The 192,500-nt window shown below is 35.5% G+C and carries 131 protein-coding genes, 1 tRNA gene and 2 rRNA genes (1 of these 134 cut by a window edge); 57 read left to right on the forward strand and 77 right to left on the reverse strand.

Going from position 1 to position 192,500, the window contains the following annotated elements:
- Positions 1 to 210 precede the first annotated feature (210 nt).
- Entirely contained in the window at positions 211 to 1,191 is a 981-nt protein-coding gene (locus KMW28_RS18965; RefSeq protein WP_066211901.1) for a M23 family metallopeptidase, read from the forward strand.
- Between the two features lie 231 nt (positions 1,192 to 1,422).
- Positions 1,423 to 2,547, forward strand: coding sequence for an alanine dehydrogenase (gene ald, locus KMW28_RS18970; protein ID WP_169666061.1), 1,125 nt, complete (start codon positions 1,423 to 1,425; stop codon positions 2,545 to 2,547).
- Between the two features lie 56 nt (positions 2,548 to 2,603).
- Here ald and KMW28_RS18975 read toward each other — a convergent pair whose 3' ends face one another.
- From KMW28_RS18975 to KMW28_RS19005, 7 genes are all read right to left on the reverse strand, one after another.
- Entirely contained in the window at positions 2,604 to 3,734 is a 1,131-nt protein-coding gene (locus tag KMW28_RS18975) for a hypothetical protein (RefSeq protein ID WP_169666058.1), read from the reverse strand.
- 203 nt (positions 3,735 to 3,937) lie between these two features.
- A complete protein-coding gene (dnaK, locus tag KMW28_RS18980; protein ID WP_169666056.1) occupies positions 3,938 to 5,863 on the reverse strand; it encodes a molecular chaperone DnaK in 1,926 nt (641 codons plus the stop codon).
- 275 nt (positions 5,864 to 6,138) lie between these two features.
- Entirely contained in the window at positions 6,139 to 6,576 is a 438-nt protein-coding gene (locus KMW28_RS18985) for a hypothetical protein (protein WP_169666054.1), read from the reverse strand.
- A gap of 52 nt (positions 6,577 to 6,628) precedes the next feature.
- Entirely contained in the window at positions 6,629 to 7,093 is a 465-nt protein-coding gene (locus KMW28_RS18990) for a DUF4920 domain-containing protein (protein WP_169666053.1), read from the reverse strand.
- A gap of 101 nt (positions 7,094 to 7,194) precedes the next feature.
- On the reverse strand, positions 7,195 to 7,698 hold the full coding sequence (gene purE / locus KMW28_RS18995) for a 5-(carboxyamino)imidazole ribonucleotide mutase (protein ID WP_066211890.1): 504 nt from the start codon (positions 7,696 to 7,698) through the stop codon (positions 7,195 to 7,197).
- Between the two features lie 631 nt (positions 7,699 to 8,329).
- Positions 8,330 to 10,591 (reverse strand): tetratricopeptide repeat protein, encoded by a 2,262-nt coding sequence (locus KMW28_RS19000; RefSeq protein ID WP_169666051.1) that lies wholly within the window; start codon positions 10,589 to 10,591, stop codon positions 8,330 to 8,332.
- Positions 10,592 to 10,678: 87 nt separating this feature from the next.
- Positions 10,679 to 11,056: a hypothetical protein gene (locus tag KMW28_RS19005; protein ID WP_215585764.1), complete on the reverse strand. Its 378-nt coding sequence runs from the start codon at positions 11,054 to 11,056 to the stop codon at positions 10,679 to 10,681.
- A gap of 91 nt (positions 11,057 to 11,147) precedes the next feature.
- Here KMW28_RS19005 and KMW28_RS19010 point away from each other — a divergent pair.
- A tRNA-Met gene (locus KMW28_RS19010) sits at positions 11,148 to 11,223 on the forward strand.
- Between the two features lie 195 nt (positions 11,224 to 11,418).
- Complete coding sequence (locus tag KMW28_RS19015) at positions 11,419 to 13,152, forward strand: DUF4153 domain-containing protein (protein WP_169666047.1); 1,734 nt, start codon at positions 11,419 to 11,421, stop codon at positions 13,150 to 13,152.
- 57 nt (positions 13,153 to 13,209) lie between these two features.
- Here the strand turns inward: KMW28_RS19015 and KMW28_RS19020 are convergent, their stop codons facing one another.
- The 5 genes from KMW28_RS19020 to xylA form a co-directional block, all read right to left on the reverse strand.
- Positions 13,210 to 15,264 carry a transketolase family protein gene (locus KMW28_RS19020; RefSeq protein WP_169666046.1) on the reverse strand — a complete coding sequence of 685 codons (2,055 nt, stop codon included), beginning with the start codon at positions 15,262 to 15,264 and terminating at the stop codon, positions 13,210 to 13,212.
- Positions 15,265 to 15,344: 80 nt separating this feature from the next.
- Complete coding sequence (gene fsa, locus KMW28_RS19025; RefSeq protein WP_066211883.1) at positions 15,345 to 16,019, reverse strand: fructose-6-phosphate aldolase; 675 nt, start codon at positions 16,017 to 16,019, stop codon at positions 15,345 to 15,347.
- A gap of 32 nt (positions 16,020 to 16,051) precedes the next feature.
- Positions 16,052 to 17,560, reverse strand: a complete 1,509-nt coding sequence (locus KMW28_RS19030; protein WP_066211881.1) for a xylulokinase — start codon at positions 17,558 to 17,560, stop codon at positions 16,052 to 16,054.
- Positions 17,561 to 17,585: 25 nt separating this feature from the next.
- Positions 17,586 to 18,995: a D-xylose transporter XylE gene (gene xylE, locus KMW28_RS19035; protein ID WP_169666044.1), complete on the reverse strand. Its 1,410-nt coding sequence runs from the start codon at positions 18,993 to 18,995 to the stop codon at positions 17,586 to 17,588.
- A 197-nt stretch (positions 18,996 to 19,192) separates the two neighbouring features.
- Complete coding sequence (xylA, locus tag KMW28_RS19040) at positions 19,193 to 20,542, reverse strand: xylose isomerase (protein ID WP_169666042.1); 1,350 nt, start codon at positions 20,540 to 20,542, stop codon at positions 19,193 to 19,195.
- Positions 20,543 to 20,872: 330 nt separating this feature from the next.
- Between xylA and KMW28_RS19045 the strand changes: the two genes are divergently transcribed.
- A complete protein-coding gene (locus KMW28_RS19045) occupies positions 20,873 to 21,019 on the forward strand; it encodes a hypothetical protein (RefSeq protein ID WP_169666040.1) in 147 nt (48 codons plus the stop codon).
- 77 nt (positions 21,020 to 21,096) lie between these two features.
- Here the strand turns inward: KMW28_RS19045 and KMW28_RS19050 are convergent, their stop codons facing one another.
- Complete coding sequence (locus KMW28_RS19050; RefSeq protein WP_205958223.1) at positions 21,097 to 22,248, reverse strand: glycoside hydrolase family 26 protein; 1,152 nt, start codon at positions 22,246 to 22,248, stop codon at positions 21,097 to 21,099.
- Between the two features lie 314 nt (positions 22,249 to 22,562).
- Between KMW28_RS19050 and KMW28_RS19055 the strand changes: the two genes are divergently transcribed.
- Both KMW28_RS19055 and KMW28_RS19060 read left to right on the forward strand, forming a co-directional pair.
- Complete coding sequence (locus KMW28_RS19055) at positions 22,563 to 23,267, forward strand: phytanoyl-CoA dioxygenase family protein (RefSeq protein WP_169666038.1); 705 nt, start codon at positions 22,563 to 22,565, stop codon at positions 23,265 to 23,267.
- Between the two features lie 214 nt (positions 23,268 to 23,481).
- The gene (locus KMW28_RS19060) at positions 23,482 to 24,774 is read left to right on the forward strand and encodes a glycoside hydrolase 5 family protein (RefSeq protein WP_169666036.1); all 1,293 of its coding nucleotides are present in this window, start codon (positions 23,482 to 23,484) and stop codon (positions 24,772 to 24,774) included.
- A 121-nt stretch (positions 24,775 to 24,895) separates the two neighbouring features.
- Here KMW28_RS19060 and KMW28_RS19065 read toward each other — a convergent pair whose 3' ends face one another.
- The 7 genes from KMW28_RS19065 to KMW28_RS19095 form a co-directional block, all read right to left on the reverse strand.
- The gene (locus tag KMW28_RS19065) at positions 24,896 to 25,795 is read right to left on the reverse strand and encodes an SDR family oxidoreductase (RefSeq protein ID WP_169666034.1); all 900 of its coding nucleotides are present in this window, start codon (positions 25,793 to 25,795) and stop codon (positions 24,896 to 24,898) included.
- Positions 25,796 to 25,906: 111 nt separating this feature from the next.
- A complete protein-coding gene (locus KMW28_RS19070) occupies positions 25,907 to 27,184 on the reverse strand; it encodes a glycosyl hydrolase (RefSeq protein ID WP_169666032.1) in 1,278 nt (425 codons plus the stop codon).
- Positions 27,185 to 27,286: 102 nt separating this feature from the next.
- A complete protein-coding gene (locus KMW28_RS19075; protein WP_169666030.1) occupies positions 27,287 to 28,837 on the reverse strand; it encodes a PKD domain-containing protein in 1,551 nt (516 codons plus the stop codon).
- A gap of 169 nt (positions 28,838 to 29,006) precedes the next feature.
- Positions 29,007 to 30,548: a RagB/SusD family nutrient uptake outer membrane protein gene (locus tag KMW28_RS19080; RefSeq protein WP_169666027.1), complete on the reverse strand. Its 1,542-nt coding sequence runs from the start codon at positions 30,546 to 30,548 to the stop codon at positions 29,007 to 29,009.
- A gap of 12 nt (positions 30,549 to 30,560) precedes the next feature.
- Positions 30,561 to 33,656, reverse strand: coding sequence for a SusC/RagA family TonB-linked outer membrane protein (locus KMW28_RS19085; protein ID WP_169666025.1), 3,096 nt, complete (start codon positions 33,654 to 33,656; stop codon positions 30,561 to 30,563).
- Positions 33,657 to 34,089: 433 nt separating this feature from the next.
- Positions 34,090 to 35,718 (reverse strand): glycoside hydrolase family 43 protein, encoded by a 1,629-nt coding sequence (locus tag KMW28_RS19090; RefSeq protein WP_169666023.1) that lies wholly within the window; start codon positions 35,716 to 35,718, stop codon positions 34,090 to 34,092.
- Positions 35,719 to 35,728: 10 nt separating this feature from the next.
- A complete protein-coding gene (locus tag KMW28_RS19095; protein WP_169666021.1) occupies positions 35,729 to 37,624 on the reverse strand; it encodes a sugar porter family MFS transporter in 1,896 nt (631 codons plus the stop codon).
- A 294-nt stretch (positions 37,625 to 37,918) separates the two neighbouring features.
- Between KMW28_RS19095 and KMW28_RS19100 the strand changes: the two genes are divergently transcribed.
- Positions 37,919 to 40,780, forward strand: a complete 2,862-nt coding sequence (locus tag KMW28_RS19100) for a triple tyrosine motif-containing protein (protein WP_169666019.1) — start codon at positions 37,919 to 37,921, stop codon at positions 40,778 to 40,780.
- A 124-nt stretch (positions 40,781 to 40,904) separates the two neighbouring features.
- Here the strand turns inward: KMW28_RS19100 and KMW28_RS19105 are convergent, their stop codons facing one another.
- The 5 genes from KMW28_RS19105 to rpoC all read right to left on the reverse strand — a co-directional run bounded on the left by KMW28_RS19105 (position 40,905) and on the right by rpoC (position 52,575).
- Positions 40,905 to 42,296: an NAD(P)(+) transhydrogenase (Re/Si-specific) subunit beta gene (locus tag KMW28_RS19105; RefSeq protein WP_169666017.1), complete on the reverse strand. Its 1,392-nt coding sequence runs from the start codon at positions 42,294 to 42,296 to the stop codon at positions 40,905 to 40,907.
- Between the two features lie 32 nt (positions 42,297 to 42,328).
- A complete protein-coding gene (locus KMW28_RS19110; protein ID WP_066211852.1) occupies positions 42,329 to 42,649 on the reverse strand; it encodes an NAD(P) transhydrogenase subunit alpha in 321 nt (106 codons plus the stop codon).
- 32 nt (positions 42,650 to 42,681) lie between these two features.
- Complete coding sequence (locus KMW28_RS19115; RefSeq protein WP_066211850.1) at positions 42,682 to 43,845, reverse strand: NAD(P) transhydrogenase subunit alpha; 1,164 nt, start codon at positions 43,843 to 43,845, stop codon at positions 42,682 to 42,684.
- Between the two features lie 652 nt (positions 43,846 to 44,497).
- Complete coding sequence (locus KMW28_RS19120; RefSeq protein WP_169666015.1) at positions 44,498 to 47,926, reverse strand: fibronectin type III domain-containing protein; 3,429 nt, start codon at positions 47,924 to 47,926, stop codon at positions 44,498 to 44,500.
- Positions 47,927 to 48,267: 341 nt separating this feature from the next.
- A complete protein-coding gene (gene rpoC / locus KMW28_RS19125; RefSeq protein ID WP_169666013.1) occupies positions 48,268 to 52,575 on the reverse strand; it encodes a DNA-directed RNA polymerase subunit beta' in 4,308 nt (1,435 codons plus the stop codon).
- 526 nt (positions 52,576 to 53,101) lie between these two features.
- Here rpoC and KMW28_RS19130 point away from each other — a divergent pair.
- From KMW28_RS19130 to KMW28_RS19140, 3 genes are all read left to right on the forward strand, one after another.
- Positions 53,102 to 53,791, forward strand: coding sequence for an outer membrane beta-barrel protein (locus tag KMW28_RS19130; RefSeq protein ID WP_169666011.1), 690 nt, complete (start codon positions 53,102 to 53,104; stop codon positions 53,789 to 53,791).
- A 306-nt stretch (positions 53,792 to 54,097) separates the two neighbouring features.
- A complete protein-coding gene (tsaE, locus tag KMW28_RS19135) occupies positions 54,098 to 54,535 on the forward strand; it encodes a tRNA (adenosine(37)-N6)-threonylcarbamoyltransferase complex ATPase subunit type 1 TsaE (RefSeq protein ID WP_169666009.1) in 438 nt (145 codons plus the stop codon).
- A 19-nt stretch (positions 54,536 to 54,554) separates the two neighbouring features.
- A complete protein-coding gene (locus KMW28_RS19140) occupies positions 54,555 to 55,787 on the forward strand; it encodes an alanine dehydrogenase (protein WP_066211840.1) in 1,233 nt (410 codons plus the stop codon).
- A gap of 121 nt (positions 55,788 to 55,908) precedes the next feature.
- Here the strand turns inward: KMW28_RS19140 and KMW28_RS19145 are convergent, their stop codons facing one another.
- The 7 genes from KMW28_RS19145 to KMW28_RS19175 form a co-directional block, all read right to left on the reverse strand.
- A complete protein-coding gene (locus tag KMW28_RS19145; protein WP_169666007.1) occupies positions 55,909 to 58,302 on the reverse strand; it encodes a glycoside hydrolase family 2 protein in 2,394 nt (797 codons plus the stop codon).
- A gap of 63 nt (positions 58,303 to 58,365) precedes the next feature.
- Positions 58,366 to 59,565, reverse strand: a complete 1,200-nt coding sequence (locus tag KMW28_RS19150; RefSeq protein WP_169666006.1) for a glycoside hydrolase family 88 protein — start codon at positions 59,563 to 59,565, stop codon at positions 58,366 to 58,368.
- Positions 59,566 to 59,571: 6 nt separating this feature from the next.
- Positions 59,572 to 61,143: a RagB/SusD family nutrient uptake outer membrane protein gene (locus KMW28_RS19155; RefSeq protein ID WP_169666004.1), complete on the reverse strand. Its 1,572-nt coding sequence runs from the start codon at positions 61,141 to 61,143 to the stop codon at positions 59,572 to 59,574.
- Between the two features lie 23 nt (positions 61,144 to 61,166).
- Complete coding sequence (locus tag KMW28_RS19160) at positions 61,167 to 64,169, reverse strand: SusC/RagA family TonB-linked outer membrane protein (RefSeq protein ID WP_169666002.1); 3,003 nt, start codon at positions 64,167 to 64,169, stop codon at positions 61,167 to 61,169.
- 199 nt (positions 64,170 to 64,368) lie between these two features.
- Positions 64,369 to 68,463: a hybrid sensor histidine kinase/response regulator transcription factor gene (locus tag KMW28_RS19165; RefSeq protein WP_169666000.1), complete on the reverse strand. Its 4,095-nt coding sequence runs from the start codon at positions 68,461 to 68,463 to the stop codon at positions 64,369 to 64,371.
- A gap of 419 nt (positions 68,464 to 68,882) precedes the next feature.
- Positions 68,883 to 71,543: a CBM96 family carbohydrate-binding protein gene (locus tag KMW28_RS28745; protein ID WP_169665998.1), complete on the reverse strand. Its 2,661-nt coding sequence runs from the start codon at positions 71,541 to 71,543 to the stop codon at positions 68,883 to 68,885.
- Positions 71,544 to 71,780: 237 nt separating this feature from the next.
- Positions 71,781 to 72,815 (reverse strand): LacI family DNA-binding transcriptional regulator, encoded by a 1,035-nt coding sequence (locus tag KMW28_RS19175; protein ID WP_169665996.1) that lies wholly within the window; start codon positions 72,813 to 72,815, stop codon positions 71,781 to 71,783.
- Between the two features lie 434 nt (positions 72,816 to 73,249).
- Here KMW28_RS19175 and kduI point away from each other — a divergent pair, with 434 nt between their 5' ends.
- From kduI to KMW28_RS19195, 4 genes are all read left to right on the forward strand, one after another.
- Positions 73,250 to 74,086 carry a 5-dehydro-4-deoxy-D-glucuronate isomerase gene (gene kduI, locus KMW28_RS19180; RefSeq protein ID WP_169665995.1) on the forward strand — a complete coding sequence of 279 codons (837 nt, stop codon included), beginning with the start codon at positions 73,250 to 73,252 and terminating at the stop codon, positions 74,084 to 74,086.
- 171 nt (positions 74,087 to 74,257) lie between these two features.
- The gene (locus tag KMW28_RS19185) at positions 74,258 to 75,046 is read left to right on the forward strand and encodes a gluconate 5-dehydrogenase (protein ID WP_169665994.1); all 789 of its coding nucleotides are present in this window, start codon (positions 74,258 to 74,260) and stop codon (positions 75,044 to 75,046) included.
- A gap of 139 nt (positions 75,047 to 75,185) precedes the next feature.
- Positions 75,186 to 76,523 carry an MFS transporter gene (locus tag KMW28_RS19190; RefSeq protein WP_169665993.1) on the forward strand — a complete coding sequence of 446 codons (1,338 nt, stop codon included), beginning with the start codon at positions 75,186 to 75,188 and terminating at the stop codon, positions 76,521 to 76,523.
- 35 nt (positions 76,524 to 76,558) lie between these two features.
- On the forward strand, positions 76,559 to 77,761 hold the full coding sequence (locus KMW28_RS19195) for a DUF4861 domain-containing protein (protein WP_205958222.1): 1,203 nt from the start codon (positions 76,559 to 76,561) through the stop codon (positions 77,759 to 77,761).
- A gap of 180 nt (positions 77,762 to 77,941) precedes the next feature.
- Here the strand turns inward: KMW28_RS19195 and KMW28_RS19200 are convergent, their stop codons facing one another.
- The 3 genes from KMW28_RS19200 to KMW28_RS19210 all read right to left on the reverse strand — a co-directional run bounded on the left by KMW28_RS19200 (position 77,942) and on the right by KMW28_RS19210 (position 79,646).
- Positions 77,942 to 78,277: a hypothetical protein gene (locus KMW28_RS19200; protein ID WP_169665992.1), complete on the reverse strand. Its 336-nt coding sequence runs from the start codon at positions 78,275 to 78,277 to the stop codon at positions 77,942 to 77,944.
- A gap of 214 nt (positions 78,278 to 78,491) precedes the next feature.
- Complete coding sequence (locus tag KMW28_RS19205; protein WP_169665991.1) at positions 78,492 to 78,908, reverse strand: GNAT family N-acetyltransferase; 417 nt, start codon at positions 78,906 to 78,908, stop codon at positions 78,492 to 78,494.
- Positions 78,909 to 78,974: 66 nt separating this feature from the next.
- On the reverse strand, positions 78,975 to 79,646 hold the full coding sequence (locus KMW28_RS19210; protein WP_066211825.1) for a large conductance mechanosensitive channel protein MscL: 672 nt from the start codon (positions 79,644 to 79,646) through the stop codon (positions 78,975 to 78,977).
- A gap of 101 nt (positions 79,647 to 79,747) precedes the next feature.
- Here KMW28_RS19210 and KMW28_RS19215 point away from each other — a divergent pair, with 101 nt between their 5' ends.
- Positions 79,748 to 80,248 carry a DUF4112 domain-containing protein gene (locus KMW28_RS19215; protein ID WP_066211824.1) on the forward strand — a complete coding sequence of 167 codons (501 nt, stop codon included), beginning with the start codon at positions 79,748 to 79,750 and terminating at the stop codon, positions 80,246 to 80,248.
- Here KMW28_RS19215 and KMW28_RS19220 read toward each other — a convergent pair.
- From KMW28_RS19220 to miaB, 3 genes are all read right to left on the reverse strand, one after another.
- Positions 80,245 to 80,868, reverse strand: coding sequence for an RloB family protein (locus KMW28_RS19220; protein WP_066211822.1), 624 nt, complete (start codon positions 80,866 to 80,868; stop codon positions 80,245 to 80,247). The two genes, KMW28_RS19215 and KMW28_RS19220, sit on opposite strands and share 4 nt — an antisense overlap.
- A complete protein-coding gene (locus KMW28_RS19225; protein ID WP_084005946.1) occupies positions 80,858 to 82,144 on the reverse strand; it encodes an AAA family ATPase in 1,287 nt (428 codons plus the stop codon). The genes KMW28_RS19220 and KMW28_RS19225 overlap by 11 nt, the downstream gene beginning before the upstream one ends.
- A 119-nt stretch (positions 82,145 to 82,263) precedes the next feature.
- On the reverse strand, positions 82,264 to 83,736 hold the full coding sequence (gene miaB / locus KMW28_RS19230) for a tRNA (N6-isopentenyl adenosine(37)-C2)-methylthiotransferase MiaB (RefSeq protein ID WP_066211818.1): 1,473 nt from the start codon (positions 83,734 to 83,736) through the stop codon (positions 82,264 to 82,266).
- Positions 83,737 to 84,297: 561 nt separating this feature from the next.
- Here miaB and KMW28_RS19235 point away from each other — a divergent pair.
- Positions 84,298 to 86,784 carry a DUF5916 domain-containing protein gene (locus KMW28_RS19235; RefSeq protein WP_215585766.1) on the forward strand — a complete coding sequence of 829 codons (2,487 nt, stop codon included), beginning with the start codon at positions 84,298 to 84,300 and terminating at the stop codon, positions 86,782 to 86,784.
- A 57-nt stretch (positions 86,785 to 86,841) separates the two neighbouring features.
- Here the strand turns inward: KMW28_RS19235 and KMW28_RS19240 are convergent, their stop codons facing one another.
- From KMW28_RS19240 to KMW28_RS19285, 10 genes are all read right to left on the reverse strand, one after another.
- Positions 86,842 to 88,215 carry a sulfatase family protein gene (locus tag KMW28_RS19240; protein WP_169665988.1) on the reverse strand — a complete coding sequence of 458 codons (1,374 nt, stop codon included), beginning with the start codon at positions 88,213 to 88,215 and terminating at the stop codon, positions 86,842 to 86,844.
- A gap of 12 nt (positions 88,216 to 88,227) precedes the next feature.
- Complete coding sequence (locus KMW28_RS19245; RefSeq protein WP_169665985.1) at positions 88,228 to 89,658, reverse strand: agarase; 1,431 nt, start codon at positions 89,656 to 89,658, stop codon at positions 88,228 to 88,230.
- A gap of 10 nt (positions 89,659 to 89,668) precedes the next feature.
- On the reverse strand, positions 89,669 to 92,257 hold the full coding sequence (locus tag KMW28_RS19250) for a glycoside hydrolase family 2 TIM barrel-domain containing protein (RefSeq protein WP_169665983.1): 2,589 nt from the start codon (positions 92,255 to 92,257) through the stop codon (positions 89,669 to 89,671).
- A gap of 194 nt (positions 92,258 to 92,451) precedes the next feature.
- Positions 92,452 to 93,882 (reverse strand): alkaline phosphatase D family protein, encoded by a 1,431-nt coding sequence (locus KMW28_RS19255; RefSeq protein WP_169665981.1) that lies wholly within the window; start codon positions 93,880 to 93,882, stop codon positions 92,452 to 92,454.
- A gap of 78 nt (positions 93,883 to 93,960) precedes the next feature.
- Positions 93,961 to 95,382, reverse strand: a complete 1,422-nt coding sequence (locus KMW28_RS19260) for a sulfatase family protein (protein ID WP_205958221.1) — start codon at positions 95,380 to 95,382, stop codon at positions 93,961 to 93,963.
- Between the two features lie 144 nt (positions 95,383 to 95,526).
- On the reverse strand, positions 95,527 to 101,409 hold the full coding sequence (locus KMW28_RS19265; RefSeq protein ID WP_169665979.1) for a sialate O-acetylesterase: 5,883 nt from the start codon (positions 101,407 to 101,409) through the stop codon (positions 95,527 to 95,529).
- A 47-nt stretch (positions 101,410 to 101,456) separates the two neighbouring features.
- Positions 101,457 to 102,794: a hypothetical protein gene (locus KMW28_RS19270; RefSeq protein WP_169665977.1), complete on the reverse strand. Its 1,338-nt coding sequence runs from the start codon at positions 102,792 to 102,794 to the stop codon at positions 101,457 to 101,459.
- Positions 102,795 to 102,860: 66 nt separating this feature from the next.
- A complete protein-coding gene (locus KMW28_RS19275; RefSeq protein ID WP_169665975.1) occupies positions 102,861 to 104,246 on the reverse strand; it encodes a PKD domain-containing protein in 1,386 nt (461 codons plus the stop codon).
- A 72-nt stretch (positions 104,247 to 104,318) separates the two neighbouring features.
- Positions 104,319 to 105,866 (reverse strand): RagB/SusD family nutrient uptake outer membrane protein, encoded by a 1,548-nt coding sequence (locus KMW28_RS19280; RefSeq protein ID WP_169665974.1) that lies wholly within the window; start codon positions 105,864 to 105,866, stop codon positions 104,319 to 104,321.
- A 20-nt stretch (positions 105,867 to 105,886) separates the two neighbouring features.
- Complete coding sequence (locus KMW28_RS19285; RefSeq protein WP_169665972.1) at positions 105,887 to 108,883, reverse strand: SusC/RagA family TonB-linked outer membrane protein; 2,997 nt, start codon at positions 108,881 to 108,883, stop codon at positions 105,887 to 105,889.
- A 748-nt stretch (positions 108,884 to 109,631) separates the two neighbouring features.
- On the opposite strand from KMW28_RS19285, the gene KMW28_RS19290 reads away from it, so the two are divergent.
- The 9 genes from KMW28_RS19290 (at position 109,632) to KMW28_RS19330 (ending at position 120,975) form a co-directional block, all read left to right on the forward strand.
- Positions 109,632 to 110,474 carry an SDR family oxidoreductase gene (locus KMW28_RS19290; protein ID WP_240972992.1) on the forward strand — a complete coding sequence of 281 codons (843 nt, stop codon included), beginning with the start codon at positions 109,632 to 109,634 and terminating at the stop codon, positions 110,472 to 110,474.
- 11 nt (positions 110,475 to 110,485) lie between these two features.
- Positions 110,486 to 111,676 carry a mannonate dehydratase gene (gene uxuA, locus KMW28_RS19295; protein ID WP_169665969.1) on the forward strand — a complete coding sequence of 397 codons (1,191 nt, stop codon included), beginning with the start codon at positions 110,486 to 110,488 and terminating at the stop codon, positions 111,674 to 111,676.
- Positions 111,677 to 111,683: 7 nt separating this feature from the next.
- The gene (locus KMW28_RS19300; RefSeq protein WP_169665967.1) at positions 111,684 to 112,733 is read left to right on the forward strand and encodes a LacI family DNA-binding transcriptional regulator; all 1,050 of its coding nucleotides are present in this window, start codon (positions 111,684 to 111,686) and stop codon (positions 112,731 to 112,733) included.
- Positions 112,734 to 113,052: 319 nt separating this feature from the next.
- On the forward strand, positions 113,053 to 113,724 hold the full coding sequence (locus tag KMW28_RS19305; protein ID WP_169665965.1) for a bifunctional 4-hydroxy-2-oxoglutarate aldolase/2-dehydro-3-deoxy-phosphogluconate aldolase: 672 nt from the start codon (positions 113,053 to 113,055) through the stop codon (positions 113,722 to 113,724).
- 20 nt (positions 113,725 to 113,744) lie between these two features.
- A complete protein-coding gene (locus KMW28_RS19310; RefSeq protein WP_169665963.1) occupies positions 113,745 to 115,079 on the forward strand; it encodes an MFS transporter in 1,335 nt (444 codons plus the stop codon).
- Positions 115,080 to 115,091: 12 nt separating this feature from the next.
- The gene (uxaC, locus tag KMW28_RS19315; RefSeq protein WP_169665961.1) at positions 115,092 to 116,522 is read left to right on the forward strand and encodes a glucuronate isomerase; all 1,431 of its coding nucleotides are present in this window, start codon (positions 115,092 to 115,094) and stop codon (positions 116,520 to 116,522) included.
- A gap of 63 nt (positions 116,523 to 116,585) precedes the next feature.
- The gene (locus KMW28_RS19320; protein ID WP_169665959.1) at positions 116,586 to 117,581 is read left to right on the forward strand and encodes a sugar kinase; all 996 of its coding nucleotides are present in this window, start codon (positions 116,586 to 116,588) and stop codon (positions 117,579 to 117,581) included.
- 336 nt (positions 117,582 to 117,917) lie between these two features.
- Positions 117,918 to 119,486, forward strand: a complete 1,569-nt coding sequence (locus tag KMW28_RS19325; protein WP_169665957.1) for an AAA family ATPase — start codon at positions 117,918 to 117,920, stop codon at positions 119,484 to 119,486.
- Positions 119,476 to 120,975 (forward strand): VWA domain-containing protein, encoded by a 1,500-nt coding sequence (locus KMW28_RS19330; protein ID WP_169665955.1) that lies wholly within the window; start codon positions 119,476 to 119,478, stop codon positions 120,973 to 120,975. The genes KMW28_RS19325 and KMW28_RS19330 overlap by 11 nt, the downstream gene beginning before the upstream one ends.
- Before the next feature lie 66 nt (positions 120,976 to 121,041).
- Here the strand turns inward: KMW28_RS19330 and KMW28_RS19335 are convergent, their stop codons facing one another.
- The 8 genes from KMW28_RS19335 to KMW28_RS19365 form a co-directional block, all read right to left on the reverse strand.
- Positions 121,042 to 122,961 (reverse strand): hypothetical protein, encoded by a 1,920-nt coding sequence (locus KMW28_RS19335; RefSeq protein ID WP_169665953.1) that lies wholly within the window; start codon positions 122,959 to 122,961, stop codon positions 121,042 to 121,044.
- A 185-nt stretch (positions 122,962 to 123,146) separates the two neighbouring features.
- Positions 123,147 to 123,584: a ribonuclease P protein component gene (rnpA, locus tag KMW28_RS19340; protein WP_169665951.1), complete on the reverse strand. Its 438-nt coding sequence runs from the start codon at positions 123,582 to 123,584 to the stop codon at positions 123,147 to 123,149.
- A 155-nt stretch (positions 123,585 to 123,739) separates the two neighbouring features.
- Positions 123,740 to 123,862 (reverse strand): hypothetical protein, encoded by a 123-nt coding sequence (locus KMW28_RS28595; protein ID WP_257794019.1) that lies wholly within the window; start codon positions 123,860 to 123,862, stop codon positions 123,740 to 123,742.
- 49 nt (positions 123,863 to 123,911) lie between these two features.
- Positions 123,912 to 124,070, reverse strand: coding sequence for a 50S ribosomal protein L34 (gene rpmH / locus KMW28_RS19345; RefSeq protein WP_084005944.1), 159 nt, complete (start codon positions 124,068 to 124,070; stop codon positions 123,912 to 123,914).
- A gap of 494 nt (positions 124,071 to 124,564) precedes the next feature.
- Complete coding sequence (locus KMW28_RS19350; protein ID WP_066211805.1) at positions 124,565 to 125,179, reverse strand: deoxynucleoside kinase; 615 nt, start codon at positions 125,177 to 125,179, stop codon at positions 124,565 to 124,567.
- A 134-nt stretch (positions 125,180 to 125,313) separates the two neighbouring features.
- Positions 125,314 to 125,937: a deoxynucleoside kinase gene (locus KMW28_RS19355; protein ID WP_169665949.1), complete on the reverse strand. Its 624-nt coding sequence runs from the start codon at positions 125,935 to 125,937 to the stop codon at positions 125,314 to 125,316.
- A 26-nt stretch (positions 125,938 to 125,963) separates the two neighbouring features.
- A complete protein-coding gene (locus tag KMW28_RS19360) occupies positions 125,964 to 126,596 on the reverse strand; it encodes a deoxynucleoside kinase (protein ID WP_066211801.1) in 633 nt (210 codons plus the stop codon).
- Positions 126,597 to 126,749: 153 nt separating this feature from the next.
- A complete protein-coding gene (locus KMW28_RS19365; RefSeq protein ID WP_183363996.1) occupies positions 126,750 to 127,007 on the reverse strand; it encodes a hypothetical protein in 258 nt (85 codons plus the stop codon).
- A 505-nt stretch (positions 127,008 to 127,512) separates the two neighbouring features.
- Here KMW28_RS19365 and lpdA point away from each other — a divergent pair.
- The 3 genes from lpdA (at position 127,513) to KMW28_RS19380 (ending at position 131,024) form a co-directional block, all read left to right on the forward strand.
- On the forward strand, positions 127,513 to 128,916 hold the full coding sequence (lpdA, locus tag KMW28_RS19370) for a dihydrolipoyl dehydrogenase (RefSeq protein WP_066211797.1): 1,404 nt from the start codon (positions 127,513 to 127,515) through the stop codon (positions 128,914 to 128,916).
- Positions 128,917 to 129,041: 125 nt separating this feature from the next.
- A complete protein-coding gene (locus KMW28_RS19375) occupies positions 129,042 to 129,470 on the forward strand; it encodes a hypothetical protein (protein ID WP_169665946.1) in 429 nt (142 codons plus the stop codon).
- Positions 129,471 to 129,566: 96 nt separating this feature from the next.
- Entirely contained in the window at positions 129,567 to 131,024 is a 1,458-nt protein-coding gene (locus tag KMW28_RS19380; protein WP_066211793.1) for a hypothetical protein, read from the forward strand.
- A 110-nt stretch (positions 131,025 to 131,134) separates the two neighbouring features.
- Here KMW28_RS19380 and KMW28_RS19385 read toward each other — a convergent pair whose 3' ends face one another.
- Together KMW28_RS19385 and KMW28_RS19390 are read right to left on the reverse strand one after the other, a co-directional pair.
- Positions 131,135 to 131,647, reverse strand: a complete 513-nt coding sequence (locus tag KMW28_RS19385) for a DUF2480 family protein (RefSeq protein ID WP_169665944.1) — start codon at positions 131,645 to 131,647, stop codon at positions 131,135 to 131,137.
- Between the two features lie 59 nt (positions 131,648 to 131,706).
- Entirely contained in the window at positions 131,707 to 132,648 is a 942-nt protein-coding gene (locus KMW28_RS19390; protein WP_169665943.1) for a hypothetical protein, read from the reverse strand.
- Between the two features lie 295 nt (positions 132,649 to 132,943).
- Between KMW28_RS19390 and KMW28_RS19395 the strand changes: the two genes are divergently transcribed.
- Positions 132,944 to 134,095 carry a murein hydrolase activator EnvC family protein gene (locus KMW28_RS19395; RefSeq protein WP_169665942.1) on the forward strand — a complete coding sequence of 384 codons (1,152 nt, stop codon included), beginning with the start codon at positions 132,944 to 132,946 and terminating at the stop codon, positions 134,093 to 134,095.
- A 183-nt stretch (positions 134,096 to 134,278) separates the two neighbouring features.
- Positions 134,279 to 134,770, forward strand: a complete 492-nt coding sequence (locus KMW28_RS19400; protein WP_169665941.1) for a hypothetical protein — start codon at positions 134,279 to 134,281, stop codon at positions 134,768 to 134,770.
- Between the two features lie 88 nt (positions 134,771 to 134,858).
- Here KMW28_RS19400 and gatC read toward each other — a convergent pair whose 3' ends face one another.
- Together gatC and KMW28_RS19410 are read right to left on the reverse strand one after the other, a co-directional pair.
- Positions 134,859 to 135,146 (reverse strand): Asp-tRNA(Asn)/Glu-tRNA(Gln) amidotransferase subunit GatC, encoded by a 288-nt coding sequence (gatC, locus tag KMW28_RS19405; RefSeq protein ID WP_169665940.1) that lies wholly within the window; start codon positions 135,144 to 135,146, stop codon positions 134,859 to 134,861.
- A gap of 119 nt (positions 135,147 to 135,265) precedes the next feature.
- Complete coding sequence (locus KMW28_RS19410) at positions 135,266 to 135,853, reverse strand: lysophospholipid acyltransferase family protein (RefSeq protein ID WP_215585768.1); 588 nt, start codon at positions 135,851 to 135,853, stop codon at positions 135,266 to 135,268.
- Between the two features lie 473 nt (positions 135,854 to 136,326).
- Here KMW28_RS19410 and uvrA point away from each other — a divergent pair, with 473 nt between their 5' ends.
- Genes uvrA through KMW28_RS19430 form a run of 4 tightly spaced genes read left to right on the forward strand, consistent with a single transcriptional unit; the run spans position 136,327 to position 141,578 of the window.
- The gene (gene uvrA, locus KMW28_RS19415) at positions 136,327 to 139,152 is read left to right on the forward strand and encodes an excinuclease ABC subunit UvrA (RefSeq protein WP_169665938.1); all 2,826 of its coding nucleotides are present in this window, start codon (positions 136,327 to 136,329) and stop codon (positions 139,150 to 139,152) included.
- An 8-nt stretch (positions 139,153 to 139,160) separates the two neighbouring features.
- Positions 139,161 to 139,727: an alpha-ribazole phosphatase family protein gene (cobC, locus tag KMW28_RS19420; RefSeq protein ID WP_169665937.1), complete on the forward strand. Its 567-nt coding sequence runs from the start codon at positions 139,161 to 139,163 to the stop codon at positions 139,725 to 139,727.
- A gap of 2 nt (positions 139,728 to 139,729) precedes the next feature.
- Entirely contained in the window at positions 139,730 to 140,473 is a 744-nt protein-coding gene (locus KMW28_RS19425) for a segregation and condensation protein A (protein ID WP_169665935.1), read from the forward strand.
- Entirely contained in the window at positions 140,460 to 141,578 is a 1,119-nt protein-coding gene (locus tag KMW28_RS19430; RefSeq protein ID WP_183363998.1) for a glycosyltransferase family 39 protein, read from the forward strand. Before KMW28_RS19425 ends, KMW28_RS19430 begins: the two co-directional genes overlap by 14 nt.
- 32 nt (positions 141,579 to 141,610) lie before the next feature.
- Here KMW28_RS19430 and KMW28_RS19435 read toward each other — a convergent pair whose 3' ends face one another.
- Together KMW28_RS19435 and KMW28_RS19440 are read right to left on the reverse strand one after the other, a co-directional pair.
- On the reverse strand, positions 141,611 to 142,402 hold the full coding sequence (locus KMW28_RS19435; RefSeq protein WP_169665931.1) for a hypothetical protein: 792 nt from the start codon (positions 142,400 to 142,402) through the stop codon (positions 141,611 to 141,613).
- 124 nt (positions 142,403 to 142,526) lie between these two features.
- Positions 142,527 to 143,156 (reverse strand): hypothetical protein, encoded by a 630-nt coding sequence (locus KMW28_RS19440; RefSeq protein ID WP_169665929.1) that lies wholly within the window; start codon positions 143,154 to 143,156, stop codon positions 142,527 to 142,529.
- A gap of 361 nt (positions 143,157 to 143,517) precedes the next feature.
- Here KMW28_RS19440 and KMW28_RS19445 point away from each other — a divergent pair, with 361 nt between their 5' ends.
- A complete protein-coding gene (locus tag KMW28_RS19445; RefSeq protein WP_169665927.1) occupies positions 143,518 to 144,204 on the forward strand; it encodes a spondin domain-containing protein in 687 nt (228 codons plus the stop codon).
- Between the two features lie 64 nt (positions 144,205 to 144,268).
- On the opposite strand, the gene KMW28_RS19450 is transcribed toward KMW28_RS19445, so the two are convergent.
- The gene (locus tag KMW28_RS19450) at positions 144,269 to 145,174 is read right to left on the reverse strand and encodes a mechanosensitive ion channel family protein (RefSeq protein WP_169665925.1); all 906 of its coding nucleotides are present in this window, start codon (positions 145,172 to 145,174) and stop codon (positions 144,269 to 144,271) included.
- Positions 145,175 to 145,304: 130 nt separating this feature from the next.
- Positions 145,305 to 146,966, reverse strand: a complete 1,662-nt coding sequence (locus tag KMW28_RS19455) for a S41 family peptidase (RefSeq protein ID WP_066211762.1) — start codon at positions 146,964 to 146,966, stop codon at positions 145,305 to 145,307.
- A gap of 269 nt (positions 146,967 to 147,235) precedes the next feature.
- On the opposite strand from KMW28_RS19455, the gene KMW28_RS19460 reads away from it, so the two are divergent.
- From KMW28_RS19460 to KMW28_RS19475, 4 genes are all read left to right on the forward strand, one after another.
- Positions 147,236 to 148,792 (forward strand): DUF5723 family protein, encoded by a 1,557-nt coding sequence (locus KMW28_RS19460; protein WP_215585769.1) that lies wholly within the window; start codon positions 147,236 to 147,238, stop codon positions 148,790 to 148,792.
- Positions 148,793 to 148,898: 106 nt separating this feature from the next.
- A complete protein-coding gene (locus KMW28_RS19465; protein WP_169665924.1) occupies positions 148,899 to 152,048 on the forward strand; it encodes a hypothetical protein in 3,150 nt (1,049 codons plus the stop codon).
- A gap of 278 nt (positions 152,049 to 152,326) precedes the next feature.
- Positions 152,327 to 155,095, forward strand: a complete 2,769-nt coding sequence (locus KMW28_RS19470; protein ID WP_169665923.1) for a TonB-dependent receptor — start codon at positions 152,327 to 152,329, stop codon at positions 155,093 to 155,095.
- 48 nt (positions 155,096 to 155,143) lie between these two features.
- Complete coding sequence (locus tag KMW28_RS19475) at positions 155,144 to 156,355, forward strand: hypothetical protein (RefSeq protein ID WP_169665922.1); 1,212 nt, start codon at positions 155,144 to 155,146, stop codon at positions 156,353 to 156,355.
- A 309-nt stretch (positions 156,356 to 156,664) separates the two neighbouring features.
- On the opposite strand, the gene KMW28_RS19480 is transcribed toward KMW28_RS19475, so the two are convergent.
- Positions 156,665 to 157,636 (reverse strand): ROK family protein, encoded by a 972-nt coding sequence (locus KMW28_RS19480; protein ID WP_066211753.1) that lies wholly within the window; start codon positions 157,634 to 157,636, stop codon positions 156,665 to 156,667.
- 245 nt (positions 157,637 to 157,881) lie between these two features.
- On the opposite strand from KMW28_RS19480, the gene KMW28_RS19485 reads away from it, so the two are divergent.
- The 5 genes from KMW28_RS19485 (at position 157,882) to aspS (ending at position 164,748) form a co-directional block, all read left to right on the forward strand.
- Positions 157,882 to 159,435, forward strand: coding sequence for a hypothetical protein (locus KMW28_RS19485; RefSeq protein ID WP_169665921.1), 1,554 nt, complete (start codon positions 157,882 to 157,884; stop codon positions 159,433 to 159,435).
- 5 nt (positions 159,436 to 159,440) lie between these two features.
- Positions 159,441 to 160,532 (forward strand): ROK family protein, encoded by a 1,092-nt coding sequence (locus KMW28_RS19490; RefSeq protein WP_169665920.1) that lies wholly within the window; start codon positions 159,441 to 159,443, stop codon positions 160,530 to 160,532.
- 506 nt (positions 160,533 to 161,038) lie between these two features.
- Positions 161,039 to 161,944, forward strand: a complete 906-nt coding sequence (locus KMW28_RS19495) for a glutamate--tRNA ligase family protein (protein ID WP_169665919.1) — start codon at positions 161,039 to 161,041, stop codon at positions 161,942 to 161,944.
- Positions 161,945 to 162,184: 240 nt separating this feature from the next.
- Positions 162,185 to 162,712 carry a Clp protease/crotonase-like domain-containing protein gene (locus KMW28_RS19500; RefSeq protein WP_158297748.1) on the forward strand — a complete coding sequence of 176 codons (528 nt, stop codon included), beginning with the start codon at positions 162,185 to 162,187 and terminating at the stop codon, positions 162,710 to 162,712.
- Positions 162,713 to 162,990: 278 nt separating this feature from the next.
- Positions 162,991 to 164,748: an aspartate--tRNA ligase gene (aspS, locus tag KMW28_RS19505; protein ID WP_169665917.1), complete on the forward strand. Its 1,758-nt coding sequence runs from the start codon at positions 162,991 to 162,993 to the stop codon at positions 164,746 to 164,748.
- Positions 164,749 to 165,306: 558 nt separating this feature from the next.
- On the opposite strand, the gene KMW28_RS19510 is transcribed toward aspS, so the two are convergent.
- From KMW28_RS19510 to KMW28_RS19540, 7 genes are all read right to left on the reverse strand, one after another.
- Positions 165,307 to 166,299, reverse strand: a complete 993-nt coding sequence (locus tag KMW28_RS19510; protein ID WP_169665915.1) for a M28 family peptidase — start codon at positions 166,297 to 166,299, stop codon at positions 165,307 to 165,309.
- Positions 166,300 to 166,443: 144 nt separating this feature from the next.
- Complete coding sequence (locus KMW28_RS19515) at positions 166,444 to 166,881, reverse strand: hypothetical protein (RefSeq protein ID WP_169665913.1); 438 nt, start codon at positions 166,879 to 166,881, stop codon at positions 166,444 to 166,446.
- Between the two features lie 125 nt (positions 166,882 to 167,006).
- Positions 167,007 to 168,320 carry a ribosome biogenesis GTPase Der gene (gene der / locus KMW28_RS19520; protein WP_066211734.1) on the reverse strand — a complete coding sequence of 438 codons (1,314 nt, stop codon included), beginning with the start codon at positions 168,318 to 168,320 and terminating at the stop codon, positions 167,007 to 167,009.
- A 20-nt stretch (positions 168,321 to 168,340) separates the two neighbouring features.
- Positions 168,341 to 169,255 carry a lytic transglycosylase domain-containing protein gene (locus KMW28_RS19525; protein ID WP_169665911.1) on the reverse strand — a complete coding sequence of 305 codons (915 nt, stop codon included), beginning with the start codon at positions 169,253 to 169,255 and terminating at the stop codon, positions 168,341 to 168,343.
- 186 nt (positions 169,256 to 169,441) lie between these two features.
- Complete coding sequence (locus KMW28_RS19530; RefSeq protein WP_169665909.1) at positions 169,442 to 170,176, reverse strand: LOG family protein; 735 nt, start codon at positions 170,174 to 170,176, stop codon at positions 169,442 to 169,444.
- A gap of 8 nt (positions 170,177 to 170,184) precedes the next feature.
- Positions 170,185 to 171,981 carry a hypothetical protein gene (locus KMW28_RS19535; RefSeq protein WP_169665907.1) on the reverse strand — a complete coding sequence of 599 codons (1,797 nt, stop codon included), beginning with the start codon at positions 171,979 to 171,981 and terminating at the stop codon, positions 170,185 to 170,187.
- Positions 171,982 to 172,052: 71 nt separating this feature from the next.
- Positions 172,053 to 172,856, reverse strand: a complete 804-nt coding sequence (locus KMW28_RS19540; protein WP_215585771.1) for an alpha/beta fold hydrolase — start codon at positions 172,854 to 172,856, stop codon at positions 172,053 to 172,055.
- Positions 172,857 to 173,028: 172 nt separating this feature from the next.
- Here KMW28_RS19540 and KMW28_RS19545 point away from each other — a divergent pair, with 172 nt between their 5' ends.
- Positions 173,029 to 174,204: a trans-sulfuration enzyme family protein gene (locus KMW28_RS19545; RefSeq protein ID WP_169665903.1), complete on the forward strand. Its 1,176-nt coding sequence runs from the start codon at positions 173,029 to 173,031 to the stop codon at positions 174,202 to 174,204.
- Positions 174,205 to 174,206: 2 nt separating this feature from the next.
- The gene (locus KMW28_RS19550; protein WP_169665901.1) at positions 174,207 to 174,677 is read left to right on the forward strand and encodes a CYTH domain-containing protein; all 471 of its coding nucleotides are present in this window, start codon (positions 174,207 to 174,209) and stop codon (positions 174,675 to 174,677) included.
- Between the two features lie 59 nt (positions 174,678 to 174,736).
- Here KMW28_RS19550 and KMW28_RS19555 read toward each other — a convergent pair whose 3' ends face one another.
- Together KMW28_RS19555 and KMW28_RS19560 are read right to left on the reverse strand one after the other, a co-directional pair.
- Positions 174,737 to 175,096: a hypothetical protein gene (locus KMW28_RS19555; RefSeq protein ID WP_169665899.1), complete on the reverse strand. Its 360-nt coding sequence runs from the start codon at positions 175,094 to 175,096 to the stop codon at positions 174,737 to 174,739.
- Positions 175,097 to 175,959: 863 nt separating this feature from the next.
- The gene (locus KMW28_RS19560; protein ID WP_066211717.1) at positions 175,960 to 176,628 is read right to left on the reverse strand and encodes a ParA family protein; all 669 of its coding nucleotides are present in this window, start codon (positions 176,626 to 176,628) and stop codon (positions 175,960 to 175,962) included.
- 277 nt (positions 176,629 to 176,905) lie between these two features.
- Between KMW28_RS19560 and trmB the strand changes: the two genes are divergently transcribed.
- The 10 genes from trmB (at position 176,906) to KMW28_RS19610 (ending at position 189,962) form a co-directional block, all read left to right on the forward strand.
- Positions 176,906 to 177,559 (forward strand): tRNA (guanosine(46)-N7)-methyltransferase TrmB, encoded by a 654-nt coding sequence (gene trmB, locus KMW28_RS19565; protein WP_169665897.1) that lies wholly within the window; start codon positions 176,906 to 176,908, stop codon positions 177,557 to 177,559.
- Positions 177,560 to 177,585: 26 nt separating this feature from the next.
- Positions 177,586 to 178,212 (forward strand): WbqC family protein, encoded by a 627-nt coding sequence (locus KMW28_RS19570; RefSeq protein ID WP_169665895.1) that lies wholly within the window; start codon positions 177,586 to 177,588, stop codon positions 178,210 to 178,212.
- A 169-nt stretch (positions 178,213 to 178,381) separates the two neighbouring features.
- Entirely contained in the window at positions 178,382 to 180,919 is a 2,538-nt protein-coding gene (locus KMW28_RS19575) for an ATP-dependent Clp protease ATP-binding subunit (RefSeq protein WP_066211709.1), read from the forward strand.
- A gap of 291 nt (positions 180,920 to 181,210) precedes the next feature.
- Positions 181,211 to 181,555 carry a T9SS type A sorting domain-containing protein gene (locus KMW28_RS19580; RefSeq protein WP_169665893.1) on the forward strand — a complete coding sequence of 115 codons (345 nt, stop codon included), beginning with the start codon at positions 181,211 to 181,213 and terminating at the stop codon, positions 181,553 to 181,555.
- A 43-nt stretch (positions 181,556 to 181,598) separates the two neighbouring features.
- Positions 181,599 to 182,765, forward strand: coding sequence for a hypothetical protein (locus tag KMW28_RS19585; protein ID WP_169665891.1), 1,167 nt, complete (start codon positions 181,599 to 181,601; stop codon positions 182,763 to 182,765).
- A 115-nt stretch (positions 182,766 to 182,880) separates the two neighbouring features.
- Positions 182,881 to 185,451 (forward strand): DNA gyrase subunit A, encoded by a 2,571-nt coding sequence (gene gyrA, locus KMW28_RS19590; RefSeq protein WP_169665889.1) that lies wholly within the window; start codon positions 182,881 to 182,883, stop codon positions 185,449 to 185,451.
- 127 nt (positions 185,452 to 185,578) lie between these two features.
- Entirely contained in the window at positions 185,579 to 186,772 is a 1,194-nt protein-coding gene (locus KMW28_RS19595; RefSeq protein ID WP_169665887.1) for a tetratricopeptide repeat protein, read from the forward strand.
- Positions 186,773 to 186,882: 110 nt separating this feature from the next.
- Positions 186,883 to 188,466 carry a tetratricopeptide repeat protein gene (locus KMW28_RS19600; protein ID WP_169665885.1) on the forward strand — a complete coding sequence of 528 codons (1,584 nt, stop codon included), beginning with the start codon at positions 186,883 to 186,885 and terminating at the stop codon, positions 188,464 to 188,466.
- Positions 188,467 to 188,583: 117 nt separating this feature from the next.
- On the forward strand, positions 188,584 to 189,639 hold the full coding sequence (rlmN, locus tag KMW28_RS19605) for a 23S rRNA (adenine(2503)-C(2))-methyltransferase RlmN (RefSeq protein WP_169665882.1): 1,056 nt from the start codon (positions 188,584 to 188,586) through the stop codon (positions 189,637 to 189,639).
- Positions 189,639 to 189,962, forward strand: coding sequence for a DMT family transporter (locus KMW28_RS19610; protein ID WP_169665880.1), 324 nt, complete (start codon positions 189,639 to 189,641; stop codon positions 189,960 to 189,962). Before rlmN ends, KMW28_RS19610 begins: the two co-directional genes overlap by 1 nt.
- Here the strand turns inward: KMW28_RS19610 and KMW28_RS19615 are convergent.
- From KMW28_RS19615 to KMW28_RS19625, 3 genes are all read right to left on the reverse strand, one after another.
- Positions 189,959 to 190,801 (reverse strand): DUF4476 domain-containing protein, encoded by an 843-nt coding sequence (locus KMW28_RS19615; RefSeq protein ID WP_169665878.1) that lies wholly within the window; start codon positions 190,799 to 190,801, stop codon positions 189,959 to 189,961. The two genes, KMW28_RS19610 and KMW28_RS19615, sit on opposite strands and share 4 nt — an antisense overlap.
- 165 nt (positions 190,802 to 190,966) lie before the next feature.
- Positions 190,967 to 191,078 (reverse strand): 5S ribosomal RNA (gene rrf / locus KMW28_RS19620).
- A gap of 68 nt (positions 191,079 to 191,146) precedes the next feature.
- Positions 191,147 to 192,500 (reverse strand): 23S ribosomal RNA (locus KMW28_RS19625) (it continues 1,525 nt past the right edge of the window).

Genomic DNA, 192,500 nt, shown 5'->3' on the forward strand with positions numbered 1-192,500 from the left:
GCGCAGTTTTTTAGAATGCAAGACTAATTGATCCTTATTAGGAATGGGTAATTTTACGCTTAAGTATAACTATATTATATTTAGTACGTTATAGTAATAAAGGTATAAACACGTTTATCCTTTACTTAAAGCATCAATTGAATAAGTGCTGTTTTTTTGTATATTTGCTAGTTCAACTTTATAGAATCATAGAGATTCTGATTTTTATTTATGGCAAAAATAAAATATTACTACGATACGGAGACCTGTCGTTACGAAAGAGTAAAGACCTCACCACTTGATATGTTTGTGAATATCACGGGGTTACTATTTGCTTGTTCTCTGTTCGGATTTTTCTTTTCCGCAATTTATATCAAATATTTCCCATCTGCTGAAGAAGCACGATTAAGAAAGGAAAATGCTGATTTATTATATGCTCATAAACTTCTTCAAAAAGAAGTAAAGGAGACAAAAGATGTATTATATGCTTTACAAGACCGCGATGATAAAATTTATCGTGTGATTTTTGAAGCAGAACCTATTCCAAAAGAAATTAGACAAGCTGGTACTGGTGGATCTCAAAAGTATCAAGATCTATTGGATAAAAAGCTAGCTAGACAAGATATGATCTTGGGAACGCTATCTCAAATCGACAATTTAAAACGTCAAATGTATGTACAAACCAAATCATACGACGAAATTGTTGACTTGGCTTTAAACAAATCAAAAATGTTAGCGGCTATTCCTGCCATCCAGCCAGTCGATAACAAAGACTTGAAAAGATTGGCTTCTGGTTTTGGTATGCGTATTCACCCTATCCTTAAAGTAAAGAAGATGCATGCTGGTATCGACTTCTCTGCTCCTAAAGGAACTGCAATTTATTCCACTGGTGATGGCAAAGTAATCAAAGCCAGAAAATCCAATAGAGGATATGGTTGGGAAATTGAAGTGGATCACGGATTTGGTTATGTCACTAAATACGCTCATATGTCTAAGTTCTATGTGAAGCGAGGACAGAAAGTCTCTAGAGGTCAAAAAATTGGTGAAGTAGGTAGTACAGGTTCATCGACAGCACCTCACCTTCACTATGAAGTGATACATAAAGGAAGAAAAGTAAATCCTATTCGCTACTTCTCGAAAGACGTTACAGCAGATCAATATGCTACTCTATTAGAGAAAGCTTCGGTAGAAAACCAATCACTAGGTTACTAGTATTAAGATATTTATAAAAAAGCCTCATATACTTTTTATTCTGTATATGAGGCTTTTTCATGCCCAATTCAAAATATATCATCAAAAATATTACATCTTGCCAAAAATTATTTTAAAAATATTATCTAACTATTTGCTGAATTATTACATTTGCTTTTAGATTACATACGACGTAATACCCAATTCATCGAATTTTTTTATTACACATATACATATAAATAGCATATAACCATGATTATTGGCGTTCCAAAGGAAATCAAAAACAACGAAAACCGCGTTGCTCTAACTCCAGGCGGTACAAAAGAATTAGTAAAAAGAGGACATGAAGTATATGTTCAAGCAACTGCCGGTATTGGTAGTGGTTTTGCTGATGAAGAATACATAGCAGCAGGTGCTAAGATCCTACCTACAATTGAGGATACTTATGCAATCGCAGAAATGATTATGAAGGTAAAAGAGCCTATTGAAGCTGAATACCCTCTAATCAAAGAGAATCAATTATTATTTACTTACTTCCACTTTGCTTCTTACGAGCCACTAACTAAGGCTATGATTGAGCAAAAACCTGTTTGTTTAGCATATGAAACAGTAGAAAGAGCAGATAGAAGTCTTCCTCTATTGATTCCTATGTCTGAAGTAGCTGGTAGAATGGCTACTCAAGAAGGTGCGAAGTATTTAGAAAAGCCAGTAGGTGGTCGTGGTATCCTTTTAGGAGGCGTACCAGGTGTGAAACCAGCAAAAGTAATCGTAATTGGTGGTGGTATCGTAGGTACTCAAGCCACTAAGATCGCTGCAGGTATGGGTGCTGATGTTACTATTATGGACATCGACTTGTATCGTTTACGTCAGTTAGACGATATCATGCCAGCTAACGTAAAGACAATGGTTTCTTCAGAGCACAATATCAGAGAGGAAATCAAAGATGCTGACTTGGTGGTTGGTGCTGTACTTATTCCAGGTGCTAAGGCTCCTCACTTAATTACTAGAGATATGTTGAAAACTATGAAGCCAGGTGCTGTATTAGTTGACGTAGCTGTAGACCAAGGTGGATGTTTCGAAACAACTAAGCCAACAACTCACGCTGAGCCAGTATTTGATGTAGACGGTGTAATGCACTACTGTGTGGCTAACATGCCAGGTGCTGTACCTTACACATCTACTCTTGCACTTACAAACGCAACTCTTCCTTATGCTGTTCAATTGGCAGACAAAGGATGGGAAAAGGCTTGTGCTGAAAATGTAGAATTGAAAAAAGGTCTAAACATCATTAACGGTACTGTAGTTTACAAAGCTGTTGCTGATGCTTTCGGTCTAGAATATAAAGATGTTGAAGAAATGTTGATGGCAAACGCTTAATCTGATTCAATATCAAATAAAAAAGTCTGAGATGATCTATTCAACTCAGACTTTTTTTATTGTTGTTTTTTTCTGTTCTGCCAACTACTTGATGCATAAAAGTTAGGGTAGTGTTCTTTTGGAAGTATCTCTTCCGGCGACACCCCAACCATATCAGACACGGTCATCAACTCTGTGTATAAACCTTTATAGTTTTCCTCAACATAATAAACATCCATCAGTAATAGACGAGCATCTGTAGGAAAACTTTCTGCTTTTATCATCTTCTTCAAAAGCTTTTTGGCTTTGGAAGATTTATCCCATGAAAGATAGATTTCTGCAGTTCTTAGTTTTAGATAATCATCCCCTCCAATCAACTCTGATAACTCATCATTCATCACTTTAGACTGTTCGTAATTATCTAAACTGCCGTAAACCTCCATCATCATCAGTCGAATACTCTTATCATATGGGAAATCGGATAGGTATTTCGCCTTCAAATTTTCTAACTGAGTCATATCACCTTGTCCAGCCAACGCCATCAATAAGGCTAACCTTGTATTTTTTTGCTTTTTGAAGTAATTGGATAGAGAATCGTATGCAGTAATTGTATTCCCATACATTCCTTCTTGATTGTACCCAAATAACTCCCTTGTAAGCAATAATGATTTCCTTAACGATTGATTCGCTACCAATTCCTGATCTTCTTGTGCTAATAAAGTAGCGATAATATCAGAGAAATAGGTACCACTAAAATAAAAATAAACATCTGCCACATTCCATTCACCACTATGGTTCTTCACTAAAAGTACTTCATGATAATCCAACCAACCATCGCCTTTTAGCATACGGTACAATAAATTCGTTTGCCCATCAGGATTTTCAATCACTTTTACAAAGCTATACTCCCCTTCGGAGCCAATTTGTTCGATCAACAAATCGCCTAAACGAATATTTTGCTTAAAGGCTGAAGCATATTCCTTCCATTCTGAAGGTTGTTTATGAAGCTTCTGAAAAACACGTTGAGTGAAGGTATCGTAATCGATATATTTATCCACAATATCTCCATTGCCATGATAAATAGCACTATCTATTGTAATGGCTAATTTGATATCGTCATCCTTTTCTGATGTGGCCATCACATTAACCGAAAAGAATAATAATAGAAGTATGGTCTCTAGCTTATATATATTATTTAAATATGTCATTTAAGTTGTTTAGCAGTAATCTCATATAAAAGTAATGACTTCTTCTTAATATAGAAATAATACCCCTAAATCTTTAAAAAATAGTATTATCGATCTGCTAATAAAGTATCTGTTGCTATTGATTTTACAAAAAAAAGAGGTTTCACTTAAATGAATAAGCAAAACCTCTTCCAACTCTTTTAATTTAAATATCTCTATCCAAATTATTTTACTTCTTCGAAGTCAACATCAGTCACATCGTCATCTGCGTTGCCACCTTGTTGAGCTCCACCTTGAGCAGCACCTTCTGCACCTGCAGCTCCAGCAGCACCTGCTGCGTCACCACCTGTTGCTTGGTACATCTCTTGAGAAGCTGCCTGCCATGCTGCGTTCAACGCCTCTAAAGCAGGAGTGATTTTATCTAAATCTTGAGCAGCGTGTGCTTCTTTCAAGTCTTTCAATGCAGCTTCGATAGCTGTTTTGTTACCTTCAGAAAGCTTGTCGCCAAACTCTTTCAATTGTTTCTCTGATTGGAATACCATTGAGTCAGCCTCGTTTAATTTCTCAGCACGCTCTTTAGTTTCCTTATCAGCATCAGCGTTAGCTGCTGCTTCGTCTTTCATTCTTTGGATTTCCTCCTCAGTTAAACCAGAAGAAGCTTCGATTTTGATTGATTGCTCTTTACCAGTCGCTTTATCTTTAGCAGATACATTCACGATACCGTTGGCATCAATATCAAAAGTTACTTCGATTTGAGGTACACCTCTTGGTGCTGGAGGAATATCAGTTAAGCTGAAACGACCTAATGTTTTGTTACCTGAAGCAACTGGACGCTCACCTTGAAGTACGTGAATCTCTACAGCTGGCTGGTTATCAGCAGCAGTTGAGAATACTTGTGACTTCTTCGTAGGGATAGTTGTGTTAGACTCGATCAATTTAGTCATTACACCACCCATAGTTTCGATACCCAATGAAAGTGGAGTAACGTCTAATAGAAGAACGTCTTTCACTTCACCAGTTAATACACCACCTTGGATCGCTGCACCGATAGCAACAACTTCGTCAGGGTTAACACCTTTAGAAGGTTTCTTACCGAAGAACTTCTCAACTTCCTCTTGTACTTTAGGGATACGAGTAGAACCACCTACTAGAATTACTTCGTCGATATCAGAAGTAGACAAGTCAGCATCTTGTAATGCTTTACGACATGGCTCTAATGATCTTTGAACTAAAGTATCTGCTAAACGTTCGAAGTCAGCTCTTGATAATTCTTTCATCAAGTGTTGAGGTACACCGTCTACTGGAGTGATGTATGGCAAGTTGATGTCTGTTTTAGCACCTGCAGAAAGCTCGATTTTTGCTTTTTCAGCTGCTTCTTTCAAACGTTGTAATGCCATTGGGTCTTTACGAAGATCGATTGTTGGGTGATCTTTCATAAATTCCTCAGCTAACCAGTCGATAATTACTTTATCGAAGTCATCACCACCTAAGTGAGTATCACCGTTAGTTGACAATACTTCGAATACGCCGTCACCTAATTCAAGGATTGAGATATCGAAAGTACCACCACCAAGGTCGAATACTGCGATTTTCTTATCTGCGTTAGCTTTATCTAATCCGTAAGCTAGTGCTGCTGCTGTTGGCTCGTTCACGATACGTGAAACTTTCAAACCTGCAATCTCACCTGCTTCTTTTGTTGCTTGACGCTCTGCGTCGTTGAAGTATGCTGGTACAGTAATTACTGCTTCAGAAACTTCAGATCCTAAGTAATCCTCAGCAGTTTTCTTCATTTTTTGAAGAGTAATTGCTGAAATTTCTTGTGGAGTATATAATTTGTCACCAATCTTAACTCTTGGTGTATTGTTTGGTCCTTCTACAACTTCATATGCCATTTGAGAGATCTCGTTACCAGCATCTGAATATTGTTTACCCATAAAACGCTTCACTGAAGCAACTGTATTTTGTGGGTTAGTAATCGCTTGACGTTTCGCAGGGTCACCTACTTTACGCTCTCCGTCTTGTAAAAATGCTACGATAGAAGGTGTTGTTCTTTTACCTTCTGCGTTTTCAATAACAACTGGCTCGTTACCTTCCATTACAGATACACAAGAGTTCGTTGTTCCTAAATCAATACCAATGATTTTTCCCATAACTTGTTTTAATTTATTTCTTTAATTTTTTGAATCTTTTTTGGTTGCCCTTGTTGCCAAAGACATCATCTCTTAGACAACAGATGTGCCAAGTGGATTTTTATGACATTTTGACGGAAAAGCGATTTTTGATCTGTCATATTGTTTTTTGATGTGACAGAAATTTCCCAGAAGTCTGACAAAATGAGAAAGGGGAAACACTTTTTGATGCTTCCCCTTACATTAAGATTCAGAAATAATTCTCCTCGTCTCTAATTATTTGATGTTTATATCAATTACTCTGTGATATAAAGCTTCTTGATTCTCACATTCGGACCAGGACATTGTGTTTCATGACAATTCACACACAAAGACACAGTTCCATTATAAAATTCAACCTGACCGTCTAATTGTATATCCTTCGACTGATTCACATGTTTCAGGAAATTATCAGCCAATGTCTTATACTGTGGAGAAGAAGTTTTCCCTTCCTCCGTAGGTATTGCAGTTAATATATGTGCTACATCCAAAGGAAATTTCTGTAAAGAATCACCTTCAATAATGGCTTTTCTTTGTGCTTCCATCTGATCGGTAACGTCTCTCATTAACCAAGCTAATTCAGATCCTCCATTAGGATAGTTGGTTGATGTTCTTTCTTTTGTGGAAGTTTGACAACTCAGCATCACTACCGACATAAAAAATATCGAAGTGATTAAAGTAAGTATTTTGTTCATGTTAGTTGTGGCTATTTGATGTTTAATCGATAGAAATGAGTTAAACTATAGTTTAGTCCTCAATGGCCACACCCGCTGCCATAAATGTATACTTTGTTTCTGGAGCCGTGATTGCCGCAATTTCTTCATCAGATTTACCCGCATCTTCTGCGTAATGTTTCAACGTGGCAACATCAATTACTTCTTTAGTGGCTACACCATTAATTACCGCCTTTTTACCAGAAGCATCCATAGGAACGAAGAACTTGTAATCTTTGAACTTCACAAAAACTTCATTTCCATTATCATCCAAAGGCATTTTTAACCAACATCCCTTCTTCTGACAAACACCTGTAATCTCACCTTCTAATTTGATGTTTACAGTTTCCGATTGATCCAATTTGTCTTTTAATTCAGTAGAAGCCACTGCTTGATCAGTTTCGAATGTCTCTCCATAGAAAGCAACGTCGTTTTTTTGTTCAGTAGAGCAGCTGATAAATAAAATGATTGAGAGGAAGAATAAATAGATAGATTTCATTTTCATATGATTTAGTAATGGTTAGGAATTAGAAGTTAGGAGTTAGGAGTTTTTGATTTAGTATCAACTCCTATTTCCTCGCTTCTAATTCCTAGATAAAATTATATTTTCGACTTCCAGCCTTCAGTTTCTACTGATTCTGCTGAAGTCAAGACCTTATCTTTCATTTCTTTCATAAAGTCTTCGATATTCTTTGATACTTTTTCGTCTGTAGCACCAACAATTTTTGCGGCTAAGATACCTGCGTTTTTCGCACCATCTAAAGCTACAGTTGCTACAGGAACACCTGCAGGCATTTGAAGGATCGATAAAATTGAATCCCAACCGTCGATGGAATTTCTTGATTTTACTGGAACACCAATTACAGGAAGTGAAGTCATAGATGCCACCATACCCGGAAGGTGTGCTGCTCCGCCTGCTCCTGCAACGATAGCTGCTAAACCTCTTTCTTTAGCTGTTGTTGCATATTCGAACATACGCTCTGGCGTTCTATGTGCAGAAACAATTGTCAATTCGTAGTCAACACCTAAATCTTCTAATACTTGAGCCGCCTCTGACATTACTTTTAAGTCAGACTGACTTCCCATAATAATACCTACTTTCATGGTAAAAAAAGGAAATTTGTTTTGTGGATTTAAACTTTTCTCAAAGATAGAAACTATTGGGGGAAAATTTAATTGTTTGTTGGAGCTTTTAAATAAGAGAGGGAATTAAGGTCTGATTGGATTTTGAAGAGGTAGCAGGTAGCAAATTTAACGCTCGTTTTTAGTTAGGAGGTAGGAATTAGGAGTTGCTAAAACTGCCGCAAATGTTAAGCGATAGCGACATTTGTGCCTAAAAAACGTTAGAGGTCTCCCGACCTCGTTTTTAACTAAGGAACTAAGGAACTAAGGAACTAAGGAAAGTTAGTTGAGTTAGATATTTACATCAAAAGCCCAAGAATTTATTCTTTGGGATATTTTTTAGGTAAGAGGTAAAATTTCATTTTTTGATAGATCATCCAAAAGTTCGAGCTCTGAGTTTTAAGAATATTATTTATATCTCCGTCTTCACCGAGGTAGCCTTGGCCCTTCGGTACACAGACCATCGGATAGGGATAGATAGGATGATGTTGGATAAGTGATATTAGATATTGAAAGAGATATATCCAACGCAGGACCGCTCTTCACTCTTCCCTATTCACTCTTCACTTAACACCAAAAGGGCTTCTTTTAAAAAAAAGAAGCCCTTTTGGTGTTACTGAAATCTTGGATCGTTAGGGAAGCGGGCTCTCAGCCATTGCCAGTACAATTGTGCTTTTTGTTTCTGACCTGTCTGTTCGTAAAGTGCCGCTAGTGCATATCTTAATGAAGGATCTTCCTTCGTATATTTCAATCCTAATAGGTAGGTCTTTTCTGCCTCAAGTAGTTTACCTTGTTGCTGAAGTACCAAACCTAAGTTATAGAAGGCTCTTGAGTTTTGTGGGTTAATTTCTGATGCCTTTCTTAATGAAATTGCTGATTTCTCCCACTCTTTTGTTTCTGCGTATAAAAGGCCTTTAGAATAGTAAGCATCGGCAGAGTTTGGATCTGACTTGATGGCGTTATTTAATTCTAACTCGGCATTCTTAGTATCTCCTTTGATAGAATAGATACGTGCTAAGCTTAATCTTGCTTCGTTCATTAAAGTATCGAACTTCAATGATGAACGGTAGCATTCGATGGCTTTATTGTATTCTTTTCTTCTTTCCCAATATTGACCTTCGCCGAATGGGCCTTCACGGAAATCTTTTGCCTGACGGAAGTAGTGGAACATTTCCTCAGTGGCTTTATCAAATGCTACTTTCCATTTACCTTTGAAACGATTCTCATCTGCATCTCCTAAAGCAATCGCTGCTGCTACTCTTACACCTCTTACGTCATCATTTAAATAAGGACTTAAGATAGATACTCTTTCGTCTAATGATAATTGCGATAAGTTTTGGATAGCAGTTGTTCTTACCATTGGTTCTGGATCTTTCAACCCTGCCATAACTGCATCAATTGCTCCTTCACCTGGAGTTCTTGCTAAGTAATACAATGCTGTTGATCTTGCAATAAATGGTGCTTTTTGTTCAGTCACCATTTCTTTTAGATCAGAAATATATTGAGGATCGTAGTTACGACCTAAAGCCAATGTATCTCTCCAATCGTGCTTATATTCTCCGTACATTTTCTTGTATTCCGCATCTGCCCATTTTACCGATTTGTCAGTGTGGCATTGGTTACAAGCATTTGGTGTTTCTGCATATTTTAAACTAAGATCAGGTCTTGGTGTTCTGAAACTATGGTCACGACGGTAGTCATTCCCCATATATACTTCACCAACCATATGACAATCTACACATCTTACATTATCAGTTAGTGAGTGTTTCGTATGTGCTTTCACTTCATATTCTGATGTTTCGTGACATTGTGCACAAACCTGATTTAGGTCTTTGAATTTCAACTCTGCTTTATGTGGATCATGACAATCGGTACATTTCACTCCTTCATGATACATTTTAGACTGAATGAAAGAACCGTAAACGTATACCTCATTCAAGATTTGTCCATCATGATAATACATTCCTTCTCTTAGCATTTCTGGGGCAAACTGATCGTAGAAGCTTTCTTCAAATTTGAAGTTTTGTACTAATTGAGATCTTCTTGAGTGACAAGGTGCACAGTTTTCGATAAGCGTTCTAGCATCCTCATCCTTTTTAAATTGCTTGATAAATAATCCTTCAACAAAATCTTTCTTTTCCTCAAATTCTTCTGAATTAGCAAAGTCAACGTGTTCCTTACCAGGACCGTGACAAGCCTCACAACTTACGTTGATGATAGCATATTTTGTATCGAAAGAATCTTTTAGGTAATCGTAGTTTTTCCTCACGTTTGTAGAGTGACAATCGGCACACATCGTATTCCAGTTACCTCCACCATTGGCCCAATGTAGCCATTCATAGTGTTGTATATCGTCTAGGTCGTCGTGCTGATTGAACCATCTTTTCTTCTCTGTATCCCATGTTTCACGAATCACTTGAATTTTTCCTCTCTCCATTTCTACCATGTAGTTCTGAAGCGGTCTCAATCCAAAAGTATATTTGATTTCGTAATCATGATTTTTTCCGTCAGGTCCTTGAGTGTTGACATAATATTTATCTCCTTTCATAAAGAAACGAGACTTCACATTATTGCCTACGAAAGTCACATTATTAAAATCGCCCAATACAAATTCTTTTGTAGCAGGTTTCATCGACTCGTCGTGGTCACTTCCTTTCCATAAGTGATACTCTTCTTCATGACAAGATTTACACGTTTCTGTTCCTACAAAAATAGAATCCGGATACGGTAAATCGAAAGAATGATGGTAATCTAATTCTGTTTTATTTTCAGCGACATCTTTCTGTTCCTCTTCAGTTGATTTACAACTCTGGTATATGGCAACTGAAAATAACAGCGTAGAAAAAAGTAATAATAATTTGTGTTGAAGTTTCATCCAATCTATTGTATAAAATAATTCTTGTACAAAGCTAATCCCAATGAACAAATAATAAGTAAATGGTATTACGTTAATACGCTGTTACTATTTGACTAGTTTTAAATCTAACTTATCATTTGTTAATGACTGAACTTTATAGGTAGTCTCTACATCTTTGATTACAAAGGTCAGCAATTGTTCTTTAGAATTAAATGACCAAACTCCTTTTTCTTTAATTGGCATATCATTACTTCCGGTAATAATTTCAAATACATCCCCATTTTCTTTGATATCGTAGTGCGTTCGACCACCTCTTTTAGGAGTGAGTTTCTCCGTGTTGTTTGTAAATGTGCAAACGGAATCTGCCTTTTCCATACAGATCCATTCAGTAATTAACTCTTTAGGATAAGAAGTTTTATTTACCTTTTGGCACGAACACAACATTAAAAAACTGACAATCAATACACAAAAAATCCTACTCATAATCATTTTAATTTGTTTGAAATAAAAATGGTGAAATATTTTTTTTATAAAAAACTTTCCTCTACTTTTGCACAGCAATTCAGAAAAATAGTGCGGGGTGGAGCAGTTGGTAGCTCGTCGGGCTCATAACCCGAAGGTCATCAGTTCGAGTCTGGTCCCCGCTACCAAGAGAGGTTACTTCTTTTTAGAAGTGACCTTTTTTTTATGCCTAAACTTTCTTCTTTTATCACTTTACTCTTTAAATTTATAGTTATTGATCGAATATTATTTACTTTCTATCAATAAACCTGTATCAATAGGAAGAAATGACCAAATAATTTAATCCTATATCGAATTCATCATAAACTAACCTATACCAACGTATGAAATCTCTTTCCATTCAACAACTAAGTGACGGCTTATATAAAGGTATCACAAGATTTCCTTTAGCTATACTGTCCGCCATACAATTTACGTTTTTGGTGATTTATGGAATAGAGGCTGACATCGATCCCGGTATTTGGTATTTACGTGGTGTACATGGAGCACAGTTAGGTATTCCTTTATTTATTGCACTCACCTTCTTTGCAGAATCAAAGAATTACAACCCGATTAAAAAGATTGGGGTAAAGTTTGGAGGAGTAGCACTCTTGTTATTGTATCTGCTTACCCTGCCCGAAACACTCACTTTTATCAATTTCTCCAGATTTGTACTCCTTACCCTCTTTGCTCATTTATTGGTATTTATCGCTCCTTCCTTGCACAAAGGTTACGAGCTTCATTTTTGGGTATTGGCCAAGGAAATCATCCTTACATTTATCGAGTGTGTATTTTATGCCTTCGTGATAGGTTTTGGTATTTTTGTCGCCATATCTGCAGTACATTTTCTCTTTGATATTAATATAAACAATAAGCGATATCCAGAAGTGATGTCGTTTTGCCTCATCTTCCTAACCACTATCTTTTTTGCAGGAAGAATGCAAGGGGTCAATTCCAAACAAAACATGGTATTTGATTACCCTGAAATATTAAAGAATTTCACTCAGTTTATTCTGATTCCTTTGGTGCTGCTCTACCTTATTATTCTTTATATCTATGGTGGGCAGATTCTGATGAATCAAGATTGGCCAAAAGGATGGGTATCGTATCTATCTATTGGATTTTCTGTATTGGGTATTGTTTCTATCATTTTGATTTATCCCGTTAGAAACGACGAAAACAATAAATGGATTCCTCTATTCAATAAAGGCTTTTTATATACACTATTTCCTATCATCTTTTTATTCTGTGCTGCTATTTGGAGAAGAATTTCAGAATACGGTATCACAGAGAATCGGTATTACTTGATTGCTTTAGGTGTTTGGTTGTTCTTTATTTCGGTGTATACTTTAATTAAAAGAGATCATTTCATTAAAATGATTCCAATGTCACTTTCCGTTGTTTGTATTCTATCGGCTTTTGGACCTTTAAGTGCCTTTAATGTAAGTAAGAATAGTCAGTTGGAAAGGTTAAACGACTATGCAACATCAAATAATTGGTTGGATGAGGATGGCTATTGGGATACTTCTAATGAAAAGAAAACACCCAAGGAAGATGTAGATCAAAGCCGTTCTATCATCAAGTATTTGATAAAAAACCATGGTTATGCCTCTATACAGCCTTATTTGAAAGATTCTATTCCTGATACCCTTCAAGGAGTAGATAATAAGTATGCACAAAGTAGAACGATACTACAGGAAATGAAGTTGATTCAAACCAGTGATTATGTAAAAGAAAATCGTTTAAACTTTTATACGACCCACCAAGGCGTTGATATCAAAGGGTATTCAAAATATTTCACAAAAGAGGCACAATACTTAAAAAGAAATGGTGATAAAGCCATTAGTATTTCTAAGGCTGATCCTGTGATCAATTTATTTATTGAAAATGGAGCAACTAAATTGGGTACTCTTATAATTGGCGATCAAACTTACAATATTCCTTTTCCTGATGAAAACGAAATGCTCTATAAAAAGAAGGACTTTATGATGGTCTATAAAAGTGTGAATGGGATAAAAAATGAAGAGCAAAATACAACTACATTAACGGCAGTGACATTCACCTTATTTATAAAATAAATGCCATTCTAAATACATAGAATGGCACTTGATCTATTTGTCTGTTCAGTTCAAAACCTATACTGTTGTTGTTTCTAGAAGTCCTTCAGCAGCTAACTTTGGTTTTAACCATTCGATCACTGTTTCTGGAGTGAAACCAAACTCATGATCCAAGGCCGAAGCCGGTGCTGAATATCCAAAGTGATCTAAACCATGCACATTGTTGATGTTCACCAAGCCTGCCAATGTTACTGGAAGACCTGCCGTTAGACCAAATGTTGGTAAAGTAGGATCAATTACTTTTTCTTGATAAGAAACCTCTTGATCTCTGAATAATCCTTCAGATGGTACAGAAACTACTTTAACATTCAAGCCAAAGTCCTTATTTAATAAAATAGCTACCGAAGATAAAGTAGATACCTCCGAGCCATTGGCTACCAATTGAAGATCTACCTTTGTTCCTATTGACAATGCAACATAACCACCTTTTCTTGTCTCAGCAGCATCTTGCTGACGAACATCGGCTGTCGTAATGGCTGGAATATTTTGTCTAGAGAAGATCAAACCTACAGGACGATCGAAACTCTCTACCGCCATTTTCCAAGATTCAGTCACCTCAAAAGCATCTGCAGGGCGTAAAGCCAAGAAGCTCTTCTTCCCATGGTGATTATTTAACTGCTCCAATAATCTTAATTGTGCTTCTTGCTCAATAGGTTGATGCGTTGGTCCATCTTCTCCTACTCTGAACGAGTCGTGGGTCCACATAAAGATGACAGGTGTTTGCATTAATGCTGCCACTCTCATCACTGGCTTCATGTAATCTGAGAATACAAAGAACGTTGCACATACTGGAATTACACCACCGTGTAAACCCATACCTACTGATATCGCCGCCATGGTTAACTCAGACACACCTGCCTGTAAAAATGCTCCAGAAAAATCGTTCTTTTTAAATGCGGTAGTCTTTTTAAGGAAAGCTTCTGTTTTGTCAGAATCTGCAAGATCGGCTGATGCCACAATCATGTTCTCACAGTTTTCTGCTAGATAGCCCAATACTTTTCCAGATGCAGCTCTTGTTGCCACACCGTCAGCTTGAGCAATACCTTCCCAATCGACTGTATTTTTCTTTCTATCAAAGAATGATTGAAGTGATGAAGCTAACTCAGGATGTTCAGCCGCCCACTCATTTTCTAATGCTTTATATTGATTTGCTGCTTCAGATTTCTTCTCAGCAACTTCTTGATAATACTTTTGTACTTCATCAAATACCTTAAATGGCTCATCAGGATTTCCACCTAACTTTTTGATGGTATCCGCGAAGCTTGCTCCAGAGTTAGAAAGTGGCTGACCGTGAGTAGAACATTTTCCTTCGAAACTGTTACCCTCACTATCAATTGCTCCTTTACCCATTACTGTTTTACCAATAATTAGTGTTGGACGCTCTTTTTCCTCATTGGCTTGCTGTAAAGCTTCACGAATAGCCGCTGGATCGTTACCATTAATTGTCACCACATTCCAGTGCCAAGCCTCGTATTTTTTAGCTGTATCTTCTGTAGTTACTTCTTCTACAGTGGTTGATAACTGAATATCGTTGGCATCATAGAACATAATTAAGTTATTCAGTCCTAAGTGACCAGCAATACGACCCGCACCCTGAGAAATTTCTTCTTGGATGCCTCCATCAGAAATGTATGCATACGTTTTGTGTTCTACGACTTTACCAAAGCGCTCTGCCAAAAATCTTTCTGCAATGGCTGACCCTACTGCATAAACATGACCTTGTCCTAGTGGACCAGAAGTATTTTCGATCATGCGTTGTACATCTACCTCTGGGTGACCTGATGTAGGACTTCCCCATTGTCTAAATGCTTTTAATTCATCCATTGAGAACACCTCCAACAACGAAAGTTGTCCATAAAGCATGGCCGACATATGACCTGGATCCAAGAAGAATCGGTCTCTTGCATGCCATGATGGATCTTTAGGATCGAACTTTAAAAATTCGCTGTAAAGGATTTGGATAAAATCGGCTCCACCCATGGCTCCACCTGGGTGACCTGATTTTGCTTTTTCTACCATTGCTGCTGCTAATATTCTAATATTATCAGCAGAGAGAGTTTGTATATCTTTCATCTTATAGAGTAATAGTTATTACACACACTTAAAAAAATAGAGACGAACACCAAATGCGTCCGCCTCTCTAAAATTATGGTTTATGCTAATTCAGTTTCTTCTTGCATCGTCTTCGCTGCTTCGATGAACGCGGCCAAACCTTTGTCCGTTAATGGGTGGTTCAATAAAGCTTCGAACACTCCTAAAGGACAAGTAGCTACATCTGCACCTACTCTAGCACATTTTAATAAGTGCATCGAATGACGAACTGAAGCGGCTAAAATTTCAGTATTCAATTCAGGATATTGATCGAAGATGTCTTTGATTTCCTCAATTAATAACATACCGTCTTGAGAAATATCGTCTAAACGACCAATAAATGGAGATACATAAGTGGCTCCTGCTTTTGCTGCCAATAATGCTTGACCTGCTGAGAAGATCAAAGTACAGTTGGTACGAATACCCTTTGAAGCAAAATGTTTGATTGCTTTCAATCCATCCTTAATCATAGGAATTTTCACTACAATTTTTGGAGAAATAGCAGCTAATTCCTCACCTTCCTTAATCATGCCTTCAAGGTCAGTAGATAATACCTCAGCACTTACTTTATCATCAACAATCTCACAGATTTTAGCATAGTGATTTTTGATGTTCTGATCTCCCACGATATTTTCTTTTGCCATTAATGAAGGGTTAGTGGTAACACCATCTAAGATTCCCATATCATAGGCTTGAGCAATATCTTCTAGGTTGGCTGTATCAATAAAGAATTTCATTTTTATCTATTTAGAGTTATGAATTATGATTGTTAGCTAGATTGAACAGTTGAATGTTCTTTGTCTAATACTTTTAAAAGAGTTTCTTTCCAAAGAGCATATGCTGCTTGTGTTTCCTTTAACTTATCCGTTTCAGGCATAATCGTTTTGATTACATTCAATGATTGGAAAGCTTCTTCAAAAGTGTTGAAATGTTTAACACCTACGGCTGCACCAGTCGCTGCCCCTCTTGCTCCATCTGTATCCAATAATTCAATTGGAGCTCCACAAACATTGGCTAGTGTTTGACGGAACAACGGACTTAAAAACATGTTGGCGTGCCCTGCTCTAATTACTTCAGGCTTTAATCCCATGTCTTGCATTACCTCAATACCGTATTGGAAAGAGAAAACAATACCTTCTTGAGTCGCACGAATCATGTCGTTTTGATTGTGTCTGTTGAAATCAATATTAGAATAATGTGCTCCAACATTAGAATTTTCTAAAACACGTTCTGCTCCATTACCAAAAGGAAGGTAAGACAAGCCGTTTGCTCCAATTGGCGATTGTTCTGCGGCATCATTCATGCTCACATAGTCCATATTGGAAGTGATATTTTTTTGTAACCAAGAGTTGGCAATACCTGTCCCGTTAATACATAGAAGTACTCCTAAACGTTGTGTATCTTCTGTATGATTCACATGAGCAAAAGGATTTACTCTCGATTTCGGATCACATTTCGCTTCATCAGTCACTCCATATACAACTCCAGATGTACCACCTGTAGCTGCAATTTCACCTGGGTTGACCACATTTAGAGAGAAGGCATTATTGGGTTGATCACCTGCTTTGTAGGTAATCGGAATCCCTGCCTTTATTCCTAACTGCTCAGCAATCTCCTTTGTCACTACACCATGGTCGGTAAATGTTTCTTTCACATCAGCTACCATAGTAAAAGGAATACCATAATGCTCCAACAACTCTGTATTCAAACGATTGTGTTTGAAGTTCCAAAGAATCCCCTCTGAAAGACCAGAAATTGTTGTACTGATTTCTCCTGTAAGTTTCATCCCAACGTAATCGCCAGGTAACATGAACTTATGGATTTTAGCAAAGTTTTCAGGCTCATTTTCTTTCACCCACTTCAATTTTGAAGCAGTGAAATTACCAGGAGAGTTCATAAACTCATTCAAACACTGTGATTCTCCAATCGCTTTGAAAGCTGCATCTCCAATTTCTACCGCACGGCTATCGCACCATATAATCGAAGGTCTGATCACATTCTTATCTTCATCTACAGTAACTAAACCGTGCATTTGATAAGTAATACCAATCGCTCCCAATTCTTGACCATTAAAAGCAGGGTTTTCATGAAGTCTAGCTATACCTTTTTGAATTGCTTCCCACCACATTGCTGGATCTTGCTCTGCAAAACCTGCCTGAGGGGCATCAATTGGCATTTCCTGATCCGGATATTGAGCTGAAGCAACTACTTTTCCTTCTTCATCAATAGCTGATACTTTAACCGATGAACTTCCTATATCTAATCCTAAAAACTGCATACTTTATATATTTTGATATTATCACCTACTTTTTGTCGATGAATAACGTTTCCATTTCTTCTAATGTTTTTCCTTTCGTTTCAGGCACATATTTCCAAACAAATAGGATGGTTACCAAACACATCGAACCGTACACCCAGAAAGGTACTCCCCCATGGAAATTGTCGAACAAGTATTGGTTGTCCATCATCATTGGGAAAGTTTGAGAGACGATGAAGTTAAAAATCCATTGTGCTGCTACAGCAATCGATAGACCCACGCCTCTAATTTGATTTGGCATAATCTCGGATAATAATACCCATACAATTGGTCCTAAAGACAAAGCAAAACAAGCGATGTAACCTAGAACAAATACCAACAACCAAACATCTGTATTTTGGAAATAAGCCGCTGTACCAATGGCTGTGATACAAATACCCATTCCGGCAGAACCAATAATCATTAGTGGTTTTCTACCAAATCTATCTACTGAGAAGATGGCTACTACTGTGAATAATAAATTGACAGCCCCTACTACAATAGTTTGTAATAATGCAGTGTCTGTATTCCCGCCTCCAATTTTCTTGAAGATCTCTGGTGCGTAATACAAGAAAACATTGATACCTGTTACTTGTTGGAATACCGATAAGGCTACTCCAACAAATACAATAAACAGGTAAGGTTGTTTGAAAACACTCGCTTTTTCTTGATTGTTATCCGATGCAATCGATAACTTAATATCGTTTAATGATGTAGTTGGCGTTTCTGAAATATGATTTAAAATGCCTGCGGCTTCTTCGTCTCTTCCTTTCATTGCCAACCATCTTGGACTTTCTGGTACTAAGAATAATAGGAAAGTAAATGATAATGCTGGAATACATTCCGATGCAAACATCCATCTCCAACCTGTTGAATCGTTCCATGAAGTATCCCCTTGACCTGCAATGAAATAGTTCACAAAATAAACCACCAACATACCAAAAATGATGGCGAATTGATTACAAGACACCAATCGTCCTCTATATTCTGAAGGGGCAATTTCGGCGATATACATCGGCGACAACATCGATGCGATACCTACTCCAATGCCTCCAATAATTCTATAAATAATAAAAGTGGTAAAAGCGTCTGGTATTGCTGACCCAAATGCAGATATGGTGAACAAAACACCTGCAATAATCAACGACTTTTTACGACCTAAACTTGTAGCCATTTTACCAGCTACTGCGGCACCAATAATACAACCAATTAAGGCAGATGATGCTGCAAAACCTTTTTCTGCTGCAGTCAGAGAAAAGAATGTTTGTAAGGATCCAATTGCTCCCGAAATCACGGCAGTATCGTATCCAAAAAGTAACCCTCCTAAAGCTGCAACAAGCGTTACTTTAATGACGAAAGCAAAATCAACTTTTCCCTCAGCGGAAGCTACTTTGTTTTCTTCTATAATGTTTTCCATATTATAATTCTGTAATAATCAGTTAATCATTTCATTGTAAGTGATTGAAAGGTTCACTCCCACCTTATAGTAATGTATAGTTCTTCAATGCCCAGATCAGGAGGCATTTGTAAATTAAAAAGAGAGTTGTAATAAGCTAACACAAGGAGAAACTCCATGCGTTAGCTGTCCACTGTATATACTTAACTTTGAAATGCTTAGATATACATATTGATCAAGTTTTCTAGGTATTCCTGTCTACCACTTGTAGGTACAGGCTCACCAGTTTTGATCGCAATGTTACGCAAGTCTTCTAAAGACAATTTACCGTCTTCGAACAACTTACCTTCTCCACTATCAAACGATGAATAACGATCTGCTCTTACTTTATTGTATTCAGAGTTTTCTAAGATATCGTTTGCAATTAATAGTGCTCTAGCGAATACATCCATACCACCAATGTGAGCATAGAACATATCTACTAAATCAGTTGAATTTCTTCTTACTTTCGCATCGAAGTTTACTCCACCACCTTGGAAACCGCCAGCAGGAAGAATAATTAGCATTGCTTCGATTACTTCATATAAGTTGTTAGGGAATTGATCTGTATCCCATCCGTTTTGGTAATCACCACGGTTGGCATCAATCGATCCTAATTTTCCAGCATCTACTGCCACTTGTAATTCGTGTGTAAATGTATGGTTGGCTAAAGTAGCGTGGTTTACTTCTAGGTTTAAATAGAAGTCATCTGCTAAACCGTACTTTTCTAAGAAACCTAATACAGTAGCTGAATCGAAATCGTATTGATGTTTCGATGGCTCAGCTGGCTTAGGCTCAATAAAGAAGTTACCTTTAAATCCTTGCTTACGCGCATAGTCTCTCGCCATAGTAAGGAATTGTGCCATGTGCTCTTGCTCACGTTTCATGTCCGTGTTCAATAAACTCATGTAACCTTCTCTACCTCCCCAGAATACGTAGTTTTCACCACCTAATTCGATGGTTGCGTCTAAAGCGTTTTTCACTTGAGTACCCGCTTGTGCTACTACCGAGAAATCTGGGTTAGTAGACGCACCGTTCATATATCTTGGATTAGAAAATGCATTGGCAGTACCCCAAAGTAGTTTTACTCCAGAAGCTGCTTGCTTCTCTTTTGCATAATCTACAATTGCTTGTAATCTTTTTTCAGATTCCAATACTGATGATCCTTCGTCCACTAAATCGAAATCGTGGAAACAGTAATAAGGAAGACCTAGTTTAGTGAAGAATTCAAAAGCGAAATCCATTTTCATTTTTGCTTTCTCGATAGGATCCGCTACGTTACGGTAAGGGAATAATCTTGTACCAGGACCAAATGGATCGCTACCTTCGCCACACATGTTGTGCCAGTAAGCACCCGCAAACTTGAAGTGCTCCTTCATTGTTTTACCTGCTACAACTCTGTTTTCATCATAAAAACGAAATGCAAGTGGATTCTTAGATTCTGGTCCTTCGTATTTGATTTTATCGATCCCTTTAAAAAATTCCTGATCGCCAAATACTACTTTTGATTCTACTGTTGATTCTAACATATCTGTATTAGTTTTTTCTTTGTTGTCTAAAAAATGTCTGCTGCTAACGAAATAATAGTTGTATGTAACTCTTGTCTTTCATCTCATACAATTGTCTCTAGGACACTTGCTAGTTAGCTAGTAATGTGTGTTTTGGTCAAATTTTGACATAAAAATCTCGATTGAAACCGTGTTCGCAACCGCTCCCGGAAAAGTTGTGACACCTATTTTTATGAATAATTCGGTTTTTTTTTAAATGAAAATGCTAAAGGATTTCAAAAGAAAAACCTTCTATTTTTTAATTCGTATGTGCTATTATATCTCTATCAAAAAATGAATTACTCTTAATCTATGATCGAAAAAATTAAAACCTTCTTTTCTTATGTAATTGGTGGATTAGAATTTCTGGAACCTATTTACTATTTGATACAAATTGTGAGTACAGCAGTCATGTGGATTGTTCAAGGTATTCTTTTTCTTGCTAGTTTGTTTTCTTAATCAGGTTATGGATATGAATCAGCAAAAAAAAATGCCACCCAAAATGGATGGCATTTATCTATAGCTATTATCAACCTTTATAAACTTTTTTGTAAGTCCGAATATAAAGTAGGTGATGACATCACATAATTACTTTTTGATATCTCCTTTTCCCACTTCTCTTTTAATTCTTTGTTTTCTTGTAATCGAGCATCGATACCCTTAAAGGTCGGGTTATCCTTCCACATAGGGTGTGCCTTCCAATTGCAATTAATATATGATATCGCTTTTACCGTTTTAGGATGATCATGAATGGTCTTGAAAAACGGAGTAAACCATTTGTTCCATGCCAATTGAGCATCTTCAGGATTATTGAAATCCATAGGTAATGTAAGATTATCAAACTTCATGTTTGGACCAGATACTGAGGCAGAAGCTTCTGCAATAAATACAGGTTTCCCTTTTTTCTTCGCAAATTCAATCATTTCTTGTTCTCTCCAACGCGCAAAGAAAGAGAACGAACACCAGTCTACATAATCGTCACCAGGGTACCATTCTTCTAGTTGATCCGGTGTAGAAACAAATCCAGTAGATTGCCACACAAAGGCAACATTCTCCACACCCATATCATCCATAATGTCCTTCACCCTACGGTAAGCTTTCAGATAGTTTTCTTTTTCGTAATGGTTCCAAGGGTGTCCATCAAACTCATATCCTATTCTCAGGAAAACAGGTCTTGGAGCTAAGGATTGTAAAAAAGAACCCAATTCTTTTATCATTTCATCATGTACTCCATTGGCTACTTTATCTTCATGTCCTACCATACCGAGGCCAATAGCCAAGCACATGTTTGCATAATCAGGATCGTTAAGTTGTAACGACATATTACTATCATTATCACCCCAATTATCTGTTGATGTTATTCCATCTAATCCTTTATGTACAAATCCAAAAGTGGTATCACCGGGAGTTAAAAATGAGTAAGCTGTAAACCCTGCCGGTCTTCTATCAAAATGATCCAAGTACCCATCATTGTATTTTTCTAGACCTCCTATGGCAGAAAGTTCTTGTCCAATAAAAACCAAAACCTTTCCATCTTCAGGTTCAAACTTGGCTCTTATTTTTTTAGAGGAGTTGATATTAGGTGGGCTCAATGAGGCCTCCTGTATATTATTTGATTTTTCTGATTGATCACATCCCATAATACCAATTAAGGAACAGACCAACCATCCTAAAACGATTCTATACATCTGTTTTCTTGTTTAGATTTTGGGTGACTAACCCATTCGTATTTCTATTTTTCATCATAGAAATTAGTCGATTCACTTCTTTCTCTTCGTTCATTCAAATTTGATGAATTTTTAATGTTTTATCGTTACTACAAATACTCTGATAGGTACTTCACCACTACGTCAAAACCCCTGTAGGACTCATAAAAAGAGAGTTTTATCAAACAATCCTACTACTTTGTGATGTGTTTTTTCATTTCGTTACTTCTTATTAATCATCAGCTCTTTTTCGATTCAATCAATTGATAAAGACAAAAAACATTAGAATTATTACTATGGAAATTAAACAACTTGCAGAGCAATTCTGGGCAAATGGATACGTGGTTATCGAAGATTATTTTTCTGAAGAAATGATGGATAGTCTGAACGATAAAATTATCCGTCATTTTGGTATGAATCCAGATTTTGAGCACAACGATGAGTTCTTAGATAAATCGGCAACAGAAGTGGTGCCTTGGTTCCCTGAAAGAGAAAATGAATTTGCTTTCCGCCCAATCAACGATGATCCTTTGATGCAAAACCTAACTAAAGAAATTCTTGGAGAGGAATGGAACGAATTGTATTGTATGATTATGTTTTCTAAAAAAGGAACCAAAGGACAAGCATGGCATCAAGACTGCCCACCAGAAAACAAATCACAATTTAATCTGAACCGCTTAGTGTATACTCATGATATTACTGATGAGATTGGGGGACAAACACTAGTGGTACCGGGAACACATAAACATGGTGAAATATCAGCCGGTATTCCTGATGAAGCGTTGGAGAATCAAATTGTCTTGACTCCTAAAAAAGGAACTGTTGTATTATTACACGGGCATTGCTGGCACAGAGTATTACCTATCAAAGGAACTTACAGGGTTTCTACCAATTTTAGAGCAATGCCAAAAGACACGCCGGAAGATATTACAGACATTGCAGTATATAGAAACATGAGATATAAATTCTCTACTTCTGAAGTAGTAGAAGAAAGAGTATAATTCTATTTCTTAATCTCTTTTCTTTCTTACTTCAAGGCTACTTCAACTACATGTAGTCCAATCAATAAGTGAGATTTTACAATTAATGTGAGTTATATTATATGATGTCTTGATACAAGCATCTCATTAATGTATCAACACAAACTTATGTTTCACTATTTTCTCTCTCCCACATCTAAGGCATTAGGTGTGGGATTATTAATTTAAAATAAATATGAAAAAAATATTCTTCTTTTTATGGATGATTTTATCGATAAAAGGATTCTCTCAACAGCAGAATAAAAGACTTGACATATTCTATAACGACGGTTTCTTTATCAAAGGAGCTGGAATTGATAACAATGGTCCTCAGTACTTTAAGGCGTTTGCTGATGCCGGTGGTAATGCCTTTAGAACTTGGAGAAGCAGTAATGCCAACTCAGAATTTGATTCAGCAAGAAAATATCAATTAAAAGTCGCTTTAGGTATAGAAGTAGGTCAAGAATTACATGGTTTTGACTACAATGATACAAAGGCAGTTAAACAACAGTTTAATTTAATCAAAGCTAAGATTGATAAATATAAAGATGAACCCCAATTATTATGCTGGGTAGTGGGGAACGAATTGAACTTATTATTTGATGAAAATGGTGGGCTAGGTAATGTAAACCCCAAAGTATATGATGCTTTAGAAGAAATTGTTCGATATATACATCAAGTAGATTCTATACACCCTGTTACTACTACCTTTGCAGGAATTATTCCTACTCACGTTAAAGTGGTATCAGAAAGGTGTCCTTCCTTAGATTTCTATTCTTTTCAAATTTATGGTGGGCTACAAACTCTTCCTCAAGACATAGAAAAATTATCATTAAATAAACCGTATATCATTTCTGAATATGGACCACTAGGACACTGGGAAAGGCCAAGTACCTCATGGAATAGAGAAATTGAGGAAACTAGTAAAGAAAAATCTGAAGGGCTGACACAACGTATTCAATCAGGGTTTATTGAGAACACTAATCCTTTGTTCCTTGGTGGTTTTGCCTTTCTATGGGGTCAAAAACAGGAAAGAACACCTACTTGGTATGGTATGTTTCTCCCCACCGGAGAATGTGATGCAAGAGTAGATGTGCTCACTGAGTATTGGTCGGGTAAAGTCCCTAATAACTATGCTCCTTTGGTGAGCACTATTACGCTAAATGACAAATCTGCTACAGATAACATTATCATAAAGGAGGCTGAAACATGTACCGCCAATATTGATGTTACCGATCCTGATAATGATCCTTTACTCTACAAATGGGAGTTATTAGGGGAGGTAAAAGAGAAAAGTGAAGGAGGAGCTTATGAAGCAAAGCCTAAAGTTTATCCTTTAGAAATACTTGCAGACAATGGGTCATCTATTACGTTTAAACTCCCTGATAATAACGGCGAATATAGACTCTTTGCCTACGTATTTGATGGTAATGGGAAAGTCGGAACGGCTAATATCCCTTTTATGGTTGATTTATCTAAAATAAAATAGAGGTTGAATCAAAATGACTCAACCTCTTGGATTTACAATAATGATAAATAAGTAAAATATGAGTTCGATAAAAATATTTTCAGCAAACTCATTTTTTCTATTGGTGGTTTATACTAATAATTTACTGTCCACTGATCATTTGATCTTTAATTTCTTCCGGTAATTGATCTATTTTCCAATCAAGTTTTTTTGATAATTTGAGTTGGGATTTTTCTGCTGTCGAATTTATTTCCAAAGTACCCAACCCTTCTAAAAGAGGATCGATAACGGTACGTAATTTTCTTTTTTCTTTTGGTGTTTCTATCAGTTGAACCAATGCATTTGCTAGAATTTGAGGTGAGGGCAAGAAGTCTTTATCTTCTCCTTTTTTCCCCCACACCTTTTCGGGAAGATCTTTTAAGTCTCCGTAAGTTGCTATTCTATCGGTATCATTCGGTCCAGTTTGTGTTTTTTCAAAACTGGTACTAAACCCTCCTGCCTCGACTAGTAATACATCAATTCCTAAAGGTTTAAGTTCATAATGATAACTTTCTGTCAGTCCTTCCAAGGCAAATTTTGTTGCTGTATAAATTCCTGAATATGGGAATACCACTCTGCCTTGAATACTAGAAATATTGATGATTGTTCCTTGATTTTTCTGTCGCATATGAGGTAGAATAGCTTTCATCATTCGTTGTATACCAAAGACATTTACATCAAACATTCTTTCTGTTTGAGACATGGTAAATGTTTCTGTCCAGCCTGTTCCTCCTACACCTGCATTATTGATGACCACATCAATATTGCCTACCAATTGCAAAGCATTTTTTACTGCCTCATCAATTGATAATTGATTGGTGACATCAAGAGGTAGAATAATTAGTTTACCTTTTGTTTGAGTAGCGAAAACGTTCAGTTCCTCCACTGCTTTTATCCCTTTCACTGCTCTCATTGTTGCAATTACTGTATCACCTTTTTTTAATAAAGCTTCTGCAGTAAATCGACCAATACCTTTGCTACAACCTGTTACTAGTACATTCATAAATTCTTGTAAATTTTAAAATCAAAAAAATAGCTTTGTCTTCAATTGTTGTCATTTCTAAAAGCCTATGATAGTTTTATTTATCATGTACCGTAACAGGTTGGCAAGGATTTAATTGCACACCATCACCTTCACACGACTCAAGTTTCCCTCGAAGTCTTCAACACTAAGTATATACAGTCCATTTGACGTTTGAATGTTGTTTATGTTTTGCAGAGGTGCTACAATTTCATTGATAATTCTACCAGATGTAGCCTCTAGCAGAGATATAGATTTAATTTCTTTGCAGTTATCTAAATACAGTTTTAAACCTCCAATTTCAGTATTGCAAACGTATCCCCATCTAAAATCTTCATCATTTACACTGGTAACCTGACCATCTTCTGAGGGAAAACAATTGTCTGTGATTTGGTCATAAGGATAGCCTACATTTTCAAAAAATTCATTTCCTCCGAAAATCCATTCCTCACCTTGTAACTCTGTGTCCCAATTCGTTTTTATGATATCATTTACTTGCAAGCGGGTATCGCCCCAACCTTCTCCTCTCCACATTGGTTGGCTGTCCCAATCTGTATTGATATAAGCCAATCCCTTAATAATTGAGTGGTTATCCATCAACTCAAATAATGGTTTAAACCAACTATTCCATGCTGTCGTTCCATTATCATTTTGTAAATCGTATCCTCTAGGAGTAGCTTCAGCAATCATTACAGGTTTATTCTTGATCACTGCATATCGAATTAGATCGTCTCCAGCATTTTTCTGAAAATAAGAAAAGCCCATCCAATCTACATACTCGTCTCCAGGGTAATAATTTTGCATAAATGCCACTGAATGTACCCCATCCGATTGCCAAACAAAATCACAGTTGGCTACTGCCTCTTCGTCAAAAATATCTACAATTTTTCTCCACATTGATTTAAAATATGTGGAGTTATAATGATTGTGATCTCCATCAAATTCATATCCTATTCTTAAATAAACAGGACGGTTTGTTTCTTTAATCCAATTGGCTAATTTCCTTATTTGTTCATCATGGTCTCCATCGCTGATTCTCTTTTCTTGATCGACTAAGTACAAACCAATCACTAAAGCTGTTTGATTAAAATCTGAAGATTCAATATATACCTTTGCAGATACATCACCAGCTCCATAATTTACAGTACTATATAATCCTCCTAAAGTTGGTAGAGAAGTATAAGTTGTTATTCCTGCTGGTAAATCAGCAAATGAATCGACATAACCCGAAGAATATCTATCCAATCCACCTACAGCCCCTAAATCCTGACCTAAAATTAAAAGTCTTTTTCCATCTATTGGAGCAAATTTCGCTTGCCCCGATAAGCAGGAATTTCTTGTTTGTCCGTTAGAAAACGAAGCGATTAACAAGAGTGAAAAAAATATTTTTATGCATCTCATATTTCACTATTTGTAAAAATATCCCCCTTTAAAATAAAGGGGGATAACTTATCTGATCTGATAATTAACTGATTAGTTTACTGTTTCAACTAATTCAAAGTCTTTGATATAGAAAGTACCTGATTGTTTATGACCTTCTCCACCAATTTGGATAATAATCTTATCATATGTATCTGAAGTAGCAGCATCATCCCATACTACTTCACCACTATCTCTATTTAAGACTTCATGCCCTGAGTAGTTAAATTCTACTTCAACCCATTGATCACGAAGATCTGAAGATACACGAATAGCTGCTTCAGTCTGCCAAGCATTTCCGCCCATTTTTGTATCATACAATTTCAAGTTTACCATAGCATTTAAACTTCCGTCGGTATCTTTCCAAGTTTCAGCAGTTTCATCTATTGTATCATAATCGTTTGTAGATGGGAAGTACACTTTTAATTTGAATGTATTATTTGTTGATAAATCCATTCTATGATTCAATGTCACTTGAACATCATCTACAGTTCCGTTTTTAGTATATGATAATACTTGTGTTGATGCATCAGTTGGATCTTCTACGAAAGAAGTTACGATATCAGCTTCATTGATAAATTCTAATGTTTCATCACCTACTGCTGCATCCATAGTTCCATTGAAAGAAGCTGAAATTGATCTATATTCTAAATCTTTAATTATTTCTTCTGGTGCTTCCTCTACAACATCCTCTTGTACAAATCTTAAGTATCTATAGTTTTTACCATCTCCATCATTAAAGTTAAGTACATTAAGGTATCTAACATATAATTCTGTTTCTGTTAACGCTACAATCTCATACTTTGAAGCAGGTGCACCATCTACTAATTGGTAGTATGACATATAACCACCACCATTTAATGATAAGTACATTTTACCTTCTTCCTCAGTTACAGAGAAACCATATTCGCTTTCACCAGAATAAGTTGTTTGGAAATCTACAAATGGATCAGCTTCAGTATCAACTTGCCAGTTATTAATTTGGTGAGTTGCTGAAACACCCATTACGTTTGGAATTAAAGAGAAAGTAAAACGAGAAGCCATTGATTCTGTCATTGTAAAACCTTCACCATTATTACCATTCCAGTGATCATACTCTGATTGCCACCAAATTGCTTCCTCTCCATCTGCAGGACCTACACCATGCGAACCATAAGCATTAGATAACCTCCATACTTTACCTTCACTATCACAACCACCTGTTAGCAATTGGTAGTATTCGTCATTACAAATAGCAGAAACATCAATAGTGGTGACAGTTACATTAGTTTTGATTTGGACTGCATCATTATCACCTGTTAATGTTACCTTTACTTCAAAGTCTCCTGTTTCTAGGTAATTATGAGTAATAGATGACTCAGTTGTAGTTTCAGATGTATTATCACCAAATTCAAACTTGAATGAGTTCACATTTTGAGCATCTTCAACTGTAAAAGTTACTTCATAATCAGATCCCTCTGTTTGCGTAAATGTTAATGTTCCAGAAGGAGTTGTCGGACCACCTCCTGAAGAAGGATCATCAATTTTATCTTCCTCAGAACATGCACCAATAAACATTGCAGTCAAGCCTATCAAAAGCCATTTGATAAAGTTTAAATTTTTCATTTCAATTCAAATTTTTAAATGAATATTGTGAGCAAAATTGCTCTTTTTAAAAAGTTTGGGCAGTACGATGCCAGCATGGTAAAAAATTACCAAACGAACGAAAGAAGTATTTTATAGTAATCCCGTCAGCTCAAGATATTTTTACTTATGAGCTAACGGATATAATATACTAGTTACTTGGATTGCCTGTGATCAATCCGTCAGTTAGATCAATTTCAGATTGTGGAATAGGGAATTTTTCGTGTACCCCTTGAACAAAACCTTCACTGACTAATTCAGCTGTAATTTGTCCTGTTCTTACTTGATCGAAGAAGCGGTGTCCTTCCATTGCCAACTCTAATCGACGTTCTTTGAAAACATCATCTAAAGTAGGCGATGCAATTGGTGCAAGATTCACTCTTGCTCTCACCTGATTTAAATAATCTGCAGCTCCTCCTTTACCAGTACGTATGGCTAATTCAGAAGCAAACAATAATAAATCAGCGTATCTAAACATTCTATAGTTAGAATGACCATTGTAACGGTTATCACCAAAGTCTGTTGTTAACTCTCTTTGAGGAAGGAAATACTTTTGAGGAGCAAACCCTGTGGTATTGTACCAATCACTATTTGTGTCTCCAGGTTGAGCTACACGAATTGTACCTTCACCAGGATACACTTCTTCACCATCATAGATGATTGTCTGCTCTCTTCGGATATCATCACCAGCATCTCTAAATGCTTTTTCTAAAGCAACGGTTGGTAAGTTAAAGCCCCAACCTTCTCCAATTGATGCAGGGTTGCCTGAGTTACCACCTGCTCTTGGAGATTGCATCATATTCTCTCCAGCACCTTCTCCTTGAGTAGACCAGTTATTGAAATTAGATGGTTCGAATTGCACTTCGAAAATAGATTCTTTTCCATTTTCTTCCTCTAAACGCCAAATATTAGCGTAATCATCTAGTAAAGCATACTGTCCACTTTCTATTACATTCTTGGCATAAGTATATGCTTCTTCATAAGTGGACTCATCGTTTGAGTATAAAGCTGCTTTTGCAAAATAAGAATACGCCATTCCCGAAGTTGCTCTCCCTAAGTACTCCGCATCGTATTGATCTTTTGTCTTTAATAAAGCTCCTGCTGCTTTAAAATCATTCAAAATCAGCTCATACAATTCTGCTTCTGATGATCTAGGTGTCGAATTAAGGTTCTCATAATCTTCTAAAGATGTGAACATTGGAACACCTCCATACATTTTTACTAACTGAAAATAATGCCATCCTCTTAAGAATAAACCCTCACCTTTTACTTGATTATAGGTATTCTCATCTACAGAAGCCTTGGCTACTTCTACGTTAGATAAAACTGTATTTGCTCTAAATACTCCTGCAAAATGTCTTTTCCATACAGACTCAAACAAAGGTTCTGATGCATTCCATTGAAATTTCTGCACCATAGTCATATAATCTAAATCTGTTTCTGATAAGCCACCTTTATCAGCATCATCCGAAGCAATATCTCCAAAAATGAAATAGTTGTAGAATTGTGTTCCTTCAAACCTCCATTGCATTGGGTCGTACCCTGCAATTACCATTAATTCTAGATTCTCCGGGTCAGAAACAAATGTTTCTGTAGTTTCTCTTGCCAAAGGCTCACGGTCTAAGAAGTTAGAACAAGCTGAACCTGCCAACAACAGTGATGAAGAGATGACTATTTTATATATATTTTTCATATCAAATTCTTATTAGAAGCTAATGTTTACACCTGCAGTATATACTCTTGGTACCGGATAATTTCCTCTATCAATACTGAAATCAATGGCACTTTGTGCAGTAGATAAGTTCTGTCCAATTTCTGGATCAAATCCTGTGTACTTAGTAAGTGTCACTAAGTTTTGTCCTGCTACATAAACTCTAAACCTCTTCACTCCTATTTTATTCGTGATAGTACTAGGTATAGTATAACCTAACTGTAGGTTTCTTAATCTTAAGAAGTCTCCATCTTCTACATAATAATCAGAGTATAATTTATTATTTGCTGTACCTGTTACTCTTGGATGCTCATTAGTAGAACCTGGCTTTGTCCATCTGTTCTCCATAGTCAAAGACATATAGTTGGTATTTGGAGCATTTAAGTTGTACTTGATACCGTTGAAGATTTTATGACCTCCCATTCCTTGAAGGAAGATAATTAAATCAAATCCTTTGTAGCTAAGGTTAGTTGTTAAACCAAAAGTGTATACTGGGATAGTATTTCCTAAAACTTTTCTATCGTTTGGAGTGATCTTACCGTCTCCATCCAAATCTTTATATCTCAGGTCACCAGCAGATACAGAGCTGTTTAATACAGCATCATCAGCTGTTGGGTCCGATTGATAAACACCGTCAGTTTCATATCCGTAGATAGATCCAATTGATTCTCCTTCTTGAGTAATCAAGACGTCTTTACCGAAAAATGGAGCTGTATAGAATGGTGTTTTAGCACCTGTACTTAATACTTCATTTTTATTATATGAGAAGTTACCTGTGATACTGTAACCAAATCCACTTTTAGTTTCATCAGCCCATCCTAACACCAACTCAATACCTGAATTTTGAACTGAAGCACCATTTGACCAAGGGTTTTGAGTAAATCCAGAAGACCCTAAAATATCTGCTTGGAAAAGCATATCCAATGTCTTTTTCTGGTATAAATCAACTGAAGTAGATAATCTATTTCTTAGGAATGCAGCATCTAAACCTATATTTAGCTGTTCAGAAGTTTCCCAAACCAAATTTGTTGTAGGACCTGTTGTTAAAGACGCACCGTCCATAATTGCTCCTGTTCCTGAAGGGTATCTTAGTCCGTTGGTTACTGTAGAGATTGTAGGATAAAAACCAAGGTTGTTTGGCATTTTATCGTTAGCTACTTGTCCCCAACCACCTCTTAATTTTAGGTCCTTCACAAAATCAACTCCACTCATAAAACCTTCGTTTGAAATCTTCCAAGCCAGGGCAAATGAAGGGAATGTTCCCCAACGGTTTTTCTCTGCCAATCTTGATGTACCATCTCTACGGAAAGTGGCCGTAACCAAGTAACGGTCATCATAACTGTACATTGCTCTACCTAAGAACGACATAATTCCTGCGTCTTGAGCAAAGTTTCTTGGTGCTGTATCCGTTTCTTGATCGACACCAGCATCAAGGAATCTTAAGTACTCTTGATTAGACAAACCACCTTTACCACCATTGAAGAACTCATGATACTCGTTGTAAAGAGAGAAACCTCCTAGTACAGTCAAGTCATGTTTATTGTTCCAATTTCTTTTGAAAGTCACTGTATTGTCCCAAGTGTATGTAAAGTGTTTTTCTTGGCTAATAAATAAGTTACCCGAAGTTCTTGATAATTTTAAGTTGTTAGCATCATCGAACTTAGGATTGAAAACTTTTCTCTCTAAGTACACTCTATCAAAACCAAACATCGACTTAAATGTCAAACCTTTAATTGGCTCCAACTCTGCAAATACATTCGCCATGTATCTATCCACTCCAATATTATCGTTGTTCAGATCTAAACGTCCAACAGGGTTGGTAAATTGATCTGAAATCTGTGAAGCACCGTATACTTTTCCTTCGTCATTTTCTTGAGCATAAACGGGCGCCATAGGATCCATTGCCAACATGTGCATAATTGGATCTTCGTACTCATTATTTTGAGGGATAACTTCTTGGCTTGAATTCGTAATCACAATGTTTGATCCTAAAGCTAGGAAATCAGTTACTTGAGATTTTACATTTAATCTTCCAGAGATACGCTTATAACCTGATGGAGCAATAATACCTTTCTGATCGAAGTAGTTCAAACTCATTAGGTATTGAGATTTTGCATTACCACCGCTTGCAGTAAATTGATAATTCTGTACTGAAGCTTCAGATGGCTTACTAAATACCTCATCTTGCCAATTTGTTCCTGGAGATTTCTTTAACTCTTGTAATTCATCGAAAGAAAACTTTTCTGGAAGACCATCATTAATTCTAGCTTCATTAATTAAGAATGCCAGCTCATATTGATTTGTCAAAGGAATTTTATTCGCTACTTGCTGAACACCAGCATAAGCATCAAAAGAAACATTCATATGTCCTTCCTTACCTTTTTTGGTAGTAATAATAATTACCCCGTTGGCACCTCTAGAACCATAAATCGCTGTTGCAGATGCATCTTTTAATACATCCATTTTTTCAATATCATTCGGGTTCAGGAAAGAAATATTAGTCGTAAGAATTCCATCGACTACATACAAAGGAGACGCATCTCCAATAGTACCTTGACCACGAATAGTAATTGTTGAAGCAGAACCCGGAGAACCTGAACTTTGAGAAACAGTTACACCGGCAACTTTACCTTGCATAGCCATTTCCGCACTTGGTTCAACAGCAATAGCCAATGCCTCACTGTCAACTGATGCTACAGCACCTGTAACATCTTTTTTGTTTTGTGTACCGTAACCAATAACGACTACTTCTTCCATTTGTCTTACATCCTCTTGTAAAACAATATCTAAGCTAGTCTGATTAGTTACTTCAATAATTTGGTCTTTATAACCAACAAAAGAGAATACAAGTACATCTCCACTTTTGGCTGAGATTTTAAATTTTCCATCAAAATCTGTGACTGTACCAATTGTCGTACCTTGTATTTTAATGTTTGCACCTGGGATAGGATTAACATCATCACTGACTGATCCCTTAATTATTTGATCTTGACCAAAAGATTGAAGAGAAAATAAGCTAAAAAATATTCCTAGAAGGAATGACTTTGTTAGTAGCCTGAATGACGTACCTAGTTGGTATTTGTAATTCATAGTATCATCCATTTTTTTAAAATTAAATCTTATAATAGTTGAATAAGATTGAACGACCGATTCGAAAAGCCGCTAGACATTTTAGACAAGTTTATTTCATTTCGTTGTTACAATGTTGCTGTTTTTAGGGTGAAAACTCAAAAAAACCACTACTTCACAGCTACGTCATACACCACTCAACACTACATCAGGTGTATTTAAGACACTTTTTTAGTTGATTTCTATCAAATACGCTATTTCTAAGATGTTTTTTTGATTTTACAAGATTAGCTAAGTCACAATAGAAAAATTATAGCAATTATATAGCGTTCATAATCATTGACGTAACTGTTTCAAACTCTTGAGATAATAAAAAAGTGAAGAGCAAAATTTAATAATTCTACTCTTCACTGTTCATCATTACTTCTTTTTTTACAATTATGGCAACTGTGATTTAAGCATCAGCTCCTTCTACCTTTTCCAACATATCGACTATCTCTTTATAATCAAAAAAATCAAAGTAAGCAGGGTGTTTTCCTCCCGATAAATCTTGACAAGTCATTCCAATAAATGCTCCAGTAAATGCAGGTCGATATCTACCTGTACCATCATCTTGAATATAATCATCGGATAATATTGATCCATCTAAACTTGGACCTATATCTACAAACTCCTCGCCATCCAAAGAAAAGCTATATTGAATAGCTGCACGATCAAAAATGACTTTTAAATAGAGTTCTTGATCTTTATTAAACACAAATTCCTCTACTTTCACTTCTTCCACTTTAAATGTATCCGCAGAGATTAATTTCAAAGTTTTGGTCTTTCCTCCATCATCTGTCGTGAGATACAGGTAATGAAAGTGGGTAGTATTGTAATAACATACCAAACCCGACATTTGCTGAAAGTTTTCTGGTGAAAATAATACTTTAGTAACTACTTCAACATAGTGAGATTGTACCCTATGAGCCAACATACTTTGTTCATGGAATGATGACAGTGATGCTCTACCCAATAATTGAAGTTGTCCATTTTCAATATTCATCCATTGATCGCTAAATGGCTCTCTTAAGGAAGCAAAATGCGGAGAAAGAGCATTTGATGAAAAATCGAAATGAGAAGACACTTCTTCAAAAGGACAATGTAAACCAATTCCTTCTACTTCAGTTCTTGGAGCTTTATCCCCCGAATACGACCTCGGCCACTCTCCTTTTTTCCAAACTATTTTTTCTATTGATGTTTCTCTACCTAAAGTACATCTCCCTCTTTCGGTTAAAGGTCTGCCCGTTAAGAAAACAGCATACCAATCCCCTTCTTTTGTTTGTACAAAATCTCCATGCCCTGCCTTTTGTAAAGTATTTTTTCGAGAATCTTTACTTGTAAACACAGGATTATTTGGAGCGGTCTCATAAGGACCCAAAATATTTTTTGATCTTGCAATACTTACTGCGTGATTGTATTCAGTACCTCCTTCTGCCGTTATCAAATAGTAAAAGTCGTCTTTTTTAATAATATGAGGACCTTCGGTTAAACCAATATCAGATCCTGCATATATATCATACATTTCACCAATCAAACATTTTTTCTGATGATCGTATTCTTGCAAAACAATCCCACCAAATAGTTTTCCTCCTCTGTGATCAACACGTAAACTGACAAAATATTTTTTACCATCATCATCGTGATACAATGAACCATCAAAACCACAAGAAGATAAATAAGTAGGTTCAGACCATTCTCCAAAAATATCTTCAGTCGTGACTAAATAGTTGGGAGTATCTTTCCAAGGTCCATCAAAGTTTTTCACATTGGAATACACCAAATAAAATGTACCCTCATGGAAGGAAAGACAAGGAGCCCAAACTCCACAAGAATCGGGCACCCCTCTTAAATCTAATTGGGACAACCTTTTTAAAGGATGCCCAATTAATTTCCAATGTTTTAAATCTTTGGAGTGATGGATTTGCACTCCAGGATACCACTCAAAAGTAGAGGTGGCAATAAAATAATCATCACCCACCCTAACAATGGATGGGTCAGGATTAAACCCTTTTAAAATTGGGTTTTGAATTTTGTTTGTCATTGTAGTAGTACTAATGTGCCAATGGCGTTATTTCATCCGAAACATCTCTTGGGTCACTAATGGTCTGACCGATCAATTCCGTTTCAATTTCTTCTAAAGATTTCCCTTTTGTTTCTCTCACGATAAAAATGGAGAACAATAAACAAGCTAACATGCCAATACCGAAAATCATAAATGTATTGGCTGCACCTAGGTATTCTAATTCCATAGGAAATAAGGTTGCTACCGTAAAACTTGTCGCAGAGTTTACTCCACCAATTACAGAAATACCCAAGCCTCTCAAATGATTGGGTAGAATTTCGGGGAGCATTGCCCACATAACTGGGCCTAATGAAATTGAGAAACCAGCGATAAACCCTAGAATTCCCACCAACACCATCAAGGCATTAATATGAATACTTGTATTTAAAATTCTTGATTGATATTCTGATACGAATACTTTATTAATTGCTTTTTCAAAGGCTAATCGATAATCCACACCTTTTAAAAGATCATTTTTAGCTTCTAAAAAGAAAGGTGCTTTTGGTGAATTTGGAACCACCTCTGTAGAATTTGCTAAAAACTCTGTAAGCATTTTCTCTTTGATAGCATCAAAGAAATAGACCTCTGAGTTAAATTCTGTACTCTTTAATGAGAACAAGGCATAATCTAAAGTTTTGATTTGACTAAGTTTTCCTACCAATGCATCCACCCCTTCAGATAACCTCAAAACCTCAGATTCATTTTTATTCAATACTAAATCCCCATCTATAAATTGATAATGATCGAAATCTACTTTTGCTAGACCTTTCGTCTTTATAGTTTCAGAAATAATTTGATGTGCCATTCCTTCTGTGAGGGCTTTACTTTCACTTTGGCTGATACTAAAAGTAGCATCAGAGAAAAAGTAACAAGTGATAAATAAAGACATACTCATAATGGCTGATCCTGCAATAAGTAATGGTTTACGTCCCACTCTGTCAATCATGAACATAGAGATGACCGTCATAACTACAAATACCAACCCTATGATAATGGATTGCATAAATGCAGCATCTTGTCCTTCTCCAGTCATTTCAAAAATCATTGGAGCGTAATACAGAATCGCATTAATACCTGATACTTGTTGAAATACTGCTAAACCTAAACCAATAAATAAGACCAACTTCATCTTAGAAGAGAAGAGTTCTTTGCGTAAATTCTTTCCACTTTTATTGGGTGATTTTGTATTGATCGCTTTTGATATTTGAGCAAGTTCTTGTTGAGCATACTCATTACCTCCCACTTTTACTAGTACTTTTTCAGCTTCTTCCTTTTTGTCGTTTTGAATCAGCCATCTTGGGCTTTCTGGAATAATAATTAAAAGGAAGAGATATACTATTGCTGGAATTACTCCAACACCAAGCATCCATCGCCAATTAAGATTTGGATCTTCTACCATCTGAAGGATGTAGTAGTTAGAAAAATAAGCAATTGATAACCCTAGTACGATATTTAATTGATTAAAAGTGACCAACCACCCTCTGTGTTTTGGAGGTGCTATCTCTGATATATACATAGGAGCTACTAGAATTGCTATACCTACTCCTAGTCCTGCAATGAACTTACAGAAAATGAAGAAATAGATACTTGTAGCCAAAGCAGTACCTAAGGCTCCAACACAAAATAATAGAGACGTCAACAACAAGCTTTTCTTACGACCGTATTTATCGCTAATAAATCCCGCCATAAGGTTTCCTAAGAATCCTCCTAGAATAATCATACTTGTAGAAATACCGATAAGCAATGGCTGTTCTACAATATCAAATGTGTGCTTGTAAAAAGGTATGGCACCTGAATTTACTACTCCATCAAAACCAAGTAGAAAACCTCCGATCGCCACAATGGACGATACCATTATAGGATAGAGAATATTTTTATTTTTCATATCATTTATACTTTAATAACTGTAGTCTTCGCTCACCGAAGTGAGTAACAGAACTAAAAAAATACTATTACCAATAGTTCATATTCGATAATACATCATTCTATCCTACGAATGTGTTATAAATGATAGAGAAGTATAGCAATTTTGAAGCTGACGTAGTTTTGAAGTACCGTTTTAAAGCTCTGACGTAAACAATTTTCAATATTTTTAATGATATTGTAGAACTACTTTTTTTCTTAATTCAACACTAACTCTTGTATTGTTCACAGCTAGAACAAATAAAAAATCGCGTTTATGAAATGGAATTTATTACTACTCTTAATCATCACGACACTTACAAGTCAACTTTCATTTTCAACCAGCAAACAGTTAGGTATTCCTATCGTTAATCAGTTTTCTGCAACTGTTTATGGGGCTGGTTCGCAAAATTGGAGTATTACTCAGAATGAAGATGGGTTTATTTATATAGCCAACAACTTTGGGTTATTGGAATTTAATGGAGTGGATTGGAAGGTTCACACCATGAACAAAGGCAACAATAATTTACTTTCTGTTTTGGCTATAGGTGAAAAAATATTTGTAGGTGGGCAGCATGAGTTTGGATACTTTCAGCGTAATGAAAAGCATGAATTGAAGTACCACTCTTTACTACAATTTATTGATCAAGGAGATACTTTTGATGAAATATGGGACCTTTACAAAGGTAAAAACGACAAAGAAATTGTCTTCTGCTCCCATCGAAAGATATATAAATATGATGGTCAGAAAGTACAAAGCATTACTCCTCCAGAGAACATACATTATAGTTTTTATATCAATGACGACTTCCTATCAAGTAGTCCTTCTTTAGGTCTTTTAAGTTGGAACAACAAGAGAATTCTTCCACAGTATAAAGGAATCGACCTTCTCAAAGGGCACATGGTCAGATCGATCGTTAACTTCCCTAATGGACAACTAATAGCATTCAGTCATGATGGTGTTTTGCTCATCAATAAAGGAAAAGGTTTTGAGCCTTGGGCCACTTCCACTTGGAAAACTTTTGAAAGAGATAAGATCAACGATGCCGTGCTATTAAAAGACAATACGATTGCTGTAGGCACGCAAAACAATGGGGTATATATATTAGATGAAAACGGAGAGGTGAAGCTTCATATCAACAAAAAAAGCGGCTTATCTGATATGACGATCTATAATATCTTCCAAGATCATTCGGAAAACTTATGGATTGCTCATAGAAATGGCCTGTCCTATATCGAATTACATTCTCCATTCTCTCTGATCAATGAAAAGGTGGGCATCGAAGGAGGAGGCTATTCAGCTACCTATTTTAATAATTTACTTTATTTAGGGACATCAAATGGTGTATTCCAATACGATCCAAAAGGAAAGTTTAAAGAGCCTTTTTATCAACAGATAAATATAGGACACACCTATAATCTTACGGTATTAAATAATCAGCTTTTTCAAGGACAGCATGAAGGGTTTTATGCATTAAAAGGAAATCATAATCAACTGATTTCTTCTCATAAAGGAGCTTGGAATGTGGTTTATATCCCTACTGAGGATGCTTATATTCAAGGGTCTTATGATGGCGTTTATATTCATCGATTACACAATAATCAATGGGCTTCTCAAAAGCTAGAAGGATTTGATGAATCATCACGATTGATTCAATTGGATGATGAAAATAACATTTGGATGAGTCATGGCTTTAAAGGGGTCTATAAATTAAAAGTGGATTTTGACCGTAATGAAATATCTAAGGTTGATTTCTATGGAAAGGAAAAAGGCTTTTACACCAATGTGTTGATCAATTTATTTAAAGTAAACGATGAGTTGGTTTTCTGTGGAGAGAACGGGGTATTTATATACAATGCAGAGAAAGATGTATTTGAACCTCATTCGCTGTACAATAAACTTTTAGGGAAAGAAAGGATCTCAAGTTTAGTAAACGATCAAGAAGGAAATGTTTATTTTATACAAAAGAACAAGGTAGGATTATTACATGATCCTAAATCGAAGAATCCTTATGTTGAAAGGCAGCTTTTTGAACGAATCAACAAGTATATATCAGATGATTTGGAAAGTATAATCGTTATTGATCATTCGAATGTATTAATTACTGCCAAGGAAGGATTTATACGATTTAACCCGCGTTTCAAGCAAGTGGTACATAATCAAATACCGTTAAGTGTGACTAGTTTCTCTAGTAGTAATGGTATAGATTTAATCAATGAGTCTTCTCTTTCTGATATGAAACATCAGATTGCTTACAACTTTAATGATGTCAGCTTCTCCTATGCTTGTCCGTTCTTTGATGGTCTTGAATACAATACTTATCAGACATTTTTAGATGGTTTCGATAAACTACCAAAGGATTGGTCTACTACTTCTACTATCACTTATACCAACTTAAAAGAAGGTGATTATACCTTTAAGGTGATGGCCAAAAATATCTATGGAGAAATAAGTACTGTTCAGGAAGTTCATTTTAGTATTCTGCCTCCATGGTATCGATCTACTCTCGCTTATTTTATTTATCTGCTATCGTCTTGTTTAATTATTTATTTGGTGACAAGAATTTCGAAAATTAGATATAGTAAAAAATGGTTAAGTATCGTTGGTCAAAAAGAACAGCAAATTGTAGATCAGGACGGCACAATTAAGCAATTGATACACGAGAAACATCATCAAGAGATTGATTTTAAGAATAAGGAATTGGCCTTGTCTGCTTTTCACTTATCACAAAGAAATGCTTTACTGACGTCTATCAAAGCGGATCTTATCAAGGTATCTACTGCGACTAATGATGTAAAAACCTCTAAAGAAATTCATCAATTAGCTACAAGAATCAACAAAGAAATTGATGATGAAAAAGATTGGGCTAGATTTAAAGATCACTTCAACTTAATTCATTCTGACTTCTTCGAATATTTTAAAGAGCATTATCCGGAGTTAACGACTCAGGAATTAAAGATCTGTGCTTATATCAAGATGAATATGTCGACAAAAGATATTGCCAATGCTTTAAACTTGTCAGTTAGAGGAATTGAGACTTCTAGATATCGATTAAGAAAGAAGTTGAATCTGGAAAAGGGAGAAAACTTACTGGATTTTATTGCTCAAGTAGAGACTAGTTTAGAAAGCACTAATTAGAAAATAATTTAGTGATAAAGAAAAAGGTCACTTTCCTTGCGGAGAGTGACCTTTCTGTTAGTTCCGAGACTCTTATTAAAATAGGTGAAAATGAGTCTACTCTTTTATTATTACGCTTATGCAATTAAGCATTAGCGATTTCTTCTTTCAATTTACCCAATGAAGCTTTCGCATCACCGAATAACATTTTTGTTCTATCGCCGAAGAACAATGGGTTTTGAACACCCGCATAACCTGTACTCATACCACGTTTGAATACTACTACGTTTTTAGCAGTTTCAACGTCTAAGATAGGCATACCGTAGATTGGCGATGAGCTATCATCTTTAGCAGATGGGTTCACTACGTCGTTTGCACCAATTACAAGTACAACGTCTGTAGAAGGGAAGCTATCGTTTGCTGGCTCAAGTTCTAACAATTTCTCGTAAGATACATCTGATTCAGCCAATAGTACGTTCATGTGACCTGGCATACGACCCGCTACTGGGTGGATAGCATATTTCACTTCAACGCCCTCTGCTTCTAAAACAGTTTCGATTTCGTGGCAAATATGTTGTGCTTGAGCTACTGCAAGACCATAACCTGGTACGATACAAACTCTGTCAGCATACTTTAATTGGATAGCCAAATCAGAAACGTTTACTTCTTTCACGATTTCTTCACGACCAGATCCAGATCCTCCACCTGAAGCACCTAAGTTACCTACTAGTACATTTACTAGAGAACGGTTCATTGCTTCACACATCATTACTGTTAAGATAATACCAGAAGCACCTACAAGGATACCACCGATAATCATAATGTTGTTAGAGTAGATAAGACCAGCACCTGTTGCACCGATACCTGTTACTGAGTTTAGTAATGAAATTACTACTGGCATATCACCACCACCGATAGGTGTTACGAAAGCGATACCGTAGAATAACGAAAGACCCAATAAAGCATATACTAAAGGCATGTTTAATTCAGGTTGAGTCATGATCAATCCTGAAAGAACGATAATACCTAATAATGAAGCAAGGTTGATAATTTGTGGAGCTGGTAAAGAGAAGTTGTCTCTTAATGAACCATTCAATTTACCGTAAGCTACTAAAGAACCTGTTAATGAAACAGCTCCAACGAACATCGCGAAGATGTTTGTGAATACTGCACCGCTCATCATTTCCGTTCCTGCAGGAAGGTTATTGAATTCTGCGATACCAATTAACATGGCACAAGCACCACCTAAACCGTTGAATAAAGATACCATCTCTGGCATTTTAGTCATCGCTACTTTCTTTGCAGATACTAAACCAATAGAACCACCTACTAGCATACCACCAAGAATCCAGATGTAGTTATTATCACCTGCTTTTTGTGGTGCTACCAAAGAAATTACGATAGCCATACCCATACCTAAAGCCGCTACTAAGTTACCTCTACGTGCTGACTCAGGATGAGATAGTCCTTTAAGACCTATAATAAATACGACAATACTTACTAAGTAGAAAAAGTCGACAATATTTGTATAATCCATTGTTGTAAAATTTCAGATTTATAGAGTTTAACTTAAGCTTTACGTTCTTTCTTTTTGAACATATCCAACATTCTGTTGGTTACCGCAAAACCACCTACTACGTTGATCATTGCAAGTGCGATACCGATAAAACCTAACGATAATGTTAAGTAGTCATCTGCATTAGCCTTACGAATAAGGATAATTGCACCAATTACAACGACACCTGAAATTGCGTTTGCACCAGACATTAAAGGCGTGTGCAAAACTGTTGGTACTTTACCAATAATCTCCATTCCTAAGAACGAAGCCAATACTAACAACGATAGCATAGCTAACGTGTTATCATCAAGAAATTGTATGATTTGTTCCATTGTTGTCTTCTAATTTGTTTGTTCAGTAGAAATTAAGCTTCTGCTTGTTCAGCAGCTTCTTCAACTTGTGGAGCTGGTACTAAAGCTTTTTGCTTTTCTTCGTTACCATAAACCACTTCGCCATTGTAAACGATACAGCTTTGAAGGATAATTTCATCAGAGAAATCAAAGTTTAATCCTTCAGCAGTCAACATCAACTTCAAGTAGTTTTGGATGTTTTTGCTGTAAAGTACTGAAGCTTGTTCGCTAATATCAGCAGCTAAGTTAGAGTTACCAATAATAGTTACTCCATGCTTTTTCACTACTTTCTCATCTTCTGTCAATGCACAGTTACCACCAGTTGATGATGCCAAATCGACAATAACAGAACCCGGCTTCATTGTTTTCACTGCTTCCTCAGTTACTAGTGTAGGAGCAGGACGACCTCTTAATTGTGCAGTTGTAATTACAACATCTGCTTTCTCAATTTTTTGAGCGATCAATTCAGCCTGACGTTTTTTGTATTCTTCTGTTTGCTCTACTGCGTAACCACCAGCGTTAGTATCGTCAGTAGCACCTTCAACTTCTACGAATTTAGCACCTAATGATTGTACCTCCTCTTTAGCAGCTGCTCTTGTATCGAATGCTTCTACTTGAGCACCCAATCTTTTTGCAGTTGCAATTGCTTGAAGACCTGCTACACCAGCACCCATGATCAATACTTTTGATGGAGGTACAGTACCTGCAGCTGTAGAAAGCATAGGCATGTAACGTGGAAGGTAATCCGTTGCTTTTAATACCGCTTTATAACCAGAAATTGAAGCCATCGATGACAAGATATCCATCGACTGAGCAATAGTTGTTCTAGGAATCATATCAAAACTAAATGCTGAGATACCTTTTTTGGCATATCTCTCACAAATAGAAGCATCCTGGAATGGTTGGTAAGAAGAGAACAAGAATGTTCCTTCTTGAAGAAGATCTACATCTCCTTCTTCTAGAGGTGAAATTGTAATCAAAACATTAGCTGATTTCAAAATCTCTTCTCTAGATTTTTCTTCAGCACCGATAGAAGTATATACACTATCATCAAAGTAGGCACTTTCTCCGGCACCCTTTTCAAAACACACTTTATGACCTTCAGATATGAACTTATTCGCTAAATCTGGCGTAATCGCAACACGAAGATCATTTTCTCTTAAAATTCCAAATAGCATACCAATGCGATTTTAAATAGTATTATTCTAATAGAGCAGGGCACCCTACCCTACTAATAAATTGTTAGTTTGTCTGAGTGTGAATTCAAATAACGGTTGTTGTAGAATTCATTAGTTTAGCAAATATACAATAAAATAATGTGTTTTTTAAAACTATTTAAATTTAATAGCATGATTATTATAAAAGTTTCAAAATTACACTTATTCTTGATACAATTTTCCAACCTTTGAAAATACAACTTTAACACATATAACAATTCGTTATAAATAACACAAGTGGTGTTTATGTAGTTTGATATTTCACTCAATAAAAGTTAAGTGATTGATAAAAAAGGGAATGTAGTTTATTATTGTAATTCATTAACAAAATATCAACTATCAATGATTTACCAATAAAATCTTAGAATAATACAATTTAATTGATATTAACTAGTATATTCATAAGAAAAATTAGTTGAAAAATATTTTTTAGATTTTGATTTAAATAATTGATTCTCTTGTATTCAGCACCAATTTATTACTTGTTCTTTGCGGTTTTGAATGAATATGTGACATCATCAAATATTAGCATAAAAAAAGAGTGATGTTTATATTTTACAAATTTCTATAAACACCACCCTATTTGTACTTTTTAGGCTTAATTCACTGATGATCAATCAATCATCAATTTCAATTTTTCATTTCCTGTAGCATCTATAATAAAATAGATACCTTCTTTTAGGGAAATATCAAATGAATTTTCTCCTTCTTCCCATTGCAAAGTCCCTACAATTTGTCCGTTGATATTCACAATTTGTCCACTCCCCGAGTAAGGTGATACCAAAACAAACGATCCTTGATTGGGATTAGGATAAATTTTTAACACTTTCATCTCAGAAAAACTTAAATTTGCTCTATTCGAACTAGATCCCAAATCTATAGACACGGTTTCTACCCAAACAGATCCTCCTGTAGCATTCAGTGCTTTTATTCTAAATGTATATTGTTTTCCTGCTTCAAGATTAGATAACACAAAGCTCGTTTGATTGGCAGGAACATCTGGAATCCCTCCACCGCGGTAACTGTCGCCTGATAATTGTGATTGGATATCAAAACGGTCTTCGTTATCTGAATTATCGCTCCAATGAATTTGAACAGAAGTAGACGATAATTTCTCGACCCAAACTTCACAAGGAGGGTGAGGTTTACCTCCAGAACTTTGAAGACTACAATCTCCTGTTTTTACCACTTCTTGATTATCTGTATTGTTATCATTACCGCCATTATTAGAATTATTACCATTTAAATCAAAAGGATTAGTCGTCACCCACACTGATCCTCCATTTCCATTGACTGCTTTTATTCTAAAACTATATGTGGCTCCATCTTCTAATCCATCAATAATTACTTCTGTCGCATTTCGATCACCATCCGGCATTCCTGAAGCTCTAAAGCTATCTCCCTCTAATTGTTTTTGGATATCAAAATAATCTTCATTACTAGAATTATCATTCCACAAAAGTTTAACGCTACTAGAAGATAATTTTTCAATACGAACATTACATGGAGGATTAGGTTTTCCTGCTGGGCTGACCGCATCGCAACTTCCTACTCCATCGTTATCTGTTGGAGGTGGATTACTTGGCGGTTGTTGTCCATTAATCACTTTAGCGGTTAAACCACCACCAGAAGTTGCCATATAAAATCGAGTAACTCCCTGATCGTCTGTAAAAACTCTTGTTCGTTGAGCTACTGTGTATTCTACTTCATGAGAAGAATTATCAGCACCAAAATTTACTAGGTTAGTAATAGAACCATCGGCATTAATTGTTCCTTGGATCACTCCAAAACCTTTTCTGGTCAACTGCCAAACGTGGTAAGGAATATATATTTTATTGCCATGTACAGAGAAATCGCCGATCATAAAATCATGTTGCTCAGGAATAAACCAATCGGGTTCTCCTAAAACTGCAAAAGCATCTCTCCAGTACAACGCTTGTCGGTAAGTTTTGTCTCCATTGAGAGCAAAATAAATATCATGACGTCTTAGGTTATTACCCAATTCCGGATTATTTCTAGTCGTTAATGTAATCACATTACCACCAACCACTGTAACCTCTACTCCTCCTTCGGTATTCCCTTGAGCATTGAAATAGTTTGATTTTCCATTGACATCTACACCCAACTCATTACTAAAACTACCATCTGCATTTCTTGTCAGTTTTAGATTTCCTAACTGACATTTTACATAAAGCACATTTGAATTATTCGGATCAAAACTGATATCATTTACTGGCAAACTTTGATTCGGTATCCCACTCAGACTTCCCCAAGCTTCATAAAACAATTTATCGTTACTATTGTCTTCATCGATTAACGTTCTGATATCATCTGTTACAAAAACTCCCTTTTGAGTACCACAATAGACTCTATACGGTTGATTTGGATCTGATTTAATGATCCATGATCTCACTGCAGGCAAACCTTTTCTTGGCACTTCATCCTGTTTACCAGAGATAAACACTTTCCAATCATCTGCTTGATTTTGAGTTGTAGTTAATTGCTTGAATGCCATTTCTGCATTACCACCTGGATTACCTCCACCCCAACCATAAGCAATCGAAGCCAATATTAAAGGGTTTTGACCTTCATCGATCACTAAAAAACTATGTGCATCTTGTTGAGAAGGTGTATTTAATTGTGTCCAAGAATAACCATAATCGTAACTCTCTAACATTCCATTATCAGCTTGTCCCATCACTGCATAATTGTCATGAATTGCTACATCATAAGTAAATGTAGATTGAGTGCCATTGGTATGATAAGTGGTCGCTCCATTACCCAAAGTAGAAATCGCTGAACAGCTTTGAATATCCCAAGAATCTTGATTGGCTGCATCTCCAACAAAAAAACTTTGTTGCGACATGGTCAATACCCCACGTTGATACGTTACATTTCCAAAATCTCTAGAATTCCATGTACCCGACCATTTTGCAGGCCAATAGTTTTTATTTCTTGATTGATTTACCACGTACTGATTCCATCCTGCATCTGTGGTAATCCCTCTCCCGAACTTATTAAAATTAAAGATGGATTTAATTTCTCCTGAAACAGTTGAGCCGTTCACGGTAAATTCCCCTTCATACAATCCGTCATTTCGTCCTTGCGTAAACTGACTCACCAAAACATGATGCTTTCCATTCGGTTCATTTCTCTGCCAAACTTTTGGCTGCCAATAAATAATCTTATCGTCAACACCTGCCAAGCCTAAATCTTGCCAAGCACCGTTTGGATAAGACTTTACAAACAGATGGCTCGCTCTTAATTGTTGATTAGAACCTCTAGAACTTCCTCTTTTATTATAAATAGCATATAACCATTTTCCGTCTTTGGTAAGATCTGCCCCCATACATTCGCCTATGGTTTCATTTACTCCATCAGTTCCTGTCGGACCTTGTATTTTTGTCCAGTTTCCTCCCTTATTAATTGATGAATACAGTCCTGTTCCCGCAGCCACTAAAATATGACTGTTATTTGTTGGATTGATGGTAATACTATTGACTCTTCTGTAGCCTGTCCCTTGTGCATAGGCTACTTGATTCCAGGTCGTACCTCTATCATCTGTCACATAGATCACCTGACTACCGTCTTCTATTACTTCTAGTTTTCTAGTAAACTGAATCAACCACTGATTACCCGCATAGATTCTTTTTTCATCTTTACTATCGACTGTAATCACCCCAATAGGTTCATCATCAATTACTCCCTTGTTTTCGGTCCAAGTAACTCCATCATCATCAGAGTAGGCTATTCCTTCAAAAGAGCCATAAAAAATACGGTTTCCAGATTGTTGTGCTAAAATAGCTAAGCTTGTAGGTACATTTTGGCCCCTGTAGATCCAGTTTTCACCGTAATCGTTCGTTAAATAGAAGCCTTCCATATCACTACAAACAAACATCCTTCCCGGCTGGTTTTCATAACAAGAAAGACCTTGAACCCTTCCGCCGTGTCCGGGGTTCATATTTATCCATTGCGCATAAAGTGTCGTAGCAGACGTCCAAATAAACATTTGGGTCAGCAAAAGTGTAAGTGAAAATTTCATAATCATTCATTTTATGAGTCATTCATTCTTAAAATGAATCACTCCATTTCTACTTTCATACTGACTTAAGCTATTATACAATCAAAATTGGACGTTTTTAAATTATAATTTTCCCCAATTTCAAATGTATAACAGCTTATCAATATCATTCTTTTGATGATTGATAAAAGTGTAGCGCTACGAGTCAGTTCGATTAATGCAGGCAAATTCGCATAACTTAACTCATCTATTTGTTTGAATTAAAAAAACGAAAGAAAATTAATTGATGTGGTCAGAGAATTTTGAGCATGAAAAAAGCCCCTCACCTTTCGATGAGGGGCTTTTAAAACCGCTTGCAAATATTATAAACCAGAGTGGCTTATAGTGTGTCTTTCTCTAGAGTCGATCAATGCTTCGTACTCTTCTTTAGAGCCTACACGGATCGCATCATAGTCGCGAAGACCTGTACCTGCAGGAATCAAGTGACCTACAATTACGTTTTCTTTCAAACCAACTAGTTCGTCACGCTTACCTCTAATAGAAGCTTCACTTAACACTTTAGTTGTCTCTTGGAAAGAGGCTGCTGAAATAAACGACTTCGTATCCAATGATGCCTGAGTAATACCTTGAAGAGTAGGTCTTGAAATAGCTGGCTGTGCGTCACGCACTTTCATCTCTTTCATGTCTCTACGTTTCAAGCTAGAGTTTTCGTCTCTCATTTCACGGAATGAGATTAGAGCACCCGCTTTGTAATTTGCTGAGTCACCCGCATCAGTAACGATCTTCATGGCTAACACCTTATCGTTTTCTTCACGGAAAGTAAATTTCTCTACTACTTGACCTGGCAAGAATGTAGTATCACCGTTATCTTCGATTACTACTTTTTGCATCATTTGGCGTACGATCACCTCGATATGCTTATCGTTGATCTTCACACCTTGTAAACGGTATACATCTTGAATTTCGTTCACTAGGTACTCCTGAACTGCAGTAGGACCTGAGATTTTCAAGATGTCTGCAGGAGTAATTGCACCGTCTGAAAGTGGCATACCCGCTCTCACATAGTCATTTTCCTGCACCAAAATGTGTTTCGACAAGTTCACCATGTAACGACGTTTCACACCGTCACGTGATTCTACGAATAACTCACGGTTTGCACGTTTTACCGCACCATAAGTTACAATACCGTCAATTTCAGAAACTACAGCTGGCGACGATGGGTTACGTGCTTCGAATAATTCGGTTACACGTGGAAGACCACCGGTAATGTCTCGTGATTTACCTGCAGAACGAGGAATCTTCACAAGGATATCACCTGCTTTTACTTTCTGACCATCCTCAACGATCAAACGAGCGTCTGTTGGAAGGTTGGACGCTACTGTTTCCCCTTTGTCACCAGCGATGTGGATAATTGGGTTTTTCGTCTTGTCCTTAGTATCAATAATTACTTTCTCCTCATAGCCAGTCATTTCGTCTGTTTCTACTCGGTAAGTAATATCTTTTTCAATTGATTCGAATTCAGTAACACCATTGTACTGTGCTAAGATTACGGCGTTAAATGGATCCCAGTTACAGATCACATCTCCTTCCTCAATCATATCACCTTCCTTCACGTGAAGGTAAGAACCGTATTGAACGTGAGCGTTGAAAGCAACTTTTCCTTCTTCGTCAAGAACGTTCAATTCAGCAGTACGTGCCATTACTACATCCTTCTCATCTCCATTTGCATCTTTCGACTTCACTGAACGCATTTCTTCGAAAGTAACTTTACCGCCTTTCTTTGCTTTCAATGACGCGTCAATCGCAATGTTGGATGCTACACCACCGACGTGGAATGTACGTAGTGTCAGCTGAGTACCTGGCTCACCAATTGATTGTGCTGCGATTACACCTACAGATTCACCTTTACCAGCTACACCGCCAGTTGCAAGGTTTTTACCGTAACATTTCTCACAAACACCTTTACGAGTCTCACAAGTAAGTACTGAACGTACTTCTACTTCTTCGATACCCACTTCTTCAATTTCTTGAGCTACTTCTGGAGTAATTAGACCAGTTGCACCAACAATGATCTCTCCAGTTTCAGGATGCTCAACATCATTAAGAGAAGTACGACCTTCGATTCTGTCGCTCAATGGCTCCTTAATCTCATCGTTTTCTTTTAATGCAGTTACCGTTAAACCTCTTAAAGTACCACAATCAACTTCTGTTACAACTACATCTTGAGCAACGTCTACCAAACGACGAGTTAGGTAACCCGCATCGGCTGTTTTCAAGGCTGTATCTGCAAGACCTTTACGCGCACCGTGAGTTGAAATAAAGTACTCCAATACGTCTAGACCTTCTTTAAAGTTCGAAAGGATAGGGTTTTCGATAATGTTTGCTCCAGAAGCACCACCTAAGTTTTTCTGAGGTTTCGCCATTAGACCCCTCATACCACCTAACTGACGAATTTGCTCTCTTGAACCACGGGCTCCTGAGTGCATCATCATATAGATTGAGTTGAATCCTTGGTTATCCTCTTCCATTTGAGTCATTACTGTAGACGTTAACGTGTTGTTTGTTTTCGTCCAAACGTCAATTACTTGGTTGTAACGTTCGTTATCAGTGATAAGACCCATCATGAAGTTGTTACGAATAACGTCTACTTCACCTTTCGCTGATTCAATTAAATCAACTTTTTCCTTAGGGATAATGATTTCATCAAGACCGAATGACAAACCACCTTTGTAGGCCATTTGGAAACCTTCGTGCTTGATATCATCAAGGAACTGAGCAGCACGTGCCATACCTACGATATCTACCACTTTCGCGATAATTACCTGTAGAGCTTTCTTAGAAAGTAGTTCGTTTACGAAACCTACTTCTTCAGGTACGTGTTGATTGAATAATACTCGACCAGCAACAGTTTCGATGAATTTCTCCTCTAACTCGCCAGTTTCCTCATTCAATACTTTTGTTTTAACAAAGATCCAAGAGTGACGTGAGATAGCCCCTTCGTTCAAGGCGATGATCACTTCCTCTGAGTTGTAGAACCTCTTACCTTCACCTTTTACGATTTCAGTATCAGTTGTACGACGACCTTTTGTCATATAATAAAGACCTAATACCATATCCTGAGAAGGTACGGCGATAGGTTTACCATTTGCAGGGTTAAGGATGTTATGCGATGCTAACATCAATAGAGATGCCTCTAATACAGCTTCGTGTCCTAGTGGTACGTGAACGGCCATCTGGTCACCATCGAAATCGGCGTTGAAGGCTGTTGTTACCAATGGGTGTAATTGGATTGCTTTACCCTCGATTAATTTCGGTTGGAAAGCTTGGATACCCAATCTGTGAAGAGTAGGGGCACGGTTTAGTAGTACTGGATGACCTTTCAATACGTTTTCAAGGATATCCCAAACTACTGGATCTTTACGGTCAACGATTTTCTTCGCTGATTTTACCGTTTTTACGATACCACGCTCGATCAACTTACGAATAATGAACGGCTTGAATAATTCAGCTGCCATATTCTTAGGAAGACCACACTCGTGTAATTTAAGCTCTGGACCTACTACAATTACAGAACGACCTGAGTAGTCCACACGCTTACCTAATAGGTTTTGACGGAAACGACCTTGCTTACCTTTCAACATATCTGAAAGTGATTTCAATGGACGGTTACCATCAGAACGTACCGCGTTCACTTTACGAGAGTTGTCGAATAATGAGTCAACAGCCTCTTGAAGCATACGCTTCTCGTTACGTAAAATTACTTCTGGTGCTTTGATATCGATCAGACGCTTCAGACGGTTGTTACGGATGATTACTCTTCTGTACAAGTCGTTCAAGTCTGATGTTGCGAAACGACCACCATCTAGTGGAACTAATGGACGTAATTCTGGTGGAATTACAGGAACCATACGGATCACCATCCACTCAGGACGGTTCTCAATTCTCGTTCTCGCATCTCTGAATGCCTCAACAACACGAAGACGCTTCAATGCTTCTGCCTTACGTTGTTGTGAAGTATCGTTATTTGCCTGGTCACGCAATGCAGCGGCCATGTCATCCAAATTAGTACGAGACAATAACATTTCTAATGCCTCAGCACCCATCTTAGCGATGAATTTGTCTGGATGATCGTCTTCTAATTGTCTGTTTTCGCTAGGAAGTTTATCCATGATATCTAGGTACTCATCCTCAGTAAGGAAGTCCATTTTAGCGATACCATCTGCAGCTTTTACACCTTCTTGGATAACTACATAGCGCTCGTAGTAAATGATTTGATCAAGTTTCTTCGTTGGTAAACCTAATAGGTAACCAATTTTGTTCGGTAAAGAACGGAAGTACCAAATGTGTGCTACTGGCACAACTAGTTGGATGTGACCCATTCTTTCACGACGAACCTTTTTCTCTGTTACTTCTACACCACAGCGGTCACAAATAATACCCTTATAACGGATACGCTTGTATTTACCACAGTGACATTCCCAGTCTTTTACAGGACCGAAAATTCTTTCACAGAATAAACCACCCATCTCCGGCTTGTACGTACGGTAGTTGATGGTTTCTGGTTGAGTTACTTCGCCATGTGAGCTCTCCAAGATTGATTCTGGAGAAGCCAAACTCACGGTTACCGAAGTAAAATCGTTGTTGATCTTTTTGTTTTTTCTGAACGCCATTTGCAATTTGCGGTTTTCTTGAATCTGCAAATATAGGAAGTATTAATCAAATTTTCTATTCAACGCAATGAAAAATCACTTATATTTTTACTTTTCGGAACTTTTATCTGTAAGTGATTGATTTACAGTAAATTTTAATCATGCCAATTTTTCTAAAAGTTACTTAACAGCATGAAATAGTACTATTTTTTTTAATCAAGTGAGGATTATCATCAAATAATTTGTCGAAGTCTACATCTCAATTTTCTATAAGTTGAAAGTGATACTTACCTCATCTGCACTATATTATTGTAAAGATTAGATCAATATCACATCAGGTGTCAAATCAACTAACGCTATTCAATAGAATACAAACCGAGTATTTGATGTTTATCCGAGATTATTTTTTTAAAACTCAATCTTCATCAAAAACAGTTCATTAAGAAAGTAGTACAAAAAACATCTCTCATAAATTCATTTTTCTCTTATATTTGAATAGCATTTGGTACCATATCAATTAATTTGGGTACATAAACAGAATCACAACATGAAAAAGCTTAGTCTAGCCATCCTTTTATCCTTCATATCCATTTCACTTTTTGCTCAGAATCCATTAAAGAAAATTCCTGGTAACTTTTACCTTGATTTAGGATTGACCAATTGGGCAGACGATAGTGGATTACCGTTAGAAACACAATCTAGATCTGTATCTATCTCTTATATGTATGAATTTACTTTATCGAGTAGTGGTAAATTCACTTTTAACCCAGGTATTGGTTATTCTGCAGATAACTTCTTCTTTAAAAATGGTCAGACTTTAGGAAAAAATGGAGATCAAACACAAATTGTAGATACCAACCTTTTGTTCGATAACACGAAGAAATCGAAAATGGTAGCTAACTATGTAGAGATTCCATTGGAGTTCAGATTTAGAACTCACCCAGGAAAGGATGCTTTCCGTCTAGCTGTTGGTGCTAAGTTTGGTTACATGTTCGCAAGTCATACTAAAGTAAAACACGAAACAAATGGCGATACCAGAATCGCAAAAGATAAAGGAAACTTAAATTTAAATGATTTCAGAGGTCAGTTTATCGGAAGAATTGGTTACAAATGGATCAACTTCTTCTGTGCTTACGGATTTACCGAAACGTTTAAAGACAATGCCGTTGCTATTCCAAATGGAACAACTTTAGACAGTACTCCTTATACTATAGGTATTACTTTCTCAAGTTTCTAATCCATCAAAAAATTAAATCAAAAGCCTTCATTTCTTTAAGAATTGAAGGCTTTTTTGATAGATGAAGGTCGTAAAACTCAATATTTTATCTAAGGATGATCTATCAAACAAAATTTTTAAGTAAATTCATCACCCGAATAAAGCAATTAATGAAAGTAATCGATTTAATATTTTAAGTATCCCCACTTCACAAAGTGATACATCACTATTACAACTAGATATTTGATATCCCCAAAAGTGAAAATGAATATTAAATAAGCCGTAATCATTACTCTTGATCAATGGAATAATTTATCTTTGACGCTTATGGAAACGAAAGAGTTAAAAATTACCACAAACTCCATCGATGATTTGAATAATGCTGCAAAACAAATTCTTGAGTTTGCACAGGATTCATCGAAGGTTTGGTTATTTCATGGAGAGATGGGAGCGGGAAAAACCACTTTCATAAAAGCAATTTGCGAAGTGTTGGGAGTGATGGATCACGTCAATAGTCCAACATTTGCTTTGGTAAACGAGTACATGACCGATCAGGCAGATACCGTTTATCATTTTGACATGTACAGAATTAAAGATCCTTCAGAAGCATTTGATATCGGATTTGAGGAGTACATCTACAGCGACAATCTTTGTCTGATAGAGTGGCCTTCAAAAGTTGAAAGATTATTACCTGAAGACTGTACAGAAGTAACTATCGTTCCCATTGATGAAACAACAAGGGAAATAAGTATTCGTATCGTTTAATTTTTTAAGACGGAGAAACATGGGCAAGCAACGTGAAGGTTTTGATAAAGCCACAGAAAGTTATTTTCAGTATCATCCACAAGAGGTGATGGAAGGGCCACTTCATAAAAAAGGAAATCCTTTAAAGATAGGCGTTCCAAAGGAGTTAAATCCCGATGAAAAACGTTGTGCATTACGCCCCGGTGCTGTTTCCCTTTTAGTCAACAATGGATGCGAAGTGTATGTGGAGTCCAAAGCCGGACAACACATCAATCATGAAGATCAAGAATATTCTGAGGTAGGTGCAACTATCGTCTACTCTCATAAAGAGGTGATGGAATGTGACTTGGTGATCAAGATTTCTTCTCCAACGGTAGAGGAAGTCAATCACATGAAACAGGGCAGAACTATTATTTCTGCTATTCACCTCCGTGATATCAAAAAAGAGGTACTCGAAGCCCTCAATAATAAAAAAATTACTGCTTTAGGTTTTGAGTTGATCGAGGACAAAGTAGGTGGACTTCCTTTGGTTAGAGCAATGAGTGAAATTGCAGGTAGTACTGTAATGCTGATTGCCGCTGAATATTTAAGCAGCTACAATGGAGGAAAAGGAATTATCCTTGGAGGGATTACAGGTGTACCTCCTTCTAAAGTAGTGATTCTTGGTGCCGGAACGGTGGCTGAATTTGCCGCTAGAACTGCTATTGGTATGGGTGCCGAGGTCAAAGTATTTGATAATGCCATCTACAAACTGCGTCGACTCAAAAAAGAACTCAACAACCCTCACCTATTCACTTCTGCTTTCGATAGTACATCAATTGATGAGGCTTTGAGAAGAGCTGATATTGTGATTGGAGCGATTCATACCCACGGCAAGAGAACTCCATCGATCGTTACCGAAGAAATGGTAATGGGCATGAGAGAAAATTCCATCATTATTGATGTGTGTATTGATCAAGGAGGATGTTTCGAAACCTCAGAACCTACCAATCACCGTCATCCTGTATATAAAAAGCATGGAGTGATTCACTATTGTGTTCCTAATATTGCTTCTCGTGTTTCAAGAACAGCTACAGCAGCTATCAGTAATATCTTTACGCCTATATTATTAAAGGTAAGCGACGAATGCAAAGTCGATACGATGATGCGTCGCCACCCTTGGTTTGCGAAAGGGGTGTACACATACAGAGGAAGTGTAACCAACCAAGCCATCGCCGAGAAATTTGATATGCCTTTGAAGAATCTGGATTTAATTTTAGCTGCGGGGTTTTAAAAAAAGACCCCGAAAAAGCATTCCTGCCTTTCGAGGTTTTTAATAAATAGGGTGTAATTATACTATAAAAAAACTAATGGGCTTATCGTTCAACTTTAAAAATGAAATGATCTGTCCTTCTTTAAATATCTTTTTTCACATTTATATTTAGGTATGAACCTTTAAAATATTGGTTCAATACACTCATTGTAATCTTTTCTGATGCCGGATAAGCTTTTACTTCTATTGCCGCTTTTCCATTGGCCATTTTGATGGATTCACTTCCTGTTGGCGTTCCTAAGTTTCTGATTAACTCACCTCCATATAAACATTGGAAGTACACTCTTTCTTCATAATCCAAACACCTTCTTCCTTCTTTATCTTTCGCAGTGACGGTCACTAAGTAATTTCCATTATCAAGTAGTTGACTTATTAACTGAAGTTCAACCGGTGTTCCTGCCTTTTCAAAACTATAATTCACTACCATAGAATCTCTCGATACTTCTTTCCCATCGGTATAACCTATAGATAGTAACTGATTTTCTCCCTCGTTAAACTGAATGTCCCAATTCAGTCCACAAGCAGGAAACTTCTTTAGATCTCTTTTCTTTTTCCCTTGGCTTTCTCCATTAATAAAAAACTCCACTTCTTGGTTGTTACTATACACACAAACATTTCTAGGCTTCCCTTTCATCCCACTTCTTTCGGTCCAAGTATGAGATTCTATATAAGAGAATGGTTCATCTGACCAGTAACTTTTGAATACATAAAAAGCATCTTTTGGATTTCCAGCTCGATCCAACAAGCCTTTTTGGTTGATATAAGGAATGTCGTTTTCAGGTCGAAGCGGTGTTCCAAAATCTTTAAAAGCCCATTGAGCACTTCCAGCAAACTGATCATGTTTTTCGCTCACACTTAAATACCAATCGAAAAGATCTACAATGTAATTCTCACTCCAATCGCCAATTTTAGAAATACTGGTTACTTCCAATTGATTCACCTCTTCTTCCCAATGATCAGCTTGAATTTTTCCTTCGCCAGTAATTGGCGTCTCTGTGTGTCTGCCTAAATGACTTGATCCGCCATATTCCATATGCAGAAAATGATTATAATCTTGAATAGATTTGTCTACTACATTCTTATAATTGGTATATGATCCACTGTACCAACCCGACCAAATGGAAGGGCTAAATACATCTACAATAGATGCACCCGCATAGTACTTTCTAATAGCCGTCTTTCTTGTTGGATCTAACTGATGTGATAAATCATTGAGCTCTGTTAAAAACGCATTCATTTCTTTTTCATCATCTCCTCCCTCGAAATCAGGAAGCCAATAGATCTCATTTCCTAAGGACCAAATGATAATACTAGGGTGATTATAATTCTGATCAATAATCTCTTTCAACATCTGTTTGGTATTCTTTTTCCAAACATCATCACCCACACCCCCTCTACACCAGGGCAATTCGTCCCAAACTAATATTCCCAACTCATCGCATGCTTTGTAAATTTCTGGATCTTGAGGATAATGGGCCAATCGTACAAAATTGGCTCCCATGCTTTTTATGATCTCCATGTCCTCGCGATGCATTTCATTAGTCATCGCCGGACCAACCCCTGCATGTTCTTCATGCCTGTGCGTTCCTCTTAACAGTAATCGCTCACCATTAAGGTAGAAAGGTCCATTTTTCGTAAACTCAAACCATCGTATACCAAAAGTATCTGAAGTGGTATCAACGACTTTTTTCTGATGTAAAAGTTCTACTGATACAGTATATAAGTTAGGGGAAGTGGTACTCCACAATTCAGGATGATTAATCTTTACTTTTTCACACACAACTTGATTTACCTTACTTTTGATGGTCTTTACCACATTCCCCTGTGGATTTATCACTTTAATAATTAAACTATTGTTTAGTTGCTCTTGCTCGTTTAACTGTATATCGAATTGAATATTGGCTTGCTTATGGTTTACATCTCCCAATGTGACTTTCACATCTTCAATAAAATTGGGAGATACTGTCTCCAACCAAACATCTCTAGTGATTCCTCCATATATAAAAAAATCTGATTTTTGAGAAGGGATAACCTGTCTATTGTAACTGTTGTCTACCTTCACAATTACCTCGTTTTCTCCCTCTTTTAGCAGTTTTGTCAGTTCAATTTTAAACCCTAAATAACCTCCCACATGTCGTCCTGCAAATGTCCCATTTACATATACTTTTGTGGTAATGTTCACCCCCTCGAAGTATAAAAATCTTCTTTTATCTGATAACCCTTCGAACTTTAATACCTTTTTATACCAGCTTACAGATCTTCTGTAGCCAGGAATTAAGTCTACGGCATCTTCCGAATTCCAAGAATGAGGTAAGTTGATTTCTTTCCACTCATCATCATTCATCAATTGCTCGATAGTTTGATAAGGCTTTTCTAAATACTGCCATTCATTATTTATGTTCTCTATCGTTCTAGCATCAATTGATTGGGTTGAAATTAGAAAGAAGAAACACACCAGATAAAATAGATTTTTCATCAAGAGGTAAGGTGAATAGTGGAGACCGATGGAACTATATACGTCCCATCGATACCCCGTTTGTTATATATTTAATTTTAAAGATTCTCTTCGCTTTACAGCTTCTAAGAAATAATAATCTGCATAAGAAATAGGTACATCTATCTCATCATTTTTAGGCCAATCGCCAGTGCTATGATCTAGAAGGAAAGGTGCTTTAACGTTGTTTGGTAGCACATAGTTTTTACTACCCAGTGCAGCCAAAATATCATCCGCATATTCTACATATCTCTCGTCTTGAGTATAAGTGTATAACTCATACAAAGCTGAGGCGTAAATTGCTCCCGACGATGCGTCTCTGTAAGTCTCCGGAATCTTAGGATCGTGCATATCCCAATAAGGAATTTTATCCTTCGGCATATTGGGCTGATTCATGATGAATTCTGCAATATTCTTTGCTTGATCTAAGAACCTTTCGTCAGTCGTATATCGGTAACACATGGTAAACCCATACAATCCCCAACCTTGTCCTCTCGACCAAACCGAATTTACATTAATACCTTGATGCGTTAATTCATTTTGTACTTTCCCATTTTCAGGGTCGTAATCAATTACATGATAACAACTATAATCTTCACGATAATGGTTTTGCATGGTTTTCTCCGCATGAGAAACAGCCATTTTATGATATGTTGAATCCCCTGATAATATAGAAGCCTCAAACAATAACTCCAAGTTCATCATATTATCAATAATCACTGGGAAAGTCCAACGGTCTTGTCCGAAATCCCATGATTTTATACACCCCACTTCTGGGTTAAAACGAGTACTCAACGTTTTAGCACTCTGCAATAATACCTTCTTTAAATGTGGATCTTTAGACACTTTGTAGGCTTCTCCAACGCTACAATAGACCTTAAATCCCATATCGTGTGTACCATCATTCCATTGCTCTCTTTCCATATAAGGAAGCCATTGATCGGCGTGCAATAGAAAAGTAGAATCATCGGTAATATGATACAATTGAATCAAAGAGCCAGGATAAAAACCACTGGTCCAATCTCTTGATGGTCTACCTCTGGTAACCCCATCTTTTTCTAGGCTTCGTGGAAAGCCCAAAGAATCAGCTTTGAAGTTTAGAAAAGTAGGAATTCGAGCGTTAACGCTCGGACTCCATACTTTATAATGCTCTTGTCTTTCTGCTGAATCACCTCTTTCCACAATACTGTTCCGTGCCGTACATCCGAACAGCAAAACGCCAATAAAGCATTTTAAATAATTCATAGATTTCTAGTATCCAGGATTCTGTGTTAGGTTTGGCATTCTATCAACATCTTGTTGATATTTAGGCATTAGGTAATCTTTTGATGGATCAAATGCTTGTTGTTCCAATCCATTTGGTCCAAAAGCTTCTTCACCCAACTGTCTCCTTTTGATGTCAAACCATCTACCAAACTCAAAAGCCAATTCCAATCGTCTTTCTTCCAAAACAACTGTTCTAAAATCCTCTTTTGAAAGGCCTCCTGATACATTCATTGGATACATACTATCGTTTGTAGCATCTTCATCCAACTCTCTTCTTGCACGCTCACGCACGCTATTAATATAACCTTGTGCCTCTGCTGTCGGTCCACTGATTTCGTTTAACGCCTCAGCGGCAGTTAAAAGTACTTCAGCATAACGCATCACAGAATAATCGATTTCAGAATCTCTACCGTTTCTTCCTACAGGTGTACCTGCCTGACCATTAGCTCTAAAATATTTTGCTATGTATGGACGATTACGGTTTCTATCATCCAATGATACAAAGTTGGTATATGGAACTTCTGCTCCATCTGCTCCTACAATTACAGTATCAAAACTTACTGTACGACGGTAGTCTCTCGTATCCCAAGTCTCAAATACTTTTAATGTAGGTGATGTTACACTCCATCCATCATATCCAAAACGAGTATCTTTTCTTGGCCCAGTTACAGGAGCCATAAAATCTGTTGCGGCATTAGATCCTCCTAATTCAGAAGGTACACCTGCACCATCACCACCTTTGAAATCAATTTCGAAAACTACCTCATTAGAAGCTTCGGCAATTGATGGATCAAATAAGTCGGCAAATTCACCTTCTAAGTTGTAACCAAATGTACCACTGTTATCGATCACATATTTTGCTTCGTCGTATGATTTTTGATAGTCACCTAACGTTAAATATACTGACGCTAAGAAACTAGCTGCAGTTCCTTTACTTGGACGTGATCTTTGTCTTGCTTGATCAGGTAGCCATTGTTTTGCAAATTCTAAATCTTCGATGATTTCAGCATATATTTCTGCTTCCGGTTGCTCTGACATATTGTATGCATGATCTGCACTTTCAATACTTTGACCTACATGTGGAATATTGCCAAATAATCGAACAAACTGATAATACACAAAGGCTCTCAAGAAATAAGCTTCTGCTACAATCTCGTTGATTTCCGCTTCATCTCCATTCAATTCTTTCGCCCCTTCAATAGCAACATTTACAGCTCCAATAATCTCAAAACCTTTTGGCCAAAAAGCACTTACCATACCGTTATTGGCACTCATTGTCATTTTATCAACTTCTTGTCTTCTTGCTGAAGTACCTTCATCTGCAATAGTGGCCATATCACCTCTCAACAACAATGTAAGAGAAAGCTTTCTACCCCAAAATGCTTCGTGACCCAATAAAGAATATCCGCCGTTTACACTTAACATCAAATCTGCAGGTGTACTAAATACTTCTGATGGCGATAACACCCCTACTGGCTTTTCTTCCAAACTGTCGCATGAATTACTCATCAACATTCCGATGGACAGTAAGATGGTATATATAAATTTGTTTTTCATTTTAACTTGATTTTAAGTAAAGATTAAAGTCCAACGTTTATTCCGAAAGTATATCCTTTTACATTAGGATAACTCGCATAGTCTGCTCCTAAGTTTCTATTTGTATTGCTTCCACTACCGTAACCTACTTCCGGATCTAAACCAGGATAATCAGTAAATGTTAGTAAGTTCTGAGCACTTGCATACACCCTTAATGATCTGACTTTCATCTTACTTGTTAGCGTCTTAGGGAAATTATAACCTAAAGCAATGTTTTTTAAACGGATGAAGCTAGCATCATAAATGAAACGATCTGACATTCTGTATGGACGGCTACCGTTTGCTTTAGGAACATCTGTGTTGGTGTTATTTGGAGTCCAACGGTTTAAAGCATTTGTTGTTGAATTACCTTTTCCTGAAAGTGTTTCCAATTCCATGTGTGTATAACTGATCATATCCTGACCGTGCACCCCTTGGATGAAAATATTCAAATCAAAATTCTTGTATCTAAAGCTGTTGTTTAATGACCATGTGAAATCTGGGTTTGGATCGCCTATGATTTCTCTATCCTCTGCTGTCAATTCACCATCCCCATTTAAGTCGGCAAAACGCTCGCCACCTGCCTCTGTTTCAAAACCTGAACCAGGAACAAAATCGTCACCTTCTTGGTACACCCCTAAGTATCTGTAACCATAGAATACTCCTACCGGCTGACCTTCTACTAATAACTGTGTGTCATCACCCAACAACATATGTTCTGGTGAGTTACCATAGAATTCTGTGGAATCTGGCAATGAAAGAACTTCATTACGGTTACGAGAGAAGACAAACTCAGTATCCCATTCAAAATCGCCTACAAAGTTATTTGTACGTAACATGATTTCGAATCCAGAGTTATTTACCTCACCTACGTTTTGTAACTGACCTTTTAAACCTGCTACTGTAGGAAGTTGTCTGAAGAATAATAAGTCGCTTGTGTTTTTATCATAGTAATCTGCAGAAAGCGTTAATCTACCATTGAAAATTCCTACGTCTAAACCAACGTCTACTTGAGAAGTCGTTTCCCATGTAAGATCAGGAGAAGCGAAGTTACCGATCTTCAATGCATTCTGTCCTGGATCAATGGAGTAAGTCGCATCCAAACGAGCTAATGATTGATACGGATCGATGGCTTGATTACCAGAAATACCATAACTAGCTCTTAATTTGAACTCAGAGAATTTATCTAAATCTTGCATGAACGACTCATTGTTGATATCCCAAGCTACTGCTGCTGATGGGAAAAATGCCCATTTATGATTTTCTGCAAAGTTCGAAGCACCATCATATCTTGCTGTTACCGTAAATACATATCTATTTTTTAATGTATAGTTGGCTCTAGAGTAGAACGACATTAGGCTTGCTTCTGTTAAAGCTGATGATGATGGGTTTGTGATACCCCCCTGTTGTAATGCCCACCAGCTACTTGAATTAGAGATCATATTTTGAGCGGAAGCAGTCATTGTTTCTCTAGAATCTTTTTGATAGGAATAACCATTTACCCAGTTCAATCGATGATTATCAGTTTCTTTTTTGATAGTAAAATAGTTCTCTGTTAAGAAGGTAGATGCTTTGCTATTGTCAATACCTGCTAAACCTTTGGCATTATCACCTTTCAATAAAGTAGTTGGCCAATATTCGCCTTCTCTACTGTTAGTTACACCTAGTCCTAAAGTTGTTTTAAAGCTTAACCAATTTGTGAAAGCAAAATCAAAATACGAGTTCGATTGTAAACGGTCTACCACTCTTTCCCTTTGATATTCATTCATCATAGCAACAGGATTGTCAATATCATCTCCTACTGTTGAAATAGTATACACACCGTTCTCATCATAAATACCTAAATCGGGGTTAAATCTTACCATCGATCCAATAACACCTGCACTACCCGATCCACCTGTATTTTCTTGTGTTCTTACACCGTTAGTTGTACCTCTTCTTGTGTAAACACTAACACCAGCCTTTATCCAGTTGTTCAGCTTTGCATTAACATTACTGTTGACAGAGTATCTTTTAAAACCAGAATTATTGATAATACCTTTTTGATCAAAGTAAGTTCCTGAGACATAGTATTTCACGTTTTCTGAACCACCACTGATAGAAACTTGTGTGTTGGAAATACCTCCGTTTTGATACACCTCGTCTTGCCAATTCGTATTTGCTCCACCGTATTCGTAAGCTTGAATATCGTTGATATAGCTAGCAAATTGTTGACCATCCAATAAGTCCAATCTATTTGATGCTTGTTGAGTTGTATAAGAAGTATTGATATCTACTTTTACTTTACCTGACTCACCTGTTTTTGTCGAAATCAAGATCACACCATTTGCACCTCTCGATCCATAAATAGCTGTAGAAGATGCGTCTTTTAAGATCTCCATAGAAGCAATGTCCTCTGCAGGTGGCATTTCAGCACCCACAAAACCATCAACTACAATTAGAGGATTACTACTTGCGTTGATCGAAGTTCCCCCTCTTACTTTAATGTTAAAACCAGATCCTGGCTGACCACCATTGGCAGATTGAATCTGAACACCTGGCGCTCTACCTTGAAGTCCTTCTACTGCAGATGATACCGGGAACGCTGCAAGGTCTTCTGATTTTACAGAAGCAACTGAGCCGGATACATCACTTTTACGTACAGCACCGTAACCCACAACCACCACTTCTTCTAAAGATTCCACTTCGATAGGTAGTGCGATGTCGATAACAGAACGGGTTCCAACAGGTATTTTCTGTGTTTGAAATCCTATAAATGAAACCACCAATACATCGTTACTTGTTGCTTCAATTGTGTAACCTCCATCCATTCTGGAAACCACACCATTACTTGTTCCTTCAATAACAATAGATGCCCCTGGGAAACCCATTCCATCTTCCTCCGATGTAATTGTTCCTGTAATTACTTTTTTCTCTCCTGTTTGTGCAAATGCTGTATTCATGTACATCAATAAGCAGAAAGAGAAAGAGAAGTAGCGAATTCTTAAAAATAGATTTTTCAATCTCATAATACTTAGTTTAGGTTCTAAAAAATGTATAGAACTATCAAGTCAGATGTTGTGTAAAATTTGTAATAGTTTCATTTCATTGATCATACCGTTTTTTAGTAAAAACGTCATAACAACACTTGATAATTTTGAGGCAAGTAAGGGGTCTCTACACTCAAAATCGTCCCAAAAAGGGGGTAAAATCATACAAAATGTCCTCTTATGGCTCTATCTCGACATTTTCTTGAAATTTTTTACCATATGCTGTTGGTGTACAACCATGATATTTCTTAAATGATTTTGAAAAATACTTCGGATCCTTAAATCCAACTTTATAACAGATTTGTGATATGTTGATTTTATTCTGTTCTATCAATTGTGCAGCCCTTTTCATGCGCATAGAAAGAATAAATTCGTTGGGAGTTAGTCCGGTCCACATCTTTATTTTCGTAAACAACATCGTTCTACTCAATCCAAGATCTTCGCCGAACTGTTCTACATTAAAAAATTGATTTTCTATGTTTTCGTCAATAATCGAAATGGCTTTATCAAGAAGTTCCTCGTCTACAGAAGATAATGTAATCTCACTGGGACGAATTACATTTTCTTCTTTGAATTTGATTTTCAATTGATCTACAAAACGCAATAAGTTTCTCACTTTTAGCTTGAGTTCTTGTACATTGAATGGTTTATTGAGATATTCATCTGCCCCAATTTCTAATCCTTCATGTTTGTATTGTTCTGCAGTTCTTGCTGTGAGTAGAATAATTGGAATATGACTCGTTTTTACATTGGTTTTTAAATGCTTACACATAGTAATGCCATCCATTTCCGGCATCATTACATCACTAATAATTAAATCAATTGCGTTTTCTTTTACAGCCTCAATGCCTTTCTCTCCATTTTCTGCTTCTATGATGTTGTATTCTGATAGTAAAAGTTCGACAATAAAATTTCTTACCTCAATGTTATCCTCTACCACTAATAAAGTTTGCTTTTCCTTCACTTTAACTATCTGATCTACATTAATACCGTGTTTCTTTTCTTCTGTATAATCTGCGACCATCGGATAAAGCTGAGTTGGTGTTTCTCTATCCAAATCCTCCATCTCAAAATGATCATTTCCTTTTTGAAGGAGAATAGTAAAACAACTTCCTTTCCCTTCTTCGCTTTCTACTTGTAATTCACCTTGATGCAATTCAATAATGTTCTTCGAGATCGCTAGTCCCAAACCTGTTCCATAGTTTTTCTGATTTTTTCTCAGTTCTTTTGAAATCTGATAAAAGCGATCGAATATTTTCTCTTTAAACTCTGATGGAAAACCTTCTCCAGTATCCGATATCGAAATTTTTATTTGATGTTCTTCCTCAGAGATCTTCACTTCGATTTTTTCATTATGAGGAGTGTATTTAAAAGCATTAGACAGTAAATTATACATTACCCTTTCTAACTTATGAGGATCATAAAACACCGAAATACTTTCTTTACTACTCTCAAAAATATATTGATAATTTCCCTTGGTAGCCATCGATTGGAAAGACTGAAAAATAGACTTTGTAAATACAACAATATTCCCTTCAACAACCTCTAACTTCAACTTATCATTTTCCAGTTTTCTGAAGTCCATTAACTGATTAATCAGCTTCATTAATTGTTGGGTATTTCTCTGCATAATTGTCAGCTTTTTATACACCTGACTGCTTCCCTGATAATCTGAAATAATCTGCTCTAACGTACCTAAAATTAAAGTAAGTGGTGTTCTAAATTCATGAGAAATATTGGTAAAAAACTGTAGCTTACTCTTATTGACCTCTTGTTCCTGTTGATTGATTTTACGATTTAACTCTAGCTTATATTGTAAACTAGTTTGTCTTTTCATTACCAAAAAGACAATAATAGCCACAAGAATTATCAAACAGCCATAAAGAATTAAAGCCCAAGGTGAAAGCCAAGGCGCAGGTCGAACTTGTATCTTCAGTACTTTTAAATGTTCACTTTCAAATCCATCGTTATTCACTCCTTTAATCTGAAACTCATAATTCCCTGCCTGTTGGATTGTAAAATTCGCCTTATAATCATTCGTAAATTTCCACTGATCGTCTAGCCCTTTTATGCGGTAGACAAACTGATTTTTATCGGAGTTGACATAACTACCAAAAGCAAAGTCGATCGTAAAGTTGGATTGATCATAATTCAAAATCACTTTTTGAGTCTGATCTAATGTTTGAGATAAAATATGCGTAGAATCGTTCGGAAGTACCAACTGATTATTGACCCATAGATCGTTCAGTTGTACAGATGGTGCATATTTATTTTCCAGAAATGCTTCTGGATCAAATTGAATAATTCCGGTTGGCCCCGCAAAGTACATCAAACCGTCTGTACTTTTAAGAGATGCCTTATTATTGAACCCTTTGGAGATCAGTCCATCGGCTTCCTGATAGATTTTCTTAGTTCCAGTTTGAGGTGCATAACTCATAATTCCATTATTGGAACTGATCCATAATGTACCATTATTATCTTCTTCAATAGCATGTATATATTGACTTGATGCTGAAAGGTTAGCAAACAAATCGATAAATTCGAAATGATCATCAATGAGTTGGTGCATGCCCAATTCTCTTGTACCAACGTAAATTGTGCCTTTTTTACTTTGAAATATTTCGATAACGTCAGCACTCATCCCTTTCTTATCATCCACAAAATACTGTGCTGAAGAAGTCACTTCAAAGGTCTTCGAATTAATCTCTAAATACGTCAATCCTGTTTGTGTTCCCAACCATAAATTCTTGTCTGCATCGACCAACATTGTACGAATCATATCATCGGAAAGCTGACTATTTTTAGTTTGAATATTGAATTCTACTTTTCTCGTTTTACGGTTGTATAAATTCAGACCACCTCCAAAAGTTGCGATCCACCAATGGTCCTTATCGTATTGTGCAACATCATAAACCGCATTATGACTTAATCCAGATTTTTGATTTAATATCAGCTTTTTCTTGTTGTTTTGAGCATCTAAAATGACAATCCCACTATCCAAAGTACACACCCATAACTCATTTCTGTACGGATCTACCTTCAGACATTTGATGTAATTACTCTTTAAAGAAGAGTTTTTTACATTCAGGTTTTTAAACTGATCTTTTGTTTTATCCCACGATATATATCCAAGCCCTTCCGTTCCAAAATAAAAAACGCCATTATGTTCTTCTATTGAACTGATAACATTATGAACCAATCGATTATTTGTGGTTGTCTGATTGATGAAGTTGAAATTAAAATTTCTCGCATTCCAAGTGTTCACTCCACTGTAATAGGTACCAATCCAAACCGTTCCGTCTTTGGAGCAATGCAAACTTTTTATCTTGTTTCCAGACAAATCATTTGATATATAATAAGAGGCATAAGCCGTTATGAGCTGTTGGTTAGGAGTGATAATATTTAAACCATTATACGTTCCAACCCAAAGTCTACCTTCCTGATCGAAGGTCATTGCTCTTACATTATTATTTGAGAAATCGCTGTTTTCTTCTTTAAACTGCTTGACGAATCGACGATTTTCGTCCAATTGTATTAAACCATTTTCTTTCGTTCCTATCCAAGTAGCATTCGATGAACTTGAAATGATCTCTTGCACAAATAGCTGCTTCCCTTTAAGTGGTTTTATTTGCTCAAAATAATAATCTTCTCCTTTTTGATGTAAAATACACAACCCTTTGGCTGTACCTATCCATACTGTTTCGTCTTTACCAACATATATTTTGAATACGTGATTATCAGGCAGACTGCTTTCGTCATTGTCTTTATGAAAAAACTTAGTGAATCTCCCAGTTTTAGGATCTAAAATATTCAATCCATCTCGTGTGCCCACTAATACTTTTCCATTCTTTAATGTCGCTACCGACCTAACTGTATTATTCGATAATTGGTCAGAATCTGATGGGCCAGATAAATATCTAGTCACCTTTCTTGTCTGATAATCAAAATGATTTAAGCCGTGATAAGTTCCTACCCAAATCCCTACATGATTATCCAATGCTAAATCTAAAATATCGCTATTGCTTAGGGTATTTGGATTTTGAGGATCATTTCTAAAAATATCGATCTTTTTACCATCATAACGATTCAATCCATCTCTAGTCCCCACCCATATCTGACCTTGATGATCTTCTAGTAAAGTGATTGCATTGCTTTGAGACAATCCGTCTTTAGTGTTTAAATAGTCGAATTGTAGTCTTTTTGGTAAAGCTTGCGAAAAAACATACGGTAAGACAGAAAGCCATATAAAAAATGTAATAGTCCAATTCTTCATCGTGTTGTTCTTATAATTCCAATCAAAGAGTAAGCGTAAAACGCAGTAAATGTTAGTAGTAAATTTGTTGTTTTAAATAAGATAAGAAGAGAAAAAATTGTAGCAATTCGAGTATATATTTTCCTCTATTCAAAAAATTGATGTTGATAACAAACATAAGTTGAGTAGTTTAAGTCCTGTCATTTACTGACAAAAAAATTACATCTCATTTTTTAATTCGTTGTATTTTATAGTGTTAGTAGTCGTTCAATACTTTGTTAAATTAATAAAAATAAGAACGAATTAAAAGTCAAATAATCCAACGAATAAATAACATAGTACATTTTATTATTCCTTTTACAAACAAATAGAAGATGAGGAATAACTAACAGCAGTTACTCCATCACCTTCTTAAAAAGTAATTTTGATTTTAGCTTCTTTTATTTCTTTATTAATTTTTTCACTTGATTACCAGATCTTACAATATAAAATCCAGGAGACAATTCAGATACGTCAATACTTTTTGATGTCGTTTCTATCAATTTCTCTCCTTGGATATTAAAAATAAGAATTGGCTCTACTGTACCCACTATTTTCAAGATCGACGAAGAAATAGGGTTAGGATAGATATTCATCAACTCCTCTTCCAAATCTCCATTTAAAGAAATCGAAGAATTTAGCTGACGTGTATTGCTTGCGTCATCATTAATTAAGATAACGGCTGCATTATTACCCGATTCTTTACTTCTGTATCTAATATCATCTTGAGATGCTCCGGTAATGACCAGCGTTAAATTTCCACCTGCATTCGATTTTACCTGACTAGTAATATCAATATAGAAATACTGATCATCGTCGTTAATGTACCAAGTAGCAATCGTAGAACCATAAGAAGGTTTATTCGACCAAGTGATATTAGATTCTGACCAAGAGTTAGAATTACCAACATGCAAACTGTTGTTCACTCCTCTACCTGAATAAGGATATACTCTCAATTTTGCCACATTAATTGAAGAGGAAGAAAGACCCGATAGATTAAATTTCAAGTATCCTTCCTGATCTTCGCTAGAGATTTTTTCTGTACGCACCGATGTTGCCGACCCGTAATTATTATTTGGTTTGTCCTCTCTAACATAAGCATCATCAGTAACAGTGATTGTGCTTCCTCCTCCAGAAGATGATCCCGCAGATTGAGCTACTGAAATTGTTTTCGACTGACAGCCATTCACTACTACAGATCCATTTCTAGCAGAGGAAGAAGAATTTGCACTCACACTTACCGTAATTACATTTCCACTAATTGATGTTGATATCCAGCTTTGAGATGAACTTGCTGTAAAGCTTTCTGTTGATGTCACGTTGACCGTATTATTTCCGGCTGCATCAGAAAAACTCAAACTACTTGATGATACACTCAGAGAACAAGTTGTAGCAGTACCTGATTGAGTTACCGAAATAGTTTTTGTTTCACAACCACTTACTGTTACTGTACCCGATCTTTCTGTTGAACCTGTGTTTTCAGTTACATTAATTACTACGTTATCCCCACTTTTTGATGCCGTAATCCAAGATTGATTATCACTTACTGAGAACGTCTCAGAAGTAGTCACTGCAATATTAACAGATCCCGCACTTTCGGTAAAAGACACTGTACTCGAATTCAATTCCAATGTACAAACAGGTCCGCTTCCCGTTGTTTGATCAATAGTTACATAAGTATCTAAACAGCCATTGATATTTACACGACCAGATCGGGTATTACCACTTGAGTTTGCATTATAAGTCACTGTTATCGTATTTCCACTTCTTGAAGCAGTCATCCAACTTTGATCAGTACTTACCGTAAAACCTTCTTCTGTAATGATCTCGAAAGTAAAACTTCCACTTTCCCCAGCTACTTCATATCCTCTTTCTGGAGTAGCGATATGACAAGAGGATCCCTTTGCTCCTGTTCCATTTTTAATCACCGAAGGTTCAAAATCATTTACTCTGCTATTATAATAATTACCACTCGATGGAATACGCGTGTTGTTCCAAGCATAAATATCTTCCGATCCATTGTTGGCCACCGCCACTTCGACACCACTAGAACTTAGTTCAAAAGTATTTCCATAAATGTAGTTATCGTGTGCTGTATATTGTTGAGCAACACCGGCACTTTGTCTTGGTACAATCATAATCGACTGATCAATGGTACCGTTACCATCTTGATAAAAAGTATTATTTCGAATTTTGGTGTACGTACCTTTAATATCTAAATGACTATCGGCAAAGTTGGAACCTGAAATACCAGTACCTCTAATAATACAATTTTCGACAATCGTGTTCTCAGAGCCCTCTTTAATCTCAACAGGTTCAGCCGTTATATTTGGTCCAAAAGTACTGTTTTTTACCAATGTGTTGTGGCAAGCTCTTCTGTAACGTTTTCCTTTTTCACCTGTATCCGAGCCATTACCTTCCCACCATACAGAATTGTCAGATCCAATGTAGATGCCTTCGCCAAACCCATCGTTTTTCTTTCCAACATCATGAATAAAAATGTTATCCACAACGCAGTCGTGAGAATGGTCTCGGATATGCAAACCTTCTTGCCCGATATCATAAATTTCCACATTTTGAATCAGTGAATTGCTAGAGTTATCCAAGATTAAACCTTTGGCTCCCGTACGAATTTTTAAATCTTTAATCGTCCAGTTACTTCCGGTAACATGTAAAACATAGCCATCAGCATTCCAATCGGCTCCGGCTAAAACGGCTGGATTAGAAGGATTACTACTTCTTAGCGTAATGTTATTCTGTGTCCCTCTAAAATAGGCGGTTCGGGAAGCGATATCGCTATCAATTCCAGAGTAATAACTAGCCAAAGGATAGTAATAAGTGGAGGCGGTGGTGGTATAGGTGCCACTAGCCAAAACGATTTCATCTCCCGGAGATGCATTTTTTAAAGCATCAATGAGTTGTTGAGAGTTACTCACGTTGATAGTTGCTGCTTGTACATTCATACTGATGCTACATAGGAATGTAATTAGTAGATAAGGTAGTTGTCGTGTAGCAAATGATAAGAACGAATCGAATTGACGTTCTAAGTTAGTTTTAAACATTGTGTTGTAACGTTTAGGTGTAATAATTCATTTAATACATTGCTGATTGTTCCAAGACTTACTGGAGGTTTAAATACTTGATTATTAAACCAACAATGGCCTTACTTATTTCATTTCATTAAGTGTAAAAATGACAAATAAGTGTTTAAATGTAGAAGCAACTAAAAAAATGAGTGTCCCAAAAAGGGGGTAAAATCGTACAAACAGCCTAAACGTATGCAATAACACGGTTTTTTATCACTTATTTCTTTGTGATGAAGTGCGAATAATTAAATGACTTTCTAAAACTGCAGTTTCAGAAGCTAACAAACTTTTGTCTTTTTCTTCAATATGATTGATCATTTTCTTCGCCGCCAACTTACCTATTTCCATGGCAGGTTGATGAACTGTTGTTATAGGAGGGCTCACTAGTTTCGAAATGGGTTCGTTACTAAAACCAGCAACAATAACATCTTCTGGAATTCTAAAACCTCTTTCTTGTAAGGCTTTTTGAGAACCGATAGCAGCCATATCATTCATACCGAACACGGCATCAAATTCTACATTTTCATCCAACCATTTATTGATGGCTGTATATGCGTCATCCACATCTAATTTTATTTGCTGCAGAATTAATCGACTCTCGGTATTCCATCCCGATTGTTGGAACGCATCGTAAATTCCTTTTACCCTATTTTCATAAATACTTACAGAAGTATCTCCTGTTAGTACTGCTAGCTTATTTATATTTTGAGAAAGGAGATGAAGGGTCAACTCCTTAGAAGTTGCTCTATCGTTGGTAATGACTCTTGTTGTATTGATCTCATCAATATATCTATCGAAGAAAAAGATGGGCACATTTCTATCCATTGCCTTTTGAATATGTTGCACCGTAGTGGTCTTTATTGCAGGCGAGATTAAAATACCATCCACTCTACTGGATAATAATGTATTGATGTTTTTAGCTTCTAACTGTTCTGAATCTTTCGATTGACAAATAATGACATTGTATCCTGCTTTATGTGCCTCTTCTTCTATACCACTAATGGCAGTAGAGAAAAAATGTTTTGTGATATGAGGAACAATAATACCAATGGTATTCGATTTTTGTGTTCTAAGATTAGAAGCCAAAGAGTTGTACTGATAATGCATTTCTTTGGCCTTATCGTGTACTAACTTTTTAGTCTTAGCGGATACTCTAGGGTTGTCGTTCAATGCTCTAGAAACAGTAGAACTATTGATATTCAACGCCTTTGCAATATCATGTATGGTCACCGATTTTTTTAACTCCATGAATACAGGTAGTCTATTTTAAAGTCTAATTGCTTTACAAACTTAATCATAAGATGATAATGAAAAATAACTTTCAGTAAAATCTAATGAAGAATATAGGATATCATTAAAAGCCTAATCCTCTATTTGATATCAAATTATTTGTATGAATACTGAATACGAATATGGTAGTTTATATCAAAAAATACAATCGATTGCATTTTTTATTGCATAAATTTGGAATTGTAAATCAATTATTTGTAATATTACAACATCAAAACAGCCATATCGATGGCTTTTAATTAAAAATTAAGTGCAATCGATTGTATTTATATGAAATCAAATTCATTATTTATACATCGACACTTTGTATTTTGCCCTCATTCAAACCATAAACTATGGTTTTTTTAAATACAAATTGTGCAATCGATTGTATTTTATCAAAAGTATGTAAGATGAAACACGAAAGCAGATATTCAGTTCATCCAGCGGATGCAAAAAAGTATGACACTCAACAATTAAGAGAGCAATTTTTAATCGAGAAGATATTTGAGGACGAAGAAATTTGTCTGACGTATTCTCATGAGGATAGATACATTACAGGGGGTGCTAAACCCGTTTACAATACATTAGAACTTCAGCCTATTGATCCGTTAAAAGCAGATTATTTCTTAGAAAGAAGAGAATTAGGTATTGTCAATGTAGGTGGAAAAGGTATCGTAATGGCCGATGGAGATACATATACTTTAGACTTTAAAGAAGCTTTATACTTAGGTCGAGGTGTTAAGAATGTCACTTTTAAAAGTATCGATTCATCTGCTCCTGCTGCTTTCTATTTAAACTCTACTCCTGCTCACAAAACGTTCCCTACAAAGAAAGTAACAAGCGAAGAAGCAGAAAGAGTAGAATTAGGTTCTCCAGAAACTTCCAACCATAGAATTATCAACAAGCTGTTAGTTAACTCAGTGGTGGACACTTGTCAGTTACAAATGGGTATGACGGAGTTAAAATCGGGTAGTGTTTGGAACACTATGCCTGGTCATGTTCACGACAGAAGAATGGAAGTGTATTTCTATTTTGAGTTGCCAGAAGATCAAGCGATTTGTCACTTTATGGGACAGAAAGAGGAATCTAGACACATTTGGATGCACAACCATCAAGCAGTGATTTCTCCGGTATGGTCAATGCACTCTGGAGCAGGTACAAGTAGCTATACTTTCATTTGGGGTATGGCAGGTGAGAACTTGGATTATGATGACATGGACAAGATTGCCATCACAGATTTAAGATAACCAACTAAAAATTATATATCGAATATTATCAAGTATTCTATTAACTGAAGTGAAGAAGGCCACAACAACTTTTCTAAACTAACTAACAAACAAAACTTTGAACAATGGACAGGATATAAGGTTCGTTGTGGCTTCTTTCAATTTATTTCAAACCAATAATTATAACATAGTATGATACAATCATTTAATCTTGAAGGAAAAGTAGCTCTAGTTACGGGAGGAACACACGGGTTAGGAATGGCGATAGCAACAGGTTTAGCAAAGGCCGGTGCACAAATCGTGATTAACGATGTATTTGAAGATAAATTAGCAAATGCTGTAGAAGAATATAAAAGCAACGGCATCGAAGTAAAACCTTACACTTTTGATGTTACCAAAGAAGAACAAGTAAAAGCAGCTATTGCTTCCATAGAACTTGAAGTTGGAGGCATTGATATTTTAGTGAATAACGCTGGTATTATTAAAAGAACTCCGGCACTAGAAATGAATGTTGCAGACTTCAGACAAGTAATTAATATTGACCTGATAGGTCCATTCATTATGTCAAAATATGTGGCTCAAGGCATGGTTAAAAGAGGAAGTGGAAAGATCATCAACATGTGTTCGATGATGAGTGAGTTGGGCAGAAATAGTGTGAGTGCCTATGCTTCTGCAAAAGGTGGGTTAAAAATGCTTACGAGAAACTTGGCGACAGAATGGGCGAAATACAATATTCAGGTGAATGGAATTGGACCAGGTTATTTTGCAACTTCACAAACAGAACCTATCCGTGTTGACGGACATCCTTTTAACGAATTTATTATTAACCGTACTCCTGCAGGAAAATGGGGAGATCCATCTGATTTAGCAGGAGCAGCAGTATTCCTTTCCTCACAAGCATCCGATTTTGTTAACGGACAAGTGATTTATGTGGATGGTGGCATATTAGCGACTATCGGCAAACCTCACGGGGAAGAATAATTTTTTTGAAGTAAAACAAAAGAATTTCTACCCCATCTCAACTATTGAGAAAGCAACTCAATTATGATAGCCACAGAGGGAGTATGTCTTTAAATAAGATAACTCTCTCTGCTATAACAACACAACACTTACTATTACAATGAATACTGAACAAGAACTAATTGTTGATAGCGAACATAAAGAAGGTTCTGCCAAAACAACAGGAAAATATAGATACCGAATTCTTGCACTACTTTTTATGGCCACAACCATAAACTATATGGACAGGAGTATTATTGGTGTACTAGCTCCAACTTTGGAAAAACTATTCCTTTGGTCTAAATCAGATTATGCTACCATTAATATTGCATTTAAGATTGCCTATGCAGTCGGTATGATTTCAATGGGAGGTATTATCGATAAATTTGGCACTAGAATCGGTTATACACTTTCTATTGCTATTTGGAGTACGTTCGGGATGCTTCATGCTGCATTAAGACCCGCTTTTGGTATTGTAGGATTTATCGCTGCTCGATTTGGTTTGGGTATTGGTGAATCGGGTAACTTCCCTGCCGCCGTAAAAACTGTTGCCGAATGGTTTCCTAAAAAAGACAGAGCGTTCGCTACAGGTATTTTTAACGCAGGTTCGAATGTAGGAGCAATTCTAGCCCCTCTTGTAGTAACAGCTATTGTATTAGATGATGGTACAAATTGGCAATATGCCTTTTTAGTAACAGGTGCACTAAGTGCTATTTGGGTTTTCTTATGGCTAAATACTTATAAAAAACCAGAAAAGCACCCTAAAGTAAGTTCAGAAGAATTGGAGTACATTCAACAGGATGATGCAACAATGAATGAAGCGGAAAAAGCGGTGAAGAAATTACCATGGAAAAAATTAATTGGTCTTAAACAAACATGGGCCTTCTCTATTGGTAAAATGACGGACGGAGTATGGTATTTCTTCATGTTCTGGTCAGGAATGTTCTTTTCTGATAAGTTCGGGGTTTCTATTAAAGAATTAGGGGCTGCATTAGTGATTGTCTATGTAGTGGCCGACCTTGGAAGTATTGGAGGCGGTTATCTATCACGCTATTTTATTGATAAAGGATGGACACTTAACAAGGCTAGAAAGATATCATTATTAATATGTGCATTGTGTATTTTACCTGTGGTTTTTGCAACAACTACAGAAAATCAATGGTTGGCAGCCTGCCTGATAGCATTAGCTTCTGGAGGACATCAAGCATGGTCTGCTAACCTCTTCTCGGTGGTTTCCGACACTATGCCTAAAGAAGCCACTGCCTCTGTAGTAGGTTTTGGCGGCATGATTGGAGCCATTACAGGTATGACCATCGATTTTATTCTCGGACTTACATTAGACGGTTCCGGATCGGGAGCCTACTTCTGGATGTTCTTAATCGCCGGTTGTTCTTACCTTATAATTTTAGGTATCATTCATTTGATTTTACCTAAATTGGAAATGGCTAAAATCAAATAATTTTTTAATACTATATACCAATTGATTATCTGAAAATGGAAAATAAAAACATCAACTTCTTACTCATCGGAATGCTCTTCTTATTTCAACTTACAGGATGTGATAAGAAGGAAGATATCAGTATAACTATCAAAAACTCTTTAAATATTGATCGGTTAGAAACCATTGAATTAGAAGCCTCTGATTTTAAAGAATTAATTGATGTTTATGGTGATGATCAGTTGGTAATCGTCAATAAAAAAACACAGGAATTACTCCTTAATCAGTGGATAGATCTTGATGGTGATGGAAAGAATGATCAATGGATTTTCCAAACGAAAATAGCAGCCAATGCTTCTTTAGAATTTGTGGTTCGCCCTCTTAAAGATGAAGAAAATCAACCAACGTCTTCCATCACCACTTACTCTAGATTCGTACCAGAAAGAACCGACGATTATACTTGGGAAAACGACCGTGTAGCTTTCAGAACTTTTGGGCCTGATGCACAACAAAGAACAGAGAATAATCTTAAAGGAGGTACACTTACAAGCGGAATTGATGCATGGTTGAAAAGAGTGGAATATCCTATCATCAATAAATGGTATAAAAACAATTTAGAGAAGCCTGGCGCTTATCATAAAGATTCGGGAGAAGGTTACGATCCCTATCATGTTGGACCAAGTAGAGGTGTAGGAGGAATTGGTTTTTGGGTAAATGATTCTCTGTATACATCAAAGAATTTTTCAGCATATAAAACCATTGCAGAAGGGCCAATTCGTACTGTATTTCAATTGGATTATCAACCTTGGGATGTTGATGGAAAGAGTATTTCAGAAACCAAAATTATCAGTTTGGATTTGGGGAGTAATCTAACCCATTTCAATTCTTCTTTTAAAGTAGATGACAACGATATCCCAGCAGCAGGCATTGGTTTAACTTTACACAATAAGAAAGGAAAATCATTTATCAATACTCAAAAAGGCGTATTTAGTTACATAGAAGACATTGATGATGAAATGTTAGGAGTAGGTATAGTCATCTCTCCTCAATCCATCGAAAAAGCTTTTGATAATAAAAAAGAGTACAAAGATGGCAGTCACCTTCTTGTGGTTACAAAGGCTGAGAAAACAGTAGATTATTATGCAGGTTTTGGTTGGGGTAGAAGTAAACAATTCAACTCAGCAGAAGAGTGGAACTCCTACCTAGAGACTTTTGCTAAAAGAATTCAAAATCCCTTAGAAATTGAAATTTATAAATAGTAGACTAATGTGAAAGTCAACGAACACTAACAAACACTTCAATTACATGTGATTCATCAATTATTTAATTGGCGATACTATTAATTTTTTTGATGGATAATTGTAAATCATTTTCAAAATTAAAAGCTCAGCAGATTAATTTCTACTGAGCTTTTTTTAAAGTTTTTGATATTCACATCATTATTGGAAAATCAAATGCAATTTTCCGTTGATAATCGAACTATTAAATAACACATTTTGCAATTTTGCTTTCCCTCCTATCAGTTTTGCTTTGAGGTTGATATTGGTTTTCGTTGCAAACAATTGATGATAAACTTCTGTCATATCAATTAAAGGGAATAAATCGTGAAGTGTAAATTTTCTTCTGAAATGATAATCGTATGTTATAACAAAATTCGAATTCATTTCAATCACTTCTAGTGTTTCCACATCAAAGGAGATGTGCGGTAACGTTTGGTAATAGTTCTTGTAAATCTTTGTTGCTTTTGGGTAGTCAATAGAATTCGTAAGGCTCATAGTTAATGGTAACTTTTTGTTAAAGTAGATAAGTAATAATGTTAAACGAAAATAGTCAATTGGTTCATTCAAATACATATTTTGTTGAAGATTGCTAAAAAAGTAATATAAACTTCTTTGTATTTTCTAATTTATTGAATGGCTTAAGGTCATAATAAAAAACGGCTTCATAGATTTATACATCTACAAAGCCGTCATTTTTTAAAGTAATTACTTAGTATAACTTCTTTTCCATTCTCACAAACAAGATCCCTTTACGAATAAACGAAGTGTCTGTTTGTTTTAATCCTTCTCTTTCATACAATATTGTGGCCGAAGCTCGAGCATTACACCAAAGTAGTTTTGCTCCTCTACCTTTTGCGATATCAATTACTTTTTCTAAAAGCATTGCTCCGTATCCCTTTCCTTGTTCTTCTATTAATGTGGCGAATTTTCTGAACTGTACATTCTTGTCTTCGTCCATGAATAAAGAAATCACTGAAGTTAATTGATCACCGACAAATAAACCTAAGTGTTGTCCTTTGTCATCATCAGGGATTTTCACATACGACAAAGGTTCATTAGGCCACATTACTTTATGTCGAATGGCCCAAGTTTGAGCCGCATTTATTTCTTTTATTTCAACATTCATACTTCAAAAAAAGCGACTAAAAAGCCGCTTTACAAATTCTTTAATATTTTTCACAAAATAGTGAATTTAGAAAGCAAATTCTATTCTAAGTACCCAAGGTGAATTGTAATAAGAGGTATCACTGTCCCAAGATAAATCATACAACGCAATAATGTTCGCAGCTCCTCTTTCTCCTAGTCTTTGAGAAACACCACCACCAATTAAGAATTGATCTTGCCATTGTCTTTCAGTATATAAAGTATTGCTTCGTGCATCGTAACTTTCTATTCTTTCATAACTAAAGCCATAATATTCTACCTGAGGAAAAATAGTTAATCCATTACTAACATCAATTAAATATCTTGCAAATGGACGAATACCATAATTATGAGTCTCATAGTTAGTACCATAAACAGGGAAGTCTTTTTGTCTGTAATATTCATATACTAATCCCATACCTACATGAAAATTTTCTGTAGCTTTAAAACCAACCATTGGTGATACCAAGATTCTTGTGTAGCGGTTAGAAAATCCTAATCCAAGGCCACCACCAAAAAACATACGATCTCTTAGAGATCCTCCATTATTATTTTGTTGTTTTAAAGCATCTACTTCTTGTTGAGTGGGTTCTTTCAATTGCTTTTGATCTTCCTCTTTCTTTTCTCCAGAGTCGTCTACATAGTTATAGGTCTGAGCAGAAACAGCAATAGAACAAAATAATGCAAAAAATAAAGCAATTGCTTTCATTAAATTTTTCATCTTAGGCGTATATGTTAATTTTATAAGATTCTTGGCTAAGCTTGAACTATAACCATGAACTATTATACAAATTAAGAAAAAAATAACAGTATATAAATATAATGATCGATCAATCTAAGGATTATTCTAATGATCCCTCTTACAAGACACTAAAAAGAATTAGCGGTATTATGGATGAGGCTATCAAAATACCTGGAACACGGTTTACTGTGGGTGCAGATGCACTTATTGGATTTGTTCCTGTTGTAGGTGATACGGTCTCTGTAGCCATCTCAGGAATTGCCTTATTTACCGTTGCTAGGAACGGTTTACCCTACCGTTTAATTATGGCAATGGCATTTAATTTATTGATTGATTATTTGATTGGATTAGTACCTGCATTAGGGGATGTTTTGGATATTTTTTATAGAGCAAACCGAAACAATTTGAAACTTATTGAGGGATACTATGAGAAAAATCCTCAGGCGATAAATCAAGTCAATAAAAGTTCAACAGGTTTGATCGTTTTTACCGCTTTCATCTTTTTGATATTGACGGCAATAATTGTAACGATTGGCTACTTTGTGAAAAGCATTATTTGGCAAACGTTTGGTTGGAGCTAAAGATCCAACAAATATTCCACAAGAACATAAACGTTCGTATAAGGTTCTCTTTCATGAAATTTTAGATGAGAGAGAACTCCTCTTTCAAATACTTCTTCCATTTTTCTCGCTCTATTTATAGCCAAAGGTGTGGTCTCTTTTAACTGTTGATAGTTCTTCCCGTTCTTATGATACCTCGGCACATAATTCTGTTGAATATGTTTGATGACATTCCCACATTTTAAAAAGTGTTTGTTGACATCAAGGTCTTCGTAATGAAGCAAGAACCATATTTCAAAACATATATTTGATATGATCACTCGGATATCATTTTCCCCTGCCATCAATATCACTTCTTCGATATGTTTGTGGTAATCTCGATCAAAAACCAGCCATATGGTTTCATAAGGATTTCCTTTGGTAAGTGCTCTTTTCTTTTTGATAATGGCTTCTCTCACCAATCCTAATGGAGAATGACTTTTTGGTTGATATACTTCTACATCAACAGCCGTTAAATACCGTTTTTTTGAGGCATCCTGCTTTAAACTATTAAAATAGTTTGGCTCTGTTTTCGCTCCCTCGCAGAGGATCAAAACTCTTTGCCTTAATGCTCTGGTTTTATCTCTTCTCCTATTCCTCATTATCACCTCCTACATTAAAATCGAAATCCAAACCAAACGGATTAATTGCTGGCGTACCTCCAAATTTTCCGGTTAAATACCATTCCTCCAAAGGCAATTCTTTCTTTAAATTGGGTACATCAGAAACAGATGATATTTCAGTAATCCCTTCCTCTGATCTCTCTGAAATGAAAACCTGATCAAAACGAAATAAGTCGTTATTTAATAAAGAAGCATCATGGGTAGAAAAAATCAACTGAGCCCTTTTTGGATTCGTTCTTGGATTATGAAACAGCTTGATCAATGCTCTTGTTAAGTGAGGATGCATACTCTGATCCAACTCGTCTATAGCCAATGTGTCCCCAGCTTCTAATACTCTTAAAATTAATCCTCCTAAAGCCACTAGTTTTCTTGTGCCTATGGATTCCTCTTTTAAATCAAATAATATGGGTTGATCGTCTTCTGAATCTTCTGAATGATGTATTGTTTTAATCTGAAACCTTCTCCTACCTTCAAATAGTCCCATCATTTCCGAATCTTCCTGAACAACATCAATTCCTTTAATACCGGTATCAGCATTATTGACCAATTGGGTTAAATTATTGAGGAATCTTCCTGTTTCGTCGTTATTAATATGCTTGGCAATACCTTGCAAGAGGGCATCATCGTACACTGATTTATATAAAATATAAGCTCTTAAATGACTTTTAAAAAAGCCCCAAGGTGCTTCTAATTGCTGTAAACCTAATTGGGCACCTTTAGCCAATAGTAACTGATAGGGCATCACATGACGGGCAATCGACTGCTTATCGCCCTTCATTTTTTTACCAAAAACAACAGGCATATTTTCAGTTCTCTCAAACAATTTGACCCTTCTTTGTTTTGGATAGGAATACAATGCTTCTCTTGTGATACTTTCGGCATCCCTAGATAGTTCATATTCGTATTGAACGCCGTCTAAGGCGATAAATCGGATATAAAATTCTGTGGGCAGTTCTCTTGATAATCGATCTAATCTGAAAGGAACATAGGCTTTTGCTCCTTCTCCAATGGCACTATCATGACCTTCCTGAACCATCACAGATAGTGCTTCTAACGCTCTTAATAAATTACTTTTTCCTGATGCATTTGCCCCAAAAACAACTGCTGAAGCTAATGTTTCTGTCTGTGGGTAATTTTTATGCATCAGCAACCTGTTCTCACATGTGTGTTTTCTTACTCTTGAGGAAGGTAATAGCGATAGTACTTGTTCGTTTTTGATTGACCTAAAGTTGGTCACAGAAAATTCGATTAACATATGTCTCTAGGGTTGTTGATATGCTTCATCGAATATACAAAAAATAAAGGGGATTGTTATTGAGTTCACGATATCAACCATGCCCCCAACAACAATCCCCAATAACTCGAGAGTGCTCTTTAGACTAATTCACCTAATAAAGTACCACCCGTACAATCGTGAACTTTCACCATTGCATAAGTGCCAATTTGAGCATCTCCTTTAGGGAAAACGATCACCTTATTGGCTGAGTTTCTACCTTGGAAATGTTCGTTCGAACGTTTAGAATAACCTTCGATCAATACTTTTTGCGTCTGACCAACATTCAGTGCATTACGCTCAGCAGCGTGCTGACGTTGTAATGTTACGACTTCTTGAAGACGACGTTTTTTCACTTCCAATGGAATATCGTCTTCTAGTTTTTTCTCTGCTAAAGTACCCGGACGTTCCGAATAGAAGAACATGTAACTGAAATCGAATTTTACATATTCCATTAACGATAAAGTATCTTGGTGTTCTTCTTCTGTTTCAGAACAGAAACCTGTAATCATATCAGAAGAGACACCACATTCGTCGCCGAATATTTCTCTAATTTTATCGATTCTATTGATGTACCATTCTCTTGTATAGGTACGGTTCATCAAATCCAATACTCTTGTGTTACCCGACTGTACCGGAAGGTGAATAAACTTACAGATGTTTTCATACTTCTTCATTGTATAAAGTACCTCATCTGTAATATCCTTAGGGTGAGATGTCGAGAAACGAACACGTAGATCTGGAGAAACTTGTGCAACCATTTCTAATAGGTTGGCAAAGTTCACTACCTCTTCTATTTCGTCGGTTTTCTCTTTCTTCTCTAATCGAGCTTTATTATTTTCTTCGTCCGACCATTTGTAAGAATCAACATTCTGACCTAACAGTGTTACTTCTTTATATCCTTGATCGAACAATTCTTGTGCTTCTTTTACAATAGAATGCGGATCTCTAGAACGTTCTCTACCTCTAGTAAATGGCACCACGCAGAAAGTACACATGTTGTCGCAACCTCTCATAATAGAGATCATTGCAGTAATACCATTCGAGTTTAGACGTACTGGAGCAATATCAGCGTATGTTTCGTCTCTCGACAAGAATACGTTGACACCTTTATCGCCTTCATCTACATCGCCCACTAACTTTGGAAGGTCACGGTAAGAATCGGGTCCAGCCACGATATCTACCATTTTCTCTTCTTCTAAAAGCTGTGTTTTCAAACGTTCGGCCATACAACCAAGAACACCGATAATCATACCCGGCTTTCTTTTCTTGATTTTATTAAAAACCGTCAGTCTTTTTCTTACCGTTTGTTCTGCTTTTTCACGAATAGAACACGTATTTAAGAAAACAAGATCTGCTTCCTCTACATCCTTTGTGGTACCAAAGTTATTCTCTTGCATTACTGAAGCCACAATCTCCGAATCAGAGAAGTTCATTTGACAACCGTAACTCTCGATGTAAAGTTTTCGCTGACCTTCTTTGGCCGTATCTTCTGTGACTTTTACCTCACAAGAGACCGCTTTTTGATCAATATCATCTCCTACAAGATTGATATCCTTAATTAAATCGCTCATTACTTTAGGAATTTAAGACAGAAGGTTGAGGATTTTCAGTCCTCCTATTTCTGAGCTTAATGATTCATTATTTGTTAAACGAGGACAATTCTTTTGATGCGTTCCGAATCGACATCAAATACTCGCCCTGCCAATAAGTGTTTGACTTGCAAAAGTAATACATCAAATAATAATCGGCAATAATGTTTAGAATTGATTGGTTTTCAAGCGTCTATCAAATAACTACTTCAGCAAGTTTGGCTCATTTATTATAGGTCTAAAATTCACCTAATTAAGGGGTATATTTGTCAATAAATGCGAATTGATGTAACCTTTTGATATGTACATACAATAAATTAGTTAACATTGATTAACGAGGTTGATAATATAGTGTAAATTGAACAATTTGTGTATGCTTAACTATGATCTAAATAAATCGATCAAAGTCAATTATTATGAACCTCGAATTGACTTAAACTACTGAATTTAAACTTTACTAATCACTTGACTTCTATAAATAGAAACATATTATTATTGTGTGCGGTTATACTTCCAAATTTACTTCACGCACAATTACATAGGATGAACCTTCATGCATGGCCTACACATCATGCCCCAAAAGTGGATGGTGTTTTGGATGATGAGGTGTGGAAGGATCCTTTAAATATGACGAATCTGACCGCTAGTTTAAATGGGCATTACTTAAACGATGACGAGTCTAAAAAATATTACTATGAAGGTCATTTTACTCAAAACTGGCCAAATAACAACGAAAAATCGTCTCAAAAAACTAGGGTGCAAGTAGCTTATGATGATTACGCTATTTACATCATGGCACAAATGTATGATACAGCCCCAGATTCTATTCGTACCAATTTAGGTGGACGTGATTCAGGATCGGGTGCTGCAGATTCTTTTATTGTTTCTTTTGATACTTATAACAAACAACAAGACTGTTTTGAGTTTGAAGTGACTGCCTCAGGAGTACAATCTGATAGAATTCGAGGTACCTCTGGTTGGGACGGCAACTGGAATGAAGTATGGTCTTCTGCTGTTCAAAAAAATGAAGAAGGATGGGCATGTGAAATTGCTATTCCTTATAGAGCTTTGAGAATGCCTAATGCTAAAGAACAAGTTTGGGGTATCAACTTTGGACGTGTCATTCGCAGATATAACGAAACTTCTTTTTGGAATAATGTTGATGCTGAAAAACAAGGTTACGTAAATCAGTTTGGCTCTTTAAGAGGATTATATGATATCAAACCTCCATTACGTTTAACGTTATCTCCTTATGTAAGTAATGTTGTAGTGGGTAAGCAAGGTTCTTCTAAAGTAGCCAATACATTTTCTGGTGGAGCCGATCTAAAATTGGGCTTGGGACAAAGCTTTACATTAGATGTTAGTTTAGTTCCTGATTTTTCTCAAGTACAAGCAGATAACGAGGTACTCAACCTTTCTGCTTTTGAAGTTCGATTCGGTGAATTCCGAAACTTCTTCACTCAAGGCACTACGATATTCAACCGTTGGAATCAATTTTACTCAAGAAGGATTGGACAAAACCATAATGCTCCTTCTGATGACCTCCTGAGAGAAAACGAAGAGTACAGATATAAACCTACAGATGCACCTTTGATCAATTCTATCAAATTAACTGGTAGAACTGAAAAAGGCCTTGGGGTTGGTATTCTTAATTCAGTTACCAATTCTACTTTTGGTATTATAGAAGATACATTATCAGGTACAACAAGAACTGTTGATGCCGATCCTGTCACCAACTTTAATATTCTGGCTATCGATCAGAACCTTCCTAATAACTCAACTATTGGTGTTATCAATACAAACGTTTATAGAGGTGAAGGATACAAAAATTCCAATGTCACAACGGCACATACGAATTTATACGATAGAAATAATCGTTTTCAATTTAGAGCTATGGGTGCTTTAAGTCAGGAATTCTTTGCTGATGAAGTGAATGAACAAGGTGTTACTACAGAAAATGCACATACAGTGTTAGGACATCGATTTGATATCGCACATGCTAAAGTTTCTGGTAATTGGAGATATTGGCTATCTACAAATGTGGAGTCAGATACATACAATCCGAATGACTTAGGCTTTAATGGATCGAACAACGCCATTAACTTCCGTGCAAATACCCAATGGAATCAGTTTAAAGCCAGAGGCATTTATCAAAGATTTTGGGGTAGAATAGGTTACGACGAAGATTATTTATACAACCCTCAAGTTTTTACAAAAAGACGTGTTTGGGTAGATGGTGATATGCTTTTCAAGAACTTTTGGAGTGTTTATGCCAACGCCTCAATTACTCCAGGTATGAGTTACGATTACTTTGATCCTAGAGAAGAAGGGTACCGTTTTAAACGTTATCAATCTCATGATGCCGGCGTGACAGTAAGTTCAAACGGTAGTAAAAAATATTCTATCAGTATTAGAGCCTCTGTATGGCAAAGACCAGAGTTTAATCAGCTTGATGATTATTACAGATATGGACAAACATATAGAGTAAATGATAAACTCGATCTGAATCATCAAATTTCTTGGAATAAGCAGAGAAATGAAAAAGGGTATGCCACTACATTAAAAGATGAAAACGATGATGTAGAATCTGTTATTTATGGCGACCGTGAAGTAAAGACTTTAGAAAATAATTTCTGGACTTCTTACATCTTCAACCCTAAAATGTTCTTGACTTTTAGATTGAGACATTACTGGAGAAGAGTAAATTATAACCACTTCTACGACTTATCGAAAGAAGGAGATTTATTCCCTACCGAATACGATGACATCAATGAAGATGGAGAAAAAGAACACGATGCCAACTACAACAACTTTAATGTTGAACTTACTTATAGCTGGGAGTTCTTGCCAGGTAGTTTCGTTACTGCGATGTGGAGAAATCAGTTAGGTCATAATACACACAACTCTCATTATAATTTCAGAGAGAACATCGACGAACTTTGGAAAGAACCTCAAGTAAATACTTTGTCAGTAAGATTAATGTATTTCTTGGATTACCAACAGGTGAAGAAAGGATTAAAGAGAATGTAATTTTATCGCGTAAAATTATATACACAACAGCCTCAGATTTCTCTGAGGCTGTTTTTTTTACTCTACTGGTAACTTTAGATAAAAATTATCATCAGATGATTCAATCCATTCTCTCAAGTATGCCCTATGTCTATTTAATTGTTTAGTATAATTGGCATCTTTTGATAGGTTTTTCAATTCTCCAGGGTCATTTTTGATATCAAATAATTGCTCTCTATTTTCCCCTTTATCAAATATGAAATACTTATAATCTTCTGAAACAACCATTCTACCTATATAAGGAGTTTTATCTTCATTAGTAAAACCTGGCTGAATCATTTCTGAAATAACATAATCTCTATTGATCATTTCATTAGTATCGATCACTTTTGATAAGTCTTTTCCCAATCGATCTTCAGCATCAATTTCTGCTAATGAACAAATAGTAGTATATAGATCTAAACCACTATTTACCAATGTCTTTTTATCTATTATTCCTTTTTTAATTTTCCCTTTCCATGAAATTATAAAAGGGACATTAATAGATTCTTCATAAAATGTCATTTTTTGATTCCACTGATGTGCGGCATGACCGTCTCCATGATCTGCTGTATAGAAGATAATAGTATTATCTAACTTGCCCTCCTTTTCTAGTGTATTCACTAAATTATAAACATGACGATCTACCATTTCTACTAATCGATCATAACCATACATATACTGTCTCCATTCTTTTTCTTTCCAATAGGCAACAGGATGTTTTCTGTACATTTTCATGTCGGTGGAATCTGGACTTCGTCGAACGTAAAAACCTTCAGCTTCATCCTTAGGGATTTCAAAATTATCAGGTAATGGAGGACATTGATCTAAAGGAACATTATGATTCACAGGTTCATCGTGATATTTATCTTTTAGATTTGATATTTTCCTAGCTAACCCACAACAATCGTGAGGATTAAGGTAAGAAGTCACCATAAAAAATGGCTTATTGTGTTTCTTTTTCACAAAGTTCACCGATAAATTTTGAGTTTCTTTATCTCTTCTAGAATCTTTATAAGTATCGAAACCATGCCACTCTTCTGTTGATTTCATTTTAGTAGATGCTACATGCCATTTCCCAAAAAAGGCTGTCTCATACCCATTGTTTTTCATTTTATGACCTATCGATTCATAAGATGTGGTCATTTCAGAACTTTTACTTGGCATTACACCAGTGATCATTGCTGCTCTTGATGCCATACAAACTGGGTAAGCACAGTATCCTCTTGTAAATGTTACTCCATGATCTGCCAATTTATCAATTCCAGGAGTATTTAAATATGGATACCCTGTTTGTGTCATAAATTTCCCAGAATGCTGATCTGTGATAATCACCAAAATATTAGGTTTATCCTGAGCAACTGAAAAAAATGGCAACAGTAATACTATAAATTGAATTATTAATTTCTTCATTTCTTATCAGATTCAAATGTTCGACTCTTGATCAAAAGATTGAATTAAGGCATATACTCTTTCATTCAAATCTTTCATTTTTATCATTAGATCCTGATAAGGTTCATATTTATAATCAATAATTCCTTTATTAGAATCTGTATTTGATAATTCTGCATTTTTCATTGTTGGATCATTATCAATGTATTTAAACCAATGCCAACCCACACAATTCTTGTTTTTCATTAGACCCAAAGTATAATTTTGGTAGAATAGACCTCTATCGTTTTGTGTCTTCACCACCCATCCTGCTCCGGCATTATTAGGCAAACCAGTATCATCTGATTTAGTGTACCACTCTGTAATCATAAAAGGCTTTTGTGTCCACTTTTCCCAATCATTCATTTCCTCTTGTTTTGGTGTCCATCTGTGATAATAATTTACAGAAACGACATCAACATATTTTCCATAAGCTGTCATGAACGACTCGTTATTCTTTTCTGAGGTATATAATCTTATTCCCAAGATCAAATGGTTTGGGTCTACGGCTTTAATTGCATTTGTCACTACTTCCATGTAGGTAGAAATCGTATAGGCTAAGAATTGATCTCTAATTGCATCATCAATTTCTCCTTTTGATATACTATTCTCTTCCAGCCAATTTTTTGCAGCAATATATCCTTCATCACTTGGATCATTTTTAAGATATCCATCTAAAATATTTCGTTTAAATGGCATTTCATTATCAGTAAAATAACCTAAAAGATTATCGTCATTTTTGTATTTTGGTAATTCGTTTTTTACAAACTCAAAACAAAATTCTTCGAACCCTTTGTCAAAAATAAATGGGGCATTGTTCGGGTACCCTAAATGACCAGGAACAGCATAAGTACCTCCTCTTTTTTTGCCATACTTCCCCATTAAACTAAGGTTTACAGTATAGGAAATATGTGTTCCTTTTTCTGAATTGTTCGTTTGGATCGCTTTATAATTAGACCAAGAACCCATTCCATTAAAGCCATTTTGCCATAACAAATCTGCTGTTGCTTCCATCCAATTAGATGTGGTAGCATATAATGTTCTAAATGCTTCCTTATTTCTATCAGATTTTCCTTTATTTATAGAATTAACAGCTTTATGAATATACTTATGGCCTAGCGGATCAATAATCCACCATCTTCCATCAATTTTTTGAGTTCTAAAATAACCTGTAGATTCGAACTTTTGTTCTATTTCTCCTCCGTATTTATCTAACTTTGTTGTCTTTAGTTTATTTAAATCTAAATGATCCAAAGTTTGGGTATCCATTAATTCCCAATCACCTAAATAAGAAGGCTGACCATTTCCAGGATAGATCTTTTTCCTTACTTCTACTTTAAAGGGTTCATCATGTACTTTTTTTTCACAGCTAAAAAGTACATTGATAATTAGCAACCCAATACCCACTTTTAGTAATTGATTCATTTTTTTAGCATTAATAATTTTTATATAATCGAATTGCACTAATCAGTGATTTGTCTTTAATAGACTTACAGTTAATTATTATTCCTTGGCCATCTACCGCCTTTACTTGGAATTTCTTGATTACAGCTCTCGCCCCGCCAAATTCTTTCGCTAAATTCAGTTCTTCTTCAACTAACTCATCATTAATTAAAATTGAAAATACGCGCTCATTTATATTTTCTTCGACTTTATCATTACCTAAGTTGTAAGCCAATGCTTCTTTATCTGATTTAGCTAAAAGTTCAGCAAAATGTAATTCTACTGTATAAAACCCATCTTTAACATCAAACTTAAATGCCTCTAAATCCATTCTATTTGTTTGATAGATAGGATCATTCTTAGTTCCATAAATTTCCAAATCAGAAGCTGGCATACTTCCATATTTAGTTTTCACTTTAAATGCCTCTCCACCGATATACCCCCAACTACCTGATGTATATTCTTTTTCTGGAATCCATATTTGATTTAATGTTTTATCATGATAATACCTTGTTGATCCTAGATCTACGTTTATTTCATATAATGGTACATCAGATGATGTAAAGCTCTCGGGAATCATTCTGAACTCTATATCCAACATATCGATTAATAATTCTCCTGACTTTGCAACAATCTGATTATTACCATCTTGGAATGGCACATTAAATGTTGCTTTTCCTAGAGTGACTTTTTGTTCTCCCAACTCTTTCCCATTTACACTTAAAGTCACCTTCTCCTGATTTGAATAAACCACTACAGGTTGCTTGCAGATACCATTTGATTCTTGACCAGAACGAAGAGTCCAAGTTCTGTCCCCAATTTTTAAAAATGGTTCTTTTAAGAAATTCGCTTGATATAAGTAATAAGTATCTTTTGGTGTTCTATCAGTTGTAGTTATCCCTTTGCTATTAATATGAGGTGTTGCATAACCTCTTAGCTCTGAATGGAAATCATTAATATTCCAGATCGCGGCTCCTGCTATAAAATTACGTTCCAATATCGCTGGTAAATAATGTTCATGATACAGGTTTCCATATTCAACAGTGTAATCAAATCGTATCGGATTAAAGCTATGTAAATCAGCATGTACATCAGCACCATACTCTGTTACCATCATCACTTTATCTGGGTAGAGCGCTTGATATTTATCTAAGAATTTTTCAAAACCACTGAATTTACCACCATACCAGCCAGAGTAAAGGTTCCAACCCATAATATCAGGAATAGCACAAATTTCCGCTTCATGATATGCTCCTGAGCCATGATGAGCATTCATTGTATAACGCTCTTCATCCAATTCCTTAACGGTGTTTTCTAATAATTGTGTTAGCTCTTTAACCTTAACTAAGTACTTTTTATGACGCTCTTTGTCTTTTTTGAAAGGTGGTCTTAACAGAATTTCATTCATATATGCCCACATAATCACTGAAGGATGATTTCTATTTTGATGAATCATTTCCTTCACCATATGCACTGAATTATTTGTAAACTCTTCGGTTTCTGTAATAGCATTTACTAGAGGTATTTCTACTGAAGTTAAAATCCCTAATTTATCACACATTTCCATCACCACAGGATCTTGTGGATAATGTGATACTCTTAGGAAGTTTCCTCCCATTTCTTTTAATAACTTGATATCTCTCACATGTAACTCATCTGGAAGCGCATTCCCTAATCCCTCAAAACATTGATGACGATTAGTACCTATCAATTTCAAAGGTTCCCCATTTAATACAAACCCATTCTTTACATCAAAAGAATACCACCTAAAACCAACAGAACTAATAAAAGAGTCTAATTCTTTACCTGACTTTTCATCAATAATAGATAAATGAAGTTGATATAAATTTGGAGTTTCAGTATTCCACAGTAATGGGTTATTAATCTCAAAAGTCTCATCTATTTCTTTATCAGCAGATTTCACCAACTTTTGTTTTTTGGCACTTTGATATACTACTGATTGATTCGGGGCTATTAATTTACACTTTAAAGTTACTGTTTGATTTGTAGTTAAAGTGTTATTAATATGGCCTCTAAACCTTACTGAGGCTTTATCTTTTGTCACATTTGGTGTGTTAATATGAACAGTAGCACCTGCATATTCATCCTTTTTCCAATGAATCTTATTTTTGACTTCTAGAAAAACATCTCTATAAATACCTCCGAAAAATGTAAAGTCAGCTGATAGTGGAGCAATATTTTCATCATAACTATTGTCTACTTTAATGATCATTTTATTCTGCTCACCAAATTTTAAATATTGATGTACATCAAAAATAAATCGAGTATATCCACCTTTGTGTATTCCAACTTCAACATCATTTATAAAAACCGTAGCTACTTGATTCACCCCTTCAAATAACAACGATAAATCCTTGTCCTTATAGTTTAAAGGAATAAAAATTTCTTTTTTGTAGTAACCAATTCCTCTAAAATATCCACTTTCTTCATCCACTGCATCGATGTTATTCCAAGTATGTGGAATATTTACTTTTGTACCATTTACAGAGTGATCATACAAATGGGCAATCCATTCTTTTTCTGTGAAGAATTCCCAGTTCGAATTTATTGATTTCTTCACTGCCCAGCTCGGCTGGATTCCAATAAAAAAAGTACAAATTAATATTATTAGGTTTAATCTCATTTTGATCATACTATTATAAATAAATGATTAAAAGGCTAGTTCTTGAAAGAACAGGGAAGAGAATACCCTCCCCTGTTTCTATTCATTTTCGATAATAATTGTCGTTTTCAGTTAATTGATGAAATAGTTTGCTAAAGCGATTTATATTTTATTACCTCCTTATTGACTTCATTCCCTTTACAGTCAAAGTGAACAAACTCAATAGTAGGAATATTATTTTCTCTGAATACATTTACTGCTACAAAGCCACCTTTTACTCTTAGAAATTTATGTTCTGGGCGTACATCTTCTTGTTTCCAACCTTGAGCATGATTATCTGATGTGGCTCCTTGGCTAAATTCGAGCAGACCTGTTTCTTGATCTTCTGATACATATTGCCAATGTCTATCACCGTTTACAACATAGATTGTATTTTCTCCCAAAAACTTTCTTAACCATTCACCTTCTGTTTTAAACGAAGCATTCGCATGGTTATCCGTTTTACCCTTCACTCTATCTGGGCCTACAATTGGAGTAGGAGAAAGCAATACCTTAAAAGTAGCATCAGAATTTTTAACTGTTTCTTTTAACCAAGCGATCTGTTCTTTTCCTAGAATTGTTTTTTCTGGCGAATCAGGTGACTTATTTTCACTTCTAAACTCTCGGCCTTCAATAAGCCAAATTTGAAGGTCTTGCCCCCACCTAAATGTTCTATACGGTGTACCATAAAGTGGTGCATTTTCTCTCCAAACTTTTAGACCGTCATAGAATGTGAATTCTCCAAGAGGTTTAATTTTAGGTGTAGCATCGTCTTTTAGCATGTCGTGATCATCTTTTTCAAGATACAATGGAACATTTGCATAAAAGTCTCTAATTGATGGCCAACCATTGATTGCTCCCCATTTATGTCTTGCTAGTTCAATGTTATATGACATTGGACCAGGTTTATCGTAATACACAAAATCTCCTGTTTGACAATGAAATTGAGGATTTAGCTTGGCCATCGCATCATATGTATTAAATCCTCTTTCAGGATGATCATAATCCCAAAAATATTGACAAGATGTGGAAGTAAAAGTTACAGGAACTATTTGATGATCCATTGGACTAGTTGTAAAACTTCCTTTAATTGAAGTTTTAGGACTTTTAAAGTTCTTTCTTCCTTCGATAAGAACATCATACTTCGTATTTGGTAACAAACCGCCAATTTGCTGTTTGAAAGTATAATCTTCATAAGAGGAGACATGAGTCCAATCGCCTTTTAATGTATCTTTTTCTGATATTAATGTTATTCTAACTCGACCAAAAGTCCCTGCCACATGACCGTCCATTTTTGAAACTTCCATATCATTATCAAAATCTATTGGGCTGCAAAAAGGTGCTTCTTTTTGTTTATGCTGAATAGGTACTGGAAATTCAGCCTTACAAAGTCTTGTTAGAATTACTACAGAGTTTTGTGTTACTTCACCAATTTTAAATCCATTTGTAAAGTAAACTTTATCCTTGTCTCCTGCAGAAACCGAATATTGCAGGAGAATAAGAATTGTGGTTATAATTAGTTTAAAGCTTAATTTAATTTTCATTTTATTTAAAGTTTAGACAGATTTAGTTGAATTAGTAAATACCAAAACTCCACAAAATGGAGCTTTGATATTATCTATTTAGTAGGTATAGTCAGCTCCGTCTCTACTCATAAGCCAAGAATTTTTCACTTTTTCCAACTCTTCTTTCATCTCTTCAAATTCTTTTGGAAATTTTTCTGAAACATCTGTAGTTTCATATGGATCATTCTTTAAGTCATACATCACCATAGTTTGTTCTTTCTTATCTGGGATACAGATTTTAAATCTTTCTCCAATAAGAGCATAAAGGTCAATTCCTTTATATAATCTTCTAAAACCTGAAGCAATATATTTGTCTCGAGGCATATCTTCTCCTTCAAATACTGGTACCAAACTAACGCCATCGACCTGAGGTTTTTTTGGCATTTTAGTTCCTGTTAACGCTAAAATTGTTGGTAACAAATCATTGGTAGAACCTCTAAATTCATTTACCACTGTACCTTTTGCAAAATGTGAAGGCCATTCAGCAATAAATGGAACTCTTAGCCCACCTTCCCACATTTGATGTTTATGACCTCTATAAGGTCCAGCAGATGCTGCTCCTTTTTTCATCTGACTACCACATGCACCATTATCACTAGTGAAAAGGATGATTGTATTTTCATCTAAACCTTTTTTCTTAAGGAACTTTTTTAAACGGCCAATTTGCTCATCCATTGCAGTAATACATCCGTACAAATGTCTTTTATCAATATTGTCAACATTCTTGTACATTTTCAAGTATTCAGGTCCAGCAACAACTGGCTCATGAGGTGCATGGAACCAAATTGTAGCTAAGAAAGGTTCGTCATTTTTAGCTGCTTCTTCAATAAATGGAATCGCTCTATCCATAATAATTCTGCTATCATCACCGTCAAGGTTTTCAGTAACCATTTCTCCATTTTCAAAATATCTTGATCCTCCCCAAGATCCATCTTTTTTAGCACCAAATCCTTTCCATCTTTCAGGAGTTTTAGTTGGATCCCATGTTGGAACTGCACTTTTTGTAGCAAAATAGTGTTCGAAGCCATGGAATGAAGGTGGTGAATAATATCCTCTTGATTCTACCTTATCGGGTTCAATCCAACCTAAATGCCATTTTCCAAAGAAACCAGTCTTATAGCCATCTCCTTTTAAAATCTCTGCAACCGTTTTTTCTGCGGGACGTAACGCAGCGGTATGTGCTGCTAAAATACCTGTTCTAAATGGATCTCTTCCTGTTAAACAACTTGCTCTTGAAGGTGAACATAAAGGTGATGCTGCATAAAATTTAGGCATAGTAACACCATTTGAAGCCATTTTATCCAAATGTGGTGTTTTGATAACATCATTACCATTGAAACCAACATCTCCCCATCCTAAATCATCCGCCATTATCATAATAACATTTGGCTTCTTCTTAGTCGATTTTGCATCCTTTTGAGCGTATAATTGATAATTTAAACCAACTACAGCGATAATTAGTATCCAGAATTTATTCATTGCTCTTAGTTTTAGTTCTATACAGTTGATATGATCTCTATTTAAAAAATATGTAAAAGTCACACCATATAATCTACTTTAAAGTGATAATTAGTAACAGAATGCACTCTTAAATAAATAAGAGTACATTCTGTTATGATATTATTAGTCTATCATGATTCTTTTTACAATTAAGCCATTTTCTGTCTTAATTTTCATGATATAAATTCCTGTTTTTAAGGTACCTCCGATATAAAAATGTGTTTGATTTTTAATAGTAAATACCTTTCGTCCATTCACAGTATAAATATCCGCCTCAAAAGGTTCTTCTAAACCATTAATTTTCAGCATATTTTTCACTGGGTTAGGATAAATAGTCACTTGATTATTATCCCCAATGATACCCGTCGGTCCTTCTTCATTAGAAATTAATGTTGCTTCGATTTCTATAGATTTTGCAGTTACAGCATTAAAAGAATAATTATATTTCTCTGTTGCTACTGCTTCAATCATTTCAACTCCATTAATCAATAACTCTTCAAAAAATTGGTTATCATTAGTCAAAATCTCAAGTTCAACCATACCATCAGTTCCCATTTCTGGCTGTATAAGATCTCCGCTTGACAATTCTTTACCTTTATAAAGAACTCTTACATTATCAGTGAAAGTGATAGGTACTTCAATCACATCCACTTTTATTCCAATATCATCTATACCCAGACGTGGGTTATTTAGTGTTGGATGAGTATCGTTACCATATTGGAACTTGATCATGACATTACTTTCATAAACATCAATCTCATCCATGGTTAAAGGATCTGATTTATCTTCATCCTCATATGCAGGGAATATTCCATCATTAGGAGTATAAGTTTTTAACTCTTCCCATGTTTCCCCTCCATTTGTACTCTTACTTACCACTAATTTCTCGGTCATATCAGTTTTACCAAATCGCCCAGCAAAAGATAATTTACCAATACGTTCTATTGTTGGAGTGATTAGATATCCAAACTCATCTTTACTTTCAGAATAGTACATTCTAAAAATATTATCACCAGGATAAAGTCCATGATTTCCTTTATCTCCTACATAATTAGCTCCACCTGAAGTCCAACCTGTTGGAATCTTATCTGATCCTCCTCCTTTTAAGAAGCCAATTTTATATTGATGATATTTTGAACGATAAACGGTTACTGTATAATCTTGAGTCGTATACCCATTAGCTGCAGTTACTGTAAAGTTCATTTCCCCTGCTTCTCCAGGAAGAGGAGATGGTTGATTATGAATTGTTACAGTTGCTCCCATAGCTCTTGGAGTTATGTTCACAAAGATATCTTCAAAAACCCCAATTGAATCGTTTGCTATATATGAGAATAAATCATCTGATGATAAAGTAAACTTTAACTCTTCATCAGATACAGTTCTTGTATCCGTTGATATCGATGAAATTCGAACATCTGATAAATCAGAATTTTCTTTTATCAACATTACATCATCCAAAATAAATACTCCTTCTGTGGTTGTCCCTTCAGGTATATTACTTTCGAATTTCATGTAATACTCTTTATCACCACCATTAATTGTGATATTTTCTTCAAGAACCTTGTTTGCGTTAATCAACTCTTCATGAGATATTTCCCAATATTTTTCCCATGTCATTTGATCCTCACTAATCGATACGCTAAACATAGCACCTTCGATAGCATCTTCTTCATCCATTGGTTTTAACTTGAAAGATAACTCTCCCATTTTTTTAAATGATACAGGAGATTCTATAGAGGATATATCTCTACCGAATAAAGCACTATATCCATCAATACTTCCTTCAAAAATACCTAGAACACCATATCCTTTTTGAATCCACCATTGGAAATCGTTACCTGCTCCGTCTTCGAAGTTATCTTCGAATAAAACTTCGATTGGAGTATGATATTCAAACTCAGAATAGATGGTTAAATCATCAATCCATAAGCGACAGTCATCATGAATATCAGGCTGACGATCTATTGTTGGAGTAAATACGATTTGAACTGATTTATCGGTATCTATTTTATATTGGAAATATCTCCATTCATCATCAGCAAGTAACGATCTATCTATTACGTCTAATTTAATGCGGTCACCATTAGAAGATACGGCTTCCACTAATAATTCAGTCGCACCAAAAGGCGCTTCAATAAATGCCCAGAATGATAAACCTTTAACATCTTCATATTCAGGGCTTGTTAAATGACCTTGATTACCTTCCTCACCTCTTGTAAACTTTAAAGCACCATTTCCCAAGAAATCACCATGACTTGACATTGGATCAGGTATATTGCTTGAAATCATTGTGGACTTAGAACTCCAACCAATAGGTGCAGTTTGTCCATCTTGTACAGGAAAACCTGTTTGGAAGATCACATTAGATTCAAATTTATAAAGAGTGAAATGATAAATACTTGTAATCGTCTCATCTATAGACGTTACTTCTATAACCACATCTTTATATGCATTATCACCTTCTCCTTTATTCTCTTGAGTGACTTTTACATTACAATCCGGATGATTTGCTACTCCTTTAATGTCTAATTCAGCTGTTATATCATCCGTATTGATAAAGAAAGTAAAATCTCTTTCTTCGATATTAAACCCAGGAATTCTTTGTCCATCCAAAGTCACCATACCTAAAGTGGCATCTGTTTGATAACCTTGTAAGATGCCATCGACATCGAAATCATCGTTTATTTCTTCTACCCATTCTTTAAGATATCCACGCATCATAGCCAATTTTTCAGCATAAGCAGGATCTCTATCGAATGACTCCATTTCTCCTGGATCTTTTTCTAAATCATGAAGAATTTCTCTATGGAAACCACCATCAAATAATACGTACTTTAATTCTTTTGTAACCACCATACGGCCAGTAATCGTACGAGCTGGAAGAGGATTGTAAACGTGCTGATAAAGTTCACTAACTAAATAATCTCTTTTAACTGCTTCTTTACCTCCATTATTTCTAAGAATATTTCCAGAAAGATCCTGACCAGCTAAATGACTTGGTAATTCACCACCAGCAATAGATACTAAAGTTGGATAAATATCTACCAACGATACTATACTTTCATCATCAATAACATTTGGAGTAGTTTGGCCTTTCCATGACATAATGTATGGAATATTCATCACCTCCTCATAAAAACATTTTTTTGATGACCAACGGTGTGCTGCCACTCCGTCACCATGATCTGTGGTATATACTATCAACGTATTTTCTAATAGACCTTCTGCTTCAAGAGTTTCATAAATGTGTCCAACGTGATTATCAATTTTTTCAACCAATAATTCATAACCATATAAATATTGCCTCCATTGATCTATTGTCCACCACGATGTGTGGTTAGAATCCCAATGCTCTGAACCCGGTACTGGATAACGTCTAGCATAATATCCTTCAGGTTCGATAAATGGAATCTCAAAGTTATCGGGAAGTGGAGGACATAATGCCGGATCATGATCATGTGGCACTTCACCATCAGTGAAATCAATTTTATAATCAAAATTGGAAATGATACGTGCTAATTCACAACAGTTATGAGGATTTAATAAAGATGTTACCAAGAAAAATGGTTTATCTTCATCCTTATGATCTTGGATATACTGAATACTTCTATTAGTAACATCTGTATCGTTGTGTTTCAATTTTTCATATTCGTCAAATCCATTCCATTCTAAGCTTGTCTCATATTTTGTATTACCAATATGCCACTTACCAAAATAACCAGTATTGTACCCGAGATCCTTCACTGCTTTACCTAACGATAAATAATCTGTCTCAGGGCTTCCTTGGCTTGGCATACGACCTGTAAAAATTGATCGTCTAGATGAAATACAAACAGGGAAACTACAGTAACCTCTATTAAATACTACACCATTATCAGCCAATTTATCAAACCCAGGTGTTTGTATACTATGACCTTTATAAGGCATAAAATTACCAGCATGTTGATCTGAAATAATAAAAATGATGTTTGGAGGAGGAACATCTCCTACTTCTTCATAATTAAAAGTTGCTTCTATTTTAAGGTTTTCATAATCAACATCAAATTGATGAGAAAGGGTATATTCACTTTCTCCTTCTGCCTCATTAACCTCGCTTCCATTTACAAGTAATTGAGTAATTACTTTCCCTTCTGGAGCCTGAATTAAAAGTTCTTTTTCTTCACCTTTTAAAGACGTGATTGAATTTGCTACAGAGGAATTTAATTCAAATTCATCAATGACAATTTTTCCTTCACCGTTATAATCAATATTCAGGATACCAATTTCTATATTGTATATTTTTGATAATACCTTTTGTGCATATTTCTGTCCCAACAGCAATTGTGATTTTGTATCAAAATGTGCGTCATCTCCATCAATATGTTCCAAATTCGTATTTTCAACATAGTCAGAGTTTTCAATTTGATCACTAATTCCTGTAAGCATCTCATTAAAATCTCCATATTTTGGAGTTTCTTCACCAATTCTATTCCAACCACCTAACTGTCCTGCAATAAAATAAGCATCCTGATTTTCCAAAATCGATCTGAGTTGATCAACAAATGTATTTAAACTGGACAGATAAGTATCTGGTTTAGAACTATCCGCTTCTCCTTGATGCCATAGTATAGATTTTACTTCTCCAAACTTAGCTACTTCTGCAATTCTAGATTTCAAAGGAGCAGAATACTCTCCTGTTGAAAACTGAGCAAGTGATGTACCCCCTCTAGCATTTACAATCAAGCCTATTTTTTTATCTGTATAAGCCGATACTGTTTTAGCAAATGCATAAGACGGGCTTACTCCTTGATATTGTGCTTCTTTTAGAATATTAGAAAATTGGTTCATTGGATTAGAAGCAGCTGTCCAATTATTGATCTTATTTAGTAAGAAAACGTTATCTATTTCGCCACTTACTTCTTCAGTAATTTCTGCACGACCTGCCATATTAGACTGACCTAATGCCACATAAATATCCATTTCTGGAGCTTTATTAAAAACTAAAGTAACTTTTCTTGAAGATTGATCTGGAGCCGTAATTGTAATTGTTGCTGTTCTTTCTTCTAATGAACCTTGAATATTTTCAGATTGATCGATTGTAATTTGAGCTAATTCATTTTTTAATTCAACTTCAACAAATGCTTCCGTTTGATTATAAGGAACATCAACTTCTAATGTTTCCATTGTATTCTCATAAGCAGAAATAAGGTGCCCATTCACTTTTACAGCAGTGATGGTTAGGTCATTCTCCTCACTCGGTAAATTAGCAATATCTTCCCACGAAGTACCAAAACGTAATTCATCTAAAATCAACGATTCTACACCGTCTCTTCTTTGTCTTAAAATGATAGAAGACAATGCTCTATCATCTCCATTTGAAGTCATCACATCCGCTCCTTGAGGTTCTTCTAAAGTCGGATCCGGATTAATAAATAGTTCTACTTCATCATTATCATCTCCTTCAATAAATGAATATTTCATTACTAGAAGATGTGCTACATTTTTTTCACATTCTACAGATGCCCATACTGATTCTTGTCCCTTATCTAAACCAAAGATTACTTTTCCATCCTGAACTTTGGCTAAAACTCGACCTCTTAATACTCTGGCTTTATCGCTTGGATTATTTTCTCTTGGGCTGAAAAACATATCACCATCAACATCATCTCCGGAAACGGATACTAACATCGAAAAATATAATTCCCCTTCTGAATAGGTACCCTCCAAACTTCTATATGCATTTTGAGCATTATTTGCGCCATTGACTAATTCAATAGCATTTCCTGATGATGGATAACCATTATAAGACAACCCTACTTCTGTGATTTTTATTGGAGAAACTTCTATGCCCTCCTGAGTAATTGCCCACCCTGTCACAGGATCAATTACCTCTTCATCTTCACTTGGATTTTCTACTAGTAACCTATTACTGGGATAGTCAAAGCTTTCTTCCAGTATTCGTTGACTAAATACATTTATACTGCTACTTATATAAAGTAGCAGTATAAAGAATAAACTTTTATTCATATTCAAAAAATTATAGTGTGTTTATAAGTGATTATGATTCACTTATTTTATTGGTTTTCATTGATGAGGAACTCTCTTAGAGCATAAATATCTTTTGTTACATCCTCAAATTTTTCTTTTAAAGGCATGTACCATTCAAATTCTTTAGAAACAATACCTTGATTAGTTCTTAAGCCATTCGATTCGTTATCGATGTATCTAAACCAGTGGAAACCTACACATCCTGGATGTTCAAGTAATTTCATTGTGAAGTTTTGGAAGAATTTACCTCTATCTTCTTGAGTAGGTACGGTCCATCCCTCACCCTGTACATTATTTAGACCTGTATCATCTCCTTTAACATAATATTCAGTGATAAAAAATGGAGCTCCTCCAGCTGCCCAATCATACATATCTTGTGATTCTGGCTCCCATCTATTGTAGAAATTGATACTAATCATATCTACATATTTTCCGGCTGCTTGATAGATTGAAGGAACAAACTTGGCATTACCATGGAGTCTACTTCCTAAATAAAGATGGTTAGGGTCATATCTCTTAATGGCTTCGCTTGTCACTTTATAGTATCTATCAGCTAAAAAACCATGAAAATCATATTCATCTTGTTCATCGGTTGTATAACCCGGTCCTTTTCTTTCTATCATCCATTGATTTACAGCCACAAAATTAGGATCTGTCTTATCACTAATATTTAAGTAACGTGGCAATAAAGCACCGTAGCTATTATTAGCAAATAAGGCAATTTCGTTATCTGAGAAATGCCCAAGTAAGAAAGGATCATTTTTTCTTGCAGCTAACTGTTTAGCATGTTGATCACAAAAAATTTCATATTCAGGATCAAAAATTGGTAAGACACCAACGTTCCATAAGGCTCCTCTATCGTACTCATTTTTATACGTTTGTGCAAAGTTCCATCGTGGAGTATATGCAATATTAGGAATGGTTTCATCAGACCAACATCCGATAGTATTTACACCCATATCATATAAATCACCAGGAAGATCTATATCTCCTCCTTTTTCAACTGAATTTAATCCAGCTGTAATAAATTCATATCCATCAGGGTCAACTAAATACCAATATCCATTGATCTGTTTTGTATAAAAGAACCCAGTTTTATCATATTGTTTTTTAAGGTTTCCTCCATATTGGCTATGAGACATCTCTACTATCTCTCCTTCTAATAACCTTACTGGATATACTTCTTTTCCAAGTACAGAAACTTCATCATAATGAAAATTAAAAATACTTACTCCAGAAGTATCTACTTCTGTTTCGTTATCTCCATCCCCTTCACCAGGAAAAATTACATCGTTTTCTGTTTTCTCACATGATGCAAAACCAATACATCCTAAGAGAAGTAATTTAAGTGTTTTTTTCAGCATAGCATTAGTTGTAAAAGCTACATTGAAAAAATTCAATGTAGCTATAATTAGTTTTAGTTTATTTAGTTAAGGTCTTGACCCAAAATTACTTGATCCATCTGATTTCAATAACTCAAATCTATCAAAGAATAAACGGTGATTTACATCTCCCGTCGCATTTCCCGGACGATTGAAACGGATAATAACTGTATCTAAATCCTTTCTTTCACTAGGTTTAGTTGAACTACCATCAGCATTTACCCATTCATCGCTATCATCAGAAAAGTCGAAAGATAAATCCTCCCATGAATCATTTGAGTTAATGTATTTTGTAATAACAATTTCATTATCTCTCACTCCTTCAATATCTCTTTCACGGGCGAAATTGTTACCTCTACTTTGTAATACACAATGTACTTCATGTGGACCTAGTTCTGTAGTTTGTTCATTTGCCACATCCGCATAGGCTAGGATTCTAAACTCTGATTGGTTAGTTAAATCAAGATATCCACCAGATGCTTCTAATACTTTGTTTCCATATAGTCTAAATGCCATATAGTATTCAGTTGCGTCTTTTCCACAAGTCATACGGGAAGTTCCATCATCTCCAGGTGTATGAGTTGGAATACCATAGCTACTTATCTGTCTACTTTGATAGTTACTATATCCACTAGTTGTACCATTTCCATCTGCTGTTTCAAATACTTTGTCCCAAGTACCTGGATAATTTCCTTCTTGGTCCTTGATGACTTGTTTATCTATTGTAAAAGGAGAATTGAAATCATTTCCTGTTTTATCATCACCCCAATCTGCATAAAATTCTATTTGATGTACAAAACCTGTTACAACTACAGTTCCTGTTACTTCCACAGATTCAACAGCTGCATGAGCGACAACTTTCACATCAAAAGTACCTTCTGATGAATACCCATATCTATGAGTTAATTGTTCTGCTAGGTTGGTATTAATCAACTCATCCGTATTTCCATCACCAAAGTCAAAAGTATATTTCCATACATTTCTTCCTTTCAAATCAAACTCTACAATACCTGCAGCAGTTGGTTCTCCTATTGTAATGTCAACTCCTTCTGGAGTAGGTTCACCAATAATAAAATTTAAATCTACTGATGTTGTATCGGCTCTACGTGGACCATATGCCACTAAACGAGGTTCTATATCATGATTACCCCAACCTAGATTACCATACGTATATGTACGCTCATTGTCCATGCTTTCAAAGGCAATCTCATCACCTGCAGCATTAAAATCGCCTGTTAATACTTTGAATAAGTGGATATTTTCACCTTCAAACTTAAAATTGACTGATGTTCCACCGGTTTTTTCTGCTTCAAATAATGTAACTAGCGGCTCTCCAGGACTCTCCGGATTTGTAAAATCTGTATTGTCTCTACACCCATAAAAGACCATCATTCCTAATACAAGTGTGAATCGAATTAGTAATTTCAGTTTCATTTCTTTAGTTTTTTCTAAGTTTATATGAAGCAATGTGTAAGTTATCTTTTACACATTGCTTTTTTATTATGATTAGTATCCAGGATTCTGTGGGAAATTATTCATCAACTGAATCTGGTTTTGAGGAATAGGCCAAGCACTATGATAATCTTTAAAGTTTGTTCTTCCTTCAAAGTGTGCATCATCATTACCTGCAAACTGTCTAATTTGAGAACCTAGCTTACCTATTCTTTTTAGATAAAACCATCTTTGACCTTCAAGAGCTAATTCCATTGCTCTTTCATCCATAATAGCTTGTTCATCCAAAGAAGTAAGAGGAGTTGCATTTGCTCTTGTTCTCACTGCATTTAAAAATTCTAATCCTTTAGAAGCACTACCGCCTTTAAGATGAGCCTCTGCTGCCATTAAATAAGTTTCAGCTAAACGATACTTTACGATATCCATGTACCCTTCACGAACATCATCTGGCATTTCTGGATCATAATTTTTCCATAGTGAGATACGTTTATTATTATAATCTGTTTCTTCAATTTTTAATTTTAATGTGTCTCCTACCTGAACCCCACTTGGTAATGAGTTTTCATCATTATAAATAAGGTAATCTCTATAATAATCTTTATATCTAGTATCACCTGCTTCATACATATTCAAAAGATAATTATTTGGAGCAGACCAACTTAAAGATCTACCACCTTGAGTTGCATCTAATGCAAAACCATCCAAATTATAATACCTTGGAACAAACATGTAAAAAACATTGTGCTTACTACCTCCACCATAATTACCTTGAAGGTTAAAGTCGAATGGCATTACATATAAAGCCTCATTTACATCTTTTACTCCTGTATTCTTACCAAATACCGTTTCTGTATTAGCAGATAAAGCTTTGCCACTGTTATAGATGATATTTTCAGTCAACTCAATAGCTTCATCATATTTATTTTGCCATAAAGCTGATTTTGCTCTAATATGTGCTGCAGAAGATTTACTATGACGACCTACTGCTGCTTCCCAAGATAAGTGTTCAATTGCAAAATCAAGATCACTATCAATTAATTCAAAAACTTCTTCCTGACTAGCTGGGCTATAATCGATATCTGGATCTAAAGCTGTTTCTGGAGTAGTAGAAGTGGTTGTTAGATAGACATTATCAAATAATCTTAACAAAGTAAAGTATGCATGAGCTCTGTGTACTTTTGCTTCAGATAAAATTTGATTTCTAGCTAAATCATCCATTTCTACATTTGGAGCAGATTCAATAGCTCCATTTGCTCTTTCTATGATACGATATTGATCTTTCCAAAAAGTTTCAGCCTGTTCAAAAGTGATAGGGTTGTACATATCAGGATTGTAATATTGTAATCCATTAAATGCACCTCTTGTCACTGCTAAATCACTTAATACTTGAAGAACACAATAATCTTTAGATTCTGAACTATGAATAATTGATCTTTCTCTATTGTAAAGTGAAACAATTAGAGTATTCAAACCTGCTTCAGTATTGTAAACAAAACCGTTGTCCACTTGTGTAGGATTTTTTTCTGTTAACCAATCAGAACAACCTGTTGATAATAAACCTACTGCAACGATTAATGCTTTATATATTGTTTTTTTATTCATTAATTTCATAACACATTTTATTAGAAGGTAACATTCACACCAAAATTGTATATAAATGCTTCTGGGTAGCTACCAGGTTCTTTTTCTGGGCTATAAGAAGGGTAGTTCATCCAAGTGAATGGATTTGTAACAGAAGTATATAATCTTAGTCTTTGCAATTGAAGTTTATTCAATGCTTTCTCTCCTAAAGAATAACCAAGTACCATCGATCTTAATCTTACGAAAGATGTTTTTTGATATCCAAGAACATCCATATATAATGGTGATTGAGCATTCGAAGGAGCTGGAGCTGTGTTCGATGGATTTTCAGGTGTCCAATAATCCACTTTAATTCCGTTTCTATTACCTCTTAAGTCACCACCATTTGCATTAGATGTAAGGTATGAATTATGTCGAACCTGCCCTTGAACAGTATAAAAATCAGCTGAAAAATCGAAATTTTTATAATTAACATTCAAAGCTAATGATCCCATCCAGTTAGGTGTTCTGTCATAAATAATTCTATCATCATCATCTAAGACACCATCACCATTTTGATCCTTCAATCGAATATCTCCAGGTTTTGCACCTGTCATATGAGATTCATTTATTGGATCGCCTGTTTGCCATATACCATCAAATTCATAATCATAATATACACTTATTGGCTGCCCAACAAATAACCATCCTGTAGTACTACCTACATTAGGGATAACATCTAACCCTCCATACAATTCAGTAATTTTATTTCTATTCATGGAGAAGACTGGAGTCAATGAAATGGATAGATCTTTCTTACGAATAATTTCCGCTGTTAAAGTAAGTTCGAAACCTGTGTTTTCTACTGATCCTACATTATCTATCATCTTAGTATAACCCGTTGTACTGTTAATATCTCTTGTAATTAAGAGATCTTTTGTTGTTGCATGGTAGTATTCAAATGCACCTTGAATTCTCCCATCAAAGAAACCAAAATCAATACCTGTGTTTAATGTAGTTGTTGTTTCCCATCTTAAGTTCGGGTTAGGCAACATAAAATCCGGAGCAAAACCTGCTGTTGTATTACCATTAAAGATATAATAGTATTCTGTTGCTGTACCTAAACTACTATAAGGGCTAATTGCTTCGTTACCAACAGAACCATAACTTGCTCTAAACTTTAATACATCTAAGAAATCAGTACCATTAAAAATATTTTCTCTGTGAATATTCCAAGCAACAGCTAACGACGGGAAATACCCCCATTTATTATTATCTCCAAATACAGATGACGCATCTGCACGTGCCGTAGCAGTGAAAATATATTTTCCATCATAACTATATCGAGCACGTCCCATAAAAGAAAGTAAATTTCTTTCTGTTTCACTTCTTTCTACTTGTTGGGTCTCTGCTCCGGCAATACCTTTCCAACCTAATAAATCATTTGAAAATCCGAATGCATCATTTTTAGTTCTACCCCATCTTCTTTCAATAGTAGATTGAACTCCTGTGAAATCAATTTTATGCTTATTGAATTTTTTCTCCCAAGTAACAATGTTCTCTAACATCAATTCTGTTGTATTATCATTATAATGGGATGCAATACCTGATTTACCAATGCCTTGTTGTTCTAATGATGATTGGTAATTACCATCAACTACATTATTATGTCTATAACTTGCATTTGCTCTGTATTTAATATCAAATGGCAACTTAAAATCGAGGAATACATTGTATAAACCTTTATTTGTTGTGCTTTGTCTATCAGTTTCATCAATATTAATAAAAGGATTGAATTGTTGACCTTTATCAGCTACCCAACGACGGTAAGTTCCGTCTTCATTATATATACTTGATAATGGAGAGTTTGTAAGATAGTTTAGATTGTTAGCTTCTCTATTTCTTAGACCATTCATAAATGAGATATTCGAACCAATTGTTAACCAATCATTTACTTTCTGATCTACATTTAATCGAAGGTTTACTCTTTGATAATCAGAGCCTGGTAATAAACCATCATTTTTATAATAACCTGCTGAAAAAGCTGCTTTTGTTTTGTCGTTACCTCCTCTAACTGAAACGTTGTGTTGTGTAACTACAGTATTTTGTCTTAAAACCTCTTGTTCCCAATCTACAAATTGACCAGATGCCAAAACTTCTCTTTGAAGTTGTGAAAAGACAATATCATCTGGCTGGTAAATACCATAATTATCGTTTCTATGGGCTTCTCTTGCTAATTGAGCAAATTCGTCACCATTATATAAATCAAAATTTCTTTGAACTGCATTTTGGAAACCTACAAAGCCATCATAGCTCACCTTTACTTTTCCTTCTTCTCCTCTATGAGTTGTTATTAATATAACACCATTAGAAGCTCTTGCTCCATAAATAGCTTGAGAAGAAGCATCTTTTAATACTTCTAATGAGGCTATATCATTAGGGTTTACATCATTAATTGAACCAACCGCTACACCATCTACGATAATTAAAGGATCATTACCACCAGAAATTGAATTTGATCCACGAATTAAAATAGAAGATGAACCGCCTGGAGATGCATTATCCAAACTAATTTGAACACCTGCTGCTTTACCTCTTAACATTTCTCCAACATCTGCTGTTGGAATTTTATTCATTTCCTCTGCTTCGACTGAAGAAATTGCACTTGCTACTTGACTTTTAGTTTGAGAACCATAACCAACTACAATAATTTCTTCTAGTTGAGCTACATCTTCTTCTAAAATAACTTTCATTTTTGATTGAGTTCCTACTCTTAATTGCTTCGTTACGAAACCAACAAAGCTAAATTCAAGAACAGGATCCTCTGTTGTTAGCACAAGTGAGAAGTGTCCATTAAAATCTGTAACAGATCCATAGGAAGTTCCAAATTCTTTAACGTTCACACCAATTAGAGCTTCACCGGATTCATCATAAACAGTTCCGGAAACTCTTGTTTCTTTTTGAGCATATACATTTAATGATAAGCAACATAAAAATGTAAATAGAAATACTGATTGCTTAAGTTTAGTAAATGCTTGTTTGCTGTAAAATTTTGACATTACAATAAACAGTCTAGTTGATAAATAATTTTAGTTTTTAATCGAGTTGAAGTAAGCTTCAACCTTCAGCCTTCTGATTCGAGAAATTTTACGAATTAATAGTTATAATTTGATATTAGGTTTAATAGCCGTAATGATTAGATCTTTTTCAACAGAAGGAAATCATTGTGTTAATGATTTAAGCGAGTTTAAATGGTTTTAGTAATTCATTTTCATTCATTTCAATTAACGCTTTAACGCATTTGTTTTACTTGACACACGCAATTAACATAAATAATTATTTATTTCAAAATGATAATTATCATTATTTGTATTTTATGCACTTATTAAATAATCGCATTTACAACACCTGTACTCTATGTTACAAGGTATTTACAGAAGTATTATTTAAATATATGAGCTTTCATTATTCATTTATTAAATTAAATACTATTTACTTATTTGATCTTACTTATTTAAAAACACGCAAACACACTCACCAAAAAAGCAATATAAATAGCGTTTTCTTGTTTATTTATCCTGAAAAATATAAGAATTAAAGTATCATATATATATTAAAAACAACAAAACACACAAAACACACACTTTTAAATATTACATTAAATTTAAATATACACCAACAAAACACTAACAATCAATTAATTAATAATAATAACACACAAACAAAGCACACATATTATAAAATAAATTTGCGTGTGTTTAAAACATTTCTATATATTTGCATTATAATATTAAACAAAAAGTAGAAATGATGAACAATACTTTTGCAGACTTAAAGAACAAAGTAACTGTGATTACAGGCGGTGCTGGCGTTTTAGGAAATAGCATCTGTAACGCTTTCGCTTCATGTGGTTCTAAACTAGCTATTGTAGATCTAAATTTAGAAAATGCAGAAAAACTAGCAAATCAACTAGTCAGCGACTATAACATCGAGGCGATTGGTGTTTCAGCAAATGTTTTAAATAAAGAAAGTTTGAAAGAAGCTAAAACTAAGATAAACAATCAACTTGGTGCAATTGAAATCTTAGTTAATGGTGCTGGTGGAAACCATCCAAAAGCAACAACAAGCGTAGAACAAATGGTATCTGATGAAATTGAAGGGTCATTTTTTGATTTAGATATTGAAGGGTTCGATTTTGTTTTTGATTTAAACTTTAAGGGCACTTTGTTACCATCAATGATATTTGGAAAAGATATGATTGGTAAAGAAAACAAAGGAGTAATTTTAAATATTTCTTCAATGAATGCCTTTAAACCTCTGACAAAGATACCTGCTTATTCTGCAGCAAAATCTTCAATTAATAATTTCACTGAATGGCTAGCTACTCATTTAGCCCCACAAAACATCAGAGTGAATAGTTTAGCCCCAGGCTTCTTTATAACTGATCAAAATCGATTTTTGGTTACCAATCAAGACGGATCATTCACTGAAAGAGGACAAAAAATTGTTAATGGTACGCCAATGAATAAATTTGGGAAACCGGATGACATTCAAGGTACAAGTCTTTATTTATGTTCAGACATTTCCTCTTTTGTAACAGGTATTTGCATACCGGTAGATGGTGGTTACAATTGTTTTAGCGGTGTTTAATAACTATTAAAATGAAAGGATTAGAAGAAACTTGGAGATGGTACGGTCCAAACGACCCTGTCAGCTTATCAGATATATGTCAAGCCGGTGCAACAGGAGTTGTCACTGCTTTACATCACATTCCTAACGGTGATGTTTGGACAGTTGAAGAAATACAGAAAAGAAAAGACGAAATCGAAAATTCAGGTCTTACTTGGTCGGTAGTCGAAAGTATTCCCGTTCATGAAGACATAAAAAAGGCAACCGGAAACTTCGAAAAGTATATCAACAATTATAAATTGAGTATAGAAAATTTAGCAAAATGTGGTATCGACACTGTTTGTTATAATTTTATGCCTGTACTTGATTGGACGAGAACTAATCTCAGCTATAAAGTTAAAGATGGCTCTGAGGCATTACGTTTTGATGTGGCTGAATTTGCTGCATTCGAAATACATATTTTAAAAAGACCTGACGCTGATAAGTCTTATTCCAATGATATAATATCAAAAGCTAAGAATGTTTTTGATACTATGACTGAAGAAAAAAAACAAGAATTAGTAAGCAACATTATTGCCGGTCTCCCTGGTGCTGAAGAAGGATATACCTTAGAACAATTTCAAGCTGTTCTAGATGAATATAAAAACATTGATTCTGAGACATTACGAAAGAATTTATTACACTTTCTTTCAGAAATTGTCCCTATTGCAGAAAAATCAAATGTGGTTTTAGCTATCCACCCTGATGATCCTCCATTTCCAATATTAGGTCTTCCAAGAATTATTAGTACAGAAAATGATATTGAGTGGTTATTAAAGTCAATCCCATCTAAAAACAATGGTATTACTTTCTGTTCTGGAAGTTACGGAGTAAGAGCAGACAACAACTTGGAAAGTATAGCAAGTCGTTTCGCAGATCGAATTCATTTCGTACATTTGAGAGCGACTAAGCGAGACATCGAAGGGAACTTCTACGAAGCTAATCACTTAGAAGGCGATGTGGATATGTATACTCTCTTAACAATCTTAATGAAAGAAAAACAAAGGAGAGTATTAGAGAACGATCTTGCTAGTAGAATGCCGGTTCGTCCTGACCATGGACATAAAATGTTGGATGATTTACATAAAAAAACAAATCCTGGCTATTCGGGTATTGGTAGACTTAGAGGTTTGGCTGAACTAAGAGGTGTCATGTACGCCATTTCGTCAGCCGCAAAAAAATAAATTAAAAATGGGAGTAAGTAAGTCCGTAGGTATAAAAGAAATTGCATTAATGGCCAATGTTTCGGTTGGTACAGTAGATAGAGTAATTCATAATAGAGGAAGAGTATCTGAAGCTACCAAAGAAAAAATCGAAAGATTAATGGTAGAACATGGATATAAACACAAAAAATCAACGTTTAAACTTTTTAATATTGGTATATTACTTCCATCTCCTAAAACTAATCCATATTGGGCGTTACCTCTGCAAGGCTTAAAAGATAGAGCTAAAGTACTTACAGATAGCAGTATTAAGATAACTGAAAACCTTTTTAATTATAATAGTGCGGACGATTATTTAAAAAAAGGAGAAGAACTATTATCTGAACATGTTGATGGACTTATTATTCACCCACTTTTTAGACAAGAAACTTATCAAATAATAAGAAAGGTTAGAGATTTAGAAATCCCTTTTGTTTTTCTTGATGCAAACTTACCAGAACTTGAACCCACCTATTTTGTTGGTCAGGATGCAAAAAGTTGTGGAGGTTTAGCAGGAAGACTATTAAGCCTTGGATTAAGAAAAGATGAAGACATTTGGATCATCAATCTATCTTCGAACTCAGGAAATTCGACTACTTTTTTAAGAGAAATTGGAGCGGTTGATACTTTAAAATCATTTACTGATAATCTTAATCAAGTAAAAGTTTTAGATATTAATCCCTCGTCTAATGATGATGAAATACTATCTATTTTCAAACAAAAAATTGATAGTAATAAAAGTCCCTCAAGAGTATATGTTACTAATTCTAAGATTGGTAGAGTATACAAAATCATTCAAAAATTAGACATTTCAGACAGAATTGTCATGATTGGTCATGACCCTTTAGAAGAAAATATAAAACTTTTAAACAGTAATAAAATCGATTTTCTAATCGCTCAAGATAGTAAAAAACAAGGTGCATTAGTATTAGATGGAATTCATGATTTCCTATTATTCAATAAATTAGATGAAAAGGAAAAACATATCTGTTCTAATGTTTATTCTAAAGAAAATATTAATTCGATAAGCAGTCTTTAAACTTTTGATTGGTTCTATGTATTTCAATTAATAATAGAACCAATCAAAACACCTAGTTCTTACCAGTATTTTACAGTTAAACTAAACTGACAAAATAGGTTAATTCCTAAAAAACTAAAACCAACTGATAAATTTTGAAAGGTCTATCAGTAATGAAATGAAATTTGTTCTTTTTCAATGACAAGGAAAAGTCTATTGTGTGCATCAATTGATTATGTTTTACTCATTTTCAATTATACAATAGTATAATTTTTACAAGAATAATTATTACCCACTGTGTTTGAATCAAGAACAATAAATAACTAAAAACAAATCAAAGATGGCTAAATTTTCAAGAATTGACGTTACTCTAAAAATGAAGGATACAGGTATGGTACCAGTATTTTATCATCAGAATTTAGAATTAAATAAAGCAATCTTAAAAGCGTGTTATGATGGCGGAGCCAGAGTATTTGAATTCACAAATAGAGGAGATTTTGCTCATGAAATATTTGGCGAACTGATTAAATGGTCTGAAATAAATTGCCCTGAAATGATCTTGGGTGTTGGATCTATTGTTGATGCTCCTACCACCTCTTTATACATTCAATTAGGAGCAAACTTTATTGTTTCGCCAATCTTATCGGAAGAAATGGCAAAAGTGTGTAATAGAAGAAAAGTTTCATGGTCACCCGGCTGTGGCACACTAACAGAGATTTCAAAAGCAGAAGAACTAGGAGCTGAGGTCGTAAAAATATTTCCAGGTCAACAAGTTGGAGGACCTGAATTTGTAAAAGCCGTAAAAGGACCCTGCCCTTGGAGTAGCATTATGCCAACAGGTGGTGTTGAACCCACAAAAGAAAACCTTTCAAAATGGATACATTCTGGTGTACACTGTGTTGGAATGGGGTCTAAACTAATGATAAAAAACACTAATGGTGAATATGATATAGAGGCCATTAAACAAAAAACCAAGGAGGCATTAATGATTATCTCAGAGCTCAGAAGTTAATTGAAAAAATGAAATGAAATATGGATACAATAACTAAAAATCCACCTGTAGAATCTGTTAAACAAAAAGATAGTAAGTACAGGTATAGAATTTTGGCCTTATTATTTATGGCCACTACTATCAACTACATGGACCGTAGTATAATGGGGGTACTAGCTCCTACTTTGGAAGGTATTTTCGATTGGTCCAAGTCTGATTATGCCTCAATTAATATTGCATTCAAAGCCGCTTATGCCATTGGATTAATATCAATGGGTACTTTAATTGACAAAATGGGTACTCGTATCGGATATACTGTTTCTATTGCAATTTGGTCAGTTTTCGGGATGGCTCATTCATTATTAAGACCTGCTTTCGGCCTTATTGGCTTTATGATGGCTCGTTTTGGTTTAGGTTTTGGAGAAGCTGGTAATTTCCCTGCTGCAGTAAAAACTGTGGCTGAGTGGTTTCCCAAAAAAGATCGTGCTTTTGCTACAGGTATATTCAATGCAGGATCTAACGTTGGAGCATTTTTAGCTCCAATTGTAGTTACAGGTATATTAACTTATGGAGGCACAGAAGCTTGGCCTTTTACATTTCTAGTAACAGGTTTTTTTAGTGCCTTATGGGTTTTCTTATGGCTTAAATTTTATAAAAAACCACAAGACCATCCCTCTGTAAATGAAACAGAGTTAAATTATATTCAACAAGATGAAGATTCAGAAGAGGTAAAAGAAGAAAATTTACCACCTACTCCTCTTTCAAAAATTGCTACTAAAAAACAAACTTGGGCATTTACCATTGGTAAATTAACTGATGGTGTATGGTACTTCTTTATGTTCTGGAGTGGTATGTTTTTCCATGATAAATTCGGAATGAGTATCAAAGAACTAGGTGCCGCTTATGCTGTTATGTATCTTATTGCAGACCTTGGATCTATTGGTGGTGGTTACCTATCAAAATTCTTTATTGAAAGAGGATGGTCTCTTAATTCTGCAAGAAAAATATCATTATTAATATGTGCTTTATGTATTGCTCCAGTTTCTATTGCTACTATAACAGAAAGTGCAATTATCGCAGCTTGTCTAATTGCATTAGCATCCGGAGGACACCAAGCGTGGTCTTGTAATTTATTTACTGTCGCTTCTGATTTATTACCCAAACCAGCTGTAGCAAGAACAGTGGGATTCGGAAGTATGTTTGGTGCATTATCTGGGATGTTAATTGATTTTCTTCTTGGTAGATATTTAGACCATTTAGGTAATGATGCTTATTTCTGGATGTTCCTCGTAGCAGGTCTATCTTACCTTGTTGTATTGTTTATACTTCATATGATAGTACCTGACTATAAACCACTTAAACAAGAAGAACTTTAAAATTAAATCAGCATGTTTATTCACGAAGACTTTTTATTAGAAAACGAAAACGCCTCAAGATTATATCACGAGTTCGCTTCTAACCAACCAATCATCGATTTCCATTGCCATCTCTCTCCAAAAGATATAGCAGACAACCGTAAGTTCAATAACCTTACAGAAGCTTGGTTGGAAGGTGACCATTATAAATGGAGAGCAATGCGTACCGCAGGTATAGAGGAAAAATATATCACAGGAAACGAGTCTGCTAATGATAAATTCATTAAATGGGCAGAAACAGTTCCTCAAACTCTTAGAAACCCTTTATTTCATTGGACTCATCTTGAGTTAAAAAGATATTTTGATATTGATACTTTTTTAGATCAAAATTCTGCTCAAGATATATATCAATCAACATCAGAAACTCTCTCAAATAATCCTGAGTTTTCAACCAGAAATTTAATGAAAAAGATGGGTGTAAAAATTGTTTGTACAACAGACGACCCAATCGATTCATTGACTTATCATAGAATTAACAACCTTAGTAATTCAGATACTAAAATCTTCCCAACATGGAGGCCAGATAGAGCTATTTACATTGAAAAAGGGAAGGATTTTGTGGACTATATATATAGATTAGGAAAATCAGCTGAAATCAATATCAATAGTTTTGACGCACTTAAAGAAGCTTTAAGTAAACGAATGGATCACTTCGAGCTTCATGGATGTGTGATTTCTGATCATGGCTTTAAGTCACTTCCATTAGGTAAAGTTAATGACATATTAGCTGATAAAGTTCTTAAGAGAGCTTTAAATGGTAATACTATTTCTGATACTGACCTTGCCAATTACCAATCGACATTAATAGATTTCCTTGGGAAAGAATATTCTAAAAGGGATTGGGTAATGCAATTACACTTGGGAGTTATAAGAAATAATTCTAAAAGACAATTCAATATTTTAGGTGCAGATACAGGCTTCGACTCAATGAGTGATGCTCCACAGGCTGATGCCATTGTTCAATTTTTTAGTCACTTAGATGAAAATGACGAACTCCCTAAAACCATCGTCTACAACTTAAATCCTGCTGATAACTATATGGTAGGTACCATGATTGGAAACTTCCAAGATGGAAGCATAGCTGGTAAAATTCAAATGGGCTCAGGTTGGTGGTTCTTGGATCAAAAAGAAGGGATGGAAATGCAGCTAAATGCACTTTCAAATCTTGGTTTGTTATCAAAATTTGTAGGAATGTTAACAGACTCTAGAAGTTTCTTATCATTTCCACGACACGAATATTTTAGAAGGACATTATGCAATCTTTTAGGTAAGGAAATGGATTTAGGTATTTTACCCAACGATATCAATTGGATTGGGAAAATGGTACAAGACATTTGCTATAACAATATTAAAAGTTATGCATTCAAAAACGAGAAAGCAACGATCATCTCGCAGTTAGTATAATTATAGAGTAATATGTTCAAGAAAATGGAGGGTTTTTAACCCTCCCATTTTAAATATTATCTTATGAAAAAAATTATAACATTTGGCGAATTATTAGCTCGTTTTTCCACTATCGATAGCGACAGAATTAAACAGTCAAATCATTTAAAAGTTGATTTTGGAGGAGCTGAAGCAAATGTGGCTTCTTCATTAGCTCAGTTTGGAGAAAAAGTTGATTTCATTTCTAGAGTACCTAAAAATGATCTAACAGAAAAAGCATTAATGTCGTTAAAACAATTTGGTGTTAATACAGAAAATATACTTTTCGGAGGAGACAGATTGGGATTATATTTTTATGAAAAAGGTGAAGTATACCGTTCATCAAAAGTGATTTATGATCGTTCTCACTCTTCAATGGCAACCATAAAAAAAGATGCTATTAATTGGGATGTCATTTTTAAAGATGCTGATTGGTTCCATTGGACTGGTATTACACCAGCACTATCTAAAGCATGTGCTGATACCACATTTATCGCATTACAAAAAGCAAAAGAAAGAGGAATAAAAATATCAGGCGATTATAACTTGAGAAAAAACCTATGGAATTGGGGGAAATCTCATACTGAAATTATGCCAGAGTTACTTCAATTTTGTGACATTATGAGTGGTATTCACCCCAATATTGATATCACTAAACAGGATGCTACAAAGCATGATTTTAAAAAAGCAGGTGATGAAATGCTTGAAAAATATCCTAATTGTAAATTAATAGTTTTTACGTCTAGAGGAAGCTATTCTGCTAGTCACAATACTTGGAGTGGGACAATATATGATGGTAAAAATGTATATACTAGCTTCAAATACGACATTACACATATGATAGACAGGGTCGGTGGAGGAGATTCCTTTATGGCTGCATTAATTTATGCCTTAAGAAATTATGAAGATTTACAATATGTGGTTGAATTTGCAGCTGCTGCATCCACATTAAAACATCTTACAAAAGGGGATACAAATATTTGTACAGTCCAAGAAGTTGAAGAATTAATTCAAAATAAATCTGGACTAATACAGAGGTAAACAAATAGCTAAAAACAGTTAATTATGTAGAACAATTGTGACTATTTTTTCGCAAAAAGCTACTTTAATTAAGGGGAATAAGGTTTCTTATTTCCCCTTTTTTTGGGTAAAAATTAAAGGGAAAATAACTTTTCTCATAGTTATTTAAGTTTAATCGGAAATTTTAACTTGCCTTATTCGTCAATTTGATGTCTAAATAAAAATTATTCAATATTTTAGGGCATTAATTTACACTTAATGATGAGTGGTCTAATTAATTACTACACTATAGAGCAGTTTTTGAAACAACTTAAGATGCTCTGATCAGCATTATCTGTCTCTAATTAACGAACGAAAATGAATATAAGCGGAACGATGAACGAGTCTTCTACCATATCACTTAGCGTGTGCAAGAGATCCAAGAAATTACTTTCCCTTTTGGGTGAGGATCTCCACGAAAAAGAAGATGTATTGTCATTAGCATTATTGAGTGCTATTGCCGGGGAAAGTATTTTCATGCTAGGCCCTCCAGGTGTTGGAAAAAGTATGATCGCCCGCCGTCTAAAATATGCATTTAAAGGCGGAGATTCGTTTGAGTATTTGATGAACCGTTTCAGTACTCCTGATGAAATCTTCGGTCCTATATCAATATCAAAATTAAGTAAGGAGGATAAATACGAACGTCTAACAGACAACTATCTTCCTGGTTCTTCGGTGGTTTTCCTTGATGAGATTTGGAAAGCGGGTCCATCCATTCAAAATGCACTTCTTACCGTTCTTAATGAGAAAGTATTTAGAAATGGTGAACAAGAAATCGAAGTAAAAGTTCATGCTCTTTTATCGGCATCCAATGAACTTCCTGCTAAAGGAGAAGGTTTAGAGGCTATATGGGACCGTTTCTTAGTACGTGTTTATGTGGATAGAATTATTGATGAACAAAAATTCTTCGACATGATCACTTCTTCGAAATTGAAGAACCCTGTAGTAAGAGAAGAATTAAAATTCGATGAAAAAGAAGTCGATTCTTGGAGTCCAATTATTGATTCTCTTAAAGTACCTAATGAGGTATTGAGTGTCATTTCTATCATCAGAAAGTACATAGAAAGATACAACCAATCTACAGGACCTGAACCGGAAAATAACATCTATGTTTCCGACCGTCGTTGGCATAAGATTGTCCGTTTGCTTCGTACATCAGCATTTATGAATGGCCGTCAGAGAGTCGATTTATCCGATTGTTTCTTAATTGCCAATTGTATCTGGCACACACCAAATCAAATCGATATGGTGAGACAATGGGTAACTCGTGCCGTTCAAAAATACGGTTGGAGTGCGAAATACAGCATGGAGACAGTAAAATCTCAATTAGAGACTTTCGAAAGAGATGTGGAAAGCAAAACAAAGGAGGAAAAAGAACTTTATGTTGAGGCTCCTACCATTGTGGATGGTGAATACTACCTTATCGAAGGATTCAGTAGCATGAACAATCGTATTCTTGCCGATGATTTTGAAATGATGGGTAGAGGTACCAACGAGTTGATGCTTTACACTTCAACAGGACGTAACGAAGCCTTTACTGTTGGTCGAATTTCTGATACTGAAATTGAGGTCCGTATTGGCCACGATTATCATAAATATAAATTGAAGTCTGCAAAAGAACATAAGATCGGTCGAGTGGCCATGAATGTATCTGATGATGTAAAAAATCAATTAAATAAAGAAGCAGACCTTCTATTAAATTATCTCGATAAGATCTCACACGAAATCGAAGATGTGAGAGTAAGTAGAGAAGAAGGGGTTGGTAAAAATATCTTCCTTTCTGAAAACTGGCGTTCACTTATCGACGAATCATTAAATGACCTTTGGAAGCAAGTTTTGAACTACAAGCTGACAACGGAAAAACTAAAACGTAGCTATGGAGGTTAAATCTTCCTTTGATCGTATTGAAAAATTCAAAATGTTCTCTGCCTTGGGTGAAACCGAGGACAGAGAAGTTTTGGCTAAATACTTAACAGAAATTGCTAGAGGACATGAACCTGAAATGCTCAACTCTACTTTTTCTGATATGGCTTTGGGGTACAAACACATTATTGATGATGTTCTTGAAACTCCTGGCCTGAACGAGTCTTTGCAAAGACACGCTTCTTTGAGAGAATATGTAGTGAAGGAACTGGTCAATCATATCGAGGCCATTGCCGAAACAACCAACGAACCTCCTCAGATAGATAAGCAACGAAAGAAGTTAAGCCTTCCTTTTGGTATGCGTTCTGGTAAAGCCAATGGCGATAAAGGACGTAAAGGACAAAGCATGGTTTCTAAAATGGTGGAAACGATGCGTAAAATCTTGGGTGGTAAAACACAAAAGAAACAAGACGACCTTATCAAAAAACTATCTGATAACGCCGCTAAATTCGATAAATCCCAAAATATGATTAGTCAGTTGATGGATCATCTTGGATTGGGTTTCGAAAAAGCAAAAGGACGTTGGCAGTCTACTGGATTCGAGGTTTTAACACAGTACGAACGTCTTTTAGAAGACGAAGAAATGCTGAAAGAATTGGTCGATCTTTTAGGTCGCTATGCTAGTGCAGAACTGGAAGAAGAAAGAGAGCAACTGGAAGAAATTGCTATTCGACCTTACAGAAAAACAGTAACGCATGGTAAAGAATCGCTTACAGGTATTCATGAAAGCAACGATTTATCTCAAATTCTTCCATCAGAAGCCGCTTTTCTAGGGAAGGAAGAAACGGAAATCATTTTCTATAAAAAATTCATCGAACGTAAACTTCAGACTTTCGAACTGAAAGCTGAAGAACAACAAAAAAAGAACGATGATGAGGGAAAAGAGACCGTAAAATCTACGACAAAAGAAGATGTTGCTGGCCCTGTGGTTCTTTGTATTGATACGAGTGCATCGATGTTAGGAAAGCCGGAACAGATTGCCAAAACGCTTTGTTTTGCTATTATGAAAATGGCTTTAGAAAGTAAACGTAAGTGTATCTTGTTTTCATTTGGTGCTACTGAAGAGGAAATAGAAAAAATTGATCTAAGTAATCTTCATGAAGGATTAGAACCATTAATTAAATTCTTATCAATGTCGTTTAGAGCCGGAACAAATGCAGGACCTGCCCTATCAGCAGCCATAGAAGCTATGCAATCCGACGACTACAGTAATGCTGATTTGGTACTCATTACGGATGGTAAGATTCCACCTTTTGAAACCTCTTTACTCCATAAACAACGTAAAGCACAATCGAAAGGATCTCGATTTTTCAGCGTGACATTTGGACCAGAAAATCCTCCAGAATTAAAATCGTTTGATTTAGTCTGGAAGTACCGAGCAAGTAATAAAAACAGCTTGGCAGAGTTTGCTAAAAAGTTGAAGGAACTCAAAAGAGTAAAAAAGGATATATAAAAAGAAAGGACGCTGTATGACAACGTCCTTTTTTATATATGGATGAAAATTACGATGTAATTCTAATTATTCTACTATCACTTTTTTGATCACTTTATTGCTACCATTAGCGATCTCAACAAAGATCATATGTTCTTGTGTATTCACTCTATAACTCATTTGATGATCCAAATCGAAGTGATCCATCTCTTTACCATCAATTGATAATATTCTTACTGGAAGTGCTTCATCAGAAGCAGTAGAGATAGTGATATCACCTCCTCTATGCACTGGATCTGGGAAAACGCTGACCATATTATCTAACGATTCATTTTGCCCTACAGTAACCATATCAAAAGTTTCTGACTGACCATCAAAATCAAATTGAGTCAATCTATAATACACTTTCTCATTTGTGTTGTTGATATGATCTTCTACTTCATAATCAACTCGAACATCACTGTTACCTGCACCTTGAACTTCTTTAACTACTTCCCAATGTCTTGCATCGTAGCTTCTCTCTACAATAAATTTCTCTGAATTGATTTCTGTTGCAGTAGCCCAAGTTAAATCAACTTCTTTGTTGTTTTGTGTGGCTTTAAAGGAGATTAGTTCGACGGGGAGGTTTGTACCTATTAATTCATTATGAAGGGTGAATTCACCAAATTCAGTAATTTCTCTTTCTGTATCTACAAATGCATTAACACCACCTCTTGATGTAGCAGGTCTATGTGCATCTGATTGCCATTGATTAGCTTGTCTATCATATTCAATAACATCTAGCTTAGATTGATCTGTAGTTTCAAATTCTGTATTTAATTTATATAGTGAAACTACAACTGATTCAGGGTTTTGGGTAGTTGGGTTTAAGACCCAATACTCATTAGCTGCGATATCTTGACCACTACCTGTTAAACTATTATCTCTTAGTTTATTATTTTTGAATTGTGCTTCATAAGTTGTTGATACATCACCTGATTTACTTATTTTAATTGGGTGATATTTGGTTCCATCACCGAGTGGGAAAGTGAATGTATCGGTGAAGCCTTCTTTTATTACTTTTACTGTCGCGTGTGAATTATCAGATGGTATTGTTGTGGTATTTATTGTTGCATGATTTGTTAGAGTCAATGTTTCAGAACCTGTTTTACCAATGATAATACCTTTTTCAAACAAGATCGAATTTCCTATTACCAGATTATCCTCTAACGTAATTTGTGGAATGTCTCCATTTTTAGAGTTCTTTAATGTGATTATTGGAAAATGAACTCCATTTGATTTAATACTATGTTTTGAATTTTCAAATGTGATTTGTGCAGCATTTGAGATAGTTGTGTTAGAGTTATTATTCAATAATATATCTCCTCCAGTCACTATCCTTGTTTTTTCACTAATACTTAATGTTCCTGAATTTGATAAATGTAATGCATCTGCCCATGGAGGTCTTCTAACTATCATGGTTAAAGCACAGTTATCTATATTTAATGTTCCGCCTTGGTTAATTTCTATATCACCAGGACTCCAAATTGAAGATATATTTGGTAAATCAACTATTCCGTTAACATGCAAATATTGATTAAACGTGAAATCAGATTTTTTCACAGTATTTTGAGTTGCTATTAATTTTCCATTAACTGTACATTGTGTAGTTCTTAGAGTACCACCACCTTGGACTTCCAATGTTTTTCCAGAAGCAATAGTCAATTGATTTATAAAAATTTCTTCATGGTCTTTAAGTACTAAATTATGTACAGCATTACTTGGAATTGTAAGTATGCTAGGGTAAAATTCATTTGCATGATTTTTTGCGATATAAGTCCCCATAGATATATCAGGTATCGTATCACCACTCCAATTCATTGGATTATTAAAGTTACTATCTTGAGATCCGTTCCAGATAATTTCTACAACTTGTCCTTCCGTATTGGTTTTTTGTGCAAAAACCCTAACCTGCACCAATACAAATAATAGTAAAAACGCAATCGAATATTTTGGTGTAATTTTCATCGTAGTAGTTAAAAATAATTTTGAGAAATTTTATTTTCACTTTATTTAACTACTCATGACATAATTTGTTGTTTGAAAAGTAGGTATAGAAACACTTGATTAAACTTATTAAAAGTTGTTATCTAAAATCGGTTAAAATTAGCGGTGACATTTTAAATTGGGCATAAAAAAAGCGTTTAAAAACGCTATTTATTATCTTCTGAAGTAGAATGCTGTTGTCGTACCTCATTGACTTTGTACAAACTAGCTTTCATTTTTCTTTCTAAGAAAGCATGAGGTTCTTTTTTTCTTGACACATACACAAAAGCAAGATTTTCTACCTTGTCTAATGGCATATCAATATTAAGGATTCCTTTATTTAGGCGGTATACCTCTCTTAACTGCCTTTTGATTCTATTTCTATCAACGGCATGTTTAAAACCTCTCTTAGAGACTGAGAACAATACTTGAGGGGGGATAGATGTGTTTTCTACATCTGAGGAGAGAGAATAGTAGATTTTGAATGGAAAACAAAAAACAGACTGCCCATCCTTGAACATCTGCTCTATCTGACTTCTACTTTTAAGGTGTTCACTCTTTGGGAAGGTGGCACGATCGTATGTAGGTAAGTTTTTCTTTTCCATAATCTCATTTAAAAAAGGGCAAAAAAAAAGTGAAGGTCCGTCGCATTTGCTGCCGCCAGACCTCCAGCTCTTAACCTTTTTTGCGGGCTTCCGCGAAGTACCCTGAGGTACTTCGCAGAGACGCTAGATAAAAGCTGCTAGACACAGAGTGTCAATTATGCGTTAGCGGCAGCTTTTTGTTTTTTAGCAACTAGGCGCTCAGCTTTTTGCACTTGGCCTTTGTTGTAATTCAATTTCTCTTGATTTTTCAAGATTTTTTTTGCGATACGAGTTTTCATCACAATAATGTTTTAGTGTTCTGAAACACATCCTACTTTAGGATGCTAACTACGCCTTGTGTTTTCTAGAGTCAGAAACTGTAAGGCTCTTTCTTCCTTTTTTTCTTCTACTTGCAAGAACGTTACGTCCGTTTGCTGTAAGCATTCTTTGACGGAAACCGTGTTTGTTTTTTCTCTTGCGGTTCGAAGGTTGAAATGTTCTTTTCATCGTACTATGTAAGATTAGAATTTTTCGGCTTGCAAAAGTAAAAATACTTCTGCAAAATGACAAGCTATTTCACTGTTAATACTGAATAAACAGAAAAACAACCATTGAATTTCAATCACATTAACACAATTGAGTATCAAAAGGTGTTTTTTTACTAACAATAAAACAACATCTAACCGTAATATTTCAATTAGAATATGGTGATTATCAACCGTTAAGATCACAATAACCTACTGCACATCAAATCACCGGCTGACAAAGGTAAGAATTAAGTTTTTAAATACTACATTTTGAGTTAATTATTTATGGCAAATGTAGTTTTGATTAAGTTCATTAACAGCTTTAACTCAATGAATTAAGAAACTCACTTCGATGTTTAAGCTAAAAAACATTTCACGTTTTTCATTTTTAACTTTTCATTTTTCATTCTTCATCTTTGATGAAGCAAAAAGGCCACAATCTCTTGCAGCCTTTTCATTAAACTCATAACCTAGTTATTTAGAAACTGATAATTGCTCATCGATCTGATTAACGATTCTATAGAAATCTTCTGTGTTTTCTACGAAGTCGTAATCATCCATCTTAATTCTTAGTAGTGGACCTGTGTATTGGTCGATCCATTGATTATAAAGTACGTTTAGTCCTTTTAAATAATCTTCTGGGATAGTTTGTTCGTAAGACCTACCTCTTTTTTGAATTTGAGAGATCAGACGATCATAATCTGTATCTAGATAAATCAAAAGGTCTGGCTTTGGAAGTTGAGACGACATACTTTTAAAAAGTTTCCAATACGATTCAAAATCACGGTCATCCATAATGCCTGATGTGTGCAGGTTCTTGGCAAAGATATGAGCGTTTTCATCAAACGAACGGTCTTGGACAATTGACTTAGATGCATTTCTAAGATCAAGCATCTGTTGGAAGCTATTGTCTAAGAAACGCACCTGAGCATGAAAAGCCCAACGTTTCATATCATTGTAAAAATCTTCTAAATACGGATTATCGGCAGTACTTTCAAACTCTGGTATCCAGTTGAAATGTTCTGACAACATTTTTGTTAGTGTGGTCTTACCCGACCCAATATTCCCAGCAATGGCAATGTATTGCATTTTCTCAGTGAAGTCTTTTTTTGAAATGGTATTAATTAGGTGTATCCTATTTTTAGAAATAGGTTACTAAAAAGCAGCAAAAAACGTGTGCTATATTCGATGGTACAACACACGTTTTCTTGATATAATTATGGTTATACTCTTGCTTTTTGAGCGTGTAATTCAGCATCAATACTACCGATAATTTGCTGAAGATGTTTTTCATTCTCCACAAAATCGATATCCTCCATATCAATCACTAACAATTTACCTTGATCATAATTCGAGATCCACTCTTCGTAATACTCATTCAAACCTGTAAGGTAAGCTCTAGAGATGCTTTGTTCGTATTCACGACCACGCTTACGAATATGATCTAATAATTGAGGAACAGAAGTTCTTAAGTAAATTAAAAGATCTGGAGCAGGTGCATGTTCCGTTACTGAACCGAATACTGCTTGGAAAGTCTCCGCATCACGATCGGATAAATGACCATCAGCGTTCAACTGTCTAGCAAAAATCTTAGCATCCTCATATAAAGAACGATCTTGGATAATAGGTTGTTCTGTTCTAGACACCTCCATCACCTGACGGAAACGACTATTCAAGAAATATACTTGAAGAGGGAATGCCCAACGAGACATATCTCCGTAAAAATCTTCTAAATATGGGTTATCGTCTGCACTTTCGTAACGAGGTTCCCATCCGAAATGTGCTGCTAATTTTCCTGTAAGGGTAGTTTTACCACTACCGATATTTCCCGCTATTGCGATATACATTTTCTTTCAGATTAGTTGTTAGTGAATTATACTAGTGATCCTGTTGGTGTCTTACGGATACGCATTGCAGATTCTATGGCAGAAGCAATACGTTCAAAATCTTTATCGTTAGCAACGAAATCGACATCATTTACATCTACGACAACCAATCCGCCTTTATCATAACTATCGATCCACTCTTCGTAAAGATCATTTAAGTTTTGAAGATATTCAGTAGGGATAGTTTTTTCGTAATCACGTCCTCTTTTCTCTATGTTTTGCTGAAGTTTTTCAACATCAGCTCTTAAATAGATTAATAGATGAGGAGCATTTGCTTTTGCTTCATACAACTTAGCCAATGCAGTGTAGTTTTCGAAGTCTCTTTGATTAAGTACTCCAGATCTTCTTAAGTTCTCTGTGAATACGTAAGTACCTTCGTACAATGACCTGTCCTGAATTACAGGGTTATCGACTGTAGCATCTTTTACTTGCTCAAATCGGTGATTTAAAAAGTAGGTTTGTAAATGGAAAGACCATGTTTCCATATCTTGATAAAAGTCCTCTAAATATGGGTTATTGACAGTGCTTTCGTACAATGCTCTCCATCCAAATCGTTCGGAAAGTAGCCTAGTCAATGTTGTTTTTCCACAACCAATGTTTCCTGCTATAGCGATATACATGTAATTCTATTATAAAGACGTATGACGTGATTATTTTTAAAATTTGTTTGAGTGAAGTACTCAAATTTTGTGAGGTGCAAATATAGAATATTTGCTCCCATCAAAAAGATGATTTTGAAGAAAGTATGTTAATTTTACCAAGTATCTTTCTGTCTATTTCAAGACAAAATACAATAAGGCAAACATTCCTGCAATTAATAATGCACGAATAATTACCGGTTTTCTTTCTGTTCTTCTATTACGAACCGCAGAAAAATCAATACTATCTTGAATACTTTTTACTGTTTTTTCTTTTTCCTCTTTCTCGTACTTATCGTACAGAGCTTTATGCCTAGCCTCTCTCTCTTCTCTTTCAGCATCATAGTATCGGGTCGTAAAATCAAACTGTCTATGGGTTAACAGTTTAAACATCGTTGGCCTCTTCATATCTCTCTTTTTTATTTCTTGCAATCAAGCATATAAAATGCTGAATTTCAACATTTGGCCGTTAAAGAAAATCAATTAACGGCTATTACAAAAATACTGAAAATATGGTTTGGGAAAAAGAAAGAATCTATTATTTAGCAATTAAATATTGAAGTAATGAATAGGATAAAACGCATAGTTCTGCTGTTTTTATCAAAAAGTGACATTGAACACTGTTTTTTTCAAAGAGAAGAAACTAACAACATATTGATATAAAAGCCATACATTTTTTTTCAAATTGTCACTTCACAGATACAAAATCACGCAATATTGGACTTTTTTATAATCCTTTATCTTAACGTATTTCCCTCAACGTTTTTATTTTATGTACGAACGTGTATTTTTGCAAGGGATTTTATAATATTTCCTTATTTACGCATCAATCGCACACCCAAAATGTGGTCGATGCTCTAAGACGAAAAACGAAAAATTATATATTAACAACAAAGTTATGTCAGCAACAAAATTTGATTTAATCGTAATAGGATCAGGTCCTGGTGGATACGTTGCCGCTATCCGTGCTTCTCAATTAGGTTTAAAAGTAGCCGTAGTAGAGAAAGCTGAAGTAGGTGGTATCTGCTTAAACTGGGGTTGTATCCCAACGAAAGCTTTACTAAAAAGTGGTCAGGTGTTCCAATACATCAACCATGCAAAAGACTTTGGTATTAATGTAGGTGAGGCAGCTGCCGATTTCCCTGCAATGGTACAAAGATCTCGTGGTGTGGCTGCTGGCATGAGTAAAGGTGTTGAGTTCTTGATCAAAAAGAATAAAATCGAGAAACTTCTTGGATTTGGTAAATTAGTTGGTCCTAAACAAGTAGAAGTTACAGACGCAGAAGGTAAAGCTACTGTTTACGACGCAGAACATATTGTTTTAGCTACTGGTGGTAGAGCAAAAGAACTTCCTCATATCAAAATTGATGGCGAGAAAGTAATTGGTTACCGTCAAGCAATGACTCTTCCTGAGCAACCTAAGAAAATGGTTGTAATGGGATCTGGTGCAATCGGTGTTGAGTTTGCTTACTTCTATAACTCTATCGGTACAGAAGTAACTGTAGTAGAATACTTACCACGCATCGTACCTAACGAAGACGCTGATGTTTCTAAAGAATTAGAGCGTAACTTCAAAAAACAAGGAATTAAAGTGATGACTAATGCTGCTGTTCAAACAGTAGATACTTCTGGAGACGGTTGTAAAGTAGTGATCAAAGACAACAAGAAAGATAAAGAAACAACTATCGAGTGTGATGTTGTTCTTTCTGCAGTTGGTGTTGAAACTAACTTGGAAGGTATCGGTCTTGAAGAAGTAGGTGTTGCTCACGACAGAGGTAAGGTATTGATCAACGATTACTACCAAACTAACATTCCTTCAGTGTATGCAATCGGTGATATCGTTAAAGGTCCTGCTTTAGCACACGTTGCTTCTCACGAAGGTATTATCTGTGTTGAGAAAATCGCTGGTTTAACTCCTGAACCTATGAACTACGGTAACATCCCAGGCTGTACTTACACAGTTCCTGAAGTTGCTTCAGTAGGTATGACAGAAGAAATGGCGAAAGAAGCTGGTTATGAAGTGAAAGTGGGTAAATTCCCATTCTCTGCATCAGGAAAAGCTTCAGCTGCTGGTCATAAAGAAGGTTTTGTTAAAGTAATCTTTGATGCTAAATATGGTGAGTGGTTAGGATGTCACATGATTGGTTCTAACGTTACAGAAATGATTGCTGAGGCAGTTGTTGGACGTAAATTAGAAGTAACTGGACACGAAATCATCACTGCAGTTCACCCTCACCCAACATTATCCGAAGCGGTAATGGAGGCAGCTGCTCAAGCTTATGACGAGTGTATCCACTTGTAAGATTCGAAGAAGATATATTAATCTATATAAAAGTCACTGTTCCTTTTTTGGGACAGTGACTTTTTTTTATAATTTGAGATGCTTACTAAACCTTTCTTACCCTACACAATTACTCATTCACTCGTATGAAACTTATTATCGTCTCTACCCTTACCCTTTTTACATTTGCTCTTTATGGACAAAGTACTTCTTCTCATGCTTCAGAACAACAATGGAACGCGCTTAAATTGTATGCGACTGATGCCGATCAAAAAGAAGTGATCAATAATAAAATCAATGAATTGAATTTGCTCAAAGAACAACTTCATCATAGCGTTATTAGAGAACTTGAAGAGATCGAAACCCTAAGTATAAATTTACTACAAAACTTTGTGATCATAGAAGAGCATCTAAGAGAACATTTTTTCGAGATGGATCTTCATTATTTAGAGTACGAGCTCCAACATCCCGATCATATAATGACAAAAGAAGAATGGGTCGAATTTCATACAGAGAAGATCAAAAAGTATAAAATATCACAGATTAACGACGAATTACCTCTGTATTATGATTGAAATCATATAATTAATACGTTTCAATGTGATGGATATTCTATTTTATAAAAAATCTTAAATTAACTTTGCATTCGTCACAAGAACTCATTTCATAGAATGCGATTTATATTATCAGTATCCTTTATTACATTATTTAGCATTAGCCTGCTTGGGCAAAATGTTGATTCTACTAAGGTAGAAAAGACCACTTCTACAGCTATTGAAAAAACAGATTACCAAAAAACTGTAGATGTATTTAAGAGAGGTATCCGATTGGATCTAAACAAAGACAAAACTTCTTATTTCAAATTCATACTTGGTTTACAATCGTGGTGGAGATATGGGGAAACCAACCCTGGAACAATCAATAATGTTTCAAAAGAACCTATCGACCATTATTCGGATTTTGCCATGAGACGTATTCGTACGATGTTCTATTTAAATGTAGAAAACAAGTACTTATTATTTGCTCAAATTGGAGCAACATCAGACGGTACCTATTCTAACATTTTTCAAAACGTATACTTCCACGATTTCCAAGGTCAAATACGAATTGCTCCAAAAAATTACTTCGGTTCAGGTCTTCACTTTTGGCAAGGCCTTTCAAGACTTTCTAGAGTAGGTTCCAACAATTACCTTATTCTAGACAACCCAGGATTTAACTTCCCAGAAGTAAATAGAACAGATGCAATTGTTAGACAAATGGGATTTTTCTTTAGAGGGGTTACCCTTGGGAAATTAGGATATCAAGTTTCCTTAAACCAACCTTTAATTACGCCAGATGCAGGTGCACCAACAGTTGGAGGAAGACCAATGTCTAAAGAAGAAATGTTGGATTATGCCAACAGTAACACACCTCCTGCTGGAGTTCAAGAAGGAAACACTTATTTATTAAGACAAACCAACTATAACGTCAATGGTTATTTCTATTGGCAGTTTTGGGATATAGAATCACAATCTGTTTCTGGTGCTTCACAGATGAATTACTTTGGACAGAAACGTGTTTTCAACATTGGTGCTGGTTTCCAATACCAACCGGGTGGAACAGCTACTTATATTAAAGACGCTAACGGCGACTGGGGTTTACAAGAAAATGACATCACTAAAATTGCTGTAGATGCGTTTTTAAGTATGCCACTAGGACATAATGGTGGTGGAATTACTGCTTATGGTGTGTTCTATAACTACCAATACGGTTCTAATTACTTAAGAACAGCCAATGTTTTAGGTGGTTTTGCAACTGGAGGAGATTCACCTCAAGGTGCTGGCTTTGCATCTTATTCTCATGGTACCGGTAATATTTTCCACACAGAAATTGGATACACATTACCTAAATCGATCTATAATTCTGAGAAAAAAATTCAACCATTCATAGGTTTCTCGTGGAAGGATCTAGAAGGATTGGATGAAGCTTCTTGGCATGGCGATTTTGGTGCAAACTGGGCAATTATTGGTCAGAATGTAAAAGTTTCTGCCGCTTATTCACTTCGCCCTGTATATATGATAAAAGACAGCAAGAATGTTGTTGACCATCATGCTGGGTTATTTGTAGCCCAACTTCAATTAAGAATCTGATATTCAATTGAGATATATCTAATTACCTCCGGGTATAAATTTTCGTTTTCCAAAAAAAAACACCAACTGTTCTGTTGGTGTTTTTTTATATATAATTGATGAAACCAAAATTATTTTTTCCTAGGTTTCTTATAAATTGGCACTGTACTACAAGGCTCCCCAAACATAATTGTCTTTGCAACAGGTCTCAATTTCTCTGTAATTTTTACATAAGCTGATGTTGGAACAGCTTCCTTGCTACATCCTTTGATCACTATCGGTTTATCCTCAAATTCATTGATATCCAAAGCGTCAATAGCCTTCTCGAAAATACTTTCCTCCAAACGTTCTAAATCTCCAAAGACAATCGTCTTGGCATATTTTTCAAAACGTGTGGTCAGCAACATATAAGCCCAAGTAGGAATAATGGCATCTACAGAACAGGTAATTGCGACATGCTTTCCTTCGTATGTAGACCAATCGTGTTCTTTTAAGAATAGTCTAAAATCCTTTTCACGTAACACAATTCCCTGAAAAAGCTGATCTTTTATATCAAATAACACTCTTTCTCCCTGTGGTTTAATTTCTTCAAGATCTAAAGAAACAAGGGCACTCTGAGCGACTCTATTTACAATTTCATCCATGTTTAAAAAGTTTTCTTATTAAACTGATTTACGAAGACAAAGTTACAAGTTTATATCTACTATTTTAATTCTTTCTGATAGAAATCGTTCACTAACGATTCCCCACTAAACTGATATTTAAACCTCGCCAAGCCTTCGTTTAAGTATTTCCCATCCTCTTCACATGAGTGACCAAAATCGATATATTCTTTCTCACAATCTCCGATCATCTGCATAAAAACAGCATCAAGTACTTTGTATTTTCTACCTTCTATAGAGTTGACTGAATACTGTACTTTGCAAACATTCGGAGTAAGAAACAATAAAGCGCCACTCAGCATTTCCCCTCCTTTAAACCCTCCTATCAATTTTATTTGATCAGGAAATAATGATTTTAGATAAATCAATTCCTCCAAAGAATGCGTAGGTGTCACATTATGTCTGCTCGTTAAATTATCATTCAACATTGTCCAAAATGCTTCAAAGTCATCACAAACTTTAATTTCAATATCATTCGATAAGGCTATTCTTTCATTCTTTCTCCTGCTTCTATCAGCCGCAATCTGACGATCAATTTTTATTACCCCACTCAAATCCCTTCTTATCAATTGCCATGAATTTTTAAATAGAGCATAGACGTCTTCTTCCCCTTGTTCGGTTTTGTAGATATATGGAGTTACCTTATAAATGATTTTTTGAACATCATGCACTAGACAATAACGTTCTATTTCAGAAAGTATATCAATGATTTTTTGAACAAAGGTTCTTGGTTTGTACAAAAGTCCACCAAAAGTAAGCCCTGCATGAGAACTCACCACTCCATCATTTAAAGTAGCAGGAAATAAGGCTACAATTTGATTCGTTTGATTTCTGATGATGAGAGAATAATCAATAAATCTGTCTTTATGATATTCAATAAAATCACGAGTAAAAAAAAAGTGTTGTTGCATACATTTCATCACAAAAGTATTCCACTCCGCCCTATTCTCTTGATGATACCTTTCTACTTTATATGTTTCCACTTTTATATGATCGAAAAAATGATGCTTTTACCCAATTTCAAACATGGGGATTAACTACTTTTTAAAATGAGATTCTTCTCAGAAATAAATATAAACAGCGTTTTAAAAATAATTCTACTTCTCTAGAAAATAGCGTTAAATTCTTCCTAAGAAACTGATGTAAATATCTAATTTATCTTTAATAAATACATTAAGGAATCAAATTTGTATATTTATAACTTAATACTGCTTTTGCATTCTGAAATAAAAAAATTATTTCAGAATGAACATCTAAGTGATTTTTTACTACTATTCAATGCGTTTCTTTTTTACGATAATAGCAATATGTTTTTCTTACATCTTATTCGCTCAACAAGATGTACAACAGGCTAAGAAAAAAATAGCCCAGACTTCTGCTATTCTCAAAAATACAACAGAACAAAAAGAAACTTCATTAAGTGAATTAAGCGACCTTGAAGCTCAAATTGAAGGTTTAGAACATCTGTTGGATCAAATTAATAAGCGCATAAATGTCTCGAAGAAAGAAGCTTTATTGGCTACACACAGTATCGATTCTCTTAACGATAAGGTGCTTCTTCTAAAACAAGAATATGCTCAACTCGTGTATGCCTCTTATAAAACAGGAGGTGACTTCGAACAGTTGGCTTATCTTCTTGCTAGCGATAATTTCTCACAATTTGTCAGAAGAGCAAGTTACATTGAGCATTACAAAGAAATTCGTAAAAAGCAGATTTTAGAAATTGAAAGAACACAAGCACTCCTAGCCGATAAAAAAGTAGAACTTGAAGAACGAAATAAAGAAGAACAAGTCCTTTTAAAAGAAGAGAAGGCTCAACTCGCTTCATTGAAATCATTAGAAAAACAACAAAGTGAATTAATAGCTGATCTTAAGAACAAAGAAGAATATCTAAAGAAACAGCTAGAACAAGAAAGAGAAGGTTTAGCTGAAATTCAACGTCAGATGTTAGCCATTACGACTAAAATAAAATCTGATGAAACATCAAGAAGTAAAGAGTTGGCCATGGCCTCCTCTAAATCTTTTGATGAGTTGCAAGGAACATTAATTTGGCCTGTTCCCGAAGGAGTTATCACCAATCGCTTTGGTATTCGTCCTCATCCCATCTTGGAGGGCGTTTCTATAGAAAATCATGGTATTGATATTCGTGTAAAACAAAACACCAAAGTAAAAACGGTGCACAAAGGAGTAGTCACGGCAGTATCAAAAGTACCCAACCTTCAAAATGTTGTCATGTTAAGACATGGCAACTACTTTACGGTTTACTCAAAACTTTCTAAAGTATATGTAAAGGTCGGCGATCAGCTTCCTTCTTCTAAAGCAATTGGGTTAGCAGGTAAAAACGAAGACGGTGTTTACGAAGTTCAATTTCAAATTTGGAATACTGAAGGACAAAAATTGGATCCTGAACAGTGGCTCGCTAAAGATTAATTCCTATTCATTCCCAACGACTTCCTCTAAACTCTTTTATTATTCATGTATTTTCACGTGTGAATAATATTTAATGAGTAAGATTTTAATTACATTTATTTGAGTTTTTACTTTTTTTAAGAGTTCTATAACAAACTCAATGTATTTTATCTCGTTCAATCGGAGACAACAAATAATTAAAACATGAAAAAATTCTTATTCACTATCTGCGCTCTACTAGCAACTGTAAGCCTTTATGCTCAAACCCCTGCTTTTACTGCATCACCTCAAGGTCAAAATATGGACTTTGAAACAATCAAGACATTAATTAAAGCTGAAAAAAGAGGCGTTTTAAAAGAAAACATGAATTTAGCCGAGGATGAAAATGATGTTTTCTGGCCTGTTTATGATAAATACGAATTCGAACATAGTCAATTGATGAATCAGCAATACGCACTTCTTAAAGAGTATGCTGAGAATTTCGAAACTCTTGATGAAAAGAGAACGGATGAGTTGATGAAATTGGCTTTGAAATTAAATAAACAAGAAATTGATCTTAATTTGAAGTACTACAAGCAGATGAAAAAAGTCGTTTCTACACAAACAGCTGCTCGTTTTGTTCAGATTATGGGACAGTTAAATACAGTGATCGACTTGAGCATGACTCAAGAGTTACCGCTGATTAATAACCTTTAATCGGTAAAGTATTTAACAAAAAAAGACCTTGGAGGATTCAACTTCAAGGTCTTTTTTTATTTGAAAATATTTTATTAAAAGAGCTTTTTTACTCCAATACTTTTGGTACTCTAAAGTAATCTGCGTCCTTTTTAGGAGCATTCTTTAAAGCATCCTCATGCGACAAAGTTCTTGCTGCTTCATCTTGTCTCCACACGCTTTGCTCTACTGTCATGTGAGTTAACGGCTCAACACCATCAGTATCTACTTCTTCAAGCTTTGCTACCCACTCCACAATTTCGTTCATGCTTTTCAGCATTTTCTCTTCTTTGTCTTTATCCAGTTCTAAACGGGATAAATGAGCAATTTTTTCTATAGTATCTTTATCAATAATCATAATTAGTGTTTGATTATTTTATCAATATATCACAAATTAAATGATTTATTTGAGATAATTTCAATAAAACACATGAATTAGTAAGAAATAACTCTTTTATACATCATAAGAAAAACCAATTAACCTTTAGTTGAATATTCTTTTGGGTAATGCTTTTTCAATTCAGCTTCTATGACCTCTTTCGTTTTCTTTTTCAATCGGTCCACATCATCTAAAGTGAGTCCTTCTGTAGAAATTGGTGCATGCTGTACCAAACGCAAAGGCGTCCATTTTAAATAAGGGCCTAATGATGGCCATATTTTCCAATTACTCACAATAGTCACCGGCACAACAGGCTTTTGAGCACGGATCGCAATTATATATGCCCCATCTTTAAAAGAATTCAAAGTAGGTGGCGTTCTATTTTGAGTACCTTCAGGAAAAATCCCTAAACTATACCCTTCTTTTAATCTATCAATTGATTTTTGAAAGAGTTCCTCATTCTTTCTCGAATTTTTTCTATCCACAGTGATATGGATATTTCTAAACATCCATCCAAAAATAGGTGCTTTTCCTAAACTGTTTTTCCCTAAAAAGATCACAAACTGATCCACAATCAATTGCAAAGCAGGAATATCCAGAAAAGAGGTATGATTACTCACAAATACATAAGCCTCTTTCTTCGACAATTTTACTTTTTTTTCCTTTTTAATAGGAATCAAAATCATGATATAAGTAAAATAGGCCCAAGCTTTATTTAGGTAGTAAGTGAATGGCAATAGCTTCCTATTGGGCACCCAAATAACTAGCGCAAAAAGTGGATACAACAGTAAAAGCCCAAGCATGAACATACTGATACCCCAGATTAAATAAAGTCTTAAAAAAAACATCATTTTGGCTATTGAATTAAGTGAAGATCACCTCTTCTTAAATTACCAGCAAAGAGAAAATTTAGTTTAGTTTTTACTTGAATACTTTTCTCTTACTTACAAAAATGATATATTTTTTTATTGATGAATAAATGTTCAATGATTTTTTCGTCAATTCACAAGATATTTTCTTACTATTTGATGTTTAATTAATGCATTTCTCTAATTTTATAGTCTGTTTTTTATCATCTTGTATATGAATAATGGTAGTGCGTTAAAACGTAGATCCGATTATTCAAAACTAAGATTTCAAAAGTCACCATCAGCTTTTTATGCGTTCAGTAGATCAACTCAACCCCAAAGAATACATTATTGTCAAAGGAGCCAAAGTCAACAATCTAAAAAATGTTGATGTGTCCATTCCTAGAAATAGTTTTGTGGTCATCACAGGTGTTTCAGGATCTGGAAAATCCTCCTTAGCTTTCGATACCCTTTTTGCAGAGGGACAACGTATGTATGTGGAAAGTTTGAGTTCCTATGCCCGTCAGTTTTTGGGCAGAATGGAAAAACCTGAGGTGGAATACATCAGAGGAGTTTGCCCTGCCATCGCGGTAGAACAAAAAGTCTCAACGAAAAACCCTAGGTCTACTGTAGGTACCACCACCGAGATTTACGATTACCTCAAATTACTTTTTGCAAGAGTAGGTACTACCTACTCACCTATATCTGGAGAAAAAGTAAGTAAATCTTCTGTAACGGATATCGTCAACTACATCTATACTTTTAAGGAAGGCACAAGGTTTATTATCTCTTGTCCATTAAAAATTCCTGAAGGACGTGAACCAAAAATTGCTCTCAACCTTCTACTACAGCAAGGTTTTACAAGAGTGATTGCTGATGGTCAAGTGGTGTATATCGAAGAATTAGTAGAAAGCTTAGAAAAAGGTGAAAAGGTAGATCTCGAAGCCTTGGAAATGCTAATTGATAGAAACGCAGTCAAAAAAGACGATGAAGAGAATCAGTTTAGAGTAGCTGACTCCATTCAAACTGCGTTATTCGAAGGTGTTGGCGAATGTAGAATCGAAATTATCCAAAAAGGAAAAGATAAAATTAGCACAACCTTCTCCGATAAGTTCGAAGCCGACGGAATGATCTTCGAGGAACCAAGTGTCAACCTTTTCAGTTTCAATAACCCTTACGGTGCTTGTAAACGATGTGAAGGTTTCGGTAAGATTTTAGGTATCGATCCTGATTTAGTCATTCCCGATAAAACACTTTCTGTGATTGATGATGCGATTATGCCTTGGAGAACGGAAACCATGAAAAAATGGTTGAAACCTCTAACGGATAATGCACACGAAAACGGCTTCCCAATTTTTAGATCGTACAATGAATTATCTGATGATGAAAAGGATATTCTTTGGAACGGTAAAGGCAAGTTTAAAGGTATCAACAAGTTCTTTGATCACTTAGCTTCTAAAACGCATAAGATTCAATACCGCGTGATGTTATCAAGATATCGTGGTAGAACTGTTTGCCCAGAATGTCATGGTTCAAGACTTAGAAAAGATGCTTCATATGTCAAAATCGATGGTAAATCAATTATTGATGTGGTATTAATGCCTATCGAAGAATCGAGTGCCTTTTTCGATAAAATCAAATTAAACATACACGAGCATAAAATTGCCGATCGCCTTCTTGCAGAAATCAAGAACAGATTGCAATACATGAATAAAGTGGGGTTAGGTTACCTTACCCTCAACCGTCTGACAAGTACTTTATCGGGCGGTGAATATCAAAGAATAAAATTAGCGACTTCTTTAGGTTCTGCATTAGTAGGATCGATGTATATCTTGGATGAGCCAAGTATCGGTCTTCACCCAAGAGATACACAAAACCTTATCGTTGTTCTAAAAGAATTACAGCGATTGGGGAATACGGTTATCGTAGTAGAACACGAGGAAGAAGTAATGCGTGCGGCCGACGAAATTATTGATATCGGACCGGATGCAGGTAGTTATGGCGGTCAACTTCAATTCCAAGGAAGTATTGACGAAGCCATTGCAAACCCAGAACAATCGCATACCACTCGTTATTTAAGTGGATTATCATTTATTCCGACACCGGAAAAGCGTAGACCTTGGTCAGAATACATCGAAGTGATAGGAGCCAAAGAAAACAACTTGAAAAACCTTGATATCAAATTCCCATTGGGAGTAATTACATGTATTACGGGGGTTTCTGGTAGTGGTAAATCAACTTTAGTTAAAAAATGTCTGACTCCTGCTTTAAACAGAGCATTGGGGAATCATACAGACGAAAAAGCAAAGATTGATCGAATCGATGGCAACATCAAGAGTATTACCAAAGTGGAGTTTGTCGACCAAAACCCTATTGGTAAATCATCTCGTTCTAACCCTGTAACCTACGTTAAAGCATACGATCCAATCAGGGAATTATTCTCTAAGCAACCACTTTCTACCAATAGAGGTTACAAGCCTGCTTTCTTTTCTTTTAATGTGGATGGAGGCCGTTGTGAAACTTGTCAGGGTGAAGGAACAAACAAGATAGAGATGCAGTTTATGGCGGATATCTTCCTTCCTTGCGAAAGTTGTGGTGGTAAGCGTTTTAAAAATGAAATTCTTGAAGTAAAATATAAGGAGAAAAGTATTTCTGACATCCTCGAACTCAGTGTAGACGAGGCGGTAGAATTCTTTGCCGACCAAAAGAAGATTATCCAGCGTCTCCAACCATTACTTGATGTTGGTTTGGGTTATATTCGTTTGGGTCAATCATCAAATACTCTTTCTGGAGGAGAGGCACAAAGAGTAAAATTAGCTTCATTCTTAGCCAAAGGCACACTAAAAGAATCCGAAAGAGTACTTTTTGTATTCGATGAACCAACGACCGGACTTCATTTCCAAGACATCGATAAATTAATGAAAGCCATCAATGCATTGATTGATAAAGGACATACGGCCATTATTATCGAACATAACGTGGAGGTAATTAAAACAGCCGATTGGATGATCGATATCGGTCCTGAAGGAGGTAAAAACGGTGGAGACATTGTCTTTGAAGGAACTCCAGATGATATTATTAAAACCAAAAATGGCTTTACTGCAGGTTATTTAAAAGCAGCCATGAAATCTAACTAATTTACTATATGAGCATGACGATCTATCTTGTTCGACATACTACCCCTGATGTCGAAGCAAGCAAAATTTTATATGGACAAACAGATTTAAATTTGGATCAAAATTTTGATGCTGAAGCCGAAGAAGTAAAACAAACTATTGGTGATGATGGACTATCCAGTATTTTTTATAGTCCACTAAAAAGGTGTAAACAATTAGCAAAGAAACTACCTGCTGATATTCACATTGAAGATGATCGTTTGCTAGAAATTAATTATGGTGATTGGGAGATGAAAACCTTCCACGAATTGGGTGCTGACTTAAAAGAGTGGGCCAAATATTTTGATCATAAGGCGGCTCCAAATGGCGAATCTTTGATGGACGTAAAATCGAGATTATGCGATTTTTGGCAAGATAATATTCAATATGATGAAGGTAAAAGTATCGCTATTGTAACCCACGGTGTTGTAATGCGAGTAATTTTATGTTACCTTCTCGAAATGCCTTTAAAAAATATCTTCCGAATTCAGTTTGGGTTTGGTAAGGTAATTAAGATTGAACTACAAGAATCTGGTAGAACCAGAGTAAACATATAACAATGAGCTTCGAAATAAAAATTCAAATATTTGAGGGCCCTTTTGATCTCCTTCTTTTCTTTATTCAAAGAGATGAATTAGACATTCATGATATTCCTATTTCACAAATCACCAACGATTTTTTAGGGTATATGGAAGATATGGAACGTCTTAATATTGAATTAGCGAGTGATTTCATTGTTGTTGCGGCTACGTTAATGCGTATTAAAGCAAAGATGTTATTACCAAGAGTTGAAAAGGACGAAGATGGCAATGATATCGACCCAAGAGATGAATTAGTCAAACACCTTTTAGAATACATGAAGTACAAATCGGTTCTTCAAACACTAGAAGAGTGGGAAATTTCTATGCTAAATAGAGAAAAAAGAGGAAACATCTCCAACGAAGTCTCTGATATTGAAGAAGAAATTGGAGTAGAAGCCGAACTTCAGAATGTGGACTTATTCAGCCTTCTAAAGTTCTATCAAAATGCCTTAAAGAAGCTAGATGCCCAAGAAAATGCACCTCGACATCAGGTAGTAAAGTATCCTTATTCTCAAGAAGAAAGACAAGACAGCATCATCGATACCTTAAAAACTAAAGAAAAGTTTAGTTTTATGGATTTAATTAAAGCAGATTTTAATAATGTGGCCATTGTTTTCAACTTTCTAGCTGTTTTAGAGTTACTTTCTCAAAACAGAATTACCATTGAAGTACACGAAGGATTCAACAATTTTGATATTAAGAGAATTGATGAAGCTGCTTAATTCTATCCAAAAAAAGTCCTATCATTATCCTCTACTTTTTATCCTTTGGTTAATAACACATGGTATATTGTGGCAGAGTAATGGACCTAAATTAGGTGCTGATTCTCGCTTCTTTTTCTACCTTTCTGATGATATACTTAATCATCAAATGACATTCGATAGAAGCGTATGGTACCTAACTTATGGTATTTTCATCACATTCTTTCGTCTATTTACTCAAAAAATTGAAGCGATTGTTGTTGGACAGTTAGCTTTGAACTTCCTCAGTGGCGTCTGTTTATATCAGATAATTAAAAAATATTCAGATCATTCTACAATTGCTTTTTTAGGGACATTTGCCTATTTGTTCTTCCCTATTTCTTTAGAGTGGAATTACATCATCTATAGTGAGTCTCTATTCACATCACTTTCTATAATCACCTTTTATTTTTTCACACGAAAAAAGTACTGGAAATTCACTTTCCTATTTTTACTCACATTTTTTACACGACCTAATGGTATTGTATTATTAAGTGCTCTTGTCATTGCCTATTTCTTAGAACTATATCAATCCAAAAAAATTAAAAGAAGCTATATAATTGGAATATCATCTATCGGCTTTCTTTTATTATTGATAATTTTAAACCGTATGATGTCGTTCTATGGTCCGCTTATGATAGAAGGATATCTAATTGCAGAAATCATTTACCCTAAATACACGTATTTCATTCAACCCATTGATTCTCCTTTTCTGATATCAAAAGACCAGAATATACTTTTACAGTTAATAGGATTTTCTTTTGGTAACTTATGGTACTCAATTCAACTATTTACTATTAAAAGCCTATTTTTTTGGGGACATATTAAACCATATTATTCCACTTTACATAACCTGATAATTGCCGTAACCCTCTATCCTCTTTATTTTATTTCGGTATTAGGTATTCGACAAATAAATAAGTGGGATCTCCTTTTAAGATCATTTGTTTTGTTTATCCTTTTTCAAGGTCTAGTTGTTGGTTTAACATCAGAAAATTGGGATGGAAGGTTCTTACCTCCCTTACTTCCTTATTTGATTATTTTGGGATGTATAGGCCTAAAAAAATACCCGACCTTATCAAAATAAAGTCAGGTATTAATTATTTATATAAAAGGCATCTATTTTACGAAATGTAAATCACTAATTGGAACAGTTATAACATCTTGACCTATTTGATAGGTAATCGAATCATCTGCTTTGTTATAACGAACAAACATATCTTCACTACTTGCATAATTTGATTCTTTATAATTTGCTGTATTTGGAGTAATGAATTGAATTTCACAATCTACTGTTTCACCAGTCCATGCTAAATAGTATTCAAATTTAAATGTATGACCAACTAGGTTGGAAGGTATTTCCACATTATGAGGTCTTTTTAAATCTTCACTTCTATCTGTTGTTTCTTTTATGATTTGAGTATCTACTTTTCTATTTACAAGGTAGTCTGGCGTTTGAATGGAAGCCAATTGCTTGTTAGAAACAGGTGAGGTAGTTTGTATAACCGTTAAACCTTTATCGTTTACCGGACGAACTTTTTCACTTAATTGAGCTGCTGGCTGGTCTTTTTTAGGGAGTGAAAACCCATAGTCTTCAAATTTAGCATGTTGACTTACGTCTTCTTTTGTGAACTTATCTAAGGTTTTTAAAGAACTTTTTGATGAAATAGAACCACCTTGGTTTTCGTCTGGCTTGGTATCTACTCCAGAAACTTCATCTCCTTTATTTCCTTCGGGAGTTTCTGTTACTGTTTGATCTGGCGTTTGTGAAGCTGTAGAATCATTTGTGGCCAAAACTGGTTTTTCTACTTTTGGTTTCTGAGCTACTGGCTCTGGATCTTTATCTTTATTACAAGCTGAAATGGATAATAATAATGCTAGTGGTGCGATGAATTTGATTGAATTTTTCATGATAATTCTAGTTTAATTTAGTTTTCTGATGTATTAAGTTTTGTTGCAGTTTATGACATTCAGATTGGAGACTATATATAGATATAGCTATCACTAACTCTATATATAGTTTCCTGAACTGATGTTATTTTTTAAGTGTTTTCAGTTCTTTCACATTAACCGAGTAATCTCTACCCATAGCATGGAACGAAATTGTATTTGTTGATTCATCATATTTAAATGATAAATGATCATTTCCGTAGTCATTGCTAGTACCATCAAAATTCAACAACTTGATTTTAATGTTGATATAGTCTTTCGACATGACTAAAAAGGTTACATCAGATAAGAAATCATCATTAGGAGTTTGCTGTTTAAACTTGTAAGTATTTCCTGTCATAAAGAAACCGTCAGGTATAGGTTTCTGTGATTCTAGGTACTCCTGATATTCTTTACTCTGAGTAAAAGTCAGAAAGTCTTTTTGTGCTTGTTTAAAAGGTTTGATCGGGGTTGAATCCGTTCCTTTTAATCCTGAATTTTCTTGAGGAGTCTCATCTGTAGTGGAAGGTTTAGTTGTTGTCACCTCTTCTGTACTTGTGGTTGTTTCAGGTTTCTGAACAGTTGGATTAGTTTCTGTAGAATCCGTTTTGGCTTGAACCTGTTCTGCTGGTACTTCTATTTTTGCTTTTACTGGCTCTGGATCATTTTCTTTATTACAAGAAAATAATGAGAACATAAATGCTGTGGTTGTTAAGATATAGATTGACTTTTTCATAGATTAATTAGATTTGATTGATTTGTTAAGAATAATTAAAATTACTTCTTCAAATAACGTTAGTGTTAAAAAAACGGACATCAAATTAACAGTCAATAACAAAGAATCAATTTAACTTTTCCAAGACAAACAAACTAAAAACACCTATTAAACACACAATATCAGATATTTACATGTTAAATAATTATATTATTTAAATTTTATATAAATAATGACCTTTCAAGTATTTACTTACACTTTTAACAGTTTAAATAATTCTATGAATGTGAAATACTTCACATTCTAATTACCAAAACATCATTAAATTGTGATTATAAATCATTATTCAGCACCTAATTAACTATTAAAAATACTACTTATCATGAAGAAATTTCTCTTACTATTTACCATTGCCCTATTCTCTTTAGGTTGTGATAATAACGAAAATGATACTCCTCCTACTAATCTTCCTGAGCTTTCAGAAACAGCAACCTACAAAGTCACTTTCCAAGGAACATGGAGTAGTAGCAGTCATCCAACCGAATACCCTAGCAACTCTCACTTTTCTGGTGTTATTGGTATGACCCACAATCAAGATACTAGTTTTAGAACTGTTGGGCAGTTGGCTACAGAAGGTATTAAAATAATGGCCGAAACTGGTGGAAAAGGCACCCTAAGTAGTGAAATAAACTCCATAATTGAAGATGGTAATGCTTCAGTATTAATAAGTGAAGGTGGTCTTTCTACTGGTTCTAGTGGTATTAGTTTTGAGGTAACTGTCGATAAGGATTACCCCTACATCAGTTTATTTTCTATGATTGCTCCTAGCCCTGATTGGTATGTAGCTATCGAAAATTACCATTTGATAAATGAAGGAGCTTGGGTGGAGTTAATCACTTTACAACCCATGCATTATGATGCAGGCACTGATAGTGGAGTTTCTTTTGCATCACCAAATGCTCCTACCACACCACAAGAGCCCATTTCTATTATTACAAGTTCTCCACTTGGAAATGGAGAAATGGTCAATCCGTCAGTCGCTACTTTTACTTTTGAAAGAATAGAATAAAAAAAGGCTTTCGTGGATGTGTATTTTCATCTACGAAAGCCTTTTTCTTTATATAAATTAAAGACTAATTTTCTCTTATTTCATTTTGCTTAGGCATTGTAAAATGCTCCCACCCGCTTCCTAAGTTCAAATCTCTTTGAGGGAAAGGAATAGAAATACCTTCATGTTTAAAGCGCTCAAACAAGGCATAATAGATGGAGCTCTTTAAATGTCCTGGCTGAGAATAATATTTTACAGTCCATACATTTAGGGTAAAATTGATAGAGTTATCACCCCATTCTACGAACATTAAATCAGGAGCAGGACTTTTCATCACTCCATCAATATGATTAAGGACTTCTAAAGTGACTTCTCTAACTTTTTTTGGGTCTTCGTTATAAGATACACCAATTGGAATTCTTATTCTTACTCTCTTCTCATTATGCGACCAGTTAATCACATTATTTGATATAAACTGAGAGTTTGGAACAATTACCGTAATATTATCATTGGTTAAAATGGTTGACGATCTAGAATTGATTTCTACCACTTTACCTCTAGTATCACCAATTTCAACCATATCACCTACTTTAATTGGTTGCTCAAATAATATGATTATACCCGATATAAAGTTATCAGCGATTGTTTGTAAACCAAAACCAATACCTACACCAAGTGCACCAATTAGGACTGATAATGAGCTAAGATTAATTCCTGAAGATTGAAAAATGATAATACATCCAATACTCACAAAAGAATATCTAAATATCGTCCCGATATTATAGCTTACCGATTCTTCCAATCCATATTTGGGAAGTATTTTATTTACCAACATTTTTCTTAGCCTACTTGATAAAAAGAAAACCAAGACAAAAGCCAGAATAATAGCTATTACAGATAGAGGAGTAAACTCTTTTCCACCTACGTGGAAAGGGTAAGTAAAAATCTCAACAATAAGTTCAAAAAGTTCATTATCACTTATTTCTTCCATAGTAGTTTAATTTTTTTGAGGTTAATAGATTGTAAAATCCTGTTCCAAAACATAGATTTTAATAAAAATAAAAAGGCTACCATTAAGGTAACCTTTTATATCAAAAATCTTATTTTATCACCACTGAAAATTAATTTCCAGATAATATTTTCTGATAACGTGCATCGTCATTCAATACTTTCACCGCCTCAATTACATCAAGGTCAGCTGTAAATGTAGATTCGATTTCACCAGCTTCAAGGTAATATCTTTTACAAATTTCAGCTTCAAGTACATCTGTGATTTCTTGCCTAAACTTAATCACATCCGACTCTTTATTATGATAAACTAATTTTCTCAAGTTTTCGATTTCATCTTTAATGTCTTCGTAATACTTGTCTTCTTTAGCACTTTTTTCTAACTCTTCCATAGTTACTTCTACTTTCGTTTGGTAACCATAATCTTTATCTTTTAACCATTCTACAAAATCCTCAAACTGAGCATCAGATAGATTAAAGTCTCTTGCAGCTACAATTTTTTCATTCTCATGATGGAATTTAGTAGCGTAGTCAAAAATCAACCCTTTAAGAATTAGAGAAACTGTAATCTGAGCAAAGTTGAATGGCTTTACTTTGATATCTGGCATTACACCACCACCATCTAAAACAGGTCTTCCGTTGGCTGTTTTAAATTGTTCTCTTAAAGAATCAGCAACAACAATTGCTTCTCCATCTTCATTTCTATGGCTATAATCAATAGCTTGAATACATCTACCAGATGGAATGTAGTATTTAGCTACAGTTACTTTTAGTCTTGAATTGTAATCCAATGGACGAGTGGCCTGAACCAATCCCTTACCAAATGATCTTGATCCTAATAAAACGCCTCTATCATAATCTTGAATCGAACCAGAAACAATTTCAGCAGCAGAAGCAGATCCACCATTCACTAAAACAGCTATTGGAATTTCTGTATCCAACGGAGGATTCATAGCTTTATATGTTTTGTTCCAATCTTCGATTCTACCTTTAGTATACACCACATCAGAACCTTTTGGAACAAATAAATTCACAATACTTACCGCTTCATTCAATAAACCACCTGGGTTACCTCTTAAATCGATAATTATTTTTGTAGCACCTCTATCTTTTAATTCAGTAAGCGCATCTCCAACTTCTTTACTAGCATTTCTAGTAAAATCAGACAATTGAATCAATCCTACATTATCTGTCACCATGCCATAATAAGGGACATTATTAATTTGGATTTTTTCTCTCTTCACCTTAACATCAAAAGGTTGTTCTTGCCCAAATCTTTTAATAGTTAAAGTGACTTCACTACCAGCTTGTCCCTTTAAATATTTAGATATTTCTTCTGTATTCTTTCCTGAAATATCATCTCCATCTACTTTCTTAATGATATCTCCAATCTGAAGTCCCGCCTCGTAAGCTGGGTAACCTTCATTAGGAAGAATGACAGTAATGTCTCCATTTCTATTTCCTACGACAACACCTAAACCACCATACTCACCAGTTGTCATCGTTCTATAATCTTCGATTCTGTCTTCTGGGATATAATTTGTGTAGGGATCTAACGTAGCTAACATTGCCTCTATGCCGGTAGTCATTAACTCCGAAGGGTTAACATCATCAACATAATATGTATTTACTTCTTGATAAAGTTGAGCAAAGATCTTCATGTTCTTTGCAATTTCGAAGTAGTGATTACCTAATTTCTTGCTTGTAAAAGAGAAGAATAATAGAGGTAGAATCACCAAAGAAGATAAGAATATGTGCTTTTTCTTTAAACGCATATATTTATATATTAAAATATGAGTGGTAATCTTAATTAGGCGTGACCAAACTATAGATCGACATTAATAAATAAAGTTAAAGGAAAATTAATCAAAAATCTTCTATTTATTGATGCTTTATATACTTTTTCAATAATTTTTAGAGGAACTAACGAAAATGCACTCATGTTTTATTATATTTACAATTCTTAACACCCTAGTAAAACGTAACAAATTTCTTTTTTGATTAAATCACGGGGTTAAGTACCATAAACTATCTTCAGGCTGATATGAAACTCTATAGATTTCTACTTTTTGCTATATTTCTGGGGCTACCTATTATAACTTATGCCCAAATGGAAGGGAGTGTCTACTCTGTCACAGGTCGTGGCGGTGTAGGAACTACTTTTGTGACCGATTATCAAGCGATTGGTATTAACCCTGCCAATCTTGGAATCAAAAAAAATTACAGAGATCCCAAATTTACTTTTGGATTACTCGAATCGAACTTCATCTTTTCATCAGAGGCAATTAACACTCAGGAGCTTCTTAGTGCATTGACTGATTACAGAACTACAAAATTTAGTCTCGAGGATAAACAAAGAGCTGTTGATAAATTTGACAGTAAAGTAACCACTGTAGATGCAAGTGTTATGTTATTTGGTGCAAGTATGCAACTTCCCAAAAAATGGGGTGGTGTAGCCATCAGCATCAGAGATAATGTTCATACGAGGGTAAAAACAAATGCTTTTGCAGCTGAGGTTTTATTCTTTGGAGCGACATCAAGTTACTTTCCTAAATTAGAATTAGCAGATGGAAGTATCATCGATAACCCAAGACATACTGGACAAGGTGAACCTTTAACTTCTGAACAAATTTCTCAAGTTAGAGGCGGATATTTCGAAAATGTAGACGATGCTCAAACATATAGTGAACTATTAGCAGGTACAAAAACCAAGTCTACTTGGGTGAGAGAGTATAATGCTGCTTGGGGTGCACAAATTTTAGAAACATACGATTTGTCAATTTATGGAGGTTTCGGTGCAAAATACATTCAAGGTTTAATGATTCTTGATTTTGAAGTAGATGATAATGGCAATATGAAAGATGCTGTTTTCTCTTCTTCATTTGTCAACCCAGAAGATGTATTGAATGCTGCATCTCCAGATGCCAATGCTATCATTAACTCTACTACTGCAGACAATCGTTCTATGACTCAAAAAGCACTTTTCCCTAAAAATGCTGGTTGGGGTTGGGGTCTTGATTTTGGTCTGACATTCGTTATTAAAAGAAACTTAAAGGTAAGTGCAGCAATTTCTAATTTCGGTAAAATGAATTGGGAAGGTCAAGTTTACTCAATTAATGATGGTAAACTAGCTAATATTAATGGTCAAGGTTTAGATAATTACAACTTCTTGATTAACGATCAATCTGCCTTTCAATTTGCAGGAACTAATTCTGCTTTAGACTGGACGACTGATGCAAAAAAAGAATCATTTGATTTACCGACAATATTACGCTTCGGAGCGAGCTACGAGTTTTTCCGTTTAGTACATGTTGGTTTCGATGTGATTATTCCTCAAAATAATGAGCCTGGTAACATAGAAAATCCATTTTATGCCATTGGAGGTGATTTCAGACCTTTCAAAAGATTTGCCTTCTCTACAGGGTTTAACTATGGTGGTAACAACGAAGTATTTAACTTCCCACTTGGTGTTACTTATTTCTCAAGAAAAGGAAATTACGAGGCTGGTATCTCTACCCATGACGTTAAATCTTACTTTGCCCAATCGGCAAATACAAGTACTATTTCATTGGCAGGAGGTTTCTTAAGATTCAAAATTTAAAACTAGCTTTTTCATAGATCTTTTTAGTATAAAACCATCGTTTTTAATAAACAATAAGTATTTGCCCAATATTTGCAGTAGTGACTTCAAATGTGTTCAATTGAATATGAAAAGAAGTTTCTTACATATATTAATCTTATTATTTAGTATTTCATATACTCAGGTATTTGGTCAATTTGGTGTGGATATCAAAAACGGAGATCTTATCAACACCACCGAAGTCCAATTATCTATTAATATCCCTGATGCTATCAAAATGATCATTAGTAATGATTACGATTTTGGTGATGCAGAATGGGTGAATTACCAAAGACACTATTTTTGGACACTTAACGATGGTGATGGGGAAAAAGAAGTTTTCCTTAAATTCCTTTTAGCAAACGGTCGAGAAACCGATGTTTTTGTAGCCTACACTATTCTAGATACCAAACCACCTTATGCAGGTCGAGTAAACTTTTCTAGAGGTAATTATACACGTTCTAGAAGAGTAGAAATTGATTTAAAATGTAAGGAAGCAACATTCATGAACCTCAGTAACACAGGAGTGTTTAATGATGCAGATTGGATGCCTTTCAGAAAACATATTCACTCTTGGATGCTTACTTCTGGTGATGGTTTAAAAAAGTTACATGTAAAGTTTAAAGACAATGCAGGTAACGAAACTAAAGTGTATACCGACTATATCAAATTAGATACTCAAGCTCCCGAACCAAAATATATAGATATTGTTCCAGATTATGCTGTTTATGATCGTTCCAACGACATCAAATATGTAAATCAACATAATAAAATTGTAAGCTTAGAAATGGAAGCAAAAGGTGCTGAATACATGAAAATCAGTAACAGCATGAACTTCTATGGACATAAATGGAGAAGATATACCGATTTCTTGGATGAATGGGAAATGGAAGAAGATGTCTTCGAAGGATTCAAAAAAGTATTTATCAGATTTAGAGATAAAGCAGGTAACGAATCGAAAACCATTTCTCAACGTATTTATGTTGATACAAAACCGCCAATTAATCCTAGAATATCAATTAATGGTGGAGATGAATATACTAAGTCTACTCATGTCACACTTCAGTTAAGAGCGACTGATGCCTATGAAATGAGGATTGCCAACGACAAAGAATTTGATACTGCCGGAGAATGGGAGTTTTACAATAGAAACAAAATCTGGGAACTTCAAGAGGGAGAAACAGGTAAAAGGGAAGTTTGGATTTCTTACAGAGATAAAGCTCGAAATCAATCAGAACCTATAAAAGCAGAGATAATATACGATAAAGATCCTCCTAGCGATGGTCAGATATTTACTCAAGGTGATATAACATCTACTTCTGAAAAATCTATCAATATTCGATTAAAAGCGGAAGGGGCCTTTTTAATGAAGATAGCATTAGAAGATCGATTCGAAAAAGCACCTTGGAGAGATTATGATACTCGTCCTTTTTCTATTTTCCTTGGAGATGATGGTGGATCAAAAAAGATACTAGTACAATTTAAAGATCGATCGGGAAATCTATCTGAAATTTACGAAAAAGAGATTTTTCAGGAAATTAGAGCTTTAACACCGATGATTGTCATCGATGAGAATCAAGAATACAATACGGATAAAGAAGGTAAAGTCAACCTATTTTTGTATTGCTTGAATGCTACTAAAATGATGGTAAGTACATCAGAAGATTTTAGTGATGCAGAATGGATCGATTATAAAAAAAGAATTCCATTCTACTTAAAAAAACCTGATGGAACTAAAACTATCTACGCAAAATTTAAGACCTCTACAAATACAGAGTCTATTACCGTTCGAGATCAAATTCAATGGGACATTACTCCTCCTCAAAATCCAACAATGGAGTTAAAAGTTCTTCCTACAGAATCAAGAATTTATTATACAAAAGATTATATCGTTAAGGTAAAAGCGGAAGACGCAGTTGCCATGCAAATTACTGAAGACTCATCTTTCACAACTGCATCATGGAAACCATATGTAGAAACTCCTTTCTTTTATGGAATGAGTGTAAAAGGAGGACCTGTTGGCTACCGTAATTTATATGTCCGATTTAAAGATTTTGTGGGTAACCTTTCAGAGCCTATTAAAAAGAAAGTGTATTTCGATGCTACTGCCCCTCAAAATCTAGCCGTTCGAGTTATTGTACCCGAGATACAAGAAAATATTGCTGTTCCTTTACAATTCAATTTTGTGAGGGAAGCTGCTTTACATATGGAAATGATTGCTGACTCTGCTTTCTATATGAGAATAGCGGATAATCCTACTTGGCAAAATTCAGAATGGATTCCATATCAAAGAGATTATCATTATCCATTAAGTGGTCAAGAAGGTAAGAAAATGATCTACGTTCAGTTTAAGGACGACCATGATAATGTCACTCGAATTATCAAAAAGAACATTATTTGGGATAGAGATCCTCCTTTACAACCTCAATTGATAATTAATAAAGGAGATGAATATACAAGAGAAGCTACAAGAAGAGTTGTACTTAATCCAATATGTACGAATGCTGATTTCATGGTCATTTCTAATAACTCAGATTTATCTGAGGGGTATTGGACTCATTACCGATCAAGAGTAAATTGGTTACTTACTGAGGGCGATGGTGAAAAAACCGTATATGTAAAGTATTTTGATTATGCTGGCAATGAATCTTTCGAAGCAAGAGCTCATATCAATTTAGACCGTTCTACTCCTTCTATTAATTCTATTACTATTAATAATAAGGAACAATTGACGGGAGATCCTGAAGTAACCTTAAAAATTGATGCGACTCATGCTGCTGAAATGATCATTTCTAATGATTATAGTTTTGCTTCTCCTTCTTCTTGGGAACCTTATCAAAGAGAAAAGAAATGGAGGTTGCACCCTCACTCTAGTCAAGCAAAAGTATTTATCAAAGTAAGAAACAAAGCAGGAATGCAATCTGCACCTTCTTATTCAACAATAAAACTAGATACAGATCACCCAATATTATATAATATCCAAATTAATAATGGGGCAACGGGTACGGAAGAACAAGTGGTTAAAGTTCAGACGCATGCTTCTGATGATACTATTGAAATGCAGCTTTCGAATACCAACAAATTCTATAACGCTGAATGGATTCCATACACCACTGAGATTGAATGGGATTTAGGAGGAAGAGGCAGAAAGTATGTTTACGTTCGATTTAGAGATGAAGCAGGTAACGTTTCTCAGCCATTAAGAGCTGAAATTTTAGTTTACGAACAAGTAAGATAATTCTATTTCATTAAAATACAGAAACCCCTTTTACAAAAAATATAATTTGTAAAAGGGGTTTTGTCTTTTCAAAGAATTGAAATTTAAGACACACACTTATATGTTAACATTGATTATTTAAAATACCTTACTATTCCCGAATTGCTTTTCAGTAATATTAACTTATTCATATTTCTGTAACAACAATAGGATTTCAATTCATCATTTGTTCTTTTTTCAGCTAATTCCACGAAATATTTACCCTCTACTTTTGCATCAGTTAAAAACAACAAACCAAGATGAAAACTTTTAACCTACTAGTTTTATTATCAATCATAACTAGCATTCAACTTCATGCCCAAGCCGTAATATCGGGTATGGTGAAGGATGCTGACACTGGCGAAGAAATAATTGGTGCCAGTGTAATCATCAAAGGCACAACAAAAGGTGCCTCATCTGACATCTACGGAAAATTTTCTTTTCAAGTTGAGTCTGGTACTCACGAAATTATCGCTTCTTTTATTGGTTACAAGGCGTCTAGCAAAACAGTAAGCATAAACGCTAACGGAAATGCAGAAGTGATTTTCAATTTAGCTATTGATGCACAAGAGTTAGAAGCTGTTGAGATTGTTGGTAAAGCCAACAAAGAAAGTGCTCAAGCTTTAATGGTTGAGCGTAAGAACGCGGATATCATGATCGAATCTATTGGTGCCGAAGAAATGTCTGTAAAAGGTGTTTCGGATGTAGAAGGTGCCATGACAAAAATGACAGGTGTGGCGAAAGTAAGAGGAAAAGGACTTTATGTAAGAGGTCTTGGAGATCGTTACAACATCGCAACAATGAACGGACTTCCGGTTCCATCTACCAACCCCGACTTAAAAGTTATCCCGTTATCAATTTTCCCTACTGACTTAGTTAAAAACATTGGTGTCTCTAAAACAGCAACTCCAGAATTATATGGTGATTTCGCTGGTGCAAACATTGACATTACGCTTAAAGATTATCCTGATGATGCTTTCTTTACAATAGGAATTTCAGGAGCATACAACACTTTAGCTTCATTCAACGACTTTAAAACGCATAAAGACGGACAGTACGAAGCGTTTGGATTTAATGGCGATGCAAGACAAAGACCTGAAGGAGGTGTACCTACAATTACTCCAAATGGCGAACCAGGTAATTTTAATACATCATGGTCGCCAACTACAATAAACGCTCCGATGAACTTAGGTTTAAATGCATCTGGTGGTAAATCTTGGAATATTGGTGATGAAAGTGTTTTTGGTATAATCGGATCATTAGCTCACAGTAATAAATATGAGTACAGAGATGGTCGCTTTGCCGCTTACAATGCACAAGCCACTCCATATGTAGATTATGATCGTGAAGAGTGGATCTACTCTACAAATACTTCTGCTTTATTAAACTTCACATTTGAATTAAATAGCAGACATAAATTCAAATTAAACAATATCGTTGTCAACGAGTCTTTCAACTCAGTGGATGAAAACTACGGATACAACAACGACTTGGATACTGAAACATTATTCGCTAGAAGAAATACATATCTTCAAAATACCATCTTCGTTAATCAGTTTTCTGGTGATCATAAATTCATGGAAAATGATCGATTGAATTTTACTTGGGGTGTTTCTAGAACAGAAACTATCTCTCAAGAACCTGATAGAAGACAACTATTATTCTCTGGTAGATCTGTTGATGGTAAGGAAGTCAACTTATTCTCCCGTAATGCATTTGATAATCATCGTTATTGGGGTGAAATGAATGAAGTGGAATATGCTGCTAGAACAGATGTTTCCATTGGATTAGGTGCTTTTAATACAAACAATGACAATTTCAGAAGTACTTTAAGGTTCGGATATCAAATGAAATCTAAAACGAGAGATTTTGAGTGGTTCCAAACTAACATTAGATCAAGTAGTGCGGTTGTAAGGGGTATTAATTCGGAGGATCCAAACGATAGAATCAACGAATGGATTCAAAATGAAACGATCAACTATTCTCCTTTTACTATTCCTAATAACTATTTCCAAGCTAAAATGGATGTGCATTCCTTCTATACTGGCTATGATTACGATATCATGCCAAGTAAATTAAAGATGAATGTAGGCTTAAGAACAGAGATTGGTGAACAGTATGTGATGTACAAAATGCAAGGTGATTTAATTGCTGATCCTTACAGAGAAGACAGTTATTCATCTGTAGAATTCTTACCATCATTCAATTTAAAATACTCACTTGATGACCGATCAAACATGAGATTCGCCGCTAGTAAAACAATTACTAGACCTGGTATGAGAGAGTTAATTCCTTTCGAATATCAAACAGTCGTGGGTGGTGAAGCCATTATCGGTAACCCGAACTTAAAAAATGCACAGAATTACAATGTGGATTTGAAATACGAAATCTTCCCTAATTCAGGAGAATTGTTCTCAGTAGGTTTATTCGGTAAGTACTTGGATAATCCAATTGAAAAAGTAGCTAGACCATCTGCAGGTAACGTCTACTCTTTCGATAACATTGGGACAGCAACGGTAGCAGGTATTGAAATTGAATTCGAAAAATCTTTAGGAAGTATTTTCAATAATGGCTCTGAAGCTTTAGAAAGAACAACTGTTGGTATGAATGGTACATTTATGTACTCTCAAATGACGATCGCTGACGATATCAATACGATTGTTACCAACCGTCAGAGAGCTTTACAAGGTGCTTCTCCTTATATACTTAATGCTAATGTGGGGTATCAACAAGACTGGGGCAACGGTGATATCAACTCCATTTTCACTTTGACTTACACTACTTTTGGCGATAGAATCTTCGCAGCAGGTGCTATGGGAGCTGGAGACATCTATGAAAAATCATTCGGTACTTTAGACCTAATAATTAGAAATAAAATCAAGGATGCATTAAGCTTTAATGTATCAGCTAAAAACTTATTAAACCCTTCTATCGAGCGATTTCAAAAATTTGAAGGAGGGACAACAAAACAAGTTTCATCTTATCAATTAGGTATGGAACTAGGTGTAGGACTTTCTTACACATTCTAAGACATTCATTTTTAAGTCAATTATTATTAAAACCATTCAATCAAAAAAATGAAAAATTTAGTACAAAAATTCGCAGCTATCTCAATGTTAGCATCTGTACTTGTTGCTTGTAACAACGATGAGACTACTGAGGCTCCATCAGAAAGTGAAGGAGCTATTCTTGAAGCTAAATTGACAGAACAACAACCTATTGCTATCGATGGTGAAGCAACAGGATGGACTCCAGGTGACTGGGCTGTAGCTGTAGATTTTCCTGGTACTGATGTATCTGACGTGACTGAAGACAATGCTGACGGTACTCTTCCAAGAGACATTAGCGAAGATCTTACTTTAGAAGCCAACTCTACATGGATTCTTTCTGGTGGTGTTCACGTTAGAAACGGAGCTACATTAACAATCAAACCTGGTGTACGTGTTGTGGACCTTGAAGGTGAAGATGTTGCTTACCTAATGGTAGAACAAGGTGCTAAAATCGAAGCAAACGGTACAGCAGAAAACATGATTGTTTTCACTTCACAAGATCAAGTTCCAGGTTCATGGGGTGGTATTATTCTTAATGGATATGCTCCCATCAACGTAGAAGGTGGTAAAGCACATCCTGAAGTAGGTACTGGTATTGATGGTGAAGCATTATGGTATGGCGGAGATGACGCTAACGATGACTCTGGTTCATTATCATACATTCGTTTGGAGTTCGGTGGTAACGAAATTACTACTGACAAAGAGCACAATGGTTTCACATTTAACGGTGTTGGTAACCAAACTGAATGTCATCACTTACAAGCACACAAAGGTGACGACGACGGATTCGAATGGTTCGGTGGTACAGCGAATGCATCATTCTTAGTTTCTACTGATAACAAAGATGATCAATTTGACTGGACAGAAGGTTGGACAGGTACTTTGGAAAATGCTTACGCTCACGTAGCAGAAGGTTGTGACCGTGGTTTCGAAGGCGACAATAACGCTCAAAACCATGAGGCTACTCCTTTCTCTCACCCAACATTAAAAAACATTACTGTAATTGCTGAAGAAAACGGTTCTGACTCTCAAGGTTTCAAAATTCGTGTAGGTTCTAAGGTAACTATGGACAATGTAATCGTTAAAGGTTTCCCTACAGGTGTATCAATTGAGCACGATGTGACATTGAAGCACGTAGACAACACTTACAACGGTGATGCTAATGACTTTACTGTTACTAACTTGAATGTATCTGAGTCTGCTGATAAAGACATCGAATACAAAGCTTCAAGACAGTAATCTTATATAAAAAATTCTTGGTTTGAGGTGGTCCAAGCTTAACTTCTTAAGGGAGGATCACCTATTCTTTCCAACTTAGAAATGAAAAATTAAATTATAGTTTAACTTACATCTACTTTCTGATACTATAAAGACATTGCTTGATATACATCCCTAGTATATCATTCAATACTAAAACAAATCCAATATCACGAAAAGCCTTTTCTTAATAAGATAAGGCTTTTTTGTTGTATCAGTTTTTAATAAAAATAGGCATACAAAAAAGCCCATCAATTGCTTGATGGGCTTCATATATATAAAAGCTACTAATTAAGCTTTTTGAAGTTTTTCGTATTCTTGCCAAGCTAATGCTGAAGAACCTAAAATTGCCGTGTTATCTCCTTCTAGGTTAGAAACTACCAATCTAGTTTTACCTTTGAACAATGATAAACAATTCTCTTCCATTGCTGCACGAGTTGGCTCTGTGATATACTCACCTGCAGAAGCTAATCCACCAAACAATACAATTGCCTCAGGGCTAAAAATTGCGATAGTATCCGCTAGTGCTTTACCTAAAATCTCGCCAGTTACATCAAATGCTTCTTTTGCTAAAGCGTCTCCATCTTCAGCAGCATCAAAAATATCTTTAGCTGTCAATTGTTCGAAAGTTTTACCAGATAGTAAACTGTTTCCGTTGTTATCAGCTAGTAATTCGAACATTGTACGTTTGATACCAGTAGCAGAAACATACGTTTCTAAACAACCTCTACGACCACAACCACAAATTCTACCGTCTTCAACCACATTAATGTGACCAAGTTCACCAGCAAAACCATCGTGACCATATAATAAATCGCCGTTTACAATAATACCAGAACCTAAACCAGTACCTAAAGTAACTACGATAAAGTTTTTCATACCTTGAGCAACACCAAACTTCATTTCGCCAAGTGCAGCTGCATTAGCATCGTTTGTAATTGCAACAGGTACTTTAAAGTGATCTTGCATTAAGTCAGCAATGGCAACTTCTTCACCCCAACCTTTAAGGTTTACTGCCTTCTCAATTTTACCATTGTAGTAGTTCGCATTCGGTGCACCGATACCAACTGCTACCATGTCGATTTCACCAGCTTTAGACTTTAAATCGTCTACAGTAGCGAAAACATTTTTCAAGAAATTATCAAATGGTTCGTCCGCTCCAGTTGGAATGTGAGTACTTACTAAACATTTACCGTGACGATCTACGAAACCGATCTTAGTATTCGTTCCTCCCACATCAATTCCTAAAGTAACTGCTGTCATTTTCAAAATATTTATATCGTTAGTGTTATTTTTTTTGTTGATTTTTCAATCGCGTCGGAAGTTGATCAAACTTTTTTAAAATAGAAATGATTTTCATTATAAAAGTTATTAATGCCTTAATTTTTTTAATAGATCATTACACTTTTCGAATATTGTAACCTTTATTAACGAACAATTGAGTATTTTCTATGATTATAATCAGATAGCATCTTAACCTACTACTACATTATATTCTCTGATTATCAATGAAAAAAATTATTACTCATTTCTATCACACTATGACATTAAAACGATTACTACTATCATTACTATCCATATCAATTATTTTCTGTTTATCTACTTGTAAAAAAGGAAAACCTACCTCAAAATTAACCTTCAATAAAAAGAATAAGATAAATCACGATTTTAAAGGATTCGGTATTCAATGGTCTACCTATCAGCATGCTGATGCGCCAGGAGATTCGTGGGGGTTCCTAATGAAAGACAGTAGTCGATGGAACCTGATGTTCGAAAGACTTCAACACATGAAACCTTCTATTATTCGAATTATTGACAATGCAGAAGATCGATATTTTAGAGGTTTAGATCCTAAAGGAAAGCCAATAGTGAGCTACAATAGGCATGAAATGCATGCCTTATATAAGATTCTTGATTTCTGTCAGCAGAATAGTATTCAAGTAATCCTTGGAGAATGGAATCCACCTTGGCAAATGCAAAATGGAAATGAGCATTTATGGACAGAGATGATTGCCGATTATATGTATCATTTGGTGAGGGTGAAACGCTATTCCTGCATCAAATACTTTACTTTGGTAAATGCACCCAACACCTATAAAGCCAAAAACCAAGGGGATTACGATGTATGGAAAAATTGGGTGATAGGCTTGGAGAACGAGTTTTCAAAATATCACCTCAACAAATATGTTACAATTATGGGCCCTAGCAGCGATCCTACATGGGACATGCCTCTAAAAACATTAAAAGGAAAAGATTGGCTAGCACAAAGCAATGAAGATCTAAAAGAAACAATCGGGGCTTTTGATGTTCATGCTTTTTTAGATGAAGAAGCTGTTATTGATGGAAGAACCGAAGACTTCCTACACTTGAACCCAAATGAGATTCAAAATTTACATGGGCCTTTATTCATTTCCGAATTGGGTATAAAACCTATGGGTGATGTGCTTAAAGATGGAAGAAGCAGTCGCCTTTCTCAACCCAAAGTATTTGATGATGAATATGCAGAATTGACCACCCTAGCCTGTATGGATTTACTTCAGGTGGGTGTCGATGGTATTGTGGCTTGGTATTTAGACGATGCAATGTACACAGAAGCAAACGATGGAAATACTGAACAGATTATGCGTTGGGGAATGTGGAATAGTTTGGGGGATACTTTGTATCATGATCCCTCAGAATTAAAGATTCGTCCTTGGTATTATACATGGTCTTTATTATCTAGCAACATTCAAAAAGGTAGTACGATTGTACAAATTAATAACAATAATCATCAAAATATCAATGCCGTAGGTGTTGTAAATGCAAAGAATGAATATGTAATTTTGCTGTCGAATTCTACGTCAGAAGAACAAATTATTGAAATTGACTTCACGGAAGGTTTGGATAATGAGGAATTTTACTGTGTTCGTATGAATCATAAGAAAAAATCTGATGGGAATTCAATCATATTACCAAAAAATGATGACATTGAATTGGTAGATAACCGATCTTTGTTAGTAAGGTTGTCCAACAAAGAAATGAAACTGATTACTTCAGGAGAATTTTTATATTCTTTTAAATAATTACTATGTCCATAACAGATAAAAAACAAATCGTCCTAACCCTAGATGCTGGGGGAACTAATTTTGTATTCTCTGCCATGCAAGGCGGAAAAATGATCGTTGATCCTTATAGACTACCTTCAAACGGTGATAATCTAGAACAAAGCTTACAAAACATTCTTACTGGTTTTAATCACGTTGTAGAACAACTTGGTGATAGAAAACCAGAAGCAATTTCATTCGCATTTCCAGGTCCTGCTGATTACCCTAACGGTATTATTGGTGACTTACAAAACCTTCCTGGTTATCGAGGTGGAGTAGCTTTAGGACCAATGTTAGAAGAAAAATTCGGTATCCCTGCATTTATCAATAACGATGGCGATTTATTTGCTTACGGTGAAGCAATCGGTGGTTTACTTCCACAAATTAATGCTAAGCTAAAAGCCAATGGAAGCGAAAAAGAATATAAAAATGTGATCGGCATTACACTTGGAACTGGTCTAGGTGGCGGTGTCGTTTCTAACAATAAATTACATATTGGCGATAACTCAATGGGAGGTGAAATCTGGTTGATGCCTTCTAAAGTTTTAGACCATGTAAATGCTGAGGAAGCTTCTTGTATTAGAGCAATCCAAAGATTCTACAAAGAATTCTCTGGTGTTGATAATGCAGAACTAACGCCAAAAGACATCTTCGAAATCGCAAAAGGCGAACAAGAAGGTGATGCTGCATCAGCGAAAAAAGCATTCGATACATTAGGCGAAAACCTAGGAGACGTTCTTTGTACTTTAGCAACAACGGTAGATGCTATTGTTGTTATCGGAGGAGGTCTTTCTGGAGCCTCAGAATTATTCATGCCTGCTACTCTAGCAGAGATGAAATCAAAATATAAATCGGGAACTGACCGATTGGTTATGGAAGTATTTGACCTTACTTCTGAAGTCGAAACTGAAAAGTTTGTAACAAATAACCAACTGGAAATCAAGGTTCCATTTACAGAAAAAACTGTAAAATACGATGCTTCTCCTAAAATTGGTGTAGGTATTTCTGCATTAGGAACTAGTGAAGCTATTTCACTTGGAGCATACGCATTTGCTGTGGATCAATTAGAAAATTAAGAACTAATTTGATCTCATAACATTTTACACTATCGAAATAATTTATTGTACTATTCTAACAATTATAGGATGTAACAATGTTTCGATAGTGTATTTTTTTGTTTATTTTCTACCTTGCAGTAAGACAATTGATCTTTATCCCACTAATTTTAACACCCTTTAGAGAAAATAAATTGTCACTCGTTGTTATTAATCTGTCTACAACATACAGAACTTTATTTAACCTTGATAAAACTTTTAAATTATGGAATTACTTGCTTGTGTTTTCGTACTAACGATAGTTTTCATGGGCACCTATCGTTTGATGACTAAGTCATCTTCGAATCAGTCCAATTTATCCTAATTAAATGTTCCACACTCTAAATTCACTTCTTTACTAATTTTATTTCTTCCTAAAAAAATTCTAAGTATGATCTTAAACACAAAAATTAAGATCATACTTTTCTTTTTTTATTGAATTAAGTGCATTTTTGAGCTCAGTTATAATCGTCTAAAGAAATATATCAATGCGTACCAGATTTGCTCCAACACCATCAGGTTATTTACATATAGGTAATGCCTATTCTTTTTTACTCACGTGGATTCTTGCACGTCAGTCTGAAGGTGGTGAAATTCTTTTACGAATTGATGATATCGACTCCACTCGTGCACGTGACGAGTATATTGAAGATATTTTTGAAACAATCGATTGGCTAGGTATCGATTATGATAATGGTCCTTTTAGTGTAGATGATTTTAAGAAAAACTGGACGCAAGAACTAAGAACTCATCGCTATCAAAGAGCATTTGATATTTTAAAAGAACAAGGCGATTTATTTGCTTGTACGTGTTCTCGTAAAGAGATCTACGAACAATCTGAATCTGGTATTTATACCGGTAAATGCAGAGATCTAAATCTTCCATTCGATACTGAAGATGCTGCAATTAGAGTGAAAACTTCAGAAGTTCCCGTTATTTTAGAAGATCTATTTATTGGTGATGTTGCTATTGATTTAGAACAAACTATGAAAGACTTTGTCATAAAAAGAAAAGATGGCTTGTTTGCTTATCAATTGGCCTCATTAATTGATGATGAAGACGATGGAATCGATTTCATAGTGAGAGGAGAAGACCTTGTTGAATCTACAGCAGCTCAAATATTTCTTGGTAACAAACTAGAACTTGATAATTTCGAAAATGTCGAGTTTTTACATCATCCACTTCTTGTAGATGAAAAAGGTGAAAAGTTGTCGAAATCAAATGGTTCGGATGCCATAAAAACACTTAGAGAACAAGGTATGACTCCTGAAGAAGTGTATAGTGGTTTTGCTGAGTTTTATTTAGGAGAAGAAGTCAATATCACTAACATTGAACAACTGTTAGAAATTAATTTTATTGAAGAAGAAGGCGATGAGGATTGGGATGAAGAATAAAAACTTCCCTAATTAACCTAAAAACGACTACATTAACATACATTAATTATTATTTTATAATAACAATGGTCACCAAAAAGACCAATAAAGCACTTTAACTTTGTAGCATAGCTTTACGATACAACTAATTTTCGATTAAGCCTCCTTTTACATTTTATTCAGATTATCCTTCTATCTTTTATTGATTAACATTCGAAGTGTAAAAGCCAATAACCAAACTCGCATTAACCTAATATTGAGATGAGCTACAATATAAAACACATACACAGTCATAAAAAAGGGAATGTTGTCACCATATACTTGCCTAATTTCTGCTTGAACCAATTGTCCAAGGAAACCACCGTTCAAATAATCGATATTTTAGAGAGAGTCAATAAAGATGATCATGTTAATATGGTGGTATTTAGAACAGTACAGGAAAATTTTTTCTTACCAAAATTTTCTTTAGAGGAAGCTCCTATTATTTCTGATAGCATTATGAACAGTGATTATTTCATTAATTTAAAAGATATGATCCACAGTATGAGGGCAATGACTGTCTCTGTAATTGAGGGAGCAACTAATAAAATTGGCTCTTCATTTATAAAAGCAAGTGATTTATCTTATGCCACAGAATCAACAGTTTTCTCTAATGGTATGAATATTGATGGTAACCAATTATTTACTGCTGAAAAGGCAGAAGAAAATGGAATTATCACAAGGATGATTCCTGAAGATAAAATTGATTTAACCCTAGATTATCTAGGTCATACTTACGAAAGTGAGTAACTATATATTTTGAATTTTAACTACTAATAATACAAGTGCCCCTCATTTTTAATGAGATTAGAGGCACTTTTTTTTGGCCTTCAGATTTTTAAAAAAGTAGGTAATATTTATAAAGAGATTGCATTACTCTAGATTTCACTAAGAAATTCTCAAAAAAATAGAAAAATACTTCAAAATCAGTAAAAAGGATAGGCAAATCTTTTCGTAGTGAGAGTACAACTCCTTATTTTTGCGATCAGTTATTTTGAACAAGAGACTAAATTAAAATTATATATAAAATGCTTAGAACGCATAACTGCGGAGAACTCCGTGAAAGCCATATTGGGCAAACTGTAACTTTAAGCGGTTGGGCACAAGCTATCCGTGATAAAGGTGGTTTAATTTGGATCGATATCCGTGACCGTTACGGTATCACTCAATTAGTAATCGAAGACGATGGTAATGCTGACGCTGCCTTGTTGGAACAAGCTAGAAAAGTTGGTCGTGAGTTCGTACTTAAGGCGACTGGTGAAGTGATCGAACGTGCTGCGAAAAACCCAAATATCCCAACTGGTAACATCGAAATGCGTTTGAGCGAGTTGACGATCTTGAACGAGGCACAAACTCCTCCATTCAAAATCGAAGACGAAACAGATGGTGGCGATGAACTTCGTATGAAGTACCGTTACTTGGATATCCGTCGTAACCCAGTTCGTGAGAAATTGGTATTGCGTCATAAAATCGCTCAAGAAGTAAGAAGATATTTATCAGATCAAGAGTTTATCGAAGTAGAAACTCCTGTATTGATTAAATCTACTCCAGAGGGTGCACGTGACTTCCTAGTTCCTTCAAGAATGAACCCAGGTGAGTTCTATGCACTTCCTCAATCACCTCAAACATTTAAGCAATTATTGATGGTCGGTGGTATGGACCGCTACTTCCAAATTGTAAAATGTTTCCGTGATGAAGACCTTCGTGCTGACCGCCAGCCTGAGTTTACTCAAATAGACTGCGAAATGGCGTTTGTTGAGCGTGAAGACATCTTACAAAACTTCGAAGGAATGATGCGTCACCTTTTCAAAATGGTGAAAGACATCGAACTTCCTACGTTCCCAAGAATGGAATATGCAGACGCTATGCACGATTATGGTTCAGACAAACCTGATACTCGTTTCGAGATGAAGTTTGTTTACCTTAACGACGTAGCTCAAAATAAAGGATTCAAAGTATTTGATTCTGCTGAGGTAGTTTTAGGTATCTGTGCTAAAGGTGCTGCTACTTATACGCGTAAGCAATTAGACGAATTAACGAAGTGGGTACAACGTCCACAAATCGGTGCCAAAGGTCTAGTTTACGTAAAATGTAACGAAGATGGTTCATTTAAATCTTCAGTAGATAAATTCTACTCTCAAGAAGATTTAAAAGCATGGGCTGAAAAAGCAGGTGCTGAAGCAGGTGACTTACTATTAGTGTTATCTGGTGAACTAGATGTTACACGTAAGCAAATGTGTGAACTTCGTTTAGAAATGGGTGATCGTTTAGGTCTTAAAGATCCATTCAACTACTCTCCTCTTTGGGTACTTAACTTCCCAATGTTCGAGAAAGACGAAGAAACTGGTCATTACCACGCAATGCACCACCCATTCACTTCAGTACTTCCAGAAGATGCTGAGATCTTGAAAAACGATCGTTACAATGCTCGTGCTAACGCATACGACATGGTCATCAACGGTGTTGAAGTTGGTGGTGGTTCTATCCGTATCCACGATAAATCAGATCAAGCAGACATGTTCGACGCACTTGGCTTCACTGCTGAGGAAGCTCAAGAACAATTCGGCTTCTTGATGAACGCTTTCGAATACGGTGCACCTCCTCACGGTGGTATCGCATTAGGTTTCGACCGTCTTTGTTCTCTATTCGGCGGCGTAGAGTCTATCCGTGACTTCATCGCATTCCCTAAGAACACATCAGGTAGAGACGTAATGATCGAATCTCCATCTCCAGCTGACGACCAGCAATTGGGTGATTTGAGCATCAAACTTGACATAAAGGAGTAAGGGGTATTTTTGCACTTACTTTGTAATAGATGAAAGGCTTCTTTGTAAAAAAAGGAGCCTTTTTTAAGTTAAAAGTGAAAAACGTAGTTTGTTGAGCGGTACGTGTACCATTTTGCCCTTCGCTCTTCACTTTTCCCTTTTCATTCTTCACTAATAAGGCAGACTATCCAACGATGATTTGCCCTACATTTATATCAAATACCCATAAAAAACGATAAGCAATCCCCACTTACCACGTTTTTCATTTTTAACTTTTAACTTTTAATTTTTCATTTCCTCCCCTTTCACTCTTCACTAAAAAAGGCAAACCTCCCAACGATGATTTGCCCTCCTTCTATATCAAATACCCATAAAAAACGATAAGCTATCCCCACTAACTACGTTTTTCATTTTTAACTTTTAATTTTTCATTTCCCCCCTTTCACTCTTCACTAAAAAAGGCAAACCACCCAACGATGATTTGCCCTCCATTTATATCAAATACCCATAAAAAACGATAAGCTATCCCCACTTACCACGTTTTTCATTTTTAACTTTTAATTTTTCATTTCCCCAAAACTATTCGTTGTAAAGCACCTGTAACAAGGTCACTCCAACTGCTTCCAACGATTTCTTATCAATCGCGTCCATGTTGTCATTGTGAGTGTGCCAGTGTTTGAAGAACGTTTGAGCACCACTAGGGTCAAGATCAATAATATCGATCATAGGGATTTTAGCGATCTCGTTTACATAAAGATGGTCGTCTGTTAACTGAGGTCCTTTTTGGTCCACGAACATACTTCCATAGCCTTTACTTTGAGCTGTTTTCCATACTTTCTTTACAATTCTAGGAGCGAAATACATCGATACTCCTTCTTTTAAGAAGGTAGGATTTTTAGCACCAACCATATCCAATAAGATACCGTAATATGCAGAATAACCTTCTTTATGAGGATTAGCTGCCCAATGTTTTGATCCTAAACAGTAACCCGAATCACCCGATTGATCTTCTTCGAACGCAGGGCGACCGTAGTCTTCCACATCAAACAAAATGATATCTACACCAACTTTGGGTTTGTCCGGGCTGTTGGCAATTGCTCTTGCTACTTCTAGAAGAACACCTACACCACTACCACCGTCATTTGCTCCTAAAATTGGTTCATGTTGTCTTGATTTATCATCATCTTGATCAGCTACCTGACGAGTGTCCCAGTGTGCTGCCAATATAATTCTAGTTTGAACTTCAGGATTAATGCTACCGATAATATTGGTACCGTTTAAAGCAGTTCCATCATAAGCATAAACCGTCATTTTTTGTTCAGTTACCTCAGCTCCGTGTCTTGCCAATTCGTTTGCTAGATATGCACCACACATATCATGAGCCATTGTATTGGGAACTCTTGGGCCAAAATCAACTTGCTTTTGTACATATGTATATGCAGAATCAGCATTAAAAGTTGGGATAGGTTTGTCCTTTACGGTGGCTGATGAAGTTTCAGTACTTGAAGATGCAGCTCCTCCACAAGAAAATAAGAAAAGTCCGCAAATTGCTGCGATAAACAAATGTTTCATTATTATCAGTTTTATAAAAAAGTCTTTTAATCTAAAATCACACGTTAGATTAGATTCGTCAAATTACCAAGTTGTTTGATAGAAAAACATCAATTTTTCTATGACAAGGGTAAATGCTAGCATTAAAGCAGCTGCAATATAAAATTAATGAAGATAGATATTAAATTTTACTGTTTGATTTTCCTCAATAGTAAACATTTTCGTTACCTGAAACTCGTTTCTAAATAATGAGTTTTCTGATAAATGAACTTTACTATCATCAACTGCTCTGTGCGGATGAAGGGCTACATTTAACTCATAAGCTCCTGGCTCTAAGTCAACAATATGATTAGTATTAATAGAAATTTTTTCTCCTGTATTTAATTTTGTCAACGTTATTTCTTTGTAAGAGTTATGCATGTTTGAACTCTTGGAAATTGCTAATTTAATATGGACACTATTTGTGGAATCAGAAAATATTTTTTTCTCTTTAATAGAATAATTATCATAACCGTGCTTTTCAACAGGAACAAATTCGTCTTCCTTATGAACATCACAACTAACAAATAGCAGGGAGAAAAATATGATGAAGAGATATTTCATGAAATGATGATTGATATATATAATATAAACGAGAACAGCACTTTACAGTTGATTTAAAATAAAAAAGCAGACTGTATTTATGTTAATAATTACAGTCTGCGATCTATAAAGTAATACTACTCTGATTATTTCTCTTTGAATACAATACCCATCGGTACACCTTCAAAACCAAAATGCTCTCTGATTTTGTTTTCGATAAACGATTTGTAAGGGCCTTTCACATGTCTTGGGTAATTCGAGAAGAACGCGAATACCGGTGTGTGAATTGGCAACTGAGTAATGTATTTAATTTTAATGTGGTGACCACGGTGTGCTGGAGGTGGACGTCTTTCGATTTCTCTACCGATAATCTCGTTCAAAGCAGAAGTCATTACTTTCATCTTACGATTTTCGTAGACCTCAATGGCTTTATCGATTACTTTAGAGATACGTTGTTTCTCCAATACCGAAGTAGTGATAATCGGAATATAAGCAGCACCACCTAAACGCTCTTGAATTTTCTTCTCGAACTCTCTAGCAGTGTTGGTATCCTTTTCGATAAGGTCCCACTTATTCACCATAATCACAATACCTTTTTTGTTTTTGATGGCCAAGTTGATGATACTCAAATCTTGAGATTCAATACCTCTTGTTGCATCTAAAACAGCGATACAGACATCCGATCTTTCGATGGCTTTAATGGTTCTCATTACTGAGTAGAACTCAACGTTCTCCATTGCTTTTGCCTTTCTTCTAAGACCTGCTGTATCTGTTAGGATAAACTCTTTACCGAATGCGTTGTATTTCGCATCTACGGCATCACGAGTTGTACCTGCAATATCTGTTACGATACTTCTTTCTTTATTCAAAAGAAGGTTCGTTAATGACGATTTACCTACGTTTGGTCTACCGATAACAGCGATTCTTGGAATTGCTTCTTCTTCTTCGTCCTCATCTTCAGGGAAGTTAGAAACTACTTCATCCAATAGATCACCAGTACCAAAACCAGATGCTGAAGCAATTGCCATTGGCTCGCCCATACCAAGTTCGTAGAACTCGTAAGCGTGCATTGCTTTTTCTCCTGTATCTGCTTTGTTGGCTACTAGGTAGATTGGTTTTTTACTTCTTCTAAGTAATTTACCAAACTCTCTATCCAAATCTGTTAAACCTGTTTCAACATCAACAACGAATAACAGAACCGTAGATTCCTCGATAGCAATTTCTACTTGTTCACGAATTGCTTCTTCAAATGTATCTTCAGAACCTACAACATATCCACCTGTATCTACTACAGTGAATGATTTTCCCGTCCATTCGGCCTGTCCATAGTGTCGGTCACGTGTTACACCACTTTCATTATCCATGATCGCGTCACGACGTTCTACCAAACGATTAAATAAAGTAGATTTACCAACGTTTGGTCTACCTACAATTGCGACTAAATTTGCACTCTTCTTCATTGAGAATTTTCCTTTCTTCCTTACTCCGACTGTGGTAAGGTAATTACATACGACTTTCCTTTTCTAACGGTTAATTTATTTTGTCTTAACCAAGGATTGTGTCTCTTTAATATTTTATAGTTAACGCCTTCTTGTTTGGCAAATTCTGCCAAATTCGAAATCGTTTTCTTCACTGTTACGGTTCTTGTCTTTTCCTCATTGTATAATTGATGTGTTGACAACTCAAAATTATACTTCTTTGGATCAGACATGATCTCCTTTAGCGCTAAGATACGGAATACATATCTTGATGTCTCTTGATTCAATAAAAGATCGTAGTAATTATCTACTTTTTGATCTTTCATCCCTTTTAAGATACCTGTTACCCCTCTGTTATAAGCTGCTGCAGCTAAGGTCCAAGTACCTAATCGGTCTTTTGCCTTTTTTAAATATTGACAAGCTGCATGCGTTGCTTTTTCTACATGATATCTTTCGTCTACCTCTTTAGTTACCGTTAAACCATATTCTCTTGCAGTACTTGGCATAAATTGCCAAAATCCAGCTGCTCCTGAACCCGATCTAGCGGTTAACATCAAATCCGATTCGATAATACATAAATATTTAAAGTCTGAAGGCACTCCCTCTTCTTTTAAAATTTTATCGATCATCGGTAGCCATCTTTGTGCTCTTTTTAAAACTAAGATGGTATGTGAATGCCAATATGAGTTCACATACATTTCTCTATCAAAACGCTCAATTATGTCTTCTTCATCCAATGGCACTTTCTCTCCTGCGAATTCAAAATCCTTAGGAAGATCTAGTTCATAACTGAATTGCTCTCCTTCAGAAACAATTACTTTTTCAATAATTCTTTCGTTAGGGGAAACAACATGAAAAACATACGTAAGCAGACCTGCGGTAACAAGTCCCAAAACAAACCACAAAAACGATTTCATGAATGGTATTTATAACAAATTAGTACAAAGGTCGGGTTATTTATTATTAAGATCTGAATATAAATGCATTAGTTAACAAATAAGCATCAAAGAATACCTTAATTTCTAGATCTACTTATAATTTATAATGAAAAACACCTCAATCGATCAATTGAGGTGTCAAATATAGTTTGTATTTTTTTCTTTTTAGAAATTTGGTGATAATAAATACTTCCCATAGAAGTCTTCGATAATTTTTACGGCTTCTTTTGGTGTATCTACTAAGTGAATTAGATCCAAATCACCTTCACTAATGTTGTTTTCTTTTTCCAATAAAGTACTCTTAATCCAGTCCATTAACCCCTGCCAATAATCAATGCCTACCAACACAATTGGGAAGCGACCAATTTTCTTGGTTTGAATTAATGTGTAGGCCTCAAATAATTCGTCTAAGGTGCCTAAACCTCCGGGCATCACCACAAAACCTTGAGAATATTTTACGAACATTACTTTTCTTACAAAGAAGTAATCAAAGTTCAGCATTTTGTCTCTATCAATATAGGGGTTACCGTCCTGTTCAAAAGGAAGTACAATATTTAAACCTACAGATTTACCACCCGCATCATGGGCCCCTTTGTTACCTGCTTCCATAATACCAGGACCACCTCCGGTAATAACACCATAGCCGTGTTCTACTAACAATCGAGCTACCTCTTCTGTCATTTTGTAGTATTTGTGATCCGGTGATGTTCTAGCAGATCCAAAAATAGATACACAAGGTCCTATTTTCGCTAGTTTGTCAAAACCATCCACAAACTCAGCCATCACTTTAAAAATCACCCATGAGTTAGCACTTTTTATTTCTGCCCAGTCTTTTTTCTCAAAGGCTTCCTTTATACGTTCTACTTCTTCTTCGTTGATTTTATTTTTCTTCTCTGCCATATATGTGTTTATTTAAATTGAATCATATTGTTTTTATCGGTTTCAAGAGGTGCTGCTCTTTTAAATGCTTCTTTTTGATGTAATTCTTCTTCATCTAAATAAGCTTCATGATCCACCTCATCCAAAGCATTTAATGCCTTGATATACTTTTCCTTGTCTATTGCATTCATTAGAGGTTCTTGATAAGTGAACTTAAAGTAAGAACTTCCTGTATATTTTCCTCTAGGTGTAATTACACCTTCAAATGCCTTGACGCTCTCGAAAAGTGTCTTGCTTCCTTCAAAAGTTTTAAGATCTTCCTTTTTGATCCACAACGGAAGATCCTCATAAATTAAAGAACCATTACCCCAAATGTAAAATGCGGATTTTGGAATATTCTTATTATCATAATCTATGGTTCGACCGTCTACTTTAGCATCAATTAATCGTTTTAAAGAAAGTGGATGATTAGAAAAAGCTACGGCATTGCCAAGTACAGTATAATAAGGGAACTCAATTCTATTAAATGCCTCACCGAAAATTGTTGGTAAAAGTTCCTCTACCCCAATATAGCCGATTGCGAAACCTCTATATTTTAACTCTGAAAAACGTTCTAAGGTTTGCACTTCGACAAGAGCATTTAACTGTCTTAATTGTTCTGATGCTAATGCAGGATTATCTGTTTTTATCAACATCACTTCTGAGTTTTTCCCTTTAAGTTCTCCAGAAATTAATTTCACCCAAGCCGCTTCGTTTCCTATCCAGCTGTCAAAAACATCTTCTATCTTAATTTTTAAACGGTTTTCTAAATTTTTCCAAGGCTGAATACCTGCTGCTTCTAATAAAGACCTCCTTTTTTGTATCTGATTTGATAATCCCCAATGGGCCGCAATACTTACATTTTCGGGTAGGGTAGTCAATAAATCCTTACTTGTTATAACTCGAGACCAAGACCACCAAATCGGTTCTAATTTTGTAGAATGATTGATTGGTTTCACCACACTAATCAATTCATCATTTTCCAACTTCCATAACCAATGTTGCTCACCTAATACCCTGCCGAGCCCCATTAAAGCCACTTGAGGTTCTTTAAAATATTCTTCAAATAAAGAGTAGACAGATATGGGGTTCATCCATAATTCAAACAGCGAATCTTCCGAAAAAGTTTTTGATGACAATATTCTAGTATCCACACCAGAAGCAATAGATGCATATGATTTTTTAATGATCTCTTTATGAGAAGAAAATACCAATAAGTTATTGTAGGTAAAATAGTACCCTACATTATTCTTTCCTTTTCTAAGTACAGTAATATTCTCCTCATGATCTCCTAGTTGTGCTAAAGTGAATTTTCTACTGATAATAAAACGAAGATGATCTGTCAATTTTGACTTCCATCCCAAATCTATGGCTCCAAGGTAGGCTGTTCCTTCTTTTTCTGTTTGATATACAGCACCTACTCCCTTATAATCTGATAATAAGAATTGAACAAAAGAGTTGGTTCCCCATTCATTCTCCCAAAGTTGCTTTTTACCCTTCGAAAGAGAATTTGATATCGCATCATTCCATGTGGATTCTCTAAGATTCTTCCAAGATTCCATCAAATGCTCTGAACCTACTACTATTCCTGCACCTGAAGGTATTGCAGACCAAAGCGAAGAGGTTTGTAAAGAATTTGACCAAATAAAAAATCCACCAAAAAGAAATATCAGTATAAATAATAATATGTATTTCTTTTTAGATTTTTTCTGAGGTACATTTTCTACCAAAGAGGCAGATTCATTTTTATTGGTTGGTGTATCCAGATTTTCTTTAGTTTCTGACATATAGTTGATGCGTTACCCATAAATAACCACTTATTTTCCAGGTTGTTACAGCACGTTAGATTGGTTTAACTCTATTTTGGTTTATCTAATTTATCCACAGTATCTACCACTAAATTGATTACAATTTCAGGGTCTGTGAAAGGAAAGATATGTCCTTTTTTCTCTAATATAACAGTTGACAAAGGAGCTGTCCAATGTTTTTTGACAAATTCCATATTTCCGAATGGAACAATACTATCTTTTTTGCCATGAACCATAATAGTTGGCGTAGAAATTTTGCTCCAATCATCTTCTACTTCTTTTAAAGCATCTGCATGATGTGCCTTTTCATCAGTAGCTACCTTTAATGAAGAGGATAATAGACCATAAATCACCTTACTTTGGGCCCAACGGGAATACCATTTCATCGGTTCTAATTCAGCACTCATGGCAGGTGCCAACATAATAAGCTGAATAATTTTTTCTTTGGATGATAGACAAGCATGAGCTGCAATAGGACCTCCATAGGAATGACCAATCAATATAAATTCTTGTTCCTCCTCGGTGGTATTCTGCCAGTCTTCCATTACTTGATGAATACTTTGAGCATGTAAGGCTATCGAAGAATATTCTGTTCCAGAAGCACTTCCATACCCTAAACGATCAACAGAAAGTACATTTCCTTTAGATCTAATTTTTTCTTCTTTCAAAAACTTACCAAAATCAGAAGCACTACCTGGAGCCCCATGTATAAAAACAAAAGTCCGGTTCGATGGTTTGGATGATGGAACTGAGAGATAATTAACAGTAAGACTATCCATTTTTGCATGTCTCACTTTCATATCTACACCATCTTTAGCATATTCTTTTTCTAATTTCTTCCACTTTTTGTCCATCGAAGTACTACATGAGCTGAGCAATAAAAAACTTTGGAGTAGCAATAAAAAAGCTGAATACTCCATATTTTTGAGAGATGTCATTAAATTTAAAGTAAGTTTATAGACAGATACTATTTCAGACCCGTCATTAGGGTGATTGCATATTCAAGATAATTAATTTGACACCAATATGGAAAAAAATAAAAAATACGGTTTCTCGACCATCGCTATTCATGCAGGTCAAGAACCCGACCCAACTACAGGAGCAGTAATCCCTCCAATTTATGCAACATCAACGTATGCACAAACAGCACCAGGAGAGCATAAAGGTTTCGAATATACACGTTCACACAATCCTACAAGATATGCCTACGAAGATGCCGTTGCTGCATTAGAAAATGGTAAAAAAGGATATGCTTTTGCGAGTGGATTAGCTGCCGCTGCAACAATCTTGGATATGTTGGATAGCGGAAGTCATGTCATCGCCATGAACGATTTATATGGTGGTACCTTCAGATTATTTGATAAAGTTCGCGAAAGATCTGCCAACTTAGAATTCTCATTTATCGATCTAAACGATGAAGAAGCACTAAGAAAAGAGATCAAATCAAATACTAAAATGATATGGGCAGAAACACCAACCAACCCTATGTTGCGTTTGGTTGATCTAGAAAAAGTCGCTGCTATCGCCAAAGAACATCAAATAATTACGGTATGTGACAATACTTTTGCTACACCTTATTTGCAAAGACCATTGGAATTAGGGTTTGATTTGGTCACTCATTCAGCCACTAAATACATCAACGGTCATTCCGATGTTGTTGGAGGAGTTGTGATTGTTGGCGATAACAAAGAGTTAGAAGATCAACTTACATTCCTACAAAATGCAGTAGGTGCGGTGCAAGGACCATTCGACTCTTTCTTGGTAAACAGAGGTTTAAAAACTTTGGGTATTCGTATGGATAGACACTGCGAAAGTGCCATGAAATTAGCGGAGTGGCTGGAACACCATCCATTTGTAGAAAAAGTATATTACCCTTATCTACCTTCTCATCCCGATTTTGCACTTGCTAAAAAGCAAATGAAAAAAGGTGGAGGTATGATATCTGTAACGCTAAAAGCAGATTTGGAACAAACAAAGGTGTTCTTATCTAATTGTAGAATATTTACTTTAGCTGAAAGTCTAGGTGGTGTCGAAAGTTTAATTGAACACCCGGCAATTATGACGCACGCTTCTATCCCTGCCGAAACTAGAAAAATGCTAGGAATAGACGATGGCTTTATCAGAATATCTGTTGGAATTGAAGATTATGAAGATCTACAAGACGACATCAATAATGCTTTTAAAGCAGCAGGATTAGAATAATTATGGCTTTAGAAATAGAAAGAAAATTTTTACTCACCTCTTTTGATACTTCCTTAGCACAAAGATCTTCTCGAATAGTGCAAGGATATATTTGCAGTGATGAAGGAAAAACTGTAAGAATCCGAATCAAAAAAGAAAAAGGGTTCATCACTATTAAAGGAAAATCCGATAAGGAAGGTCTAGCCCGTTACGAGTGGGAAAAAGAAATTCCTTTAGAAGACGCTGAGGATTTAATGAAACTCTGTTCAGGAGGAGTAATTGATAAAGTTAGACATGAAGTTGAAGTAGGTAAACATACTTTTGAAGTAGATGTATTTGCAGGAAATAACCAAGGGCTTATCGTAGCAGAAGTCGAACTATCTGATAAAAACGAAACGTTCGCTACTCCCGATTGGTTAGGTGAAGAAGTTACCGGAGATCCTAAGTACTACAACTCTATGTTAATGAAACATCCCTATTCTGAATGGAAATAAAAAAAGCGTCACTTAAAAAAGTGACGCTTTTATCTTTTTATTTATCTCTGCTACTTAATTTATTTCAATAAGAATTTACTTCTCGTAAATGCTAACGCCTTTTCGTCTTTATTGACTTCCTTCATCCAAATTTCTGCTTGTTCATCTTCAGACAAGCAATTGTTCTTATGGATGAAATTTACATTCATCGACTGATCATATAATTCAAATACGGCAACAGCACCACAGTACTGCACCAATACATATCTAGTTTTATAAGCATACTCCTCTGCAAAAGATAACTCAGGGTCAATTTTATTAATCAAACCTGTTTTCTCTAGATAGTTGGCTACCAACTTTTCGTTTTTAGTGTTTTCCTCTTGAGCAAAAAGAAATGATACAACAAATACAAAAACTACAGTTAACAATGACTTTTTCATAATATGAGATGGGTTAAAATTGATTAGAAACATCGTTACTTTATCGAATAACATTTTGATTAACGGAAACAAAAGAAACATTGTTACCTAATTAAAATATTTTAACTTATTACTGATAATTAGTGATTAATAAAAATATACATCAAAAATATAGGTAACCGATAAAGGAGATGTTACTTAACGTTTATTGTCGTTAAAAATTAAAATCCATAAAAGAAACATCGTTACATTTGTAATGAAAACAATCGCGAAATGTTTTTGATTACAGTTTAAATAAACATTCACTTTAAAATTAAAACATTGTTACCTATAATAAGATATGTAATCTTCACCGAAAAAATAAATGAGAGAGTGAGTACATAAACTACTTTTCTGAAGTGGCAGCTTGAACTTAGAATGAAATCCTTTCAATTAAAAATAAGATGTGAAAACTACGCTTGTGGTATTGAAGGATTAATAATAGAAGTCATTTCCGCAAAAATCAACTCCTTTTTATGTTGCCTACTTCAGAAAGTGGTAGTACAAACTTTTGATTATATCATAAATAGTAATTGATCACTATAATTTATTTACCTATTAAAATCGAAATTGATTATTCAATAGATACATTTTCATATCAGATTTTTGCCTAAACTAACTCCTAATAATTCATGTAATAAGTTTACACTAAAAATAACTACAGTTTGTTTCTCTTTACCCTAATGAAGTAGTAGATGGACAGAAAGAAAATACTACACTATAATTAATGGAACAAGAAGTTGTTTAAGAAGAAAACCCCACCTCTTTTAGAAGTGGGGTTTTTATATGTTTAATTTTTTAATGCTAATTTGGTATGAACATCAAATAATCTTTTGGAAGATGAACTAGAACAAACACTTTGTACAGAACTCATCAAAATATTGATTGAATTCATCGTCTTTTAATCCCGGATCTGTGATGTCATATACAGTAGAAATACCTCTCTTATATCTTACCAAGTTGGATATTGGAGAATAAAAGAATTCCATTCCGCCAATACCTGATAATTCTTTCAGTTTTTGATGTTCTACTGTTTGATCTTTTTTATTGACAATGCCGTAAACATCAAATTTATACCCTTGCTTTTCTTTCATTTCCTTAATCATTGGCAGTGTTTTTAAGAAACGAATAGTCGCTCTCATATCTAAAACACTAGCCACAACAGGAACGACTACAATATCAGAAACCAAAACAGAGAAGTAAATTTCTTTACCCTCAATTCTACCAGGTACATCTAAGAAAATAACATCATACTTCTTTTCTGCTAAAGCCAATGTTTTATCAAAGTTCTCTTCAGATCTTGCTTGTTTCCAATTAAAGGCAATAACGTCATAGGATTGTTCTTTATCGGCCCCTTCAGTAGCATAAATATCTTTCACAGACTTTTGGGGATCACAATCAATTACCAATACCTTTTTGTTTGTTCTGTTGTGTATTGCCGATGCGGTTAACATGAGCAATGTACTTTTGCCAACGCCCCCTTTTTGGGTAGCGAAAGAAATCACTTTGGCCATAAAAATTTATTATGCGGCTTGTAATATAGTTTACAATGATAGATACAATTCCACATAAGGTCTTGAATCTTTCACAAATATGGAATGAAAATACGATAAAAAACCGAATATTTCCCAATATCTACCCTATCCTTCTCTACTTTATAATACAAGCTTGTAATCAATTTTGTAAATTCGCGATTCGAAAGTGATCAAATTCAATTTCTTAGACCGTTTAAAGTCGATTTTTAAACGGTAGGAATCGTCGATCATTTAACAAAAGAAATTAATATTTAAAATGGGACGCCAGAAATTAAAGAAGTTCGCCGTTAACGAAACGCGTGATTATATTATAGAACCAGGAAAACCTTTATTCGAGAATATCAAAGGAAACTGGAGAAAAGAAGTATTCAAAAACGACAACCCAGTGGTTCTTGAATTAGCATGTGGACGTGGTGAATATACAACAGGATTAGCACAAGTATATCCTGATAAAAACTTTATTGGTGTAGATATTAAAGGGGATCGTATCTGGAAAGGTGGTAACGTTGTTGATGAAAAAGGGTTAACAAATGCAGCTTTCTTAAGAATACATATCCAAAACCTTGAACAATATTTTGCTGCTGGAGAAGTGGACGAAATTTGGATTATCCATCCAGATCCTCGACCAAAAGATAGAGATGCTAAAAGAAGAATGACTCACCCGAGATTTTTAAACATCTACAAGAATTTATTAAAAGAAGGTGGATTAGTTCGTTTTAAAACGGATAGTAAACCTTTATTTGAGTATTCTGTTGAAACTCTTGTCGCTGAAAAAGTAAACTTGGAAGCGGTCACTTTCAACTTATACGAATCAGACTTACTAGACGAACACCATGGAATCGTTACTCGCTATGAAAAACAATTCACAGCACAGGGACATGATGTTCACTACTTGAAATTCAGATTTTAATCCTAATTAAAAATATATAGCATCCAATGCAGGTACTTATCGATCTCCATTACTTACCTAATTTAGAGTATTTTACTGTTTTAGCTAAAGCTGATAAAGTGTACATCGAAAAGTTTGAGAATTTTCAGAAACAAAGTTTTAGAAACCGATGTTACATCAAAACTGCTCAAAAAGTAGATCGATTGACTGTACCCGTTGTTGGTGCAAATAAGGGGCGCCCTCTTAGAAAAGTGAAATTGGATAATAGTACTCAATTTGGGGTAAAACACTGGAGAAGTATTCTTACTGCTTATGGTAGATCTCCCTATTTTGAGTACTATAGTGATTACATAGAAAAAGCCCTCACTACTCCCTATGAAACACTCTTTGAGCTTAATTTTGCTATGTTAAAATTGATCTGTAAGCTCCTAGGGATAAAAACAACTCTTGAAATAACGACTACTTTTGAAAAAAATCCTGCTGAAGGGATCATAGATCTTCGAAATAAGATCACAAAGACAGACTCAGACACGCTAATTAACGAACAATCTTATATTCAGGTATTTGGAGAAAATTTCGAAAAAAACCTTAGTATTTTAGACCTTTTATTCTGTGAAGGGCCTAATGCAATTATTATATTAAAATCACAAAACAGTAAATTATTAGAGCGTTAATATTGTTTAATAGAAAATATATGCCTTAATTTATATAACAGAATTTACGACTTTAACGATTAATCCATTAATCTTACGAAATTAACTCATGCATTATTTCTATAATGATTCTAAATTCTGTATCTTATACATTCTATATTAGAATAATTATAATTTAAATTCCCTAACCATGGAGGCAAAATTTTCTAACAGAGTTAAAGAAGTGATCTCACTTAGTAGAGAGGAAGCTTTACGCCTTGGACATGATTATATCGGTACAGAACATTTACTGCTCGGTATGATTCGTGAGGGTGAGGGATATGCGATCACATTATTAAAGAAGTTAAACGTTAACTTAAACGACTTAAAAGACGCTATTGAGCAGTCGACTAAAAGTACGGCGAATTTTAATGTGAAAAATCTCGCAAACATCCCACTAACCCGACAATCAGAAAAAACGCTTAAAATAACATACTTAGAGGCAAAAATCTTTAAATCGTCTTTGATAGGCACTGAGCATTTATTGCTTTCTATTCTAAGAGATGAAGACAACTTGGCCACTCAAATTTTACAGCGTTACGATGTAAACTACGATGTTGTCAAAGAAATGATCGAATTCCAAGGAGAAAATCAAAACCCAAAAGCATCATCAAGTACTGATGATGACGACCCACAAGCAAAAGGCAGTGGTTCATGGAGCTCACGCCCAGAATCATCTAAAAGTTCTGAAAAGTCTAAAACTCCAGTATTGGATAACTTCGGACGTGATCTAACAAGCTACGCAGAAGAAGGTAAATTAGACCCAATTGTTGGTCGTGACAAAGAGATTGAGCGCGTTGCGCAGGTGCTTTCTAGAAGAAAGAAAAACAACCCTATATTAATTGGTGAGCCTGGTGTTGGTAAAACAGCTATCGCTGAAGGTTTAGCCTTACGTATTGTTCAGAAAAAAGTATCTCGTGTACTTTTCGGTAAAAGAGTCGTTACTCTAGACCTTGCGTCTTTGGTAGCAGGTACAAAATACCGTGGACAATTCGAAGAAAGAATGAAAGCGGTAATGAACGAGCTAGAAAAAGCTCCAGAAGTTATCCTTTTCATCGATGAGATACACACTATTGTTGGTGCTGGTGGTGCTTCGGGATCGCTAGATGCTTCGAACATGTTCAAGCCTGCATTAGCAAGAGGTGATATACAATGTATTGGTGCTACTACTTTAGACGAGTATAGACAATATATTGAAAAAGACGGAGCCTTAGCACGTCGTTTCCAAATGGTAATGGTAGATCCTACTACTCCAGAGGAAACTATCGAAATCCTAAATAACATCAAAGGTAAATACGAGCAACACCACCACGTGGATTACTCGGAAGATGCCTTGGCTGCCTGTGTGAAATTCTCTGATAGATATATCAGTGACCGTTTCCTTCCAGATAAAGCTATTGATGTACTAGATGAAGTAGGTGCTAGAGTTCACATCAACAATATTCATGTTCCTGATAACATCGTGAAGCTTGAAGAGCAAATCGAAGATATCAAGGAGGAAAAGAATAAAGTTGTAAAACGTCAGAAGTACGAAGAAGCTGCAAAACTTCGTGATACAGAGAAGAAATTATTAGAAGACTTGGATACTGCTAAAGAACAGTGGGAAAAAGAAACTAATGAGACGATCTACCCTGTAACTGAAGATGACGTAGCAGCAGTAGTGGCTATGATGACAGGTATTCCTGTAAATCGTGTAGCACAATCGGAAGGCAAGAAATTGATGAAAATGGCAGATGACTTACAAGGTAAAGTAATCGGTCAGGACGCAGCAATTGAAAAGCTAGCCAAAGCAATTCGTCGTACAAGAGTTGGATTAAAAGATCCGAAAAAACCGATCGGTTCATTTATCTTCCTAGGTCCAACAGGTGTGGGTAAAACGGAGTTAACTAAAGTTTTAGCTACTCACCTATTCGACAAAGAAGATGCCTTAGTAAGAATCGATATGTCTGAATATATGGAGAAATTCTCTGTATCTAGATTGGTTGGAGCGCCTCCGGGCTACGTGGGTTATGAAGAAGGTGGACAGTTAACGGAAAAAATCCGTCGTAAGCCTTATTCAGTAGTGCTATTAGATGAGATCGAAAAAGCACACCCAGATGTATTCAACATCTTATTACAAGTTCTCGATGATGGTATCTTAACAGATGGTTTAGGTAGAAGAGTCGATTTCAGAAATACGGTAATCATCATGACATCAAACATTGGTGTTCGTGATCTTAAAGATTTCGGAACTGGAATTGGTTTCAGTACTCAAACTAAATTGGATAATCAAGATGCAGAGATGCAAGGCACTATTCAAAAAGCATTGAAGAAGGCATTTGCTCCTGAATTCTTGAACCGTTTAGATGATGTCATCATTTTCAATGCACTTGAAAAAGAACATATCCACAAAATCATTGATATTTCACTTTCGAAACTTTTCGAAAGAATTTATGCAATGGGATATGGCATCGAGATCACAGAAAAAGCAAAAGATTTCCTTTCGGAAAAAGGATACGACCCTCAATATGGTGCAAGACCATTGAACAGAGCGATCCAAAAATATCTTGAAGATCCAATGGCAGAAGCTATTTTGAGTGGAGATATTGAAGAAGGAGATACAATAATTGCTGATTATTCTGGTAAAGGAGAAGTTCTTGATGTGAGTATCAAGAAAAACTCTAAAGAAGAGGAAAAGCCGGAAGAATAAAAGTTCTATCCGTCAGTTATATTAAAAAGGTGGTTTCAATTGATTTTGAAACCACCTTTTTGTGTTATATATCAGCTATGATACTATGTTTTAATGATATACTCCAAAAAATCATTTTTTTAGACTTCAAATCAAGGTAAATTATTTACTCATTCTAATAGATTACATCATTATTTTAGGAAAAAAAGGGTAAAATGGAACTTTATAAATATCTTTAAATCAACTAATTAGTCATACAATAATTACTCGTTTATTTCTTTACCGTATTTAAAGCTCAAAATTTACTTTACAATGAAAATTAAATCCGAACGACTAGCCTCATTACTTGTGACCTCAGCACTTTTTGGAACAAATATAGAGTTGAGTAATCATGAAAAAAATGTGATTTGTATTGAATCACCTTCTCCACAGCACAATCTCAGTACATTTAATGAATTGATTCATCATATTACTGAAATTAGTATCTCAAACATTAAGGGCGAGAAGTGTTTAATTGCCTTTGACCGTTCAGAAGTATTTGACCTTTCCCAATTACAAATCGGCAACTATATCCTTACAATCACCCTCACTAACGGTGAAATATCAAGAAAACTTAATATACATGAACAAGAGGACTATGCAGTAGTTAGGGCTTGATATTATTTTCCTATCTTTGAATGAATTTTATTGATAGGAACATATGAGGGCTAAATTATTCAAACACTTATTTTTACTTAGTGGTTTTTTCTTTACCATACCTTCTCTTTATGCTCAAAACTTAATCCCCAATCCTAGTTTTGAAAGTTTCCATGAAGAGACAAGAGGACATGCCTATTTAGATAATTTAGAAGATTGGTTTAATGCCAATTCATCTAAACCAAAGTCTTTATACGGAACTCCTGACCACTTATTTATTAATGAAAAACAGCCCCTCAAAGGAATAAAAGATAGTTTTAAACCTAGAACAGGTACATCTGTTTTAGGTTTAATTTCTTACATGCAAAGAGTTTCTGATTATAGAGAGTACGCTTCTGTTCGCACAAGTACACCTCTACAAAAAGGAGAAAAGTATCAGTTTACTTGTTATATCAAAAATGGTAATCAAGTAGCTTTTGGTGCTATTGCCACTAATGGCTTTGGTGTTTATTTCTCAGAAAATAAAATCAGACAATATGTTTACGAGCCTCTAAATGTTACTCCACAGTATCAAATAGAGGATATTTTTTATACAACAGAGTGGAAAAAAATTACTTTCACTTTTACTGCCGAGGACAATTACAAATACATGACTATTGGTAATTTCTTGGATGATGTAAAAACGGATATCAAATACATCAACTACGATGTAGACCCTCAATGCTATGTATATGTTGACGATGTTTCTCTAATTCATATCCCAACTGATAAGCCTGAGGAAGAAAAAGGACCTGAAGAGGAAGTAATTGAAGAAGTTCCTGAGGTAGTAGCTGTGGCTCCTGTTAAAGAAAAAATCAAAGAAGAACCTGTTCAGGAAAAGAAAAAAATGGTCTATGAGGACCGTCCTACCACAGTACAATCATCTATTTACATTACTTCTTACGAAATTAATTTAGCCGTTTGGGATGATAAAACGGTAGATGGCGATATCGTATCTCTGTTTTGGAATGGAGAAACCGTCTTAGAAGAATACGAACTCACAGCCAAAAAGAAAAAGCTGAAAATTCGTTATGAACCCGGTAAAGAAAACATTCTAATTCTTTACGCACACAACCTAGGAAAAGAGCCACCAAACACGATGGCAATCTACATAAAAGCAGGAAAAAAGAAGCGTCAGATGAGTATTAGGTCCACATTAGGAAAAAGTGGAGGAATTCGCTTCAAACGATAGAAATTAAGGCCCGATTTTCCTTTTTTTTAAGGGCGATTTTTGTATCTTGCATACTCTTAAAAGAAGAATTTTTTTCTTCTTTTTTCTTGTGTTGAAAACATATCAATAAATATACATGGCAGACGAAAATATCATCTCTATTAACATAGAGGATGAAATGAGAAGTGCCTACATTGATTATTCAATGTCGGTGATTGTATCTCGTGCACTTCCTGATGTTAGAGACGGTCTTAAGCCTGTACACAGGCGTGTGTTGTACGGTATGGCAGAACTTGGACTAAGCTATAACAGACCGTATAAAAAATCAGCCAGAATCGTTGGTGAAGTTCTTGGTAAGTACCATCCACATGGTGACTCATCAGTATACGACACAATGGTTCGTATGGCTCAACCTTGGTCATTGCGTTACATGCTTGTAGACGGACAAGGTAACTTTGGTTCAATTGATGGTGACTCTCCTGCAGCGATGCGTTATACGGAGGCTCGTATGAAAGAGATCGCAGGTGAAATGCTTTCTGACATCAAAAAGAACACGGTAGACTTTGAACCTAACTTTGACGATTCATTGAAGGAACCATCAGTGTTACCTTCTAGAATTCCAAACCTTCTTCTGAACGGTTCATCGGGTATCGCCGTAGGTATGGCTACAAACATGGCTCCTCACAACATGAATGAAGTGTGTGAAGCCATTATCGCATATATTGAGAATCCAGATATCGAAATGAGCGAGCTGACTGACATTGTCAAAGGCCCGGATTTCCCTACAGGAGCAATCATTTATGGATATGATGGAGTTAAAAAAGCGTTAGAAACTGGTAGAGGTAGAGTAGTAATGCGTGCTGTTACTGCATTCGAAACTATCGGAAATGGACGTGAGCAAATCGTTGTTACAGAAATTCCTTACATGGTCAACAAGGCAAACATGATCGAAAAGACTGCCGACCTTGTTAATGAAAAGAAAATCGAAGGTATTTCTGCAATACGTGATGAATCCGATAAAAGCGGTATTCGTATCGTATACGAACTGAAAAAAGATGCAGTGCCAGACGTTGTATTGAACCACTTGTTCAAACAAACAGCACTTCAAAGTTCTTTCAGTGTAAACAACATTGCACTAGTTAAAGGTAGACCGAAGACGTTAAATCTTTATGATTTAATCCACCATTATGTGGAGCATCGTCATGAGGTAATTATCAGAAGAACACAATTTGAATTAGACGAAGCAGAAAGAAGACTTCATATCTTAGAAGGTTACTTAAAAGCTTTAGATAATTTAGATGAGGTGATCGCTTTAATTAGAGCATCAAAAGATGGTGAAATAGCAAGAGCTGAATTGATTGCTAAATTCGAGTTTAGTGAGATTCAAGCGAAAGCTATTTTGGATATGCGTCTTCAAAGATTGACTGGTCTTGAAAGAGAAAAGATCATCGAAGAGCATAAAGAAGTTGTTGCTTTAGTAGAAGACTTAAGAGATATCTTGGCTAGACGTGAGCGCCAAATGGATATCATTAAGAATGATCTAATCGAAGTAAAAGAGAAGTACGGTGACGAAAGAAGATCTCGTATTGAATACAATGCGGATGATCTTGATATCGAAGATTTAATCGAAGATAAAGAAATGGTGATTACTATTTCTCACGAAGGTTATATCAAGCGTACTCCACTAATTGATTATAAATCACAAGGTCGTGGTGGCGTAGGTTCTAGAGGTGCATCATCGAAAGATGACGACTTTACAGAACATATGTTCGTAGCTAGTAACCACAATTACCTATTGTTATTCACTAACTTAGGTAGAGTATACTGGCAGAAAGTATTCCGTTTACCTGAAGGCTCTAAGACAGCTAAAGGTAGACCACTTCAAAACCTATTGAACATCCGTGAAGGTGAAAAAGTACAAGCTGTAATTTGTACGAAGAACCTAAACGACCAAGATTACATCAATAATCATTACCTAATGATGTTGACAGAAAGAGGTATCGTGAAGAAGACAGTTCTTGAGGCTTACTCTAGACCACGTCGTGACGGTATCAATGCTATCAACATTAATGAAGGTGACAAGTTATTCAACGTAATGTTGACTGACGGTCAGAATGATGTTGTTATCGCTACTCGTATGGGTATGGCTACTCGTTTCGACGAAAGCAATGTCCGTTCTATGGGTAGAGGTGCTACTGGTGTTAGAGGTATTATTCTTAAAGGAGAAGAAGATAGAGTAGTTGGTATGGCTTGTATTTCTAAAGAAGAAATTGAAGCACAAACTAAATCTCTAATGGTGATCTCTGAAAATGGTTACGGTAAACGTACTGATTTAGAAGAATATCCTTGTAGAACAAATAGAGGTGGTAAAGGTCTAAAAGCCATGCAAGTAACCGATAAAACTGGTAAGCTTGCTTCATTATTCTCTGTAGAAGAGTCTGATGATTTGATCGTTATCACTAAAGAAGGTATTACTATCCGTACTGCCGTTTCTAACTTCCGTATCATGGGTAGAGCTACACAAGGTGTAAAAGCGATCCGTTTGAACGATAGTGACGAAATTTCATCAGTAGAAATAGTGCCTATTTTAGAAGAAGAAGAGACTGAAGAAAATACAACTCCAGAAAACAGTACGGAGGAAGGAAACGCTTCAGATACTCCAACAAATGAAAACGATTCGAACGAAGAGGAATCTTCAGAAGAATAAATTTTCATTGAAATAATATTTAAGGCAACTGCATCAAGCGGTTGCCTTTTTTTGTATCAGATTATTTATATTAGTAACCTGAACTCGAAAATTAGATATTTTCTGAGTGTAATCTTCCATGATCAATATGAACATCAGATCTACTTATATCATCATATACTCTTTTGTACTTTTATTTCCTCTTCATCTCATAGGGCAATCAAGTAGTAGCACTCAAGAGCGTCTATTAAAACTCACCAGAATATCCATTAATGAGAATAGATGTCATGATGCTTTAAATTATTTAGATTCTTTAGAAAATGTTCCCTTATCAAAAGAAGGCGAAATGGAAACTTTTTCCTTAAGAGGAAAAGCTTATTCTCTTCTAGCACTTGAAGAAAACTGTAGAGATTCCTCAAATTTTGATATCTGTTCTGATTATGCTGAAAAAACCGTTATATGGTTTGAGAAGATTCTTAATTACACTCAAAAAGACGAACTATTTCATATTTATGCCCAAGCAGAATTAAATCGTTTTTACGACAATCTAATTACTGAGGGGGCAGCTGAATTCATCAAAAACAACACACAAAGTGCCTCTTTTTTCTTTCGTCAAGCTATTTACATTAATCATACTGATCCGATTATATTAAGGTATAGTATGATTGCCTCTGAACTAAATCAAGATTTTGAAAAAGCATTAGAATATTCTGATATGCTTTTAGAGGTAAATTATGATAGTGTTGAAGTCTATGAAAGTCGAGCTTTTTATTATGAAAATTTAAAAAATCCTAAAAAAGCGATTCAAGAGGTTGACAAAGGTTTAGAAAAATATCCCCTTCACTATTCTTTAGTTTACAGAGGTTTAGGAATTTGTGTTAGAGAACATTGGTATAATAAAGGCCTTTCTTTGATTCTTCCTTTGGTAAAAAAATATCCTTCAGATGAAAAAGCTTTAATGAATATTGGGATGCTTTACGAATCTCTTGAAAAACCTGATCTCGCCATGCTTTATTATACTAGAGCAATAAATGTTAGCCCAACAAGATTAGATGCATACCTGAATATCAGTCAGTTACAATTTATGGAGGCAGTGAAAATACAAAAAGTGATCATGAATTGGAGTACAAACAAACAAAAAGAAAAGTACAAAAATATCCATAAATCCGAATTAAGAAAAAAGGCGAAATTCTATTTAAACCTCACCTACCTAAATGCCAAAAAGGCCTATTTACTCGACAAGGAAAATAAAGATGCCTTAACAACCTATTACAATGCTTCACTTTTATTAAACCGTTCTAAAGAACTAAAAGAGCTAGAAGAATCGTTAGAAGTAAAGTAGGGATAGAAAATTTATGCTTAACATCATCAAAAATGTAATTTGAAAATATTATGTTTGCGTGTTGAGGAATAAATTATTGTATTCTAAGCTATATAACATATAATATTTCTATGAAATTCACGAAAATTCTAGCAGCTGCCGCTTTGACTGCTGCTGTTTCTAGTACTGCATTAGCACAGGAGAAGGGTTCAGCTACTAAAGCTGCTGCCTACCTAACTAAAGGTGAAATGACAGAAGCTCAAGCTGAGATTAACAAAGCTGTGGCTTATGAAAAATTCAAATTATCAAGCAAAGGTAAATCACCAGTAATCGCTAAAGATAAAACTCTAGACGTAAAAGGTGATATCTATACACAAGTTGCACAAGCTGAAGGTGCTTCAACTGACGAAGTAACAGTTGCAATCGACTCAGTTTTATCAGCTTACAATGAAATCAAAAGTAACAAAGAAGTAATTGGTAAAGAATCTCCAGTTTACAAAGCAGTTTGGTTAGATCAACCGGATCAAATCGATCCAATGACAATGCAACCTAAAACTTCTAAATTGACTAACTTCTACAACCACTTCATCAACGAAGGTGCTAAAGCTTGGCAAGAAGAAGATTTCACTTTAGCTAAACAAGAATTTGACTTGGCTTTAAGAGTGAAAAAAGATACAACTGCTGCACAAAATGCTTTATATGCTACTATCAACTTACTAAACGATGTTGATGATGATGCTGAAATCAAAGCTTTACAGGATGAAGTAGTAAAGTATGCTAAAGTTTTATTCTCTTTAGGTAAAAACGACGCTGTATATTACAAGCAATTGTTATTCTACGCTTCACAAGGTGTTACTGATATCGAGAGCTCAATCGACGAGTTAGGTTACGAAGTAAGAGAGTCTGAAAATACTATAGAAAGATCTTCTAAAACTGTTGAATCTTCGAAAGAAAGATATGAGTACTATGCTACTGGCGGAGGAAGAAGAACTTCTAACTCTTCTACAAGAGCAAAACAAGCAAAAGCTGAAATGGAAGAAGCGCAAGCTGAAGTAGATGCTGCTAAAGCAAAATTAGAAGCTGCAAACACTAAAATTGCTGCTTTAGAAACAGAAGCAAAGAAATTCTACCAAGAGTCTTTAGATATCTGTGTTGAAGGTTTAAAATACAATGCTGATGATGCTGACTTATCAAGAAGTATGATCATTTACTACTTGAAACTTGACAAAATGGATGAAGCAATTGCATCTGCTAAAGCTAACATCGCTAAAGATCCTCAAGATGCTGCCGCTTCATTGTTGTTAGCACAGCTTTATGATCAAGCTACTGATATGTCTGAAGAAGTTGAGCACAAAGACAAGTATACTACACTTGCTATCGATCAATACAAAAAAGTTTTAGAATTAGATAGCGAAAATACTACTGCTTTATATTCTTTAGCAAGATTGTACTACAACCAAAGTGTTGCTTACAACGCTCAATTGCAAGAATTACCTACAAAAGGTACTGGTCAGTATGTAGATGCAGCAAAAGCTAAAGAATTAGAAGCTGCTAAGAAAGAGTCTGCTGAAAAAGCCGTTCCTTTCGCTGTAAAAGCTGCAGAAGCTGGTAACGATGAGCCAAAATATTTACAACTTCTTCTTAAAATCTACTACCAAACTGGTGACAAAGAGAACATGGAGAAAGTTGACAAAAAACTAAGTGCAATGGAATAATTCCATTAAAACTTAATAGTTTTTTCTTTCTAAACTAAAAACCCGAACTTCGCAGAGAGGTTCGGGTTTTTACATCTACACACCTTTAAATTCATCTCATTTCTAAAAAAATTAGCCATGATTAAGTCAGGTAAAAAAGATATTCGAAAATTATCACAAGATCAAGTAAAAGATTTTCTTACTGAAAATGGGGAAAAAGGCTTCAGAGCAAAACAAATCCAGGATTGGTTATGGAAAAGTTCTGCGAAGTCGTTCGATGAGATGACCAATTTATCAAAGAAGACAAGAGAGCTACTTTCTGAAAATTTTGAAATTCTTCCTGTAACTACTTTTAAATCTCAGAAAAGTTCGGATGGTACTATTAAATCCGCTTTTCAATTGCACGATAAACATTTAGTTGAAGGTGTTTTAATTCCTGCTGAACCAAGAATGACAGCTTGTATATCATCTCAAGTAGGTTGTTCATTAACTTGTTCTTTCTGTGCTACAGGTTATATGGATAGAAAGCGTAATCTTGATGCAGGGGAGATTTATGATCAAGTTGTAGCTATCAATCAACAAGCTTTAGATACGTTCAATACTGGACTTACCAATATAGTTTATATGGGAATGGGAGAGCCATTGTTGAACTATAAAAATATGATAGAGTCTGTAGAGAAGATTACTTCTCCCAATGGACTTAACATGGCATCAAAAAGAATTACAGTTTCCACTGCAGGCGTGGCTAAGATGATCAGAAAATTAGGTGATGATGAAGTTAAATTCAATTTAGCGTTATCACTACATGCTGCCAACGATGAGAAGCGTAACAAGATTATGCCTATCAATGAACAAAATAACTTAGATGTTCTTAGAGATGCTCTAAAATACTACTTCAGTAAAACAAAAAATCCTGTTACTTACGAATATATCGTATTTAACAACTTCAACGATAGTTTACAAGATGCTGAGGAATTATACCAATTTACAAAGCACCTACCTTCTAAGGTAAATATCATTGAATATAACCCTATTGCAGAAGCCGACTTCTTAAATGCCAAAGTAGATAAGATCCAAAGATTTGCCGATTATTTAAGTAAAAAGGGTGTAAACGTGCATGTAAGAAGAAGTCGAGGTAAAGATATTGATGCCGCTTGCGGACAATTAGCGAATAAAAATAAGAAAGGTAAGTAATGCATTACATTTATTTATTACTTGCCATAATCGCAGAAGTATTTGCGACCTCTGCTTTAAAAAGTAGTGAGGGATACACAAAGTTGTATCCCTCATTAGTTTCCATCCTTTTATATGGAGTTTCTTTTTACCTTTTATCCTTAACGGTTAAACATATCCCTATTGGAGTGGCTTATGCTGTTTGGTCAGGTTTAGGGATTGTGTTGATAAATGCTATTGGATATTTTTATTATCATGACACCATCAACTTATCCACAATAATTGGTTTATTATTAATAATATCTGGTGTGATTATCGTCAACTTATCAACAAATGCTCATTAATCTTGTTGATAAACAACATCCATCTCTTTCGAAATTACCTCCACAGCATAATCATTTAACTTATTGTTGGTAACTTTATCGATTTCATTTTTATTGAAAAAATTGACGAAATGCTGTTTTGTATTGACTAAATTATCTAAATCATAAATAGAGGATAAAGATGAATTAAAGATTTTCATTTTATCATTCTCAAAAGAGAATAAGCTGAGAATACCGTTTAATTGATCAACAGATAAACCTTTCCCTTGAATCATCTTTTTATATAGAACAATTTTTTCATGGTCATATCCTTGTTTTTGTAGCTTCGTTCGCAGAATTTGATAGTCTGCTGTTGCCATTGGTATGTTGGCTCCTATTTTACCTCTATAATCTTTTACATAAACTACTTTCGCAGCTTCATTTAGATTTTCTCTTTCCCATTCTTCATCTATTGGAGCACTATTTATCATCTGGACGCTTTCATGCATATCAGCCATTTCACTATGGAAACTATGCACATAATTAAGGAAACTTTCTTTATTCAATTCGTCTTCAAAATAATAATCAAAAGTATTTGCTTGTGACCAATCTTCTACATAATGAAATGCGAATAACAAGTATTCCATCCTTTCATCATCCGCTTTGAACAATTTAGTGATCATATGAATATGTTCATTGTCAAGACAATATTTCTCAGTATACAATTTAATCTCATGTCTGAATTCATCTTCAGTCAACTCTGTTAAACTCCTCAAAGCTTCTTCAAAATCAGCTTGGGATACATGGTTACATTCAATATCATCTTGAGCATACGATAACTGCATGCATAGAAAAAAAACAAGTAATTTAAAGCTTCTCATAGTGGTTGAATAATAGTAGCTAGTATCGATTAGTATAGCATATTTCTATTACAATAGTCAGATATGATAAGTTGAAATAAATTAGAATAGTGAAAGCATTAATGGTATAAACACAAAAAAAGGTTAGCCAACATCTTGTGTTAACTAACCTTCTATATTTAATGAATGTGGCGCCGACTTACTCTCCCGGGGGTTAACCCAGTACCATCAGCACTGTAGGGCTTAACTGCTCTGTTCGGAATGGGAAGAGGTGAACACCTACGTCATTGGCACCATCAATGTCTTGATATCATTGACTGTGAACAGTAAAAACTTTGTCAGTGCCCCCATCAGGGGACACCAACCGAAGAAAAGCTTTCGGGCGATTAGTACTTCTCAGCTTAATCCATCTCTGAACTTACACTTGAAGCCTATCAACGTCATCATCTATAACAACCCTCATAAGGAAATCTCATCTCGAGGTGGGTTTCGCGCTTAGATGCTTTCAGCGCTTATCCGCTCCACACATAGGTACCCGGCGATGCTCCTGGCGGAACAACCGGTACGCCAGAGGTGTGTCCAACTCGGTCCTCTCGTACTAAAGTCAGAGCCTCTCAAATTTCCAACGCCCGCAACAGATAGAGACCGAACTGTCTCACGACGTTCTGAACCCAGCTCGCGTGCCACTTTAATGGGCGAACAGCCCAACCCTTGGGACCTTCTCCAGCCCCAGGACGTGACGAGCCGACATCGAGGTGCCAAACCTCCCCGTCGATATGAGCTCTTGGGGGAGATCAGCCTGTTATCCCCAGAGTACCTTTTATCCTTTGAGCGATGGCCCTTCCATGCGGTACCACCGGATCACTATGTCCCACTTTCGTGCCTGGTCGAGATGTCTCTCTCGCAGTCAGGCTCCCTTATGCCATTGCGCTCTTCCGACGATTGCCGACCGTCGTGAGGGAACCTTGGAAAGCCTCCGTTACTCTTTTGGAGGCGACCACCCCAGTCAAACTACCCACCAAACAATGTCCGGGTTCAAAACCCGTTAGACCGTCGAACAGGAGAGGGCGGTATTTCAACAATGACTCCAAAACGCCTGGCGACGCTCCTTCACAGTCTCCCGCCTATCCTACACACTCCTGGCCAACGGCCAACGTTAAGTTGCAGTAAAGGTTCATGGGGTCTTTTCGTCCCGTTGCGGGTAAGCGGCATCTTCACCGCTACTTCAATTTCACCGAGCTCATGGCCGAGACAGCGTCCAGATCGTTGCACCATTCGTGCAGGTCGGAACTTACCCGACAAGGAATTTCGCTACCTTAGGACCGTTATAGTTACGGCCGCCGTTTACTGGGGCTTCAATTCAGAGCTTCGAATTACTTCTAACTCCCCCTCTTAACCTTCCAGCACCGGGCAGGTGTCAGGCTATATACTGAATCTTTCGAGTTCGCATAGCCATGTGTTTTTGTTAAACAGTCGCCTGGACTTCTTCGCTGCGGCCTCTTACAAAGTAAGTAGGCGCCCCTTCTCCCGAAGTTACGGGGCTAATTTGCCTAGTTCCTTAGCCATGAATCACTCGAGCGCCTCGGGTTACTCACCCTGACCACCTGTGTCGGTTTGGGGTACGGGATCCTATAACATAATCTTAGAAGGTTTTCTTGGAAGCGTTTCGTATCGTTATCAGATTGGCCGTGGCCGCTCTGTACTGTCTTGTCTCCCCAAG

The organism is Flammeovirga yaeyamensis, assembly GCF_018736045.1.
GTDB classification, from domain to species: domain Bacteria; phylum Bacteroidota; class Bacteroidia; order Cytophagales; family Flammeovirgaceae; genus Flammeovirga; species Flammeovirga yaeyamensis.

What these genes read in the sequence shown, in the direction of transcription:
- KMW28_RS18965 (WP_066211901.1), top strand. Translation starts at nt 211, where the DNA reads ATGGCAAAAATAAAATATTACTACGATACGGAGACCTGTCGTTACGAA.
- ald (WP_169666061.1), top strand. Translation starts at nt 1,423, where the DNA reads ATGATTATTGGCGTTCCAAAGGAAATCAAAAACAACGAAAACCGCGTT.
- KMW28_RS18975 (WP_169666058.1), bottom strand. Translation starts at nt 3,734, where the DNA reads ATGACATATTTAAATAATATATATAAGCTAGAGACCATACTTCTATTA.
- dnaK (WP_169666056.1), bottom strand. Translation starts at nt 5,863, where the DNA reads ATGGGAAAAATCATTGGTATTGATTTAGGAACAACGAACTCTTGTGTA.
- KMW28_RS18985 (WP_169666054.1), bottom strand. Translation starts at nt 6,576, where the DNA reads ATGAACAAAATACTTACTTTAATCACTTCGATATTTTTTATGTCGGTA.
- KMW28_RS18990 (WP_169666053.1), bottom strand. Translation starts at nt 7,093, where the DNA reads ATGAAATCTATCTATTTATTCTTCCTCTCAATCATTTTATTTATCAGC.
- purE (WP_066211890.1), bottom strand. Translation starts at nt 7,698, where the DNA reads ATGAAAGTAGGTATTATTATGGGAAGTCAGTCTGACTTAAAAGTAATG.
- KMW28_RS19000 (WP_169666051.1), bottom strand. Translation starts at nt 10,591, where the DNA reads ATGAAACTTCAACACAAATTATTATTACTTTTTTCTACGCTGTTATTT.
- KMW28_RS19005 (WP_215585764.1), bottom strand. Translation starts at nt 11,056, where the DNA reads ATGAGTAGGATTTTTTGTGTATTGATTGTCAGTTTTTTAATGTTGTGT.
- KMW28_RS19015 (WP_169666047.1), top strand. Translation starts at nt 11,419, where the DNA reads ATGAAATCTCTTTCCATTCAACAACTAAGTGACGGCTTATATAAAGGT.
- KMW28_RS19020 (WP_169666046.1), bottom strand. Translation starts at nt 15,264, where the DNA reads ATGAAAGATATACAAACTCTCTCTGCTGATAATATTAGAATATTAGCA.
- fsa (WP_066211883.1), bottom strand. Translation starts at nt 16,019, where the DNA reads ATGAAATTCTTTATTGATACAGCCAACCTAGAAGATATTGCTCAAGCC.
- KMW28_RS19030 (WP_066211881.1), bottom strand. Translation starts at nt 17,560, where the DNA reads ATGCAGTTTTTAGGATTAGATATAGGAAGTTCATCGGTTAAAGTATCA.
- xylE (WP_169666044.1), bottom strand. Translation starts at nt 18,995, where the DNA reads ATGGAAAACATTATAGAAGAAAACAAAGTAGCTTCCGCTGAGGGAAAA.
- xylA (WP_169666042.1), bottom strand. Translation starts at nt 20,542, where the DNA reads ATGTTAGAATCAACAGTAGAATCAAAAGTAGTATTTGGCGATCAGGAA.
- KMW28_RS19045 (WP_169666040.1), top strand. Translation starts at nt 20,873, where the DNA reads ATGATCGAAAAAATTAAAACCTTCTTTTCTTATGTAATTGGTGGATTA.
- KMW28_RS19050 (WP_205958223.1), bottom strand. Translation starts at nt 22,248, where the DNA reads ATGTATAGAATCGTTTTAGGATGGTTGGTCTGTTCCTTAATTGGTATT.
- KMW28_RS19055 (WP_169666038.1), top strand. Translation starts at nt 22,563, where the DNA reads ATGGAAATTAAACAACTTGCAGAGCAATTCTGGGCAAATGGATACGTG.
- KMW28_RS19060 (WP_169666036.1), top strand. Translation starts at nt 23,482, where the DNA reads ATGAAAAAAATATTCTTCTTTTTATGGATGATTTTATCGATAAAAGGA.
- KMW28_RS19065 (WP_169666034.1), bottom strand. Translation starts at nt 25,795, where the DNA reads ATGAATGTACTAGTAACAGGTTGTAGCAAAGGTATTGGTCGATTTACT.
- KMW28_RS19075 (WP_169666030.1), bottom strand. Translation starts at nt 28,837, where the DNA reads ATGAAAAATTTAAACTTTATCAAATGGCTTTTGATAGGCTTGACTGCA.
- KMW28_RS19080 (WP_169666027.1), bottom strand. Translation starts at nt 30,548, where the DNA reads ATGAAAAATATATATAAAATAGTCATCTCTTCATCACTGTTGTTGGCA.
- KMW28_RS19085 (WP_169666025.1), bottom strand. Translation starts at nt 33,656, where the DNA reads ATGAATTACAAATACCAACTAGGTACGTCATTCAGGCTACTAACAAAG.
- KMW28_RS19090 (WP_169666023.1), bottom strand. Translation starts at nt 35,718, where the DNA reads ATGACAAACAAAATTCAAAACCCAATTTTAAAAGGGTTTAATCCTGAC.
- KMW28_RS19095 (WP_169666021.1), bottom strand. Translation starts at nt 37,624, where the DNA reads ATGAAAAATAAAAATATTCTCTATCCTATAATGGTATCGTCCATTGTG.
- KMW28_RS19100 (WP_169666019.1), top strand. Translation starts at nt 37,919, where the DNA reads ATGAAATGGAATTTATTACTACTCTTAATCATCACGACACTTACAAGT.
- KMW28_RS19105 (WP_169666017.1), bottom strand. Translation starts at nt 42,296, where the DNA reads ATGGATTATACAAATATTGTCGACTTTTTCTACTTAGTAAGTATTGTC.
- KMW28_RS19110 (WP_066211852.1), bottom strand. Translation starts at nt 42,649, where the DNA reads ATGGAACAAATCATACAATTTCTTGATGATAACACGTTAGCTATGCTA.
- KMW28_RS19115 (WP_066211850.1), bottom strand. Translation starts at nt 43,845, where the DNA reads ATGCTATTTGGAATTTTAAGAGAAAATGATCTTCGTGTTGCGATTACG.
- KMW28_RS19120 (WP_169666015.1), bottom strand. Translation starts at nt 47,926, where the DNA reads ATGAAATTTTCACTTACACTTTTGCTGACCCAAATGTTTATTTGGACG.
- rpoC (WP_169666013.1), bottom strand. Translation starts at nt 52,575, where the DNA reads ATGGCGTTCAGAAAAAACAAAAAGATCAACAACGATTTTACTTCGGTA.
- KMW28_RS19130 (WP_169666011.1), top strand. Translation starts at nt 53,102, where the DNA reads ATGAAAAAGCTTAGTCTAGCCATCCTTTTATCCTTCATATCCATTTCA.
- tsaE (WP_169666009.1), top strand. Translation starts at nt 54,098, where the DNA reads ATGGAAACGAAAGAGTTAAAAATTACCACAAACTCCATCGATGATTTG.
- KMW28_RS19140 (WP_066211840.1), top strand. Translation starts at nt 54,555, where the DNA reads ATGGGCAAGCAACGTGAAGGTTTTGATAAAGCCACAGAAAGTTATTTT.
- KMW28_RS19145 (WP_169666007.1), bottom strand. Translation starts at nt 58,302, where the DNA reads ATGAAAAATCTATTTTATCTGGTGTGTTTCTTCTTTCTAATTTCAACC.
- KMW28_RS19150 (WP_169666006.1), bottom strand. Translation starts at nt 59,565, where the DNA reads ATGAATTATTTAAAATGCTTTATTGGCGTTTTGCTGTTCGGATGTACG.
- KMW28_RS19155 (WP_169666004.1), bottom strand. Translation starts at nt 61,143, where the DNA reads ATGAAAAACAAATTTATATATACCATCTTACTGTCCATCGGAATGTTG.
- KMW28_RS19160 (WP_169666002.1), bottom strand. Translation starts at nt 64,169, where the DNA reads ATGAGATTGAAAAATCTATTTTTAAGAATTCGCTACTTCTCTTTCTCT.
- KMW28_RS19165 (WP_169666000.1), bottom strand. Translation starts at nt 68,463, where the DNA reads ATGAAGAATTGGACTATTACATTTTTTATATGGCTTTCTGTCTTACCG.
- KMW28_RS28745 (WP_169665998.1), bottom strand. Translation starts at nt 71,543, where the DNA reads ATGTTTAAAACTAACTTAGAACGTCAATTCGATTCGTTCTTATCATTT.
- KMW28_RS19175 (WP_169665996.1), bottom strand. Translation starts at nt 72,815, where the DNA reads ATGGAGTTAAAAAAATCGGTGACCATACATGATATTGCAAAGGCGTTG.
- kduI (WP_169665995.1), top strand. Translation starts at nt 73,250, where the DNA reads ATGAAACACGAAAGCAGATATTCAGTTCATCCAGCGGATGCAAAAAAG.
- KMW28_RS19185 (WP_169665994.1), top strand. Translation starts at nt 74,258, where the DNA reads ATGATACAATCATTTAATCTTGAAGGAAAAGTAGCTCTAGTTACGGGA.
- KMW28_RS19190 (WP_169665993.1), top strand. Translation starts at nt 75,186, where the DNA reads ATGAATACTGAACAAGAACTAATTGTTGATAGCGAACATAAAGAAGGT.
- KMW28_RS19195 (WP_205958222.1), top strand. Translation starts at nt 76,559, where the DNA reads ATGGAAAATAAAAACATCAACTTCTTACTCATCGGAATGCTCTTCTTA.
- KMW28_RS19200 (WP_169665992.1), bottom strand. Translation starts at nt 78,277, where the DNA reads ATGAGCCTTACGAATTCTATTGACTACCCAAAAGCAACAAAGATTTAC.
- KMW28_RS19205 (WP_169665991.1), bottom strand. Translation starts at nt 78,908, where the DNA reads ATGAATGTTGAAATAAAAGAAATAAATGCGGCTCAAACTTGGGCCATT.
- KMW28_RS19210 (WP_066211825.1), bottom strand. Translation starts at nt 79,646, where the DNA reads ATGAAAAATTTAATGAAAGCAATTGCTTTATTTTTTGCATTATTTTGT.
- KMW28_RS19215 (WP_066211824.1), top strand. Translation starts at nt 79,748, where the DNA reads ATGATCGATCAATCTAAGGATTATTCTAATGATCCCTCTTACAAGACA.
- KMW28_RS19220 (WP_066211822.1), bottom strand. Translation starts at nt 80,868, where the DNA reads ATGAGGAATAGGAGAAGAGATAAAACCAGAGCATTAAGGCAAAGAGTT.
- KMW28_RS19225 (WP_084005946.1), bottom strand. Translation starts at nt 82,144, where the DNA reads ATGTTAATCGAATTTTCTGTGACCAACTTTAGGTCAATCAAAAACGAA.
- miaB (WP_066211818.1), bottom strand. Translation starts at nt 83,736, where the DNA reads ATGAGCGATTTAATTAAGGATATCAATCTTGTAGGAGATGATATTGAT.
- KMW28_RS19235 (WP_215585766.1), top strand. Translation starts at nt 84,298, where the DNA reads ATGAACCTTCATGCATGGCCTACACATCATGCCCCAAAAGTGGATGGT.
- KMW28_RS19240 (WP_169665988.1), bottom strand. Translation starts at nt 88,215, where the DNA reads ATGAAGAAATTAATAATTCAATTTATAGTATTACTGTTGCCATTTTTT.
- KMW28_RS19245 (WP_169665985.1), bottom strand. Translation starts at nt 89,658, where the DNA reads ATGAATCAATTACTAAAAGTGGGTATTGGGTTGCTAATTATCAATGTA.
- KMW28_RS19255 (WP_169665981.1), bottom strand. Translation starts at nt 93,882, where the DNA reads ATGAAAATTAAATTAAGCTTTAAACTAATTATAACCACAATTCTTATT.
- KMW28_RS19260 (WP_205958221.1), bottom strand. Translation starts at nt 95,382, where the DNA reads ATGAATAAATTCTGGATACTAATTATCGCTGTAGTTGGTTTAAATTAT.
- KMW28_RS19265 (WP_169665979.1), bottom strand. Translation starts at nt 101,409, where the DNA reads ATGAATAAAAGTTTATTCTTTATACTGCTACTTTATATAAGTAGCAGT.
- KMW28_RS19270 (WP_169665977.1), bottom strand. Translation starts at nt 102,794, where the DNA reads ATGCTGAAAAAAACACTTAAATTACTTCTCTTAGGATGTATTGGTTTT.
- KMW28_RS19275 (WP_169665975.1), bottom strand. Translation starts at nt 104,246, where the DNA reads ATGAAACTGAAATTACTAATTCGATTCACACTTGTATTAGGAATGATG.
- KMW28_RS19280 (WP_169665974.1), bottom strand. Translation starts at nt 105,866, where the DNA reads ATGAATAAAAAAACAATATATAAAGCATTAATCGTTGCAGTAGGTTTA.
- KMW28_RS19285 (WP_169665972.1), bottom strand. Translation starts at nt 108,883, where the DNA reads ATGTCAAAATTTTACAGCAAACAAGCATTTACTAAACTTAAGCAATCA.
- KMW28_RS19290 (WP_240972992.1), top strand. Translation starts at nt 109,632, where the DNA reads ATGATGAACAATACTTTTGCAGACTTAAAGAACAAAGTAACTGTGATT.
- uxuA (WP_169665969.1), top strand. Translation starts at nt 110,486, where the DNA reads ATGAAAGGATTAGAAGAAACTTGGAGATGGTACGGTCCAAACGACCCT.
- KMW28_RS19300 (WP_169665967.1), top strand. Translation starts at nt 111,684, where the DNA reads ATGGGAGTAAGTAAGTCCGTAGGTATAAAAGAAATTGCATTAATGGCC.
- KMW28_RS19305 (WP_169665965.1), top strand. Translation starts at nt 113,053, where the DNA reads ATGGCTAAATTTTCAAGAATTGACGTTACTCTAAAAATGAAGGATACA.
- KMW28_RS19310 (WP_169665963.1), top strand. Translation starts at nt 113,745, where the DNA reads ATGGATACAATAACTAAAAATCCACCTGTAGAATCTGTTAAACAAAAA.
- uxaC (WP_169665961.1), top strand. Translation starts at nt 115,092, where the DNA reads ATGTTTATTCACGAAGACTTTTTATTAGAAAACGAAAACGCCTCAAGA.
- KMW28_RS19320 (WP_169665959.1), top strand. Translation starts at nt 116,586, where the DNA reads ATGAAAAAAATTATAACATTTGGCGAATTATTAGCTCGTTTTTCCACT.
- KMW28_RS19325 (WP_169665957.1), top strand. Translation starts at nt 117,918, where the DNA reads ATGAATATAAGCGGAACGATGAACGAGTCTTCTACCATATCACTTAGC.
- KMW28_RS19330 (WP_169665955.1), top strand. Translation starts at nt 119,476, where the DNA reads ATGGAGGTTAAATCTTCCTTTGATCGTATTGAAAAATTCAAAATGTTC.
- KMW28_RS19335 (WP_169665953.1), bottom strand. Translation starts at nt 122,961, where the DNA reads ATGAAAATTACACCAAAATATTCGATTGCGTTTTTACTATTATTTGTA.
- rnpA (WP_169665951.1), bottom strand. Translation starts at nt 123,584, where the DNA reads ATGGAAAAGAAAAACTTACCTACATACGATCGTGCCACCTTCCCAAAG.
- KMW28_RS28595 (WP_257794019.1), bottom strand. Translation starts at nt 123,862, where the DNA reads ATGAAAACTCGTATCGCAAAAAAAATCTTGAAAAATCAAGAGAAATTG.
- rpmH (WP_084005944.1), bottom strand. Translation starts at nt 124,070, where the DNA reads ATGAAAAGAACATTTCAACCTTCGAACCGCAAGAGAAAAAACAAACAC.
- KMW28_RS19350 (WP_066211805.1), bottom strand. Translation starts at nt 125,179, where the DNA reads ATGCAATACATTGCCATTGCTGGGAATATTGGGTCGGGTAAGACCACA.
- KMW28_RS19355 (WP_169665949.1), bottom strand. Translation starts at nt 125,937, where the DNA reads ATGTATATCGCAATAGCGGGAAATATCGGTAGTGGTAAAACTACCCTT.
- KMW28_RS19360 (WP_066211801.1), bottom strand. Translation starts at nt 126,596, where the DNA reads ATGTATATCGCTATAGCAGGAAACATTGGTTGTGGAAAAACAACATTG.
- KMW28_RS19365 (WP_183363996.1), bottom strand. Translation starts at nt 127,007, where the DNA reads ATGTTTAAACTGTTAACCCATAGACAGTTTGATTTTACGACCCGATAC.
- lpdA (WP_066211797.1), top strand. Translation starts at nt 127,513, where the DNA reads ATGTCAGCAACAAAATTTGATTTAATCGTAATAGGATCAGGTCCTGGT.
- KMW28_RS19375 (WP_169665946.1), top strand. Translation starts at nt 129,042, where the DNA reads ATGAAACTTATTATCGTCTCTACCCTTACCCTTTTTACATTTGCTCTT.
- KMW28_RS19380 (WP_066211793.1), top strand. Translation starts at nt 129,567, where the DNA reads ATGCGATTTATATTATCAGTATCCTTTATTACATTATTTAGCATTAGC.
- KMW28_RS19385 (WP_169665944.1), bottom strand. Translation starts at nt 131,647, where the DNA reads ATGGATGAAATTGTAAATAGAGTCGCTCAGAGTGCCCTTGTTTCTTTA.
- KMW28_RS19395 (WP_169665942.1), top strand. Translation starts at nt 132,944, where the DNA reads ATGCGTTTCTTTTTTACGATAATAGCAATATGTTTTTCTTACATCTTA.
- KMW28_RS19400 (WP_169665941.1), top strand. Translation starts at nt 134,279, where the DNA reads ATGAAAAAATTCTTATTCACTATCTGCGCTCTACTAGCAACTGTAAGC.
- gatC (WP_169665940.1), bottom strand. Translation starts at nt 135,146, where the DNA reads ATGATTATTGATAAAGATACTATAGAAAAAATTGCTCATTTATCCCGT.
- KMW28_RS19410 (WP_215585768.1), bottom strand. Translation starts at nt 135,853, where the DNA reads ATGATTTTGATTCCTATTAAAAAGGAAAAAAAAGTAAAATTGTCGAAG.
- uvrA (WP_169665938.1), top strand. Translation starts at nt 136,327, where the DNA reads ATGCGTTCAGTAGATCAACTCAACCCCAAAGAATACATTATTGTCAAA.
- cobC (WP_169665937.1), top strand. Translation starts at nt 139,161, where the DNA reads ATGAGCATGACGATCTATCTTGTTCGACATACTACCCCTGATGTCGAA.
- KMW28_RS19425 (WP_169665935.1), top strand. Translation starts at nt 139,730, where the DNA reads ATGAGCTTCGAAATAAAAATTCAAATATTTGAGGGCCCTTTTGATCTC.
- KMW28_RS19430 (WP_183363998.1), top strand. Translation starts at nt 140,460, where the DNA reads ATGAAGCTGCTTAATTCTATCCAAAAAAAGTCCTATCATTATCCTCTA.
- KMW28_RS19435 (WP_169665931.1), bottom strand. Translation starts at nt 142,402, where the DNA reads ATGAAAAATTCAATCAAATTCATCGCACCACTAGCATTATTATTATCC.
- KMW28_RS19440 (WP_169665929.1), bottom strand. Translation starts at nt 143,156, where the DNA reads ATGAAAAAGTCAATCTATATCTTAACAACCACAGCATTTATGTTCTCA.
- KMW28_RS19445 (WP_169665927.1), top strand. Translation starts at nt 143,518, where the DNA reads ATGAAGAAATTTCTCTTACTATTTACCATTGCCCTATTCTCTTTAGGT.
- KMW28_RS19450 (WP_169665925.1), bottom strand. Translation starts at nt 145,174, where the DNA reads ATGGAAGAAATAAGTGATAATGAACTTTTTGAACTTATTGTTGAGATT.
- KMW28_RS19455 (WP_066211762.1), bottom strand. Translation starts at nt 146,966, where the DNA reads ATGCGTTTAAAGAAAAAGCACATATTCTTATCTTCTTTGGTGATTCTA.
- KMW28_RS19460 (WP_215585769.1), top strand. Translation starts at nt 147,236, where the DNA reads ATGAAACTCTATAGATTTCTACTTTTTGCTATATTTCTGGGGCTACCT.
- KMW28_RS19465 (WP_169665924.1), top strand. Translation starts at nt 148,899, where the DNA reads ATGAAAAGAAGTTTCTTACATATATTAATCTTATTATTTAGTATTTCA.
- KMW28_RS19470 (WP_169665923.1), top strand. Translation starts at nt 152,327, where the DNA reads ATGAAAACTTTTAACCTACTAGTTTTATTATCAATCATAACTAGCATT.
- KMW28_RS19475 (WP_169665922.1), top strand. Translation starts at nt 155,144, where the DNA reads ATGAAAAATTTAGTACAAAAATTCGCAGCTATCTCAATGTTAGCATCT.
- KMW28_RS19480 (WP_066211753.1), bottom strand. Translation starts at nt 157,636, where the DNA reads ATGACAGCAGTTACTTTAGGAATTGATGTGGGAGGAACGAATACTAAG.
- KMW28_RS19485 (WP_169665921.1), top strand. Translation starts at nt 157,882, where the DNA reads ATGAAAAAAATTATTACTCATTTCTATCACACTATGACATTAAAACGA.
- KMW28_RS19490 (WP_169665920.1), top strand. Translation starts at nt 159,441, where the DNA reads ATGTCCATAACAGATAAAAAACAAATCGTCCTAACCCTAGATGCTGGG.
- KMW28_RS19495 (WP_169665919.1), top strand. Translation starts at nt 161,039, where the DNA reads ATGCGTACCAGATTTGCTCCAACACCATCAGGTTATTTACATATAGGT.
- KMW28_RS19500 (WP_158297748.1), top strand. Translation starts at nt 162,185, where the DNA reads ATGAGCTACAATATAAAACACATACACAGTCATAAAAAAGGGAATGTT.
- aspS (WP_169665917.1), top strand. Translation starts at nt 162,991, where the DNA reads ATGCTTAGAACGCATAACTGCGGAGAACTCCGTGAAAGCCATATTGGG.
- KMW28_RS19510 (WP_169665915.1), bottom strand. Translation starts at nt 166,299, where the DNA reads ATGAAACATTTGTTTATCGCAGCAATTTGCGGACTTTTCTTATTTTCT.
- KMW28_RS19515 (WP_169665913.1), bottom strand. Translation starts at nt 166,881, where the DNA reads ATGAAATATCTCTTCATCATATTTTTCTCCCTGCTATTTGTTAGTTGT.
- der (WP_066211734.1), bottom strand. Translation starts at nt 168,320, where the DNA reads ATGAAGAAGAGTGCAAATTTAGTCGCAATTGTAGGTAGACCAAACGTT.
- KMW28_RS19525 (WP_169665911.1), bottom strand. Translation starts at nt 169,255, where the DNA reads ATGAAATCGTTTTTGTGGTTTGTTTTGGGACTTGTTACCGCAGGTCTG.
- KMW28_RS19530 (WP_169665909.1), bottom strand. Translation starts at nt 170,176, where the DNA reads ATGGCAGAGAAGAAAAATAAAATCAACGAAGAAGAAGTAGAACGTATA.
- KMW28_RS19535 (WP_169665907.1), bottom strand. Translation starts at nt 171,981, where the DNA reads ATGTCAGAAACTAAAGAAAATCTGGATACACCAACCAATAAAAATGAA.
- KMW28_RS19540 (WP_215585771.1), bottom strand. Translation starts at nt 172,856, where the DNA reads ATGGACAAAAAGTGGAAGAAATTAGAAAAAGAATATGCTAAAGATGGT.
- KMW28_RS19545 (WP_169665903.1), top strand. Translation starts at nt 173,029, where the DNA reads ATGGAAAAAAATAAAAAATACGGTTTCTCGACCATCGCTATTCATGCA.
- KMW28_RS19550 (WP_169665901.1), top strand. Translation starts at nt 174,207, where the DNA reads ATGGCTTTAGAAATAGAAAGAAAATTTTTACTCACCTCTTTTGATACT.
- KMW28_RS19555 (WP_169665899.1), bottom strand. Translation starts at nt 175,096, where the DNA reads ATGAAAAAGTCATTGTTAACTGTAGTTTTTGTATTTGTTGTATCATTT.
- KMW28_RS19560 (WP_066211717.1), bottom strand. Translation starts at nt 176,628, where the DNA reads ATGGCCAAAGTGATTTCTTTCGCTACCCAAAAAGGGGGCGTTGGCAAA.
- trmB (WP_169665897.1), top strand. Translation starts at nt 176,906, where the DNA reads ATGGGACGCCAGAAATTAAAGAAGTTCGCCGTTAACGAAACGCGTGAT.
- KMW28_RS19570 (WP_169665895.1), top strand. Translation starts at nt 177,586, where the DNA reads ATGCAGGTACTTATCGATCTCCATTACTTACCTAATTTAGAGTATTTT.
- KMW28_RS19575 (WP_066211709.1), top strand. Translation starts at nt 178,382, where the DNA reads ATGGAGGCAAAATTTTCTAACAGAGTTAAAGAAGTGATCTCACTTAGT.
- KMW28_RS19580 (WP_169665893.1), top strand. Translation starts at nt 181,211, where the DNA reads ATGAAAATTAAATCCGAACGACTAGCCTCATTACTTGTGACCTCAGCA.
- KMW28_RS19585 (WP_169665891.1), top strand. Translation starts at nt 181,599, where the DNA reads ATGAGGGCTAAATTATTCAAACACTTATTTTTACTTAGTGGTTTTTTC.
- gyrA (WP_169665889.1), top strand. Translation starts at nt 182,881, where the DNA reads ATGGCAGACGAAAATATCATCTCTATTAACATAGAGGATGAAATGAGA.
- KMW28_RS19595 (WP_169665887.1), top strand. Translation starts at nt 185,579, where the DNA reads ATGAACATCAGATCTACTTATATCATCATATACTCTTTTGTACTTTTA.
- KMW28_RS19600 (WP_169665885.1), top strand. Translation starts at nt 186,883, where the DNA reads ATGAAATTCACGAAAATTCTAGCAGCTGCCGCTTTGACTGCTGCTGTT.
- rlmN (WP_169665882.1), top strand. Translation starts at nt 188,584, where the DNA reads ATGATTAAGTCAGGTAAAAAAGATATTCGAAAATTATCACAAGATCAA.
- KMW28_RS19610 (WP_169665880.1), top strand. Translation starts at nt 189,639, where the DNA reads ATGCATTACATTTATTTATTACTTGCCATAATCGCAGAAGTATTTGCG.
- KMW28_RS19615 (WP_169665878.1), bottom strand. Translation starts at nt 190,801, where the DNA reads ATGAGAAGCTTTAAATTACTTGTTTTTTTTCTATGCATGCAGTTATCG.